Annotated in this window: 167 protein-coding genes, 4 tRNA genes and 1 rRNA gene; 121 read left to right on the plus strand and 51 right to left on the minus strand. The window is 60.6% G+C overall.

All coding sequences use genetic code 11. The features are described from left to right. The 51 genes from rrf to bfr all read left to right on the plus strand — a co-directional run. Window positions 1-76, plus strand: a 5S ribosomal RNA gene (rrf, locus tag Q7C33_RS19830); the annotation flags it as partial. 133 nt (window positions 77-209) lie between these two features. Next, window positions 210-1166, plus strand: a complete 957-nt coding sequence (gene birA, locus Q7C33_RS19835; RefSeq protein WP_407684020.1) for a bifunctional biotin--[acetyl-CoA-carboxylase] ligase/biotin operon repressor BirA — start codon at window positions 210-212, stop codon at window positions 1164-1166. Continuing rightward, window positions 1156-1905 (plus strand): pantothenate kinase, encoded by a 750-nt coding sequence (locus Q7C33_RS19840; protein ID WP_198796651.1) that lies wholly within the window; start codon window positions 1156-1158, stop codon window positions 1903-1905. Before birA ends, Q7C33_RS19840 begins: the two co-directional genes overlap by 11 nt. 7 nt (window positions 1906-1912) lie before the next feature. Continuing rightward, entirely contained in the window at window positions 1913-2368 is a 456-nt protein-coding gene (locus Q7C33_RS19845; RefSeq protein ID WP_198796652.1) for a hypothetical protein, read from the plus strand. A 142-nt stretch (window positions 2369-2510) separates the two neighbouring features. Next, window positions 2511-2595 (plus strand) — tRNA-Tyr (locus Q7C33_RS19850). 24 nt (window positions 2596-2619) lie between these two features. Then, window positions 2620-2693: transfer RNA gene (locus Q7C33_RS19855), tRNA-Gly, on the plus strand. 26 nt (window positions 2694-2719) lie between these two features. Continuing rightward, window positions 2720-2795 (plus strand) — tRNA-Thr (locus Q7C33_RS19860). 84 nt (window positions 2796-2879) lie between these two features. Next, on the plus strand, window positions 2880-4073 hold the full coding sequence (tuf, locus tag Q7C33_RS19865; RefSeq protein WP_003186103.1) for an elongation factor Tu: 1194 nt from the start codon (window positions 2880-2882) through the stop codon (window positions 4071-4073). A 53-nt stretch (window positions 4074-4126) separates the two neighbouring features. Next, window positions 4127-4202 (plus strand) — tRNA-Trp (locus Q7C33_RS19870). A gap of 45 nt (window positions 4203-4247) precedes the next feature. Beyond that, window positions 4248-4616, plus strand: a complete 369-nt coding sequence (gene secE / locus Q7C33_RS19875) for a preprotein translocase subunit SecE (RefSeq protein WP_024776457.1) — start codon at window positions 4248-4250, stop codon at window positions 4614-4616. A 9-nt stretch (window positions 4617-4625) separates the two neighbouring features. After that, a complete protein-coding gene (gene nusG / locus Q7C33_RS19880) occupies window positions 4626-5159 on the plus strand; it encodes a transcription termination/antitermination protein NusG (protein WP_010443972.1) in 534 nt (177 codons plus the stop codon). Between the two features lie 117 nt (window positions 5160-5276). Next, window positions 5277-5708, plus strand: coding sequence for a 50S ribosomal protein L11 (gene rplK / locus Q7C33_RS19885; protein WP_003176435.1), 432 nt, complete (start codon window positions 5277-5279; stop codon window positions 5706-5708). Beyond that, window positions 5708-6403 (plus strand): 50S ribosomal protein L1, encoded by a 696-nt coding sequence (rplA, locus tag Q7C33_RS19890; protein WP_030138521.1) that lies wholly within the window; start codon window positions 5708-5710, stop codon window positions 6401-6403. Before rplK ends, rplA begins: the two co-directional genes overlap by 1 nt. Window positions 6404-6601: 198 nt before the next feature. Continuing rightward, on the plus strand, window positions 6602-7102 hold the full coding sequence (gene rplJ / locus Q7C33_RS19895) for a 50S ribosomal protein L10 (RefSeq protein ID WP_030138520.1): 501 nt from the start codon (window positions 6602-6604) through the stop codon (window positions 7100-7102). A gap of 78 nt (window positions 7103-7180) precedes the next feature. Further along, on the plus strand, window positions 7181-7546 hold the full coding sequence (gene rplL / locus Q7C33_RS19900) for a 50S ribosomal protein L7/L12 (protein WP_030138519.1): 366 nt from the start codon (window positions 7181-7183) through the stop codon (window positions 7544-7546). Between the two features lie 220 nt (window positions 7547-7766). Continuing rightward, the gene (rpoB, locus tag Q7C33_RS19905; RefSeq protein ID WP_198796653.1) at window positions 7767-11840 is read left to right on the plus strand and encodes a DNA-directed RNA polymerase subunit beta; all 4074 of its coding nucleotides are present in this window, start codon (window positions 7767-7769) and stop codon (window positions 11838-11840) included. A gap of 64 nt (window positions 11841-11904) precedes the next feature. Next, window positions 11905-16104 (plus strand): DNA-directed RNA polymerase subunit beta', encoded by a 4200-nt coding sequence (rpoC, locus tag Q7C33_RS19910; protein ID WP_030138517.1) that lies wholly within the window; start codon window positions 11905-11907, stop codon window positions 16102-16104. A gap of 216 nt (window positions 16105-16320) precedes the next feature. Continuing rightward, window positions 16321-16692, plus strand: a complete 372-nt coding sequence (gene rpsL, locus Q7C33_RS19915) for a 30S ribosomal protein S12 (protein WP_003186084.1) — start codon at window positions 16321-16323, stop codon at window positions 16690-16692. A 102-nt stretch (window positions 16693-16794) separates the two neighbouring features. Continuing rightward, complete coding sequence (rpsG, locus tag Q7C33_RS19920) at window positions 16795-17265, plus strand: 30S ribosomal protein S7 (RefSeq protein WP_003186074.1); 471 nt, start codon at window positions 16795-16797, stop codon at window positions 17263-17265. A gap of 30 nt (window positions 17266-17295) precedes the next feature. Beyond that, window positions 17296-19401, plus strand: coding sequence for an elongation factor G (gene fusA / locus Q7C33_RS19925; protein WP_030138516.1), 2106 nt, complete (start codon window positions 17296-17298; stop codon window positions 19399-19401). Window positions 19402-19432: 31 nt separating this feature from the next. Further along, on the plus strand, window positions 19433-20626 hold the full coding sequence (gene tuf, locus Q7C33_RS19930; protein WP_003186103.1) for an elongation factor Tu: 1194 nt from the start codon (window positions 19433-19435) through the stop codon (window positions 20624-20626). Window positions 20627-20781: 155 nt separating this feature from the next. Beyond that, window positions 20782-21093, plus strand: coding sequence for a 30S ribosomal protein S10 (rpsJ, locus tag Q7C33_RS19935; RefSeq protein ID WP_003186070.1), 312 nt, complete (start codon window positions 20782-20784; stop codon window positions 21091-21093). An 80-nt stretch (window positions 21094-21173) separates the two neighbouring features. After that, entirely contained in the window at window positions 21174-21809 is a 636-nt protein-coding gene (gene rplC, locus Q7C33_RS19940; RefSeq protein ID WP_003186059.1) for a 50S ribosomal protein L3, read from the plus strand. A 12-nt stretch (window positions 21810-21821) separates the two neighbouring features. Continuing rightward, window positions 21822-22424 carry a 50S ribosomal protein L4 gene (rplD, locus tag Q7C33_RS19945; protein WP_003186057.1) on the plus strand — a complete coding sequence of 201 codons (603 nt, stop codon included), beginning with the start codon at window positions 21822-21824 and terminating at the stop codon, window positions 22422-22424. Next, window positions 22421-22720, plus strand: a complete 300-nt coding sequence (gene rplW, locus Q7C33_RS19950; RefSeq protein ID WP_002555488.1) for a 50S ribosomal protein L23 — start codon at window positions 22421-22423, stop codon at window positions 22718-22720. Before rplD ends, rplW begins: the two co-directional genes overlap by 4 nt. A gap of 14 nt (window positions 22721-22734) precedes the next feature. Then, window positions 22735-23559, plus strand: a complete 825-nt coding sequence (gene rplB / locus Q7C33_RS19955; protein ID WP_003186055.1) for a 50S ribosomal protein L2 — start codon at window positions 22735-22737, stop codon at window positions 23557-23559. Window positions 23560-23575: 16 nt separating this feature from the next. Next, window positions 23576-23851 (plus strand): 30S ribosomal protein S19, encoded by a 276-nt coding sequence (rpsS, locus tag Q7C33_RS19960; RefSeq protein ID WP_002555486.1) that lies wholly within the window; start codon window positions 23576-23578, stop codon window positions 23849-23851. Window positions 23852-23862: 11 nt separating this feature from the next. Further along, the gene (gene rplV, locus Q7C33_RS19965; protein ID WP_003103908.1) at window positions 23863-24195 is read left to right on the plus strand and encodes a 50S ribosomal protein L22; all 333 of its coding nucleotides are present in this window, start codon (window positions 23863-23865) and stop codon (window positions 24193-24195) included. Between the two features lie 13 nt (window positions 24196-24208). Beyond that, entirely contained in the window at window positions 24209-24895 is a 687-nt protein-coding gene (gene rpsC / locus Q7C33_RS19970) for a 30S ribosomal protein S3 (RefSeq protein ID WP_003176422.1), read from the plus strand. Between the two features lie 12 nt (window positions 24896-24907). After that, window positions 24908-25321 carry a 50S ribosomal protein L16 gene (gene rplP, locus Q7C33_RS19975; RefSeq protein WP_003186052.1) on the plus strand — a complete coding sequence of 138 codons (414 nt, stop codon included), beginning with the start codon at window positions 24908-24910 and terminating at the stop codon, window positions 25319-25321. Then, complete coding sequence (rpmC, locus tag Q7C33_RS19980) at window positions 25321-25512, plus strand: 50S ribosomal protein L29 (RefSeq protein ID WP_002555481.1); 192 nt, start codon at window positions 25321-25323, stop codon at window positions 25510-25512. Before rplP ends, rpmC begins: the two co-directional genes overlap by 1 nt. Before the next feature lie 2 nt (window positions 25513-25514). After that, window positions 25515-25781, plus strand: a complete 267-nt coding sequence (rpsQ, locus tag Q7C33_RS19985) for a 30S ribosomal protein S17 (protein ID WP_003194644.1) — start codon at window positions 25515-25517, stop codon at window positions 25779-25781. A 23-nt stretch (window positions 25782-25804) separates the two neighbouring features. Then, complete coding sequence (gene rplN, locus Q7C33_RS19990) at window positions 25805-26173, plus strand: 50S ribosomal protein L14 (protein WP_002555479.1); 369 nt, start codon at window positions 25805-25807, stop codon at window positions 26171-26173. 11 nt (window positions 26174-26184) lie between these two features. Then, window positions 26185-26499 carry a 50S ribosomal protein L24 gene (gene rplX / locus Q7C33_RS19995; RefSeq protein WP_003186046.1) on the plus strand — a complete coding sequence of 105 codons (315 nt, stop codon included), beginning with the start codon at window positions 26185-26187 and terminating at the stop codon, window positions 26497-26499. A 20-nt stretch (window positions 26500-26519) separates the two neighbouring features. Continuing rightward, a complete protein-coding gene (rplE, locus tag Q7C33_RS20000; protein WP_030140492.1) occupies window positions 26520-27059 on the plus strand; it encodes a 50S ribosomal protein L5 in 540 nt (179 codons plus the stop codon). Window positions 27060-27072: 13 nt separating this feature from the next. Continuing rightward, the gene (gene rpsN / locus Q7C33_RS20005; RefSeq protein WP_003186042.1) at window positions 27073-27378 is read left to right on the plus strand and encodes a 30S ribosomal protein S14; all 306 of its coding nucleotides are present in this window, start codon (window positions 27073-27075) and stop codon (window positions 27376-27378) included. 210 nt (window positions 27379-27588) lie between these two features. Continuing rightward, on the plus strand, window positions 27589-27981 hold the full coding sequence (gene rpsH / locus Q7C33_RS20010; protein ID WP_017848802.1) for a 30S ribosomal protein S8: 393 nt from the start codon (window positions 27589-27591) through the stop codon (window positions 27979-27981). Between the two features lie 12 nt (window positions 27982-27993). Next, window positions 27994-28527 carry a 50S ribosomal protein L6 gene (gene rplF / locus Q7C33_RS20015; protein ID WP_003186039.1) on the plus strand — a complete coding sequence of 178 codons (534 nt, stop codon included), beginning with the start codon at window positions 27994-27996 and terminating at the stop codon, window positions 28525-28527. A gap of 10 nt (window positions 28528-28537) precedes the next feature. After that, the gene (rplR, locus tag Q7C33_RS20020; RefSeq protein ID WP_003186037.1) at window positions 28538-28888 is read left to right on the plus strand and encodes a 50S ribosomal protein L18; all 351 of its coding nucleotides are present in this window, start codon (window positions 28538-28540) and stop codon (window positions 28886-28888) included. Between the two features lie 3 nt (window positions 28889-28891). Continuing rightward, entirely contained in the window at window positions 28892-29392 is a 501-nt protein-coding gene (rpsE, locus tag Q7C33_RS20025) for a 30S ribosomal protein S5 (RefSeq protein ID WP_003186035.1), read from the plus strand. Window positions 29393-29394: 2 nt separating this feature from the next. Next, a complete protein-coding gene (gene rpmD / locus Q7C33_RS20030) occupies window positions 29395-29571 on the plus strand; it encodes a 50S ribosomal protein L30 (protein WP_003186033.1) in 177 nt (58 codons plus the stop codon). A 3-nt stretch (window positions 29572-29574) separates the two neighbouring features. Beyond that, on the plus strand, window positions 29575-30012 hold the full coding sequence (rplO, locus tag Q7C33_RS20035; protein ID WP_003186032.1) for a 50S ribosomal protein L15: 438 nt from the start codon (window positions 29575-29577) through the stop codon (window positions 30010-30012). Further along, window positions 30013-31341 (plus strand): preprotein translocase subunit SecY, encoded by a 1329-nt coding sequence (secY, locus tag Q7C33_RS20040; RefSeq protein WP_030140491.1) that lies wholly within the window; start codon window positions 30013-30015, stop codon window positions 31339-31341. Between the two features lie 30 nt (window positions 31342-31371). Then, complete coding sequence (gene rpmJ, locus Q7C33_RS20045; RefSeq protein WP_002555468.1) at window positions 31372-31488, plus strand: 50S ribosomal protein L36; 117 nt, start codon at window positions 31372-31374, stop codon at window positions 31486-31488. A 130-nt stretch (window positions 31489-31618) separates the two neighbouring features. Then, window positions 31619-31975 carry a 30S ribosomal protein S13 gene (gene rpsM, locus Q7C33_RS20050; RefSeq protein WP_003186020.1) on the plus strand — a complete coding sequence of 119 codons (357 nt, stop codon included), beginning with the start codon at window positions 31619-31621 and terminating at the stop codon, window positions 31973-31975. Between the two features lie 30 nt (window positions 31976-32005). Continuing rightward, on the plus strand, window positions 32006-32395 hold the full coding sequence (gene rpsK / locus Q7C33_RS20055) for a 30S ribosomal protein S11 (RefSeq protein ID WP_002555466.1): 390 nt from the start codon (window positions 32006-32008) through the stop codon (window positions 32393-32395). A gap of 18 nt (window positions 32396-32413) precedes the next feature. After that, window positions 32414-33034: a 30S ribosomal protein S4 gene (gene rpsD / locus Q7C33_RS20060; protein ID WP_003176404.1), complete on the plus strand. Its 621-nt coding sequence runs from the start codon at window positions 32414-32416 to the stop codon at window positions 33032-33034. Window positions 33035-33056: 22 nt separating this feature from the next. Continuing rightward, entirely contained in the window at window positions 33057-34058 is a 1002-nt protein-coding gene (locus Q7C33_RS20065; protein ID WP_003186012.1) for a DNA-directed RNA polymerase subunit alpha, read from the plus strand. Window positions 34059-34100: 42 nt separating this feature from the next. Then, on the plus strand, window positions 34101-34487 hold the full coding sequence (gene rplQ / locus Q7C33_RS20070) for a 50S ribosomal protein L17 (protein WP_003176402.1): 387 nt from the start codon (window positions 34101-34103) through the stop codon (window positions 34485-34487). A gap of 240 nt (window positions 34488-34727) precedes the next feature. Further along, complete coding sequence (locus Q7C33_RS20075; RefSeq protein ID WP_030140490.1) at window positions 34728-36176, plus strand: catalase; 1449 nt, start codon at window positions 34728-34730, stop codon at window positions 36174-36176. A gap of 158 nt (window positions 36177-36334) precedes the next feature. Further along, window positions 36335-36799: a bacterioferritin gene (gene bfr / locus Q7C33_RS20080; protein WP_003186005.1), complete on the plus strand. Its 465-nt coding sequence runs from the start codon at window positions 36335-36337 to the stop codon at window positions 36797-36799. Window positions 36800-36895: 96 nt separating this feature from the next. Here the strand turns inward: bfr and uvrA are convergent, their stop codons facing one another. Next, window positions 36896-39730, minus strand: coding sequence for an excinuclease ABC subunit UvrA (uvrA, locus tag Q7C33_RS20085; protein WP_030140489.1), 2835 nt, complete (start codon window positions 39728-39730; stop codon window positions 36896-36898). 168 nt (window positions 39731-39898) lie between these two features. Between uvrA and Q7C33_RS20090 the strand changes: the two genes are divergently transcribed. Both Q7C33_RS20090 and Q7C33_RS20095 read left to right on the plus strand, forming a co-directional pair. Then, window positions 39899-41296 (plus strand): MFS transporter, encoded by a 1398-nt coding sequence (locus Q7C33_RS20090; protein ID WP_181288443.1) that lies wholly within the window; start codon window positions 39899-39901, stop codon window positions 41294-41296. A 9-nt stretch (window positions 41297-41305) separates the two neighbouring features. Continuing rightward, entirely contained in the window at window positions 41306-41821 is a 516-nt protein-coding gene (locus tag Q7C33_RS20095) for a single-stranded DNA-binding protein (protein ID WP_024778338.1), read from the plus strand. A 119-nt stretch (window positions 41822-41940) separates the two neighbouring features. On the opposite strand, the gene Q7C33_RS20100 is transcribed toward Q7C33_RS20095, so the two are convergent. Then, window positions 41941-43008: a LacI family DNA-binding transcriptional regulator gene (locus tag Q7C33_RS20100; protein ID WP_030140487.1), complete on the minus strand. Its 1068-nt coding sequence runs from the start codon at window positions 43006-43008 to the stop codon at window positions 41941-41943. 211 nt (window positions 43009-43219) lie between these two features. Here Q7C33_RS20100 and Q7C33_RS20105 point away from each other — a divergent pair, with 211 nt between their 5' ends. Beyond that, on the plus strand, window positions 43220-44536 hold the full coding sequence (locus tag Q7C33_RS20105; RefSeq protein WP_030140486.1) for an MFS transporter: 1317 nt from the start codon (window positions 43220-43222) through the stop codon (window positions 44534-44536). Next, on the plus strand, window positions 44533-46920 hold the full coding sequence (locus Q7C33_RS20110) for a glycoside hydrolase family 31 protein (RefSeq protein WP_407684021.1): 2388 nt from the start codon (window positions 44533-44535) through the stop codon (window positions 46918-46920). The genes Q7C33_RS20105 and Q7C33_RS20110 overlap by 4 nt, the downstream gene beginning before the upstream one ends. Before the next feature lie 77 nt (window positions 46921-46997). On the opposite strand, the gene Q7C33_RS20115 is transcribed toward Q7C33_RS20110, so the two are convergent. Then, complete coding sequence (locus Q7C33_RS20115; RefSeq protein WP_258648387.1) at window positions 46998-47564, minus strand: cysteine hydrolase family protein; 567 nt, start codon at window positions 47562-47564, stop codon at window positions 46998-47000. A gap of 97 nt (window positions 47565-47661) precedes the next feature. Here Q7C33_RS20115 and Q7C33_RS20120 point away from each other — a divergent pair, with 97 nt between their 5' ends. The 3 genes from Q7C33_RS20120 to Q7C33_RS20130 all read left to right on the plus strand — a co-directional run bounded on the left by Q7C33_RS20120 (window position 47662) and on the right by Q7C33_RS20130 (window position 50836). Further along, window positions 47662-48657: a GlxA family transcriptional regulator gene (locus Q7C33_RS20120; RefSeq protein WP_407684022.1), complete on the plus strand. Its 996-nt coding sequence runs from the start codon at window positions 47662-47664 to the stop codon at window positions 48655-48657. 321 nt (window positions 48658-48978) lie between these two features. Then, window positions 48979-50088 carry a DUF3182 family protein gene (locus Q7C33_RS20125; RefSeq protein ID WP_407684023.1) on the plus strand — a complete coding sequence of 370 codons (1110 nt, stop codon included), beginning with the start codon at window positions 48979-48981 and terminating at the stop codon, window positions 50086-50088. Next, entirely contained in the window at window positions 50078-50836 is a 759-nt protein-coding gene (locus tag Q7C33_RS20130) for an alpha/beta hydrolase family protein (RefSeq protein ID WP_030140481.1), read from the plus strand. Before Q7C33_RS20125 ends, Q7C33_RS20130 begins: the two co-directional genes overlap by 11 nt. 151 nt (window positions 50837-50987) lie before the next feature. On the opposite strand, the gene Q7C33_RS20135 is transcribed toward Q7C33_RS20130, so the two are convergent. The 4 genes from Q7C33_RS20135 to Q7C33_RS20150 are packed head-to-tail and all read right to left on the minus strand — an operon-like array spanning window position 50988 to window position 55012. Then, on the minus strand, window positions 50988-51989 hold the full coding sequence (locus Q7C33_RS20135; RefSeq protein ID WP_407684024.1) for a lysylphosphatidylglycerol synthase domain-containing protein: 1002 nt from the start codon (window positions 51987-51989) through the stop codon (window positions 50988-50990). Continuing rightward, complete coding sequence (clsB, locus tag Q7C33_RS20140; protein ID WP_407684025.1) at window positions 51976-53274, minus strand: cardiolipin synthase ClsB; 1299 nt, start codon at window positions 53272-53274, stop codon at window positions 51976-51978. The genes Q7C33_RS20135 and clsB overlap by 14 nt, the downstream gene beginning before the upstream one ends. Then, a complete protein-coding gene (locus tag Q7C33_RS20145) occupies window positions 53271-54089 on the minus strand; it encodes an endonuclease/exonuclease/phosphatase family protein (RefSeq protein ID WP_323155465.1) in 819 nt (272 codons plus the stop codon). Before Q7C33_RS20145 ends, clsB begins: the two co-directional genes overlap by 4 nt. Further along, on the minus strand, window positions 54086-55012 hold the full coding sequence (locus Q7C33_RS20150; protein ID WP_030140477.1) for a DUF72 domain-containing protein: 927 nt from the start codon (window positions 55010-55012) through the stop codon (window positions 54086-54088). The genes Q7C33_RS20145 and Q7C33_RS20150 overlap by 4 nt, the downstream gene beginning before the upstream one ends. 354 nt (window positions 55013-55366) lie before the next feature. Here Q7C33_RS20150 and Q7C33_RS20155 point away from each other — a divergent pair, with 354 nt between their 5' ends. After that, a complete protein-coding gene (locus Q7C33_RS20155; protein ID WP_407684068.1) occupies window positions 55367-57412 on the plus strand; it encodes a mechanosensitive ion channel family protein in 2046 nt (681 codons plus the stop codon). 128 nt (window positions 57413-57540) lie between these two features. On the opposite strand, the gene Q7C33_RS20160 is transcribed toward Q7C33_RS20155, so the two are convergent. Next, window positions 57541-61854, minus strand: coding sequence for a DEAD/DEAH box helicase (locus Q7C33_RS20160; RefSeq protein WP_407684026.1), 4314 nt, complete (start codon window positions 61852-61854; stop codon window positions 57541-57543). A 324-nt stretch (window positions 61855-62178) separates the two neighbouring features. On the opposite strand from Q7C33_RS20160, the gene Q7C33_RS20165 reads away from it, so the two are divergent. Together Q7C33_RS20165 and Q7C33_RS20170 are read left to right on the plus strand one after the other, a co-directional pair. Further along, the gene (locus Q7C33_RS20165) at window positions 62179-63063 is read left to right on the plus strand and encodes a sugar nucleotide-binding protein (protein WP_030140473.1); all 885 of its coding nucleotides are present in this window, start codon (window positions 62179-62181) and stop codon (window positions 63061-63063) included. Next, the gene (locus tag Q7C33_RS20170) at window positions 63056-63985 is read left to right on the plus strand and encodes an NAD-dependent epimerase/dehydratase family protein (RefSeq protein WP_258648381.1); all 930 of its coding nucleotides are present in this window, start codon (window positions 63056-63058) and stop codon (window positions 63983-63985) included. Before Q7C33_RS20165 ends, Q7C33_RS20170 begins: the two co-directional genes overlap by 8 nt. Before the next feature lie 223 nt (window positions 63986-64208). Here Q7C33_RS20170 and Q7C33_RS20175 read toward each other — a convergent pair whose 3' ends face one another. The 5 genes from Q7C33_RS20175 to Q7C33_RS20195 form a co-directional block, all read right to left on the minus strand. Further along, a complete protein-coding gene (locus Q7C33_RS20175) occupies window positions 64209-64907 on the minus strand; it encodes an OmpW/AlkL family protein (RefSeq protein ID WP_217860452.1) in 699 nt (232 codons plus the stop codon). 185 nt (window positions 64908-65092) lie between these two features. Continuing rightward, a complete protein-coding gene (locus tag Q7C33_RS20180) occupies window positions 65093-65614 on the minus strand; it encodes a DUF3299 domain-containing protein (RefSeq protein WP_198796665.1) in 522 nt (173 codons plus the stop codon). 11 nt (window positions 65615-65625) lie between these two features. Then, the gene (locus Q7C33_RS20185) at window positions 65626-66891 is read right to left on the minus strand and encodes an ABC transporter permease (protein WP_407684027.1); all 1266 of its coding nucleotides are present in this window, start codon (window positions 66889-66891) and stop codon (window positions 65626-65628) included. Window position 66892: 1 nt separating this feature from the next. Next, the gene (locus tag Q7C33_RS20190; RefSeq protein ID WP_198796666.1) at window positions 66893-67603 is read right to left on the minus strand and encodes an ABC transporter ATP-binding protein; all 711 of its coding nucleotides are present in this window, start codon (window positions 67601-67603) and stop codon (window positions 66893-66895) included. Window positions 67604-67741: 138 nt separating this feature from the next. Beyond that, the gene (locus Q7C33_RS20195) at window positions 67742-68326 is read right to left on the minus strand and encodes a DUF2796 domain-containing protein (RefSeq protein WP_030140467.1); all 585 of its coding nucleotides are present in this window, start codon (window positions 68324-68326) and stop codon (window positions 67742-67744) included. A gap of 120 nt (window positions 68327-68446) precedes the next feature. On the opposite strand from Q7C33_RS20195, the gene Q7C33_RS20200 reads away from it, so the two are divergent. Further along, window positions 68447-68797: a hypothetical protein gene (locus tag Q7C33_RS20200; RefSeq protein WP_407684028.1), complete on the plus strand. Its 351-nt coding sequence runs from the start codon at window positions 68447-68449 to the stop codon at window positions 68795-68797. 144 nt (window positions 68798-68941) lie between these two features. Here Q7C33_RS20200 and trxA read toward each other — a convergent pair whose 3' ends face one another. From trxA to Q7C33_RS20215, 3 genes are all read right to left on the minus strand, one after another. Then, window positions 68942-69814, minus strand: coding sequence for a thioredoxin (gene trxA / locus Q7C33_RS20205; protein ID WP_407684029.1), 873 nt, complete (start codon window positions 69812-69814; stop codon window positions 68942-68944). 186 nt (window positions 69815-70000) lie between these two features. After that, window positions 70001-70654, minus strand: a complete 654-nt coding sequence (locus Q7C33_RS20210) for a class I SAM-dependent methyltransferase (protein WP_407684030.1) — start codon at window positions 70652-70654, stop codon at window positions 70001-70003. Further along, entirely contained in the window at window positions 70651-71115 is a 465-nt protein-coding gene (locus tag Q7C33_RS20215; RefSeq protein ID WP_030140463.1) for a YbaY family lipoprotein, read from the minus strand. The genes Q7C33_RS20210 and Q7C33_RS20215 overlap by 4 nt, the downstream gene beginning before the upstream one ends. Before the next feature lie 127 nt (window positions 71116-71242). Between Q7C33_RS20215 and nrdR the strand changes: the two genes are divergently transcribed. The 12 genes from nrdR to Q7C33_RS20275 all read left to right on the plus strand — a co-directional run bounded on the left by nrdR (window position 71243) and on the right by Q7C33_RS20275 (window position 80089). Further along, window positions 71243-71707: a transcriptional regulator NrdR gene (gene nrdR / locus Q7C33_RS20220; protein ID WP_013694316.1), complete on the plus strand. Its 465-nt coding sequence runs from the start codon at window positions 71243-71245 to the stop codon at window positions 71705-71707. After that, a complete protein-coding gene (gene ribD / locus Q7C33_RS20225; protein ID WP_407684031.1) occupies window positions 71704-72837 on the plus strand; it encodes a bifunctional diaminohydroxyphosphoribosylaminopyrimidine deaminase/5-amino-6-(5-phosphoribosylamino)uracil reductase RibD in 1134 nt (377 codons plus the stop codon). Before nrdR ends, ribD begins: the two co-directional genes overlap by 4 nt. Before the next feature lie 46 nt (window positions 72838-72883). Continuing rightward, a complete protein-coding gene (locus Q7C33_RS20230; protein WP_039594268.1) occupies window positions 72884-73558 on the plus strand; it encodes a riboflavin synthase in 675 nt (224 codons plus the stop codon). Window positions 73559-73574: 16 nt separating this feature from the next. Beyond that, a complete protein-coding gene (gene ribBA, locus Q7C33_RS20235) occupies window positions 73575-74666 on the plus strand; it encodes a bifunctional 3,4-dihydroxy-2-butanone-4-phosphate synthase/GTP cyclohydrolase II (RefSeq protein WP_030140460.1) in 1092 nt (363 codons plus the stop codon). A 269-nt stretch (window positions 74667-74935) separates the two neighbouring features. Next, complete coding sequence (gene ribH / locus Q7C33_RS20240; protein ID WP_030140459.1) at window positions 74936-75412, plus strand: 6,7-dimethyl-8-ribityllumazine synthase; 477 nt, start codon at window positions 74936-74938, stop codon at window positions 75410-75412. Continuing rightward, window positions 75409-75909 (plus strand): transcription antitermination factor NusB, encoded by a 501-nt coding sequence (gene nusB, locus Q7C33_RS20245; protein WP_198796669.1) that lies wholly within the window; start codon window positions 75409-75411, stop codon window positions 75907-75909. The genes ribH and nusB overlap by 4 nt, the downstream gene beginning before the upstream one ends. 16 nt (window positions 75910-75925) lie before the next feature. After that, complete coding sequence (gene thiL, locus Q7C33_RS20250) at window positions 75926-76891, plus strand: thiamine-phosphate kinase (RefSeq protein WP_323176283.1); 966 nt, start codon at window positions 75926-75928, stop codon at window positions 76889-76891. Next, entirely contained in the window at window positions 76888-77391 is a 504-nt protein-coding gene (locus tag Q7C33_RS20255) for a phosphatidylglycerophosphatase A family protein (protein WP_030140455.1), read from the plus strand. The genes thiL and Q7C33_RS20255 overlap by 4 nt, the downstream gene beginning before the upstream one ends. 11 nt (window positions 77392-77402) lie before the next feature. Further along, window positions 77403-78161 carry a substrate-binding periplasmic protein gene (locus tag Q7C33_RS20260; protein WP_334598400.1) on the plus strand — a complete coding sequence of 253 codons (759 nt, stop codon included), beginning with the start codon at window positions 77403-77405 and terminating at the stop codon, window positions 78159-78161. 109 nt (window positions 78162-78270) lie between these two features. Continuing rightward, window positions 78271-78888, plus strand: coding sequence for a GTP cyclohydrolase II (gene ribA / locus Q7C33_RS20265; protein WP_030140454.1), 618 nt, complete (start codon window positions 78271-78273; stop codon window positions 78886-78888). Next, the gene (locus Q7C33_RS20270; RefSeq protein ID WP_198796672.1) at window positions 78885-79304 is read left to right on the plus strand and encodes an MFS transporter; all 420 of its coding nucleotides are present in this window, start codon (window positions 78885-78887) and stop codon (window positions 79302-79304) included. The genes ribA and Q7C33_RS20270 overlap by 4 nt, the downstream gene beginning before the upstream one ends. Next, complete coding sequence (locus Q7C33_RS20275; protein WP_407684032.1) at window positions 79304-80089, plus strand: cobalamin-binding protein; 786 nt, start codon at window positions 79304-79306, stop codon at window positions 80087-80089. The genes Q7C33_RS20270 and Q7C33_RS20275 overlap by 1 nt, the downstream gene beginning before the upstream one ends. A 136-nt stretch (window positions 80090-80225) precedes the next feature. On the opposite strand, the gene Q7C33_RS20280 is transcribed toward Q7C33_RS20275, so the two are convergent. The 4 genes from Q7C33_RS20280 to Q7C33_RS20295 form a co-directional block, all read right to left on the minus strand. Continuing rightward, window positions 80226-82106: a TonB-dependent receptor domain-containing protein gene (locus Q7C33_RS20280; RefSeq protein ID WP_030140451.1), complete on the minus strand. Its 1881-nt coding sequence runs from the start codon at window positions 82104-82106 to the stop codon at window positions 80226-80228. A gap of 146 nt (window positions 82107-82252) precedes the next feature. Continuing rightward, the gene (dxs, locus tag Q7C33_RS20285) at window positions 82253-84151 is read right to left on the minus strand and encodes a 1-deoxy-D-xylulose-5-phosphate synthase (protein WP_217860442.1); all 1899 of its coding nucleotides are present in this window, start codon (window positions 84149-84151) and stop codon (window positions 82253-82255) included. Window positions 84152-84264: 113 nt separating this feature from the next. After that, window positions 84265-85152, minus strand: coding sequence for a (2E,6E)-farnesyl diphosphate synthase (gene ispA / locus Q7C33_RS20290; protein WP_198796674.1), 888 nt, complete (start codon window positions 85150-85152; stop codon window positions 84265-84267). Further along, window positions 85149-85391, minus strand: coding sequence for an exodeoxyribonuclease VII small subunit (locus tag Q7C33_RS20295; protein WP_003185917.1), 243 nt, complete (start codon window positions 85389-85391; stop codon window positions 85149-85151). Before Q7C33_RS20295 ends, ispA begins: the two co-directional genes overlap by 4 nt. A 473-nt stretch (window positions 85392-85864) precedes the next feature. On the opposite strand from Q7C33_RS20295, the gene Q7C33_RS20300 reads away from it, so the two are divergent. The 19 genes from Q7C33_RS20300 to cyoD all read left to right on the plus strand — a co-directional run bounded on the left by Q7C33_RS20300 (window position 85865) and on the right by cyoD (window position 107412). After that, the gene (locus tag Q7C33_RS20300) at window positions 85865-86653 is read left to right on the plus strand and encodes a YfaP family protein (RefSeq protein WP_407684033.1); all 789 of its coding nucleotides are present in this window, start codon (window positions 85865-85867) and stop codon (window positions 86651-86653) included. A 35-nt stretch (window positions 86654-86688) separates the two neighbouring features. Beyond that, a complete protein-coding gene (locus Q7C33_RS20305; protein WP_407684034.1) occupies window positions 86689-88398 on the plus strand; it encodes a DUF2138 domain-containing protein in 1710 nt (569 codons plus the stop codon). Then, window positions 88383-89042, plus strand: coding sequence for a DUF1175 domain-containing protein (locus tag Q7C33_RS20310; protein ID WP_334598398.1), 660 nt, complete (start codon window positions 88383-88385; stop codon window positions 89040-89042). The genes Q7C33_RS20305 and Q7C33_RS20310 overlap by 16 nt, the downstream gene beginning before the upstream one ends. Continuing rightward, window positions 89039-93607 carry an alpha-2-macroglobulin family protein gene (locus Q7C33_RS20315; protein ID WP_407684069.1) on the plus strand — a complete coding sequence of 1523 codons (4569 nt, stop codon included), beginning with the start codon at window positions 89039-89041 and terminating at the stop codon, window positions 93605-93607. Before Q7C33_RS20310 ends, Q7C33_RS20315 begins: the two co-directional genes overlap by 4 nt. Window position 93608: 1 nt before the next feature. Continuing rightward, window positions 93609-95228, plus strand: coding sequence for a DUF2300 domain-containing protein (locus Q7C33_RS20320; RefSeq protein WP_407684035.1), 1620 nt, complete (start codon window positions 93609-93611; stop codon window positions 95226-95228). Window positions 95229-95231: 3 nt separating this feature from the next. After that, complete coding sequence (locus Q7C33_RS20325) at window positions 95232-96062, plus strand: YfaP family protein (protein ID WP_407684036.1); 831 nt, start codon at window positions 95232-95234, stop codon at window positions 96060-96062. A gap of 286 nt (window positions 96063-96348) precedes the next feature. Beyond that, window positions 96349-96930, plus strand: coding sequence for a YjfI family protein (locus tag Q7C33_RS20330; RefSeq protein ID WP_198796680.1), 582 nt, complete (start codon window positions 96349-96351; stop codon window positions 96928-96930). 22 nt (window positions 96931-96952) lie between these two features. Then, window positions 96953-97651: a PspA/IM30 family protein gene (locus Q7C33_RS20335; RefSeq protein WP_407684037.1), complete on the plus strand. Its 699-nt coding sequence runs from the start codon at window positions 96953-96955 to the stop codon at window positions 97649-97651. A 333-nt stretch (window positions 97652-97984) separates the two neighbouring features. Continuing rightward, entirely contained in the window at window positions 97985-99019 is a 1035-nt protein-coding gene (locus Q7C33_RS20340; RefSeq protein ID WP_030140440.1) for an ion channel, read from the plus strand. Continuing rightward, window positions 99006-99662 carry a DUF2491 family protein gene (locus Q7C33_RS20345; protein WP_407684038.1) on the plus strand — a complete coding sequence of 219 codons (657 nt, stop codon included), beginning with the start codon at window positions 99006-99008 and terminating at the stop codon, window positions 99660-99662. Before Q7C33_RS20340 ends, Q7C33_RS20345 begins: the two co-directional genes overlap by 14 nt. A 15-nt stretch (window positions 99663-99677) precedes the next feature. Further along, the gene (locus Q7C33_RS20350) at window positions 99678-100106 is read left to right on the plus strand and encodes a DUF350 domain-containing protein (RefSeq protein ID WP_030140438.1); all 429 of its coding nucleotides are present in this window, start codon (window positions 99678-99680) and stop codon (window positions 100104-100106) included. A gap of 19 nt (window positions 100107-100125) precedes the next feature. After that, the gene (locus Q7C33_RS20355; RefSeq protein WP_030140437.1) at window positions 100126-100827 is read left to right on the plus strand and encodes a DUF1190 domain-containing protein; all 702 of its coding nucleotides are present in this window, start codon (window positions 100126-100128) and stop codon (window positions 100825-100827) included. Window positions 100828-100839: 12 nt separating this feature from the next. Next, window positions 100840-101997, plus strand: coding sequence for a glutathionylspermidine synthase family protein (locus tag Q7C33_RS20360; protein ID WP_407684039.1), 1158 nt, complete (start codon window positions 100840-100842; stop codon window positions 101995-101997). Between the two features lie 237 nt (window positions 101998-102234). Next, window positions 102235-103122, plus strand: a complete 888-nt coding sequence (locus tag Q7C33_RS20365) for an MBL fold metallo-hydrolase (protein WP_030140435.1) — start codon at window positions 102235-102237, stop codon at window positions 103120-103122. A gap of 161 nt (window positions 103123-103283) precedes the next feature. Continuing rightward, on the plus strand, window positions 103284-103526 hold the full coding sequence (locus tag Q7C33_RS20370; RefSeq protein ID WP_030140434.1) for a YdcH family protein: 243 nt from the start codon (window positions 103284-103286) through the stop codon (window positions 103524-103526). Between the two features lie 14 nt (window positions 103527-103540). Then, the gene (gene cyoA, locus Q7C33_RS20375) at window positions 103541-104470 is read left to right on the plus strand and encodes a ubiquinol oxidase subunit II (RefSeq protein ID WP_198796681.1); all 930 of its coding nucleotides are present in this window, start codon (window positions 103541-103543) and stop codon (window positions 104468-104470) included. Window positions 104471-104491: 21 nt separating this feature from the next. Further along, on the plus strand, window positions 104492-106465 hold the full coding sequence (gene cyoB, locus Q7C33_RS20380; RefSeq protein WP_217860433.1) for a cytochrome o ubiquinol oxidase subunit I: 1974 nt from the start codon (window positions 104492-104494) through the stop codon (window positions 106463-106465). Window positions 106466-106467: 2 nt separating this feature from the next. Beyond that, the gene (cyoC, locus tag Q7C33_RS20385; RefSeq protein ID WP_407684040.1) at window positions 106468-107082 is read left to right on the plus strand and encodes a cytochrome o ubiquinol oxidase subunit III; all 615 of its coding nucleotides are present in this window, start codon (window positions 106468-106470) and stop codon (window positions 107080-107082) included. Then, a complete protein-coding gene (cyoD, locus tag Q7C33_RS20390; protein WP_407684041.1) occupies window positions 107083-107412 on the plus strand; it encodes a cytochrome o ubiquinol oxidase subunit IV in 330 nt (109 codons plus the stop codon). 204 nt (window positions 107413-107616) lie between these two features. On the opposite strand, the gene Q7C33_RS20395 is transcribed toward cyoD, so the two are convergent. The 6 genes from Q7C33_RS20395 to Q7C33_RS20420 all read right to left on the minus strand — a co-directional run bounded on the left by Q7C33_RS20395 (window position 107617) and on the right by Q7C33_RS20420 (window position 113526). Then, a complete protein-coding gene (locus Q7C33_RS20395) occupies window positions 107617-108549 on the minus strand; it encodes a phosphatidate cytidylyltransferase (RefSeq protein ID WP_030140429.1) in 933 nt (310 codons plus the stop codon). Between the two features lies 1 nt (window position 108550). Then, window positions 108551-109171: a lysophospholipid acyltransferase family protein gene (locus Q7C33_RS20400; protein WP_030140428.1), complete on the minus strand. Its 621-nt coding sequence runs from the start codon at window positions 109169-109171 to the stop codon at window positions 108551-108553. A gap of 175 nt (window positions 109172-109346) precedes the next feature. Then, complete coding sequence (locus Q7C33_RS20405) at window positions 109347-109802, minus strand: hypothetical protein (RefSeq protein ID WP_198796683.1); 456 nt, start codon at window positions 109800-109802, stop codon at window positions 109347-109349. Next, a complete protein-coding gene (locus Q7C33_RS20410; protein ID WP_407684042.1) occupies window positions 109792-111135 on the minus strand; it encodes a phosphatase PAP2/dual specificity phosphatase family protein in 1344 nt (447 codons plus the stop codon). Before Q7C33_RS20410 ends, Q7C33_RS20405 begins: the two co-directional genes overlap by 11 nt. Beyond that, window positions 111135-112892: a bifunctional alpha/beta hydrolase/class I SAM-dependent methyltransferase gene (locus tag Q7C33_RS20415; protein ID WP_407684043.1), complete on the minus strand. Its 1758-nt coding sequence runs from the start codon at window positions 112890-112892 to the stop codon at window positions 111135-111137. The genes Q7C33_RS20410 and Q7C33_RS20415 overlap by 1 nt, the downstream gene beginning before the upstream one ends. Before the next feature lie 10 nt (window positions 112893-112902). Beyond that, complete coding sequence (locus tag Q7C33_RS20420; RefSeq protein WP_407684044.1) at window positions 112903-113526, minus strand: CDP-alcohol phosphatidyltransferase family protein; 624 nt, start codon at window positions 113524-113526, stop codon at window positions 112903-112905. Between the two features lie 158 nt (window positions 113527-113684). Between Q7C33_RS20420 and Q7C33_RS20425 the strand changes: the two genes are divergently transcribed. Continuing rightward, window positions 113685-114143: a GNAT family N-acetyltransferase gene (locus Q7C33_RS20425; protein ID WP_407684045.1), complete on the plus strand. Its 459-nt coding sequence runs from the start codon at window positions 113685-113687 to the stop codon at window positions 114141-114143. A gap of 14 nt (window positions 114144-114157) precedes the next feature. On the opposite strand, the gene Q7C33_RS20430 is transcribed toward Q7C33_RS20425, so the two are convergent. The 4 genes from Q7C33_RS20430 to Q7C33_RS20445 form a co-directional block, all read right to left on the minus strand. After that, a complete protein-coding gene (locus Q7C33_RS20430; protein WP_045157348.1) occupies window positions 114158-114394 on the minus strand; it encodes a hypothetical protein in 237 nt (78 codons plus the stop codon). Between the two features lie 483 nt (window positions 114395-114877). Then, window positions 114878-115198, minus strand: coding sequence for a contact-dependent growth inhibition system immunity protein (locus Q7C33_RS20435; protein WP_407684046.1), 321 nt, complete (start codon window positions 115196-115198; stop codon window positions 114878-114880). A 130-nt stretch (window positions 115199-115328) separates the two neighbouring features. Continuing rightward, the gene (locus Q7C33_RS20440; protein WP_407684047.1) at window positions 115329-115730 is read right to left on the minus strand and encodes a hypothetical protein; all 402 of its coding nucleotides are present in this window, start codon (window positions 115728-115730) and stop codon (window positions 115329-115331) included. Then, window positions 115727-120589: an RHS repeat-associated core domain-containing protein gene (locus Q7C33_RS20445; RefSeq protein WP_407684048.1), complete on the minus strand. Its 4863-nt coding sequence runs from the start codon at window positions 120587-120589 to the stop codon at window positions 115727-115729. Before Q7C33_RS20445 ends, Q7C33_RS20440 begins: the two co-directional genes overlap by 4 nt. Before the next feature lie 390 nt (window positions 120590-120979). Here Q7C33_RS20445 and Q7C33_RS20450 point away from each other — a divergent pair, with 390 nt between their 5' ends. The 8 genes from Q7C33_RS20450 to Q7C33_RS20485 all read left to right on the plus strand — a co-directional run bounded on the left by Q7C33_RS20450 (window position 120980) and on the right by Q7C33_RS20485 (window position 130990). Continuing rightward, the gene (locus Q7C33_RS20450) at window positions 120980-122233 is read left to right on the plus strand and encodes a cystathionine gamma-synthase family protein (protein WP_407684049.1); all 1254 of its coding nucleotides are present in this window, start codon (window positions 120980-120982) and stop codon (window positions 122231-122233) included. A 136-nt stretch (window positions 122234-122369) separates the two neighbouring features. Continuing rightward, complete coding sequence (locus tag Q7C33_RS20455) at window positions 122370-123800, plus strand: amino acid permease (RefSeq protein WP_217860422.1); 1431 nt, start codon at window positions 122370-122372, stop codon at window positions 123798-123800. A gap of 57 nt (window positions 123801-123857) precedes the next feature. Then, window positions 123858-124742: a LysR substrate-binding domain-containing protein gene (locus Q7C33_RS20460; protein ID WP_323155600.1), complete on the plus strand. Its 885-nt coding sequence runs from the start codon at window positions 123858-123860 to the stop codon at window positions 124740-124742. Window positions 124743-124772: 30 nt separating this feature from the next. After that, entirely contained in the window at window positions 124773-126137 is a 1365-nt protein-coding gene (gene thrC / locus Q7C33_RS20465; protein ID WP_407684050.1) for a threonine synthase, read from the plus strand. An 11-nt stretch (window positions 126138-126148) separates the two neighbouring features. Beyond that, on the plus strand, window positions 126149-126586 hold the full coding sequence (locus tag Q7C33_RS20470; protein WP_258648348.1) for an Lrp/AsnC family transcriptional regulator: 438 nt from the start codon (window positions 126149-126151) through the stop codon (window positions 126584-126586). A gap of 1067 nt (window positions 126587-127653) precedes the next feature. After that, window positions 127654-128712 (plus strand): homoserine dehydrogenase, encoded by a 1059-nt coding sequence (locus Q7C33_RS20475; RefSeq protein WP_407684051.1) that lies wholly within the window; start codon window positions 127654-127656, stop codon window positions 128710-128712. After that, window positions 128709-130121: an aldehyde dehydrogenase family protein gene (locus Q7C33_RS20480; protein WP_407684052.1), complete on the plus strand. Its 1413-nt coding sequence runs from the start codon at window positions 128709-128711 to the stop codon at window positions 130119-130121. The genes Q7C33_RS20475 and Q7C33_RS20480 overlap by 4 nt, the downstream gene beginning before the upstream one ends. Window positions 130122-130639: 518 nt before the next feature. Continuing rightward, complete coding sequence (locus tag Q7C33_RS20485; RefSeq protein ID WP_407684053.1) at window positions 130640-130990, plus strand: DUF6124 family protein; 351 nt, start codon at window positions 130640-130642, stop codon at window positions 130988-130990. 60 nt (window positions 130991-131050) lie between these two features. Here the strand turns inward: Q7C33_RS20485 and Q7C33_RS20490 are convergent, their stop codons facing one another. The 16 genes from Q7C33_RS20490 to exaC form a co-directional block, all read right to left on the minus strand. Next, window positions 131051-131605 carry a hypothetical protein gene (locus tag Q7C33_RS20490; protein WP_407684054.1) on the minus strand — a complete coding sequence of 185 codons (555 nt, stop codon included), beginning with the start codon at window positions 131603-131605 and terminating at the stop codon, window positions 131051-131053. A gap of 89 nt (window positions 131606-131694) precedes the next feature. Then, window positions 131695-132606: a restriction endonuclease gene (locus Q7C33_RS20495; protein WP_407684055.1), complete on the minus strand. Its 912-nt coding sequence runs from the start codon at window positions 132604-132606 to the stop codon at window positions 131695-131697. 242 nt (window positions 132607-132848) lie between these two features. Next, window positions 132849-133550 (minus strand): M48 family metallopeptidase, encoded by a 702-nt coding sequence (locus tag Q7C33_RS20500; protein WP_407684056.1) that lies wholly within the window; start codon window positions 133548-133550, stop codon window positions 132849-132851. After that, complete coding sequence (locus Q7C33_RS20505; protein WP_407684057.1) at window positions 133547-136873, minus strand: type I restriction endonuclease subunit R; 3327 nt, start codon at window positions 136871-136873, stop codon at window positions 133547-133549. The genes Q7C33_RS20500 and Q7C33_RS20505 overlap by 4 nt, the downstream gene beginning before the upstream one ends. Window positions 136874-136952: 79 nt before the next feature. After that, window positions 136953-138605 (minus strand): ATP-binding protein, encoded by a 1653-nt coding sequence (locus Q7C33_RS20510; RefSeq protein ID WP_407684058.1) that lies wholly within the window; start codon window positions 138603-138605, stop codon window positions 136953-136955. 1 nt (window position 138606) lies between these two features. Then, entirely contained in the window at window positions 138607-139962 is a 1356-nt protein-coding gene (locus Q7C33_RS20515; RefSeq protein WP_407684059.1) for a restriction endonuclease subunit S, read from the minus strand. Beyond that, entirely contained in the window at window positions 139955-142450 is a 2496-nt protein-coding gene (locus tag Q7C33_RS20520; protein WP_407684060.1) for an N-6 DNA methylase, read from the minus strand. The genes Q7C33_RS20515 and Q7C33_RS20520 overlap by 8 nt, the downstream gene beginning before the upstream one ends. Before the next feature lie 522 nt (window positions 142451-142972). After that, on the minus strand, window positions 142973-143704 hold the full coding sequence (locus Q7C33_RS20525) for a LexA family transcriptional regulator (protein WP_030140401.1): 732 nt from the start codon (window positions 143702-143704) through the stop codon (window positions 142973-142975). A 193-nt stretch (window positions 143705-143897) separates the two neighbouring features. Continuing rightward, window positions 143898-144425 carry an inorganic diphosphatase gene (gene ppa / locus Q7C33_RS20530; RefSeq protein ID WP_003205933.1) on the minus strand — a complete coding sequence of 176 codons (528 nt, stop codon included), beginning with the start codon at window positions 144423-144425 and terminating at the stop codon, window positions 143898-143900. Window positions 144426-144527: 102 nt separating this feature from the next. After that, on the minus strand, window positions 144528-145349 hold the full coding sequence (locus tag Q7C33_RS20535) for a zinc-dependent peptidase (RefSeq protein WP_334598375.1): 822 nt from the start codon (window positions 145347-145349) through the stop codon (window positions 144528-144530). A gap of 6 nt (window positions 145350-145355) precedes the next feature. Next, a complete protein-coding gene (locus Q7C33_RS20540) occupies window positions 145356-146012 on the minus strand; it encodes a DedA family protein (RefSeq protein ID WP_407684061.1) in 657 nt (218 codons plus the stop codon). 384 nt (window positions 146013-146396) lie between these two features. Continuing rightward, entirely contained in the window at window positions 146397-146858 is a 462-nt protein-coding gene (locus tag Q7C33_RS20545) for a GNAT family N-acetyltransferase (RefSeq protein ID WP_030140398.1), read from the minus strand. A gap of 107 nt (window positions 146859-146965) precedes the next feature. Beyond that, on the minus strand, window positions 146966-147790 hold the full coding sequence (gene eutC, locus Q7C33_RS20550) for an ethanolamine ammonia-lyase subunit EutC (RefSeq protein WP_407684062.1): 825 nt from the start codon (window positions 147788-147790) through the stop codon (window positions 146966-146968). A 26-nt stretch (window positions 147791-147816) separates the two neighbouring features. Further along, the gene (locus Q7C33_RS20555) at window positions 147817-149211 is read right to left on the minus strand and encodes an ethanolamine ammonia-lyase subunit EutB (RefSeq protein ID WP_407684063.1); all 1395 of its coding nucleotides are present in this window, start codon (window positions 149209-149211) and stop codon (window positions 147817-147819) included. 200 nt (window positions 149212-149411) lie between these two features. Next, window positions 149412-150782, minus strand: a complete 1371-nt coding sequence (gene eat / locus Q7C33_RS20560) for an ethanolamine permease (RefSeq protein WP_249873206.1) — start codon at window positions 150780-150782, stop codon at window positions 149412-149414. A 270-nt stretch (window positions 150783-151052) separates the two neighbouring features. Further along, entirely contained in the window at window positions 151053-152573 is a 1521-nt protein-coding gene (gene exaC, locus Q7C33_RS20565) for an acetaldehyde dehydrogenase ExaC (RefSeq protein ID WP_030140394.1), read from the minus strand. 536 nt (window positions 152574-153109) lie between these two features. Between exaC and Q7C33_RS20570 the strand changes: the two genes are divergently transcribed. From Q7C33_RS20570 to Q7C33_RS20585, 4 genes are all read left to right on the plus strand, one after another. Further along, a complete protein-coding gene (locus tag Q7C33_RS20570) occupies window positions 153110-155014 on the plus strand; it encodes a sigma-54-dependent Fis family transcriptional regulator (RefSeq protein ID WP_407684064.1) in 1905 nt (634 codons plus the stop codon). Window positions 155015-155360: 346 nt separating this feature from the next. Next, a complete protein-coding gene (mpl, locus tag Q7C33_RS20575) occupies window positions 155361-156710 on the plus strand; it encodes a UDP-N-acetylmuramate:L-alanyl-gamma-D-glutamyl-meso-diaminopimelate ligase (RefSeq protein ID WP_258648335.1) in 1350 nt (449 codons plus the stop codon). Beyond that, window positions 156707-157339: a flavin prenyltransferase UbiX gene (ubiX, locus tag Q7C33_RS20580; RefSeq protein WP_249873209.1), complete on the plus strand. Its 633-nt coding sequence runs from the start codon at window positions 156707-156709 to the stop codon at window positions 157337-157339. Before mpl ends, ubiX begins: the two co-directional genes overlap by 4 nt. Then, on the plus strand, window positions 157332-157616 hold the full coding sequence (locus tag Q7C33_RS20585) for a YceK/YidQ family lipoprotein (protein ID WP_407684065.1): 285 nt from the start codon (window positions 157332-157334) through the stop codon (window positions 157614-157616). The genes ubiX and Q7C33_RS20585 overlap by 8 nt, the downstream gene beginning before the upstream one ends. A gap of 197 nt (window positions 157617-157813) precedes the next feature. Here the strand turns inward: Q7C33_RS20585 and Q7C33_RS20590 are convergent, their stop codons facing one another. The 3 genes from Q7C33_RS20590 to Q7C33_RS20600 form a co-directional block, all read right to left on the minus strand. Beyond that, on the minus strand, window positions 157814-158455 hold the full coding sequence (locus Q7C33_RS20590) for an oxidoreductase (RefSeq protein WP_217860408.1): 642 nt from the start codon (window positions 158453-158455) through the stop codon (window positions 157814-157816). A 27-nt stretch (window positions 158456-158482) separates the two neighbouring features. Further along, window positions 158483-160201 (minus strand): C13 family peptidase, encoded by a 1719-nt coding sequence (locus Q7C33_RS20595; RefSeq protein WP_323176295.1) that lies wholly within the window; start codon window positions 160199-160201, stop codon window positions 158483-158485. Between the two features lie 93 nt (window positions 160202-160294). After that, window positions 160295-160750, minus strand: a complete 456-nt coding sequence (locus tag Q7C33_RS20600; protein WP_030140387.1) for a MaoC family dehydratase — start codon at window positions 160748-160750, stop codon at window positions 160295-160297. A 347-nt stretch (window positions 160751-161097) separates the two neighbouring features. Between Q7C33_RS20600 and Q7C33_RS20605 the strand changes: the two genes are divergently transcribed. Genes Q7C33_RS20605 through Q7C33_RS20615 form a run of 3 tightly spaced genes read left to right on the plus strand, consistent with a single transcriptional unit; the run spans window position 161098 to window position 162777 of the window. After that, a complete protein-coding gene (locus Q7C33_RS20605) occupies window positions 161098-161463 on the plus strand; it encodes a CidA/LrgA family protein (protein WP_217860406.1) in 366 nt (121 codons plus the stop codon). Next, window positions 161460-162176, plus strand: coding sequence for an LrgB family protein (locus Q7C33_RS20610; protein ID WP_030140385.1), 717 nt, complete (start codon window positions 161460-161462; stop codon window positions 162174-162176). Before Q7C33_RS20605 ends, Q7C33_RS20610 begins: the two co-directional genes overlap by 4 nt. A 10-nt stretch (window positions 162177-162186) precedes the next feature. After that, entirely contained in the window at window positions 162187-162777 is a 591-nt protein-coding gene (locus tag Q7C33_RS20615) for an LON peptidase substrate-binding domain-containing protein (RefSeq protein WP_198796713.1), read from the plus strand. 140 nt (window positions 162778-162917) lie between these two features. Here Q7C33_RS20615 and Q7C33_RS20620 read toward each other — a convergent pair whose 3' ends face one another. Further along, complete coding sequence (locus tag Q7C33_RS20620) at window positions 162918-164234, minus strand: bifunctional DedA family/phosphatase PAP2 family protein (RefSeq protein WP_407684066.1); 1317 nt, start codon at window positions 164232-164234, stop codon at window positions 162918-162920. A 199-nt stretch (window positions 164235-164433) separates the two neighbouring features. Next, window positions 164434-165114 (minus strand): DNA-3-methyladenine glycosylase, encoded by a 681-nt coding sequence (locus Q7C33_RS20625; RefSeq protein ID WP_030140382.1) that lies wholly within the window; start codon window positions 165112-165114, stop codon window positions 164434-164436. Between the two features lie 198 nt (window positions 165115-165312). On the opposite strand from Q7C33_RS20625, the gene Q7C33_RS20630 reads away from it, so the two are divergent. The 12 genes from Q7C33_RS20630 to lipA all read left to right on the plus strand — a co-directional run bounded on the left by Q7C33_RS20630 (window position 165313) and on the right by lipA (window position 176775). Beyond that, complete coding sequence (locus tag Q7C33_RS20630; RefSeq protein ID WP_198796715.1) at window positions 165313-166584, plus strand: glutamate-5-semialdehyde dehydrogenase; 1272 nt, start codon at window positions 165313-165315, stop codon at window positions 166582-166584. A gap of 1 nt (window position 166585) precedes the next feature. Continuing rightward, complete coding sequence (gene nadD, locus Q7C33_RS20635) at window positions 166586-167284, plus strand: nicotinate-nucleotide adenylyltransferase (RefSeq protein WP_030140380.1); 699 nt, start codon at window positions 166586-166588, stop codon at window positions 167282-167284. Between the two features lie 71 nt (window positions 167285-167355). Beyond that, window positions 167356-167850 carry a ribosome silencing factor gene (gene rsfS, locus Q7C33_RS20640; RefSeq protein ID WP_030140379.1) on the plus strand — a complete coding sequence of 165 codons (495 nt, stop codon included), beginning with the start codon at window positions 167356-167358 and terminating at the stop codon, window positions 167848-167850. Between the two features lie 9 nt (window positions 167851-167859). Then, a complete protein-coding gene (gene rlmH / locus Q7C33_RS20645) occupies window positions 167860-168327 on the plus strand; it encodes a 23S rRNA (pseudouridine(1915)-N(3))-methyltransferase RlmH (RefSeq protein WP_007937439.1) in 468 nt (155 codons plus the stop codon). A 10-nt stretch (window positions 168328-168337) separates the two neighbouring features. Beyond that, window positions 168338-170233, plus strand: coding sequence for a penicillin-binding protein 2 (gene mrdA, locus Q7C33_RS20650; protein WP_030140378.1), 1896 nt, complete (start codon window positions 168338-168340; stop codon window positions 170231-170233). A gap of 31 nt (window positions 170234-170264) precedes the next feature. Then, window positions 170265-171368 (plus strand): rod shape-determining protein RodA, encoded by a 1104-nt coding sequence (rodA, locus tag Q7C33_RS20655; protein ID WP_051065975.1) that lies wholly within the window; start codon window positions 170265-170267, stop codon window positions 171366-171368. A 17-nt stretch (window positions 171369-171385) separates the two neighbouring features. Beyond that, complete coding sequence (gene mltB, locus Q7C33_RS20660) at window positions 171386-172396, plus strand: lytic murein transglycosylase B (protein ID WP_407684067.1); 1011 nt, start codon at window positions 171386-171388, stop codon at window positions 172394-172396. Further along, window positions 172396-173421: a septal ring lytic transglycosylase RlpA family protein gene (locus Q7C33_RS20665; RefSeq protein ID WP_030140375.1), complete on the plus strand. Its 1026-nt coding sequence runs from the start codon at window positions 172396-172398 to the stop codon at window positions 173419-173421. The genes mltB and Q7C33_RS20665 overlap by 1 nt, the downstream gene beginning before the upstream one ends. 167 nt (window positions 173422-173588) lie before the next feature. Further along, window positions 173589-174746 carry a D-alanyl-D-alanine carboxypeptidase family protein gene (locus tag Q7C33_RS20670; protein ID WP_030140374.1) on the plus strand — a complete coding sequence of 386 codons (1158 nt, stop codon included), beginning with the start codon at window positions 173589-173591 and terminating at the stop codon, window positions 174744-174746. 82 nt (window positions 174747-174828) lie between these two features. Then, window positions 174829-175104, plus strand: a complete 276-nt coding sequence (locus tag Q7C33_RS20675; protein WP_030140373.1) for a DUF493 domain-containing protein — start codon at window positions 174829-174831, stop codon at window positions 175102-175104. Further along, window positions 175104-175751, plus strand: a complete 648-nt coding sequence (gene lipB / locus Q7C33_RS20680; RefSeq protein ID WP_030140372.1) for a lipoyl(octanoyl) transferase LipB — start codon at window positions 175104-175106, stop codon at window positions 175749-175751. Before Q7C33_RS20675 ends, lipB begins: the two co-directional genes overlap by 1 nt. A 1-nt stretch (window position 175752) precedes the next feature. Continuing rightward, window positions 175753-176775, plus strand: a complete 1023-nt coding sequence (gene lipA, locus Q7C33_RS20685; RefSeq protein WP_030140371.1) for a lipoyl synthase — start codon at window positions 175753-175755, stop codon at window positions 176773-176775. Window positions 176776-177553 lie beyond the last annotated feature (778 nt).

Consider the following 177553-nt stretch of genomic DNA (forward strand, 5'->3'; position numbering starts at 1 on the left):
CGAACTCAGCAGTGAAACGATGCATCGCCGATGGTAGTGTGGGGTTTCCCCATGTGAGAGTAGGTCATCGTCAAGATTAAATTCCGAAACCCCTATCTGCTGACGCAGGTAGGGGTTTTGTTTTGCCCGCAGGAAAGTAATTTTGTGTTTCTATGCAACCGTCTTGCGCATGGCTATCATGCGGGCCTCATTATCAGGGCGCAGTCCGCATGCTCACGTTGCTAAAACTTCTGAAGGATGGCCGCTTTCATTCGGGGCAGGCGCTGGGTGTTGCACTGGGCATCAGTCGCAGTGCTGTATGGAAGCAGTTGCAGCACTTGGAGGCGGATTTAGGATTGTCTGTTCATAAGGTCCGGGGTAAGGGGTATCAGTTGGCTAAGCCCCTATTGCTTTTGGACGCGGCAGAGATTTGCAAAAAAGGCCTTGGTGAATGGCCTGTCCATTTATTCGACTCTATCGACTCCACCAACGCCGAGGCGTTGCGTCTCATCGAGCGTGGTGGGGTGGCACCTTTCTTGGTCCTGGCTGAGCGACAGGTTGCGGGTCGCGGCCGTCGAGGTCGTAAGTGGGTCAGTCCGTTTGCTGAAAATCTCTATCACAGTCTGGTGTTGCGCATTGACGGCGGTATGCGGCAGCTCGAAGGGCTGAGCCTGGTCGTCGGGCTGGCGGTCATGCATGTCTTGCGTGATATGGGGATCGCAGCGGCGGGGTTGAAATGGCCCAATGATGTCTTGGTGGGTGAGAAAAAAATCGCCGGTATTTTGCTCGAATTGGTGGGAGATCCTGCAGACGTTTGCCATGTTGTCCTAGGTGTCGGGATTAACGTGAACATGCAATCGACTGACGAGGTCGACCAGCAATGGACTTCGATGTGTCTTGAGGCTGGCAGGAGTTACGATCGAAATGAGCTGGTGGCACGATTGGGTGCGAAGCTGCAGCGATATCTGGAGCTTCATCATGCGTCAGGATTTGCAGCGCTTCAGTCGGAGTGGGAGCAGTATCATCTTTGGCAGGGGCGAGCTGTATCTCTGATTGCGGGTGTTAATAAGGTCGACGGTATTGTGCTGGGCATTGATCATCAGGGTGCGTTGCGTTTGAAGGTAGATGGTGTGGAAAAGAACTTTAGCGGCGGTGAGCTCAGTTTGAGGTTGCGTGATGATTCTTGAGCTCGACTGCGGCAATAGCTTCATCAAGTGGCGCGTTCTTCGTCCTGACGGGGTGACGCCAGTCGAGGATGGCGTGGTCAGCTCCGATAGCGATCTGCTGGCGAGCCTGAGTGATGCCGAGAAATTCCAGCTCAAGAAATGTCGTCTTGTTAGTGTAAGGACCCAGGCGGAGACGGATTCGTTGGTCGCTTCGCTGGTTGAGTCGTTCGGGGTGTCGGTAGTTCTCGCGGTGCCTGCGCGGGAAATGGCGGGTGTGCGAAATGGCTACGAAGATTACGGGCGATTGGGGCTCGATCGATGGCTGGCCTTGCTTGGTGGGTTCCATCTCGCTTCGGGGGCATGCCTGGTCCTTGATTTTGGTACTGCTGTTACGGCTGACTTTGTGGCTGCGGATGGCGGACATCTCGGAGGGTTCATTTGCCCAGGTATGCCTTTGATGCGTAATCAATTGCGCACCCACACGCGTAAAATCCGCTATGACGATATAGCAGCCGAGCGCGCCCATGAGAGCCTCGCTCCAGGTCGTGCGACTGTCGAGGCGGTGGAGCGCGGTTGCATGTTGATGCTCAGAGGGTTTGTGCTGACTCAGCTTGAATTGGCGCGGCAATATTGGGGAAAGGATTTCGTAGTGTTTCTCACAGGGGGGGATGCCAATCTGGTATCCGGGGTTGTTCCCGATGCCAAGGTGGTTCCAGATCTCGTTTTTGTCGGTTTGGCGATGGCTTGTCCTTTGTCTTGAGGTTTCTATGCGGTGGCTGTTTCTACTATTGCTGGTTTTAAATGTCTTCTATTACGTCTGGCACCAGCAGGAAGCCCCGCTTCGCGCCAAGGATGTCACGCCGTTGAGTTTGTATCGCGGTTCGCAACAGGATATTCATCTCTTGAGCGAAACTGCTGATGCGCTTGTCAGGCGTGATTCAGGCAGGCCGGGTGAGGCCTCCAAAAACTGTGTCTACTTAGGTGGTTTTGTCCGTCCGGAGCTGGCCAGGCAGTTGGAGCAGCGTCTGGCTGCCTCAGGCATTGCAGGTCGTTCGGTAGCGCCGAGCTCGCCGAATGTTCCTGAGGGGGGTGGCTTCTGGGTCCAGGTTCCCCAGGAAAGCGCGGGAAAGGTAAATGAAACACTGCTTCAAAACCTTTCTAAAGAATTCAATGAGTTAAAACATAAAATAATGCCATGCGAAGGGGTTGCACCCGCAGGGTAGTTTGCATAGAATGGCGCCCGCTTCGCAGCGAAGACCTTTAAAGGTAAGCGATACGAGGCGACGTCAACGCAGCTAACCTCAGGTTTTTAATGAGAAAATGCTTGACAGAAGGCTGGCATGATATAGAATGCCGGCTCGCTTAGGAGGGGTTCCCGAGCGGCCAAAGGGATCAGACTGTAAATCTGACGTCTACGACTTCGAAGGTTCGAATCCTTCCCCCTCCACCATTTTTAGCGTGAGCTGCAAGCTCCGCGGGTATAGTTTAGTGGTAGAACCTCAGCCTTCCAAGCTGATGATGCGGGTTCGATTCCCGCTACCCGCTCCAAGTTTGCAGGTTGTGCAAAGTGTTTCGCTCTTGTAGCTCAGTTGGTAGAGCACACCCTTGGTAAGGGTGAGGTCAGCGGTTCAAATCCGCTCAAGAGCTCCATATAACAAGGCAGATATGAAAATATCTGCCTTTGTTTTAATGGCTTGCGTGACTCGCTAAATTCTTCTCCTAGGGGTGATTTCGATGGCTAAGGAAAAGTTCGAACGTAATAAGCCGCACGTCAACGTTGGCACCATTGGTCACGTCGACCACGGTAAAACCACGCTGACCGCTGCTCTGACCCGTGTCTGCTCCGAAGTTTTCGGTTCGGCCAAGGTTGACTTCGACAAGATCGACAGCGCCCCGGAAGAAAAAGCTCGCGGTATCACCATCAACACCGCTCACGTTGAATACGATTCGGCCGTGCGTCACTACGCACACGTTGACTGTCCAGGTCACGCCGACTACGTAAAAAACATGATCACCGGTGCTGCCCAGATGGACGGCGCGATCCTGGTTTGCTCGGCCGCTGATGGTCCGATGCCACAAACCCGTGAGCACATCCTGCTGTCCCGTCAGGTAGGCGTTCCGTACATCGTTGTCTTCCTGAACAAGGCTGACATGGTTGACGATGCTGAGCTGCTGGAGCTGGTTGAGATGGAAGTGCGCGACCTGCTGAGCACTTACGACTTCCCAGGTGATGACACTCCAATCATCATCGGTTCGGCTCTGATGGCTCTGAACGGCCAAGACGACAACGAAATGGGCACCACTGCTGTCAAGAAGCTGGTGGAAACTCTGGACAGCTACATCCCAGAGCCAGAGCGTGCTATCGACAAGCCGTTCCTGATGCCAATCGAAGACGTATTCTCGATCTCCGGTCGCGGTACTGTTGTGACTGGTCGTGTTGAGCGTGGCATCGTCCGTATCCAGGAAGAAGTTGAGATCGTCGGTCTGCGCGACACTCAGAAAACTACCTGCACCGGCGTTGAAATGTTCCGCAAGCTGCTCGACGAAGGTCGTGCTGGCGAGAACTGCGGCGTGCTGCTGCGCGGCACCAAGCGTGACGACGTTGAGCGTGGCCAGGTTCTGGTCAAGCCAGGCACCGTCAAGCCGCACACCAAGTTCACCGCAGAAGTCTACGTTCTGAGCAAGGAAGAAGGCGGTCGTCACACTCCGTTCTTCAAAGGCTACCGTCCACAGTTCTACTTCCGTACAACTGACGTGACTGGTAACTGCGAGCTGCCAGAAGGCGTTGAAATGGTAATGCCAGGTGACAACATTCAGATGACTGTTACCCTGATCAAGACCATCGCAATGGAAGACGGCCTGCGTTTCGCTATCCGTGAAGGCGGTCGTACCGTCGGCGCCGGCGTCGTAGCGAAAGTCATCGAGTAAACAGTTGTAATGTCTTTTTCGGGCCGGCATAATGGTCGGCCTGATTTTGTTTTAGGTCAGTAGCTCAATTGGCAGAGCGACGGTCTCCAAAACCGTAGGTTGGGGGTTCGATTCCCTCCTGACCTGCCAGATTCACTCGGTGTGTCTGGCTTTCTTTTCACAGGATCTTCATAGATGACTCCTAAAGCTGAAGCTCAAGGCTCTCGCTTCGATCTGCTCAAGTGGCTAGTGGTAGTCGCTTTGGTAGTTGTTGGCGTTGTTGGCAATCAGTATTTTTCTGCTTCGCCGATCCTGTACCGCGTACTTGCATTGCTTGCTATTGCTGCTGTAGCTGCCTTTGTAGGCCTGCAGACAGCCAAGGGCAAGTCTTTCTTTGTACTCGCTAAGGAAGCTCGCACCGAGATTCGTAAAGTCGTATGGCCGACTCGCCAAGAAACCACGCAGACCACGTTGATCGTTGTGGCTGTTGTTCTGGTAATGGCGTTGCTGTTGTGGGGGCTCGATTCCCTGCTCGGCTGGCTTGTTTCCTTGATTGTTGGCTAAGGGTGTCCCGTGGCTAAGCGTTGGTACGTTGTGCATGCTTACTCGGGTTACGAGAAGCATGTTATGCGCTCGCTGATAGAGCGTGTGAAGCTGGCTGGCATGGAAGATGGCTTTGGCGAGATTCTGGTTCCCACTGAAGAAGTGGTTGAAATGCGTAATGGCCAGAAACGCAAAAGCGAACGCAAGTTCTTTCCGGGCTATGTGCTGGTACAGATGGATATGAACGAAGGGACTTGGCACTTGGTCAAGGATACCCCTCGTGTGATGGGCTTCATTGGCGGTACCGCCGACAAGCCTGCGCCGATCACCGATAAAGAGGCGGAAGCGATTCTGCGTCGCGTCGCTGATGGTAGCGACAAGCCGAAGCCGAAAACGTTGTTTGAGCCAGGTGAGGTTGTACGTGTCACCGACGGTCCATTCGCTGATTTCAACGGCACGGTTGAAGAAGTTAACTACGAAAAGAGCCGGATCCAAGTGGCAGTGCTCATTTTCGGTCGCTCTACTCCGGTAGAGCTGGAGTTCAGTCAGGTCGAAAAGGTCTGATCGAACAGGCATCCCAACCCCGCAGCCCAAGGCTGTGGGGTTTTGTCGTCACTGGGATAAACGCGCAAGCAACCGGGGAGCCTTTCGAGGCGTTCGAACCCGTAATTGGAGTGCCTCATGGCCAAGAAGATTACCGCTTACATCAAGCTGCAAGTGAAGGCCGCTCAGGCTAACCCAAGCCCACCTGTTGGTCCTGCTCTGGGTCAGCACGGCGTGAACATCATGGAATTCTGCAAGGCCTTCAACGCCCGTACTCAGGGTCTTGAGCCAGGTCTGCCGACTCCAGTGATCATCACTGTCTACAGCGACCGTAGCTTCACTTTCGAAACAAAAAGCACCCCTGCTTCTGTTCTGCTGAAGAAGGCTGCAGGTTTGACCAGCGGTTCCGCTCGTCCAAACACCGTTAAGGTTGGCACCGTTACCCGTGCTCAGCTGGAAGAAATCGCGAAAACCAAAAACGCGGATCTGACTGCAGCTGATATGGATGCAGCCGTGCGTACTATCGCCGGTTCTGCTCGTAGCATGGGCCTTAACGTGGAGGGTGTGTAATGGCTAAGCTGACCAAGCGTCAAAAGGCTATCGCCGGCAAAATCGAAGCAGGCAAGGCCTACAACTTTGTAGATGCCGCCGCTCTGCTGGCTGAGCTGTCGACTGTCAAGTTCAGCGAGTCGTTCGACGTTGCTGTGAACCTGGGCGTTGACCCACGTAAATCCGACCAGGTCGTACGTAGCGCTACCGTGCTGCCACACGGCACTGGCAAGACCGTTCGCGTTGCCGTGTTCACCCAGGGTCCAGCAGCTGAAGCTGCTCTGGCTGCTGGTGCTGATCGCGTAGGCATGGACGATCTGGCTGCTGAAATGAAAGGCGGCGACCTGAACTATGACGTCGTGATCGCATCCCCGGATGCCATGCGCGTTGTAGGCCAGCTGGGTCAGATCCTCGGTCCACGTGGCCTGATGCCTAACCCTAAAGTCGGCACCGTAACTCCAGACGTAGCCACCGCGGTCAAGAACGCCAAGGCTGGTCAGGTTCGTTATCGCACCGACAAAAACGGCATTATCCACACTTCCGTTGGCAAGATTGGCTTCGACGCCGTCAAGCTGAAGGAAAACGTTGAAGCCCTGATCGCCGATCTGAAGCGCATCAAGCCAGCTTCTTCGAAAGGTATCTACGTCAAGCGCGTTACCCTGAGCACCACTATGGGCCCAGGTCTGATCATTGATCAGAGCTCGCTCGACGCGTAAGACAAAGGTTGGCGCAAGCGATTGCGCCAGTCGACATATTGGGGTCCCTGCCTGGCGGGGGCTGTCCAAGACCGTAGGCGACGCAAGTCTTAAACCACAAGCCTACGCAGATGGTGCTCCCGGTTCCTTACCGAATCAGACACCAAAACGACATTCGGTTTCGATCGGATGAAACGGTAACAAGCAGGAGTTAAACCCGTGGCAATTAAACTCGAAGACAAGAAGGCCATCGTCGCTGAAGTCAACGAGGCTGCCAAAGCTGCTCTGTCCGCTGTCGTGGCTGATGCCCGTGGCGTAACAGTAGGCGCTATGACCGGACTCCGTAAAGAGGCTCGTGAAGCTGGCGTTTACGTACGTGTAGTACGTAACACCCTGCTCAAGCGCGCTGTTGCTGACACTGAATACAGTGTCCTCAACGACGTGTTCACCGGCCCGACCTTGATTGCGTTCTCCACCCAACATCCTGGCGCTGCTGCCCGTTTGTTCAAGGAATTCGCCAAAGGTCAGGACAAGTTCGAGATTAAGGCAGCTGCGTTCGAGGGCAAGTTCCTCGCAGCTAACCAGATCGACGTATTGGCGACTCTGCCGACCCGTGACGAAGCAATTTCCCAGCTGATGAGCGTGATGCAAGGCGCCACCAGCAAATTGGCTCGTACCCTGGCGGCACTGCGCGACCAGAAAGAAGCTGCCGCAGCCTAAGGCTCGACACCTCTTTTCGCGTTTTTTGTTTATTTCGATGGTCGCGTAGGCCGTCCCCCAATTCAGGAATTTAGTTTCATGACTATCTCTCAAAACGACATCCTCGAAGCCGTTGCCAACATGTCCGTAATGGAAGTTGTTGAGCTGATCAAAGCTTTCGAAGAAAAATTCGGTGTTACCGCTGCTGCTGCTTCCGCTGGTCCAGCTGTTGCTGCTGCCGTTGCTGAAGAGCAAACCGAATTCAACGTCATGCTGACCGAAGCTGGCGAGAAGAAAGTAAACGTGATCAAGGCAGTACGTGAACTGACCGGTCTGGGCCTGAAAGAAGCCAAGGCTGTAGTTGACGGCGCTCCTGCCATGGTTCTGGAAGCTGTTGCCAAAGACGCAGCTGACAAAGCCAAAGCAGTTCTGGAAGAAGCAGGCGCTAAAGTCGAGCTGAAGTAAGCATCGACTTTGCGTCTCCAGCCCGAGCGTTAAGCGACAGGCTGATGGCTGGTGGCTCTTGCCACCGGCCTTTTTCCGTTATTGGCAGCCGACTGGGTCGGTGCTGATCGCGAGCTGTAACCACCCGATGTGGTGGCGCAAACCATGGGGTTTGCACGATTTTCTGGCTGCTCCCGTCGGGAGGGGCCAAACAAGCAGGTGACCAAGCTGGGGAACGCTGATGGCTTACTCATATACTGAGAAAAAACGTATCCGCAAGGACTTTAGCAAGTTGCCGGACGTCATGGATGTGCCGTACCTCCTGGCCATCCAGCTGGATTCGTATCGTGAATTCTTGCAAGCGGGAGCGACTAAAGATCAGTTCCGCGACGTGGGCCTGCATGCGGCCTTCAAATCCGTTTTCCCGATCATCAGCTACTCCGGCAATGCTGCGCTGGAGTACGTCGGTTATCGCCTGGGCGAACCGGCATTTGATGTCAAAGAATGCGTATTGCGCGGTGTAACTTACGCCGTACCTTTGCGGGTAAAAGTGCGCCTGATCATTTTCGACAAAGAATCGTCGAACAAAGCGATCAAGGACATCAAAGAGCAAGAAGTCTACATGGGTGAGATCCCCCTGATGACTGAAAACGGTACCTTCGTAATCAACGGTACCGAGCGTGTAATCGTTTCCCAGCTGCACCGTTCTCCGGGCGTGTTCTTCGACCACGACCGTGGCAAGACGCACAGCTCCGGCAAACTGCTCTACTCCGCGCGCATCATTCCTTACCGCGGTTCGTGGTTGGATTTCGAGTTCGACCCGAAAGACTGCGTATTCGTGCGTATCGACCGTCGTCGCAAGCTGCCTGCATCGGTGCTGCTGCGCGCGCTCGGCTATACCACCGAGGAAGTACTGGACGCGTTCTACACCACCAACGTCTTCCATGTGCAAGGTGAAAACCTGAGCCTGGAACTGGTGCCTCAGCGTCTGCGCGGTGAAATCGCGGTCCTCGATATCCAGGACGACAAGGGCAAGGTTATTGTCGAGCAAGGTCGTCGTATTACCGCTCGCCACATCAACCAGCTGGAAAAAGCCGGGATCAAAGAGCTGCAGGTGCCGATGGACTACGTCCTGGGTCGCACTTCGGCCAAGGTCATCGTGCATCCAGCCACTGGCGAGATCATCGCTGAGTGCAACACCGAGCTGACCGTCGAGATCCTGGCGAAAATCGTCAAGGCCCAGGTCGTTCGTATCGAGACCCTGTACACCAACGACATCGACTGCGGTCCGTTCATCTCCGACACGCTGAAGATCGACTCCACCGGCAACCAGTTGGAAGCCTTGGTCGAGATCTATCGCATGATGCGTCCTGGCGAGCCACCAACCAAGGATGCTGCCGAGACCCTGTTCAACAACCTGTTCTTCAGCCCTGAGCGCTATGACCTGTCTGCGGTCGGCCGGATGAAGTTCAACCGTCGTATCGGTCGTACCGAGATCGAAGGTTCGGGCGTGCTGAACAAGGATGACATCGTTGCGGTCCTCAAGACCTTGGTCGACATCCGTAACGGCAAGGGCATCGTCGATGACATCGACCACCTGGGTAACCGTCGTGTTCGCTGCGTAGGCGAAATGGCCGAGAACCAGTTCCGTGTTGGCCTGGTGCGCGTAGAGCGTGCGGTCAAGGAACGCCTGTCGATGGCTGAAAGCGAAGGCCTGATGCCGCAAGACCTGATCAATGCCAAGCCTGTGGCTGCGGCGGTGAAGGAGTTCTTCGGTTCGAGCCAGCTGTCCCAGTTCATGGACCAGAACAACCCGCTGTCCGAGATCACCCACAAGCGTCGTGTCTCCGCACTCGGCCCAGGCGGTCTGACGCGTGAGCGTGCAGGCTTCGAAGTTCGTGACGTACACCCGACTCACTACGGTCGTGTATGCCCGATCGAAACGCCGGAAGGTCCGAACATCGGTCTGATCAACTCCCTGGCTGCCTATGCGCGCACCAACCAGTACGGCTTCCTTGAAAGCCCGTACCGCGTGGTGAAAGACGCCCTGGTTACCGACGAGATCGTTTTCCTGTCCGCCATCGAAGAAGCTGATCATGTGATCGCCCAGGCTTCTGCCACGATGAACGAGAAGAAAGTCCTGGTCGACGAGCTGGTAGCTGTTCGTCACTTGAACGAGTTCACCGTCAAGGCGCCGGAAGACGTCACCTTGATGGACGTATCGCCGAAGCAGGTAGTTTCGGTTGCAGCGTCGCTGATCCCGTTCCTCGAGCACGACGACGCCAACCGTGCGTTGATGGGTTCGAACATGCAGCGTCAGGCTGTACCTACCCTGCGTGCCGACAAGCCGCTGGTTGGTACTGGTATGGAGCGCAACGTTGCTCGCGACTCCGGCGTTTGCGTCGTGGCTCGTCGTGGCGGTGTGATCGACTCCGTCGACGCCAGCCGTATCGTGGTTCGTGTTGCCGATGACGAAGTTGAAACTGGCGAAGCCGGTGTCGACATCTACAACCTGACCAAATACACCCGCTCGAACCAGAACACCTGCATCAACCAGCGTCCGCTGGTGAGCAAGGGTGATCGGGTTCAGCGTAGCGACATCATGGCCGACGGCCCGTCCACCGATATGGGTGAACTGGCCTTGGGTCAGAACATGCGCATCGCGTTCATGGCATGGAACGGCTTCAACTTCGAAGACTCCATCTGCCTGTCCGAGCGTGTGGTTCAGGAAGACCGCTTCACCACGATCCACATCCAGGAACTGACCTGCGTGGCTCGTGACACCAAGCTTGGCCCAGAGGAAATCACTGCGGACATCCCGAACGTGGGTGAGGCTGCACTGAACAAGCTGGACGAAGCCGGTATCGTTTACGTAGGTGCTGAAGTAGGCGCGGGCGACATCCTGGTCGGCAAGGTCACTCCGAAAGGCGAGACCCAACTGACTCCGGAAGAAAAACTGCTGCGTGCGATCTTCGGTGAAAAAGCCAGCGACGTAAAAGACACCTCCCTGCGCGTGCCTACCGGCACCAAGGGTACTGTCATCGACGTACAGGTCTTCACCCGTGACGGCGTTGAGCGTGATGCTCGTGCACTGTCGATCGAGAAGACTCAGCTCGACGAGATCCGCAAGGACCTGAACGAAGAGTTCCGTATCGTTGAAGGCGCAACTTTCGAGCGTCTGCGCTCCGCCCTGGTCGGCCACAAAGCCGAAGGCGGCGCCGGCCTGAAGAAAGGTCAGGAAATCACCGACGAAGTCCTCGACGGTCTTGAGCATGGCCAGTGGTTCAAACTGCGCATGGCTGAAGATGCTCTGAACGAGCAGCTCGAGAAGGCCCAGGCCTACATCGTTGATCGCCGCCGTCTGCTGGACGACAAGTTCGAAGACAAGAAGCGCAAGCTGCAGCAGGGCGATGACCTGGCTCCAGGCGTGCTGAAAATCGTCAAGGTTTACCTGGCAATCCGTCGCCGCATCCAGCCGGGCGACAAGATGGCCGGTCGTCACGGTAACAAGGGTGTGGTCTCCGTGATCATGCCGGTTGAAGACATGCCGCACGATGCCAATGGCACCCCGGTCGATGTGGTCCTCAACCCGTTGGGCGTACCTTCGCGTATGAACGTTGGTCAGATCCTTGAAACCCACCTGGGCCTCGCGGCCAAGGGCTTGGGCGAGAAGATCAACCGTATGATCGAAGAGCAGCGCAAGGTCGCTGACCTGCGCAAGTTCCTGCACGAGATCTACAACGAGATCGGCGGGCGCAACGAAGAGCTGGACACCTTCTCCGACCAGGAAATCCTGGATCTGGCGAAGAACCTGCGCGGCGGCGTTCCGATGGCTACCCCGGTGTTCGATGGTGCCAAGGAAAGCGAAATCAAGGCCATGCTGAAACTGGCAGACCTGCCGGAAAGCGGCCAGATGCAGCTGTTCGACGGCCGTACCGGCAACAAGTTCGAGCGTCCGGTTACCGTTGGCTACATGTACATGCTGAAGCTGAACCACTTGGTAGACGACAAGATGCATGCTCGTTCTACCGGTTCTTACAGCCTGGTTACCCAGCAGCCGCTGGGTGGTAAGGCGCAGTTCGGTGGTCAGCGTTTCGGGGAGATGGAGGTCTGGGCACTGGAAGCATACGGTGCTGCATACACTCTGCAAGAAATGCTCACAGTGAAGTCGGACGATGTGAACGGCCGGACCAAGATGTACAAAAACATCGTGGACGGCGATCACCGTATGGAGCCGGGCATGCCCGAGTCCTTCAACGTGTTGATCAAGGAAATTCGTTCCCTCGGCATCGATATCGATCTGGAAACCGAATAACACGTGACGCGAATCGAGAGCGGGGCTGTCTTGCCCGCTCTCTGCTCCGCCAGGAGGAAAGGCCTTGAAAGACCTACTGAATTTGCTGAAAAACCAGGGTCAAGTCGAAGAGTTCGACGCCATCCGTATTGGATTGGCCTCGCCTGAGATGATCCGTTCGTGGTCGTTCGGTGAAGTTAAAAAGCCGGAAACCATCAACTACCGTACGTTCAAACCCGAGCGTGACGGCCTGTTCTGCGCCAAGATCTTTGGCCCGGTAAAGGATTACGAGTGCCTGTGCGGTAAGTACAAGCGCTTGAAGCATCGCGGCGTGATCTGCGAGAAGTGCGGCGTTGAAGTCGCGCTGGCAAAGGTTCGTCGTGAGCGCATGGCGCACATCGAACTGGCCTCGCCAGTTGCTCACATCTGGTTCCTGAAATCGCTGCCGTCCCGTATCGGCCTGCTGATGGACATGACCCTGCGTGATATCGAACGCGTTCTCTACTTCGAGAGCTATGTCGTTATCGATCCAGGCATGACCACCCTTGAAAAGGGCCAGCTGCTGAATGACGAACAGTACTTCGAAGCGCTGGAAGAGTTCGGCGACGATTTCGATGCCCGCATGGGTGCCGAAGCTGTCCGCGAACTGCTGCACGCGATCGACCTGGAGCACGAGATTGGTCGTCTGCGCGAAGAGATTCCGCAAACCAACTCCGAAACCAAGATCAAGAAGCTGTCCAAGCGTCTGAAGTTGATGGAAGCCTTCCAGGGTTCCGGCAACCTGCCAGAGTGGATGGTGCTGACCGTTCTGCCGGTTCTGCCGCCAGACCTGCGTCCACTGGTTCCGCTCGATGGCGGTCGCTTCGCGACTTCCGACCTCAACGATCTGTATCGTCGAGTGATCAACCGTAACAACCGCTTGAAGCGTCTGCTCGACCTGTCCGCTCCGGACATCATCGTGCGCAACGAAAAGCGTATGTTGCAGGAAGCGGTCGACGCACTGCTCGACAACGGTCGTCGTGGCCGGGCTATCACCGGTTCGAACAAGCGTCCTCTGAAATCCCTGGCTGACATGATCAAGGGTAAGCAAGGTCGTTTCCGTCAGAACTTGCTCGGTAAGCGTGTTGACTACTCCGGTCGTTCGGTAATTACCGTAGGCCCGACCCTGCGTCTGCATCAGTGCGGCCTGCCCAAGAAAATGGCGCTGGAGCTGTTCAAGCCGTTCATCTTCGGCAAGCTGGAAATGCGTGGTCTTGCGACCACCATCAAAGCCGCCAAGAAAATGGTCGAGCGCGAACTGCCAGAGGTCTGGGACGTTCTCGCCGAAGTGATTCGCGAACACCCAGTGCTGCTCAACCGTGCACCGACCCTTCACCGTCTGGGCATCCAGGCGTTTGAACCGGTACTGATCGAAGGCAAGGCTATCCAGCTGCACCCTCTGGTCTGTGCTGCGTACAACGCCGACTTCGACGGCGACCAGATGGCCGTGCACGTACCGCTGACGCTGGAAGCCCAGCTCGAAGCGCGTGCGTTGATGATGTCGACCAACAACATCCTGTCGCCAGCCAACGGTGAGCCAATCATCGTTCCGTCCCAGGACGTTGTATTGGGTCTGTACTACATGACTCGTGAAGCGATCAACGCCAAGGGCGAAGGTCGTGTGTTCGCGGATCTGCAGGAAGTCGACCGTGTGTTCCGTGCTGGCGAAGCCGCACTGCACGCCAAGATCAAGGTGCGGATCAATGAAACCGTAAACGATCGTGATGGCAACAGCGTGACCAACACTCGCATCGTCGACACCACTGTCGGTCGTGCGCTGTTGTTCCAGGTTGTGCCAAAAGGCTTGTCGTTCGATGTCGTCAACCTGCCGATGAAGAAAAAGGCGATCTCCAAGCTGATCAACCAGTGCTACCGCGTGGTTGGTCTGAAAGAGACCGTGATCTTCGCCGACCAGTTGATGTACACCGGTTTTGCCTATTCGACCATCTCCGGCGTTTCCATCGGTGTTAACGACTTCGTTATCCCTGATGAAAAAGCCCGCATCATCGGTGCTGCCACCGAAGAAGTGAAAGAGATCGAAAGCCAGTACGCGTCCGGCCTGGTAACCCAGGGCGAGAAGTACAACAAGGTAATCGACCTCTGGTCCAAGGCGAACGACGAAGTTTCCAAGGCGATGATGGCCAACCTCTCGAAAGAGAAAGTCATCGACCGCCACGGCAACGAAGTTGACCAGGAATCGTTCAACTCGATGTACATGATGGCCGACTCGGGTGCACGGGGTTCTGCTGCGCAGATCCGTCAGCTCGCCGGTATGCGTGGCCTGATGGCCAAGCCGGACGGCTCCATCATCGAGACGCCGATTACTGCGAACTTCCGTGAAGGTTTGAGCGTACTCCAGTACTTCATCTCCACTCACGGTGCTCGTAAAGGTCTCGCGGATACCGCGTTGAAGACAGCGAACTCCGGTTACCTGACTCGTCGTCTGGTAGACGTGGCGCAAGACTTGGTCGTGACCGAGATCGATTGCGGCACCGAGCATGGCCTGGTCATGACGCCGCACATCGAAGGCGGCGACGTTGTCGAGCCATTGGGTGAGCGCGTATTGGGTCGTGTCATTGCCCGTGACGTATTCAAGCCAGGTACCGAGGACGTCATCGTTCCTGCTGGCACCCTGGTTGACGAGAAGTGGGTCGAATTCATCGAGCTCAACAGCATCGACGAAGTGATCGTGCGTTCGCCAATCAGCTGCGAAACCCGCTATGGCATCTGCGCCAAGTGCTACGGTCGCGACCTGGCACGTGGTCACCAGGTGAACATCGGTGAAGCGGTCGGCGTTATCGCTGCCCAGTCCATCGGTGAGCCGGGTACCCAGCTGACCATGCGTACGTTCCACATCGGTGGTGCGGCAAGCCGGACCTCCGCAGCCGACAGCGTCCAGGTGAAGAATGGCGGTACCGTCCGCCTGCACAACCTGAAGCACGTTGAGCGAGTGGATGGTCACCTGGTAGCTGTGTCCCGTTCCGGTGAGCTGGCAATTGCCGACGACTTCGGTCGTGAGCGCGAGCGCTACAAGCTGCCGTACGGTGCTGTGATTTCGGTGAAGGAAGGTGACAAGGTCGACGCTGGTGCCATCGTGGCCAAGTGGGATCCGCACACTCACCCAATCGTTACCGAGATGAAAGGTACCGTGACCTACGTTGGCATGGAAGAAGGCATCACGATCAAGCGTCAGACTGACGAATTGACCGGTATGACCAACATCGAAGTACTCGACGCAAAAGATCGTCCAGCTGCGGGCAAGGACATCCGTCCTGCTGTGAAGATGGTCGACGACAACGGCAAGGATCTGTTGCTGCCAGGCACTGACGTAATCGCTCAGTACTTCCTGCCAGCCAACGCCCTGGTCGGTGTAGCGGATGGTGCGAAGATCGCGATCGGCGATGTTATCGCTCGTATCCCGCAAGAGACTTCGAAAACTCGCGACATCACCGGTGGTCTGCCGCGTGTTGCCGACTTGTTCGAGGCCCGTCGTCCGAAAGAAGCCTCGATTCTGGCTGAAGTCAGCGGCACCATCGCGTTCGGTAAAGAGACCAAAGGCAAACGCCGTCTGGTTATCACCCCGAACGACGGTAGCGATCCGTACGAAGAGCTGATTCCGAAGTGGCGCCACCTGAACGTGTTCGAAGGCGAACAGGTAAACCGCGGCGAAGTTATCTCGGACGGTCCGAGCGATCCACATGACATCCTGCGTCTGCTGGGTGTGAGTGCGCTGGCCAAGTACATCGTGAACGAGATCCAGGACGTTTACCGTCTGCAAGGCGTGAAGATCAACGACAAGCACATCGAGACCATCCTGCGTCAGATGCTGCGTAAGGTCGAGATCGCTGAATCCGGCGACTCGAGTTTCATCAAGGGCGACCAGATGGAATTGACTCACGTGCTGGTAGAGAACGAGCGTCTGAGCGGCGAAGACAAGTTTGTCTCCAAGTTCACTCGCGTACTGCTGGGTATCACCAAGGCGTCGTTGTCCACCGAATCGTTCATCTCGGCGGCTTCCTTCCAGGAAACCACCCGCGTACTGACCGAAGCGGCGGTAACCGGCAAGCGCGATTACCTGCGCGGCCTGAAAGAAAACGTGGTCGTGGGTCGTCTGATCCCGGCCGGTACCGGTTTGGCCTATCACAGCGAGCGCAAGCGTCGCCGTGATGCAGACAAGCCGTTGCGCGTAAGCGCCAGTGAAGTGGAAGCTGCACTGACCGAAGCACTGAACTCGAGCGGTAACTGAGTTCGGCGTTGATTGAGTGCCTGGCCCTGGTCATCCCGTTCGGCGGATCGAGACAAATTGTCGAGATCTGGCGGGCGGGGAGGTCGGGGCCTTGCCTTGACTGGGGACAAGATCCTCTTTAGACTCTTGATCCCCTAAATTTGGCGGGAATTCGTTCCTGCCATTTTGCTTTTCTTGCAAGACAATAGCGTCGCAAGACAACAGTGGAGCTAGTAGATGGCAACTATCAACCAGCTGGTACGTCAGCCGCGTAAGCGTATCGTCGAGAAATCCGACGTGCCTGCGCTGCAGAACTGCCCGCAACGTCGTGGCGTATGCACCCGTGTGTATACCACCACGCCGAAAAAACCTAACTCGGCACTGCGTAAAGTATGCCGTGTGCGTCTGACCAACGGTTTCGAGGTTTCCTCGTACATCGGTGGTGAAGGCCACAACCTGCAAGAGCACAGCGTGGTGCTGATCCGCGGCGGTCGTGTAAAAGACTTGCCAGGTGTTCGTTACCACACCGTTCGCGGTTCTTTGGATACTTCCGGCGTTAAAGGTCGTAACCAGGGTCGTTCGAAGTACGGTACCAAGCGTCCGAAGTAATCGGTCGTTTTGCAGTTTTTCATTTTTATTGAGTCGATAAGAGTAAGGTCGGGCACGCATCTGCTGTCCCGGGCTAACCTGAAGACCGCTTGAGGGCTTATCATGCCAAGACGTCGCGTAGCAGCCAAACGTGAGATTCTGGACGATCCGAAATACGGAAGCCAGATTCTCGCCAAGTTCATGAACCACGTTATGGAAAGCGGCAAGAAAGCCGTTGCCGAGCGTATCGTTTATGGCGCACTGGACAAAGTTAAGGAACGCAAGAACAGCGATCCCCTGGAAATCTTCGAGAAAGCTCTCGACGCCATCGCTCCGCTGGTCGAAGTGAAGTCGCGCCGTGTAGGCGGTGCTACTTACCAGGTTCCGGTCGAAGTTCGTCCTTCCCGTCGTAACGCCCTGGCAATGCGCTGGCTGGTAGACTTCGCCCGCAAGCGCGGCGAGAAGTCCATGGCCCTGCGTTTGGCTGGTGAACTGTTGGACGCTGCTGAAGGTAAAGGTGCTGCAGTTAAGAAGCGTGAAGACGTGCACCGTATGGCTGAAGCCAACAAGGCTTTCTCGCACTACCGCTTCTAATTTTAGCGTCACTCAATTTGCGAGGGCTTTATGGCTCGTACTACACCGATTAACCGCTACCGTAACATCGGTATCGTTGCTCACGTGGATGCTGGTAAAACCACCACCACCGAGCGCGTCCTTTTTTACACCGGCAAAAGTCACAAAATGGGCGAGGTGCATGACGGCGCCGCGACCACAGACTGGATGGTTCAGGAGCAGGAGCGTGGTATTACCATTACTTCTGCTGCTATCACCGCCTTCTGGAAAGGTTCCGAGAAGCAGTACCCGCACGAGCATCGCTTCAACGTAATCGATACCCCGGGCCACGTAGACTTCACCATTGAAGTTGAGCGTTCCCTGCGTGTACTCGACGGCGCGGTCGTTGTGTTCTGTGGTACTTCGGGTGTTGAGCCTCAGTCGGAAACCGTATGGCGTCAGGCCAACAAATACGGCGTTCCACGTCTTGTTTACGTAAACAAGATGGACCGTGCTGGTGCCAACTTCCTGCGCGTGATCGGTCAGATCAAGCAGCGTCTGGGTCACACTCCGGTGCCTATCCAGCTCGCTATCGGTTCGGAAGACAACTTCCAGGGCCAGATCGACCTGATCAACATGCAGGCCGTGTACTGGAATGATGCCGACAAGGGCATGGTTCCTGTTCGCAAGGAAATTCCTGCCGAGCTGTTGGAAGAAGCCGAGCAATGGCGCAGCAACATGGTTGAGGCTGCAGCCGAAGCCAGCGAAGAGCTGATGAACAAGTACCTCGAGGGTGAAGAACTCACCAACGACGAAATCAAGGCCGCTCTGCGTCAGCGCACTATCGCTGGTGAGATCGTTCTGGCTGTTTGCGGTTCTTCCTTCAAGAACAAGGGTGTTCCCCTGGTTCTCGACGCTGTGATCGACTTCCTGCCTGCTCCAACCGACATTCCTGCTATCAAGGGTTCCAACCCTGATAACGAGGAAGAGGAAATGGAGCGTCACGCAAGTGATGACGAGCCGTTCGCGGCCTTGGCGTTCAAGATCGCTACCGACCCATTCGTGGGTACCTTGACCTTTGTTCGAGTTTACTCGGGCGTGTTGGCATCCGGCGACGGCGTGATCAACTCGGTAAAAGGCAAGAAAGAGCGCGTGGGTCGTATGGTGCAGATGCACGCAAACGCCCGTGAAGAAATCAAGGAAGTACGCGCTGGCGACATCGCGGCCTTGATCGGCATGAAGGACGTCACCACCGGTGAAACCTTGTGCAACGCTGACAAGCCAATCATCCTGGTTCGCATGGACTTCCCGGAGCCGGTTATTTCGGTTGCTGTTGAGCCTAAGACCAAGGATGACCAGGAAAAAATGGGTATCGCTCTGGGCAAGCTTGCTCAGGAAGACCCGTCTTTCCGCGTCAAGACTGATGAAGAGACTGGTCAGACGATCATCTCCGGCATGGGCGAGCTGCACCTGGACATCCTGGTTGACCGGATGCGCCGTGAGTTCAACGTCGAAGCCAACATCGGTAAGCCTCAGGTTTCCTATCGTGAGCGCATCACGAAGAGCTGTGAAATCGAAGGCAAGTTCGTTCGCCAGTCCGGCGGTCGTGGCCAGTTCGGTCACTGCTGGATCCGTTTTGCTCCTGCTGACGAAGGTCAGGAAGGTCTGCAATTCCTGAACGAAGTCGTAGGTGGTGTGGTTCCGAAGGAATACATCCCAGCGATCCAGAAGGGTATCGAAGAGCAGATGAAGAACGGCGTTGTTGCCGGCTATCCGCTGATCGGCCTGAAGGCGACCGTGTTCGACGGTTCTTACCACGACGTCGACTCCAACGAGATGGCGTTTAAGGTGGCTGCTTCCATGGCTACCAAGCAACTGGCCCAGAAGGGCGGTGGTGAGTTGCTTGAGCCTATCATGGCGGTAGAAGTCGTTACGCCTGAAGACTACATGGGTGATGTCATGGGCGACCTTAACCGTCGTCGTGGCATGATTCTGGGTATGGAAGATACGGTTTCCGGCAAGGTTATCCGCGCCGAGGTTCCGTTGGGTGAGATGTTCGGTTACGCAACCGACGTTCGCTCCATGTCTCAGGGTCGCGCAAGCTACTCTATGGAATTCAAAAAATACAATACAGCTCCGTCGCATATCGTCGAGACTGTTACCAAAAAGCAAGGCTGATCCAGCCCCTTTAAGCTAGGAGTTAATTGTCGTGGCTAAAGAAAAATTTGAACGGAACAAACCGCACGTCAACGTTGGCACCATCGGCCACGTTGACCACGGTAAAACTACCCTGACCGCTGCTCTGACCCGTGTCTGCTCCGAAGTTTTCGGTTCGGCCAAGGTTGACTTCGACAAGATCGACAGCGCCCCGGAAGAAAAAGCTCGCGGTATCACCATCAACACCGCTCACGTTGAATACGATTCGGCCGTGCGTCACTACGCACACGTTGACTGCCCAGGTCACGCCGACTACGTAAAAAACATGATCACCGGTGCTGCCCAGATGGACGGCGCGATCCTGGTTTGCTCGGCCGCCGATGGTCCGATGCCACAAACCCGTGAGCACATCCTGCTGTCCCGTCAGGTAGGCGTTCCGTACATCGTTGTCTTCCTGAACAAGGCTGACATGGTTGACGATGCTGAGCTGCTGGAACTGGTTGAGATGGAAGTGCGCGACCTGCTGAGCACTTACGACTTCCCAGGTGATGACACTCCAATCATCATCGGTTCGGCTCTGATGGCTCTGAACGGCCAAGACGACAACGAAATGGGCACCACCGCTGTCAAGAAGCTGGTGGAAACTCTGGACAGCTACATCCCAGAGCCGGAGCGTGCTATCGACAAGCCGTTCCTGATGCCAATCGAAGACGTATTCTCGATCTCCGGTCGCGGTACTGTTGTGACTGGTCGTGTTGAGCGTGGCATCGTCCGTATCCAGGAAGAAGTTGAGATCGTCGGTCTGCGCGACACTCAGAAAACTACCTGCACCGGCGTTGAAATGTTCCGCAAGCTGCTCGACGAAGGTCGTGCTGGCGAGAACTGCGGCGTACTGCTGCGCGGCACCAAGCGTGACGACGTTGAGCGTGGCCAGGTTCTGGTCAAGCCAGGCACCGTCAAGCCGCACACCAAGTTCACCGCAGAAGTCTACGTTCTGAGCAAGGAAGAAGGCGGTCGTCACACTCCGTTCTTCAAAGGCTACCGTCCACAGTTCTACTTCCGTACAACTGACGTGACTGGTAACTGCGAGCTGCCAGAAGGCGTTGAAATGGTAATGCCAGGTGACAACATTCAGATGACTGTTACCCTGATCAAGACCATCGCAATGGAAGACGGCCTGCGTTTCGCTATCCGTGAAGGCGGTCGTACCGTCGGCGCCGGCGTCGTAGCCAAAGTCATCGAATAAGACTCTTTCAGAGTCGGTTCGATGGACAGGAAAGCCCCCGCTTAGCGGGGGCTTTTTTATTGGGTTGACACCTATCAGGGGCGTCTATAGAATTGCGCCTCCTTTTAACGGGCGTATTGCGCCCGGTGGGAATAGCAGCCGGAGTCTGAAATCCAATGCAAAATCAGCAAATCCGTATCAGGTTGAAGGCTTTTGACCATCGCCTGATCGACCAATCCACCCAGGAAATCGTGGAAACCGCGAAACGTACTGGTGCTCAAGTGCGTGGTCCAATTCCACTGCCTACCCGTAAAGAGCGGTTCACCGTTCTGGTCTCCCCGCACGTCAACAAAGACGCGCGTGACCAGTACGAGATCCGTACTCATAAGCGCGTTCTGGACATCGTCCAGCCAACGGATAAAACCGTTGATGCTCTTATGAAGCTCGATCTTGCGGCCGGTGTGGAAGTGCAGATCAGCCTCGGCTAAGACTCGGTCTTAGTCGTGTAACGCTCTGAAATGGGCGGCCATAGCGGGTGAAAGCCCCGTACACTCATGAGGTTTACAACATGACTATTGGTGTAGTCGGTCGTAAATGCGGTATGACCCGTATTTTCACCGAAGAAGGTGTCTCCATTCCGGTCACGGTCATTGAGATCGAGCCGAATCGCGTCACCCAGTTCAAAACTGAAGAGACCGATGGCTATCGTGCAGTGCAAGTCACTGTCGGCGAGCGTCGCGCTTCGCGTGTAACAGCAGCTCAGGCTGGCCACTTCGCCAAGGCGAACGTTGCCGCTGGTCGTACCGTAATGGAATTCCGCCTTGAAGAAGGCGAGTACCAGGCTGGCGATCTGATCAACGCTGAAATCTTCGCCGCTGGTCAACTGGTTGATGTAACCGGTCAGTCCAAGGGTAAAGGCTTCCAGGGTACGATCAAGCGTTGGAACTTCCGCGGGCAAGATAACACCCACGGTAACTCCGTATCCCACCGCGTTCCAGGCTCTATCGGCCAGTGCCAGACTCCTGGTCGTGTATTCAAGGGCAAGAAAATGTCCGGTCATATGGGCGCTGAGCGCGTGACCGTGCAGTCCCTCGAAGTAGTGCGCGTGGACGCTGAACGCAATCTGTTGTTGGTCAAGGGCGCTGTTCCTGGCGCTACTGGCGGCAACTTGGTTGTACGTCCAGCAGCCAAGGCTCGCGGTTAAGGGGAAGCTGACATGCAATTAAATGTAAATGACGCTCAAGCGATCGAAGTTTCCGAACTGACATTTGGCGGCGAATTCAACGAGACGCTGGTTCACCAAGCAGTCGTGGCCTACATGGCTGGCGGCCGTCAAGGTAGCAAGCAGCAAAAGACCCGTTCCGACGTTTCCGGTGGCGGTAAGCGCCCATGGCGTCAGAAAGGTACTGGCCGTGCTCGTGCCGGTACTATCCGTAGCCCAATCTGGCGTGGCGGCGGTACCACTTTCGCAGCTCGTCCTCAGGATCACTCCCAGAAGCTGAACAAGAAGATGTATCGCGCAGCAATGCGTTCCATTCTTGCTGAGCTGGTGCGTACTGATCGTCTGGTCGTGGTTCAGGACTTCGCTGTCGAAGCACCGAAAACCAAAGATCTGCTGAACAAGCTGAACGGCATGGGCCTGACTGACGTCCTGATCGTGTCTGACGCTGTTGATCAGAACCTGTACCTGGCTGCTCGCAACCTGCCACACGTCGACGTTCGTGACGTGCAAGGTTCCGATCCGGTCAGTCTGATCGCATACGACAAGGTGTTGATCACCGTGTCGGCCGTGAAGAAATTCGAGGAGCTGCTGGGATGAACCAGGAACGCGTATTTAAAGTTCTGCTTGGCCCGCACGTTTCCGAGAAGGCTACGGTTCTGGCAGACAAGAAAGGCCAGTTCGTTTTCAAGGTTGCGACCGACGCAACCAAGCTGGAAATCAAGAAGGCCGTCGAAAGCCTGTTCAGCGTGAAAGTAGAGCGCGTGACTACCCTGAACGTTCTGGGTAAAAGCAAGCGCACTGCTCGCGGTCTGGGCAAGCGTAATGACTGGAAGAAGGCAGTTATCTCCCTTCAGCCAGGCCAAGATCTCGATTTCAGCAGCAGTGCTGAGTAAGGAAGGGGTGCATCATGGCAATCGTTAAATGCAAACCGACTTCCCCTGGCCGCCGTTTTGTGGTCAAGGTGGTCAACCAGGAGCTGCATAAAGGCGCTCCTCACGCACCGCTGCTCGAGAAAAAATCGAAGTCTGGTGGTCGTAACAACAATGGCCGTATTACCACTCGTCACATCGGTGGTGGTCATAAGCAGCATTACCGTCTGGTCGACTTCCGTCGCAACGACAAGGATGGCATCGCTGCCACCGTCGAGCGTATCGAATACGATCCAAACCGTACTGCTCACATCGCTCTGCTGCTGTACGCAGATGGCGAGCGTCGCTACATCATCGCCCCTAAAGGCGTGAGCGCTGGCGACCAGCTGATCGCAGGTGCCTTGGCACCGATCAAGCCGGGCAACGCTCTGCAGCTGCGCAACATTCCAGTTGGTAGCACCGTACACGGCATCGAATTGAAGCCAGGTAAAGGCGCGCAAATCGCTCGTTCCGCTGGTGCTTCGGCTCAGCTGATCGCTCGTGAAGGTGTCTACGTGACCCTGCGTCTGCGTTCTGGTGAGATGCGTAAAGTACTGGCTGAATGCCGTGCGACCCTGGGCGAAGTCTCGAACTCCGAGCACAGCCTGCGTTCGTTGGGTAAAGCTGGTGCCAAGCGCTGGCGTGGCGTTCGCCCAACCGTTCGTGGTGTTGCCATGAACCCGGTTGACCACCCACATGGTGGTGGTGAAGGTCGTACCTCTGGTGGTCGTCATCCGGTATCGCCATGGGGCTTCCCGACTAAGGGCGCGAAGACTCGTGGTAATAAGCGTACCGACAAAATGATCGTCCGTCGTCGCAAGTAAATAGAGGGATACGACAGTGCCACGTTCTCTGAAAAAAGGTCCTTTTATTGATCTTCACCTACTGAAGAAGATCGAAGTGGCGGCGGAAAAGAACGATCGCAAACCAGTTAAGACCTGGTCGCGCCGTTCGATGATCCTGCCACAAATGGTCGGTCTGACCATTGCTGTACACAACGGTCGTCAACACGTCCCAGTTCTCGTTAACGAAGACATGGTCGGCCACAAACTGGGCGAGTTCGCCGGTACCCGCACTTATCGCGGGCACGTGGCAGACAAGAAAGCCAAGCGTTAAGGGGTTAGGAAATGGAAGTAGCCGCTAAGTTGTCGGGCGCTCGAATCTCCGCCCAGAAAGCCCGCTTGGTCGCCGACCAGATCCGCGGGAAGAAGGTGGGCGAAGCGCTCAACCTGTTGGCTTTCAGCAGTAAGAAAGCCGCCGAGATCATGAAAAAAGTGCTGGAGTCGGCCGTAGCCAACGCCGAGCATAACGAAGGCGCAGACGTTGATGACCTGAAGGTCAGCACCGTTTTCGTCAACGAAGGGCGTTCGCTGAAGCGCATCATGCCACGTGCCAAAGGCCGTGCTGATCGCATCGTCAAGCGGTCTTGCCATATCACTGTCAAGGTTGCTGACAAGTAACGGAGTCGAAGAGATGGGTCAGAAAGTACATCCCATTGGCATTCGCCTGGGAATCGTCAAGGAGCACACCTCCGTCTGGTACGCAGACGGTCGGACTTATGCGGACTACTTGTTCGCTGATCTGAAGGTGCGTGAGTATCTCCAAGACAAACTAAAAAGCGCGTCCGTCAGCCGTATCGATATCCATCGTCCGGCTCAGACTGCACGTATCACCATCCACACCGCTCGCCCAGGTATCGTTATCGGGAAGAAAGGTGAAGATGTTGAGAAACTGCGTCAGGACCTGACCAAGCAAATGGGTGTGCCTGTGCACATCAATATCGAAGAGATCCGCAAGCCGGAACTCGACGGTATGCTGGTTGCGCAGAGCGTAGCTCAGCAGCTGGAGCGTCGTGTAATGTTCCGTCGCGCTATGAAGCGCGCTGTACAGAACGCAATGCGCATTGGTGCCAAAGGCATCAAAATCCAAGTGAGCGGTCGTCTCGGCGGTGCTGAAATCGCACGTACTGAATGGTATCGCGAAGGTCGTGTGCCACTGCACACCCTGCGTGCCGACATCGACTATGCCAACTACGAAGCTCACACCACCTACGGTGTGATCGGTGTAAAGGTTTGGATCTTCAAAGGCGAAGTAATTGGTGGTCGCCAAGAAGAACTGAAGCCACAAGCACCAGCGCCTCGTAAAAAAGCTGCTAAGTAAGGGGTACGCCAAATGTTGCAACCAAAGCGTACGAAGTTCCGCAAGCAGATGACCGGTCACAACCGTGGCCTGGCATTGCGCGGTAGCAAAGTCAGCTTCGGCGAGTTCGCGCTGAAGTCTGTTGCTCGTGGTCGTCTCACCGCTCGTCAGATCGAGTCAGCGCGTCGTGCTCTGACCCGTCACGTAAAACGTGGCGGCAAGATCTGGATCCGTGTATTCCCGGACAAGCCTGTCACCAAGAAGCCACTCGAAGTTCGGATGGGTAAAGGTAAGGGTAACGTGGAGTACTGGGTTGCCCAGATTCAGCCAGGCAAAGTCCTGTATGAAATCGAGGGTGTTTCTGAAGAGCTGGCGCGTGAGGCTTTCGCCCTGGCTGCTGCAAAGCTGCCGCTCGCCACCTCCTTTGTTAAACGGACGGTGATGTGATGAAAGCGAATGAACTTCGTGAAAAATCCGCACAGCAGCTGAACGAGCAACTGCTCGGCCTGCTGCGCGACCAGTTCAATCTGCGCATGCAGAAAGCAACTGGCCAGTTGGGGCAGTCTCATCTGCTCTCGCAAGTTAAGCGTGACATCGCTCGCGTGAAAACTGTGCTCAACCAGCAGGCAGGTAAGTGATCATGGCTGAAGCCGAAAAAACTGTCCGTACGCTGACTGGCCGTGTTGTCAGCGACAAGATGGACAAAACCATCACCGTTCTGATCGAGCGTCGCGTTAAGCACCCGATCTACGGTAAATACGTTAAGCGTTCGACTAAGCTGCACGCGCACGACGAAACCAATCAGTGCCACATCGGCGACAAGGTCACTATTCGTGAAACTCGTCCGATGGCCAAGACCAAATCTTGGGCGCTGGTTGATGTTCTCGAACGCGCTGTGGAAGTCTAAGGGCTAGGGGTCGGAGAAATTATATGATTCAGACTCAATCCATGCTCGATGTGGCCGATAACAGCGGCGCTCGCCGCGTTATGTGCATCAAGGTGCTGGGTGGCTCCCATCGTCGTTACGCTGGTATCGGTGACATCATCAAAGTTACCGTCAAGGAAGCAATTCCTCGCGGTAAGGTGAAGAAAGGTCAAGTGATGACTGCTGTTGTAGTCCGCACTCGCCACGGTGTTCGTCGTGCTGACGGCTCCATCATCCGCTTTGATGGCAACGCTGCTGTTCTGTTGAACAACAAGCAAGAGCCAATCGGCACCCGTATCTTTGGGCCAGTGACCCGTGAACTTCGTACTGAGAAGTTTATGAAGATCGTCTCGCTCGCCCCAGAAGTGCTGTAAGGAGATCCGACATGCAAAAGATTCGTCGTGACGACGAGATCATCGTGATCGCCGGCAAAGACAAGGGTAAGCGCGGTAAGGTGCTGAAGGTTCTTGCTGACAACCGTCTGGTTGTTGGTGGTCTGAACCTGGTCAAGCGTCATACCAAGCCTAACCCGATGTCGGGCGTACAGGGCGGTATCGTCGAGAAAGAAGCGCCACTGCACGCTTCCAACGTCGCCATTTTCAACGGCGAAACCAACAAGGCTGACCGCGTTGGTTTCAAAGTAGAAGACGGTAAGAAAATTCGTGTCTTCAAGTCGACCCAAAAAGCGGTTGATGCTTGAACACTGCTAGGTAGAAGACCATGGCACGACTAAAAGAGATTTACCGGAAGGAAATCGCACCGAAACTTAAGGAAGAACTTAAGCTTTCGAACGTGATGGAAGTTCCGCGCGTTACCAAAATCACCCTGAACATGGGTCTGGGCGAAGCGATCGGCGACAAAAAAGTCATCGAGCACGCTGTTGCTGACCTGGAAAAGATCACCGGCCAGAAAGTCGTCGTGACCTACGCTCGGAAATCCATCGCTGGCTTTAAAGTCCGTGAAGGTTGGCCGATCGGCGTCAAGGTGACCCTGCGCCGTGAGCGTATGTACGAGTTCCTGGATCGTCTGCTGTCGATCTCCCTGCCTCGGGTTCGCGACTTCCGCGGCCTGAATGCCAAGTCCTTCGATGGTCGTGGCAACTACAGCATGGGCGTAAAAGAGCAGATCATTTTCCCGGAAATCGATTACGACAAGATCGATGCTCTCCGCGGTCTGGACATTACCCTGACCACCACTGCTCGGACGGATGAAGAAGGTCGCGCATTGCTGCGTGCTTTCAAATTCCCGTTCCGCAACTGATTGGAGTAGGACAATGGCCAAGAAGAGCATGAAGAACCGTGAGCTGAAGCGTCAGCTCACCGTTGCCAAGTACGCCACCAAGCGTGCAGCGCTGAAAGCTATCATCGTTGATCTGAACGCAAGTCCAGAAGCGCGTTGGGAAGCTACCGTAGCACTGCAGAAGCAGCCACGTGACGCGAGCGCTTCGCGCATGCGTAACCGCTGCCGCCTGACTGGTCGTCCGCACGGCGTGTACCGCAAGTTCGGCCTCGGCCGTAACATGCTGCGTCAAGCTGCTATGCGTGGTGACGTTCCAGGTCTGGTTAAAGCCAGCTGGTAAGCACTGTCAAAGTCACGATGTTCGGGGTCGCAAGATCCTGACCATCGGTGGCCTTGAACTTGAATCAAGCCCCTTTTGGGGCTTGATTCATTTCTGGGGTGTGTCTAGAATACCCGGCTCGCCTGAGCCCGTGTTTTTATTGCGCGGATGCGCTCGGCGACACGTACTAGCCGAAAGGCTAATTTTTTGTGTATTAGGAGCGTCTAGCCCATGAGTATGCAGGACCCGTTAGCGGACATGCTAACTCGTATCCGTAATGCCCAGATGGCTGAAAAGTCCGTCGTAAGCATGCCATCTTCTACGTTGAAGGTAGCTGTTGCCAAAGTCCTGAAGGACGAAGGTTACATTGCGGGTTATCAGATCAGCAGCGAAATCAAGCCTCTGCTGTCCATCGAGCTGAAGTACTTCGAAGGCCGTCCGGTCATCGAGGAAGTGAAGCGCGTTAGCCGTCCTGGCCTGCGTCAGTACAAGTCCGTTGAGGATCTGCCGAAAGTTCGTGGCGGCCTGGGCGTGTCTATCGTCTCCACCAACAAAGGTGTGATGACGGATCGTGCTGCGCGCGCTGCCGGTGTCGGCGGCGAAGTTCTTTGCACTGTGTTCTAAGGGGGGATAAGCATGTCACGCGTCGCTAAGAACCCCGTTAAGCTGCCAGCCGGTGTCGAAGTCAAATTCGCAGGCCAACAGCTTTCGGTGAAGGGTGCCAAGGGCACTCTGCAACTGAACATCCATTCGTCCGTTGAGATCGTTGAAGAAGCTGGTGAGCTGCGTTTCGCTGCTCGCAATGGCGATCAACAGACTCGCGCAATGGCTGGTACCACTCGTGCGTTGGTAAACAACATGGTCCAAGGCGTAAGCCAAGGCTTCGAGCGCAAGCTCCAGCTGGTCGGTGTTGGTTACAAAGCGCAAGCAAAAGGCACAGTGCTGAACCTGGCTCTTGGCTTCTCGCACCCAGTGGATTATGAACTGCCGGAAGGCATCACCGCTGAGACTCCTAGCCAGACCGATATCCTGATCAAGGGCATCGACAAGCAGCTGGTAGGTCAAGTGGCCGCCGAGATCCGCGACTTCCGTCCACCAGAGCCGTACAAAGGCAAGGGTGTGCGCTACGCGGACGAAGTCGTCCGTCGTAAAGAAGCCAAGAAGAAGTAGGGCATAGCAAATGACCGACAAAAAAGTTACTCGACTGCGTCGCGCTCGCAAAGCACGCCTGAAAATGCACGAACTCGAAGTCGTGCGTCTCTGCGTGTTCCGCTCGTCGCAGCACATCTACGCCCAGGTCATTTCGGCCGACGGCAACAAAGTCCTGGCAAGTGCCTCGACTTTGGATAAAGAACTGCGTGATGGTGCCACTGGCAACATCGACGCGGCCACTAAGGTTGGCCAGCTGGTCGCTACGCGTGCTAAAGCCGCTGGCGTCTCGCAGGTGGCTTTCGACCGCTCTGGCTTCAAGTACCACGGCCGCGTCAAGGCGCTGGCTGATGCTGCTCGTGAAGCTGGGCTGGAGTTCTAAGTTATGTCAAATAACGACCAAAAGCGCGACGAAGGCTACATCGAGAAGCTGGTTCAAGTTAACCGCGTAGCCAAAACCGTTAAAGGCGGCCGTATCTTCACTTTCACCGCGTTGACCGTGGTGGGTGATGGTAAGGGCCGTGTTGGCTTCGGCCGTGGCAAGTCGCGTGAAGTGCCTGCTGCGATCCAGAAGGCAATGGAAGCTGCTCGCCGCAACATGATCCAGGTTGATCTGAACGGCACCACTCTGCAGTACGCAATGAAGTCCGCCCATGGCGCTTCGAAGGTGTACATGCAGCCTGCTTCTGAAGGTACCGGTATCATCGCTGGCGGCGCTATGCGTGCCGTCCTCGAAGTTGCTGGCGTTCAGAACGTTCTGGCCAAGTGCTACGGCTCGACTAACCCTGTAAACGTGGTTCACGCCACTTTCAAGGGTTTGAAAGCAATGCAGTCTCCTGAATCCATTGCCGCCAAGCGTGGCAAAAGCGTCAAGGAGATCTTCTGATCATGGCTACCGTAAAAGTTACGCTGATCAAAAGCATGACCGGCCGCATCCCTAACCACAAACTGTGCGTTAAGGGTCTGGGTCTGCGTCGCATCGGTCACACTGTAGAAGTCCTGGATACTCCCGAGAATCGCGGGATGATCAACAAGGCTTACTACATGCTGCGTGTCGAGGGTTAATCGATGAAACTCAATGATCTGAGTCCAGCGCCGGGTTCCCGTCGCGAAAAGCATCGTCCGGGCCGTGGTATCGGTAGTGGTTTGGGCAAGACCGGTGGCCGTGGCCACAAAGGTCAGACCTCCCGCTCCGGTGGCACTATTGCTCCAGGCTTTGAAGGCGGTCAACAGCCGCTGCATCGTCGCCTGCCGAAGTTCGGTTTCGTTTCCCTGAAAGCCATGGACCGCGCAGAAGTGCGTCTGTCCGAACTGGCCAAAGTGGACGGCGACATCGTCACCGTGCAGTCCCTGAAGGATGCCAACGTGATCAACCAGAACGTACAGCGTGTGAAAATCATGCTGTCGGGCGAAGTTGCTCGTGCTGTCACCATCGGAAAGGGAATCGGCGCCACCAAAGGTGCGCGTGCGGCTATCGAAGCAGCTGGCGGCAAGTTCGAGGAATAAATGGCTAAGCAAGGTGCTCTCTCTGCGCTCGGCAAAGGCGGTATGTCTGAACTCTGGGCTCGTCTGCGTTTTCTGTTCCTGGCGATTATCGTCTACCGAATAGGCGCACACATCCCGGTTCCAGGTATCAACCCGGACCGACTCGCGGACCTGTTTCGACAGAATGAGGGGACCATTCTTAGCTTGTTCAACATGTTTTCCGGCGGCGCGCTGGAACGGATGAGCATTTTTGCATTGGGGATCATGCCGTACATCTCGGCATCGATCATCATGCAGTTGATGACCGCCGTCAGCCCGCAGCTGGAGCAGTTGAAGAAGGAAGGTGAAGCTGGCCGTCGCAAGATCAGCCAGTACACCCGCTACGGCACTGTCGTCCTCGCTCTCGTTCAAGCCATTGGCATGTCCATTGGCCTGGCTGGGCAGGGCGTATCGTTCACTGGTGACTTTAGCTTCCATTTCGTTGCGGTAACCACGTTTGTGGCGGGCGCAATGTTCATGATGTGGCTGGGTGAGCAGATTACTGAGCGTGGTGTTGGCAACGGTATCTCGATGTTGATTTTCGCAGGTATCGTCGCCGGTCTTCCGAGAGCAATCGGGCAGTCTTTCGAGTCTGCGCGTCAGGGCGATATCAACATTTTTGCCTTGGTTGCCATCGGTTTGCTGGCAGTAGCGATTATCGGTTTCGTGGTGTTCATTGAGCGTGGCCAGCGTCGTATTGCTGTTCACTACGCCAAGCGTCAGCAGGGCCGCAAGGTGTTTGCTGCGCAGACCAGCCACTTGCCGTTGAAGGTGAACATGGCCGGCGTTATCCCGGCCATTTTCGCGAGCAGCATCCTGCTGTTCCCGGCTTCGTTGGGTGCCTGGTTCGGCCAGTCTGAAGGTATGGGCTGGTTGCAGGACATCTCGCAGTCGATCGCTCCTGGTCAGCCGTTGAATATTCTGCTGTTTAGTGCAGGGATTATTTTCTTCTGCTTCTTCTATACGGCGTTGATGTTCAATCCGAAAGACGTAGCGGAAAACCTGAAGAAGTCCGGTGCCTTTATTCCGGGCATCCGTCCTGGTGAGCAGTCTGCGCGCTACATTGATGGCGTTCTGACTCGCTTGACCATGTTCGGTGCTCTTTACATGACGGCCGTCTGCCTGCTTCCCCAGTTCCTGGTGGTTGCGGCAAACGTACCGTTCTACCTTGGCGGGACCTCGTTGCTGATCGTGGTCGTGGTTGTGATGGACTTCATGTCCCAAGTACAATCGCACCTCGTTTCGCACCAGTACGAATCCCTGATGAAGAAAGCCAACCTGAAGGGCTACGGCAGCGGCATGTTGCGCTGAGTAGCGTCCATAAGGTTCGAGGAGTTGGTGATGAAAGTTCGTGCATCGGTGAAAAAGCTGTGCCGTAACTGCAAGATTATTCGCCGCGAAGGTGTTGTTCGGGTAATTTGCAGCGCGGAACCGCGTCACAAACAGCGCCAAGGCTGAGTGTGATTGTGCTTTAAGCCCGGCAGCTAGTGCGCTGCCGGGTTGATTATTTGTTATTACAGCGATATTATCTCGCGCCCTATTTCTTGGCTTCCGGGGCGTAGGTAGCTGTCAATTGGAGTCCCACTGAATGGCCCGTATTGCAGGCGTCAACATTCCAGATAACAAGCATACTGTTATCTCGCTGACCTACATCTATGGTGTTGGTCGCACTACTGCACAGAAAATTTGTGCAGTGACTGGGGTTAACCCAGCGGCAAAGATCAAGGATCTGAGCGACGAGCAAATTGAACAGCTGCGTGGCGAAGTGGCGAAGTTCACCACTGAAGGTGACCTGCGTCGCGAAATCAACATGAAAATCAAGCGCTTGATGGACCTCGGTTGCTATCGCGGTCTGCGTCATCGTCGTGGTCTGCCAGTACGCGGTCAGCGTACCAAGACCAACGCGCGTACCCGTAAAGGTCCGCGTAAGCCGATCCGCAAGTAATCGCCCCAGCGAATCGACAGGAATTTAATCATGGCAAAACCTGCTGCTCGTCCTCGTAAAAAAGTTAAAAAGACAGTGGTTGATGGCATCGCCCACATCCATGCTTCTTTTAACAACACCATCGTGACCATTACCGACCGTCAAGGTAACGCTCTTTCCTGGGCTACCTCCGGTGGTTCGGGTTTCCGCGGTTCCCGCAAGTCCACCCCGTTCGCTGCTCAAGTAGCTGCTGAGCGTGCTGGTCAAGCTGCGCTGGAATACGGCCTGAAAAACCTCGACGTCAACGTCAAAGGTCCAGGTCCAGGTCGTGAATCCGCAGTCCGCGCTTTGAACGGCTGTGGCTACAAGATCGCCAGCATCACCGACGTGACGCCAATCCCGCACAACGGGTGCCGTCCGCCGAAGAAGCGCCGCGTGTAATCCAGGAGATTGTAAAGAATGGCTCGTTACATTGGTCCAAAATGCAAACTCGCTCGTCGCGAAGGCACCGATCTCTTCCTGAAGAGCGGCGTGCGCGCGATCGAATCGAAGTGCAACATTGAAGCAGCACCTGGTATCCACGGCCAACGCCGCGGTCGCCAGTCCGACTACGGCACCCAACTGCGTGAAAAGCAGAAGGTCCGTCGTATCTACGGCGTTCTCGAGCGTCAATTCAGCGGCTACTACAAAGAAGCTGCTGGCAAGAAAGGCGCAACCGGCGAAAACCTGTTGCAACTGCTCGAATGCCGCCTGGACAACGTTGTATACCGTATGGGTTTCGGTTCTACTCGTGCCGAATCCCGTCAGCTGGTATCGCACAAGTCGATCAGCGTTAACGGCCAGACCGTAAACGTTCCGTCCTACCAGGTTCGTGCTGGTGACGTGGTTGCTGTTCGCGAGAAAGCAAAGAACCAACTTCGCATTGTCCAAGCTCTCGATCTGTGTGCCCAACGTGGCCGCGTAGAATGGGTAGAAGTAGACACTGAGAAGAAGTCGGGCGTTTTCAAGAACGTTCCTGCTCGCAGTGATCTGTCCGCCGACATCAACGAAAGCCTGATTGTCGAGCTCTACTCCAAGTAAGGGCTAGAAAATAGGTGCATCCATGCAGATTTCGGTAAATGAGTTCCTGACACCCCGCCATATTGATGTGCAGGTTGTCAGTCCAACCCGCGCCAAGATCACACTCGAGCCTCTCGAGCGTGGTTTCGGCCACACCCTGGGCAACGCGCTGCGCCGCATCCTGTTGTCCTCAATGCCCGGCTGTGCAGTAGTCGAGGCCGAGATTGACGGTGTGCTCCACGAGTACAGCGCCATCGAAGGTGTACAGGAAGACGTAATTGAAATCCTGTTGAACCTTAAAGGTCTGGCTATCAAGCTGCACGGTCGTGACGAAGTTACGCTGACCTTGTCGAAGAAGGGTTCGGGGGTGGTTACCGCTGCCGATATTCAGCTGGATCATGATGTCGAGATCGTTAACCCCGATCACGTAATCGCTAACCTGGCGTCTAACGGCGCCCTGAACATGAAGCTCACCGTAGCTCGTGGTCGTGGTTATGAACCGGCAGACTCGCGTCAGAGCGATGAAGACGAAAGCCGCAGCATCGGTCGCTTGCAGCTTGACTCTTCGTTCAGCCCGGTTCGCCGTATCGCATACGTGGTGGAAAACGCCCGTGTCGAACAGCGTACCAACCTGGACAAGCTGGTTATTGATCTGGAAACCAACGGTACCCTGGATCCTGAAGAGGCTATCCGTCGTGCAGCAACCATCCTGCAACAGCAGTTGGCTGCGTTCGTCGACCTCAAAGGTGACAGTGAGCCAGTGGTTGTCGAGCAGGAAGACGAGATCGATCCGATCCTGCTTCGCCCGGTTGACGATCTGGAACTGACTGTACGTTCGGCTAACTGCCTTAAGGCGGAAAACATCTACTACATCGGCGACCTGATTCAGCGTACCGAAGTAGAGCTGTTGAAGACTCCGAACCTTGGCAAGAAATCCTTGACTGAAATCAAGGACGTTCTGGCCTCCCGCGGTCTGTCCCTCGGCATGCGCCTCGACAACTGGCCGCCTGCAAGTCTTAAGAAGGACGACAAGGCGACTGCCTGATCGTCGTAATCACCGAACGTTGTGTTTGGTAAGGAATGAACCATGCGTCATCGTAAAAGTGGTCGTCACCTGAGCCGCACCAGCTCGCACCGCAAGGCCATGTTTCAAAACATGGCGGTGTCGCTGTTCGAGCACGAGCTGATCAAAACTACACTGCCGAAAGCCAAAGAACTGCGCCGCGTTGCCGAGCCGCTGATCACTCTGGCCAAGACAGACAGCCTGGCTAACCGCCGCCTGGCTTTCGACCGTACTCGTTCGAAAGCTATCGTTGGTAAGCTCTTCAACGACCTGGGCAAGCGTTACGCTACCCGTGAGGGTGGCTACCTGCGCATCCTCAAGTGCGGTTTCCGCGCTGGCGACAACGCGCCTATGGCGTACGTCGAGTTGGTTGATCGTGCTACTGCCGGCGAAGCTGTAAGCGCCGAGTAAGACGACAGTCTGCAACAAAGAACCGGGCCTAGTGCCCGGTTTTTTGTGTGCGTAAGAAAAACAGCTTATTCGTACAAGCTTCCATAGGGCCAAGGCGCCACTATTGCTGTTGGGGTTGTTGGTAGAGATTCTCTATTGATACGCACAATTTAATAAATTTGTGGCCGTTACATTGTTGATCAATACTCCTCTCCAGCCGATTAGCCGGCAGTCCGAAGACCGACCTAGGAAGAATTGAGCATGAGCCAGATAAAAACGCTTACGACCGCCAGCGGCGCTCCTGTCGCCGATAACCAGAACTCTCGCTCCGCCGGCCCACGTGGCCCGCTGCTGCTCGATGATTTCCACCTGATCGAGAAGCTTGCTCATTTCAACCGCGAAAACATTCCCGAACGCCGCGTGCACGCGAAAGGGTCAGGTGCATACGGCACCTTCACCGTAACCCGTGATATCACCCAATACACCAGCGCGAAGCTGTTCGATTCGGTGGGCAAGCAGACGCCAACTTTCCTTCGCTTCTCCACCGTTGGCGGTGAGCGCGGCTCCGCTGACACCGAGCGCGATCCACGCGGTTTCGCCTTGAAGTTCTACACAGAAGAAGGCAACTGGGACATCGTTGGCAACAACACGCCTGTATTCTTCATCCGCGATCCGCTGAAATTTCCGGACTTCATCCACACGCAAAAACGCTTGCCGCAAAGCAATCTCAAAAGCGCGCAGATGATGTGGGATTTTTGGTCGCACTCTCCAGAGGCGTTGCACCAGATCACCATCCTGTTCTCTGACCGCGGCATTCCTGACGGCTACCGTCACATGCACGGCTTCGGCAGTCATACCTATAGCCTGATCAATGCCCAAGGTGAGCGTCACTGGGTGAAATGGCACTACAAGACCAAGCAGGGGATCAAGAACCTGGCACCGGCCGAGGCCGCTCGCCTGGCGGGTACCGACCCGGATTATGCCCAGCGCGACTTGTTCAACGCGATCGAGCGCGGTGATTTCCCGAAATGGAGCGTTTGCATCCAGATCATGACCGAGGCTCAGGCTGCGGGTCATTACGAGAACCCGTTCGATGTGACCAAGACCTGGTCACAGAAGGAATTCCCGCTGATCGAAGTCGGTGAGCTCGAACTCAATCGCAATCCGCTGAACTACTTTGCCGAGGTCGAGCAAGCGGCATTCGGGCCGAGCAACATGGTGCCGGGTGTGGGTCTTTCGCCTGATCGCATGCTGCAGGGCCGCGTATTTGCCTACGCCGATGCACACCGCTACCGCGTGGGTACCAATCACCAGCAATTGCCGGTGAATGCGCCGCGCAGCCCGGTCAATACCTACCAGCGTGACGGCGCGATGGCGTTCGGCAGCAATGGTGGCGCGGCTCCCAACTACGAGCCTAACAGCTATGTCGAAGCGCCGAAGCAGGCACCGCATTATGCGGAGCCGGCATTGGCCCTCAGCGGTGCGGCGGATCGTTATGATCACCGCGAAGACACTGACTACTACAGCCACGCTGGCGCGCTGTTCCGCTTGATGAGCGACGAGCAGAAAGCGCTGCTGATCAGCAACGTTGCTGGCGCGATGGGTGGCGTTTCGGCGGATGTGGTTGATCGCCAACTGCAGCATTTCTTCAAGGCAGACGCTGCTTACGGAGAAGGTATCGCAAAGGCGCTGGGCGTACAGCTTAACTAAGTCTAAACGAGAAGCAGAACCGCCCTCATTAGGGCGGTTTTTGCGTTATTTAACCTGCTTTTCTTGGATTTTCTTCACTTTTGTTGCGCTAGACGAGTGACCTTGCAGTCTGCTTGGTTCAAACTAGAGCCTTTCAAAGCTTGTGGAGATGTAGGGCGATGCAAGGTCACCCAGACGTAATCGATTACCTCAACACGTTGCTGACCGGCGAGCTGGCAGCCCGTGATCAATATTTCATCCATTCGCGGATGTACGAGGATTGGGGTTTTACCGAGCTCTACGAACGTATCAACCATGAGATGGAAGAAGAGGCACAGCACGCTGATGCGTTGATGCGCCGGATCCTTATGCTCGAAGGCACGCCGCGGATGCGCCCGGACGACCTGGACGTCGGGACCACCGTGCCCGACATGCTCGCCGCCGACCTTCGCCTGGAATACAAGGTTCGCGCCGCGCTGTGCAAAGGCATTGAGTTATGCGAGCAGCACAACGACTACGTGACCCGCGAGATCCTGCGTATCCAGCTCAACGATACCGAAGAAGATCATACCTACTGGCTGGAGAAGCAGTTGGGCCTGATCAAGCTGATCGGATTGGAAAACTACCTGCAGTCGCAGTTCTGATGTGGTCATTGTAGAAGCAAGCTCGCTCCTACAGGAAACGAACAAAAAGCCCCTGCCATCGATGAGATGACAGGGGCTTTTTTGTGCCAGGGAGAATCAGTCCCGATCACGCTCCAGCAGTGGCTTGAGGTAATACCCGGTGTGGGACTGCTTCATCTCCGCCACCTGCTCCGGCGTCCCTACGGCAATGATCTGGCCGCCCTTGGAACCGCCTTCCGGGCCCAGGTCCACCAGCCAGTCAGCGGTCTTGATCACGTCCAGGTTGTGTTCAATGACCACCACGGTGTTGCCGTGATCGCGAAGACGATGCAGTACATCGAGCAACTGCTGGATATCGGCGAAGTGCAAACCGGTGGTCGGCTCATCGAGGATATACAGCGTCTTGCCGGTATCGCGCTTGGACAGCTCGCGCGACAGCTTGACCCGCTGCGCCTCGCCGCCGGACAAGGTCGTTGCCGACTGCCCGAGCTTGATGTACGACAGCCCTACATCCATCAACGTCTGGAGTTTGCGCGCCAAAGCCGGTACCGCGTCGAAGAACACCCGGGCCTCTTCGATGGTCATCTCCAGGGTCTCGTGGATGTTCTTGCCCTTGTACTTGATCTCCAGGGTCTCGCGGTTGTAACGCTTGCTCTTGCACACATCGCATGGCACGTAGATGTCAGGCAGGAAGTGCATTTCCACCTTGATCAGGCCATCGCCCTGGCAGGCCTCGCAGCGCCCACCCTTGACGTTGAACGAGAAACGCCCCGGGCCGTAACCCCGTGAGCGGGACTCCGGTACGCCGGCGAACAGTTCGCGGATCGGGGTGAACAGCCCGGTGTAGGTCGCCGGGTTGGAGCGCGGCGTACGACCAATCGGGCTTTGGTCGATGTCGACGACCTTGTCCAGGTGCTCCAGGCCCTTGATGCTGTCGTGAGCGGCGGCTTCCAGGGTCGTGGCGCCGTTCAGGGCGGTGGCACTGAGGGGGAACAGCGTGTTGTTGATCAGCGTCGACTTGCCGGAACCAGACACGCCGGTGACACACGTGAGCAGGCCAATCGGGATCTCCAGGTCGACGTTGCGCAGATTGTTGCCGCGGGCACCCTTGAGGGTCAGCGACAATTTCTTGTTGCGTGGGGTGCGCTTGGCCGGAACCTTGATCTTCACCCGGCCCGACAGGTATTTGCCGGTCAGCGAGTCGGGGTGCGCCATGACCTCGGCGGCAGTGCCCTGGGCGACAATATGCCCACCGTGGACGCCCGCGCCTGGGCCGATGTCCACCACGTAATCCGCCAGGCGAATCGCGTCTTCGTCATGTTCTACGACGATGACGGTGTTGCCGATATCCCGCAGGTGCTTCAAGGTCCCGAGCAGGCGGTCGTTATCCCGCTGGTGCAGGCCAATGGACGGTTCGTCGAGGATGTACATGACGCCCACCAGGCCGGCGCCGATCTGGCTGGCAAGGCGGATGCGCTGGGCTTCGCCGCCGGACAAGGTGTCTGCACTGCGATCGAGGGTCAGGTAATCCAGTCCGACGTTCACCAGGAACTGCAGGCGCTCGCGGATTTCCTTGAGGATCTTGTCGGCGATTTCGCCACGACGACCGGTGAGTTTCAAGCCGCCGAAATAATCGGTGGCATCGCCAATAGGCAGGTTGGTCACCGCCGGCAGCGTCTTCTCGCCGACCCACACATGCCGCGCTTCTCGGCGCAAGCGGGTGCCGCGGCAATCGGGGCAGGGCTGGGTGCTGAGGAACTTGGCCAGTTCTTCGCGCACGCTGGCCGATTCGGTTTCGCGATAGCGCCGCTCCAGGTTCGGCACGATGCCTTCGAACGGATGCGAGCGCTTGACGATATCGCCACGGTCGTTCAGGTATTTGAAGTCGACATTCTGCGAGCCGCTGCCGTGCAGGATGAATTTCTGCTGGTCGGCGGGCAGCTCGCTGAACGGCTTGTCCAGGCTGAACTTGTAGTGGGCTGCCAGCGACCCAAGCATCTGGAAGTAGTAGACGTTGCGCCTGTCCCAGCCACGAATCGCGCCTTCGGCCAGGGTCAGTTCGCCATTGACCAGGCGCTTGGTGTCGAAGAACTGCTTGACCCCCAGGCCGTCGCAGGTCGGGCAGGCGCCAGCCGGGTTGTTGAAGGAGAACAGCTTGGGCTCCAGTTCGCTGATCGCATGGCCGCAGATCGGGCAGGCGAAGCGCGCGGAAAAGATCATCTCCTCGCCAGGCTCGTCGTCCATCGGCGCCACCAGGGCGATGCCGTCGGCCAGCTTCAACGCGGTCTCGAAGGACTCGGCCAGGCGTTGCTGGAGATCGGCGCGGACCTTGAAGCGGTCAACCACCACATCAATGGAATGCTTCTTCTGTTTATCCAGCTTCGGCAGCTCGTCGAGCTCGCACAATTTGCCGTTGACCCGCGCACGAACGAACCCCTGGGCGCGCAGCTCTTCGAAGACCATCAGGTGCTCGCCCTTGCGCTCGCGGATGACCGGCGCCAGGAGCATCAGCTTGCTGCCTTCGGGCTGGGCCAGCACGAGGTCGACCATCTGGCTGACGGTCTGGGCTTCCAGCGGAATGTCATGATCGGGGCAGCGGGGAACACCGACGCGCGCATAGAGCAGGCGAAGGTAGTCGTAGATCTCGGTGATCGTGCCGACCGTCGAACGGGGGTTGTGGGAGGTCGACTTCTGTTCGATGGAGATCGCCGGCGACAGGCCTTCGATGGTGTCGACGTCGGGTTTTTCCATCATCGACAGGAACTGCCGGGCGTAGGCCGACAGCGATTCGACATAGCGTCGCTGGCCTTCGGCGTACAAGGTGTCGAAAGCCAGCGATGATTTGCCGGATCCGGACAGGCCGGTGATGACGATCAGCTTGTCCCGTGGCAGGGTCAGGTCGATGTTCTTCAGGTTGTGGGTACGGGCCCCACGAATCAGGATCTTGTCCAAAGTGGCCTCGCTCGGCGGGCATCGAAAACGTAGGAGTATACGGGTAAATACTGGATGGATACACACTATCAAGCGTCATACATGAAGACTGCGCGGCAAACGGTCGCCATATACCCCCTCAATCGATGGGACTGGTAGAATCCCCGCCGGTTCACACGAGGTTTTTCCATGCACGATCCCCACAGCGAACGCATGAGTAGCGGCGAGACCCGCGCGGCAAGCGGCCTGGCCCTGGTGTTCGCCTTTCGCATGCTGGGCATGTTCATGGTGTTGCCGGTACTGGCGACCTATGGCATGGACCTGGCGGGCGCGACCCCGGCCCTCATCGGGCTGGCGATCGGCGCCTACGGCCTGACCCAGGCGATTTTCCAGATCCCTTTCGGGATCATTTCCGACCGTATCGGTCGACGTCCCGTCATTTACCTGGGGCTTATCGTGTTCGCCCTCGGCAGCGTGTTGGCGGCGAACGCGGACTCGATCTGGGGCGTGATCGCCGGACGGATCCTGCAAGGCGCGGGTGCTATTTCCGCCGCTGTCATGGCATTGCTGTCAGACCTGACCCGCGAACAGCATCGGACAAAAGCCATGGCGATGATCGGCATGACGATTGGTCTGTCGTTCGCTGTCGCCATGGTTGTAGGACCGTTGTTGACGCGGGCTTTCGGTTTGTCGGGCCTGTTCCTCGCCACCGGGGCCATGGCGCTGGTGGGTGTGCTGATCGTTGCGTTCATCGTGCCGCGTTCCACCGGGCCGTTGCAGCATCGCGAATCCGGAGTCGCCCGCCAGGCGCTGGTGCCGACACTCAAGCATCCCGACCTGCTGCGCCTGGACCTGGGCATCTTCGTACTCCACGCCATGCTGATGTCCAGCTTCGTGGCCCTGCCGCTGGCGCTGGTGGAAAAGGCCGGCCTGCCCAAGGAGCAGCACTGGTGGGTCTACCTGACGGCATTGCTGATTTCGTTTTTCGCCATGATCCCGTTCATCATCTATGGCGAGAAGCGACGCAAAATGAAACGAGTTTTACTCGGCGCCGTCGTGACGCTCATGCTCACTGAGCTATTCTTCTGGCAGTTCGGCGACAGCCTGCGGGCCTTGGTGATCGGCACGGTAGTGTTCTTCACTGCGTTCAACCTGCTCGAGGCGTCACTGCCGTCGTTGATCAGCAAGGTTTCTCCGGCGGGCGGCAAGGGCACGGCGATGGGGGTTTATTCCACCAGCCAGTTCCTGGGTTCGGCACTGGGCGGCATCCTCGGCGGCTGGTTGTTCCAGCATGGCGGTTTGTCGGTTGTGTTCCTGGGATGTGCCGCGCTGGCTGCACTTTGGTTGGCCTTTGCTGTTACCATGCGCGAACCTCCGTATGTGACGAGCCTGCGCTTGCCGTTGTCGCCCGAAGCCATCCGCGAAGCAGGCCTGGCCGAGCGCCTCAGGGCCGTCGTGGGAGTAACCGATGCAGTGGTGGTCGCCGACGAGGCGGCCGTGTATATCAAACTGGACACCGAATTATTGGATCGTGCGACGCTCGAGCGCCTGGTGAACAACCCGGCCCCGGCAGCGTGCGAAGCCTAGGAGAACGTTATGGCCCGTGGGGTTAACAAAGTCATATTGGTCGGTACTTGCGGCCAGGATCCAGAAGTTCGCTACCTGCCTAACGGCAACGCCGTGACCAACCTGAGCCTGGCGACCAGCGAACAATGGACCGACAAGCAAACCGGCCAGAAGGTCGAGAAGACCGAGTGGCACCGCGTGTCGATGTTCGGCAAAGTGGCTGAGATTGCCGGCGAATACCTGCGCAAGGGTTCACAGGTCTACATCGAAGGCAAGCTGCAGACCCGCGAGTGGGAAAAGGACGGCATCAAGCGCTACACCACCGAAATCGTGGTCGACATGCAAGGCACCATGCAATTGCTCGGTGGCCGTCCGCAAGGCGACCAGCAGCAGGGTGGCAACAACTACCAGCAGTCGGCTCCGCGCCAGCAAGCCCCTCGTCCGCAGTCGGCGCCACAGCCACAACGCGAGCGCCCGGCCCCACAACAGGCCGCGCCGCAACCGGCTCCGGATTTCGACAGCTTTGACGACGATATTCCGTTCTAGGACTCAGTGGTATCAGTCGATGAGGCTCCTCGCTCACTGACACTTCAAGTTCGATAAAAAACCCTCTTCGCTGCAAAGCCAGGAGGGTTTTTTTCGCTCTGTGCAAAACCGCGAATCAATCAGTCATAAATAATCTTCTGATAGACCGGCGTCTGCTTGGCGCTGTGCTTGATGCGTCGCACTGAGCTGCCGGTGATGAGTTGGCCACCGAGAAGAAGATTGCCACAAGGCGATCGCGGTTCGAACAGCTGCTGCCTCAAGACCCTGATCGCTTCTGCGCCCAATTCATCGCGGGGCACGTGAAGGGTGGTGAGCGGGATGTCGTTGATGTCGGCCAGGTTGAACCCGTCCATGCTCATCACTGAAACATCCTGGGGAACCCTCAAGCCAGCATTCTGCAGCGCTTTAACGGCCCCGGCCGCCATGAAATCACCCCCGGCCAGAATGGCAGTCGGTCGGTCGTCAGGTGCGCAGTTTTCCAAGAAGGTCGCTATCCGCGCCTCAGATTCAGCACTGCCGAAACCCTCGGCAACCATCAGGTGTTTTGCTTCGACAAATTCGAGATTTTGCTCCTTCCATGCATCACGAATTCCACGTATTCGCAGATCCATCGTGTACCGCCTGAGGCACTGGAGCGTCAGGACATTTCGGTGCCCCATTTGAAACAGATAATTGATCGAATAGTGGCCGATTAGAAAGTGGTCGGGCGATATCGAGGGCAGGCGCATGCTGCGATCGATGCAGTTGATCAGCACCGTCGGCTTGCTGAGGTCGGCCGCCAGTTGGTGTATGTGCGGATCATCGATACCAATCAGGATCGCCGCACCGGTGTCCTTCTGGTTCATCTTTTCCAGAAACAACAAGGCGTCGCTGTCGACCTCTTCAAGCTCGCAGTAGCGGACGCGAACGTCATGTTGCGCGACCGCCTGCGTGATGCCCTGGATGACTTTGTAATAGAAGATATCAGCGCGTACGTTGAAGGCCCGCGAGGGCGCGAAAATGGTCAGCCCGTTGAGCAGGAAGCGACCATTGGCGAGGTCTTCCAGCACGCCCTGCTGACGAGCCGCCGCCAATACTTTTTCTCTCGTGGCTGGGCGGGTATTCGATTTGCCAGCCAGCACTCGCGACACCGTCGCGATGGACAGGCCCGTCTGTGCCGCGATTTCAGCAATGCGTAATTTCCCCATCGCGGCTTATCCATTGAGACAATTTATGTAAAGGCTTTCATAGCAGAAAAGGGCCACCAATCCTAGCGTCCTTGGGTTTCTGCCGAGCTGCGCTGGAGAGGAATGTAAATCCATACATGCTTGCTTCTGTACGAGCCATGAGCAGTGCCATAGCGTTCAAGCCTCAAATAAAAACAACACGCCGGAAAATCCGGCGACAGGCGAAGAATTGATGACTATCGATATCGAACGCAATGCTCGACTTTCGGCCAAGCTAAAATTCATCCCGCATTTGCGTTGGTGGATGCTGTCCCTGTTTTTGCTCGGCGTCACCGTCAACTATATAACCCGCAATTCCCTGGGCATCCTGGCGCCGGAACTAAAGACCACGTTCAGCATGTCGACTGAACAGTACTCGTGGGTGGTCGCCTCGTTTCAACTTGCCTATACCGTTTTCCAGCCCATCTGCGGCTGGCTGATCGATGCGATCGGGCTCAAGCTCGGCTTCGTGATATGCGCCGTCGTATGGTCGGTGATGTGCCTGCTTCATGCCGGGGCTGCGAGTTGGGTACATCTGGCGATCCTGCGTTTTTTCATGGGCGCTTCGGAGGCCGCGGCCACACCGGCCAATGCCAAGGCGATAGGGGACTGGTTTCCGAAAAAGGAACGACCTGTCGCAGCAGGCTGGGCGGGGGTTGGCTTTTCCCTGGGGGCGATGCTCGCGCCCCCCATCATCTACCTGGCCCATGTATCCCTGGGCTGGCAGGGCGCATTTCTGATTTCCGGGGGGATCGGCCTGATTTGGGCCGCCGTCTGGGCGTGGCTCTACCACGCCCCTGATATCCACCCGCGCTTATCGCCCGATGAGTTGCAGCATATCCAACAAGATGGCGAAAAAATTGGCCAGCAAATGCCATTTTTCAAGGCGTTGAAGAAGATCGGCCGGGACAAGCGATTCTACGGTATCGCGCTTCCTGCCTTCATGGCAGAGCCGGCATGGGCCGTCATGAGTTTCTGGGTGCCGCTGTATCTGGCCAACGAAAGAGGAATGGACCTCAAGCAAATCGTACTGTTTGCCTGGGTTCCGTTTCTGGCGGCGGATCTGGGCAGTATCGCCAGCGGTTATCTGTCACGCGCTTACCATCGTTTTTTCAAATGCACCCGGGTGAACTCGATCGTCGCCAGTTCAATCACCGGCGCGTTCCTGATGTTTTCGCTCGCCGTGATGACCCAGGTGAAAGACCCCTATGTTGCGATAGCGCTTATTTCGCTTGGCGGTTTTGGCCACCAGATTATTTCCTGCATGTTGAGCGCACTGGTCGTCGAAACGTTTGATCGGGATGAGCTGGCAACGGTGAACGGAATGCGAGGTTCATGCGCCTGGATTGCCAGCTTTCTTTTCTCGCTGATCATCGGTGTCAGCGTGGACAAGATAGGGTTCAACCCATTGTTCATTGCGATGGGGCTCTTTGATTTTATAGGTGCGTTTTTCATGATTTTGTTTATCGCGGACAGAACGTCCAAATCAAAAGCGGTGCGTGCACAATGAAGTCACTTAAAGTCTGGACGCTACAGGCCCAGGAAAAAGGCTACGTCGAGCTCCTGGTCGAGGGCCGGCATCTCTTCAGAATCCATATCCTCGAAGACGGTTTGGCGCGTGTCCTGCTCATGCGGGCTGGCACGTTGGCACTGGATCGGACCTGGAGCATCGCGCCCCGGGAGGACGTTGCCTGGGAGGGCCGGGCCCGCGAGTCGTTGGCGGATTTCTCTCTGCCCACGTACCGGGTCGAAGAAGGTCAGGACCGGTTGGTACTCACGACTAAAAAACTACGCATCACGGTGCATCAACCGCTGTGGCTACAGTGGGAATACCATGATGGCCAGGATTGGAGGCCGTTGGTCTCGGATCGGCCCACCGGTGCTTATTTGCTTGATGCTCATGGTGAAGGCCTGGAGCATTACCAGCTTCGCGCGCCGGAACATCGCTATTACGGGCTCGGCGAAAAAACCGGCGATTTGAATCGCGCCGGCAAACGTTTTGAAATGCGTAACCTGGATGCAATGGGTTATGACGCTGCGAGCACCGACCCGCTGTACAAGCATATTCCCTTTGTCATCACGCACCAGGAGCACGCCAGCTTCGGGATGTTTTATGACAACCTGAACACCAGCCTGTTTGATCTGGGGAACGAGCTGGATAACTATCACCGACCCTATCGTCGGTACAAGGCGGATGCCGGTGACCTCGATTACTGGGTACTTGCTGGCCCCCGCGTACTGGATGTGACGAAGGCTTTCGTTCGCCTGACCGGACGCACCTTGTTCCTGCCGAAATGGAGCCTGGGCTACAGCGGCTCAACCATGCGTTATACCGATGCCGATAATGCCCAGGAACAGTTGTTGGAGTTTCTTGATCTGTGCCGTCAGCACGACATTCCCTGTGACTCTTTTCAGCTGTCATCCGGGTACACCTCCATTGGCGAAAAACGCTATGTGTTCAACTGGAATCGTGAAAAGGTCCCGGACCCCAAGGCGCTTGCCCAGGCCTACCGTGATGCCGGCGTCAGGCTGATCGCCAACATAAAGCCATGCCTGCTGCAGGACCACCCGCGCTACGCCGAGGTCGCCCACCAAAAGATGTTCATCGGTGACTCTGAACACGACATGCCAGAGCGGTCGGTCTTCTGGGACGACGAAGGCTCTCATCTGGACTTCACCAACCCGGACGCTGTCGGTTGGTGGCAGTCAAATGTCACATCACAGCTGCTGGAACTGGGCATTGAATGCACGTGGAACGATAACAATGAATTCGAAGTGTGGGACGGTGAGGCGCGCTGTCATGGCTTCGGGCGCGAGATAGCGATCAAACATATCCGGCCCGTCATGGCATTGCTGATGATGAGAGCGTCTTTAGAGGCACAACAGCGGTTTTCACCATCAGAACGGCCCTACCTTATTTCACGTTCAGGGTGTGCCGGCATGCAGCGCTATGTCCAGACCTGGAGCGGTGACAACCGGACCCACTGGAAAACACTTCGCTACAACACTCGCATGGGCCTGGGCATGAGCCTGTCGGGGTTGTACAACGTGGGCCACGATGTAGGTGGGTTCTCCGGCAACAAGCCGGATCCCGAGCTGTTTGTCCGTTGGGTCCAGAACGGTGTGATGCATCCACGCTTCACCATTCACTCCTGGAACGACGATGGCACGGTCAATGAGCCATGGATGCATCCTTCGGTCACCGATGCGGTCCGTGACGCGATCAGGCTCAGATACCGGTTGATGCCTTATTTCTACACCTTGCTGTGGCAAGCCAGTCACGAAGACGAGCCCATTCTGCGACCAACGTTTCTCGACCACGAGCATGACCCTCAAACGTTCAAGGAAAACGACGAGTTCCTTCTTGGCCGGGACGTCCTCGTCGCCAGCGTCGTAGAGCAAGGCGCACGCGAGCGCGAGGTATGGCTACCCCTGAATACGACAGGCTGGTGCGACTGGCACACCGGTGACTGGTACGAAGGCGGCCAATACGTTTCCCTGGATGCGCCGTTGGAACGTTTGCCCTTGTTGGTACGAGGGGGCGCTGCGATACCGACCGGTGAATGCCACAAGCTTAACGATCCCGCCCTTGATCGGCGTCGCGAGCTGGTGATTTTTCCTGCACCTTCAGGCACCTCCAGCGGCGTGTTATTTGAAGATGACGGCATCAGTCATGAGTGGAAAAACGGAAACTGCCTGGTGATCCGATGGACCGTTGAATATGGTCCGGACTTCATTGATTTGACGATCGCTAAAACAGGGGATTTTCGTCCGGCGTGGGAACAGCTTGGGGTGGCCTTGAAGGTTGCGGATGGGAGAGCCTTGAGAGTCAATGGCCATGGTGGCTGCACGTTGACGCTGGTCGACATTCCGGAGCATAGGCCACTTCATTGATGCCCTGGTAAGTCTTGCCCTCCCGATCTGGGAGGGCAAGTAGCCCACGCACGCCTAGTCATTTTGCTCGCTGTTTATCACTGCGCCTGCGCTTGGCTGTCGCTCAGAAACTCCTCTGCACTCACTACCTTCGCATAGGCAAACCCCAGCGCCGACATGAACGCGGCATGGACTTGTGCGGCCGGGACGACCACGCCGTTGAATTCAAGATCGCGAGTCGCGCACGCATCGTGAATCACCGTGACGCCGTAGCCCAGGTCTGCTGCCGCCCGCACGATGCCATCGATACACATATGGCTCATGCTACCGACCACCACCACCTGCTCAACGCCTTGCTGATCGAGGATCGCCTGCAGTTCGGTCTCGCGAAACGAATTGACGAAATGCTTGAGCACCACCGGCTCATCGGCACGGTTGAGCACCTTGGTATGCAATTGCGCGCCTTCGGAGCCTGGCGTGAAAAAGGGCGCTTCGTCGGAAGTGAATTCGTGGCGAATGTGCACCACCGGGTTTGCGGCCTGGCGAAACGCTTCGATCATTTTGGCGGCGTTTTCGGCTGCAGCCTCGACGCCGACCAATGGCCATTTTCCCTGGGGGAAGTAGTCGTTCTGGATATCGACTACGATGAGCGCTTGCTTGGACATGGGGACTTCCTCGGGTTGATTGCGGTGAAGCCAGTATTGGCCAAGCCCGGCGATGGGAGGATTGGCCGTAACGACAATAGGCGAGGTAAAACTGACAATGGCGCAGGAAAGGGCATTCGCTGAACTTGGCGTGCTGATGTATCCCGGCGCGCAATTGGCGGCGGTGCACGGCCTGACCGATCTGTTCACGGTCGCGGCCAGGATCGCAACCGAGCAGGCCAGTGTGCAGTTGCCGAGGCTGCGGGTGAGTCATTGGCGCACGGAAAACGGTGAGGCGCCGCTGCGGGTGTTCGACAGCGAGGACGGAGCACCGGGCAAACTGATTGCCTTGCTGATCCCGCCCTCCATTGCCGGCTTCAATGAAAAGCTCGCCACGCCGCACCTGATGGATTGGTTGCGGGCGCAGCATGCCGACGGCACCGTATTGGGCGGGGTGTGCGTCGGCTCGATCCTGCTGGCCGAAAGTGGGCTGCTCGATGGACGCAGCGCCACGACCCACTGGACGTCGGCGAAGTCTTTCGCGGCGCGTTATCCGAAGATCAAGCTCAACGCCGACAAACCCATCGTCGATGACGGTGACCTGATCACCACGGCGGGGCTGATGGCCTGGTCGGAGCTCGGGCTGCGGCTGGTGGACCGTCTGCTCGGACCCAGCATCGCCACGCGCACGGCGAAATTCCTGGTGGTCGAGCACAGCGACAGCGCGAGTCAGTGCGGCAGCAATTTCGCGCCGATCCTGGGACACGGTGACGGCGCGATCCTCAAGGTGCAGCACTGGCTGCAGCGCAGCGGCGCGGTGGATGTCTCCCTCGGCGCAATGGCGGAGCAGGCCGGCCTGGAAGAACGCACCTTCCTGCGCCGGTTCCGTGCCGCCACCGGACTCAAGCCCACCGAATACTGCCAGCACCTGCGAGTCGGCAAGGCCCGGGAAATGCTGGAGTTCACCAACGGCACCATCGATCACATTGCCTGGACCGTGGGCTATCAGGACCCCGGTGCCTTTCGCTCGACCTTCAAGAAAATCACCGGGCTGGCGCCGAGTGATTACCGGGCGAGGTTTGGGGTAAGTCCGCCGAGCGCTTCCAAAGGCTGAAACCGACCCGTGGCGAGGGAGCTTGCTCCCGCTGGGTGCGCAGCGCCCCACAGAGAACTTACACCGCGGTGTGTCATTTTAATCGTTAGGGGCTGCTGCGCAGCCCAGCGGGAGCAAGCTCCCTCGCCACAGAAAATCCGCAATGGCGTCGTGCAATTTGCCGGATCCCCACTTCTCGTCGTGCAGAATGAAACAGGCCCCGTGCCACATCATCCGCCATCACCCCCGGTTCCTCGACCCGTTCGTCCCCCACCGTGCCGTTGGCCTGATCTCTGCAATCCTTATGGCTACGGCTATTGAGCGCAGTTGAAAGGACAACGCATGACGTCGATCCATCGTGACAAATTAGTAGTAGCTCACTCGGTCAATCCCCAGGCGCCGATGCATGAAGTCGAAACCAATCGGGCGCTGGCGCGCTGGTTGGCGAATATCCTTGGCCTGGAATACGGTGGCAGCTACGACAACCAGCAACACGCCGGACGGGATCTGTACCTGTTGCCCACGCAAACCCTGATCGGCGCGGAGGCTGCATTGCGCCTGGGCGTCAAGGGGCCGGATGATCTCTGGGGCGGTTACGTCGACCACGATTTCATCTGCACCAAGGCGATCGCCCATGGTCTGTTGAATAAGGACGCGGTTGCGCCGAAAGGTTGGTCGCCGCTGTTCGCCAAGCTGACCCGGGGCGTTGTACTCGACGGCGTCAGTGTGTTCTCCCTCAAGGATGCGCGCCAGGCCGCCGAGCATTTGCTTTACGCCGGACCGATTCGCTTCAAGCCAATCCATGCTTGCGCCGGACGTGGCCAGCGGGTCATCCGAAGCATCGCGCAATTCGACGAAATCGTCGCGGCGCCAGACGCCCAGGCGGTGTTCAGCGAGGGCATCGTGCTGGAGCAGAACCTCAATGAGATCAAGACCCAGAGCGTCGGCCAAAGCTTCATCAACGGCAAGGTCTTGAGCTACTGCGGCGTGCAACACCTGACCCATGACAACGAAGGGCAGGAGGTCTATGGCGGTTCCGACCTGCTGGTGGCCCAAGGTGGCTACATCGAGTTGCTCGGTCTGGAACTGCAAGACGATGTGCGCGAGGCGGTGCGTCTGGCCCAGGTGTTCGATGACGCCGCCAACCAGGCATTTCCGACGTTCTTTGCATCGCGGCGCAATTACGACATCGCCCAAGGGACGGATACTGGTGGCCAGCCTCGCGGCGGCGTGCTGGAGCAATCCTGGCGAATGGGCGGTGCCAGCAGCGCGGAGCTCGCGGCACTGCAGGTGTTTGTCGAGGATCCTTCGGTCCGCGCGGTCCGGGTGTCCTCGGTCGAAACCTACACCGATCAGCCGCTGCCCCCCGGCGCGACGGAGGTTTATCGGGGCGCGGCGGAAAACGGTGATTTCCTACTCAAATACGTAACGGTTCAATCCTATGACGGCTAGAAGTGAAACCATCCAGATTGCCATCGATGATGAGCATATGAACGGGACCTTCCTGAGCCCCAAATCAAAGGTCCCCGGTGTGTTGTTCGTACACGGTTGGGGCGGCAGCCAGGAACGTGATCTTGAACGGGCGAAGGGCATCGCCGGCCTGGGCTGCGTGTGCCTGACCTTCGACTTGCGCGGGCACACGGGGGGCGCGGGAATTCCGTTGTCACGGGTTACGCGGGAGGACAACCTGCGGGACTTGCTGGCGGCCTATGACCGATTGCTGGCCCACCCCGGCCTGGACACATCGGCGATCGCGGTGGTCGGCACCAGCTACGGCGGTTACCTGGCCTCGATCCTGACGTCGTTGCGTCCGGTGCGCTGGCTGGCCTTGCGGGTGCCGGCGCTCTACCGGGACGAGCAGTGGCACACGCCCAAGCGTGACCTGGACAAGACCGACCTGCTCGATTATCGCAGCACCTTGGTCCACGCCGACACCAACCGGGCCTTGCAGGCCTGCTCGCAATTCACGGGCGATGTGCTGCTGGTGGAGTCCGAGACCGATGACCATGTGCCCCACGCCACGATCATGAGTTATCGAGCGGCGTGCCAGCAGACCCACTCGTTGACCCATCGGATCATCGACGGCGCCGACCATTCCCTGAGCGACCCCGTGTCACAACAGGCCTACACCTCGATCCTGGTGAGCTGGATCACGGAGATGGTGGTGGGCGAGCGGTTGAGCATTATTCAGGAGCGGTAGACATGTGGCGTTCAGGCGGGCCTCTTCGCGAGCAAGCCCGCTCCCACAAGAGACCTGTGTGAACCCGGGCTCAGACTCTCTGCGAATCCCTGTGGGAGCGGGCTTGCTCGCGAAGAGGCTAGCACAAGCACCTCGTGATTCAAGCAACCGCTCACTTGACCCCAGGCTTGACCCGCAACGCCTTGGCCTTCGCCTCGATCACCAGGTACATCACCACCGTGATCAACAGCGGCAGGATGAAATAGATCGCCCGGTAGGCAATCAGCCCGGCGATCAAGCTGCCCCGTGACACCTCATGCTGCAACAGCGCGACAAACACCGCCTCCAGCACCCCGAGTCCGGCCGGAATGTGGGTAATCACGCCAGCAATGCTGCTGATCAACAGCACCCCGAGCACCACCGGGTATTCGAGTTTGCTCGGCAACAGCGTAAAGATCACCGCCGCCATCAGCGACCAGTTCAGCGCCCCCAATGCCAATTGCAACACGGCCATGCGCAGCGAAGGCAGGTTGATTTCCATGCCGCGCACCGTCCAGGCCCGGCGCTTGGAGAAACGGCAGGCCAGCAGATAGCCGGCGCTGATTAGCAATAGCAGCACTCCGACGCCTTGCAGCGCATCGCTGCTCAGTTTCCAGCCCGGAGGCATCGTCACCAGGCCACTGCTGAACACCACGCCGGCCAAGGTCATGTAGCCGAACCAGTTGGTGGCCAGGCTCAAGCCGAGAATCTTGGCGATATTGCCCGTGCTCACCCCCAGCCGCGAATACAGCCGATAGCGCATGGCGATGCCGCCGACCCAGGCGCTGAGGTTGAGATTGAAGGCGTAACTGATCACCCCCACCGGAAGTATTTGCCGCCAGCCCAGTTTTTGCCGGATGTAAGTGCGCCCGATCAGGTCGAAGCCGGCATAGGTGATGAAGCTGGCGATGGTCAGCGCGGCGGCGATCAGCAAAGTGCGCAGCTTGAAATCCGCCAGGGTCGTGAACACCTCGGACCAATCGATGCGCCGCGCCAGGGCGGTGAACAGCACGATCAGCAGCAGGAAAAAAGCCAGGGTCAGCGGGCGTTTCCAGCGACTCCAGCGCGACTTCGGCTTGGCCTGTTCCGGGGCTTGGGCATCTCTCGGCGCGGTGTGCGCTTCAGAGTGGTTCATGGGGTTCGCTCCGGACCGCCGTCGGCGGCGAAAAAGGTTTCAGACGCGGTTTATGGGCCGGCAACCATCCGGCCCAGGCCGGAAAATGACGCAGGAAGTGGAACACCATGAAACCGATGGTCATGCGCCACAGCCGCCCGCGACGGGCGTGATTTTCGGGCATGACGGTGCAGTGATTGCGGCTCAGGTGATCGAGGCGCTCGAACAGTTCGCGGTTGAACGCCCGGTCGCGGATCAGCACGTTGGCTTCCAGGTTCAGGGATAGGCTCAGCGGGTCGAGGTTGCTCGAACCGACCGTGCTCCAGTCTTCATCGACCAAGGCGACCTTGCCGTGCAGCGGCCGCTCGCAATACTCGTAGATCGTCACGCCGGCCTTGATCAGATAGTCATAGAGCATCCGCGCCGCGAGCTTGGCGATCATCATGTCCGGTTGCCCTTGCAGGATCAGCCGCACCTCCACGCCACGTCGCGCGGCGTTGCGGATCTCGCGCAGCAACCGATAACCGGGGAAGAAATACGCGTTGGCGATTACCACCCGACGCTGGGCGCTGCGCAGCACTTGCAGGTAGACCTCTTCGATGTCGGTCTGATGCTCGTGGTTATCGCGGTAGACCAGGCGCACCTGGCCGTCATGGTCGTTGAAGGCCAACTCGGTGCGGCGGCTGCGGCGACGTTGCCACCAATACTTGGCCCGGGCTGGCCGACCGCTTTGCAGCAGCGCGAAGTGATGGATATCCACCACCGCCGGACCTTTGATTTCCACTGAGTAATCCTGCTTGGCCTCGGGACCGAAGTCGCCCAGGTGGTCAGCGGAAAAGTTGATTCCGCCGATGAACGCGATCACCCCGTCCACCACTACGATCTTGCGGTGCAGGCGGCGGAACCAGTTGGTGCGGATGCCCAGGTGCCGGGGGGCCGGATCGAACATCTGCAGGCGTACCCCGGCGTCGCTCAACGAGGCGAGAAACGCCGTGCTCAGCTCACCGCAACCGAAACCGTCGAGGTTGACGGTGATGCGTACGCCGCGCTTGGCCGCCTCGACCAATATATCCCGCAGTTCAAAGCCGACCTTGTCCTCGAACAGAATGAACGTCTCCAGGAGAATTTCTTCCTGGGCGCGGCGAATCGCTTCGAAAACCCGTGGGAAATATTCCTCGCCGTTTTCCAGCAGCGTGACGCGGTTGTTGCCGTGCCAGCCGTATTCGACGTCGGCCAGCGCCGGGTTGCGTTCGGTCGGCGGCACCTCGACCTTTTCCACCGTCGCCTTGTCCATCGTCGCGTTCATAACTCGATCTCCACCGACAGCGGTGCGTGGTCGGAAAGGTGCGACCAGGGACGTACATTCAGTACCTTGGCGTGATGGGCCTTGAGGTTGCGCACGTAGATGCGGTCCAGGCGCAGGATCGGCAGGCGCGCCGGAAAACTGCGGGCCGGCTTGCCCCACTGTTCGGCGAATACCTCCCGCAGGCCGCAGGGCGCGAGCAGGTCATTGGCCTTGCCGCGCCAGTCGTTGAAGTCGCCGGCAACGATGACCGGTGCTTCGGGCGGCAATTCGCTCAAGCGTTGGCAAAGCAGCTTCAGTTGCTCGACGCGATGGCCTTCACGCAACCCCAAGTGGACGCAAATGGCATGCACGTCCTGTCCACCGTCAGCGTTCGGCAGGCGCAGCACGCTGTGCAGCATGCCGCGGCTTTCGTGGCCGCTGATGGACACGTCCAGGTTGTCGTGGCGGATGATCTGGAATTTCGACAGCAATGCGTTGCCATGGTCGCCCGCCGGATACACCGCGTTGCGCCCATAGGCGAACTGCGGCCAGAGGGTGTCGGCGAGAAACTCATATTGCGGGATGGTCGGCCAGTTGCTGTAGCGCTGGGGATGGTGCTCGTGGGTGCCGTGTACTTCCTGCAGGAACACCACATCGGCGGACACGCTGCGCACGGCTTCGCGCAGTTCCGGCAGGATGAATCGCCGATTCAGCGCGGTGAAGCCCTTATGCGTGTTGACCGTCAGCACCGTGAATCGATTGACTCCGTCGAGCAGGCGCTGCGCCGAATCGTGCAGCGGCTCGCGAGTGGCTTCGCTGGATTCTGGCGTGCTCATGGTAATACTCCTTCGGCCGGGCGCACACCGGGAGCGGTGGCGAGATGCTTGTCCAGGTCGAAGCGCTCCAGCAGGTGGCGCGCGTCGTAGGGCGCGCGGACTTTGATGTCGTTGTCGAAATAGCAGAACACTTCCCGGCTCTTGCGCGGCCGGGGTTTCTTTTTCGGATCGATCAACTGTGCGTCGCTCGGCTGCGTGCCGTGGCTCCAGGCCTCGATCCGGTCACCCCAGCGCTTCAAAGCCTCGTCGGTGTAGCCGCTGGCGTACAACTCTTCGGCGCCATGCAGGCGCAGGTAGACGAAGTCGCTGGTGACGTCCTCGCGGTAGGGCCATTTTCCGGCGGTATCGGCGACCACCAGGGCAACGTCGTAGCGTTTGAGCAGGGCGACGAAGCGTGGGTCGATGAAGCTTTCGTGACGGATTTCCACGGCATGGCGCAGCGCACGCTTTTTATCGGTCTCGGTGCTGGCGTGGCCGTCCAGGCGCGACTCGTGCTCCCGGGCCAGCGCGGCGGCGGCCTGGGTGTCATGGGGCAGTTGCTTGAGGAAGTCTTCGAACAGTTCCGGGTCGAATTTGAAGCTGGGCGGAAACTGCCAGAGGATGGCGCCGAGTTTTTCCTTGAGCTCCAGCACCCCGGACGCGAAGAAATTCGCCAGCGGCTTGTGAATGTCCCGCAGGCGCTTGATGTGGGTAATGAAGCGCGGCGCCTTGACGCTGAACACGAAGTCCGGCGGCGTCTCGGCGTACCACTGGGCATACCGTTCGGGGCGTTGCAGGGCGTAGAACGATCCATTGATTTCGATGCTGTTGACCGCTCGAGAGGCGAATTGCAGTTCTCGTTTCTGCGCCAGCCCCTTGGGATAGAAATCCCCGCGCCAGGGCGTGTAGCGCCAACCGGAAATGCCAATGTGGATCGCCGTCATGTATCCCTCCCGTGCCAATGACCTCGTACTGCCTGTGTCTTTTGATGACCGCCGGGCGGGCTGGAAAGTTTCGATGGCCTTACCGATGGTGGCGCAAACGGTGAAGTACCGTGGCGAGGGGATTTATCCCCGCTGGGCTGCGCAGCAGCCCCAACAGGCTGAGCACATTCAGCCTGACATACCGAGGCGTTAGATTTTGGGGCCGCTGCGCAGCCCAGCGGGGATAAATCCCCTCGCCACGGGATATCAGCGAACTTGCCGGCCCATTGTTGATCAGTTCCTTACCGACCCCGTGCGAAGGAGCCCCGCGTTTTGTCTCGATTGAGCACTGTATTGCTGCTATTGCTGTTGGCCATGACCGGCACCAGCGCCTACGGGACCGCTGCGGTCCCTGGCCTCCCCAAGCCTGCCGAAGCCCCGACCGAGCCCGAACCGCTGGTGCAAGGCGGCTTATTGGGAGCAATCAGTTCCAGCATCGACGATGTCCAGGACAAGCTCGACCTCGACCAGAGCCTGGTGGATGCCTGGCGCCTGCGGGCGGATCGGGCGGCTGACGAGGTCGATCGACTGGTGGACCAGACGTCCCGTTCGTCCTGGCGGATAGCGGGCGATTTCCTGTTGCTGTCAGGCGTGTGGCTGGGGACCTTCGCGCTGCTCTGGGCCGGTGCGCGCTTGCTGGTGCGACGTCTCGGTCGGCGCCGCTGGCTACGCACTCGCCAGCGGTTGCGGGACCTGCTCGGTTATCTGCTGCCGTACACCTTGCCGGCCGTGGCCTGCCTGCCCTTGACCCTTTACGTCAGCCATTTCCTGCAAGTCTCGGTCGGTCGCGCCCTCGCGCTGTGTTTCGCCTACGCCACCAGCAGCGGCATTGTTTCCACATCGGTGCTGCTCTGCGTGATCGTGATGTTCAACGCCGGCCATAAACGCCGTGCCGTGGCGATCATTCGGCGTTTCAGCCCACGGCCGTTGTTCCTGATCGGCTTCCTGGCGGCCCTCAGCGATGCCCTGACCAGCCCGCAGATCGCCCGCCAACTGGGCGGCAATATCACCAGCAGCGTCGCGGTGTTCACCGGTCTGTCGGCTTCGCTGATCTTCGGTTGGCTGGTGATCCACATGCGCCGGCCCGTGGCCCACCTGATCCGCAACCGGCCGCTGGCCCAGCGTCTCAAGCAACCGGCCTTGCAGGAATCCCTGCGGATTTTTTCCGGGCTCTGGTATTGGCCGATCCTGCTGATGGTATTGGTCTCGGCGGTGAGCCTGATCGGTGTCGGCGAAGACAACCAGAAGGCCCTGCGTTGCGCCTTGTTCACCACCCTCCTGCTGATCGCGACGGTGTTCCTCAGCACCGTGTTCCAGCACATCTTCAAATCGCCCAAGGCCGAGGCCATCCAGCGCAACAGCGCCTACAAGGGGCGGCTGTTGAGCTTGCTGCACGCCTTGTTGCGGATTGTCATGGCCGTGGTATTCATCGAAGTGCTCGGGCGGATCTGGGGAATCTCTTTGTTCGAGTTCGCCTCGCGCAACGCCGTGGGACGGGCGATCAGCGATTCCCTGAGCCGCATCGGCCTGATCTTCCTGGTGACCTGGCTGACGTGGGTAGTGCTCGACACGGCGATCCAGGAGGCGTTGAAACCTCCGCTCAACAAGCGCGGCGCCCGGGCACCCAGCACCCGGGTGAAGACCATCCTGCCGCTGTTGCGCAACGCGGCCAAAATCATCCTGGTGGTGATTTGCGCGATCACCACCATGGCCAACCTCGGCATCAACGTCGCGCCATTGCTCGCCGGTGCCGGCGTGGTCGGGCTGGCGATCGGTTTCGGTTCGCAGCAACTGGTGCAGGACGTGATCACCGGGCTGTTCATCATCATCGAGGACACGCTGTCCATCGGCGACTGGGTGGTGCTCAGCTCCGGCCATGCCGGCACTGTCGAAGGCCTGACCATCCGCACCCTGCGCCTGCGCGACGGCAAGGGCTTCGTGCATTCGGTGCCGTTCGGGCAGATCAAGGCCGTGACCAACCAATCCCGGCAATTCGCCTTTGCGTTTTTCTCGGTGCAGTTCACCTACGACACCGACGTGGACCGTGCCATTGAATTGATCCGCGAGGCCGGCGATTCGATTTCCGAGGACCCGTTCCTCAAGTTCAACCTGCAAGGGCCGCTGGATGTGTTCGGCGTGGACAAGATGGACCTCAACGGCGTGGTCCTCACGGCCCAGTTCCGCACGGTCTCGGGCGGGCAGTACGCGGTGAGCCGGGCATTCAACCAGCGATTGAAAAAGCTTGTGGATAACGAGCCGTCGGTGCACTTCGCGCAGACTTATCCACAGCAGGTGGTGTTGCCGAAGCGGTTGGTTGAGGAGCCGAAGGCAGGGGGCGAGGAGGCTGATCAAGCTCAATAATTACTTCAGGTTTGTGGTGAGGCTTATGGCCTCATCGCGAGCAAGCTCGCTCCCACAGTAGGTTTGTGGTGAATGGACAGCCCCCTGTGGGAGCGGGCTTGCTCGCGAAGGGGCCCGGCCAGACACCCTCAATTTTTCTGAATGAGCTTGTTCCTGACCCCAGCCATCCCTTCTGCATCCAACTCCACAAATAGCTGCTGCTTGCCCGCCACCAGCGCCGCCACCGGCAACCCATCCCGATACACCAGCCGATTACTCGCCAGCGCCGGCACTTTCGCCCCGGGCAACAACGTGCCGGCCAAGTTCAACGGATCAACCCCGCACACCGCCACCAGGCTGCCATCGGTGGGCCGACGCCGTGCTTCGCGCAGCAGCGGGATGGCTTCGGGCAAGGCGAATTGTTCGCCGGCCAGCCCGCTGACAAAGCGCCCGCCTCGAATCTCGCCCCGTGCCTCCAGACGATGAAACGTGCGCAGCAATTCACGCCAGCTCGGCAGCCAATCGGCCTCGCGCTCCAGCAGGCGCCAGAACACCACGCCATAACGGCGCAACAGGGTCAGGGCGATGTGTTCCAGGGTATCGGGCGGTGTGGGCGCGGGCCGGTTGCCGGGTTCTGGCGCGGGCGAACTGCGGCGCAATAAGGCCCAGCGCCCGGCATCGTCCATGCCGCCGACAAACGCCCCGCGTCCGCGCCGGCTGCTACGGGCCTGGCGTTTGCTGGCAGGGGTGATCAAGGCCCGCAGCCCGGCGAAGCTGTCAGCATTCACGAGCCCGGCACCGACCAGTTCCTGCAAGGCGATTTCCAGTTCGCTGCGCAGCAAATGGGCCTCGTGCAGCAATTCATCGAAAAACAACGCGCCATGTTCACTGAGGGCTTGATGGACTTTTTGCGTCTTGAGCGACAGTTCGCTGATCGGTGTCTGCTCGGCCAGGCTGCTCCACAGCGCGACGTTGGCACGCGGCAGCAACACGATCGGCGTGCTGCGCAGCGCGCCGGCGGACAATTTCTGGCGGGCGCTCAGGCGCGTCCAGACGAACTTGCCGCTGCGGCACAGTTCGTCGAGCCAGCTCGGCGAATAATCCTTGATCCGCGCTGGCAAAAGGTCGCTGTCCCAGGCCGAGGCGGCGGCCGGGTAGCCTTCGAACTGGCCGATTATCGACGGCAGCACCGCGTTGCCGCGGCCCTGGCTGGACGGCGACAGATGCTGCCAGTCGAACAGGAAACGCATGAAATCCTGCAACATCACCGGCTCGATTTCCCGGCGCAAGCGCTTGACCGTGTAGCGGTGGATCCGCGCCAGCAGATGCCGTTCGCACCACTCCTCTTGAGCGGTGCCCGGAGTGAAGCGACCGCGCAGCACATACCCCTGTTGTTCGAGCTGAGCCAGGGCCTGGGTCGCTTGCGCCGGCGACAGCCCCAGCGGGTAGGCGATCGCCGTCAACGGCTGCGGGCCAAAGGCACTGAGCCGCGCGCGCAGCACTTCCACCACGGCCTCGTCGCTGTCCCACGGCTCATCGAACCCCGGCAGCGGTGTCAGCGGCGGCTGCCATTGGGCTTGTGGATAAATCGCCTGCAGGCACGTCAGCCGCTCCAGCGGCACCCACAGGCCGCGCTCGTCGCTGATCTGAATGTGGCTGGCGCGACCGCGCTCCGCCAGGGTCCGCAGCCCGTCCAGCCAAGACGGCTCGGCACTGGCTTCGCTGTCGGCGATGCAGGCCAGGCTCATCAGCGCTTCGTGGATTTCATCGACATTGGTCGGCGTCGGCCAGGCCTCTTCCCGCACGGCCTGGATGGCATTGGCGTCCAGCGCACCGAGGTCGTCGGTGGATTGCGGATCGCTCCAGCGCCGGTTGATCACCGCTTGGGTACGGCGCTCCTCCAGCGGCGCGTCGTCGAGAAAGGTGTAAGGCCGGGCGCTGAGGATTTCTGCCGCCAGGGGCGAGGGCGCCGGCAGGTCGCGGCTGACCAGGCGGATCTCGCCCGCTTCCATGCGCCGCAACAGCGCCAGCCAGCCTTCGCTGTCCATCGCCTCGTGCAGGCAATCGTCCAGGGTTTGCTCCACCAGCGGATGATCGGGAATCTCTCGCTCGCCGGCGAGGTTTTCCAGGCAGGCGATCTGGTCCGGGAACACGCTGGCGATCAAGTCTTCACTTTTCATGCGCTGGATCTGTGGCGCGACTTTACGCCCGCCGGTATAGCGCGGCAACGCCAGGGCCACGCCGGCATTCCAGCGCCAGCGCACGCCGAACAGCGGCGCATCCAATACCGCTTGAATCAGGATTTGCTCGGCGCTCTGGCTGTTGAGGTAGCGCCAGACCTCGTCCAGTTCGAAGCTGTGGCTGGTGGACAGCGACAGCACGATGGCGTCCTCGCTGGCGGCGGCCTGCAACTCGAAGTTGAAGGTGCGGCAGAAACGCTTGCCCAGGGCCAGGCCCCAGGCGCGGTTGATGCGGCTGCCGAAGGGCGTATGGATGATCAGTTGCGTGCCGCCGGACTCGTCGAAAAACCGTTCCATCACCAAGGTGTCCTGGGACGGCAGGGCGCCGAAGGCCAGGCGCGCCGGGGCGAGGTAATCGAGGATCTGCTCGGCGCTGGCAAGGTTCAAGTGCAAGGTGCCGGTCAGCCAGTCGAGTGCCGGTTGCAGATTACCCGGCGTGGCGCCGAGCAGTTGATCGAGCTGGGCTTGCAGGCGGGCGACGGCCTGAGACAACTCGGCGCTGCGCCCCGGGGCTTCGCCGAGCCAGAACGGGATGGTCGGCGGTTGACCCTGGGCGTCCTCGACCCGCACGCGGCCGGTCTCGACGCGGATGATGCGATAGGACGTATTGCCTAGCTGGAACACGTCCCCGGCGATGCTCTCGACGGCGAAGTCTTCGTTGACGCTGCCGATGTTCAAGCCTTGCGGTTCGAGCAAAACGCTGTAGTCGGCGTTGTCCGGGATAGTGCCGCCGCTGGTCACCGCCGTCAGTTTGCTGCCCCGGCGCCCGCGCAAGGTCCGGCTCACGGCGTCGCGGTGCAGGTAGGCGCTGCGCACGCCTTGTCGGCCATTGAGTCCCTCGGCGAGCATTTGCAGCAAGGCCTGGTAATGGGCTTCGTCCAGCTCCGCGTAGGGCGAGGCGCGGCGGAACATCTCCAGCAACGCCTGTTCATGCCATTCCTGGCAACTGACTTCGGCGACGATCTGCTGGGCCAGGACATCCAGCGGCGCCCTGGGGATGTGCAGGATGTCCAGCTCGCCACGGCGCACGCAATCGAGCAGGGCGGCACATTCGATCAAGTCGTCGCGGGTGGTGGCGAACAGGCGTCCCTTGGGCGTGCCGCCAACCTGGTGGCCGGAGCGGCCAACCCTTTGCAGGAACGCCGAGATCGAACGGGGCGAGGCGATCTGGCAGACCAGGTCGACGTCACCGATGTCGATGCCCAACTCCAGCGACGCGGTGGCAATCAGCACCTGCAATTCACCGCGCTTGAGGCGTTGTTCGGCGTCGAGGCGAAACTCCTTGGCCAGGCTGCCGTGGTGGGCCGCCACGGCGTCCTTGCCCAGGCGTTCGCTCAAGTGGCGACTCAGCCGTTCGGCCAGCCGCCGCGTGTTGACGAATACCAGCGTGGTTCGGTGCGCCCGGGCCAGCTCGGCGAGGCGGTTGTAGACCAGCTCCCAGACGTCATTGGCCATCACCGCAGAAAGCGGCACCGGCGGCACCTCGATGTCCAGGTCGCGGGGGCGGGCGTGGCCGATGTCGACAATCTCGCAGGCGCGCCCTGCGCCGACCAGAAAGCGCGAGACTGCTTCGATGGGCTTTTGCGTGGCCGACAGGCCGATGCGCATCAGCGGTTCGGCGCACAGGGCTTGCAGCCGTTCCAGGCTCAAGGCCAGGTGGCTGCCGCGCTTGCTGGCGGCGATGGCGTGGATTTCGTCGACGATCACCGTGCGGGTGCTGGCGAGCATCTGCCGGCCGGAATCGGAGCCGAGCAGCACATAGAGCGATTCGGGGGTGGTGACGAGGATGTGCGGCGCGGTCTTGCGCATCGCCGAGCGTTCTTTTTGCGGGGTGTCACCGGTGCGCACGGCGGTGGTGATGGGCAAGGGCGGCAGGCCCATTCGCTGCAACTGCTCGGTGATACCGGCCAGGGGATTCTGCAGGTTGATCTGGATGTCGTTGCTCAGGGCCTTGAGCGGCGAGACGTAGACCACCAGCGTCGCGTCCGGCAGGCCACCTTGCTCCAGGCCGCGGTGCACCAGGTCATCCAGCACTGCGAGAAATGCGGTCAGGGTCTTGCCCGAACCCGTTGGAGCGGCGACCAGCACCGAACGGCGCTGGCCGATCAACGGCCACGCCCGGGCCTGGGCGGCCGTGACCGCCGGGAATGTCTGGCTGAACCAGGCGCGAACGGCGGGGTGAAAGCCTGCCATGGCGTGGTCGGCTGCAAGGGGCAGATTCATGTGGGCAGTTTAGGCGGGTGGGGTGGGGATGATGCAAGTGGCGAGGGGATTTATCCCCGCTGGACTGCGCAGCAGTCCCTTTAATTAACACCTGGGTGGGTCAGGCTCGCCTCATTTGCTTGGTTGGGGCTGCTGCGCAGCCCAGCGGGGATAAATCCCCTCGCCACAAGAGCTCAGCAACCGCCTTGGAAGACGGCAAACCCGTAGATCTGCACTTTACGGATGACGGTTGCGCACTAAACCCGCAAAATGCAACGATTCCGACGACGCCCTCGGGCGTTGTCGACCAAATTCTTGTGCCAACAGACTGGGCCTGCTGACTTTATGCGAATGCGCCTTATGTTACTGGGCGGCGGAAATGCCCTTGGGCAGGCGCTGATTCGCCTCGGTGCAGAAGAAGACATCGGTTTTCTTGCCCCCCGCCCCCCCGAAGACGGCTGGGATGCCGCGAGCCTGACGCAACTGCTCGACGACACCCGGCCGGACGCCTTGATCAACCTGGCGTACTACTTCGACTGGTTCCAGGCCGAGACTGTCAGTGAGCAGCGCCTGGCCAGCCAGGAGCGGGCGGTCGAGCGCCTGGCGGAACTGTGCCAGCATCACAACATCGTCTTGCTGCAACCGTCGAGCTACCGCGTATTCGATGGCTCCCGCGCCACCGCCTACAGCGAAAAGGACGAGCCCGTGCCGCTGGGCCTGCGTGGCCAGGCCTTGTGGCGAATCGAGCAAAGCGTGCGCGCCACCTGCCCGCAACATGTATTGCTGCGTTTCGGCTGGCTGCTGGATGACAGTGCCGACGGCATCCTCGGCCGTTTCCTGGCCCGGGCCGAACAGCCCGACGAGTTGTTGCTGGCCGATGACCGTCGGGGCAATCCGACGCCGGTTGACGATGCGGCGCGGGTGATCATCTCGGTGCTCAAGCAACTCGATTGTGCCGCGCCGCTGTGGGGCACGTATCATTACGCCGGGCATGAAGCGACCACGCCACTGGCGCTGGGCCAGGCGATTCTCACCGAAGCGCGGGCCCTGCATCCGCTGGCGATCGAGTCGCCCACGCCCCAGGCCCATGCCGCAAGGCCGGACGCCGCGGAAGAACCGCAACACGCGGTCCTGGCCTGCAAGAAAATTCTGCACACCTTCGGGATCAAGCCCCGCGCCTGGCGCGCCGCGCTCCCGAGCTTACTGGATAGGTTTTATCGCCATGGCTGACGGCCCTGTACTCATTACCGGCGGCGCGGGTTTCATTGGTTCGCACCTGACCGACGCCTTGCTCGCCAAAGGGCACTCGGTACGCATTCTCGATGATTTGTCCACCGGCAAGCGCAGCAACCTGCCGCTGGACAACCCGGCGGTGGAACTGATCGAAGGCGACGTCGCCGACGCTGCGCTGGTCGCCCAGGCCATGGCCGGTTGCCGTGCCGTGGCGCACCTGGCGGCGGTGGCCTCGGTGCAAGCCTCGGTGGATGATCCGGTGCGTACGCACCAAAGCAATTTCATCGGCACCCTGAATGTCTGCGAAGCCATGCGCCAGAGCGGCGTGAAACGGGTGCTGTTCGCCTCCAGCGCGGCGGTCTACGGCAACAACGGCGAAGGCCAGTCCATCGACGAAGACACCCCCAAGGCACCGCTCACGCCCTACGCGGCGGACAAACTGGCCAGCGAATACTATTTCGACTTCTATCGTCGCCAGCACGATCTGGAGCCAGCGGTGTTCCGCTTCTTCAACATTTACGGCCCACGCCAGGATCCATCCTCGCCCTATTCAGGCGTCATCAGCATTTTCAGCGAGCGCGCGCAGAAAGGCCTGCCGATCACCGTGTTCGGTGATGGCGAGCAGACTCGGGATTTCGTCTATGTCGAGGACCTGGTGGACGTGTTGGTCCAGGCCATCGAAAAGCCTGAAGTGGGGGTGGGCGCGGTGAATGTCGGCTGGAACCAGGCGACGACGCTCAAGCAGATGCTCCAGGCCCTGGCGGTAGTGGTGGGTGACTTGCCCACCATCAGCCACGGCCCGGCGCGTTCCGGTGACATCCGTCATTCGCGCGCCGACAACGGTCGCCTGTTGGAGCGTTTCAGCGTTCCGAAGCAGACGCCGATGAGCGTGGGGCTGGCGCGATTGTTGGGGCGCTGAGTTTCCGCCATGAAAAAGGCGCCTCTCGAGGCGCCTTTTTTGTCACGGCCTACCACGTTGTGGCGAGGGGATTTATCCCCGTTGGGCTGCGCAGCAGCCCCAAAAGCTGCCACCTCGGCGTGTCAGGCTGATCAAGGTCGACCAGCCAGGGGACTGCTGCGCAGTCCAGCGGGGATAAATCCCCTCGCCACAGGGTGTTGTCAACTCGCGATGGTGCTCAGGCTCAGAACTTGTAACCCAACCCCACCATGTAGACGAACGGATCCACATCGACGTCCACCTTGGCCCGGGTGCCACCGGCCACGGCGTTGTTGTCGACATACGCAGTGGTGTCGATGTCGATGTAGCGGATCTGGCCGTTGATCATGATGTTGTCGGTCAGCATGTAGTCCGCACCGACTTGCCAGGCCATGCCCCAGCTGTTTTTCGCACGGAAGTTGCTGAAGCCATTGGCGCTGGCTTCGCTGCCGACGTGCTCGTCATAGATCCAGGTGTAGTTGATGCCCGCACCGACATAAGGCTGGAAGGCCGATTTGGCGTCGAGCGGGTAGTAGACCAGGCTCAAGGTCGGCGGCAGGTGCTTGAGGGTGCCGAGCTTATTGTTGGCGGCGCCAAGTGCGGTGCCTTTGATTTTTACGTCATGCTCGAACGGCGAGGCCGCCAGCAATTCGATACCCCAGTTGTTGGTGAGCATGTAGGCGAAGTTCAAGCCCAGTTGCGTGTCGCTGCTCATGGTCGCCTTGCCGCCCAGGTCGGTGCCGGCCAGCGGGCCACGGTCGACCTTGACGCTGGAACTGTCGGCGTCCGGGTTGACGGTGATCGCACCGGCGCGAACGATGATGTCGCCGGCAGTATGGGCCTGGGCGAGTGGGGCGGCGAGGGCGAGCGCGATAAGGGAAGCGCTGAGCAAGGACTTGTTCATTGAGGGCTCCAGAAGGCATCGAAAATTGATGTCCCATGGTACGAAGCCGTCTGGTCCGGTCTTTTGACTCAGCTCAATGAGTCAGGGGGTGTTTAATTGACTCAGCTCAATGAAATGATGATGAGCAAACCTTGAGGGCCCCATCCGACGATAGCTATCTCATCAACAACCCATCACCACCGGATTCACTCCGGCAGCTCATACACATAAATCTTCTCAGCCTCCATCTGATACCCGGCATCGGCCAGTTCACTGGTGGACGGCTTGACCTGCATCGGCCCTTCGACCCAGTACGGCTGATACAACTCGTCGAGCTTGACCCCGACTTCGCTTTTCACATGGACGATCTGGTTCGACGGCGGAGGCGGCACATGGATACAGGCGCCGAAGTACGGCACCAACAGAAAGTCCGTGGTGCGACCTTCTTCGCTGACTTCCAGCGGCACGATGTAGCCCGGCAAGCGAATCTGCTGGCCATCGAGGGCCTTGACCACCGGCGCGTTGGGCAGGTCCTGCCTGGCCGCAGGGGCGGATTCGGCAGCCAGGGCATCGCTCATCTTCGACAGGTCGTGCAACGGCGTCATGTTCGGCACTTCCGGTGGCGCGTCCGGCGGGATCATTTCCGACCAGGCCAGGTCCCTCGGCTCGGCCGCCCAAAGGGGCAGGGCGGCGACCAGCATCAACAGCGCAAGCACGGCGCGGGGCATCTTCGGCTTCCTCATAAACGGATCGACAGGCCATCGGCCAACGATTGGCGATAGGCGCGCCAGGCCGGCACGCTGCCCATCAACAGGGCGGCGACCAGGATGCCAGCCAGCAGCGTCCATTCATATTCACTTGGCCAGCCCAGCGGCAAGTACAAGCCATAGGCAGACTGCACGTAACCCTGGGCGGCGGCGATGCCGATGTACAGCAACGCCAGCCCCGCAGTGACGCCGGCCAGCGCCAAGGCGAAGGCTTCGAGCACCAGCAGGCTCGCGATGTGCCACGGCCGTGCGCCCACCGAGCGCAGGATCGCCATTTCCCGGCGGCGCTCGTTGAGGCTGGTGAGGATCGCCGTGAGCATGCCAATCAATCCGGTCAGGACGACGAATAGCGAAATCACGAACAGGGCTTTTTCCGCCGTGCCCATCAGGCTCCACAATTCCTGCAATGCCACGCCAGGGAGAATGGCCAGCAGCGGTTCTCCACGGAACTCGTTGATCTCGCGCTGCAGGGCGAAGGTAGAAATCTTGCTATTGAGGCCAAGCATGAACGCGGTAATCGCTTGCGGCGTGAGATCCATGTTGCGGGCCTGGTCGGCGCTGATGCGGCCATTGCCCTGGGCCGGCACGCCGTTTTTCCAATCGATGTGGATGGCCTCCATGCCGCCGAGGCTGATGTGCAGTGTGCGGTCCACTGGCGTACCGGTGCGCTTGAGAATCCCGACCACGGTGAAGGGCTTGTCGTCATGCTTGACCAGGCTGATCGCCGCGACGCCGTGGGCCAGCACCAGTTTGTCCCCCAGTTTGTAATGCAGCGCCTCGGCTACTTCGGCGCCCAGCACGACTTCGAATGGATCGGTGGCGAACGCCCGGCCATTGGCCAACGCCAGATGTTGCTGGCGGCCGTACTGGTAATGCTCGAAGTAGGCTTCGGTGGTGCCCATCACCCGATAACCGCGATGGGAATCGCCGAGGGACATGGGAATCGCCCATTTCACTCTCGGGTTCTTGGCGAACTGCTCGAAGCTGTCCCAGCGGATGTTATTGGTGGCGTTGCCGATGCGAAACACCGAATACAACAGCAGGTTCACCGAGCCGGAACGGGCGCCGACGATCAGGTCGGTGCCGCTGATGGTGCTGGCGAAACTGGCCCGCGCCTCGGTGCGCACGCGTTCCACCGCCAGCAGCAGGCACACCGACAGGGCAATGGCAAACGCAGTGAGGATCGCGGTGAAGCGGCGGTTCGCCAGGCTGGCCATGGCTAGACGGAACAAATACATCTCAGACCTCGAGTGGCGTGGCGGCGCGATTGAGATCGGCCAGCGAGAGGTTACGGTCGAACAGCGGCGCCAGGCTCTGGTCATGGCTGACAAACAACAGGCTCGACCCGGCTTCGCGGCATTCCGCAAACAACAAGCGCAGGAAATTTTCCCTAGCGTCGTAGTCCAGGGCCGAAGTCGGTTCGTCGGCGATCACCAGTTCCGGTTGGCCGATCAAGGCGCGGGCGGCGGCGACCCGTTGTTGCTGGCCGATGGACAATGAATCGGCGCGCCGCTCCAACAGGCTTGGATCGGTCAGCCCCAGGTGGGCCAGCAAGGTGGCGGCGGCCTGGTCGATGCTGCCGTGACGCTGGATAGCCCGTTGCGCGCGCAGTTTGGAAAAGTGGCAGGGCAATTCGACGTTTTCGCGCACCGAGAGAAACGGCAGCAGGTTGAACTGCTGGAAGATGTAGCCGGTGTGGTCCACACGGAAGCGGTCGCGGCGGCCGGCGCCCAGTTCGCTGAGTTCCTGGCCGAGCAGGCGGATGCTGCCGCGATCCGGTGTCTGCACGCCGCCCAGCAGCCCCAGCAAGGTGGTCTTGCCGCTGCCGCTCGGGCCCTTGAGGAACACGGTTTCGCCGGCTTCCAGGCGAAACGCCGGGATATCCAGCAAGGGCGGGTGCCCGGGCCAACTGAAGCCCAGGTTGGACAGTTCGATGAGTGCTTGGGTCATATCGCCGGTTTTTCAGAGTAGTGGGAGCCCCCCCTGTGGGAGCGGGCTTGCTCGCGAAAGCGGTGCCAGGCGACATCACTGTTAAATGTGCCGGCGCATTCGCGAGCAAGCCCGCTCCCACATGAGGTTTTCGGTGAGTCAGAATTTCAACGCTGGCGCCTTGGCCGTCACTTCCACGCCTTGCTGGCCGCTCGGGCTGATCAGTTGTACCTGAATTTTCTGGGTGGCCGGGAAGGTTTTGAACAGCGTCGCCAAGTCCAGGTTCTTCAAGGCGCCAGGGGTGGCGCAGGTGAATTGATAGTGGGCGTGGATCTCGCTGTGTTCGCCATGGTGTTCGTCGCCATCGGCGTCTTCGTCATGGTCTTCATGATCCGGTTCATCACCGAACAACGGGCTTTCCAGTTCCTGCTGGGCCACGGTGCATTTGGCGGCGGCTGGCAGGGTGAACAGCGCCAGTGGTTTTTCCAATTGCGCGCGCACGGCGGCGACCTTGGCCTTGTCGGCATCGCTGGTGGCGGCGTGTTCGAAACCCACCAGGTTCATCGCCGGGCTTTCCAGTTCCAATTCCAGGGTCTGGCCGTCCAGGGCGGCGTTCAGTCGAGCGACGCCGTGTTCATGGGCGCCGAGGCTGCCGTGTTCGTGGTCATGGTCATGCTCCACCGCGGCGTGAGCGACGGCCAATGGCAGCAGGGCGAACGGCAAAGCGAGAAGCAGACGACGCATGACGAGTCTCCGAAAAGGTTATGTAATCTTATAACGAAAGTGCGCAGAGTTTGACCGTCTGCTTGGCGTCGCGCAAGGCCCATGGGAGCATGCGAACATGAAATCTTCGGGAGCACGGTGATGTTGCGGATACGCGGAACCGTCGGCGAGTGGCCGGTGGACTTGACGATCGAAATGGATGAGGGCGACTGGGCGCAGCTCGGCGCGCAGTTGCAAGTGGCCAAGTCCGAGAGTGCAGTGGCGCCTGCGGCCAAACCGGCGAATCAAGATGATGCCCAATGGCAGATCGCAAAGGAACTGCTGCGCAAGGCCGGCCAACTGAGCGGCCCGGACCTGCTGGAACAACTCGAAGGCCTGACCGGCAGCGCTTCGGCGGGCAAGCGCTTGTTGGTGCGCTTGCGCCACAGCCCGGATGTAAAAGTCATCAGCGGCGGCGACACACCGCTCTACAGCTGGCACGAAACCGTGTAGGAGCTGTGTAGGCCGTGTAGGAGCTGCCGAGCGAAGCGAGGCTGCGATCTTTTGATCTTTTGATCTTTCTCTTGAGATTCAAGTGTCTGGGGTAAAGATCGCAGCCTCGCTTCGCTCGGCAGCTCCTACGCAGCTCGGTGGGCGTCAGTAAAGTGCGGCGAACAGCTTGCGACGGTAGGTCGTCACCAGCGGATGGTCGTTGCCCAGCAGTTCGAACACTTGCAGCAAGGTCTTGTGGGGCAGGCCTTCGCTGTAGCTGCGGTTACGGACGAACAGCTTGAGCAGCGCATCGAGGGCCGCTTCGTACTGTTGGCGCGCCAGTTGCTGGATCGCCAGTTGGTACACCGCTTCATCGTCCTGCGGGTCCTTCGCCAGGCGGGCCTTGAGGTCGGCGGCGTCCGGCAAGTGCTTGGCCAGGCCGAGGAACTGGATCTGCGCCCTGGCGCCGGCGAGGGCGGCCTTGTGCTCGTCGCTTTTCACCGCGTCGAGCACCGTCTGCGCTTCGTCCAGCTCGCCGCGCTCGGTCAGGCAGCGGGCATACAGGATCAGGGCCTTGGCGTTGGTGTTGTCTTCACCCAGCAACACGGTGAGCACGGCCTCGGCATCGGCGAAACGACCGTCGTCGAACAGCGCCTGGGCCTGTTCGAACGGATCGGCCGCAGCCGGCGGCGGCATCTGCACATGGGGCTCGAGCAGCGCCCGCACCGCCGATTCCGGCTGGGCCCCGGCAAAGCCGTCGACCGGCTGGCCGTCCTTGAACAGCACCACGGTCGGCAGGCTGCGAATGCCGAAGCGGGCAACGATGTCCTGCTCGATGTCGCAGTTGACCTTGGCCAGCAGCAGTTCGCCCCGATAGCTCTCGGCGATGCCTTGCAACATGGGCATCAACGCCTTGCACGGCGCGCACCACTCGGCCCAGAAATCCACCAGCACCGGTTTGTGGAAAGAGTTGGCGATCACCGACTGGTCGAAATCGGCCGTGGTGGCGTCAAAGATGTAAGGCGTGTCCTGGGTCATGGGAAATCTCGTAGAACGCTTGAATGGGGCAACTATACGGCTTGGTGGGGGGTGGCTGAAAGCGGGGTGGCAGTGAGAGGTGTATTGATTGGCAGGGCCTTATCGCGAGCAAGCTCGCTCCCACAGGAATTTCAAGTGTTCATGCGGGCCCTGTGGGAGCGAGCTTGCTCGCGATGCTTCTATGAGTCAGCGCCGAGCGTGGTACAGACTCACATGCCGAAACTCCTCCGGCTCGGCCAGGTCTGGCAAGGTCATGGCCTCCAGCATTCCGATGCGCCGGTACAGCGGATGCTGGAAATCCCGCACCCGGGAGTCGGCCACCAACGCCTCGCGACCCCGGCTGAGGAATTCATCGAGCAACGGCAGGTTGGCCCGGTCGTAGAGCACGTCGGCGACCAGGATCAGATCAAAGCGATCAGCCTCGGCGAAAAAATCCCTCGAATAACCCAGCTCGACGCCGTTGAGTTCGGCATTCGCCTGGCACGCGCCAATCGCCAACGGATCCAGGTCGCAGGCCACCACTTCCAGCGCGCCGGCCTTGATCGCCGCGATGCCCGCCACCCCGGAGCCAGCGCCGAAATCCAGCACTCGCTTGCCTTCGACCCACTGTGGTTGTTCGGCCAGGTAGCGTGCCATCGCCAGGCCGCTGGCCCAGCAAAAACTCCAGTAGGGCGGTTCGTGGAGGATGCGCCGGGTTTCCTCCGGGCTGAAGGCGCGGTCCATGTTGTCGCCGTCAATCAGCCACAACTTCAAGTCTGTGCCCGGTAGCGGACAGGCCACCAGGCGCGCATCGCCAAGCAACTCGCCCAGCGCTTGTTGCAGGTCCTGCGGTGCCCTCATGGCGCTTTGACGAATTGCAGGACGCCCAGCGCCTGGGTGGTCGGTTGGCTGATGCGTTGCTCCGGCAGGTGCAGGATCAACTGGCCCGACTGGCTGGCCCGGCCGCGCAATTCCACGCGGGCGCCAACGGGGAACGCCTCGGGGTTGAAGCGCAGGTGGAACGGCAGGGCCTGATTGGTGCCGATCAGGCTGGAACTGGCGAGCAGTTGCTGCGGGCGATCCTTGTCATCGATCACCAGCAGCGCCAGTTCCACTTCAGCCCCGGCCGGCACGCCTTGCAAGGTGCCGCTCAATTCGCGCTGATACGCCGGCAGCGGTCCCAGCTCCGCTGCCTGGCGGGCCTTCTCCTGGGCCTGTTTTGGCGCGGGCGTTGGAGCCGGCGCGGCGGGTTTGGGGGCGTCGCTGCTGCACGCCATCAGCAGGCTGAAAAGGCTGAGCAAAACAATGGATCGTAGCGGCATGGGTGGCTCCAGCAAGGTGAATTCCATGGATCTGGCGATAAGCCCGTCTGTATACCGTAAACCCTATGGCTTGTCTTGCCAGTGGGATGCGCTACCATGGCCCTCCCTTTTTTTGTTGCCTGCCACCATGCACTGTCCCTTCTGCGGTGCCAACGACACCAAAGTCATCGACTCGCGACTGGTCGCCGAAGGCGAACAAGTCCGCCGCCGCCGCGAATGCCTGGCCTGCGGCGAGCGTTTCACGACGTTCGAGACGGCTGAACTGGTGTTGCCGCGCCTGATCAAGACCGACGGCAGCCGCCAGCCGTTCGACGAAGAAAAACTGCGCGCCGGCATGCAGCGCGCCCTGGAAAAACGCCCGGTGAGCGTCGAGCGCCTGGAAGCGGCGCTGGTGCACATCAAGCACAAGCTGCGCGCGACCGGCGAGCGCGAGGTCAAGTCCCTCGTTGTCGGCGAGCTGGTGATGGCCGAGTTGCAGAAGCTCGATGAAGTGGCCTACATCCGCTTCGCCTCGGTCTATCGACGTTTCCAGGACCTCAACGAATTCCGCGAAGAAATCGACCGCCTGGCCCGCGAGCCGGTGAAAGAATGACCAGCCCGGCGCAACAAGCCGTCCTCGACGCTCACTACATGGCTCGCGCCCTGGAGTTGGCGCGACGTGGTCACTACACCACCCACCCCAATCCTCGCGTAGGTTGCGTAATCGTGCGGGACGGGCAGGTGGTCGGCGAAGGCTGGCACATCCGCGCTGGCGAACCCCACGCCGAAGTCCATGCCCTTCGGGCCGCCGGTGACAACGCCCGGGGCGCCACGGCCTACGTGACCCTCGAGCCGTGCAGTCATCATGGCCGTACGCCGCCATGTGCCGATGCGTTGGTCAATGCCGGCGTGGCGCGGGTGGTGGCGGCGATGCAGGACCCCAACCCCGAAGTCGCCGGCCGCGGCCTGCAGCGGTTGGCCCAGGCCGGTATCGCCACCGAAAGCGGCGTGCTCGAAGGCGAAGCGCGCAAGCTCAACGAAGGTTTTCTCAAGCGCATGGAGCACGGCCTGCCGTTCGTGCGGGTCAAGCTCGCCATGAGCCTCGACGGTCGCACGGCCATGGAAAGCGGCGAGAGCCAGTGGATCACCGGCCCTGCCGCACGCTCGGCGGTCCAACGCCTGCGGGCCCAGGCCAGTGTCGTGCTGACCGGTGCCGACACGGTGCTGGCGGACAACGCCCGGCTGACCGTGCGCGCCGACGAGCTGGGGCTGGACGCCGAGCAGACCGCGTTGGCCATGAGCCGCCCGCCGTTGCGCGTGCTCGTGGATGGACGCCTGCGGGTGCCGCTGAATGCGCCGTTTTTCAAGGCCGGCCCGGCGCTGGTCGCTACCTGCATGGCGGTGGAAGAACAGTACGCCAACGGTCCCGAATGCATGATCGTGGCGGGTGACGACGGTCAGGTCGATTTGCGACGGCTGTTGGTTGAATTGGCGGCCCGAGGCGTGAATGAAGTGCTGGTGGAGGCCGGCCCGCGACTGGCGGGAGCATTTGCCCGGCAAGGCCTGGTGGACGAATTCCAGATTTTCGTCGCCGGCAAGTTCCTCGGTTCCACAGCGCGGCCGCTGCTCGACTGGCCGCTGGCGCAGATGAAAGACGCGCCCCAGCTGAAAATCATCGACATTCGCGCCGTGGGCGATGACTGGCGAGTCATTGCCATCCCCGTTCCGCTGGCGAGCGTATAATTCCCGGCTTTCGCTCAAGCGGCGGCCCGTTCTCGAGGAGGACTCCATGTTTACCGGCATCATCGAATCCATCGGCAGCATCCGCGCACTCACCCCCAAGGGCGGGGATGTGCGGGTCCATGTCGAAACCGGCAAGCTCGACCTGAGCGACGTCAAGTTGGGCGACAGCATCGCCGTGAACGGTGTCTGCCTGACGGCCGTCGAGCTGCCGGGCAATGGCTTTCTCGCCGACGTCAGCCGCGAAACCCTCGACTGCACCGCCATGAATGACCTCAAGAGTGGCAGCCCGGTCAACCTGGAAAAAGCCCTTACACCAACCACCCGCCTGGGCGGTCACCTGGTCAGCGGCCATGTGGATGGCGTCGGTGAAGTCGTCTCGCGTACCGATAACGCCCGTGCCGTGGAATTTCGTATCCGCGCTCCGAAAGAACTGGCCAAGTACATCGCCCATAAAGGCTCGATCACTGTCGACGGCACCAGCCTGACGGTCAACGCGGTGGATGGCGCCGAGTTCATGCTGACGATCATTCCCCATACGTTGAGCGAAACCATCATGGCTTCGTATCGGCCAGGTCGCCGGGTCAACCTGGAAGTCGACCTGCTGGCCCGTTACCTGGAGCGCCTGTTGTTGGGCGATAAGGCCGCAGAGCCTGGCTCCCCACAAAAGCCGGGTAACATCACTGAAAGTTTTCTGGCCGCCAACGGCTACCTCAAATCCTGACCCAAGGGGGTGCCGCGTGGCGCTCAATAGCATCGAAGAACTGGTTGAAGACATCCGCCAAGGCAAGATGGTCATCCTCATGGATGACGAAGACCGCGAGAACGAAGGCGACTTGATCATGGCCGCCGAATGCTGCAAGGCCGAACACATCAACTTCATGGCCAAGCACGCCCGTGGCCTGATCTGCATGCCGATGACCCGCGAGCGCTGCGAGCTGCTGAAGCTGCCGCTGATGGCGCCGCGCAATGGCTCGGGCTTCGGCACCAAGTTCACCGTGTCCATCGAGGCCGCCGAGGGCGTGACCACCGGTATCTCCGCCGCTGACCGCGCGCGCACCGTGCAAGCCGCTGCGGCCGCCGACGCCAAGGCCGAAGACATCGTCAGCCCGGGCCATATCTTTCCGCTGATGGCCCAGGCCGGCGGCACCCTGGCCCGTGCCGGCCACACCGAAGCAGCGTGCGACCTGGCGCGCATGGCCGGTTTCGAGCCCGCCGGCGTCATCTGCGAAGTGATGAACGACGACGGCACCATGTCCCGTCGCGCGGAACTGGAAGCCTTTGCCGTCGAGCACAACATCAAGATCGGCACCATCGCCGACCTGATTCACTATCGGATGATCCACGAACGTACCGTTCAGCGGATTGCCGAGCAGCCGTTGGACAGCGAACTGGGCCAGTTCAACCTGGTGACCTACCGCGATTCGGTGGAAGGCGACGTGCACATGGCGCTGACCCTGGGCACTGTCTGTGCTGAAGAACCGACGCTGGTCCGCGTGCACAACATGGACCCGCTGCGCGACTTGCTGATGGTCAAGCAACCCGGCCGCTGGAGCCTGCGCGCCGCCATGGCCGCCGTGGCCGAGGCGGGCAGCGGCGTGGTGCTGCTGCTCGGACATCCGCTCGATGGCGATGTGCTGCTGGCGCATATCCGCGAAACCACCGAACAACAACCGGTGAAAAAACCGACCACCTACAGCATCGTCGGTGCCGGTTCGCAGATCCTTCGCGACCTGGGCGTACGCAAGATGCGCCTGATGAGCGCACCTATGAAATTTAATGCGATATCCGGTTTCGATCTGGAAGTTGTAGAATACGTGCCCTCCGAATAATGGCCTGCGGATTCCGGCATTATCGTTAAGGCTTGTCAGATTCATTGTGGCGAGGGAGCTTGCTCCCGCTTGGGTGCGAAGCACCCATAACAGGGCCGCTGCGCAGCGCCCACAATCGGGGCCGCTACGCAGCCCAGCGGGAGCAAGCTCCCTCGCCACAGAAAATATGCAAGTGAACGAGATGGCGGGATCCACGACCCTGTATTCGTGGCTAATATCACTGAGGAGCGCGTATCGAACGTGCTCCGGCTCTTTAAGAGATCTGACGAATGACCCTGAAGACCATCGAAGGTACCTTCATCGCCCCCAAGGGCCGCTACGCGCTGGTAGTTGGCCGTTTCAACAGCTTCGTGGTTGAGAGCCTGGTCGACGGCGCGGTCGATGCCCTGGTTCGCCATGGCGTGAGCGAAAGCGACATCACCATTATCCGTGCGCCTGGCGCCTTCGAAATTCCGCTGGTTGCGCAGAAAGTCGCTCAAAAGGGCGAATACGCGGCGATCATCGCCCTCGGCGCGGTCATTCGTGGCGGTACTCCGCACTTCGAATACGTCGCTGGCGAATGCACCAAGGGCCTGGCCCAGGTGTCCATGGAGTTCGGCGTACCGGTCGCGTTCGGCGTGCTGACCGTTGATTCCATCGAACAAGCCATCGAACGTTCCGGCACCAAGGCCGGTAACAAAGGTGCCGAAGCTGCCCTGTCCGCCCTGGAAATGGTCAGCCTGCTGGCGCAGTTGGAGGCCAAGTGATTAGCGACGAAAGCGATCGTTTCAACCCGCGCGATCCAAAGCCCGCGGATGCCGGCAAGCCTTCGAAGAGCGTCAAGCGCCGCGAAGCCCGTCAGCTCGCGACCCAGGCCCTGTACCAATGGCACATGGCCAAGCAATCGCTGAACGAGATCGAAGCGCAGTTTCGCGTCGATAACGATTTCAGTGATGTCGACGGCGCGTATTTCCGCGAAATCCTCCACGGGGTTCCGCAGTTCAAGACCGAAATCGACACGGCGCTGACGCCTTGCCTGGACTTGGCCATTGAAGAACTGGATCCGGTTGAACTGGCGGTCCTGCGCCTGTCCACCTGGGAGCTGCTCAAGCGCGTCGACGTACCGTATCGCGTGGTGATCAACGAAGGGATCGAACTGGCGAAAGTCTTCGGTTCCACCGACGGCCACAAGTTCGTCAACGGTGTGCTCGACAAGCTCGCCCCGCGCCTGCGTGAAGCTGAAGTGAAGGCGTTCAAGCGCTGATAGCGCTTGGAATCCCATGGGTGAGTTTGAGCTGATCCGCCATTACTTCGCCGCTGCGCCATGCGCGCAGGGCGGCGAGGGCGTTGCGCTGGGGATCGGCGACGACTGCGCCTTGCTGGCCGTTCCTTCCGGGGAACAGCTGGCGGTTTCCACCGACACGCTCGTGGCCGGTGTGCATTTCCCTGATCCTTGCGACCCGTTCCTGCTCGGCCAGCGCTCGCTGGCTGTGGCGGTGAGCGACCTGGCTGCCATGGGCGCCAGCCCTGTTGCCTTCACCCTCGCCCTGACCCTGCCAACCGTGACCGCCGATTGGCTGCAAGCCTACGCCCACGGTTTGAGCCAGATGGCCCAGGCGTGCGGCGTGGCGCTGGTGGGCGGTGATACCACCCGCGGACCGTTGAGCCTGACCATGACCGTGTTCGGTCGCGTGCCGGCCGGGCAGGCCTTGACCCGAAGCGGCGCGCAGCCGGGCGATCTGTTGTGTGTCGGCGGCGAGCTGGGCAATGCCGCTGGGGCGTTGCCGCTGGTCCTCGGCCAGCGCAGCGCCGAACCTGAGGTCGCCGGGCCGCTGCTGGCGCATTACTGGTCACCGCAGCCGCAGATCGACCTCGGCCTGGCATTGCGGGGCAAGGCCAGTGCGGCGATGGATATTTCCGATGGCTTGCTGGCCGATTGCGGGCATATCGCGCAGGCCTCGGATGTGGCACTGACTGTTGAACGGGACCGACTACCGCTGTCCAACGCTCTGGTGGCATTGCTCGGCCAGCCGGGCGCCCAACAGGCGGCACTGAGTGGTGGCGACGACTACGTGTTGTTGTTTACCCTGCCGCCGGTCCGATTATCGGCGCTTTTGGCCGAAGGTTGGCCGATCCATGTGGTCGGCAAGGTCAGCGCCGGGCAGGGCGTCATGCTGGCGGACAGCCTCGGACGCGACATCACCCCACAAATACGGGGTTATCAACATTTTCGGGAGACACCGTGACAGATCATCCCAATCAGGTTCCGGCAGAGTTTGTCCCGCCTTCGGTGTGGCGCAATCCCTGGCATTTCATGGCTTTTGGCTTCGGTTCGGGTACTTTGCCTAAAGCACCGGGCACCTGGGGCTCGCTGGTTGCGCTACCCTTCATACCGTTGTGGCAGATGTTGCCGGACTGGGGCTACTGGCTGATGCTCGGCATCACCATGCTGTTCGGCTTCTGGCTATGTGGCAAGGTGGCGGACGACCTGCGGGTGCATGACCATGAAGGTATCGTCTGGGACGAGATGGTCGGCATGTGGATTACCCTGTGGCTGGTGCCGGAGGGCTGGTACTGGTTGCTGACGGGTTTCCTGGTGTTCCGCTTCTTCGATATCCTCAAGCCATGGCCCATCCGCTGGATCGACAGGCATGTACACGGGGGTGTCGGCATCATGCTCGACGATGTCCTGGCCGGGGTGTTTGCCTGGCTCGCAATGCAAGGGTTGGTGTGGTGTTTTACCTGAGGGAACCAGGCATGGGCGTAAGCCGCGCACTACTGCTGTTGCTGTGTTTAGGGGCGCTGCTCGGTGTTCCGGCGGCCGAATCGGCGCCGCTGCCCGGCAAGATCCGTGCGGCCAGCGAAGAGTGGGCCGATTACACCCAGGCCGATGGCCAGGGAATGGGCTGGGACATCTTGCGGGCCGTGTTCGAGCCTGAAGGCGTCAAGCTGGAGATCCGCAGCGTGCCCTATACCCGCTCGATCGGGTTGGTGCAACGTGGGGAGGTGGATGCACAGGTCGGCGCCTATCGCGATGAAACCGAAGGGCTGCTGTACCCGCATTGGCACTACGACGTCGATCATATCTATGCCCTGGGGCTGGCCTCCAAGCCGTCACCGACGCTGGCGACGATTGGCAATTATCGACTGGTGTGGATGCGGGGGTACGAATACAACAACTACCTGCCCAACATCCGGCGTTTCAATGAAATTCACCGCGCCGTGGGTATCTTGCCGATGCTGGCCCATGATCGTGCCGATTTTTATATCGATGCGTTGATGGAAATCCAGGATGTGCTCGCCAAGGCCGACGATCCCAAGCAATTCAAACTCTCGCCGCTGATCAATCTGCCGCTGTACCTGGGGTTCGCCAATAACGAAAACGGCCGTACGTTGCGGGCGCTGTTCGACCGCCGTATGGAAGTGCTGGTGAAGAGCGGCGAGTTGAAACCGATTTTCGAACGCTGGAAGCAACCCTATCCGTTTGACGAGAATGGCAAGCCACCGAAGCCGTGATCAAACTTTTCGATCGTAATAGCCGATAATTCAGCCTAAGCGTCTGTAGGAACCTGCTGTTACAATGCCCGCCTCTGCGAATCTCCAGTACTAGATCAGGAGCACACCGGTGCCTGTCGTTTTTGTTGCCGCTTCCAAGCTGCCAACGCCCTTTGCGCAATTCACCATGCATGGTTTTCTCGATGAAGCCACCGGTCGGGAGCACGTTGTGCTGAGCCTGGGTGATTTCGCCGACGGCGCTCCGGTACTCGGTCGCCTGCACTCTGAATGCCTGACGGGCGATGCCCTGTTCAGCCAGCGCTGCGATTGCGGCTCGCAACTCGAAGCGGCATTGCAGGCCATCGCCCGTGAAGGCCGTGGCGTGTTGCTGTATCTGCGCCAGGAAGGGCGTGGCATTGGCCTGCTGAACAAGATCCGCGCCTATGAGCTGCAAGACGGCGGTGCGGACACGGTGGAAGCCAACGAGCGCCTCGGCTTTGCCGCCGACTTGCGCGACTACAGCATTTGCTTGCCGATGCTCGAGCACCTGGGTATCAAGTCCTTGCGGTTGATGACCAACAACCCGCGCAAGGTCAAGGCGCTGACCGACATGGGGATCGTAGTGGCCGAGCGCGTGCCGCTGCACACCGGTCACAACCCGCACAACAAACTCTACCTGGCAACCAAGGCCAGCAAGCTCGACCACATGATGGGCAACGAGCACCAGGGCGAGGTCGACCGGGCGTGACGCGCGGCCAAGTCCGGCGGCGCCTGGCCGTCAGCTGGTGGCAGTACCTGGCGCTGGCCTTGCTGCCGCTGTTCGTGATCAACGCGGTATTCGGCCAGGGCGAGGCTATCCTGCCAGTGCTGGCGATGCCGCTGTTCATTGCGGGCGTGGCGTCGATGTTTGTCAGCCTGCGGTTCTTCGGCGGCTATAAAAACGCCCTGGTCGCCACGCAAAAGTCCCTCGATACACCTGAAGAACCCCAAGCCTGGATCACCCTGGCGGCGCGACGGCGCGCAGCCTTCCTGGTGGCAGGCCTGCCAGCATGGATTGGCGCCCTGGCGGTGTTCGTTGGCCTCGAAGCGGTGCCGTTGATGCTCCTGGCGTTATCCACCGCCGTGTTGTTCTACCTGTATCGCATCCCGCGTCAGCTCGGTTGATGCGTCTTTGGCTGGCGGTCCTGCTGCTGGCCACCAGCGCCTCGACGATGGCGGCGACCCGTGTGGTCAGCCTGGCGCCCTCGCTCTCGGAAATCGTTGTCGAGCTCGATTCCGCCGACCTGCTGGTGGGCGTGTTGGATGGCGGTGAACGTCCGACGGTCCTGAAGGATCTGCCTTCGGTTGGGCGTTACGGCCAGCTGGACATGGAGCGTCTGCTCAGCCTCAAGCCTGATTTGCTCCTGCTCTGGCCGGGCAGCGTGGGTCCGGGGCAGCGCGCGCAACTTAAAGCGCTGGGCATTCCGATCTACGTCGCCGAACCCCACAGCCTTGACCAGCTCATTACACAAATTCAAGACATCGCCACCCAGCTCGGCCGTCCGGAACGGGGCGTGCAGCGAGCGGCGCAGTTGCGTGAACGTCTTGAGGCGCTGCGACAACGCTATCGCCGGGACACGCCGGTGCCGGTGTTCTATCAGGTCTGGGACCGGCCGTTGTACACCGTCGGTGGCGGGCAGATCATCAGTGATGCGCTGGCCGTGTGCGGCGCCCACAACGTTTTTGCCGACCTCGATCTGCCAGCGCCGCAGGTGAGCGTGGAGTCGGTGTTGCAGCGCCAACCGCAGATGATCCTGGCCACGGACCAGGCGCAGCTAGACGCCTGGAAAACCTGGCCGGTGGCGCAGGGGAGGTTGCTGTTGGTCAATGACAAAGGGCTGGAGCGGCCCAGCGGGCAGATGATCGAGGCGACGGCGCGGTTGTGTGAGTTGATAGCGCCGGACAGATAGACGGCGGCGCCTGCAATCGCGAGCAAGCTCGCTCCCACAGGTTTTGTTGTGAACACAAAACCTGTGGTCACTGAAGATCAACTGTGGGAGCGAGCTTGCTCGCGATGAGGCCAGTCCAGACGCTACAGGTTCTGGATCAGAGCGCCGGGGTCCAGGTCACCCCAAACAACCAGGCCCGACCTTCCTCCCGATACCCATGCTGCTCACCGTCATGGCTGTACAGCGCCCGGCTGTAACTCTGGTCCAGCACATTATCCACCTTCATCTCCAGCTTCACTTCCCGGCTCAGCGCCCAACTGCCGCGCAACCCGAGCAGGGCATAGCCGCCCAAGGCATTGCGGTTGTTTTCATCGTCATAGCTACTGCTCACCGCTTGCCAGGTGGCGCCGAGGCCCAGGCGATCGAATTGCCGATCCAGGTCCAGGTTCAGCGTCCGTCGGGCGCGGCGGGCGAGGGTATGGCCACTGTCGCGATCGCGCGGGTCGATGATGGCCAGGCCCAGGTTGCCCTGCCAGCCAAACAGTTCCTGCCGGTAGGCCATCTCGAAGCCGTTGATCCGCGCCGAAGCGACGTTCTGCGGACGTGAGTCGCGGCCAAAAATGATCGCGTCTTCCAGGTCGGTGCGGTACAGCGAAGCCTCGACGCTGGCACGGTCGCTCAGTTGGCTGCGCCATTGCAGTTCGTAGCTCCTGGCGGTCTCGGGTTTCAGGTCGGGGTTGCTGTAGTCCGGGTAATACAGGTCGTTGAAGGTCGGCGCGCGGAAGCTTTCGCTGTAGGTCAGCAACACGTCGTTATCCGGGTTGACCGGCAGGGTGAGCGTGCCGCTCCAACTGTTCTGGCCGCCGAATTGCTGGTTCTGGTCGCGACGCAGGCCCAGTTCAGTGGAAAACGTATCGGCCCGGAAGCGGTGCTGGATAAACGCTGCGCGATTCCAGCGACTGTCCTCATCGAACGGTGTGCTGCTGTTGACCCGGTCCTGATACCCGTCGCCACCCACGATCAGGCTGTTGCGCTCGTCGAGCGTCACATCGTTCTGCCAGGTCAGCGAATCACGATAGGTATTGAAGGTCTCGCGCACATCGCTGAGCTTGTCGTAGGTGTTCTCGCGGTTCTCGCTGTGGCCCAGTTCGAAGCGGGATTGCCAGGCATCGTTGATTCGCCCGTCCACGTAGGTGCTGAAGCTGCTCACGGCAAATTCGCTATAAGGCTGCTGGGGCAGGGACTCGAAGGTGTTGGGGTCGAAACGGCCGAACGGGTTGTCGTATTCGCTCTTGCCGCGGTTATCCAGCAGGTTCACGCCGATTTCCAGGTCATCGCTGAGCGCATGGCTCAGGCTCAGGCTGAAGGACTGGTTGCGGTTCGCGTCGTCGTCGCGGTCGCTGGCGTAGGACTCGTGGGTTCGATTGCCTCCTGCGGTTTCGTCCAGGCTCGCGCCCAGGTTGAAGCGGGTCTGCCTGTCGCCACCGGACAGGCCAAGGCTGCGCTCCCACGTCCGGTGGCTGCCAACACCCAGGTGCAGGCGTGGTTGCAGGCCTTGTTCGGTACCGCGTCGGGTAAAAATCTGAATGACCCCGCCCACGGCATCGGCGCCATAGATGACCGATCGCGAGCCGCGCAAGACTTCCACCCGTTCGATCTGGTTGATGTTCAGGCGTTGCAGGTTACTGTCGCCGGAGGTGGCGTTGCCGATGCGCTGGCCATCCACCAGCACCAGGCTCTGGGCAGACTTGGTGCCGCGGATATAAATCCCCGGCAGGCTGCCGCGCCCGCCCAGTGGCGCAACCTGCACACCCGGCACGCGGCTGAGCAGGTCGGTGACGCTGGCCGGTTGCAGGCGTTCGATGTCGTCGCGGGTGAAGATCGTGTTGGCGGCGCTGCTGTCATTGCGGGCCTCGACCTGGCGGTTGGCGCTGATCAGGATATCGGGCAGCGTCAGTGCTTGATCGCGTTCGAAGGTGTCGGCCTGCAGGTCGGGGATGGGGAGCAGGGCGAGCGTGAGGGCGAGACGGCGTTTCATGGGTGTTCCAATCATGCTTGATTCACACAAAACCAATGTGGGAGCGAGCTTGCTCGCGATAGCGGTTTGTCAGCCAATGGGTTAATTGACTGATCTTCCGCTATCGCGAGCAAGCTCGCTCCCACAGGGGCTTGTGTGGGCTGAACTTACAGGCCCAGCAGTTGCAACCGCAGCCGAACCGCCGCTTCGATCCCAGTCTCGTCCAGCCCGCATTCGGCCAGCATCTGCGCAGGCTTGGCGTGTTCGACATAGATATCCGGCAGCCCAAGGTGCAGCACCGACTTGAGGATGTTTTCCCGCGCCAGGAATTCGCTGACCGCTGCGCCGGCGCCGCCCATGATGGCGTTCTCTTCGACGGTCACCAGCAGTTGGTGGCTGGCGGCCATCTCGCGGACCATGGCTTCGTCCAGGGGTTTGACGAAACGCATGTCCACCACGGTGGCGTCGAGTGTCTCGGCGACTTTCAGGGCCTCGGCCAGTTGTACGCCAAACACCAGCAGGGCCGTTTGCTTGCCCTGGCGACGGATCACGCCCTTGCCGATCTCGATCGGCTCCAATTCGCTTTCAATCGTGGCGTTCGGGCCGGTGCCGCGCGGGTAGCGCACCGCCGCCGGGCCGGTGAACAGGTGGCCGGTGGTGAGCATCTTGCGCAGTTCGTTTTCATCGCTCGGCGTCATGACCAGCATGCCGGGGATGCAACGCAGGTACGACAAGTCGAAGCTCCCGGCATGGGTCGGGCCATCTTCGCCCACCAGCCCGGCGCGGTCGATGGCGAACAGCACGTCGAGGTTCTGCACGGCTACATCGTGGACGAGCTGGTCATAGCCGCGCTGCAGGAACGTCGAGTAGATCGCCACGACAGGCTTGGCGCCTTCGCAGGCCATGCCGGCGGCGAGGGTCACGGCGTGCTGCTCGGCAATCGCCACGTCGAAATAGCGCTGCGGGTAGCGCTCGCTGAAGGCCACCAGGTCCGAGCCTTCCTTCATCGCCGGGGTGATGCCCACCAGGCGCGGGTCGGCGGCGGCCATGTCGCACAGCCATTGGCCGAACACGCCGGAATACTTCGGTCCGCCAGCCTTTTTCGGTGCGGCCGCCGGAGCGTCCAGGGGTTCGAGCTTGGTGATCGCGTGGTAGCCGATCGGGTCGACTTCCGCCGGGGCGAAGCCTTTGCCTTTCTTGGTGACCACGTGCAGGAACTGCGGGCCCTTGAGGTCGCGCATGTTGCGCAGGGTGGCGATCAGCGTGGGCAGGTCGTGGCCGTCGATGGGGCCGATGTAGTTCCAGCCCAGCTCTTCGAACAGCGTGCCGGGCACCAGCATGCCCTTGGCGTATTCTTCGGTGCGGCGGGCGATTTCCCAGGCGCCGGGCAGGCGCGACAGGACCTTCTTGCTGCCTTCGCGCATGCTCGCGTAGGTGCGGCTGGAAAGGATCTTCGCCAGGTAGTTGGACAAGCCGCCGACGTTGCGCGAGATCGACATGTCGTTGTCGTTGAGGATCACCAGCATGTTGGCGTCGACTTCCGGCGCGTGGTTCAGCGCCTCGAAAGCCATGCCCGCGGTCAGTGCGCCGTCGCCGATCACCGCAATCGCCTTGCGCTCGCTGTTTTGCAGGCGGGCGGCAATTGCCATGCCCAGGGCGGCGCTGATGGAGGTGCTGGAGTGGCCAACGCCGAAGGTGTCGTATTCGCTCTCGGAACGGCGCGGGAAGGCGGCGATGCCGTCCTTCTGGCGCAGCGTGCCCATGCGGTCGCGACGTCCGGTGAGGATTTTATGCGGGTACGCCTGGTGCCCGACGTCCCACACCAGCCGGTCGTCCGGGGTGTCGAAGACGTAATGCAACGCGATGGTCAGCTCGATGACGCCAAGGCCCGCGCCGAAGTGCCCACCGGTCTGGCCGACCGTGTAGAGCAGTTCCAGGCGCAACTCATCGGCCAGGGTTTCCAGCTCGGCTTCACCCAGGCGACGCAGGCCGTCCGGCGTGTTGGCGCGGTCCAGCAGGGGCGTGGTCGGGCGCTTGCGGGGAATCTCTTGGAACGTCGTGGGCATCAGGCGAATCGTTATAGGTATAGAAAGAGGCGGCAGTTTACCTTATGCATCGCAAGCTGCCCACGCGTCGGCCGGAACTTGGCCGATACGCACTTAAATGGGTTGACCGTGTATCAGCTGCGTCGTTCGACGATATAACGCGCCAGATCGCGCAACGGTTCGGCCGCCGCGTCAAAGGGTCGCAGCGCGGCCAGGGCCTGGTCGCGCAGTTCCAGGGCGTAGGCCTTGGCGGCATCGAGGCCGAGCAGGGCCGGGTAGGTTGGCTTGTCCCGCGCGATGTCGGCGCCTTGGCGCTTGCCCAGGGTCTGGGTATCGCTTTCGACGTCGAGGATGTCGTCCTGCACCTGGAACGCCAGGCCGATGGCTCGGGCGTAGGTCTGCAAGGCCTGCAGCTGTGCGGGCGTGGCCCGGCCGCTGGCCAGGGCGCCGAGCTTGACGCTGGCTTCGATCAGCGCGCCGGTCTTGTGCCGGTGCATGTATTCCAATGCGTCCTGATCGAGCTTCAAGCCCACCGAACCGAGGTCGATGGCTTGGCCTCCGACCATTCCGGCAGGGCCTGCCGCCAATGCCAGGGCGCTGACCATGTCCAGGCGAACCTGCGCCGGGCAATCGCTCAGGGTCGGGTCCAGCAGCGCACTGAAGGCCAGGCTCTGCAGGCCATCACCGGCCAGGATCGCGCAGGCTTCGTCGAATTTTTTGTGAGTCGTTGGCTGGCCGCGACGCAGGTCGTCATCGTCCATGGCCGGCAGGTCGTCATGCACCAGGGAATAGGCGTGAATCAGCTCAACCGCGCAAGCCGCGCCGTTGGCCTGCTCGGCCGCGCCGCCAAGGGCTTCGCACGCGGCATAGGCCAGCAGCGGACGTACCCGCTTGCCGCCGTTCATCACGCTGTAGCGCATGGCTTCGTACAGCCGCGCCAGTTCCGGGCTCGGGGCGCTGAACAAGGTATCCAGTGCAGCATTGACCCGGGCCTGGCTGCTGGCCTGATACGCGCCGATCATTCAGGCTGTTCCGCGTCGAACGGTTCTTCGGTCAACTCGCCGTCGCGCTCGAGCAACAATTGCACCTTCTGCTCGGCCTGGGCCAATGCCGCCTGGCAGTCGCGAGTCAAGCCGATACCTTGCTCGAAAGCCGTCAGCGAGTCTTCCAGCGACAATTCGCCGTTCTCCAGCCGTTCGACCAGTGTTTGCAGGTCGGCCAGAGATTGTTCGAAATCCAGTGCAGCTTTTTTGCGGGCCATGGCGGCTATTCCGGTTGACTGTTAAACCGGCGCGACACTAGCAGACATGGGGTTTTCGGGCAAATCAGGGCGGGGTAACGCAGGCCGTGATCCAGTGCTTTTGTGGCGAGGGAGCTTGCTCCCGCTCAAGCGCGCAGCGGTCGCAAACTGGATCAACCCGGCGGGTTTGGGGCTGCTGCGCAGCCCAGCGGGAGCAAGCTCCCTCGCCACGGGATTTCGTCAGAAGTGACGTCGGGTTCCGTATTCGGCTCATTTCGTGAGCCGAATAAATTCTCTATTCGGCTCACGCCACGTTCGATACGTGATTTCCCACACAGAATCGCGCGTTTCCCGATTGTGAAAAAACTGTCAAATGGCTACTCTTCGCGCCATCTTCGGCCCCTTGTAACGGGGCCTTCAGACGAAACCCGAATAATGACAAACAGCGCCCCGGGAAGGGTGTCGGGTTGCGTCGTGCATGGCAGGAGGCTTACGTGCGTTTTCTTTCTTTATTGATCGTATTGCTCGGTGCGCCGCTGGCGTGGGCCGGGCCTTCGGCTGAAATGTCGGAGCCGGTCGGCGGCTGGCGCTACAGCGGCTTGCTCGATCGCACGGAAAACCCCCAGGTCGCCTATCCCACGCCGCCCATAGACCGCGGCATCCAGCGCAATCGCACGATGATCGAAGGCCGGATCAAGAACATGGGCACGGCGCGTCAGCCCCACAGCCTGTCGGTCAACGGCAACCCGCTGAATCTCTACACCGATGAAGAGGGGCGTTTCGCCCGGCCATACGCCTTTGGCGCTGGCTCCAACAGCGTCGAAGTGCGCAGCTCCGAAGGCCAGTCCCTCAAGCGCGTGCAATTCTACGAAGCCAATAACTTGCGCACCCCGGCGCAGATCCGCGTGGTGCTGGGCTGGGACGATCCAAACGCTGAACTCGACCTGCATATCGTTACACCCGACGGCCAACATGCCTTCTTTGGCCAGCCGGCCCTGAGCAACGGCGGCGGCCTCGACCCGGATGGGGTCGACGGTCCCGGTCCCGAAATGTTCACCATGACCGCGCCGATGCACGGCACCTACCTGGTCTACGTGAACTATTGGGGCAACTACGGCGACGGCGGCTACAACTTCGATGAAACGAGCAACCAGAACGAGGTGATTACCTCGCAGATCAACCTGGTGCTCAACGAAAACACCGTCGATGAAAAACGCGAGACCTTTGTCGTGCCCCTGCGCGCCATTGGCGATCTGTTGCTGGTCAAGACTTTCAACTACTAAGTATCCGCTCCACGGATGAACAGGCCCTTGTGAATATGAGCGACAACACTGCTTCCCCGACCACGCCGACACCTGTCGCCAAACCTGGACGCCGCTGGCCGGCGATTCTGCTCGGGCTGTGCCTGGTGGCCGGCGCGGCCGGCGGGTTGGGCTGGTTCATGACCAAGCCCAAGGCGCCGCCCATGGAGCTGGCGTTGGAAAAACTCGGCGTGAGTCGTCCCGACGGCTTGATCGAGGCCCATTCCCTGAGCCAGTTACCCAAGGATCTCCTGGCGGTGCCGTTCCTCAAGGCCACGCTCACCGAGGATTTCGTCTTCTATTACGAAGCCCACGCCGACCGCCTCGGCCTGATCGGCAGCCTGCGCCGGATCATCTATGAGCATGACCTCAAGCTGCAGGACAGCCTGATCGAGCAGCTTTTCGACCAGCCGGCGGACGTGGCGTTGTGGCGCGGGGCGGACGGTCGTCTCAAGGATTTCCTGCTGGTGATGGATCGCGGCGGGTTGGCCAAGGTCCTGGAGCCGCTGGCGAAAGTCGCCCTGGATGACACTCAGTTGAGCAAGCTGGGTGACTTGAAGGTGAGCGGCGATGAAGTCGCGCTCTACCAGCTCAGCTATAACGCGAGCAAATCCCTGGTCTTCGCCTCCCATGGCGACAAGTTGGTCGTGCTGTCCAACCCGACCAAGCTCTACGACCAAGGCCATGGCCCTACCGACGAACGTGGCATGGTCTCGACCCAGGCCCTCGAGGCGCTGCTGGCCGGCGAAAAACTCTTCCCCGAAGCCTTCGGCCTCACGGCCAAGGCCCCGGAGGTCAAGCAGCGCATCTCCGTCAACGCCAGCGTGCTCGCCATGGGCTACCAGCGGTTCATCCCGAACTTCGCCGGCTTGCGTTTCGACATGGACGACAAGGGCTGGCACAGCTTCCTGGCCATGGATGAATTGGAAAACCAGCCGGACTTCGACTTCAAGGCGATCTGGCAAGCCATGCCCATGGGCGCCAGCGCCTGCGTGGCCTTGCCCCTGGCCGCCGAGCAACAGAAACCGTTGCTGGTCAAACTCGGCGCCGAGGAAAAAGCCGCCCAGGCCATGGTCGACCACGTGGCGGGCGCGGCAGGCCTGTGCTGGTACGCCGATTCCCGGCTGTACACGCCGCTGCTGGTGGCGAGCCTGAACGAAGACGACGGCAAGCTCGATGCCGACCTGGGCAACCTGTTCGGTTCGATGGTCGGCGCCTATGAAAACAACGTTGCCGAACATGCATTTCCGGTGGTGGAGAAGCAAGAAGGTTCGACGCACCAATGGCAACGCCAGGTCAGTTCCAACTTCGGGCCTTATTCGGCCAAGGAAGCGCAGCAGCCCGAGGCGATTACCGGCAAGGCGTTCATGCGCGTCAGCCTGGCGCGCCACGGTTCGACCTTGCTGTTCTCCCTCGATGACAAGTTGGTCGACAAGGCCCTCGGCACCCTCGACAAACGCTTCCCGCCCATGGCTGACGTGGTGCCCAAGGATCTGCTGATGCCGGTCTACTTCGGCCCGGATTCCATGGCGCAACTGATGCAGCGCGAAACCCTGGACAGCCTGCCCCAGGACATGGAACCGGTGTTCTACAACGCCGCGCAAACCTACCTGATCCCGAAACTGCGCACCCTTGGCGGCTACGGCAAATACGCCCTGACGTTGCCAGCAGGCAGCGAGCCGGACGGCCATTGGCAGTGGCTGCCGCTGGAATGGAAAGCGCTGTGACAGGACAGATCCGCAACCGCGCGTATGGGTTGCTGCTGGCGTTGCTGCTCGGTGGGCCTGCGCTTGCCGTCGAGGCGCCGGCGCTGGACGCGCAGCAGTCCCAGGTATTCCGTGCCTGGTTCGTGCGCATCGCCCAGGAACAACTGACCAAAGGCCCGAGCCCACGCTGGTATCAGCAGGATTGCGCCGGGCTGGTGCGTTTCGCCGCCAACGAAGCACTGAAGGTCCACGATGAAAAATGGCTGCGCAGCAATGGCCTGTCCAATCGCTACCTGCCGCCGGAGCTGCCGCTCAGCGATGCACAACGCAGCCTCGCCCAGCAATGGCAGCAGGGCGGCGGCAAGGTCGGGCCCTACGTCAACGCGATCAAGCTGATCCAGTTCAACAGCCGCCTGGTGGGCCGGGATGTCACCCAGGCCCGGCCTGGCGACCTGATGTTCTTCGACCAGGGCGACGACCAGCACCTGATGATCTGGATGGGCCGCTACATCGCCTATCACACCGGCACGACCACCCCAACCGACAACGGCATGCGCTCCGCAAGCCTGCAACAACTCATGAACTGGAAGGACACCCGATGGATACCCGACGCAGCCAACCCCAACTTCATCGGCGTCTATCGACTCAACTTTCTCACCCAATGACCGGTGCCCGCATGCTGCGCTTGTGTTCAAAACTGCCCCTGCTGTTCGCCCTGTTGCTGGCGCCCCTGGTGAATGCCGAAGACACCGTGGAGCCCAGCGGTTATACGCCGGTGTCCGGTGAAAGCTTTTTCCTGCTGGCCGACAGCAGCTTCGCCAGCGACGAGCAAGCCATGGTCCGCCTCGAAGCACCGGGGCGCGACTACCGCCGGTTCCGCATGGAGCCCTACGGCGGCGCTGATATCCGCGTCTATCGGATCGAAAAACCGCTGGAGTTCCTCAAGCGCCAGAAGAACCTGCACCGCGTGGTCAGCGACGGCCAGTTCAAGGGCGAGGGCCTGTCGAACACCTTGGCGTACCTGTGGGACAACTGGTACCGCAAATCCCGTCGGGTGATGCAACGGGCGTTCTCCTACGAGTCCCGCCAGCAGGTCACCGAAGAAGTGCCGGAACTGAAGATCGGCGACGCCCTGGTTGCGCCGACGCCGTACGACGCGCCAGCGCAATTCGCCTTGATCCCCGGTTTGCCAGTGGTCAGCCAGTTCCGCTATCCGCTGTGGCAGGCCAAGCCGATCCAGCCGCCGGCGGGCGTCAACCTGGCCGGTTCGTCCAGCGAGTTCGTCAGCGTCGCGCCAGGCAACGTCTATGTGCCGCTGGGCCAGTTGAAGCCGGGCCTGTACCTGGTGGAAGCACTGATCGGCAAATACCGCGCGACCACCATGGTCTTCGTGTCCAACACCGTGGCCGTGAGCAAGATCGCCGGTGATGAATTGCTGGTCTGGGCCGCGCGCAAGCATGAAGGGCGCTCGGTGCCCAAGGTCAATGTGCTGTGGACTGACGGCCTGGGCGTGATGAGCAGCGGGGCCACCGATGAAGACGGCCTGCTGCGCCTCAAGCATGTCAGCCCGGAGCGTTCGTTCGTCATCGGCGAAGACGAGGAGGGCGGGGTATTCGTCTCCGAGAACTTCTATTACGACAGCGAGATCTACGACACCAAGCTCTACGCCTTCACCGACCGGCCGCTGTACCGGCCGGGGGATTGGGTGTCGCTGAAAATCGTCGGTCGCGAGTTCAAGAACGCCCGTGACTCGGTGCAGCCAGCGGCCGCCGACGTCAACGTCAGCGTGCTCGACGCTACCGGCACCGCGCTGCAAACCCTGGCCCTGAAGCTCGATTCCAAGGCCGGCACCCAAGGCCGTTTCCAACTGCCGGAAAACGCCGTGGCCGGTGGCTACGAGCTGCGCTTCAGCTACAAGGACCAGCTCTACAGCAGCGCCTTCCGCGTAGCCGAATACATCAAGCCGCACTTCGAGATCGCGCTGAACCTGGCCAAGCAGGACTACCGCACCGGCGAGCCGGTCAAGGGCAACCTGGTGCTGCTGTACCCGGACGGCAAGCCGGTGGCGAACGCCAAGGTCAGCCTGAGCCTGCGCGCCCAGCAACTGTCGATGGTCGATAACGAGCTGCAATACCTGGGGCAATTCCCGGTGGAGCTGACCAGCAGCGAAGTCACCACCGATGCCAAGGGCAACGCCAACCTCGACCTGCCGGCCGCTGACAAGCCGAGCCGCTACACCCTCACCGTGTTCGCCAGTGATGGCGCGGCGTATCGGGTCAAGACCACCAAGGAAATCCTCATCGACCGCGGCGCGGCGAATTTCCGCCTGGGCGCGCCCCGCCGTTTCAGCGCAGCCGGCGAGAAAGTCGCGTTCAGCTACGCCAACGAAGGCGGCAGCGAACAAAGCAAGGCCGTGACACCGGGCAGCTATGGCTGGGTCCGTCTGGAAGACCAGACCACCGGCGAAGGCAAACTGGCCGCCAAGGACAAAGGCTTCAGCCTGACCTTCGACCGCCCCGGCACTTACAACCTGACGCTCAAGGACGACCATGGCCGGGTCATCGGCGCGACCAGCCATGCGGTGACCGGCGAAGGCATCAAGGCCGTGCCGGGCACGGTCGAAATCGTCCTCGACAAAACCGAATACAAGACCGGTGACGAAGCCCTGGCGCTGATCACCTTCCCCGAGCCGGTCAGCGATGCGTTGCTGTCGCTTGAGCGGGACAAGGTCGAGGCCACCGCGATGCTCTCCAAGGGCGCCGACTGGCTGAAAATGGAGAAACTCAGCGACACCCAGTACCGCGCACGCATTGCCGTGAAGGATAATTTCGCGCCGAACCTGACCTTCTCCGTGCTGTACACCAAGGGCGGCCAATACAGCTTCCAGAACGCCGGCATCAAGGTCGTTGCGCCGCAGATCGACGTCGCGATCACCACCGATAAAGCCACCTATCGCCCGGGCGACACGGTGACCGTCGACCTGGGGACCCAGTTCGCCGGCAAGGCGATTCCCGCGCACCTGACCGTCAGCGTTGTCGATGAAATGGTCTACGCGCTGCAACCGGAAGTCGCACCGACCATCGACCAGTTCTTCTACCATCCGCGCCGCAACAACGTGCGCACCAGCGCCAGCCTGTCCTTCATCAGCTACGACGTGGCGCTGCCAGGCAGCCCCGGCGCGCCGGGCAAGGCCAACCGCAGCGAGCGTGGGGTCAAGGTGCTGGAACGGCCGCGTCGCGAAGACGTCGACACCGCCGCCTGGCAACCGGAGCTGGTCACCGATGCCAACGGCAAGGCGCGCTTTACCTTCAAGATGCCGGACTCGTTGACCCGCTGGCGTATCACCGCCAAGGCGATCGCCGACGATGGCCAAGTCGGCCAGAAGAAACAGTTCATCGCCTCGGAAAAACCGCTGTACCTGAAGTGGAGCGGCCCGACCCACTTCCGCACGGGCGACAAGCCGCAACTGGGCCTGTTCGCTTTCAGCCAGTCCGAGAAACCGTTGAAGGCCGAGTTGCTGATCCGTTACGCGGGCGCCGAACAGCGCGTGGTGGCGGACCTGAAGAACGGCATCAACTACGTCGCGCTGCCAGCCATGGCCTTGACCGACGGCGACCTGACCGTCCAGTTGCAGTTGAACGGTGAGACCCAGGACGCCCTGGCCATGCACCTCAATGCCAGCGGCAACGGTTGGCAAGTCACCCAGAGCCAACGCCTCGACGTGGCCAGCGGCGACACGCCACTGAACTTGCCGGCGGACGCCAGCGATATACGCCTGCGCCTGGATGACAGCCCGCAAGCGCTGTTCCGTTCGGCCCTGGACGACCTGCTCAGCTATCCGTATGGCGGCGTCGAGCAGACCGCCAGCCGCCTGCTGCCGTTGAGCATCGCGTATCCGACCCTGGCGTCGAACCCGCAGATCCGCGACCGTTTGCGGTTGATCATGCAAAACAGCCGCCTGCGCCTGGTGCAGATGGCCGGGCCTTCGGCGAGTTTCACCTGGTGGGGCCAGGACGGCGAGCCGGACGCGTTCCTCACTGCCTATGCCTATTACGCCGACTGGAACGCCAGCAAGGCCCTGGACCTGAACCTGCCGCCGGAACACTGGCAGCGGGTGCTGGAGGTCTATGCCAAGCAGGCCGGCGATACGCCGCTGTTGCAGCGCGCATTGATCCTGTCGTTCGCCAAACAGATGCAATTGCCGGTGAACACCTTGCTCAGTGGGCTGATGGATGACTTGGCCAAGGCCAGTGAAGACAGCACCGAGAGCGTGCTGGACAGCGGCGAGGACAGCCTGGTCATGTACGCGCCGGATTCGGCCCTTGGCCTGGCCAGCGCCCGTGTCCTGACCGCGTCCCTCGCCAAGCAGGCGAAAGTGCCGTTGCCGGCAGCGTTCAGCCGTCAGGCCGACGCCGCGCAACAGCAACTGGAACTCAGCTCCCAGCCGTTCGTCGAGGCTTTGTTGTTGTCGGTGCAAGGCTTCGATCAGGCTCGCGCCAGCGCATTGCTGGAGCGCGTGCTGCCGCAGCAGTCCACCCTGGAACGCGCACTGGCCCTGACCTGGTTGCAGCGCAGCATCGAACAGGCCGCGCCGGCCGTGGCCCTGGCGCCGGGCGAAGGCTGGAAAGCCAAGCAAGGCGCGACCGGCGAAACCTACTGGCAATGGCAGGGCGCGCAGCTTCCAACGCTACTGACCCTGACCGGCGCCCAGGAGCGTCCATTGCAAGCGGCGTTGAGCTTCCAGAGCCAGCAAGCCCCCGTGGCGCCGATGGCCGTGTCGATCACCCGTCGCCTGTCGCGCCTGGTGCCAGGCGACGAGGCGTTCACCTTCAAGCTCGAAGCCGTGGGCAACAAGCCGTTGTCCAGTGACGCCCTCTATCTGGATGAAGTGATCATCAACAGCAAGGCCGCGACGCCGCTGCGCTACGGCATGCTCGAAGTGCCGCTGCCGCCGGGCGCCGATGTGGAACGCACCACCTGGGGCATCCAATTGATGGGCAAGGCCGACAGCGAGCCGACGTCCCTGGAAAAGGCCCGCTTCGAGCCGGGCCAGATGGCTTACGCCGTGCCGGTGGATGCCCTTAGTGGCGAGCTGCGCCTGCGGCACTTGGTGCGTTTCTCCCAGAAGGGTCAGTTCACCCTGCCGCCGGTGCGCTTCACTCAGGTCTACGCGCCACAGAACCAGGCGCGCGAACAGAAACCGGCGCTCGGTCAGGTGACGGTCGACTGACATGCGCAGGCGTTGGGGCTGGTGGTGGTTGTGCTTGATTCCTGCGCTGGCGACAGCGCAGGAGGAGCCGCTGCGCCTGGCCTTCGACGGTCAACTGTTGCGCGTAAGCCAGACCCAGGTGCTGGACCGCCAGCCGTTGCCCGATTCGTTACAGGCACCGCTGGGCAGCTTGTGGAAACTCTTCGTCTACGCCTGGCTGGTGGACACCGATGCCCGCGAGCCGGCCTATGAATGCCGGGGCGAATCGAAAGAAGAAGTCTATTGCTGCAACGCCGGGCAGAGCATTGGTCGCGACCAGGCACTGGTGAAGTCCTGCGGCTTGTATTTCGAACCGCAACGGCTCGGACTTTCGGCGCCTGGCTGGCGGGATTACTGGCAAGCGCGGCAGACGCCGAAATGGTTGCAGGACCTGCCGGCCTTGCAGCCGCAAACCCAAGTGCCCGTGGCAGAGCTGCTCAAGGCGCTGGCGACGCTGCCGGCCCAGGATCAGGCTCGTCGGGTGTTGCTCGACGTAGTGCTTGGCGCGGCGGATGGTCGGTTGGTCGGTCAGTTGGGCGGTCGCCTGCGGGTCAAGACCTGGAGCTGGCTGGGCGATCAAGGGCCTTCGTCGCGCCAGGGCGGTTTCGCTGGTTGGCTGGTCGATGGCACGCCCGTCTGGGCCGGTGGACGCGGTACCAGCCAGCAGGTCTTGAAGAAATATGGCGATGGCTTGGCCATGGCACTGCCATCCCGTTGGCCGGCGGAAACCGGGCGTTGCGTGGAAGTGGGGTTGTTTGCTCGCTATCCCTTGCAACGAGTGATGTCCGGTGAACGTCCAGCCACGCCGGGACAACTGCGCGGCGACTACCGCGTCGAGTTCAGCAACGGCAACCAGCTGGATATCCACAGCGACGGCGAACTGTTCCTGCTGCCTGGCAAACTGGTCGCGCGGTTGGACCGGGAGGAATACGTCGCTCGGGTCCTGCAGCGCGAAGCCAAGGCCGAACCCGCCGAAGCGGCCAAGGCATTGGCCGTGGCGATCCGCACCTACCTGTTGCAAAACGCCCAGCGCAACGGCGATTGCCTGAGCATCGACGACAGCAGCCATCGCCAGCGCGTCGCGCCGCGTCCGGCGGCGCCTGAAACCCGAGCGATTGCCGCGTGGACCAGCGACCTGGTCCTGGGCGGCACCGATGTGACATATCACTCCGATCAACCCGGCCCGGACAAGTTGTCCTGGGCCCAGGCCGTCGAGCAAGCGAACGGCGGCCAGCGCTACGACGCGATCCTGTTGCACGCCTATCCACGTGCCAGTCTCAGCCGTTGGGACAATCCGGTGGCGTCCTGCGAAGCGCTGCCCGCCGCCCAGGAGTGGCTGCTGAAACAGCGGCGAGGCTGGCGCCAGCGCTTGGAAAGCGAAGTCGGCTACAACGAAATCAGCGCCTTCGCGGTCTGCCGCGTCTCTTTCGGCCGGCCTTATGTCGACCGCGAACGCCAGCGCATCTATGTGCGCGGCGTGTTGTCGCTGCAAGACCGCCTCGACCTGACCCATGAATATCTGCACCTGGCCTTTGAGGCTCACCCCAATGGCCAGGACGAAAACTATATCGAAGGGCTCGCCCGTCACCTTTTGCTGGAATAGACCATGACACTCCGTTATCCACAGGTCTTGCTGTTGCTCTGCGCCCTGACCGCGTTGCCCCCGACCATCGCCGCCGACGCCATCAAGCTGGAAACCCCCATTGGCGGCTGGCGCAGCGGTGCGCCGGGCGGCGAGGGCGAAAGCTTCAGCCAGACCGTCAACTACCCGGCCTCGTCGGTCAACACGCCCCCAGGCCAGGCCAACACCGCCCGCATCACCGGCCAGATCAAAGGCACGCCGAAGAGCAATGAGCCGGGCCAACTCATCGTCAACGGCGTGAGCTTGCCATTGAAGCTCGACGAGGAAGGTCGCTTTGATCGGCCGTTCTCGTTCCCCAATGGCAGCAACAGCGTTGAGGTGCGCAGCGCCGATGGCCAGCAGCGCCACCGCACGCAATTCCTCAACACCAGCGGCGGCGCCACCCCGGCCAAGTTGCGGGTGTTGCTGACCTGGGACAGCGACGGCACCGACCTGGACCTGCACCTCGTCACGCCTGATGGCGCGCACATCTGGTACGGCGACCGCGCCGTCGCCAACGGCGCTGCCCTCGATGTCGACGTCACCACCGGCTACGGCCCGGAAATCTTCGCCATGCCCGCGCCGATCAAGGGCCAATACCTGGTGTATGTGAACTACTACGGCGGCGGGTACCGCGGTGATGAGGATGAAGAGGGCGATGGCGAACCAGTGGAGCAAGCGCAACAAGCCCTGACCACGGCAAAAGTTACTGTCATCACCGAAGAAGGCACACCGAGCGAGAAGATGGAGACCTTCGTGGTGCCGATGCGGGCGGTGGGCGAGCTGACGTTGGTCAAGAGCTTTAGCTATCCGTAAGACCGCATGTGATGACCCCTGTGGCGAGGGAGCAAGCTCCCTCGCCACAAAAGCGGTCAGCCCACAGGGTTCGTCGGTGTTTGTGATTCAGAAAAATCTCACGCGTGAGCTATTGTGAGGCTTGGAAAGTACCTGTAGTGTTTCTCACGCGTGAGTTTTTCACAGTGGGGTCAGTACCATGTCAACCAGCTCTCCATCAGACCCGGATGACGGGTCTGTGACCGATTCAGCGAGCCGCACGGGAGAGCGCGCCAAACCCTCCGCGAAAAAGCCATCGAGCTTCTACATGAAGCAGATGCGCGCGGGCCTGAGTGCCGCCGGGTATGTGAAACACGAGACTTGGGTGCTTCCTGAAAACCGAAGCCTGCTCAAGCAAATGGAGAAACAGCTACGCCAACCGATTCTGGCTGGCCCATTCATGTCGGAGGATTACATGAGCGCAGGTAACAACTGGAACATCGATCGCCTCTACAGCGCCCTTCAGGCTCTGGATGAAGTGGTCGCGAACGACATCACCCTCTCCCTCGTCCAAGGCGCCGAGTCCAGCATCAAGCTGGAAATGAATGACTTCGGTGGCTTGCCGATCTACATCGCCGTGGTCGGCGACCAGATCATCGTCGATACCGTGCTGGTGGATGTCGAGTCGATCAACGACGTCGCGGCCTTCAACGACGCCGTGTTGCGCAGCCGGGAAATGTTCCCGCTGTCGTCCATCGGCATCGAGTCCATGCCCAACGGGCAGGTCGTCTACAACATGTTCGGCTCCCTGAGCGCAGGTTCCAGCCTGACCAACGTCGTCACCGAGGTCAAAACCCTCGTCGACAACGTCCAGCGCGCCAGCGAAGCCTTCGAACGCTTCTTCATTTAATTCGCCGAATAGGAACCCTCCCATGACCCAGTCCATCTGGAGCAAGTTGTTCACCGCACTGCGTGGCGGTGCCAACGAAGTCGGCGAATCGATCGTCGACCAACAGGCCCTGCGCATCCTCGACCAGGAAATCCGCGACGCCGACACCGCGCTGGCCAGTGCCAAGCGCGAGCTGGTCACCATCATGGCCAAGCACAAGCTGGCGACCGATCGCGTCGGCGAATACAACGCCAAGATCAAGGACCTGGAAGCCAAGGCCCTGGCCGCGATCCAGGCCAACCGCGAAGACCTGGCGCTGGAAGTGGCCGAAGCCATTTCGACCCTGACCAACGAACTGGACGCCGAGCAAAAGCACGCGACCGAGTTCGGTGGCTACGCGGACAACATGCGCAAGGACATCACCAAGGCCGAAAGCCGCATCAAGAGCCTGCGCCAGCAAGTGGACATGGCCAAGGCCCGGGAAAGCGTGCAGAAGGCCCAGGTCAGCGCCTCGATCGCCAGCGGCGGCGCCAATGGCAAGCTGGAAACCGCCGTCGGAACCCTCAACCGCCTGCAGGCCAAGCAACAGCAACGTGCCGCTGAACTGCAAGCCCAGGACGAGCTGGCCGAGGCTTCGACCGGCTCCGACCTGGAGCGCAAGCTGCGCGATGCCGGCATCACACCGAACGAAGGCAGCGCCAATGCGATCCTGGAACGCCTGAAGAAAAAATCGGCTGAGTAAGTCGTGCAGGTGCGCTCATCACCCTGAGCGCACTGAACCTGTGGCGAGGGGATTTATCCCCGCTGGGCTGCGAAGCAGCCCTAAAACCTGACACCTCGGTGTGTCAGTCAGGTAGCGTTCGCTACTTGGGGGCCGCTTCGCGGCCCAGCGGGGATAAATCCCCTCGCCACAAGGGCTGGGCCAGGCCTGCCTGCTCATCGGATTTATTGTCGCCAAGGTACTTCTATCCAAGCCCCGCAACAGGTTTAATGCTGTCCGGCCACTACGCTCGGGCACTCGGATGCCAGAGCGATTAGCCCGCCAGGAACCAAGCCCCACGGAGTCAGGGACGAAATGTCGATTTTCCTTCTGTTGCGCACCTACGCGTCGTCCTTCTTCCATCGCTTCGGTTGGGCGGGGCTGGCCATTGCGTTGGGCGTGCATTTGTCCATCGCCTGGATCGGCCTGGTGCTGCTGGGCGAGCAGCACCTCATCACCGCCGCCACGTTTATCTACTTCTATCTCACCACCACGCTCACCGTCGGCTATGGCGACCTGTTGCCGCAGACATCCGCCGGGCGAATTTTCGTGGCGACCTGGATCATGCTCGGGGGTATTGCCCTGTTGACGACGGTCATCGGCAAAACCACCAGCAGCGTCATCGATGTATGGAGAAAAGGCATGAAGGGCAAAGGCGATTTCACCGGTAAGAGCGGTCACACGGTTCTGATCGGTTGGGAAGGTGCTTCCAGCGAGCGGGTCATTGAACTGCTGCTGCAGGACGAAACGTCCAATGACAACCTGATCGTCATCTGCGATTGCGATCTCGAAGAAAACCCCATGCCCGGCAAGGCCACGTACATCAAGGGCGATAGCCTGTCTTCCGTCGCGTTGTTGCAACGTGCCGGCGTGCCGGGCGCCGAACGCGTGTTGGTGCGCACCCATTCCGACGACCTGACCCTGGCCACCGTGCTGGCGGTCAATCGTCTGGGACCGGTCGGGCATGTCGTCGCTCATTTCAATGACAGCGAGATTGCCGCCCTCGCCAGCGCCTACGCGCCGAGCCTGGAATGCACCTCGAGCATGGCGATCGAAATGCTGGTGCGTGCTTCCCAGGACCCGGGCTCGTCAGTGGTCATCAATGAATTGCTCTGTGTCGGCGAAGGCGCCACCCAGTACCTGATGAAACTGCCCGAGGCGTTCGAAGCGACGTTCGGCGACCTCTACACCCGCATGAAAGAGCAGCACAACGCTACGCTGATCGGTTACCGCGCAAAGGGCGCCCGACATCCATCGATCAACCCGCCTGGCGCCACCCGCGTCATGGGCGGCGAACTTTTCTACATCGCTTCCACGCGTCTCAAGGATATTTCCCATGGGGTGGTTTAAACAGTTGATGGGGCTTGAGGCCCCGAACGCGAACACGACAACCAGCACACCTGTCGTTGGGCCGCTGGGCCTGGCCTCTGGCAAGCAAGTCATGTTCGATGCGACGCTCAAGTTGTTGCTCGACGGCAACAGCGCCGTGGTGATCCCGGCCAACCAACAGATCTGGAGCCTGGGCATCGTCGACCTCGGGCAGTCGAACTGGCTGTCGCGCGCCTACATGAACGACGAGGACTACTGGTTGCAGGTGCACACCAGCGGTGACGTCGCCGGGCAGGTCGAGTCGGTGATCCTGTTCAACTACCTCAGCTACGTCACGATCAACAGTGAGGCCGAGTTGCGTCGCCTCGCCGGCCCCGAAAGCCTGATCGGCCTGCCGACCTACACCCACGACGGCGTCGAATACACCCGCGAATGGGGCACCGAGGCGGGACAGACGGAGCTGGTGGTGTTGAGCGAGCGCGTGAGCAATCCGGACGAGTCCTACAACGTCGAACACTGTTCGATGCTGTACGCCCGCGACACGGGCCTGACGGATCGCCGGGAGTTCCTGCTGTTCTCCGTCGAAGAGGACGCCGAAGGCACTGTCAGCCTGAGCACTTCGCTGGGTATTTCGCTGTACACCACTGACCTGAACACTTTTTGAATAAGGAAGAAGTCCATGCTTGAAGCGCTCTCCATTTCCCTGAACAAAGCCGCCGTGCTCGGCTTTGTCATGTACATCCTCGGCGCCGCCGTGCTGTTTGCGCTGTTCCAGTTCATCTACACCCGCGTCACACCGCACAAGGAATTCGAACTGATCCGTTCGGGCAACGTGGCCGCGGCCATCGCCCTGGGCGGTGCCGTCATCGGTTTCGCCATTCCGGCCAGCAACGTGATTGCCTACTCGATCAACATGCTGGACTTCGTCGTCTGGGCGGTGATCGCCGCGGTCGTCCAGTTGCTGGCGTTCCTGGTGACCAGCCTGGTACTCAAGGGCGCTTCCGCGCGCATCAAGAACGGTGAAATCGCCGCCGGTATCTACATTGCCGCCGTGGCCATCAGCGTCGGCATGTTGAACGCCGCGTGCATGACGCCTTCCACGAACTGATCGCGCCACGGAGATCCCGATGAAACGAAGCAAGTACGTCCAGCTTTCGCTGGCTGCATCGGTCGCCCTGGCGATATCCGGTTGCGGGCCAACGGAAAAAACCTACAAGTTGCAGAAGAAGTACAACTTCCAGTCCGTCCAGCAATGTGTCGATGAAAAGCTGCCGGTGGACATCTGCGCCGACGCCTACATGACCGCCATGGCCGAGCACCGTCGCATCGCGCCGACCTACGACAGCCAGGCTGATTGCGATGCCGACTTTGTCCCCGATTGGTGCCAGCAGGACTCGGCCGGCAAGTTCATCCCCAAGCTCGGTGGTTTCGAGCTGAGTGCCGATGGCGAAGTCACGCAGTCCCAGGTCGACGCCGCCCGGGCCCAATTGCCGGCGTCGGAAGCGAACGTCGGTGGTTCCGGCTTCGGCAACCTGCTGACCGGCATGCTGATCGGTAACATGTTGAGCAGCAACCGCAACAGCTATTACTCCGAACCGGTCTACCGCTACCGCGATGACCGTGGCGACTTCGGGTCTTCGACGCTCAGCCAGCGGGTGTCGAGAGGTTCGACCTTCAACAAGTCCAACCAGGCGCGGTACGGCAGCTACACCGACTCCATCAAGAGCAGCAAGGCGATGTCCGTCTCGTCCTCCACGTCCCGTGGTGGTTTCGGCAGCAGTTCCAGCGCCCGCAGCGGTTGGGGCGGTTCCAGCAGCTCCGGCGGTTGAGGAACCAGCGCCATGAAGAAGATCCAGTGCGCAGAACGTCCTGACTGGAAGCAGACCGCCGAGCAGCTCGGCTTTCTGTTCCACACCATCGACGACGAACCCTATTGGGACGAAAGCGCGTACTACCAGTTCACCCTCAAGCAGATCGAGGATGACCTGGAAGACCCGACCACCGAGCTCCATGAGATGTGCATGGACCTCGTGGCCCGGGTGGTCCGGAGCGAAGAATTGCTGGAGCGCCTGAGCATTCCCGCGCCGTTCTTCGACCTGGTGCGCACCTCATGGCTTGAAGGCCACCCGCACCTGTATGGGCGCATGGATTTCTCCTACAACGGCACGGGCCCGGCCAAGCTGCTGGAGCTCAACTACGACACGCCGACCAGCCTCTACGAGGCGGCGGCGTTCCAGTGGGGCTGGCTGGAACAGTGCATCGAGCGCGGCATGCTGCCGGCCCATGCCGACCAGTTCAACAGCATCGACACCAAGCTGCACCAGGCCTTTGCCCAGTTGCAGCTCACGGAGCCGTTCTATTTCGCCTCGATGAAAGGCTCGGTGGAGGACAAGGGCACCACGGATTACTTGCGCCTGATCGCGGAAAAAGTCGGCATTGAATCGCGGCACATCAATGTCGAAGACATCGGCCTCAACAGTGACGGGCGTTTTGTTGATTTGGAAGAGCGCTGGATTCCGCACCTGTTCAAGCTGCACGCCTGGGAGTTCATCTTCCACGAGCCGTTTGGTGAAGCGATTGCCCAGTGTGATACGCAGTTTTTCGAACCGGCCTGGAAGTCGATCATCTCCAACAAAGGCATCCTGCCCCTGCTGTGGGAATTCAACAAAGGCCACCCGAACCTGCTCGCGGCTCACCTCGACACCGACACCAGCAAAGCGGTGCCCAAGGGCTGGGTGCGCAAGCCGTTCTTTTCCCGGGAAGGCGCCAACATCGAGTTGCAGACCGCTGACGGCTTGATCGTCAAGGAAGACGGGCCCTACACCGACGCGCCGTTCATCCTCCAGGAATTCGCGCCACTGCCACGCTTCGGCGACAGCTACACGCTGATCGGTTCCTGGGTCATCGGCGACCAGGCGGCCGGCATTGGCGTGCGGGAAGACAACAGCCTGATCACCAAGGATTCGAGCCGGTTCCTGCCGCATCTGATCCTCGATTGATCCCCTGACACCGAACCCCTTGTGGGAGCGAGCTTGCTCGCGATAGCGGTGGACCAGTCGATATCCATGTGACTAACCGGCCGCCATCGCGAGCAAGCTCGCTCCCACAGGGTATCTTTTCCCGGGCATAGCCACCGCCTGTCGCCTTTGCGGAATTGCACCTGTCGCCTTCCTGTCGATTTCAAAGAGTCCATGAAAAAAACGGAAATCGACACGCCATTCGTGCAGGAGGCCTCCATGCATATCCACCACCTGAACTGCGGTTGCATGTGCCCGGTGGGCGGGAAGCTGTTCGACGGCTACAGCCGGGGGCTGACGGCGTGCCTGGTGTGTCATTGCCTGCTGATTGAAACCGACAGCAACGGCCTGGTCCTGGTGGACACCGGTTTTGGCCAGCGGGACGTGCAGACGCCCGAGCGATTGAGTCGATTTTTCCGGGCCTTCAACAACATCAAGTTCGAACATCGCCTGACGGCCCTGGATCAGGTGCGGCGCCTGGGTTTCGATGCCAACGACGTGCGGCATATCCTGCTGACGCATCTGGATTTCGATCACGCCGGCGGGCTGCAGGATTTTCCCCAGGCGCGGGTGCATGTCATGCGCGACGAAATGGCGGCGGCCCGCTCGGCTGACAGCTGGATCAGTCGGCGCCGGTTCCAGGCGCGCCAGTGGCAGGGCGTCGATAATTGGGAGTTCTATGCCCCGGACGGCGACACCTGGTTCGGTTTCGATTCGGTGCGTGCGTTGATCGGCGCCGAAGAAGAGGACATTTTCCTGGTGCCGCTGCAGGGCCATACCGCCGGCCATGCCGGGATCGCCCTGCGCACGCCTGACGGCTGGATGCTGCATGCCGGCGACGCGTATTTTTTTCACGATGAAGTCCATCAAGCCGAGCGCCGTTGCCCGCCGGGCCTGAAGTTCTATCAATACATGATGGACACCTGCCGCTCGGCACGGATGCGCAATCAGGATCGCCTGCGGGAACTGGCGCGGGTTCAGGACGGGCACGTCGAGATTTTTTGCAGCCACGATGCCAGGGAGTGGGAGAAGGCAATACTTCAGTCACGCACGGTCCGGGTGGACTCCACGGCAATGCCCTCGGCCGCCGGTAGACAATCCTCCTGACGCGGCCCTCGATATATCCGCTTTCCCTTTGCCCACGTCTCGTGGGCTTTTTTTTGCCAGCGATGCCGTTCGTCACCGTATCAGGATGTTTCTCTCAACTAAGGCGTGGGGGCCAATTCTAAAAATCGTGTACCCAACAACACTGCTGAAAGGAGAAGGCCATGCCTGCTTCTCACGATCTTTACCAGGATTTGAATTGCAGCAAAGAGGCGGTTCAACAGCGGCGCCAGCAAGACCCGGAACTTGATCGCTTGCTCGATGAATACACGGATGTGGATAACCAAGTGTTGGCGGCCGAATCGATTTCGGCGGGCAACGTCGAGGATGACGACCTCCGCGGGCTCAAGGAGCAGCGCCTGTCGATCAAGGACAAGATCGCGCGGCAACTGACAAACAACCCATAAGCGAAGCCCAAGACATGCGAACCCGACTGCCTTGTTACGTATCAAGGTTGTTGCTGGTCGGCGGGATGCTGTTGCTCGGCGGTTGCGACATGGTGTTGTTCAATCCCAAGGGACAGGTCGGCGTTGACCAACGCAACTTGATCATTCTCTCGACGCTGTTGATGTTGCTGGTGGTGATACCGGTGATTGTCATGGCGTTCATCTTTTCGGTGAAGTACCGGGCTTCTAACACGAAGGCGAAATACACGCCGGAGTGGGCGCACTCGCGCAAGATCGAAACCGTGGTCTGGGGTGTGCCGCTGGTGATCATCATCATTCTGGGGGTGGTCACTTGGAAGTCCACCCATGCGCTCGATCCTTATCGACCGCTGGATTCCGACGTCAAGCCGTTGGTGGTACAGGTGGTCGCCACCGATTGGAAGTGGCTGTTCATCTACCCGGAACTGGGCATCGCCTCGGTCAACGAACTGGCCATGCCGTTGGACACACCGGTGAACTTTCGCGTGACGTCCGACGGCGCCATGACCTCGTTCTTCATTCCTGCGTTGGGCGGGCAGATCTATGCCATGGCCGGCATGCAGACCCAACTGCACCTGATCGCCAACGAGGCGGGGGAATACCGAGGCATCGCCGCCAACTACAACGGCCCGGGTTTCTCCGACATGCACTTCCGGACCCTGGCCACCGATGCGGCGGGCTTCGACAAGTGGGTCGCCGGCGTACGGGCGGGGCAGGGGCGTTTGGACAAGGACAGTTATGCGCGACTCGCCCGGCCTACGGTCAAGCACCCGGTTGAACACTACGCCTCGATCCAGCCGGATTTGTTCCAGAGCATCATCGATAAGTACGAAGGCATGAACCGCTCCCGTGAAGTCGAGCATCGCATGGGGCACATGCAAGGCAGCATCGAATCACCCGTCGGGGCCCGGCAGCAAGGGCAGTAACACGATCTGGAGTAGAACAGCATGTTTGGAAAACTGACGCTTGAGGCGATCCCGACGGATGAGCCCATCATCATGTGGACCCTCGCCGTAGTGGCGCTGATCGCCTTGGCTGGCATCGCCGCCATCACCTACTACCGCAAGTGGGCCTACCTGTGGAACGAGTGGTTTACCTCGGTGGACCACAAGCGCATCGGCGTGATGTACATCGTCGTCGGCCTGGTAATGCTGCTGCGCGGCTTCTCCGACGCGATCATGATGCGCACGCAACAGGCGATGGCGTCCGACGGTTCGCCCGGCTACCTGCCGCCGGAGCACTACGACCAGATCTTCACCGCCCACGGCGTGATCATGATTTTCTTCATGGCGATGCCGCTGGTGGTGGGCTTGATGAACATCGTCGTGCCCTTGCAGATCGGCGCCCGGGACGTGGCGTTCCCGTTCCTCAACGCGTTGAGTTTCTGGTTGTTCGTCGCCGGGGCGATGTTGGTGAACGTCTCCCTGGCGGTCGGCGAATTCGCCCGCACGGGTTGGGTGGCTTATCCACCGCTGTCAGGGCTTTCCTACAGTCCCGGGGTCGGGGTGGACTATTACATCTGGTCCTTGCAGATATCCGGGGTCGGGACGTTGCTCACCGGGGTGAATTTCTTCGTCACGATCCTGAAAATGCGTACACCGGGCATGACCCTTTTCCGCATGCCGGTGTTCACCTGGACGGTGCTGTGCACGGCGGTGCTGATCCTCGCGTCGTTCCCGATCCTCACCGCCACGTTGTTCATGCTCAGCCTCGACCGCTACCTGGACATGCACTTCTTCACCAACGAGCTGGGCGGCAACCCGATGATGTACGTCAACCTCATCTGGGCCTGGGGCCATCCGGAGGTGTACATCCTGATCCTGCCGGCGTTCGGCATCTTTTCCGAGGTGGCGTCGACCTTCAGCCGCAAGCGCCTGTTCGGCTATCACTCGCTGGTGTGGGCGACGATCGTCATCACCATCCTGTCGTTCATCGTCTGGGTGCACCACTTCTTCACCATGGGCTCGGGGGCGAACGTCAACGCATTCTTCGGCATCATGACCATGATCATCGCCGTGCCCACCGGGGTGAAAATCTTCACCTGGCTGTTCACCATGTACCGCGGGCGGGTGCGCTTTGAAACGCCGATGCTGTGGACGGTGGGTTTTATCGTCACGTTCAGCATCGGCGGCATGACCGGCGTGCTGCTGGCGGTGCCCGGGGCGGATTTCCTGCTGCACAACAGCCTGTTCCTGATCGCCCACTTCCACAACGTGATCATTGGCGGTGCGGTGTTCGGCTATATGTGCGGCCTGACCTACTGGTTCCCCAAGGCGTTCGGCTTCAAGCTCCACGACCGCTTGGGCCGGGCGGCGTTCTGGTGCTGGATCATCGGGTTCTATTTCGCCTTCATGCCGTCTTACTTCCTTGGCTTCATGGGCATGACCCGGCGCCTGAACCACTTCAACGTGCCCGAATGGGAGCCATGGCTGCTGGCGGAGTTGCTGGGCGTGGGCATCATCCTTTGCGGGGTCAGCTGCCAGATCCTGCAGTTCTACTTCAGCATCCGCCAGCGCCACCAGAACCGCGACTTGACGGGGGATCCGTGGGACGGGCGCACACTGGAGTGGTCAACCGCCTCGCCGCCGCCGTTCTACAACTTCGCCCAGCAACCGGTGGTGGAGGGTATCGATGCCTATTGGGGCATGAAGGAGCGCGGTCAGAAAACCGCCGTCGAGGCCGATTTCCAGAACATCCACATGCCGCGCAACACCGCCATGGGCCTGGTCATCAGCCTGTTCAGCCTGATCATGTGCTTTGCCCTGGTCTGGCATATCTGGTGGCTGGCCATCGTCGGGCTCGTTGCCACCATCGGTGGCGTGATCTGGCGCAGCGCCGATGACGACATCGACTACTACGTGCCTGCCGAGGAGGTGGCGCGCATCGAAAATCAACGCATCAAGATGCTGGCGGAGGCTTGATCATGTCCAATCTCGTCCAGCCAAACGCCACCGCGCCGGAATCCGAACACGGGCATTCGGACGCAAGCTCCATGACCCTGTTCGGGTTCTGGATCTACCTGATGACCGACTGCATTTTGTTCGCAACGCTGTTTGCGACCTATGCGGTGCTCGGGCAGAGCGTGGCCGGTGGGCCTGGTGCCGCCGATATTTTCGAATTGCCCTACGTCCTCACGGAAACCTTCATCCTGCTGTTCAGCAGCATTACCTACGGTTTCGCCATGCTCGCGCTGAGCGCCGGGCAGAAGCAGAAGGTGCTGGCCTGGCTCGGCCTGACCTTCGTCCTCGGCCTGGCGTTTATCGGCATGGAGATCCATGAGTTCCAGAAGCTCATCGGCGAAGGCTACGGCCCCGACCGCAGCGCCTTTCTCACCGGGTTCTTCACGCTGGTGGGGACACACGGCCTGCACGTCACCGCCGGCCTGATCTGGATGGCGGTGGTGATGTTCCAGGTCCAACGCAACGGCCTGACCACGGTCAACGCCACGCGCATGGGCTGCCTGAGCCTGTTCTGGCACTTCCTCGACGTGGTGTGGATCTGCGTGTTTACCGTGGTCTATCTGTTTGGAGTGATGTAAATGAGCAACCTTCATGGCAGCGTCGACGCCAGTCACGGCAGCGTGAAATCCTACCTCACCGGGTTTGTGCTGTCGGTCATCCTCACCGTCATCCCGTTCGCCCTGGTGATGTATCCCACGCTGCCCAAGTCTGTGACGGCCGGCGTCGTGGCGATTTTTGCGGTGATCCAGGTTGTCGTGCACCTGATCTACTTCCTGCACCTCAACTTCTCACCGCATCAACGCTGGAACGTGACGGCGCTGGTGTTCTCCACCGTGGTAATTGCGCTGCTGGTGGGGCTGTCGCTATGGATCATGTACAGCGTGCATCACAATATGTTGGCGCATTGAACCGAGGGCAAGGTACCTGTTGGGTGGGTGCAAATGCCCCTGTGGCGAGGGGATTTATCCCCGCTGGAGCGCGAAGCGGTCCCAAGAGCAAGTAACTCGGTCAACCTGACGCACAGCATGCGCGGATTATGGGGCCGCTTCGCAGCCCAACGGGGATAAATCCCCTCGCCACAGGGGTAAGCGGTGTCTCAGGACAGGGTTATCTCAAGTCCACCAATACCGAACCAGGTGGAAGAAGATCGGCGCGGCGAAGCACACCGAGTCCAGGCGGTCGAGCATGCCGCCGTGGCCCTCGATCATGTGGCCCCAATCCTTGACCCCACGGTCGCGCTTGATCGCCGACATGACGATGCCGCCAGCAAACCCGAGCAGGTTGATCAACAGCGCGATGAGGAACGACTGCCACGGATTGAACGGCGTGATCCACCACAGCGCACCGCCGATCAGCGAGGCCAGGAAAATACCACCGGCAAAACCTTCCACGGTTTTCGAGGGCGACAGGTTGGGCGCGATCTTGCGTTTGCCGAACAACTTGCCGCAGACGTACTGCAACACATCCGAGAGCTGCACCACGATCACCAGGTAGGCGATCAGCAACAAGTTGCGTCCTTCAAAACCGGCGATGTCCAGGGTCAGCAGCGCCGGCACAAAGGAAATGCAGAACACCGCGATCATCAAGCCCCATTGCACTTTCGAAGCGCGTTCCAGGAAGTGCGTGCTGTCGCCGCCCAGCGACGCGAGGATCGGCAGCAGCAGGAACACGTACACCGGAATGAAGATCGAGAACAGCCCGTACCAGTCGTAGTAGATCAATAGGTATTGCAGCGGCAGCGCCAGGTAGAACGCCGCCACCAGGGCCGGGTAGTCACTGCGCCGGGTTGGGGTGAGGGTGAGGAATTCCCGCAGCGCGTAGAACGACACCGCGTAGAACAACAGGATCACCGCCGCGTTACCCAGCCAGAACGCGATGCCGATCACCAGCACCATGATCCACCAGGCGTTGATCCGCGCGTTGAGGTTCTCGATGACCGAGTTCGGCGCGCCTTTGGTCCGTAGCTTGAGGATGAAACCGACCAACGAGGCCAGCACCAGAATCGCGCCGATCCCGCCAAACAACATCAGGGTATATCGATCCATGTCAAACGTGCTCCGGGGCCAGTGCCAGCAGCGCGGCGCGGCTGCGTTCTAGAAATTGCTCTTTGCTTTCGCCTTCTTCGATGCACAGCGGTGCGCCGAAACTGGTCGTGCACAGCAGCGGCAACGGCAACACGCGGCCCTTGGGCATGACGCGGTTGAGGTTGGCGATCCACACCGGGATCACCTCCACTTCGGGGTGGCTTTTCATCAAGTGGTAGATCCCGCTCTTGAACGGCAGCAGGCCTTCGTCCGGGTTGCGCGTGCCCTCGGGGAAGATGATCAGCGAGTCACCGTTTTCCAGCGCGTCGAGCATTGGCTGCAAGGGGCTGTAGGAAGGATCCTTGCGCTCGCGGTCCACCAATACGCCGTTGAACACCCGGTTGATGATGTAGCGGCGCATCGGGCTGGTTTGCCAGTAATCAGCCCCGGCGACCGGGCGGGTGAGCTTGCGCAGCGCCGGCGGCAGCGAGGCCCAGAGCAACACGAAATCACCGTGGCTGCTGTGGTTGGCGAAATAGATCCGCTGCACGGGCTTGGGCGCGCAGCCGAGCCACAGGCTGCGAGCGCCGGTGACCATCCGTGCGGCGGAGGTGATGAGGTTGGCGACCACGGGTTCGAACATGAGGATTCCTTGTCCTGAGAAACATAAGTATCACTGTGGCGAGGGAGCTTGCTCCCGCTGGGCTGTGCAGCAGCCCCCAAGAGGCTGAATGCAACCAATCTGACACACCGCAGTGCTTGGTTTTGGGGCTGCTTCGCAACCCAGCGGGAGCAAGCTCCCTCGCCACAAAAACTTCCTAGATACCTGACGCTAGCCAGGGACTGGCCAGGATGAAGCCCAGCACCAGGACAACTTGTATCGCCAGCAACCGCGACTGCCGCCGCAGCAGCAATAACGCGCCGTGCCGCCTTTCGGTCCACAGGCGCCCGGCGCGTTCGGCGGGTTGCAGGCCCAACGCGGTCAGGGCTTGATCCAGTTCATAGGTGCGTTCGGCCAGGGAGTGGGTGCTGTCCGCCATGCGCTGGAACAGATCCGCGTCAAATGCCACGCGCAGCGCCCAGTATTTTTCCAGCACCCCGATAACCACAAGCGCAGCACTCAACAGCAGTAACCACGGATCGATCACGCCCACCAGCCATTGCCCCAACCCAAGCAGCGCCGCCAGCAACGTCAGCCCCGTGGACAGTTGATCCAACGAATGACCGCGGCGCAACAGGCTCGCCACGGTGTGGAGCTCCATATCACTGATCATGAGCATTCCCCAGCGCTGTGGATAACTGTTCCAGTGCCCGACGGTGCTCGGCGTGCAAGACGATGCGCGGTCGAGCGCGCTGGATTTGCACGATTGCGGCATCGACACTCGCCGCCCGGCCGCTGTGAAGCAACCACGCCGCCACGGCCGTGGCGCTGCGCGAATAACCCAAGGCACAGCAGACCAGCACCGGCCCGTGCTGGCGCAGTTGCTCGATTTTCTGTGCGGCCTCCAGGCATTGCTCGGCGGTCGGTGCGGTCAGGTCGAGTACTGGCACGGAGCGGTAGGCGATGGCCGTGGTGTCCATGGACAACTCGGCGCACAGGTCGAGCACCCCGCTGAACGGACTGCCCTTCAGCGCAGCCGACGTAGGAATCCGCCCGAGCCAGACGTCATCCATGATCTGATCCGGTTGCGGGTGTTTGCGCGTCCACAGGCGGGAATTGATCCATGCAGCCGCCAGATAAGGAGCCAGAATCCAGCGCACCGCCGGGCTCAGCCGACCGTCTTCGCGCTTCTGGAACCCACTCGCGCCGAACAGCAGATAATTCAGCGCCACCATCAGCACCGCCACTGCTGGCCAGATCAGCCAGAGCCATGTGCCACCGAAGGCAAACGCCGGGATGAACATCGCCGCCGCGCCCAAGCCATAACGCAAGGCCAAGCGCCGGCGGGCAGGATCTGTCGTCAGGCGCGCACTGAACAGCGGACTCGGTCGGTCCAGCGGCCACAACCAGACACACAACCACCCGGCCAGCGCGCCAGTCGGCACGTCGACAAAATGATGTTGATACGTGGTCAGCACCGACACGCCAATCAACGCGAACCAGCCGTGCATCAACCAACGCCAGACGCCTTGCAGGTGGCGCTCATAACAAACCCAGAGCACCACCAGCAGCGCGATGTGCAGCGACGGTGCCTGGTTGAACGGCTTGTCGAAGCCCGCCAGCACCTCGAATAACCAGCCAAACACACCGTCCATTTCCGGCCGGGGGAAGGTGAACGTCAGCGGCCAGAGCAGGAAGCAACTGACCGCGATCACCTGGGCCGTGAGCAGGCGCAAGGCGTGGCGCTTGAGTTCGTCGCGGCTGTTGGGCAGCAACAGGGACAAGCCGTACAGCAGGTCGATCGACCAGTACGGCACGATGGTCCAGGCCATGAACGGCATATGGCTTTCCCAGCCGAACACCAGGCTGCCGACGTCGTCACGCTGGGCCGTGACCCAGGTGGCGAAGCCGTACGTGGTGAAAAACAGCGGCGCCAGCAACAGCAGCCACAGCACCGCCGGTTTCAACAGCGCGGGTTCGCGGGCTGGAGCGATGACGGCGCTCATTACTGGACCCGCTGCGCCAGCGAAACGCTGAAAATGCCCCACTCATCGACCCGCAGGGTGATCTTGCGAAAGCCTGCTGCTTCGACCAATTGGTCCATTTCCGCCTGGGTGCGTCGACGCATTACCCACGCCTGGCCGGCGCGGTGGCTGGTCAGGGCGCGGGCGATCAGTTCCAGTTGCGGGTGCCATGGCTGGCCGGTGTAGACCAGGAAACCGCCGGGCTCCACGGCTTCAGCCAGGCCGGCGAGGGAGCCGCCGACCATCTGGTTGTCGGCGAACAATTCATACAGGCCGGAGACCACGGCGAGGGTCGGCTTCGGTTCGAGCGCTGCCAGGTCCTGGCGATCGAAGGCATCGCCCTTGACGAATCGAGCGATCTCGCCCAAACCTTTTTCCACGATCAGCGCACTGCCGTCGCGCACGTTGATGTCGCTGTAGTCGCGCAGCAGGATCGACTCCGGCAACGGACTCACGCCTTGCAGCGCTTCGAGAATGTACCGGCCATGGCCGGCGGCGATGTCGACGATGCGCACCTCGCGGTCCTGGGCGCGCAGCTCGGCCATCGCCAGGCGCAGCAGTTCTTCGACATGCACCTTGCGCTGGCGAATGCCGCGCCAGCCGATGGAGTTCAGATAGTTCTGGTCGATCATCTTGCCCAGCGCCGAGGTGCCGGTGGGGCGATTGCGATAGACGTAGTCCAGGGTGCTGCCGGAGTCGAACCCGGTGTCGAAGCCCAGCTTCACACCCGCAGACAACTTGCTGCCAAAGCGCATGCTGGCGCGGGTCATGCGCCAGTAAAGGTCACGCAGCGAGTTGTGCGGCAGCGGCGTCGCCAGGGTTTCGGCTTCGGCGCAGGTCACGCCGATGCGATCGGCGTCCAGCAGGGAAGGGCGCTCCAGCGGACGGGCAAAGTTTTGCAGGATGAAACGGCGGGCGCTGGCGATGGCGGGCGCACGGTTTTTCTCACCGAGGGTGTCGTGGAAGAAGCCCGGCAGGATGTGCTTTTCCTTGTGCAGGCTGCCCAGCCGCTCGAAGAATTGCTCCTGGGGTTTGCGATGCACCACGAAGTCGGAACCGGAAATCAACAGCTGCGTCGGCACCTGGATCGCCTGGGCATCGGCTACAACCCGGTCGGCGGCTTCGTACAGGCCCAGCAGCACGTTCACCGAAATGGCCTTGGTGATCAGCGGATCGCTGTCGTAGGACGCGACTCGTTCCGGGTCGTGGCTGAGGAACTTGGCCTTGACGTAGCTGTTGACGAAAAAGTTGCCACGGAACTTGCGCATCAGCGCCAGGCCCGGACGGGCGAACGGCACGTAGAGCTTGACCTTGAAGGCCGGCGACGCCAGCACCAGCGAGCGAATGCGCGGCGCGTAATCGTGGACCCAGGTGGACGCGATCACCGCGCCGACGCTTTGCGCGACCACGGCAATGTTCTGTTCGTCGATCTGATGCGTCGCGCCGATGTGATCGCAGAAGGTCTGCACGTCCCGGGCGCTGGTGGCAAAGCTCGGGCTGTCGCCGCGTTCGCCAGGCGACTGGCCGTGGCCGCGTGCGTCCCAGGCGAAAAACTCGAACTCGGGCAAATCCAGCTCATCCACCAGGTGCGCGATGCGCCCCGAGTGCTCATGGCCGCGGTGAAACAACAACACGGCCTGGCGGGGTTCACCCGCCGTGGCCTCGACAGCCGGCCAGTGCCGGTAGAACAACTCCACGCCATCATGGGTGGTGAACGTCAGTTCCTGGGCTTCGCGCATTGCAACTTCCTTATGCTGAGGGAGCGTTTTCCGTCACTTGGCTCAGGCCATGACGGACCCGATTGACCAAGGTATAAACCAGCAGGGCGGCAACCACCGCCATCACACCATCAACCCACAGCGCCCCGAGCCAACCCAGGGCAATACCGGTCGCCAGCACGCCAAACACAAAGGCGCGGTCACTCTTGCCCATCGGCCCGTCATAGCGCCGCGAAGCCCCGACCATCGCCCCGAGCACGCCGGCGTATTCGCTGAACAACGCCAACAGCGTGACCAACAACACGAGCAACAGGCTGGTATCGGGAAACAGGGCAAAAGGCAGGATCAAGGCAGCGTCGGCGATGATATCGCATAGCTCATTGAGGTAGGCGCCCAGATTCGATTGCTGGCCAAACTCCCGCGCCAACATGCCATCCACCGCGTTCAAGGCCATGCGCAGGAACATCCACACCGGCACCAGGATGAAAACCCACGGATGACTGGCGAACCACGCAATCACCGCCCCCACCAGCACGGAAACGACGCCCGCGAGCAAGGTCACCTGGTTGGCGGTGACGCCATTGTTGTAAAGGCGTTGTACGGTAGGGCGAAGCAGATTCTGGAAAGCGGGCTTGAGTTGATAGATGGAAGGCATATGGACTGGGATCTCGGCCGGATTCGGGGCAGGGCTTGTGCAGATGCGAGATTACGATAGGTTGGGGCGTTGCTGGTGGGTATTTGCTGGGAATGCGCGCGGGTAGGCATCTGCGTCGGTATTCGCGCTGGAAAAACGACTGCATAAGGACTGTTCACATGCTGCGAGTGGATTGGCTCGTCAACCACATGGATAAATGCAACCTGATGGCCGAATGGCTGTATCGGGAATTCACCTACGAATTCGCCCACCAATCACTCGGCCACTGGCAGCATGAATTCTCGACCGGGCAGCGCGATGGCCGCTGGAAATGCCTGGTCGCCCTGGAACACGACCAGCTACTGGGCGGCGCCTCGCTGGCAAACGACGACCTGCCCGAACGCCCCGACCTCGGCCCCTGGCTGGCCTGCGTATTCGTCCACCCGGACGCCCGACGCCGAGGCCTCGCCGCGCAATTGATCGAAGGCATCTGCAACGATGCCAAAGAGGCTGGCTTCGCGACGTTGTACCTGCACACCCACAGTGAACGGGACTACTACGCCAAGCTTGGTTGGGAAGTGCTGGAGCGCTTCGAGGCCTGGGGCAAGGAACAGTGGCTCATGTCGCGGCGTTTATAACGTCGGCAGGAGCCCTATCCACCAGCCCGCAACGGCCCACCGACCGGGACGTACTCGACCGGCGCTTCCCCGGGCAGGTTCTTTATGGGGTCTTCGGCGTAACCGTATCCTTCCTCCTTCAGATTGATCGAATGCACGCTGTGCTCACGGGCAGTGCTGTCGGTGAGCTTGGTAAACAGACGGTGATCGGCGGGCAGCGTGAAGCGATCGCCGGGGTGGAGTTGGGCGAAGGTGAGGGTCGGGTGGTTCATGGCGGCGGGCTCCGTCTCGGGTTGGTCTCTCTGGAATTGAGGGGGAGCGCTGGGATTGGGTTCCGTTTTTTTGATTGTCGACTCGGTTGCCGGCTCGAAGTACGGCTCCGGCCTTTAGGTGATCCCTTGTGGGAGCGAGCTTGCTCGCGATGGCGGTGTGTCAGCCGGGAGTTATCCAACTGATCTGACAGACCTATCTCCATAATCCACAGAGGTGACAGCTTGCCGACACCGCCTTGCGCCTTTGCCTACAACTACGCCAGAATCCGCCGGCTTGTGCGCCTGGGCCCACGCCGGTAGCTTGAATCCCGTCACTGCTCATCAGTGATCGGGTTTAGCAGCTCGTGGTGAAACAGGTTGTGCAAGGCGTCATCCAGTCAGGAATTCCTCATCCTGCACTTGATGGTGGCTGTGCGCAGGGCGTCCCCGGACGCGCCGGTTTCTTGTTTCCCCGGTCTGCTAACCTGCGTACGGCTGCCACCTTTAATCATTGCCAAGCTGGGAGGCATCAGTGTGAGTCATAACTTGCAGAATATGCTTTAACCACATTTCGCCGGACTCCCAATCCAACCAGTAGCAATAGTTGCATGGCATCTCACTCATAATAAGTTTTCTAATATTTTCGTTGCTAAGTTTAAGCTTTAATAGCGTCGAGATTTCATTTTTAACCATGAATATGGTTTCAGGTGTAGAGTCAGAAGCAAAGCTTCTTATTATGTCGTCAGGGTCTGGCGACTCGCACATCCAATCTTGATGGAAGTAGCATCCAAAAAACTGAAAGAGTTCGTGGTGTTTGATTTTCATTGTTGCTTAATAAGCTCTGTAGGTGCGCTAGGCTTCGAATTAAGACGCTTTTTTAATTGACGGGGCCCATTGACTAGACTGCTGCTGCGCGTTGCTGTTCTTTGTATTGAAAGAAAATGCAGTTTAACTTTTAAGTTTTTCTTAAGTGAGATTCAATCCACTCCTTGAAAAAAGCTTCTTGTTTGTCCGGGTCGCTTGCCAAATTGCTATCGTCATAATCAAATATATAAACCAAGTCATCGAGCGTTGGAGCGACGCCCATGCTCAGTTCATACGCTTTTAGCCCCTGCGACATCTGTGCTGACATTCCGGAGGGGTGAACATTCGTCTTCGCACCTTTACAGAAAAAAATCACATCCGGATTGTCTCGCCGGAGACTAGAAAAGCACCTATAAAAATTGCCGCCCGCATAAGTTTTTTCAATGCCGCCTGCTGTAGAAAAAGTTATTGCGATTTTTTCTGAGTCACACACAAGACGGGTTTTTTCTTTTGTTTTCCCTCTGGATATGTACACGTCGACTTTGGAGATCATTTTATTCTCCTATTGGGGTTGGGTATGGAGTACCCAAACTCTTTTCCATTTTCAAGTATTAAAGTTGCTCCGAGCACATCTTCATTTTTTATTCGGCCTGGAATTGCAATCTCTTGTTCGGCTCCAAACAAATATGCCGACCCTAGCTCTTTTTTCAGATCATGCCCCGGAATTTTCTGCAGTGTATACAAGTACCCTATTCTTGTGTGGTCGCCGGTGGCAAATCTCTTTCCTACATTTCTTGAAGAGGATGTACTAATGTAATAGCTAGGGGGCCAATCACTATCTATAGAGTGTAGAAACAAATCCTTGCTTTTACCTTTGCTTTTAAAGCCATTTTCAAAAACATCTTCGGGATCCCGCTCATCGCCGCGATACAGGAAATCCTCTTCCTTTTTAGGAATAGGTAACTTAGGTTCGGTTTGGCTAACTGCAACCTTAGCCGCCGGATCCTGCTCGCCAACCGCAGGCCTCTTACACCCGTCACCCCCAGGGCAATCCTCCAACCCCAACGGATCCACCCACCCCGTCGGGTTCAGGGTGTACCGATACCCGTTGAGACCACCCTTGAGCTTGCTCGGATCGAGCGTCAGATACCGCCCCGTCTCCGGATTGTAGTACCGGTGCCGGTTGTAATGCAGGCCGCTTTCCCGGTCGTGGTATTGGCCCTGGAAGCGCAGCGGTTGTTCCAGGCGCTTGCTGTTGCCGTGCCGCAGTTCGGTGAGTTTTCCGTAGCCGTTGTAGCGCGCGGCCCAGACGATTTCGCCTTGGTGGCTGGTCAGTTCCTGCGGCGTGCCGAGGTGGTCGTTGTGGTAGTGGAACGGCGTGGCGTTGTCCGGGCCTTCGCCTTCGAGCAGGGCGAGGGGGCGGAAGGTGCCGGGTTCGTAGACGTAGCTTTGGTAGTGGTCGCTGCTTTCGGCGATGACTTGATCGCCTTGCCAGATAAATTCCGTGGTCTGGCCGGCCACGGTCTTTTCGATGCGTCGGCCGAAGGCGTCGTAGCGGTAGGACGTTTCGTCGCCGTCCGGGCTGGTGACGCCGATGAGGCGGTGTTGGCTGTCGTAGCGGTAGTGCGTGACGAGGCACTGGGCTTTGCCGCGGCGTTCGCGGATGAGGTTGCCGTAGGCGTCGTAGTCGTAGTGGCGGTCACCCTCCATGAGCAGGCGGTTGGCCTTGAGGGTGGTCGGGCCGGGACGGTCTTGCAGCAAGAGGTTGCCGGCTGGGTCGTGGGCGAAGCGTTCGGGGCCTTGGCTGTGGGCATGGTCGATGCGGACCAGGCGATCTTGCGCGTCGTATTGGTAGCTGCGGCGGTTTCGATTGTCAGAAAGGGCGGCGAGGTTGCCGTTGGCGCTGTAGGAATAATCGCGCCAGAACAATTGGTGCTGCTGGGTCTGCCACACGGTTTGGGCCTTGAGGCGACCCTGTTCGTCGTAGCGGTAGTCGCTGAGCAGCAGGCCTTGCTGGCGTTGGGTTTCGCGGCCGCCCTTGAAGCGGTGTTCGGTCAGGCAGGTGCCGTTGAGGTCGATGGCAATCAGCGCGCCGCCGCGGGCGTGGCGATAGTCCAAGGTGCTGCGGTCGGGCAGTCGGCAGTGGATCAGGCGACCGACGCTGTCGTAGCGATAGCGCAGGGTGGCCCAGCCCTGGTGTTCGGCGACGAGACGGTCTTGGGCGTCGTACTCGTAGGCCAGCGGCCAATGGCCGTCGTCGACGCTGAGCAACCGTCCAAGGGCGTCGTAGCGGTAATCGACCGCCTCGCCATCTGGCAAGGTTTTTCGCAGCAGGCGGCCGGCGCTGTCGCGTTGGTAGGCGGTGATCCGCTGGCTGCCATCGGCGCCAAACTCGGTCTTTTCCAGCAGGTGGCCGTTGAGGTCGTAGGCATAACCGGTGCGCTGGCCATCGAAGCCGGTTTCCTGTCGGATCAGTCCGTTGGGCGTGTAGTCCAGCTGATAGTGTTCGCCGGATTCGTTCTCGATGTCGGTCAGCAACAGCCGCGCCGAGTCGTAGCGATATTTGAGTTCGCTGCCGTCGGGGTTGAGCCGACGGCTGATCAGGTGCAAATCGTCGGCGTATTCGTAGCGGGTGGTGCGGCCCAGTTCGTCCCGTTCGGCGATGACCTTGCCGTAGGCGTTGTAGCGCCAGGTGCGGGTGGCGCCACCGGGCAAGGTGGTTTGCAGCAAGCGGCCCACGGCGTCCCATTGGTAATGGGTGGTGGCGCCGTGTTCGTCCTGGCGGGTCAGCAAACGCCCTTGGGCGTCGTAGGAAAAACACCGCTGGCTGCCATCGGGCAGGGTTTCTTCCGTCAACTGGCCCAGGCGGTTGCGCACAAAATAATGGGCGCTGGCGTCCGGGTAGCTGATGGTTTTCAGTTGCCCTTGGACGTCGTAGTGGTACCAGGTGCTTTGGCCGTCCGGGTCGATGGCCTCGATGACGTCGCCCTGGTCATTGCGGCGGTAGGTCCACACGGCTTTGCCGCGTTGCCGAGCATGCAGGAAACCGTTGCGGTACTCGTAGGACGTGGGCTCGTCTTCAGGCGGAATCAGCGCCACCAGCCGTCCGACTTCGTCGTAGCGGTATTCAGTGACGGCGCCGAGCGGGTCTTGCTCGGCGATCAGCCGGCCCTGTTCGTCATAAGCCTTGAGGTGTTCGCCGCCGGCGGGGTCGACCTGGCGCACCAGTCGCGCGCGGTCGTCATGGACGTAGACTTCCTGGCTGCCATCGAGGTTGTGAACGGTGACGCTGCCGTCCTCGCCCCAGGTGTAGCGGCTGTCCATCTGCGCGAACGATGCCCAATGCCGCACGCAGCGCGCCGCCGGACCGGAGCCTTGCCACTCCCAGTAAAAACTCGCGCCGCCGGCCAGTTGCCGCTGGAGGATGACGTGCTGGTCGTCGTAGTCGTAGCGCTCGCTTTCGCCAGCCGCATTGGTCGCTTCGATGAGTCGGAAACGGCCGTCGTAGCGGTAGGAAACCAGCGTTTGTTCAGTGCGCCAACTTTCGTCGCGGGTCGGCGCCGGGTGAAAACTCTGATAGTCGATGGCGACCAGGTGGCGGTGTTCGTAGCGCAAGCGCAGGCAGCGTCCAGCGCCGTTGTCCAGGCGGCTGATGTCGCCGTAGATGTTGCGCTGGACGGTCAGGCGGTTGTCGTACCGATCGCTCAGGGCGATCAGACAACCGTCGCGAAAATGTAGGAAAGGGGCGTCTTCGCCGGGCTGGGCGATGATCAGTTCGTCCGGCTCATTGCTCAGGTAGATCGCCGCGCGGGCCAGGCTGTTGTGGATGGCCGGGCGTTGCAGGCTCGGGCGGGGGAAGGTGGTGCGGCGGTTTTCCTGGTCGAGCCAGATGACCTGCTCGCCTTCGATCACCAGGCGATGGGCCAGGGCATGGCTCCAACCACGGCCGAGGCCGATGTCCAGTTCGGCGGCGCTGGTGCGATAGAGCCGGGTGAAGGTAAACGGCAGGCGTCCGTCGAGGGTGCCGTCTTCCAGGGTCAGCAGTTCTTCGCCGGTGACCATCGACACCGGGCAGCCGTTGGTGCGGGTCTGGGCGGCGCTGTCGGCGGGGTCGCCGTTGGGGTTTGTCGATTGAGTGGAGGCGTCGTCGTGGTGTTCTTGTTTGCTCAGCCGAGTAGAGGGCTGGGATTTTTCCCGCACGACCGGGGCTGGATTGCTGACCGACAGTGGTGGGGAATCTCCTGCAGTGATCTGTAGCGGAGTGACAGGCGCGGGACCCACGGACGGGCCTCGGCCTGCGATCACCACCGGCTTGAGCACATCGGCATGAGCGTTAAGGCTGTCGCCACCGAGTTGGCCCAGGCGTTGGCTCGAGGCCTGCAGCCACGTCCGGACACGCTCCGAACGGACATGACGCAGCACCTTGCCGCTCATGCGCAGGCCGACGCCCAGTCCACCGGTAACCGCCGCCAACAGGAAGTTGATCAGCACCGACGCGCGCAACTCACCCATGACCTCGGCGCTGTACTGCGGCGGCATCATCCGCAGCCAACTGGTAAAGGCCGCCGTGTAGACGAAGAGCAAGGGCTCATCGCTGAGGATCATCAGGCCTTTGGCAATCGCTTCGGATGACGCTTCCAGCAGTTGCTCAAGCTCGGCTTCGGTAAGGTATTCCAACAGCTTTTCGCTGTTGGCTTGCAGGTCCGCCAGCAGCTTGAAAAGCTGTTTGACGCTGTCCCACAGTCCGTACACGGCTTTTTCAAAGCCGCGAAGCTCGGCTTGCTGGAGCACATTGAAGCGCTTCGCGAAGCCGCTGTCGGAGAACTCTTTCCACAGGGGGTGAAACTCGTCCCACTCGGCACTCAGCCAGCCTTCGAGCTCGCCAATCACCTTCTGGTAGGACGCGTACAGCGCCTCGACATGAGCAGTCGTTACATCAGGAAAAAAGGTGATGCGGTAGCGCTTTCCTCGGTCGCATTCGCTGACTTCCAGGATGCCGCTCGGCCCAATCTCGTGGCGGATCGGCTCGCCGAAAATTTCCTTCCCCGGCTCGCCCCCAATGATCGGTTCCAGCATCACGGGTGTGTTGCCAATCGGCACGAAGCGCGAGGACTGGAACATGTGCACGAGCGTCAGCGGGCCTTGGGCGGGGCAGGCCGCCACTACGGCGCTGACCTGCTTGCCGCCATTTTTCGCGGGTGCGAGCGACACCTCGTTGCCCACCTTGAACATCTGCTCGATGTCCAACGCCCGACCCGTCCAGAAACGTTCCGCCCAACTGTCGTAGTCGCTCAGGCAGTGGCGAAAGTCCTGCAACACCGCCTCGACATCCGGCTGGTCCGAGTCCATGAGCGCCATCACCAACGAACCAATGACGTTGCCCTGGGCAAGGATTTTGTCGTTGATGGACATGTAGGCCTCTCGCAACGCTGAAGTGGGCGCGAGACTTTGCCGGGGATGGCCGGAGAAATAAGTCAGGGAAGGAGGCAGTGTTTGTAGGGCAAATCTTTAATTGGTCCCGGATAGGCTGGAACCACACCAAATCCCTTGTGGGAGCGAGCTTGCTCGCGAAAGCGGTGGGTCAGTCAACATCTCTGCAGCAGACACATCCCAATCGCGAGCAAGCTCGCTCCCACAGATTTTTGTATTACCCACTTACTTGCTGGGCCTCATCCAGCCATTAAAAAAACCACCCCTTTGGCACCGATAACATCGTTTCTCGGCGGCGTGGCTTTTCCCTATATTGGCCCTCAGATTCCGGCGGATGGCTCAACGTCCACCCCCTCAGTGCGAGTAGTCACAATGAACAAAAAACCTGACAGCGCAGGGCTTATCAACGCAGGAGCGGGCACCCGGGCGGTGTGGGGCGGGGAGCAAGTCAGGCATCCTTACAACGCCACCCAGACCCCCATCGTCGTCAGCGCCGCGTACGGTTATGACGACATCGACGTCTGGTACGACGTCGCGTTGGGCAAGGCGCCGGGCTTTATCTACAGCCGCATGAGCAACCCGACCGTCGAGACCGTCGAAGCGAAGATCCGCGAACTGGAAATGGCCGAATCCGCCGTGGCCTTCAGCAGCGGCATGGCGGCGATCAGCAGCGTGCTCTACACCTTCCTCGCCAATGGCGATCGCGTGGTGTCGACCAAGGACAGCTACGGCGGCACCAACAAAATCTTCGAAGAATTCCTGCCGCGCACCGGCGTCGCGGTGACCTTGTGCGAGACCTTCGACCACGAGGAAATCGAGCGGGAAATCGCCAAGGGCTGCCAGGTCCTGTACCTGGAAACGCCAACCAACCCGACCCTGAAAATCCTCGACATCCCGCGCCTGGTTGCGGCGGCGAAACGCGTCGGCGCCCTGGTGGTAGCGGACAACACCTTCGCCACGCCGTTGAACCAGAACCCGCTGGCACTGGGTGTCGACGTGGTGATCCACAGCGCGACCAAATTCCTCAGCGGCCACGGCGATGTACTCGGCGGCCTGGTGTGCGGCAACGAAACCTTGATGGCGAAGGTGCGTCATTACCGTGAAATCAACGGCGCCACGCTCGACCCGTTCTCGGCCTACATGATCATCCGTGGCATGAAAACCCTGGCCCTGCGCATGCGCCAGCAACAGGCGAGCGCCCGTGCCCTGGCGGAGTTCCTGTGCACGGAACCGCTGGTGGAATCAGTCAACTATCCCGGCTTGCCGAGCCATCCGAACCACGCCGTGGCCTGCGCGCAAATGTCCGGGTTCGGCGCCATCGTCAGCTTTGTGCTCAAGGGCGGGATGGACACGGTCAAGGTGCTGTTGCCGCGTCTGCGATTTGCTCATTGCGCGGGCAATCTCGGTGCAGTCGAAACCATCTACGGCCCGGCCCGCACCACCAGTCACGTCGAGAACACCTTGGAAGAACGCCTGGCCCTGGGGATTTCCGAGGGGCTTGTGCGGGTGTCGGTCGGCATCGAAGACACCGACGACTTGTTGGACGACCTGAAACAGGCCTTCGCCTTCGCCAGGAAAACCCTCTACCCGCAACTCAATGAAGTGCTCACCGAGACCGCAAGCTGAAGTCAGCAAGTTGATAACCCCACGACAAGGCTGTCAGCGGGGCGTTCATGAATAGGAATAATAATAAAAGCTCAGCGGCGCTTGTCTGACTCGCGTAGACGTCGATGCGCGCCCTGACATTTCATGAGAAACAACCATGTCCCTAACAGAACAACAAAGCAGTACGCGGGCCGGCTTCAAGCAGGAAATGCAGACGCGCCATATCGTCATGCTCGCCTTGGGTGGCGTGATCGGCACCGGGCTGTTCCTGACTTCCGGCTACACCGTCAACCAGGCCGGGCCGATGGGCGCGGTCATTGCGTACGTCATCGGCGCGCTCATGGTCTACATGGTGATGATGTGCCTCGGTGAGCTGGCGGTGCAGATGCCGGAAACCGGCTCGTTCAGCACCTATGCAACACGCTTCCTCGGCCCCGGCACCGGCTACACCGTGGCGTGGCTGTACTGGCTGACATGGACGGTGGCGATCGGTTCCGAGTTCACTGCCGCCGGCATCCTCATGACCCGATGGTTTCCCGACACGCCGGTGTGGATCTGGAGTGCGCTGTTCGCCGGCGTGGTGTTCCTCACCAACGTAGTGTCGGTGCGTTTGTTCGCCGAGACCGAGTTCTGGCTGTCGTTGATCAAAGTGCTGACTGTGGTGGTGTTCCTGCTGATCGGCGGTGGTGCGATTCTCGGTTTGCTGAACATCGACCAGGCCCACAGCATCGGGTTAAGCAACTTCACTCGCGAAGGACTTTTTCCTACGGGCTTCATGCCGATTGCGATGACGCTGCTGGCAGTTTCCTTCGCCTTCTCCGGCACTGAACTGATCGGCATCGCTGCCGGGGAAACCAAGGATCCGCAACGCAACGTACCCCGCGCCATCCGCACCACGGTGCTGCGCCTGGCGGTGTTTTTTGTCGGGACCATTTTTGTCCTCGCGACGCTGTTGCCCCGCGAACAGGCTGGCCTGGTGGAAAGTCCGTTCGTCACCGTGTTCACCTACATCGGCATTCCGTACTCCGCCGACATCATGAACTTCGTGATCATCACCGCCCTGTTGTCGGCGGCCAACTCCGGGCTGTATGCCGCCTCGCGCATGCTCTGGACCCTCAGCGACCAAGGCCACCTGCCCAAGCAGTTCTCGGCCCTGACCCGCATGGGAACGCCGCTCAACGCGATCATCGTCAGCATGGCCGGCGGCGCCGCATCGTTGCTCAGCAGCGTGTTTGCCGCCGACACCATCTACCTGGCGTTGGTGTCGATCTCCGGCCTGGCCGTGGTGGTGGTGTGGATGAGCATCGCGGCGAGCCAGATCGGCTTCCGCCGCCACTACGTCGCCAACGGCGGCGACATTCGCGACCTCAAGTTCCGCGTTCGCGGTTATCCGTGGGTGCCGCTGGGCGCGTTGGTGTGCTGCAGCCTGGCGTGTGTCGGCATCGCCTTCGACCCTGAGCAGCGAGTGGCGCTGTACTTCGGCCTGCCGTTCATCGCCTGGTGTTACTTCGTGTATTACATTACCCGCAAAAGCCGCGAGCGACGCTTGTCGGTCGCCCTCGTGGCACAACCGTCCGACGCGTTCTAACCGCATCGACGGGGCGGGCAAGCGTGCCCGGTGCGTGGGGGTTAACGAGGTAAGACCATGAAGCAAAAAACGTTGCCCCCGTTGAACTGGCTGCGGGCGTTCGAAGTGTCCGCCCGCTGCCTGAACTTCACCCACGCCGCCGATGAATTGTTCCTGACCCAGGGCGCGGTCAGCCAGCAGATCCGCCAATTGGAAAGCCACCTCGGCGTGGCGCTGTTCAAGCGCTTGCCCCGTGGCCTCGGTCTGACGGAAGAAGGCCAGGCGTACCTGCCGGTGGTGCAGGACGCGATCACGCGGCTGGCTGTGGGCACCAACGAAATCTTCGGCCAGCACAAGCGCCGGCCGATCAAGGTGCGCGGCAGCCTGGCGTTTTTCGTGCACTGGCTGGCACCGAAACTGGTGGATTTCCGTCAGGCACATCCCCACGTCGATATCCGCTACATCAGCAACATCTGGGTCAAGGAGCTGGACGGCGAAGACGACATGGAGATTCGCTGGGGCCACGGCCAATGGCCCGGCCTGGTGTCGCAACGGCTGACCTGGGACACCTTGTTCCCGGTTTGCTCGCCGGCCCTGATGGCGACGCTGAAGGCGCCGGCGGACGTAGCCAAGCATCCGCTGCTGCACGTATTGGGCTACGAAGAAGGCTGGGGTTACTGGCTGAACAGGGTCGGCGTCGACAGCGTGGATTCTTCGACCGGCCTGCAATTCGACACCCTGGTCTGCACCTTGCGCATGGCCGAACTGGGGCAGGGCATCGCCCTGGCGCGGTCATCGATGGTCAGTGAATTGCTGGACGACGGACGCCTGGTCGAACCCTTCGCCCAGCGCATCGAAGCCAGCGAATCGTTCTACCTGGTGCGCAGTTCCGGGGCCGAGCAACACCCGGACGCGGCGCGGTTTTCCACCTGGCTGGTGGAGCAGGCGCATCGCTACAAATGAGCTGTTTTATCTGAGTTTGCGGAGTTGACCATGCGCTACGTGAGTACCCGAAATTCCGCCGTGCAGGTCGATTTCGAAAAAGTCGTGCTGTCGGCCATCGCCGAAGATGGTGGGCTGTTTGTCCCCGTGGAACTGCCGCAGTTCGAACCACAGGACATCGCCAACTGGTCGACCTTTTCCTACGATGAATTGGCCTACCGGGTAATGCGCCCATTCGTGGGCGAGGCGATCCCCGAGGTCGACTTCAAGCGCTTGCTCAAGGAGGCCGGCAGCCAGTTCAGCCATCGCTCCCTGGCGCCGTTGCATCAGGTGGATCGCAACGAATGGGTCCTGGAATTGTTCCATGGACCGACCCGCTCCTCGAAGGATTTTGCCGCGCAGTTGCAGGCGCGGCTGGTGCAGTACTTCCTGCGCAAACGCGGGCGTCGCGCCGTGGTGATCGGCGTGACCAACGGCGACACCGGCCTGGCCGCCATCGAGGCGTTCAAGCACTGCGACGAGACCGACGTGGTGGTGATTTATCCCGAGGCCGGCGTACCGCAAGACCAGCTTCACGACCTGCAAGCAACGGCGCATCCGCGGATTGATCAAGTCGCCGTGAATGGCAGTTTCGATGAGTGCCAAACCCTCGTCACGCAACTGTTCCGCCAGCATGAGGCGATCAGTTTCAACTCCAGCAACTGGGTCAGCGTCATGGCGCAGCTGGTGTTTTATTTTCACGCCGTGCTGCAGCTGGGCGGCGGTCAGCGGCCCATCGGTTTCAGCGTGCCGGCGGCGAGTTTTGCCGAAGTCTATGCCGGCTACATCGCGCAAAAGATGGGCTTGCCGATCACGCAGATGATCGTCGCCACCAACCAGAACGACGCGCTGCATCAGTTCTTTTTGAAGAACCATTACTCGCGGTTGCGCGCCAGCAAGACCCTGTCGCCGGCCATGGACCTGTCGATCTTTTCCAACCTGGAACGGTTTCTCTGGGAGCTCTATGGGCACGATGATCAAGCCGTCAGCGCGCTGATGCACACCTTCGAAACCGACGGTGAAATGAGCATTGGCAACGAGTTCTGGCTAAAGGCGCGGATGATCATCGACTCCTACGCAGTGAGTGATGAGCAGACGCTGAACGAGATCACGTCGCTGTACCGCGACACCGGTTATGTCATCGACCCACACACCGCCACCGGCGTGCTTGCGGCCCGCTTGTACCGCCGCAGCCTGGTGGCGCCGATGGTGACCCTGGGCGAGATCTCGCCGATCAAATCAGCGGTGTTGCTCGGTGAGCTGGGGATCCCCGTGGCGGCGCAACAACGCCCGATGTCCGAGCAGGGCCCGGCGCAGATCCATCGCATCCAGCCGGATGACCTCGCTGCCCTCCATCAACTGCTCGGCGCGCTATAACCGGAGGCCCCATGAAGCGAATACTCGACCCCCTCGACGAACGCATCATCGCCGAACTGCGCCTCAACGCCCGCGCCGCCCACGCCGAGCTGGCGGCCAAGGTCAACCTCTCGCGCAACGCCGTCCGCCAACGCATCGAACGCCTCGAACGCGACGGCGTGATCCAGGGCTACACCGTTCGCACGGGGGAGGGCGCGCAAGCGTCGTCGAACATCAACGCCGTGATCTTCGTCTACCGCTACGACCGCATGCGTGGCGCCGAAGTGTTGAAGGCATTGCAGGCGATGCCGGAAGTGCTGCAGTGCGATGTCATGAGCGGCGAGTTTGACTTGATGCTGAGGGTGGGGGCGGCGAACCCGGAGCGGGTGCACAAGGTGTGGAAAGAGATCTCGGCGCTGCCCGGGGTGGAGAACACCGTGACGTCGTTTGTGTTGTCGTCGGTGGTCTGAACCTTCACCACTGGACCCTAGGCGCAGAACTACCTGTGGCGAGGGGATTTATCCCCGCTGGGCTGCGAAGCAGCCCCAACCAGGTTGACCTCGATCCACCTGACCCACCGCGCTGAATGATTTGGGGCCGCTTCACGCCCAGCGGGGATAAATCCCCTCGCCACAAGAGCCGGCGCGGGTGCATGCTCTGCCACTAATAGACCAAACACTGAAGAAAACTGTGGGAGCGGGCTTGCTCGCGAAGCGGTACACCAGCCACCATCAATGTCGCCTGACCTGGCCCTATCGCGAGCAGACTCACTCCCACAGAGGCCTGTGTTCGGCCAGGCCCCGCCTACTCACTATCGCTAATGGTGTCCACAAATAAGCCGGCCACCACCAACCCCGTGGCGAGGGAGCTTGCTCCCGCTGGGCTGCAAAGCAGCCCCAACCAAGTTGACTCAATCAACCTGACCCACCGCGTTGAATGATTTGGGGCCGCTGCGCAGCCCAGCGGGAGCAAGAGCCGGCGGGTGCATGCTCTGCCGCTAATAGACCAAACACTGAAGAAAACTGTGGGAGCGGGCTTGCTCGCGAAGCGGTACACCAGCCACCATCAATGTCGCCTGACCTGGCCCTTTCGCGAGCAAGCCCGCTCCCACAGGGGAATGTGTTCAGCCAGGCCCCGCCTACTCACTACCGCTAATGGTGTTCACAAATAAGCCAGCCACCACAAACCCCGTGGCGAGGGAGCAAGCTCCCTCGCCACAAGAGCCGGCGCAGATGAATGCCCCGACTCCAATGGACCAAACACTGAAAAAAACTGTGGGAGCGAGCTTGCTCGCGATGGCGGTAGACCAGTCGACATCAATGTTGCCTGACCTGACCCCTTCGCGAGCAGACTCACTCCCACAGAGGCCTGTGTTCGGCCAGTCGATTCTGTCGGCTTTCCCCCCACCCACCACTTCGCCCACCCCCTGGTCAAAACGCCCAGAAAATAGAGCAAATTGGCATATTTCACTGCCCACCCCACACCCCTAACCTAGATCCCAACAACCTCATCACCCGGATCAAGGGACACAACAAAAATGACTGAATACAAACTGGCTCTAGTCGGCTTCGGCGGTGTAAACCGGGCATTGGCCCAACTGATTGCCGAGCGCAACCAGCAGTGGAAAACCGAACTCGGCTTCACCCTGAAAATCGTCGGCGTGACCGACCTGTTCCTCGGTTCGGTGATGAACCGCCACGGCCTCGACGCCGCCTCACTCGCCCGGCTGCCCGCCAGCAAAGGCGCCATGGCCCAACTCCCCGGCGGCACCGTCGACGCCCTCAACGAAGCCGTGATCAAAGACTGCGGCGCCGACATCATCGCCGAAGCCACCTTCACCAACCCGGTGGACGGCGAGCCCGCCACTTCGTTCTGCCGCTGGGCCCTGGAGCGCGGCAAAGACGTGGTCACCACCAACAAAGGCCCCATCGCCCTGCACGGCGCCGAACTCAAGGCCCTGGCCCGACGCAACAACGTCGCTTTTGAATACGAAGGCTCAGTGATGAGCGGCACCCCGGTCATCCGCCTCGCCAAACAAGCCCTGGCCGGCAGTTCGATCACTGGTTTCGAAGGCATCCTCAACGGCACCTCCAACTTCGTCCTCACCGCCATGGAAGGCGGCCTCGGGTTCGCCGAAGCCGTCAGCCAGGCCCAAGCCCTGGGCTACGCCGAAGCCGACCCAACCGCCGACGTCGAAGGCCACGACGTCCGTCTCAAAGTCGTCATCCTCGCCAACGAACTGCTCGACGCCAAACTCACCGTCAACGACGTCAGTTGCAAAGGCATCTCCGCCCTCAGCCTCGACGACATCGAAAAAGCCCGCCGCGACGGCGCCCGCTGGAAACTCATCGGCGCCGCCACCCGCAATGCCGACGGCTCCATCAGCGCCAGCGTCGAACCGCGCCTGCTCAGCAACGACCACCCGCTGGCGAGCATCAGCAGCGCCACCAACGCCGTGTCGTTCACCAGCGAACTGCTCGGTGCCGTCACCGTCTCCGGCCCAGGCGCAGGCCGCACCGAAACCGCCTTCGCACTGCTGTCCGACATCATCCACATCCACCAATCGGCAACCCGCAAACAGGAGCACACCCTGTGAACGTATCGCGCCTGGCCCTGGCGGTCGTCGAACCGCACATCGAAGTTCTCAACCCGTTTGACGGCAGCGTCGTCGGCACCGTCGCCGACCTCAAAGCCTCGGAAGTCCCACACCTGCTCGAAACCGCACGCAGCGGCGCAAAAACCTGCGCCGCACTGCCGCGCCATCGCCGCGCAAGCATCCTCGAACACGCCGCCCTGAACATCGAACGCGACGCCAAAACCTTCGCCCGACTCATCGTCGACGAAGCCGGCAAGACCCTCAAACAGGCGGAAAAAGAAGTCAAACGCTGCGTCAACACCCTCAAACTCTCCGCCGAAGAAGCCAAGCGCAACGCCGGCGAAATCGTACCGTTCGACGCCTACGAAGGCGCCGAATCCCGTCAGGGCTGGTTCACCCGCGAACCCCTGGGCCTGATCGTCGCCATCACCCCCTACAACGACCCGCTGAACCTGGTCGCCCACAAACTCGGCCCGGCCATCGCCGGCGGCAACGCGGTGATTCTCAAACCGTCCGAGCTGGCGCCGTTGTCAGCCCTCAAACTGGTGTCGTACCTGGTCGAAGCCGGCCTCCCCGAAACCGTGGTCACCGTCGCCACCGGCGGCGCCGAACTGGGCAAAGCCCTGGTCGCCGCCCGCGACGTGCGGATGATCTCCTTCACCGGCGGCTTCGTCACCGGCGAACAAATCGCCCGCACCGCCGGCCTGAAAAAACTCGCCATGGACCTCGGCGGCAACGCCCCCGTCATCGTCATGAGCGACTGCAACCTCGACGCCGCCGTCGACAGCTGCGTCTCCGGCGCCTTCTGGGCCGCCGGGCAAAACTGCATCGGCACCCAACGCCTGCTCATCCACGCACCGATCTACGAAGCCTTCCGCGAACGCTTCGTCAACCAGGCCCAAGCCCTCGTCGTCGGCAACCCGCTGCTCGCCAATACCGACATCGGGCCGATGATCACCCAGCAAGCTGCGCAGAACGCCGAACAGATGGTGAACGAAGCGCTGCAACAAGGCGCCACGTTGCTCTGTGGCCACCGTCGTCAGGGCAATTGCTATGCGGCTACGGTGTTGGAAAATGTCGATCATTCCAGCCGGCTCTGGTGCAACGAAGCGTTTGCGCCGGTGGTGGTTTTGCAGGTGTTCGAGACGTTTGATGAGGCGATTGCGTTGGCTAACGAGCCTGAGTACGCGTTGCACGCTGGGATTTTCACCAATGATCTGTCCACGGCGATGAGCGCTGCGCGGCGGATCGAGGCGGGGGGCGTGATGATCAATGACTCGTCGGATTTCCGGTTCGATGCGATGCCGTTTGGCGGCTCCAAGTACGGCAGCTTGGGCAGGGAAGGGGTGCGGTTTGCGTACGAGGAAATGACCCAGCCTAAGGTGGTTTGTTTGAATGCGTTGGGGTGAGGGGCTGGTCAGGCCCGAGGAGTCGCTTTACCTGTCATGTCGCTAAAACGCCGTTTTGACGACACGTTTTGTTCTCATGTCGTCGGCAGCGACATGAGGAGGGAACGTGTCGCAGAAATCGCAAAACAGCGACACGTTATCCTCTCGTGATGGGGTGGGGCGACGCGGTGTTTATTGGACGCTTGGAATCCAGGGCGCGACTGACGTTTTCTTGCGTCATTGCCTACAACTACGCCAGAATCCGCCGGCTTGTGCGTTTTGGGGGCCGTCGGTAGTTTGAGTCTTGTCACTGAGCATCAGTGATCGGGTTTCGCAGCCCGGACTCTATAGGCGCACAACGTCACCTTCGAAAGCAGATCGTCCTATGTCTGTGATTTCGTCAGAGGTGGCTGTGCGTGGGAGACCCCATGGGTCTGCCGGTCCCTAGAGTCCCGGTCTGCGAACCCGCGTACAGCTGCCACCCCAACTTCGTTTCGCAGCGAATGGTGGTAGCTCCAACAGACTCTAGGAGCTTTACCATGGCTAAAATTACACCGAACCCGCCTGCTACAGATGAGCATGTGTCGCGCGCTCAGACTGCTCGTAACAAGAAGCTTGATGATGCTGCCAACCGGGCATTGGATTTTTATCTGAAGCCTACTCCGAAGAAAGAAACGTCTGACAATCCCAACAGCATCTTCCGTATCGCACCGGATGTTGATTCGGAGTGTCTGCTTGCCAGCCTCAGCGAAAACCTGGCTTCGGCGAATGCCATGATCAGTGATTTGGCGTTTGATCTGGATGGATCGCGACGGCGTGTTGCGATGGGGATCTTGCAGGTGATTGAGGTGAGTGAGCTGCTGGCGAATCGGGCTTTGGATATTGTTTAGGTGAGGTAATAAGGGGGAGTCGCTGCCCCAGGAAAAAGGTCTTGCATGGCAAGACCTTTTTTATGACCAGCGCGTACCTTCTACATTCCACGCTAATGCCTGCTGCTCACGCAACAGATGCCATATTCCACCGTTTAAACGATACATGAACATGTCTTTAAAGATCCGAGTAGAGCTGCCTTCGAACTCCACAAGTGATACCAGCAGCGGCACGTCAGCGCGCCATTTGCTGGCGATATACCCCAACTGCCGTTCAATTGTTCCTACCGGCGCATAGCTGAACAGGAAGCAGAACAATGGTCGCTCCTTGAGGGCCGCATTGGAGAGCTTTTCGGGTTCGTTGATCCTGTTCTCGTAGGGACTTTGCCATTCCCATTCGGCGAAAACAATGGGGCCTCGCTGGGTGTCGCGTATCACCGCGTCAGTACGATTGCCAGACTCGAAGTGTGCGAAATAACCCATTAGATCTGCGACGCGTCGCACAGTGTATCCGGTATGGACGTTCCAATCTGAGAGCGAGCCGATGTCACGGCTATAACCATCCATGGGGAAGTCTCGATACCAGCTGTAGGCGAACAAAGTGGAGAAGTCCTGCAACAGATCTTGATCACGCATATGCCGTCTCGTTCGGAAGGGCGCACCCGACAAATATGTCGAATTTACCAAGAGGTATCGGACTTTATTGTCGGGGCTTGAGGTGCCGGTCAGTATTCTACAAAGTAATCGCTATCCAGCTGCTTGACCTCGTAGATCTGCTTCACATTGCAACCCAAATTATTCTCTACCATCAGTTGTGCCAGCTCCAACCCGTCGATCAACACCACTTTGATATCCAGACTCATGGCGGCCTCGCGGGCCCCGTTGGAAAAGTCCGAAGTGGTAATGAACACACCCTTACGGGCGCGTTGGCGGGTGAGGGCGCCGATGAACTTGTCGATTTCCGGGCGGTGTACGGTGTTGGTCCAACGCTTGGCTTGCAGGTAGATGACGTCCAGGCCGAGCTTGTCTTCCTTGATGATGCCGTCGATGCCGTCGTCGTTGGTTTGCTGCGTTGCTCGACCTGCTTCCTTGCGTGAGCCACCGTAGCCCATGGCGATCATCAGATCGACCACCAGTTGCTCGAAAAAAGTGGGTGAAGCTGCACGCACCAGGGCCAGCAGTTCATCCGCCAACGATTGTGTCAGCGCCTGGTGTGCTGCGGCCAACTGCTCGTCGGGAGTCGCCTGTTCGACCGGTTCGCTCTGCAGAGCTAACGCTGGGTCATCGGCGGGACTGGTCGTATGGAACGCGGCGAATTCAGGGTATTGCTTGAGCCACCTAACGGTAATACGTGCCGGCCCGCTGTTCAGCGCCTCTCGACCGCGATCGGTGATTTGCACCAGCCCCTTTGCCGGAATGCTCAGCAGCCCCGCCTTATTCAGATAGGTCCGCGCCCAACCGACTCGATTGTTAATGACTGTTTGCTTGCCGGAAGGCAGGCGTTCGCTGCGTTCCTCCTCGCTGAGCTGAAACTCGTTGGCGATGCGCTCGCGAAGTTCGCTTAGGGCTAGCGGAGTATTGTCGGCGACAGTGGCCAGTATCGGTCGCATGACGCTCTGAAAGTCCGGGATGGGCATGAGTAACTTCCTGTTCAGTTGCCGAGGCCTATTAAAGCAGGTGCGAATCCTGGTTGTCGTGCGCCAGACCTTCAGCCTAAATAGTGACTGGGGTGGCTGGGCCGGAGATTTACTGATATCGAGCATCTGCAATATCAGTGGATACCTGCCTGATCTGCGCAAGGTGTGTTCCCCAACCGCTTTGTGGTGGCGCGATCGACCTTAAGCCTGGAGTTCGAAAGGTCACGAGCAAGAGAAGAGCTTCAGACTCCTTCTACTTCGATCCCATGTTCTGCCAACCATGTCTTGCGCTGTGCGTAGTCAGGCATGACGCGCTCCAGGCGGAGCCAAAATTCTGGGGTGTGATGTGGCTCTTGCAAGTGCACCATCTCATGCACCACCACATATTCCGCAATGGGCTTGGGCAGCAGGATTGTTTTCCAGTGAAAGTAGAGCTGTGCGCCTTTGCCACAGGAGCCCCAGCGATAGCCCAGATCCTGCACACGCACACCGCTGGGGATCAGGTCCATGCGGGCTTGGTGGTTCTTGACGCGTAAGGCCAGCCAGCTGCGAGCATGTTCGCTGTACCAACGGATAAAATGTTCGCGGGCTCGTGGCAGTTCGCTACGCAGCAGGCGGAAGCGACCGGCAGAAAGTTTCAGTGGCACATCCTGCTCATCAACCAGTTTGAGGCGATAACTTCGACCCAAATACAGAAACCCCTCTCCGTCGACGTATTCCTTGGTGGGGATTGAGCGCTGCAGGCGTTCCTTTTCGGCAAGCCGCGAGTAAATCCAGAAGCTCTTTTCCGCTACGAATTGCCGCAGCGCGTGCTCCTCAACCTCTGGCGGGGCAGAAAGGATAAGTGCGCCGTCGCGCTCGACAGTGATCTGTAGCGTCTTGCGCCGCGCGCTGCGGCGTAGCGTCAATTGCAGATCGTTTACGGTGAGGGTTTGATTGTTCACAGCTGCATCAACCGATCATGGCTGGCTCTCGCTTGATCCATCAGGCGGTCAGACAGCACCCCCGCCGTATCGCTATCCACCAAGGGCGGACGCAGTCGCATCAGATAATCGAATAGCTGCCCAGCCAGCTCTTCCTGTGCCGCTCGCTTGCGCGGGCTCCAGATATCGCGGTGGCTTTGGAGTTCGCCCACCAACAGATCGACCAGTTCCACTGTCACATCCTTCAAACGCAGCAGCTCGGCGGGCTTTGGATTGGCGTCGGCACACACCACATCCAGCAGGGTGCGCAGGAAGGGGGCATAGTGCTCGGGCAAGTCCAGGGGGCTGTAGTCATCGCTCATTTGACCGCTGCGCAGCTCGTTGATGATCTTCTGCATCTGCTCAACCAACTGATCCCACTGCTCGCCCAGCGACTTGAGCAGCTCGTTCAGGCGTTCGGATAGCTTGCGATAAAGCACCGGATCTTCATCAGTATGCTTGCGTACATGCGAGCGAATGGCGTGCTCCATCTCTGAGGCCTTGGCGCGGTCGTTGACGCTACGCGACAACTGCTTCTCGAAGTCTGCATCGGTGAGCTGGATTGGCGGAATCTTCGGGTCGATACCCAGCGAAATAACATGATCGTCGATCAGCTTGCGCACCTTGGCGCCGACATCCTTGCCCAGTTGCGGCAGGTCCTTGTAACGCCCGCGCGCACGTGCATGGATATAGGCTAGGCGCTTGGCATCCTTGACGAAGGGGAGACCCTCGGGGCGTGGCAGTACGGTGTCCAATGAGTCGAGGAACGCTTTGAGCTTTACCGCAAATTCGGCGCGCACCTTTTCCGATTCCAGTGCGGCAATGCAGGCTTCGGCATCTTCCAGCGACTCGATGCCCTGGCGACGCAGCACATCCACCACGCGAAGATGACGATCGCGCAGCACCGGCACCTCGTCCTTGATGCTGCTCAGTGCACCTTCGATATCCTCGTCGGCATAGGCTGCCAGCGCTTCGCGCAGGTGGTTGGCGACCCCGTAGTAGTCGACCACGATGCCGCAGCGTTTGCCGAAACCAGTACGGTTGACCCGTGCAATGGCTTGCAGCAGCTCGGCTTCCTTGATTGGCCGGTCAAGGTACATGACCCCTTCGATGGGGGCGTCAAAGCCGGTGAGCAACATAGATTTAACGATCAGGAAAGCCAACGGGTCGGCCTTGCCTGGCTGCTCATGATTCAGGGGCTTCTTGAAACGCTGGATTAGCAGTTCGTGCTTGCTGCCCTCCGTCCAGGTTTTCCACTCGGCCGGATCGTTGTTTGTGCCTGAAATAATCGGTGCGAACTCCAGGCAGCGTAGCCTGTCGCGATAGCGCCACGCCTGCACGCGCGCCTGCAGCTTAGGTGGACGCTGACACAGTGCTTCATCGTCGAGGTCTTTGTCGGCTGCTGGCAACGCTTCGGCCTCGGCCAGCAACTGATCGCGGGCGGCCTGCAGCGCCTGGAAATAGCGGATTGCCGCAATCCGGCTATAGGCTACAACCTGTGCCTTGTAGCCATTGGGCAGGATATTGGTGACGTAATGTCTGAGGATGTCACGCGCCTTATCAGCGATCAGCGCGGGGGCATCAAAGATATGGCCTTTGGTGGCGTATTTTTTCTTGATCAGCTCCAGCTCGTCCTGACTGTGCTCGCGGAACAAATCCTCGAACAGTTCATCCAGGCTCGCTCCATCTTTTAATGCGCCCTGGGCAGTGCGTCCTTCGTAAAGCACCGGCACTGTAGCGCCATCTGCCTCGGCTTCCTTGATGGTGTATTTGTCGATGAACGCGCCGAAAATTTCGTGGGTGCGTTTCTTATCGCCCATGATGATCGGTGTACCGGTAAAGCCGATGCGCACGCAGTTGGGCAGGCCCGCCAGCAGGTTTGCCTGCAGATCGCCGGCCTGGGTGCGGTGCGCCTCATCGATCAATACCAGAATGCTTTCGTCGTGGTTGAGCACCTCGAATGGTTTGCTTACCAGATAGGGCGCGCGCTTTTCGGCGGCTTTGAGGGATGTCGTAGCTTGCGCAGGGATCAGCGCCTCCCCATCCTCCTCCTGTTCGGGATTGCGATACTTTTGGATGGTGGCGAATACCAGACCGGGGCCCTGGCGACGTGCCAAGGCTTTAACACCCTCGATATTGGAGGCCACCTCCGGCAGTTCACCGCTCAGCGTGGCGGTGGCGGCGAGCTGGCTTTGAAGGTCTTTACGGTCAGTGACCACGATGATTTTGAAGCGGCGCAGCTGTGTGTCCGTGCGCATCTTGCGCACCAGAAATACCATGGTCAGGCTCTTGCCCGAACCCTGGGTGTGCCAAACGATGCCGCCGCGCTGGTCGCTCTCGCCATGCTCAAGGCGCGTCTGCCCGCGTTTCATGCGGATCACCGTGCGGTTCACCGCGCGGTACTGCTGGTAGCGGCAGACCGTCTTGATGGTCTGCCCGCCAACCTGCATGAACAGCATGAAATGCCGGATCAGATCGAGCAGGTGGGCCGGCGTCAGCATGCCTGCCACCAGGCGCTCCTGCTCGGACAGTTTGGCTTTGCCTAGCTGCTCGGCTACTGACTGCTCGCTGCCGCTACCTTCCGGGCCAACCACGGTTTTCCATTGGGAGAAATGCCCGAAGCCGGCCCCAATGCAGCCCACTCGTGCTTCGTCGTAGCTACTGGCGACCAGCAGCTGCACGCTAGCGAACAGTGTTTCGTTGCCCTCGTTGTCCTCGACTTCGAAGGCTGCCTTGCGCTGGTTGCTGTAGCGGCGCAATTGATCGACAGCTTCGGCCAGCGGTTCTGGAATGGAGGGGCTCTTGCATTCCACCACTACCAGCGGGATGCCGTTCACCAGCAACACCAGATCCGGGACGATAAATTTCTTGCCGCTGCTGTACCCCGGTGGGCAATCCACTCGGAACTGGTTGATCACGCTGAAGTGGTTATTGGCCGGGGTGGCCCAGTCGATGTACTGGATGGTCTGGCCACGCCCGCCTTCCCAGCCCTGGAGGCCGTCGACAGTGATGCCTTTGAGCAGCAGTTCAGTGACTGCCTGGTTGGCTTCCATCAGCTTGCCGGCGCCCACGCGGGTAATGGCCGCCAGTGCTTCGGCAACGCGCTGCTCATCTAGCCAGGGCTGACCGTCGCGCAGGTTGATGGCACGCAAGCGCTCGGCCAGCGCGGCCCGCTGAATCACTTCACTGAAACTGCTGCGGCCAGTGATGGCCGGGTCGTCGAGGCTGCCCTCGATATGCTTCCAGTTCAGCCCCTGTAACTGAGCCACAAAGGGTTTTTCGACGTCATCCAATTCCCAGCCCACGGTTACTCCTTTAATCCAGTTCAGGCGTGTATGGGCTCATACAGGCTCATAAGCGGCTCATAGCGGCTCATAGAATTTTTTAGCCGAGCTTATAGACCGACCAGCGTCGTTCACCTTGCTGTAACAGTGTGCCCTTGTCTTTCATGCGCTTGAGCAGTTTTGCCGCTTGATCAGGCGAGAGCCGACAAAGATCCATTACTTCAGCGCGCTGAATCTGCCCATGCTGCTGCACGTAGTTCAACACCATCTGCTCATGTTGAATGGGTGTGAAGCCTGCCTGGCGGGTATAACCGGCCTTGTCGCCCACGGCCTGGTACAGACTGGCTGACAGAGTGTAGCTGCGCCCTCGGGTAGAACCGTGGGCCTCGACCAAGCCGGCTTCGGTCAGGGCTTCCAGGGTGCGTTTGGCACTGGCGGTGTCGCGCTGGATCTGTACGGCCAATTCGTCGGCCGTGACGCGCTTAGTTTCACGCAGGGCGGCCAGGGCGATCAGGCTGTCGATGGGCAGCTCGGCGTGGGTGGCGCGCTCGTGTTCGACTACCAGTCGGCGGAAGTCCAGGTCGGCCTCGGCTGTGGGCAGGCGCAGCACTACGCTTTGGGCGGTGGTGTAACTGTAGTCCGGGGCCGGCCGGCCGAACTTAAGCAAGCCGCGGAAAATCTTGTCCACGCCCCGGCCGGATCGTTCGACCACGCCGACACGCTTCATGGCGTCGGCCAGGGCCGGGTTGCGCGGGCGCGGTTCGGTCACCAGCAGGTTGGCCAGGGTCACGCCATCGACCAAGCCTCCGGGGTTGCTGACCACCAGGGCATCGTCCTCCAGGCGCACATGCACCGCGCCTCTGCCGTGGTAATCGCGATGCACCAAGGCATTGGCTACGGCTTCGCGGAAGGCGCCGAGGTCAACCTTGGGCACTGGCACGCGGAACAGGCCGACCTGCAGTTCTTCCTCTGGGTTGTAGGGACGGAAGTTGGTTTCCAGCCAGTCCAGTGCCTTGAGCAATGGGAAGCGGCGAAACTCGTTGAAGCGCACTGCCTGCTGGGCCAGTACCTGGAAAGCGAACTCGTGGGTGGGCACCAGTTGGCGCAGGGAGGTTTCTCGGCCGATCAGGAGCAGGCCGGTGAGGGTTGGCACACGCGAACCATCGGACTGGCGCGCGGTGAGCAGCAGCGCACCGTCGAGGGCTTCGTCGTCCAGCTCCAGCAGCACGCGGTCACCGCCGTATTGCTGAACTGCCTGGCGTAGACGTTCACGCTCCAGCGGGTCGAGATCGGAAAGGGTGGCGCCGGCTACTGGCTGGGCGGAGACATCTAGGAGGCCGAAGTTGCTTGCGCGGCTATTGCGCTCATGGGGCAGCATGGCTACGCATTCGGGAGTGCCGTCGTGTTTCAAGCGGCGGCGCAGGTAGACGCCGCTGGTGGTGGCCACCTCGCCCTGGGCTTTGGGTACATGGATACGCGCTACGGTCACGCCATCCAGGTCGAGCGCCTCGGCCTTTACGTGCAGCGACGGCGAGGTGCGCGCTGCGACCATGCCGGTCAGGCCCTCCAGCAGGCGATGCTCGGCATGCAGACCGGTGGGCGTGCCGTCGTCCTCGACGCCCAGCCATAGCTCGCCGCCCTCGGCGTTGGCCAGGCAGACCAGCGCCTCGATTAATTCGCGGTCGGGGAGCTTGCTGCGGTCGCTCTTGAACTCGACGGTGAGGGATTCGCGAGGTGGAAGACACTGGTGCATATCAGGCTCCCGGTTGTCCTGCAGGCTGGTGGACGATTGGCGCAGCAGTCTCCAGCAGCAGGTTACTGCGCACGCGACCGGTCAGCAGGTCGTCCATCAGACCTTTTTTTGCAGCAAGTAGCTTCTGATGCTGAGCCTCTTCCATAGCGATCTTTCTTTCAGAGGACTCAACTCTTTCAATGATTTGATCTTGCTCCTCAGGCATAGGCCAAGGGAAACGAAGAGCCATCAGAACCGCACTATTAGCCACATCCCTACCGGCTGAATTCACAGTCATCCTGATCTGCTTGCGCACCAGAATGCTGGATGCCAATAGAAGCTGAAGCAGTCGTGGTCGCGCTTTTTCACTATCGACTGAAATTCGCATGAAGTTAGACGACATGATCCAGCCGCGTTGCTCCTCGGTTATAACAACGGATCGGCCAACATCTGCAACGCGAGAAAAGGCGATATCTCCAGGACACAGCTCAAAGTCCACCAGATGCTCCGCTGTCTTTTCATCAATAAAAAGCAGCTCGCTTTCTATGAAAGCCCCATCGCCAAGTGATCCAATCGTTACAACCGGGCGTCCGCTTTCACGCCAATGTTCCCCTTTTAGGGAAGAGCCGAACGGGCCTGTTCGGATTACAGAGCGGTCCTTTTGGACAGCAAAAGCGAGCCCTGCCACCGTCCACTCTTGGGGAACCCAGCCCAGCGGCGACTCCTTGTAAAGCTGCGGCGCTTCGCTCTGTGGTGGGCGCAGTTGTCCGTTGACGTCGATACCGCGGGTCAGCAGGTCGTGCAGCAGACCCTGTTTGACGGCCTTGAGCTTGTCGATCAGCGTCTCGGTTTCGCGGATGGCGGTGTCGAGGGTGTCGAGGATTTGGGCGATGGCTCGCTGTTCACTCACGGGCGGAAGAGGAACCTCTCGGGCTCGCACAGCGGCACCGTTGATGTTCGCCTGTGTGGTCTGCCCAGAAAACCTCAACCAGTCCGGTCTGATAAAGTCGAGATGCTGATAGAGGTAGTCTCTATCGCAAGTGAATGGCGGAATCAGTGCGCACAACGCCTGATTGGCCGCCAGCTCGCAAGCTGTGATTTTTGTGAGTCCAATCGTCCCGTACATGGAGACCAAGATGGTTCCAATCGGGTACTTTTTGGCAGCAGACTCTCGCAGTGCCGCCTCTGTCACATACAGCTCACAGTCATCCAGAAACTTGGACTTAGCCCGTGTCAGGTCCTCAGTTTTGGCGAAAGGAAGCCCACCGGTCTCAGAGTAATAGCGGGGACTTCCAGATGTTGGCGTACCACCACTGGTGATGTGGCTGGCAAGCTCTTCTAGCGAACTTACTCGCCAGTCCAGTGGCCACTCAGACATAACCCAACCCCTTCAGGAACCCCTGCAACGCTTCTGCCGCCTTATCGCGCTTCTGTTCGATCTCATTGAGCGTCATCCGGTACTTGTTCCACCAGTTCTCAACGGCAGCGACAATCTGCTTGCGTTGCGCGGCGATATAGCGCTCGACAATGGCCTGCATATCGTTGTGCAGAATGGTCAGCAGCAGTTCGGCGGCTTGCTGCTCGCCTAACCCGTCGACGGCCAGATTTAGGTGGTTGGCGAAGTTTTTCTGCTGGATTTTAAGCTGCGTTTTCACCTTGGTCAGCTCTGCCTTCCAGGCTTTGAGCTGGGCTTCGTCGATGGAGTTTTCCTCGCCGTCGGCATCAGCCTCGCTCTCGGCCTCGTCGGAATCTTCCCCCTTGGTTGGCGATGCGGCTTTAAGCTGGATGTCCAGTTCTGCCTTTTTCGCTTCCAGCTCGGCCAGCCCGGCTACAAAATCTCCGAGCAGGAACTTCACCAGCTTGTGCTCCAGCGGGTTTTGCTTGCTGGCCTTGTCTTCCAGGGAGGTGATGATGCTGGTGCGCCAGGCGTCGATCACGCCCCGGCTGCCACGGGCCATCAGACCGAGGAAGTCGTATTTGCTCTGGTACCAGAAGCCGGCGACGATGCCCCGTACTTGGAAGGGATCTAGCAGGCCAATGCCTTCCAGCGTCTGGCTAAAACTAGCCAGCAATTTGCCGCGCAACTCGACCAACGCGGCGCTGTTATCGAGCTTCCCAGCCAGTGCGGTGATACGTGGGCTGTGTTCGTGCCACCAGCGCTCGAAGGCCTCACGGAGGGCGGCTTCCTTGACCCGCAGGCCTGCGTTGCCTTCGATGGCCGGCTTGAGGTCGGTGCGGCGGGTTAGCTCACTGCGAAAGTCGAGATATTGTGCGTCGCGCGCCACGAAGAGGTCCTGCGGGTCGAGGCCGTGGGCGGAGAATAGCGGAGCTTTCGCTTCGACTTCTGCCTTGGGCACACCACCCAGCAGGTGGGCACGCACATCATGCGGCTCGGGCGGCGGTGCGTTGTCCACGTAGCGACGGATATTCAGGTTGTAATCGTTGTCGCGCAGGGTGGCGATATCCACCACGTCGCTAAGACCATCGATCCGGCGAAATTCGTCAAAGGCGGTGGTGATCTTCTCGATATGCTCGGGCAGCAAATAGTTCTGCGCACGGCCCTCGAAGTACTCGCGGTCGGCGTTGATAAACAGCACTTTCCCCTGGCGCTCGGCAGGCTTGGCGCTGACACGGTTGGCGCCTTCCTGCTTTTGTTGGCGCAGAATGAGGATGCATGCCGGAATACCGGTGCCATAGAACAGGTTGGCCGGCAGGCCGATCACGGCCTCGAGCAGGTCGTTCTCGATAATGCCGGCGCGGATGCCGCGTTCCTCTCCGCCCCGGAACAGTACGCCATGGGGCAGTACGGTGGCGATCATGCCCTCGTCGCGAGTCACGGCGAGCATGTGCTGGAGGAACATCAGGTCGGCTTTTTTCGAGCCCAACGGCACTTCGCCGAAGCGGAAACGCTGCTCGCGGAATGTCGGGTTCCAGGCCAGGCTGCCATCCGGGCTTTTCTCGGTATGGCCCCAGTTGATGGAGAACGGCGGGTTGGTGAGAATTCGGTCGAAGCGGCGTAACTCACCGCCTTCGACATGCCGAGGGTTGGCCAAGGTGTCTTCGTTCTCCAGCCCGGTGCCGCTGATGCCATGCAACAGCATGTTCATCCGTGCGATGGACCAGACGGTACCGTTGAATTCCTGGCCGAACAGGTTGGCCTTGCGACCGTCTTCTCCGTGCTCGTCAATGTATTCCTTGGCAGCAATCAACATGCCGCCCGAGCCGCAACACGGGTCATAGATATCGTGTTCGAGGCGTGGCTTGAGCAGGTGAACCATCAACCGTACCACCGCACGCGGTGTATAAAATTCGCCGCCCTTCTTGCCGGCCGAGTCGGCGAACTCGCCGATCAGGTACTCGTAGGCGGCGCCGAGCAGGTCGGGGAACTCGAAGTCGCTATTGCGCAGACGCACTTCACCGAAGTGGGTGATGAGCTGGCGCAGCTTCTGATCGGGAATCTTTCCCTGGCCGACCTTGCGGGTAAAGTCGATATGCTCCAGCACCCCTTCCAAGTCCGCATTGTTTCCCTCGATGCCGGCCAGCGCCTTGTTCAATAGATCGCCGACATTGATGTGTGCTTCGTTGAGCACGTACCAGAATCGAGAATGGATGGGCACCCAGAAATTGCCATGGAGCTTGTACCAGCGCGGATTTTCCGCCAGGGCACATGCCTCGGATCTACTCTTGCCAGCATCTATCTGATCGGCAACGACCTGCTCATAGCGCTCCTCGAATACGTCGGAGCAGCGCTTGAGGAACAGCATGCCAAAAATGTATTCCTTGAACTCCGAAGCATCCATCTTGCCGCGCAGAATATCGGCAGCCTTGAATAGATGGCGTTCCAGTTGTTGCAGCGTGAGGGGCATTGCGGAATCTCTTGTGGGCACTCAGGAGCGGATGCCGATCCTGATGGTATTAAATGCCGGGGATTGTATCCCAATCCAAGCTTGGCACTGAGCAGTCTCGGTTGTACGGACTCAGGTTGGGTGGCGCAAGACAGGATGCCCGGATGCTTACGCTTAAATGCCGTCGCTGCGAAGGTAAGTACAGATTTCAGACATTAAAAAGCCGGCTTATGGCCGGCTTCTCGTTGACTGATTCAGCTCGTTTTTGACAAACCTTACCAGCCTTCAAAACGTACATCCGGCTCTTGCGGCCGGCTGTGGGACTTGGTCAGAAAGTGATCTGCCTTGTCGGTGCGAGGCGTGGGCTCGCAAATGTGGGGCGGAGGATACGCGGGTTTGCTTTGGAATCCCAGTGGTAAGTGGTGTGGAATCATTGGGTTAGGGGGGATTTAGGGGGAAAGCAGGGGGCTGCTGCGCAGCCCAGCGGGGATAAATCCCCTCGCCACAAAAGCTCCCTGCCATAGTTTCTGGTTTTGGGTGGCATCAATCGAACACCGGCGGTCTCTGTTTGTTGAGGGTTGACCACCAGAACACCCAGCCGATCACGTGGATGTGTTGTTTGTCGATCTGTTCTGCGCTGAAGACTTCGTCGGGATACGCAGCGCTGTTGTGGCTGCGCAGGCGCAGGCGGTTGCCGGGGATGCGGTGGAGGTATTTGATGCGGAGCATGCCGTCGTGTTCGAGGGCGTAGATTTGGCCGTCGACGATTTGGGTCAGGCCGCGGTCGATGGCGAGGGTGGAGCCGTCTTCTATACGTTCGGCCATGCTGTCGCCGACCATGGTGGTGCAGATGGCGTCGCTGGGGTCGATTTCGAGGGATTCGAGGTGGCTGCGGGGCAGGCGGATGGATTGGTCGGGGATTTCGGTGATGTGGGTTTTGGTTTCGCCGGGGGCGATGGGGACTTCCTTGTAGAAAGGCAGTTCGATGTCCGTGGGTTCCGCCACGCTGTAGACGCCGTCGTTTTCGGCGGCTTCATAGGTGGTGCCGGGGCCGAGGCCCAATGGGGTTTGCGGGCCTTCGCCGCGGGCGAGCCATTCCGGGCTGACGGTCAGCAGGCTGGCGATGGAGTGGATGCGCCCGGGCGGGATGCCACGGTTGAACCAGTTGTTCACGTGTTGGGATTTCACGCCGTATAACTTCGCGAAGTCGGCGGATCGGATGTTCGCTTCTCTGAGAAGGGCTCTGAAGCGGTCGCCACTGGAAAGTATTTTCATAAACGGAAGTTTAGAGGCGACTGTGGTTTGGGCAATAAACATGTCGTGCAAATTTATAAGACGATCTTTCCGTTTGCGGGAATCGAAACTGGCGATATAAACGTAGGTAAACGTTGCTAATACGAAGTTGTATTAACTTTGGCGCACGCATAAAAAACCCCGGTATTAACCGGGGTTCTTTTTAAGTTCGATTTCAGCCTTTGTAGGCGGCAACCGACTTGGTGATCGCTTCGCGGGCGGCGTCTGCGCCGGCCCAGCCTTCGATCTTGACCCACTTGCCTTTTTCGAGGTCTTTGTAGTTCGCGAAGAAGTGCTCGATCTGCTGGATCAGCAGCGGTGGCAGGTCGGTGTATTCCTTCACGTCGACGTACAGTTGCGACAGTTTGTCGTGTGGCACTGCGATGACTTTGGCATCGCCGCCGCCGTCGTCGGTCATGTTCAGGATGCCGACTGGACGGGCGCGGATGACCGAGCCCGGGGCCACTGGGTATGGAGTCACGACGAGTACGTCGAGGGGGTCGCCGTCGTCGGCCAGGGTGTTGGGGATGTAACCGTAGTTGGCCGGGTAGAACATCGGGGTGGCCATGAAACGGTCAACGAACAGGCAATCGCTGTCTTTGTCGATTTCGTATTTGATCGGGGCGTGGTTGGCCGGGATTTCGATCGCGACGTAGATGTCGTTCGGCAGGTCTTTGCCAGCCGGAATCTTGCTGTAGCTCATTGGGCGGTGCCCCCGTTAGTTGACCAGATGACTGGTCGGATTGACCAAAAAGTGGCGGCGATTATAGGCATATTCGTCCGCTGATGCCACGTTCCCAAGGTCTTAGAGACCTTGGTATGACGCCTGATAGACCGGATCTTCGGCCTGAAGTTGCCGCAGCCGGGCCAACGGATCCTGGCGGTAGAACGCCTTGAGCTGTTCGTACACCTTGGGATAGGCCTGGTGCAGCAGGTCCGGGGCGCTGAAGAAGTATTCGCTGGTGACGGCGAAGAATTCGGCCGGGTTTTCGGCGGCGTAGGGGTCGATGGCGGTTTCTGCGTCGGGGTTGTGGTCGAGTTGGCGGTCGAGGTCGTCGAAGGCTTGCTGCATGGCCTCGGCCCAGTCGCTGACGCGCATGTCGGCGTGCAGCGGTGGCAGGCCGTTGGCGTCGCCGTTGAGCATGTCGAGTTTGTGCGCCAGTTCGTGGATCACCAGGTTGTAGCCGTCCCAGCCGCCGCTGGCCATGACGCCGTCCCAGGCCAGGATGATCGGGCCTTGGGGCCAGGCTTCGCCGCTGTGTTCGCCGTCCCATTCGTGTTCGATGCCGCTGGCGTCGCGGTAGCGCTGGGGGCTGAGGAAGTCGTCGGGGTAGAGGACGATTTCGTGGAAGCCTTGGTACCAGTTCAGTTCGCCGAGGTGCATCAGCGGCAACTGGGCCTGGGCGGCGAGCAGCAGGCGTTGTTCCTGGTGCAGTTCGACGCCGGGCAGGGCGGTGAGGTGTTTATCGTGGAGGAACAGGACGCAGGCTTCCCGCAGCCATTGGTCCTCGGCGGCGCTGATGCCGTCGAGGAAGCTCAATTGTTGGCGCACCCGTTGCCAGGTGTCCTCGGCGATGGGGTGTTTGGCGAGGGTGCGTCGGCGGCGCCAGTTGCTCAGGGACCACATGGGCGATCAGCGTGTTTCGGCTTTCGAGGCGCGCTGGCTCATTTTGCTGCGCACCAGGCTGATGATCATCGGCAGCAGCGACAGCAGGATGATGCCGACGACCAGCAGCGACAGGTTTTGCTTGATGAACGGCACGTTGCCGAAGAAGTAGCCGAGGGTCACCAGGCCGCCGACCCAGAGGACGGTGCCGAGGACGCTGAAGCCGAGGAAGCGCAGGTAGTTCATCTTGCCGACGCCGGCGACGAAGGGCGCGAAGGTGCGGATGATCGGCAGGAAGCGCGCCAGGGTCACGGTTTTGCCGCCGTGTTTGTCGTAGAAGTCGTGAGTTTGCTGCAGGTAGTCGCGGCGGAAGATTTTCGAGTTGGGGTTGCTGAAGAGTTTTTCGCCAGCGGTGCGGCCGATGAGGTAGTTGGTGCTGTCGCCGAGGATGGCCGCGAGCATCAACAGGCCGCCCAGCAGGACGGGGTCCATGGCGCCACCGGCGGCGACGGCGCCGGCGATGAACAGCAGGGAGTCGCCGGGCAGGAACGGCATGACCACCAGGCCGGTTTCACAGAAGATCACCAGGAACAGGATGGCGTAGACCCACGTCCCGTAGTTGGTCACCAGCATGTCGAGGTAGACGTCGAGATGCAGGATAAGGTCGAGGGGGTTGAAATCCATGTGTAGCACCTTGGTGGCGGCCCGGCTCGGCGGGCTGGTGGGTCTGGCTTTTTGAGTATGACTACAGGGTGTGTAGCTTTTTCTTACAAGCTGGGACGAGCGGCATTATACGGTGGCGCGGGGGGCATGCGGGGGGAGTTTGTAGCTGGGGATTTCGAGGTGGGGCAAATGGCTTGCGGCGAGACGAGCACCTGTGGCGAGGGGATTCATCCCCGCTGGGCTGCGCAGCAGCCCCAAAACCTGAGCGCGCGGTGTGTCAGGCTGAACGAGTTGGCTGATTTGGGACCGCTTCGCGCTCCAGCGGGGATAAATCCCCTCGCCACGAGGGTTTCACTCAGCCACAAGGGTTTCATCAGCCACAGAGGCTTCATCTAGCCGCAGGGGTCAGAGCCCTTCGCTGATTGGCAGCACGTAGTTCTTGAACTCGGTGTCTTCCTTGAAGCCGATCGATTCGTAGGTTTTCTGCGCGACTTCGTTGTTGCTGCTGGTGGAGACGCGCATGCGCACGGCGTTGGTTTCCTTGGCCATTTTTTTTGCGGTGCGGATCAGGTTGTCGGCGACGAGTTGGCGGCGGGCGTCTTCGGCGACGTAGATGTCGTTGAGGATCCACACGCGCTTGAGCGACAGCGACGAGAAGCTGGGATAGAGCTGGCAGAAGCCGAGCAATTTGCTGTCGTCGTCATCCGGCAGGGCCAGGTAGATGACCGATTCCTTGCGGCGCAGGCGCTTTTCGAGGAAGGCTCGGGACGAGTCCGGGTAGGGCAGTGAACCGTAGAATTCCCGGTATTTGACGAACAATGGGGTCAGCAGGTCCAGGTGTTCCAGGGTCGCTTGGATAATCCGCATGGTAGGTCTCGTCTGCAAAGGTCGACAGATATTCAGACAACAATGTCGCGCTGCCGTGCTTTTGATGCTGCCTGAAAGCGGATCAAAAACGCAATCGGATAAACGGATCAGTTGCGGGGCGGTGCCAGTAGGAAATTACCTTTCATATCGGCAGGATTTTCCGACTCTAGGGTATGAACCTGGGCTTCGTCCTTCAGATTGACCCCCGAAAGCTGACGACGGCAGGCCTCGCGCATCAGGTAGATCAGGCGATGGGCCGCCATCCCGTAGCTCAAGCCTTCGAGGCGGACGTTGGAGATGCAGTTGCGATAGGCATCGGTCAGGCCGACCTTGGGGTTGTAGGTGAAATACAGCCCGAGGCTGTCGGGGGAGCTGAGGCCGGGGCGTTCGCCGATCAGGATCACCGACATTTTCGCGCCGAGCCGCTGCGCCACTTCATCCGCCACGGCGACGCGACCCTGTTCCACCAGGACCACCGGCGAAACGGACCAGCCTTCGGCGGTGATCTGTTCTTCCAGTCGCGCCAGGAACGGCAAGGTATGGCGATGCACCGCCAGCGCTGACAGGCCGTCAGCCACCACGATAGCCAAATCCACGCCGCCGGGATGGGCCGCCGCGTACTCGTCCAGGATTTGCGCGGATGCCTCATCGAGCCGCCGGCCCAGGTCCGGGCGCTGTAGATAGCTATGGCGGTCGGCTGCGGCACTGTGGAGCAACAGGCTTTCACGGCCGCGCTCAGTCAGTTGTGCGCGAATGCCCTGGTGATCAAACGCCAGGTGCACCGCATCGCGCGCCTGGGCGTGGGCGAATTGGAAATCCAGTTGCGCCGAGGTCGGCAGGCTGGTGCCGGTGCGGCCCAGGGCAATGCGCGCCGGGGTGAGGTTGCGCAGGTTCAGCCAAGGGTTTTGCGAATCGACAGGTTTTTTATCCATGGGCAACTCACTCATAAAAATGCGGCTTATCCCAAATGCGCAAGGGCCTGGCGAAACGCCGGTGGCAGGTTGTCGCCGAACCGCACCCGGCCATCGGCCTGGGTGAAGATGCCCATGTTCGCCAACCACGTTTCGAATTCCGGCGCCGGCTTCAGGCCCAGGGTCTGACGGGCGTAGAGGGCGTCGTGGAACGAGGTGGTCTGGTAGTTGAGCATGATGTCGTCGGAGCCGGGGATGCCCATGATGAAGTTGATCCCGGCCACGCCCAGCAGGGTCAGCAGGGTGTCCATGTCGTCCTGGTCGGCTTCGGCGTGGTTGGTGTAGCAGATGTCGCAGCCCATCGGCACGCCCAGCAACTTGCCGCAGAAGTGGTCTTCGAGGCCGGCGCGGATGATTTGTTTACCGTTGTAGAGGTATTCCGGGCCGATGAAGCCTACAACCGTGTTCACCAAAAACGGGTTGAAATGTCGCGCCACGGCGTAGGCCCGGGTCTCGCAGGTCTGTTGATCGACGCCGTGGTGGGCGTTGGCCGACAGCGCGCTGCCCTGGCCGGTTTCGAAATACATCAGGTTGTTGCCGAGGGTGCCGCGATTCAGGCTGAGGCCGGCGTCGTAGCCTTCTTTCAAGATGTTCAGGCTGATGCCAAAACTGGCGTTGGCCGCTTCGGTGCCGGCGATAGACTGGAACACCAGGTCCAGGGGCACGCCACGGTTCGCCGCTTCGATGGAGGTGGTGACGTGGGTCAGCACGCAGCCCTGGGTGGGAATGTCGTAGCGCTGGATGATGGCGTCGAGCATTTCCAGCATGGCGCAGATCGAGGCGGTGCTGTCGGTGGCCGGATTGATGCCGATCATGGCGTCGCCGTTGCCGAAGAGCAGGCCGTCGAGGATGCTCGCGGCGATCCCGGCAGGTTCGTCGGTGGGGTGGTTGGGTTGCAGGCGGGTGGACAGTCGTCCGCGCAGGCCGAGGGTGCCGCGGAATTTGGTGACCACGCGGATTTTCTGCGCCACCAGCACCAGGTCTTGCACACGCATGATCTTCGACACGGCGGCGACCATTTCCGGCGTCAGGCCCGGGGCCAGCGCCCGCAGGCTCTGTTCATCGGCGGCGTCGCTGAGCAGCCAATCGCGAAAACCGCCGACAGTGAGGTGACTGACGGTGGCGAAAGCTTGTTTATCGTGAGTGTCGACGATCAGCCGGGTGACTTCGTCGACCTCGTAAGGAATCAGCATTTCTTGCAGGAAATGGCTGAGGGGCAAGTCAGCCAACGCCATTTGCGCGGCCACGCGCTCACCATCGTTGAGCGCCGCGACTTCGGCGAGGAAATCCCCGGAGCGCGCCGGGCTGGCCTTGGCCATCAGGTCTTTGAGGCTGTCGAAGCGGTAGGTCTGGGCGCCGACGGAATGGGCGAATGCGGCCATGGGCGGTGTCCTCCTGGTTCTCTAAATACTCAAATACAACCCGTAACCCTGTGGGAGCGAGCTTGCTCGCGATAGCGGAGTATCAGCAAAAATACTTGTCGACTGATACACAGCTATCGCGAGCAAGCTCGCTCCCACAGGGGACGGTGTGCACTTTTAAATAGCAGGCACCGGACCTCGGGCCCGGTGCCGGTGCAACTTCAGATACCTGTGAGCATAGCGTCCGCCGGCGCGTCGGAGCGTTGCTTGGCGGTCAGTTGGAAATACAGGTAGCCGACAATCATGAAACCGAGGAACACCAGGCCGATCAGGGTGTTGAACCACGCCATCGCCACCAGGCACACCACCGCCAGGAACAGCGCGATGCCCGGCACGAGCGGGTAGCCCGGCGCGCGGAAGGTGCGTTCCAGGTTCGGTTCGGTCTTACGCAGCCTGAACAGGCTGAGCATGCTGATGATGTACATCACGATGGCGCCGAACACCGACATGGTGATCATCGCCGCCGTCAGGCTCATGCCCTGCAGGTTGACCAGGCCATCGCTGTAGATCGCCGCGATGCCGATGACGCCGCCGGCCAGGATCGCCCGGTGCGGAGTCTGGAAACGCGAGAGTTTTGCCAGGCCGCGAGGCAGGTAGCCGGCCCGGGCCAGGGCGAAGAACTGCCGCGAGTAGCCGAGGATGATCCCGTGGAAACTCGCCACCAGGCCGAACAGGCCGATCCACACCAGCATGTGCATCCACGTCGAGTTGTTGCCGACCACGGCCTTCATGGCCTGGGGCAGCGGGTCGTTGATGTTCGACAGCTGGCGCCAGTCGCCGACGCCGCCGGCCATGATCATCACGCCGATGGCCAGGAACACCAGGGTCAGGATGCCGCTGACATAGGCGCGGGGGATCGTGCGTTTCGGGTCCTTGGCTTCTTCGGCGGCCATGGCCGCGCCTTCGATGGCGAGGAAGAACCAGATGGCGAAGGGGATCGCCGCGAATATGCCCGGGATCGAGGCGAGGGTGAACTCATTGGAACCCGACCAGCCGTTGAGCACGAAGTTACTGAAGCTGAAGCCCGGCGCAACCACGCCCATGAACACCAGCAACTCGGCGACCGCCAGCACGGTGACCACCAGCTCGAAGGCGGCGGCGATGCTGACGCCGAGGATGTTCAGGGTCATGAACACGATGTACGCGCCCACCGCCGCGAGCTTCGGATCGAGCTCGGGAAATTGCACGTTGAGATAGGCGCCGATGGCCATGGCGATGGCCGGCGGCGCGAAGACGAATTCGATCAGGGTGGCGATCCCGGCGATCAACCCGCCTTTCTCACCAAAAGCCCGTCGGCTGTAGGCAAAAGGCCCGCCGGCGTGGGGAATTGCGGTGGTCAGTTCGGTGAAACTGAAGATGAAGCAGGTGTACATCAACGCCACCATCAGGGCGGTGACGAGAAACCCCAGGGTTCCTGCGGTGCCCCAGCCGTAGCTCCAGCCGAAGTATTCGCCGGAAATCACCAGGCCGACGGCAATGCCCCATAAATGCAGGGTGCCGAGTGTGGGTTTGAGTTGGGTGGTAGAAGTCATAAGTCCTCTCTGTCTTTTTTATTGTTTGATCTGTTGGACTTTCGGGTTTGCTGTGGAGCGGGCACGCAAGGCTCATGCCAGAGCGGTGGGGCATTGATTCTGTGTGTGAGTGAGGGCGCCATCGTCGGATCGCCGCCCGGAGCAAGCTCGCTCCCACAGTGGATCTATGCCAACCCTGGAGGCGAGTTATCCACAAATCCCTGTGGGAGCGAGCTTGCTCGCGAAGGCGATCTAAAGGGCCAGGCAGAATGACCTGCCTGGCCCAAGGGCTTAGAAGAACCCCAACGGATTGATGTCGTAGCTCACCAGCAGGTTCTTGGTCTGCTGGTAGTGGTCGAGCATCATCTTGTGCGTCTCACGCCCGACGCCGGACTTCTTGTAGCCACCGAACGCAGCATGCGCCGGGTACAGGTGGTAGCAATTGGTCCAGACGCGACCGGCCTTGATCGCCCGGCCCATGCGATAGGCGCGGTTGATGTCGCGGGTCCACAGGCCGGCGCCAAGGCCGAACTCGGTGTCGTTGGCGATCGCCAGGGCTTCGGCTTCGTCCTTGAAGGTGGTGATGCTCACCACCGGGCCGAAAATTTCTTCTTGGAACACGCGCATTTTGTTGGTGCCCTTGAGCAGGGTCGGCTGGATGTAATACCCGGTCGCCAGGTTGCCCTCGAGTTTTTCCACCTTGCCGCCGGTCAACAGCTCGGCGCCTTCGCCCTTGGCGATTTCCAGGTACGAAAGAATCTTGTCGAATTGCTGCTCGGACGCCTGGGCGCCGACCATGGTGTCGGTGTCCAGCGGGTCGCCGCGTTTGATCTGCAGGACTTTCTTCATCACCACTTGCATGAATTCGTCGTAGATCGACTCCTGCACCAGGGCGCGGGATGGGCAGGTGCAGACTTCGCCCTGGTTGAAGAACGCCAGCACCAGGCCTTCGGCGGCTTTTTCGATGAAGCTTGGCTCGGCCTGCATGATGTCTTCGAAGAAGATGTTTGGCGACTTGCCGCCCAGTTCAACGGTGGACGGGATGATGTTCTCGGCGGCGCATTTCATGATGTGCGAGCCGACCGGGGTCGAGCCGGTAAAGGCGATCTTGGCGATGCGCTTGCTGGTGGCGAGGGCTTCGCCAGCTTCCTTGCCGAAACCTTGCACCACGTTCAGCACGCCCGGTGGCAGCAGGTCGCCGATCAGCTCCATGAGCACGCAGATGCCCAGCGGGGTTTGCTCGGCCGGCTTGAGCACCACGCAGTTACCGGCGGCGAGGGCCGGGGCGAGTTTCCAGGCGGCCATCAGCAGCGGGAAGTTCCACGGGATGATCTGCCCGACCACGCCCAGCGGTTCGTGGATGTGGTAGGCCACGGTGTTGCCGTCGATCTCGGCGGCGCTGCCTTCCTGGGCCCGCAGGCAGCCGGCGAAGTAGCGGAAGTGGTCGGCAGCGAGGGGGATGTCGGCGTTGAGGGTTTCGCGCACGGCCTTGCCGTTGTCCCAGGATTCGGTGATCGCCAGGGTTTCGAGGTTGGCTTCGATGCGGTCGGCGATTTTCAGCAGGATCAGCGAACGGGCCTGGACCGAGGTGGCACCCCAGGCATCGGCGGCAGCGTGGGCGGCGTCCAGGGCTTTGTCGATGTCTTCGGCTGTGGAGCGCGGGAATTCGGCGATGGGCTGGCCATTGACCGGGGATGTGTTGGTGAAGTACTGACCTTTGACAGGCGCGACGAACTCGCCGCCGATGTAGTTACCGTATTTAGCCTTGAACGAAACGATAGCGCCTTCAGTACCGGGGTGAGCGTAACGCATGATGAGTTCTCCTTGGCTTTTGTGCTTATTAGGGAGCCGCGCAAATTCGCGCTGGTACTTAAGCCTAGAGCAAAGGTCGGGCCACTGCCTTGCGGGGCCCGGAAATCAAGACTTTAGGAGGAGTTGGTCGGACAAACGGAGGGGCTGTGTCACGGTTGCGATACGCGGGGTGTGACAGTTTGTGCCATGGGTGAGACAGTCTGTGACCGGCAGGTCGCGCCAGCATTGCAAAGGTCGATGGGCTGGAGGATGCTGGGCCTCACCAAATTGGCCTGCCCAGCAATGTTGTGGCGAGGGGATTTATCTGTGGCGAGGGGATTTATCCCCGCTGGGCTGCGAAGCAGCCCCCAAAGCAGCCAACTCGATCAACCTGATGCACCGCACTCTCAGGTTTTGGGGCTGCTGCGCAGCCCAGCGGGGACAAATCCCCTCGCCACAGGGGTGAGTGTCAAGCACAGGTCTAAGTGTCAAACACAGGTTAAGTGTTAAACAGTTGCTCCAGTAAGGCCGTTACCTTCGGGGAGAACAATAAGAAAATGCACAGCAACCACTTGAGTCGCCATGCCCAGCAAGTCCTGACGGTCACCCAGGGCAAGGCCCATTTGCAGGGCCCTGGCAGCGATCCGTCGATTGCCCGTTCCTGGCTGCGTTGCCTCGAGGACTATCACCTCGACCCGGCCCAGAACCTGGCGCCGACGGTGCTCGAGCACGGTCGGGTGCTGGAAAGCCGCGAACGCTTGCAACAGGTGCTGCACATCGCCGGCACGGAAATGACCAGCCTGCATCAACAACTCTCCGGCGCCGGCCACGCGGTGCTGCTGACCGACGCCCGGGGCGTGATCCTCAATTGCGTCACCGCTCCCAGCGAACGGAAGATTTTCGAGCGGGCCGGCCTCTGGCTCGGCGCCGACTGGAGCGAAGCCTGCGAAGGCACCAACGGCATCGGCACCTGCCTGGTGGAGCGCCAGGCCCTGACCATCCACCAGGAAGAACATTTCCGCGGCCGCCACACCGGCCTGACCTGCTCGGCCAGCCCGGTGTTCGATCCCCAGGGCGAACTGCTGGCGGTGCTCGACGTGTCCTCGGCCCGGCCGGACGTGTCGCGCCAGAGCCAATTCCACACCATGGCCCTGGTCAACCTCTCGGCGAAGATGATCGAGAGCTGCTATTTCCTGCGTTGCTTCGACAATCAATGGCTGCTGCGCTTTCATTTGCAGGCCGAGTCCGTGGGGCTGTTCAGTGAAGGGCTGATGGCGTTCGGCGGCGAAGGGCGAATTTGCGCGGTGAACCAGAGCGCGCTGAACCTGCTCGGGCATATTCGCGGTGGCTTGCTGGGTCAGCGGGTCGAGGATTTTTTCGATTGTTCCCTGGATGAATTGATGGGCCGGGCCAGTGCCCAGGCCAGCGCCAGTTGGCCGCTGCGCACCCGCGATGGCCGGCACCTGTTCGCCGTGTTGCGCGGCCAGCCGCGTAGCGTGCCGGTGCCGGTCGCGCCGGCCTTCAAGGTTATCGAGCCGGCCCGTCTGCCGGGGATCTGCTTGGGGGATGCGGCGTTGCAGGAGCATTTTCGCAAGGCGCTGCGGGTGTTCGAGCGCGATGTGCCGCTGCTGATCCACGGCGAAACCGGCTCGGGCAAGGAGGCGTTCGCCAAGGCCGTGCACCACGCCAGCCAGCGCGCCGGGAAAAATTTTGTCGCCCTCAATTGTGCGGCCATTCCGGAAAGCTTGATCGAGAGCGAGCTGTTCGGTTATCGCGGCGGCAGTTTCACTGGCGCGCGCAAGGAGGGCATGCGCGGCAAGCTGCAACAGGCTGACGGCGGCACGCTGTTCCTCGATGAAATCGGCGACATGCCCCTGGCTTTGCAGACCCGGTTACTGCGGGTGCTGGAGGATCGCCAGGTGGTGCCCATCGGCGGCGAGCCCGAGGCGGTGAACGTGCGCATCATCAGCGCCACTCACCGACAGTTGCTCGATCGGGTGCGGGATGGCAGCTTCCGTGAGGATTTGTACTACCGCCTCAATGGCTTGGAAATCCCGCTGCCGGCGTTGCGCGAACGCAGCGATAAGTCGCAGTTGCTGGATTTTCTGTTGGCTGAAGAGAGCGGGGCCGAGACGGTGTCCATCGACGAACCGGCGCGGCAGGCGTTGCTGGGGTTCGACTGGCCCGGCAACGTGCGGCAACTGCGCAACGTGCTGCGGACCCTTGCCGCGCTGTGCGATGGCGGGCGGATCGGGCTGGAGGACTTGCCGGCGATGATCCGCCAGCGCTCGGTTGTGATGGTTGAAGCCCCGACTGAACACCCATTGGAAGATGCCGAGCGCCTGGCATTGCTCGATGCACTGGAGCGCCAGCGCTGGCACATGACCCACACGGCGGAACAACTGGGGATCAGCCGCAATACCCTTTACCGCAAGCTGCGTAAACACGCGATTGCCCGATAAAGCACTGACTGCCTTTGTGGCGAGGGGATTTATCCCCGCTGGGCTGCGCAGCAGCCCTAAAGCAGTGAACTCAATCTTACTGGCACGCCGAGTTACCTGGTTTAGGGGCCGCTGCGCAGCCCAACGGGGATAAATCCCCTCGCCACAAAAGCCAGCTTGTACATTCATTTGTGGGAGCGAGCTTGCTCGCGATGACGTCGGCACATTCAATATCGCCGCAAGCTGACCCACCGCTATCGCGAGCAAGCTCGCTCCCACAGAAGGCCGCCTGTGCGCCGAGGTTCAAACACAAGGTGCGATTTCCCCCTCCCTACGCTAACCTGCGGCCATGTTTACGAGGTCGACTATGCACATCCATATTCTCGGTATTTGCGGCACTTTCATGGGTTCGATGGCGGTCCTGGCCAAGGAGCTGGGCCATCATGTGACCGGTTCCGACGCCAACGTCTACCCGCCGATGAGCACTCAACTGGAAGCCCAGGGCATCGAGCTGACCCAAGGCTATGACCCGGCGCAACTGGACCCGGCGCCGGACCTGGTGGTCATCGGCAACGCCATGTCCCGTGGCAACCCGGCGGTGGAATACGTGCTCAACAAAGGCCTGCCGTACGTGTCCGGGCCGCAGTGGCTGGCCGATCACGTGTTGCAGGGCCGTTGGGTCCTGGCCGTGGCCGGCACCCACGGCAAGACCACCACCAGCAGCATGCTCGCCTGGGTCCTGGAGCACGCCGGCATGAGTCCGGGTTTCCTGATCGGTGGCGTGCCGCAGAACTTCTCCGTGTCGGCTCGCCTGGGCGGCACGCCGTTCTTCGTGATCGAAGCCGACGAATACGACAGCGCGTTTTTCGACAAACGCTCGAAATTTGTCCACTACCGTCCACGCACGGCGATCCTCAACAACCTTGAGTTCGATCACGCCGACATTTTCCCCGATCTGCCGGCCATCGAGCGGCAATTCCACCATTTGGTGCGCACCATTCCCAGCGAAGGCCTGGTGATCCATCCGACCACCGAGCCGGCGTTGCAGCGCGTCATCGAGATGGGCTGCTGGACCCCGGTACAAACCACCGGCGCGGGCGGGCAGTGGCAAGTGAAGTTGCTCAAGGATGACGGTTCTGAGTTCGAAGTGATGTTCGAGGGCCAGTCCCAAGGCATAGTCGAATGGGACATGACCGGCCAGCACAACGTGGCCAACGCCCTGGCGACCCTGGCGGCGGCCCGTCATGTCGGCGTGGTGCCGTCCATGGGCATCGCCGCGTTGAGCGCGTTCAAGAGCGTGAAGCGGCGGATGGAGAAAGTCGCCGAGGTACGCGGCATCACCATTTACGACGATTTCGCCCATCACCCAACTGCCATTGCCACCACCCTCGACGGCTTGCGCAAGCGCATCGGCGATGCGCCGCTGATCGCGATCATCGAGCCGCGCTCCAACTCCATGAAACTCGGCGCCCACCGTGACGGCCTGCCGGAAAGCGTGGCCGATGCCGACCAGGTGATCTGGTACGCACCGGCCAACCTGGGTTGGGACCTCGCTGCCACCGCCGCGCTGTGCACGGTGCCGTCGATTGTCAGCGACTCCCTGGAAGGCATCATCGAGCGCGTGAAGAGCCAGGCCCAGCCCGGCACTCACGTGGTGATCATGAGCAACGGCGGCTTCGGCGGCCTGCACGGCAAACTGGCCGAGGCGCTGAAATGAGCAACGGCCCGGAACGCATCACGCTGGCGATGACCGGTGCGTCCGGCGCCCAGTACGGCTTGCGCCTGCTCGATTGCCTGGTGCGCGAGGACCGCGAGGTGCACTTCCTCATCTCCAAGGCCGCGCAACTGGTGATGGCCACCGAGACTGACGTGACCCTACCGGCCAAGACCCAGTTGATGCAGGCGTTCCTCACCGAATACACCGGTGCGGCGGCGGGGCAGATCCGCGTGTATGGCAAGGAAGACTGGATGTCGCCGGTGGCCTCGGGCTCCGGTGCGCCAGCGGCGATGGTGGTGGTGCCGTGTTCCACCGGCACGCTGTCGGCGATTGCCACCGGGGCCTGCAACAACCTGATCGAAAGGGCGGCGGACGTCACGCTCAAGGAGCGCCGCCAGTTGATCCTGGTGCCGCGGGAAGCGCCATATTCGAGCATCCACCTGGAGCACATGCTCAAGCTGTCGAACATGGGCGTGACCATCCTGCCGGCGTCGCCGGGTTTCTATCACCAGCCGCAGACCATCGATGACCTGATCGATTTCGTGGTCGCGCGGATTTTAAATTTGCTGAACATTCCCCAGGACATGTTGCCGCGCTGGGGCGAGCACCATTTGAGCAGTGATGAATAAGCTGCTGATCGTGCTGCTGGCGGTGCAACTGACCGGCTGCGCCACCGCTCGCACCCTCGACGCCGCGAAGCCGGGGGCGCCGGTGGTGTATGCGGGGACGCGCCTGGATTTGTATGCACTGAACGGTGGCTGCTGCGCCAAGGACCGTTTTGGGGCTGAAGCGCCGAGCTATCCAGGGCTCGATCTGCCGGGGAGTGCGCTCCTCGATACTGTGTTGCTGCCGTTGTCGTTGTTCACGGCGTTGGGTGTGGGGTTTCAGGCCACTGGCGGTTTGTAACGCCCAACGTGAGTGCAGGTGTGCTAGGGATCATTTGTGGCGAGGGGATTTATCCCCGTTGGACTGCGAAGCAGGCCCCTGAGATCGGATCATTCTTCCTTAGCAACTGCATGGACACACGAACAATTGGGGCCGCTTCGCGGCCCAGCGGGGATAAATCCCCTCGCCACAATGATCGCGCTGTCCCAGGTGTCACTTTATTTACCAAGCTTGCGCAACTCATCCGACTCCACCACCCGCACCCCGTCCTGCTCTTCCAGCGCAAGCCGCCACATGGCCCGGGCCAACTGACAGGCTTCGATGCCGTGATATTTGCCTGGAATCAGCTTGGACAAGGGCCCGGCCAGTTGCTCGGCCAAACGCGGCTCTACTCGGTCTCCCAGCAACAGCGAGGGCCGGCAGAGGGTCAGTTGCGGCCAGTCCTGGGCCTTGAGGACCGCCTCCATTTCACCTTTGACCCGGTTGTAGAAAATCGAGGACTTGGCATCGGCCCCCAGCGCGCTGATCACGATCAGATGCCGTGCGCCCAGCTCCCTGGCGCGTTTGGCAAAGGCCACCACCAGGTCCAGGTCCACTGCGCGGAATGCCTGTTCGGAGCCGGCTTTCTTGATGGTGGTGCCGAGGCAGCAGAAGGCGATGTCCACCGGGCCTTCCAGCCGCTGCAGCAACTCGGCCGGTTCCCCGACCGGATTTTCCAGGTGCGGATGCTCGGCCAGTGGCCGGCGGGACGGCGCGAGGACCCGGGTGATGGTCGGCTCGTTGAGCAGCCGGTCCAACAGGTGTTCCCCGGTCAACCCGGTCGCGCCGGCGAGCAAAACATGCTGAGGCGTCAAGTACATAGTGTTTCCCCCTTGATACGGTTCAGCTTAGTTGCTCTTTTTGGCCTCGTCGTTCAGTGCAGCACTTTGCAATGCTTTTCGCGCCTGCTGTTTGCGGAGCAGTTGCCAGTGGGACAGGACGGTGCGAGGGGCCCAGATCTGCGGTTCCGAGGCTTCGAAGTTGTCCGCCTGTTCCCGTTCGGCGACGATGCCCTTGGCGCGCTTGAAGGCTTGTTCCAGATCATCGGTCTGGTTCAGCGCCTGGGCGAACAGAGCGTCGCCAAAGTACGTGAAGTTGGCCTCTTCCGAGCAGCCGAAGGACACCCGGTCGGCCCGCGAAGCGGTCATCACCAGGGTCCGTTCATCCTTGAGCGCCGGGATGAAACCGCCGGAATAGCAGGCGGAAATCACCACGATCTTGTCGCGATTCTTCAGCGGCGCCAGCACAGCGGCCAGCTCGTCGGCCGGTAGGTCGGCCAGTTCCATGCGCGGTTGGTCGAGGACCAGTTCGTGCTCGCTGGTGCCGTGGCTGGTCAGGTAAATGAACACCAGGTCTTCCGGGCCGCTGCGCTCGGCCAGGGTGGCGACGGCGCGGCGCAGACTTTCGCGAGTGGCCATGGGACGGTCGCCGAGGTGGTCGCGGTGGTTCACCAGGCGGACCTGGCCGAAGGCGCCGAAACGGCTGGCGAGCATGTTGGCGACATAGTCGGATTCGCGCAGGAACACGCTTTGCTTGCCGTCGCCGCCCAGGGTCAGGCTGTACAGCTCCACCGCTGGCGTCGAGGCCGGGATGTTGGCGAGGGCGTCGTCCAGCAGGCGGCCTTGGGCCAGGATGCCGAGTTCGAGCACATCCGGCAGCAGCCTGCCATCGGCGTCGCGTATCCGCTGGCCCTTCGCCCAGGTGCCGCTCTGCACGGTGCCGTCCGTCAGCACCAGGGTGCCGCGGCCGTGGTAGCTGTCGCTTTCGAACTGGCCGGTGTAGAAGCTGCCATCGGGCAGGTTCAGGCGACCCTCGCCGGTGAAGCGCCAATCGTTGAAATGGCCGAGGTAATGGCTGCCGTCGGCGCCGATCAATTCACCCTTGCCGGTCAGTGCGCCATCCTTGAACTGGCCGATCCAGACATCGCCGTCGGCGTTTTCGTAGCGGCCTCGGCCATTGAGCTGGTTGTTCCTGAAACCGCCGATGTAGACATCGCCATCGGCGCTGTTGAAGGTGCCCTTGCCTTGGAGTTGGCCGTCGACGAAATGCCCGGTGAACTGGTTGCCGCTGGCGTCGAAGCGCTGGCCTTCGCCATTCGGCTTGCCGTTGACGAACGGGCCCTGGTACTGGCTGCCGTCGTCGAGTTCGAGGCGGCCGAGACCGGAATAACGGTCGGCCTTGAACTCGCCCCGGTAGGTCATGCCATTTTCCTTGAGCGTCCCTTCGCCGTCCCGCCGGCCCTGCTTGAAGCCACCGGTGTAGCTGCTGGTCGGCGTGGTCAGGCTGCCTTGGCCGTGGAACAGCCCATGCTCGAATTGGCCGCGATAAACCTCGCCATTGCTGCCGTGCCATTCGCCGGCGCCGTGCCACTGGCCTTTGTCGAACTGTCCGGCGTACCAACTGCCGTTGGGGTAATCGATGCGCCCCTGGCCTTGCAGCAGGCCGTCCACCAGGTCGCCGCGATAGCGCCCACCGTCGGGCAGGCGGGCATCGGGAGGCAACGGCGATTCGCCGTCGCCGCAAGCGGTAAGCAGGAGGGCCAGGGTCAGGGGGACAAGTGCGCGCATAACGGGATCCAAGTAATCAGGCGACGAGTATGCCGCAGCTATGCGCGTTGAAGCGATGCGAAACTGCATGAGCGGTTTCGCGACCGCAAGGGTCTACACGAAGCAGAGCGACAGTGGCTCGGCGATGTAGGCCGGTTTTTCCGACCCTTCGATTTCCAGGGTAGCGGTCGCCTTGAGCAGCCACTGGCCGGGTTTTTTCTCGGTGACGTCCACCAGTTCAACCTTGAGCCGGACCTTTGAATCGACTTTTACCGGCTGGATGAAGCGCACGCTGTCCAGCCCGTAGTTGACGACCATCTTCACACCCTCGGGCAAAATCAGGATGTCTTCCATCAGTTTGGGCATCAGCGACAGCGACAGGAAACCGTGGGCAATGGTGCTGCCGAACGGCGTCTGCGCGGCCTTCACCGGATCGACATGGATGAATTGGAAGTCGCCAGTGGCTTCGGCGAACAGGTTGATGCGGTCCTGATCGATGGTCAGCCAATCGGAACATCCCAGTTCCTTGCCGACATAATCCTTGAGCGCTGTAACGGGAACGTAGGGCATTGAGACTCTCCTTGGTTCATCTGTCCTGCTTTTATGGAACGGGGATCTGCGCCCCCGAGAACCACTGTAGATCAACATGGCGCGCCGGGAAGGTCATCGACCATGCTTTTTACGAATGCCGAACCATAGCGCGGGCGTGCTTATAATGCCGGCGCATTCTTTGCAATTCGGTTCTTTCAACGTGCGTGTTTGATTCCGTGGCGAGGGAGCTTGCTCCCGCTGGGCTGCGCAGCGGCCCCATTTTATGAGCGCTTCGCACTCAAGCGGGAGCAAGCTCCCTCGCCACGGAATCATGCCGTGAACCGAATTGGCGCGTTCATTGGGTCTGTTGTAGAGGGAGAAAGCGGATGTTGCTAAGGGGCCTGACCTGGCTGGTGCTGTTCCAATTGCTGGGCACCGCCATCAATCATTTGTTCCTGCCGATCCTGCCAGGGCCGATCGTGGGCCTGCTGCTGATGCTGGGCTACCTGATCGCTCGCGGCGAAGTCAGCGAACCATTGAACCTCGCCGCCAGCAGCCTGTTGCGCTACCTGCCGTTGCTGCTGGTGCCGCCGGCGGTGGGCGTCATGGTCTACGCCCGGGCGATCGCCGCAGACTTCTGGGCGATTGTCGGCGCGCTGGTGCTGTCGCTGGTCCTTTCCGTGATGCTGACGGGCGTGCTGATGCAGCGCCTGGCCCGGCGCCATACCGTCGAGCCGGAGGACGCGCCATGATGTTCGATTGGCAGGGCGCCTGGACCTCAGTCATCCACCATCCGCTGTTTGGCATCGGCATCACCCTGGGCGCCTATCAATTGGTGCTGGCGGCGTTCGAAAAGACCCGCTGGGTGTTCCTCCAGCCCGTATTGATGTCGATGCTGGTGCTGATCGCCGTGCTGGTCGGCTGCGGCATCAGCTACGCCGAATACCGCAAGAGCACGGAAATCCTCAGCATCCTGCTGGGGCCGGCAACCGTGGCGCTGGCGGTGCCGCTGTACTTGAACCTGCGGCGAATCCGTCAATTGTTCTGGCCGATTTTTACTACGCTGGTGATAGGCGGGGTGTTTGCCACCGGTTCCGCCGTGGTGCTGGGCTGGGCGTTTGGCGCCGAGCACATGATTCTCATGACGATGGCACCCAAGTCCGTGACTTCGCCCATTGCGATGCTGGTGGCCGAGCAGATCGGTGGCGTGGCGGCGATGGCGGCGGTGTTCGTGTTGATCACCGGCGTGCTCGGGGCGATCCTCGGCCCGAGCATTCTGACCCGGTTGGGTGTCCACAGTCCCGAGGCCCGTGGCATGGCCCTGGGCCTGACGGCCCATGCGGTGGGTACGTCGGTGGCGTTGCAGGAAAGCGAGGAAACCGGTGCCTTCGCGGCGCTGGCGATGAGTCTGATGGGCGTGGCCACGGCGGTGCTGCTGCCGCTGGTGGTGTCGATGACGGTTTAAGGAACGAGTTATGAGCTTGCCGCTGTTTCCGCTGAACACCGTGTTGTTCCCCGGTTGCATTCTCGATCTGCAGATTTTCGAGGCACGTTACCTCGACATGATCGGACGCTGCATGAAAAAGGGCGAAGGCTTCGGGGTGGTGTGCATCCTCGATGGCGAGGAGGTCGGCATCGCGCCTGACGGCTATGCGCGGGTCGGCTGTGAAGCGCTGATCACCGATTTTTCCCAGCAGGAGAACGGCCTGCTGGGCATTCGGGTGCAGGGCGGCCGGCGTTTTCTCGTGCACAGCAGCAGCGTCCAGGCCGATCAGCTCACCGTGGCTGAAGTCGAATGGCTGGAAGACGAGCCGGAACAACCGCTGCAGGACGAGGACGCCGACCTGGTGGCGCTGCTCAAGGCCCTGGCCGAACATCCGATGGTCGAGGCGCTGAACATGGGCACCGAAGCCACCGGCCAACAGTCCCTCGCCAATCAACTGGCCTATCTGCTGCCGTTCAACGAACTGGACAAGCTCGACCTGTTGCAACTCGACGATCCGCAACAGCGGCTGGATGCGATCCAGGCGTTGCTTGATGAGTTGCAAGGCGAACTGTTTGCCTGAGGTACATCCATCGAACAACACCGGTCCCCGGTGGGAGCGAGCTTGCTCGCGATAGCGGCGGGTCAGCTTGCATCAGTATTGAATGTACAGCCGCCTTCGCGAGCAAGCTCGCTCCCACAGGGAAACACTGTGTCTCGGGATTAGTAGGCATACCGCAACATCGCATGCGGCAAATGCCGCAAGGCGAAGAAGCTGAACACCGCCACCAGCGCCGGCAGAATCAGCCACCAGATTTTCGGCGGCATGGCGCGCAGCGGCTCCTGGCGTTGGCTCAACCACAGCACGGCGGCGCAGACGCTGGCGGCGAGCATGGCGCCGGCAACGACGTCGCTTGGCCAGTGCGCGCCGAGGTAGACCCGCGACAGGGCAATGGCCAACGCCGGCAACGAACCAAGCAACAGCCAGGTCAGGCGCAGGCGTGGTGGTTGGCCGCGACCGGCCAGCACGGCGAGGCTCAGGAACAGGGCAAATGCGCCTGAGGCGTGGCCGCTGGGCATGCTGTAGCTGGTCAAGGGGTCGGTGAGGATTTCCGGGCGCACGCGGGCGAAGAAGTGCTTGGTGCCGGTGTTCGCCAGGGCAGTGAGCAACATGGTAGCCCCGGCAAAGATCGCCTGCCGCCACTGGCGCGCCAATAACAGCAGTCCGGTCAGCAGGGCGCTGAAGATCAGCATGTTGCGAAATTCACCGATCAGCGTGAAGGTCACGGCGATTTCATCCAGCGTCGCGCTGCGATGTTCCTGCACCAGCGCCATCAAGCCCTGGTCGAAGGCGGCCAGGTAGCGGAAGCCGATGAACAGACTGATCAGGATCGCCAGGCCAACACTGGCGATGATTGCCGAGGCATGGCGATGACGACGCAGGCTGCTGTTGACGCTCAGGCCGAGCATCAACGCGATGCTGCCGATGACAACGCCGGCCTGCGGCCAGAAGCCTTCGGGCAATGGCAGGCGGAACGCCGCGCCGGTGGCCCAACCCGGCAGCAAATAGGCGACGGTCCAGCCTGACGCGGCCACCAGGCTGACGACGGCAAAACGTGGGAACGGCATGTCGCACATCCCCGCAACCATCGGCAGCATCGGTCGCAACGGGCCGATAAAGCGTCCCACCAGCAGGCTGGCGATGCCGTAGCGATGGAAATAGCCTTCTGCAGCGCTCATCCATTCCGGATGATGCCGCAGCCCCGGCAGGCGCCGGATGTTCTGGTGGAAATGCCGACCAAGGAAGTACGACACCAGATCCCCCAGCAATCCGCCGAGAAGGCCCAGCAACAAGGTTTCGCCCAGGGACAACGCGCCACTGCCGGCCAGTACTGTGATCGCGAACAACAGCACGGTGCCCGGCACGATCAACCCGGCGATGGCCAGGCATTCAACGCACGCGACGACAAACACCGCCACCGCCAGCCATTGCGGGTTGACGGTCAGCCAGCCGGTGATGCTATCGAGCCATGGGCCCATAAGAACAACTCCATTCAATAGTGATGGGCATGCAATTTTTGCTGTGTGAACGAAAACTCAAGATCACTGAAGCTTCAAACTGTGGGAGCGAGCTTGCTCGCGATAGCGGTGTGTCAGTCGCCATTTATTTCACAGGCCTGGCGCCATCGCGAGCAAGCTCGCTCCCACAAGGGGCCACAGGCTCATGCAGTGTTTATGTTCAGGACAGCAAAAAATAATCCCGGCCCTCGACCTGTCCGCGCCGCAGCGGGTTGCGGGTGCACCACGGGGCGTAGGCGGCATCGACGAAGCGGTAGGGCAGGTGTTCGTCCCGCCCGAGCGGAATGCCCAGGCGGGTGGTCTGGATCACATTGACCGTTGGTACACCGACGTCTTCCACCAATAACCGTTCCGGGTCGAAGCGCTTGGCGTCCCAATCCGGCACTTTCAGGCCCAGAGCCTTGCACAGCAAGGTCTGGCCGGCACAGAGTTTTTGCGGTGTGCGCGGCCGGCCCTGGGCGTCGGGGTTGTTCAGGAGCATCTGCGCCAGGCTCGCCGGCCCGCTGATGCTGTCCACCCACGGGTACGCGGACTTGATCAAGACCGCGTTGCCGGGGCCTTGGGCACTGAAGTTCAGGGAATCGCCGCCCCGGGCGTAGTACATATAGATGTGCCCGCCGTCCAGAAACAAAGCCTTGCGCTTTTCCGTGTAGCCCAGCGAGGCGTGGCTGCCTTTTTCGGCGAAGTAATACGCTTCGGTCTCGATGATCCGCGCGCTGAGCCACAGGTCACCGACCTTGTGGCGGATGACTTTGCCCAGCAGGTCCTGGGCGAGTACCTGGGCGTCGCGGTCAAAAAAAGCGTGGGGCAGGGCGCTGGGCGTTGGAGGCGAATCGGTCATGGCAGTGGACGAGGTCAGGCCAAAGATAGCGCGATGATAACAACGGATAGCTTAATTACCGCTGAACAGTGAACGGAATGTCGGCGGTTTATGCCTGTTTTCAATCTCCGCCGGTCACTGCTGTGAGACCGCGCTGTTAGTCGAGGGTTACGACAGCTATAATCTGCCGCTTTCCTCTTTGCCAAGACCACACAGACCATGACTGAGTCCGTTCTTGACTACATGACCCGCCTGGGTCGCGCCGCCCGCGAAGCGTCGCGCATCATCGGCCGTGCCAGCACCGCGCAGAAGAACCGCGCCCTGCAGGCCGCCGCCAATGCGCTGGACGCCGCTCGCGCCGAGTTGTCCGCCGCCAACGAACTGGACCTGGCCGCTGGCCGGGCCAATGGGCTTGAGCCGGCCATGCTCGAACGCCTGGCGCTGACCCCGGCACGCATCGACGGCATGATCGTCGGTCTGCGTCAGGTCGCGGCACTGCCGGACCCGGTCGGGGCGATCCGCGACATGAGCTATCGGCCGTCGGGTATCCAGGTCGGCAAGATGCGCGTGCCCCTGGGCGTGGTCGGGATCATCTACGAGTCGCGGCCGAACGTCACCATCGACGCCGCGAGCCTGTGCCTGAAGTCCGGTAACGCGACCATCCTGCGTGGCGGTTCCGAGGCGATCCACTCCAACCGCGCCATTGCCGCCTGCATCCAGCGCGGCCTGGCCGAAGCCAACCTGCCGGCCGCCGTCGTGCAAGTGGTGGAAACCACCGATCGCGCGGCGGTCGGCGCGCTGATCACCATGCCCGAGTTCGTCGACGTCATCGTGCCCCGTGGCGGCAAGGGGCTGATCGAGCGCGTCAGTCGCGACGCTCGCGTGCCGGTGATCAAGCACCTGGACGGCATCTGCCACGTCTACGTCAGCGCCCATGCCGAATTGCCGAAGGCCCAGCGCATCGCCTTCAACGCCAAGACCTACCGCTACGGTATCTGCGGTGCGATGGAAACCTTGCTGGTGGATCAGGCGGTTGCCGAGCATTTCCTGCCGTCGATGGCGGCCCAGTTCCGCGAAAAAGGCGTCGAACTGCGCGGTTGCGAACGCACCCGGGCGATCATCGAGGCCGCGGTGGCGACCGAGGAAGACTGGAACACCGAATACCTGGCGCCGATCCTGTCGATCCGCGTCGTGGACGGGCTGGACGAGGCCATCGAGCACATCAACCGCCACGGCTCCCAGCACACCGATGCCATCGTCAGCGAACACCAGGGCGAAACCCGGCGTTTCGTGACCGAAGTGGACTCGGCGTCGGTGATGATCAACGCACCGACCTGCTTTGCCGATGGCTTTGAATACGGATTGGGCGCCGAGATCGGCATTTCTACTGATAAGCTGCACGCCCGTGGCCCGGTGGGCCTCGAAGGTCTGACCTGCGAGAAGTACATCGTGGTCGGCGACGGCCAGTTGCGCGGGCAGGAGCCGGTCTGACTTGGGCGACCTCGACCCACTGGCCCCTGTGACTAAGCCCGCTGTGACGGCGACCGCGCCAAAGCGCATCGGTATCCTGGGCGGCACATTCGACCCGGTGCACATCGGCCATTTGCGCGGTGCGCTGGAAGTTGCCGACGCCCTGGCCCTCGATGAGCTGCGCCTGACGCCCAGCGCCCGGCCGCCTCATCGGGACACGCCGCAGGTGTCGGCCCGGGATCGCCTGGCGATGGTCGAGTGCGCGGTGGCCGGTGTGGCGCCGTTGGTGGTGGATGCCCGCGAATTGCAGCGGGACAAACCGTCCTACACCATTGATACCCTGGAGCTGATGCGCGCCGAACTGGCCGCCGAAGCCCAGGTTTTCCTGCTTCTGGGCTGGGACGCATTTTGCGGCCTGCCCACTTGGCATCGCTGGGAAGAGTTGCTCCAGCATTGCCACATCCTGGTGCTGCAACGCCCGGATGCCGACAGCGAGCCGCCGGATGCCTTGCGCAACCTGCTGGCGGCGCGCTCGGTGAGCGACCCGCTGGCCCTGAAGGGGCCGAGCGGACAGATTGCATTCGTCTGGCAGACGCCGCTCGCGGTATCCGCCACCCAGATCCGTCAACTGCTGGCCAGCGGTAAGTCGGTACGTTTCCTGGTGCCCGACGCGGTCCTGGCCTACATCGATGCGCACGGTCTGTACCGTGCGTCGAACTGAACAAGGCGCGCTCCGCCGACACGGATCAACGTGTACCGAGCGCCCGAACACATGAGCAAAACGAGTTTTTTATGACTGACAAAGACCTGAACAAAGTAAAGCGCAAGGGCACCTTCAAGAGCGCCCCGCTGCCGGTAGAAGCACACACCGGCGTGGCGCTGGCCGGCGAAGAGCTGGTCAAGGTGGCCGTGGCGGCCCTGGAAGACGTCAAGGCCCAGGATATCCAAGTGATCGACGTTCGCGAGAAGCAGAGCATCACTGACTACATGATCATCGCCACCGGTACCTCCAACCGCCAGATCGGCGCGATGCTGGACAAGGTCCGCGAAGCGGTCAAGGCACAGGGCGTCAAGCCGCTGGGCGAAGAAGGCAAGGGCGACAGCGATTGGGTCCTGTTGGACATGGACGACGTCATCGTGCACATGATGACCGCGTCGGCGCGCCAGTTCTATGACCTGGAGCGCCTGTGGGCCGGTGCCGAGCAGAGCCGTTCGGCCAGCGCCGCGCACCACAGCCCGGAAAACACCCATGAGCACTTCACCAAGCTCAACAAAGACCAGCAATAAGGGATCGCTGTGCGACTGCGCCTGATCGCCGTCGGTTCTCGCATGCCCAAGTGGGTGGAAGAAGGCTGGCATGAATATGCCAAGCGTCTTCCGTCCGAGCTGGCCCTGGAACTGGTGGAAATTCCGCTCAACACCCGTGGCAAGAATGCCGACGTGGCGCGCTTTATCCGCCAGGAAGGCGAAGCCATGCTGGCCAAGGTCGGGCCGAACGAGCGCGTCGTCACCCTGGAAGTCCACGGCAAGCCCTGGAGTACCGAGCAACTGGCGGTCGAACTCGATCGCTGGCGGCTGGACTCGCGCACGGTCAATTTCATGGTCGGTGGCCCGGAAGGGCTGGCGCCGGAAGTCTGTGCCCGGGCCGACCAGCGCTGGTCGTTATCGCCGTTGACGTTGCCGCACCCGCTGGTGCGGATCCTGATCGGTGAACAGTTGTATCGTGCCTGGACAGTCTTGTCCGGGCACCCTTACCACAAGTAATCCTGCTCTCATGCCCCAGCCGATCCGCATCAAGGACCACGAAAAAGACGCCCGCCTGGTGCGGGGCCGCGTCGTGTTCGGCGCCATTACCGTGGTGACGCTGATCGGCGTGCTGATTGCGCGGTTGTATTTTCTCCAGGTCATCCAGTACGAGTACCACTCGACCCTGTCGGAAAGTAACCGGGTGCATGTGCAACCCATTCCGCCGACCCGTGGGCTGATCTTCGACCGCAACGGCGTGGTGGTGGCGGACAACCGGCCCAGCTTCAGCCTGAGCATGACCCGCGAACGTTCCGGCGACTGGCAGAAAGTCCTCGACGTGATCGTCGAAGTGCTGCAACTGACGCCCGAGGACCGGGTCATCTTCGAGAAACGCATGCGTCAGGGCCGGCGCCCCTTCGAGCCGGTGCCGATCATGTTCGAGCTGACCGAAGAGCAGATCGCCCTGATCGCCGTGAACCAGTTCCGCCTGCCCGGCGTGGAAGTGGTGGCGCAACTGGTGCGGCATTACCCCCAAGGGCCGCATTTCGCCCACTCGGTCGGCTACATGGGCCGGATCAACGAAAAAGAGCTCAAGACCCTCGACCCGGTCAACTACAGCGGCACCCACCATATCGGCAAGACCGGCATCGAGCGATTCTACGAGGCCGAGCTGCACGGCCAGGTGGGTTACGAGGAAGTCGAGACCAACGCCCGGGGCCGGGTGCTGCGGGTGCTCAAGCGTACCGACCCGATTCCCGGCAAGGACATCGTCCTGAGCCTGGACATCAAGTTGCAGGAAGCCGCCGAGGCGGCGCTGGGCGGGCGGCGTGGTGCCGTGGTTGCGCTGGACCCGAACACCGGCGAGGTCCTGGCGATGGTCAGCCAGCCGAGCTTCGACCCGAACCTGTTCGTCACCGGCATCAGTTTCAGGGCCTATGCCGAGCTGCGCGATTCCATCGACCGGCCGTTGTTCAACCGCGTGCTGCGCGGGCTCTATCCGCCGGGTTCGACCATCAAGCCGGCCGTGGCGATTGCCGGGCTGGACTCCGGCGTGGTGACCGCATCGACCCGGGTCTACGATCCGGGCTATTACATGCTGCCCAACTACGACCACAAGTATCGCAACTGGAACCGCACCGGCGATGGCTACGTAGACCTGGAAACGGCGATCATGCGTTCCAACGACACCTATTTCTATGACCTGGCCCACAAGCTGGGGATCGATCGGTTGTCGTCCTACATGAACAAGTTCGGCATCGGTCAGAAAGTCTCCCTGGACATGTTCGAAGAATCCCCAGGCCTGATGCCCTCCCGCGAATGGAAACGGGCGACGCGCCGCCAGGCCTGGTTCCCCGGCGAAACCCTGATCCTCGGGATCGGCCAGGGCTACATGCAGGCGACGCCGCTGCAATTGGCCCAGGCCACGGCATTGGTGGCGAGCAAGGGCAAGTGGTATCGCCCGCACCTGGCCAAGACCATCGAAGGCGAGAAGCCGGTGGACCCGGACCCGATGCCGGACATCATCCTGCGCAACCCGTCGGACTGGCAGAAGGTCAACAACGGCATGCAGCAGGTAATGCACGGCGCCCGGGGTACCGCGCGCAAGGCCGCCATCGGCTCGCCGTATCGGATTGCCGGCAAGAGCGGTACCGCCCAGGTGGTGGCGATCAAGCAGGGCGAGAAGTACGACCGCTCCAAGGTCCAGGAGCGCCATCGCGACCACGCCTTGTTCGTCGGTTTCGCACCGGCCGACAACCCGAAGATCGTCGTCTCGGTGATGGTCGAGAACGGTGAGTCCGGTTCCGGCGTCGCCGCCCCGGTGGTGCGCCAGGTCATGGACGCCTGGCTGCTGGACGAGCACGGCCAGCTCAAGCCCGAATTCGCAAGCCCCATCAGCGCGGAGGCTACGGCCCGTGAAGAATAATTTCGACCGCATCCTCTCCAGCGAAGATGTGATGCGCCGTCGCGCCACCTTGCTGCAGCGCATGCACATCGACGGGCCGTTGCTGATCCTGCTGCTGACATTGGCGGCCGGCAGCCTGTTCGTGCTGTATTCGGCCAGCGGCAAGAGCTGGGACCTGCTGGCCAAGCAGGCCACCTCGTTCGGCATCGGCCTGGTGTCGATGATCGTCATCGCCCAGCTCGAACCGCGCTTCATGGCGCGCTGGGTGCCGCTGGCCTATGTGGTGGGCGTAGGCTTGCTGGTGGTGGTGGACGTGATGGGCCACAACGCCATGGGCGCCACCCGCTGGATCAACATCCCCGGGGTGATCCGCTTCCAGCCCTCGGAATTCCTCAAGATCATCATGCCGGCGACCATCGCCTGGTACCTGTCCAAGCGCACCTTGCCGCCGCAGCTCAAGCACGTGTGCATCAGCCTGTTGCTGATCGGCATCCCGTTCATCCTCATAGTGCGCCAGCCGGACCTCGGCACCTCGCTGCTGATCCTGGCTGGCGGCGCCTTCGTGCTGTTCATGGGCGGGTTGCGCTGGCGCTGGATCCTCAGCGTGATCGCCATCGCCGTGCCGGTGTCGGTGGCGATGTGGTACTTCGTGATGCACGACTACCAGAAGCAGCGGATCCTGACGTTCCTCGATCCGGAGAGCGATCCGCTGGGCACCGGCTGGAACATCATCCAGTCCAAGGCCGCCATCGGTTCCGGCGGCGTGTTCGGCAAGGGTTGGCTGATGGGTACCCAGTCGCACCTGGACTTTCTGCCGGAAAGCCACACCGACTTCATCATCGCGGTGATGGGCGAGGAGTTCGGCCTGGTGGGCATCTGCGTGCTGCTGTTGATCTACCTGTTGTTGATCGGCCGGGGCCTGGTGATCACGGCCCAGGCGCAAACGCTGTTCGGAAAATTGCTCGCGGGCAGCCTGACGATGACGTTTTTTGTTTATGTTTTCGTCAACATCGGTATGGTCAGTGGCCTGCTGCCGGTCGTGGGGGTGCCGTTGCCATTCATTAGCTACGGAGGAACTTCGCTGGTGACACTACTGTCAGCGTTTGGGGTTTTGATGTCGATCCATACCCATCGCAAGTGGATCGCTCAGGTTTGAATAAGGTGAAGAGTTCAATGCAAGCAATGCGTGGCTGGTCGACGCGATATGCGCCGTGGGTCGGCCTGGTCGGCTTCCTGGGCTGTGCGCCGCATGCCGTGGCAGGCGAATATGAAGGCTCGCCGCAAGTGGCCGAGTTTGTCGGTGAAATGACCCGCGACTACGGTTTTGCCGGCGAACAGCTGATGGGGGTGTTCCGCGAGGCCGAGCGCAAGCAGTCGATTCTCGACGCGATCTCCCGGCCCGCCGAGCGCGTCAAGCAGTGGAGCGAATACCGGCCGATGTTCATCACCGAGGCGCGGATCGCCCGGGGCGTGGATTTCTGGCGCCAGCACGAGGCCGCGCTGGCCCGCGCCGAGCAGGAGTATGGCGTGCCGGCCCAGGTCATCGTGTCGATCATCGGCGTCGAGACCTTCTTTGGCCGCAATACCGGCAATTTCCGGGTGATCGACGCGCTGTCGACCCTGGGTTTCGATTACCCGCCCCGCGGCGAGTTCTTCCGCAAGGAACTGCGCGAGTTCCTGTTGCTGGCTCGCGAAGAACAAGTTGATCCAATGACCCTCAAGGGTTCCTACGCCGGGGCGATGGGCCTGCCGCAATTCATGCCAAGCAGTTTCCGCGCCTATGCTGTGGATTTCGACGGCGACGGCCACATCAATATCTGGACCAATCCGACGGATGCCATCGGCAGTGTTGCCAGCTATTTCAAGCGCCATGGCTGGGAGGCCGGCGAACCGGTGGTCAGCCGTGCCGATGTGCGTGGCGAGCAGGTGGACGAGGGCCTGACCGAGGGCATCGAGCCGACGAAAACCGTCGGGGAGTTGCGAGCGCTGGGCTGGTCGAGTCATGATGCGCTGCGTGATGACATGCCAGTCACCGCAATGCGCCTGGAAGGCGAGCAGGGCCCCGAATATTGGATGGGCCTGAAGAATTTCTACGCGATTACGCGTTATAACCGCAGCGTGATGTACGCCATGGCCGTATATCAACTGTCTGAAGAGCTGGTCAAAGCACGGGGCGTCAAATAATGCGGGCAATGCCTACCTATCAACCCCTGAAAGCCAGGCCCCTCAAGCTGGTGGCATTGGCTGCGCTGTCGCTGTTGGTCGTCAGTTGTTCAACCAGCCGCGCACCGACCCAGAAGAACAGCAACGTCGTGAAAGCCACGCCGGGCCTGGACATCAACCGGGCCCACAAGGACGGCGCGCCGTGGTGGGACGTGGATGTCTCGCGCATCCCCGACGCAACGCCGACCCTGCACACCGGCCCCTACAAGGCCAACCCGTATACGGTGCTGGGCAAGACCTATTTCCCAATGGCTGATTCCAAGCGCTATGTGGCCTCGGGCACGGCGTCCTGGTACGGCACCAAGTTTCATGGCCAGAACACCGCCAATGGCGAGGTCTACGACCTTTATGGCATGAGCGCTGCCCACAAGACCTTGCCGCTGCCCAGCTATGTGCGGGTGACCAACCTGGACAACAACAAGAGCGTGATCCTGCGGGTCAACGACCGTGGGCCGTTCTATTCCGACCGGATCATCGACTTGTCGTATGCGGCGGCGAAAAAGCTCGGTTACGCTGAAATCGGCACTGCGCGGGTCAAGGTCGAAGGCATTGATCCGCAGGAATGGTGGGCCCAGCGCGGCCGTCCGGCGCCTTTGATGCTCAACGAGCCGAAAGTGGCGCAAAATGCCGCGCCGACCGTGACGGCTTCCACCGGTACGGTCGAGCAATGGACCCCACCGCCGCAGCAACATGCGGCGGCCGTGGTGCCCGTGCAGATCGACCCAAAAAAAAACGCTTCTGCAACAGCGTCTGGCCAGTATCTGCAAGTGGGCGCGTTCGCCAACCCGGACGCTGCCGAGCTGTTGAGGTCGAAGCTGAGCTCGATGGTCAGCGCGCCGGTGTTCATCAGCTCGATCGTGCGCAACCAGCAGACACTGCATCGGGTGCGCCTGGGGCCGATCGGTTCTCCGGGTGAAGTCCAGCAGGTGCAGAACAGTGTGCGCCTGGCCAATCTCGGTTCGCCGAGCCTGGTCACGGCTGAGTAGATTTGAAAGGCCCGCTTGCGGTTTGGGCGGGTCAGGTTGTTGGCTCCATGAATAACAAAAGCCCGGCAAGGGTTGTGAGTGAGCAACTTAAATACGCGGCGGCCCGTTAAGAGGCTGCCTGTTTAGTTCTGCCTTCGGGCAGTCCCATTAGCGATTTCGAGAGACGGATGAACATCACCACCTTTGCCAAACGCCTTTGCCTGCTAGTCCCGCTGCTTCTCTCTCCGGCCGCATTCGCGGTCGAGATGATGCCTTCGCCTCCACAACTGGCGGCCAAGGCCTATGTCCTCATGGATGCCAGCAGCGGCAATGTGCTGGTGGAGAACAATGGTGACCAGCGCCTGCCACCGGCCAGCCTGACCAAGCTGATGACCGCCTACATCGCCACGCTGGAGATTCGTCGTGGCCAGATTGGCGAGAACGATCCGGTCACCGTCAGCGAGAATGCCTGGCGCACCGGCGGTTCGCGGATGTTCATCAAGGTCGGCTCGCAAGTGACCGTCAGCGACCTGCTGCACGGCATCATCATCCAGTCCGGCAACGACGCCAGCGTCGCCCTGGCCGAGCACATCGCCGGCAGCGAAGATGCGTTCGCCGACATGATGAACAAAACCGTGGCCGACCTGGGCATGACCAACAGCCACTTCATGAACCCGACCGGCCTGCCGAACCCGGAGCACTACTCGTCGGCTCACGACATGGCGGTGCTGGCTCGTGCAATCATCCACGAAGACCCGGCGCACTACGCCATCTACTCCCAGAAGGAGTTCTTCTGGAACGGCATCAAGCAACCTAACCGCAACCTGCTGCTGTGGCGCGACAAGACCGTCGATGGCCTGAAGACCGGTCACACCGACGAAGCGGGCTATTGCATGGTGTCTTCGGCCGTGCGCGACGGCATGCGCCTGATCGCCGTGGTCTTCGGCACCAGCAGCGAAGTGGCTCGTGCCGCTGAAACCCAGAAGCTGCTGACCTACGGTTTCCGTTTCTTCGAGACCCAGACCTTCTACCAGAAGGGCACCGAACTGGCCCAGGCCCAGGTCTGGAAAGGTTCCACCAACCAGGTGAAGGCCGGCCTGGCCCAGGACCTGACCATGACCCTGCCGAAAGGCCAGCTCAAGAAGCTCGCCGCCAGCATGACCATGAATCCGCAACTGACCGCGCCGATCGCCAAGGGTGACGTCATCGGCAAGGTCGAAGTCAAACTGGAAGACAAGGTGGTGCACAGCGCCGACCTGATCGCGCTGGACGCGGTCGAGGAAGGTGGTATCTTCCGCCGCATGTGGGATAGCATCCGTCTATTCTTCTACGGCTTGTTCAACTGATTCCGAGTGTTGACCTGCATGGCCCCGTTCCTTTCCGGCGCGGGGCCATGTTCGTTACCACGCCTTGCGAGGCCGTTACGCCATGACAGACTCTGAAGTAAAGGCGCCAAAGATCGAATTTCCCTGCGCGGATTACCCGATCAAAGTAATCGGCGACACCGGTGTGGGCTTCAAGGACAAGATCGTCGCGATCCTTGAGAAACACGCCACCGTTGACCTCAAGACCCTGGCCGAGCGCCAGAGTACCAACGGCAAGTACACGACGATCCAGTTGCACATCATTGCCACCGGCCAGGAACAGCTCTACGACATCAACAGCGAGCTGCGAGCGACCGGTTTCGTGCACATGGTGTTGTGATGCCGGGCACGCTGGGCTTTCGCGAGCTGGGCACGATGGCTTACGAGCCGGTCTGGCATGCCATGCAGCGCTTCACCAATGAACGCGGTGACGCGGCGGCTGATGAAGTCTGGCTGGTCGAACACCCACCGGTGTTCACCCAGGGCCAGGCGGGCAAGGCCGAGCATCTATTGCTGCCGGGTGATATCCCGGTGGTGAAGGTCGACCGGGGCGGGCAGGTGACTTACCATGGTCCCGGCCAACTGGTGGCCTACCTGCTGCTGGATGTGCGCAAGCTGGGATTCGGCGTGCGCGAGCTGGTCACGCGCATGGAGACGTGCCTGATCGAGCTGCTCGCCAGCTACGGTGTGGCCGCGGCGGCCAAGCCCGATGCACCGGGCGTGTACGTCGACGGGGCGAAGATCGCCTCCCTTGGTCTGCGGATCCGCCATGGTTGTTCGTTCCACGGCCTGGCGTTGAACGTGGACATGAATCTTGAACCGTTCCGACGGATTAATCCCTGTGGCTACGCAGGGCTGGCGATGACCCAGCTGCGCGATCACACAGGATCGATTGAATTTGCCGAGGTAAGTGCCCGGCTGCGCGCGCAGCTCGTCAAACACCTCGACTATGCTGAGCAGACGACCCTCACGGGCGGAATCGACTGATATGACTACTGATGCAGTGCAAACCATGATCCCGACGCAGGACGTCACCGAGCGTCCGGCCCCGCGTGCCAAGGTAGAGGCCGGCGTCAAGCTGCGCGGCGCCGAGAAGGTTGCACGCATTCCGGTCAAGATCATCCCCACCACCGAACTGCCGAAGAAACCCGACTGGATCCGCGTGCGCATCCCGGTTTCCCCGGAAGTCGACCGCATCAAGGCGCTGCTGCGCAAGCACAAGCTGCACAGCGTCTGCGAAGAAGCCTCCTGCCCGAACCTGGGAGAATGCTTCTCCGGCGGTACCGCGACGTTCATGATCATGGGCGACATCTGCACCCGTCGCTGCCCATTCTGCGACGTCGGCCACGGTCGTCCGAAGCCATTGGACGTCAACGAGCCGGAAAGCCTGGCGATCGCCATTGCCGACCTGAAGCTCAAGTACGTGGTCATCACCTCGGTGGACCGCGACGACCTGCGTGACGGTGGTGCCCAGCACTTCGCCGACTGCATTCGCGAAATCCGCAAGCTGTCGCCGAACGTGCAGCTGGAAACCCTGGTGCCGGACTACCGCGGCCGCATGGACATCGCCCTGGAAATCACCGCTGCCGAGCCGCCAGATGTGTTCAACCACAACCTGGAAACCGTGCCACGCCTGTACAAGGCCGCGCGTCCGGGCTCGGACTACCAGTGGTCGTTGACCTTGCTGCAGCGCTTCAAGCAGATGATGCCGCATATTCCGACCAAGTCTGGCTTGATGCTGGGCCTGGGTGAGACCGATGAGGAAGTTATCGAGGTCATGAAGCGCATGCGTGAGCATGACATCGATATGTTGACTCTCGGCCAGTACCTGCAGCCTTCGCGTAGCCACTTGCCGGTGCAGCGTTTTGTACACCCGGATACTTTTGCCTGGTTTGCCGAGGAGGGGTACAAGATGGGGTTCAAGAACGTGGCTTCGGGGCCGTTGGTGCGGTCTTCGTATCATGCTGATGAGCAGGCTAAGTTGGTCAAGGCTGAGTTGCTTGGGGGCTGATTTTTTAGGTGGGGTGTATATCCGTTTTTTGCGTAACGGCGGCTGATGGTTCCGCCCTTACGGCGGGTCACTTTTTTCAGACGCCAAAAAAGTAACCAAAAAGGCTTTGCCCCACCACTCGGTGCCTCGCCTAGGCTCGGCATGCCTGAACGAAGGCATCGCTCCGTGGGCCGCCGCGAAGGGCCATCCATGGCCCAGCGCGGCTAACCCGGCATCCATGCCGGGTTACCCACTGCGCAATACCTTCGTTCAGCCATCGTGGTTAACGGGGCGCTTCAGATCAAAAGCAAAAGCAAAAGCAAAAGCAAAAGCAAAAGCAAAAGCGAGGCGGCCTTAAGGGTCGACCTGGTTTCTGGTGGATTGCATATCTCCTATGGGAGCGAGCCTGCTCGCGAAGGCGGTGTGTCAGTTTGCGCTGATGTTGGGTGTACCGGCCTCTTCGCGAGCAAGCTCGCTCCCACAGGGTTTTGCGGCGTATGTGCATTGGGTGGCTGCCGAAAATCCAATGTGGGAGCGAGCTTGCTCGCGAAAGCGGTGGTTCAGCCAAATGAATCCTGGCTGATGCCCGCTCTTGCTCTTGCTCTTGCTTTGGATCTTGATCTTGATCTTGGCGCCCCGTTAAACCACGCTGGCCGAACGCAGGCATTGTGGAGTGGGCATCCCGGCATGGATGCCGGGATAGCCGCGCAGGGCCATGGATGGCCCATCGCGGCGGGCCCACGGAGCAATGCCGGAGTGAGGGCACACCGAGCCTAGGCGAGGTGCCGAGTGGTGGGGC

Origin of the sequence: Pseudomonas sp. BP11-1-1 (assembly GCF_052112105.1) — a bacterium.
GTDB lineage: Bacteria > Pseudomonadota > Gammaproteobacteria > Pseudomonadales > Pseudomonadaceae > Aquipseudomonas > Aquipseudomonas alvandae.

Coding starts and splice junctions, on each gene's coding strand:
- Q7C33_RS20360 (WP_407684039.1), top strand. CDS start 100,840: ATGAAGAAGATCCAGTGCGCAGAACGTCCTGACTGGAAGCAGACCGCC.
- Q7C33_RS20410 (WP_407684042.1), bottom strand. CDS start 111,135: ATGAGCGCCGTCATCGCTCCAGCCCGCGAACCCGCGCTGTTGAAACCG.
- Q7C33_RS20400 (WP_030140428.1), bottom strand. CDS start 109,171: ATGTTCGAACCCGTGGTCGCCAACCTCATCACCTCCGCCGCACGGATG.
- Q7C33_RS20175 (WP_217860452.1), bottom strand. CDS start 64,907: ATGAACAAGTCCTTGCTCAGCGCTTCCCTTATCGCGCTCGCCCTCGCC.
- Q7C33_RS20165 (WP_030140473.1), top strand. CDS start 62,179: ATGCGAATGCGCCTTATGTTACTGGGCGGCGGAAATGCCCTTGGGCAG.
- Q7C33_RS20615 (WP_198796713.1), top strand. CDS start 162,187: ATGAGCTTGCCGCTGTTTCCGCTGAACACCGTGTTGTTCCCCGGTTGC.
- Q7C33_RS20590 (WP_217860408.1), bottom strand. CDS start 158,455: ATGTACTTGACGCCTCAGCATGTTTTGCTCGCCGGCGCGACCGGGTTG.
- Q7C33_RS20555 (WP_407684063.1), bottom strand. CDS start 149,211: ATGGCCGCATTCGCCCATTCCGTCGGCGCCCAGACCTACCGCTTCGAC.
- Q7C33_RS20485 (WP_407684053.1), top strand. CDS start 130,640: ATGGCTAAAATTACACCGAACCCGCCTGCTACAGATGAGCATGTGTCG.
- Q7C33_RS20215 (WP_030140463.1), bottom strand. CDS start 71,115: ATGCCGCTACGATCCATTGTTTTGCTCAGCCTTTTCAGCCTGCTGATG.
- rpsH (WP_017848802.1), top strand. CDS start 27,589: ATGAGTATGCAGGACCCGTTAGCGGACATGCTAACTCGTATCCGTAAT.
- Q7C33_RS19845 (WP_198796652.1), top strand. CDS start 1,913: ATGCGGTGGCTGTTTCTACTATTGCTGGTTTTAAATGTCTTCTATTAC.
- Q7C33_RS20310 (WP_334598398.1), top strand. CDS start 88,383: ATGGAAAGCGCTGTGACAGGACAGATCCGCAACCGCGCGTATGGGTTG.
- Q7C33_RS20435 (WP_407684046.1), bottom strand. CDS start 115,198: ATGAAAATCAAACACCACGAACTCTTTCAGTTTTTTGGATGCTACTTC.
- Q7C33_RS20130 (WP_030140481.1), top strand. CDS start 50,078: ATGACGGCTAGAAGTGAAACCATCCAGATTGCCATCGATGATGAGCAT.
- rsfS (WP_030140379.1), top strand. CDS start 167,356: ATGACTGACAAAGACCTGAACAAAGTAAAGCGCAAGGGCACCTTCAAG.
- rpsC (WP_003176422.1), top strand. CDS start 24,209: ATGGGTCAGAAAGTACATCCCATTGGCATTCGCCTGGGAATCGTCAAG.
- Q7C33_RS20430 (WP_045157348.1), bottom strand. CDS start 114,394: ATGAACCACCCGACCCTCACCTTCGCCCAACTCCACCCCGGCGATCGC.
- Q7C33_RS20125 (WP_407684023.1), top strand. CDS start 48,979: ATGACGTCGATCCATCGTGACAAATTAGTAGTAGCTCACTCGGTCAAT.
- rpsK (WP_002555466.1), top strand. CDS start 32,006: ATGGCAAAACCTGCTGCTCGTCCTCGTAAAAAAGTTAAAAAGACAGTG.
- Q7C33_RS20415 (WP_407684043.1), bottom strand. CDS start 112,892: ATGCGCGAAGCCCAGGAACTGACGTTCACCACCCATGATGGCGTGGAG.
- Q7C33_RS20180 (WP_198796665.1), bottom strand. CDS start 65,614: ATGCCCCGCGCCGTGCTTGCGCTGTTGATGCTGGTCGCCGCCCTGCCC.
- rplR (WP_003186037.1), top strand. CDS start 28,538: ATGACCGACAAAAAAGTTACTCGACTGCGTCGCGCTCGCAAAGCACGC.
- Q7C33_RS20160 (WP_407684026.1), bottom strand. CDS start 61,854: ATGAATCTGCCCCTTGCAGCCGACCACGCCATGGCAGGCTTTCACCCC.
- ribH (WP_030140459.1), top strand. CDS start 74,936: ATGACCCTGAAGACCATCGAAGGTACCTTCATCGCCCCCAAGGGCCGC.
- clsB (WP_407684025.1), bottom strand. CDS start 53,274: ATGAACGCGACGATGGACAAGGCGACGGTGGAAAAGGTCGAGGTGCCG.
- eutC (WP_407684062.1), bottom strand. CDS start 147,790: ATGGATAAAAAACCTGTCGATTCGCAAAACCCTTGGCTGAACCTGCGC.
- Q7C33_RS20490 (WP_407684054.1), bottom strand. CDS start 131,605: ATGCGTGATCAAGATCTGTTGCAGGACTTCTCCACTTTGTTCGCCTAC.
- Q7C33_RS20200 (WP_407684028.1), top strand. CDS start 68,447: ATGTTGCGGATACGCGGAACCGTCGGCGAGTGGCCGGTGGACTTGACG.
- trxA (WP_407684029.1), bottom strand. CDS start 69,814: ATGACCCAGGACACGCCTTACATCTTTGACGCCACCACGGCCGATTTC.
- thiL (WP_323176283.1), top strand. CDS start 75,926: ATGGGTGAGTTTGAGCTGATCCGCCATTACTTCGCCGCTGCGCCATGC.
- Q7C33_RS20120 (WP_407684022.1), top strand. CDS start 47,662: ATGGCGCAGGAAAGGGCATTCGCTGAACTTGGCGTGCTGATGTATCCC.
- Q7C33_RS20340 (WP_030140440.1), top strand. CDS start 97,985: ATGTCGATTTTCCTTCTGTTGCGCACCTACGCGTCGTCCTTCTTCCAT.
- rplB (WP_003186055.1), top strand. CDS start 22,735: ATGGCAATCGTTAAATGCAAACCGACTTCCCCTGGCCGCCGTTTTGTG.
- Q7C33_RS20365 (WP_030140435.1), top strand. CDS start 102,235: ATGCATATCCACCACCTGAACTGCGGTTGCATGTGCCCGGTGGGCGGG.
- Q7C33_RS20455 (WP_217860422.1), top strand. CDS start 122,370: ATGTCCCTAACAGAACAACAAAGCAGTACGCGGGCCGGCTTCAAGCAG.
- eat (WP_249873206.1), bottom strand. CDS start 150,782: ATGACTTCTACCACCCAACTCAAACCCACACTCGGCACCCTGCATTTA.
- cyoB (WP_217860433.1), top strand. CDS start 104,492: ATGTTTGGAAAACTGACGCTTGAGGCGATCCCGACGGATGAGCCCATC.
- Q7C33_RS20260 (WP_334598400.1), top strand. CDS start 77,403: ATGGGCGTAAGCCGCGCACTACTGCTGTTGCTGTGTTTAGGGGCGCTG.
- mltB (WP_407684067.1), top strand. CDS start 171,386: ATGCAAGCAATGCGTGGCTGGTCGACGCGATATGCGCCGTGGGTCGGC.
- Q7C33_RS20510 (WP_407684058.1), bottom strand. CDS start 138,605: ATGCACCAGTGTCTTCCACCTCGCGAATCCCTCACCGTCGAGTTCAAG.
- Q7C33_RS20320 (WP_407684035.1), top strand. CDS start 93,609: ATGCGCAGGCGTTGGGGCTGGTGGTGGTTGTGCTTGATTCCTGCGCTG.
- Q7C33_RS20620 (WP_407684066.1), bottom strand. CDS start 164,234: ATGGGCCCATGGCTCGATAGCATCACCGGCTGGCTGACCGTCAACCCG.
- Q7C33_RS20315 (WP_407684069.1), top strand. CDS start 89,039: ATGACCGGTGCCCGCATGCTGCGCTTGTGTTCAAAACTGCCCCTGCTG.
- Q7C33_RS20295 (WP_003185917.1), bottom strand. CDS start 85,391: ATGGCCCGCAAAAAAGCTGCACTGGATTTCGAACAATCTCTGGCCGAC.
- Q7C33_RS20585 (WP_407684065.1), top strand. CDS start 157,332: ATGAATAAGCTGCTGATCGTGCTGCTGGCGGTGCAACTGACCGGCTGC.
- Q7C33_RS20445 (WP_407684048.1), bottom strand. CDS start 120,589: ATGTCCATCAACGACAAAATCCTTGCCCAGGGCAACGTCATTGGTTCG.
- Q7C33_RS20095 (WP_024778338.1), top strand. CDS start 41,306: ATGGCCCGTGGGGTTAACAAAGTCATATTGGTCGGTACTTGCGGCCAG.
- Q7C33_RS20110 (WP_407684021.1), top strand. CDS start 44,533: ATGAAGTCACTTAAAGTCTGGACGCTACAGGCCCAGGAAAAAGGCTAC.
- thrC (WP_407684050.1), top strand. CDS start 124,773: ATGCGCTACGTGAGTACCCGAAATTCCGCCGTGCAGGTCGATTTCGAA.
- Q7C33_RS20090 (WP_181288443.1), top strand. CDS start 39,899: ATGCACGATCCCCACAGCGAACGCATGAGTAGCGGCGAGACCCGCGCG.
- nrdR (WP_013694316.1), top strand. CDS start 71,243: ATGCACTGTCCCTTCTGCGGTGCCAACGACACCAAAGTCATCGACTCG.
- rplF (WP_003186039.1), top strand. CDS start 27,994: ATGTCACGCGTCGCTAAGAACCCCGTTAAGCTGCCAGCCGGTGTCGAA.
- Q7C33_RS20135 (WP_407684024.1), bottom strand. CDS start 51,989: ATGAACCACTCTGAAGCGCACACCGCGCCGAGAGATGCCCAAGCCCCG.
- cyoC (WP_407684040.1), top strand. CDS start 106,468: ATGTCCAATCTCGTCCAGCCAAACGCCACCGCGCCGGAATCCGAACAC.
- Q7C33_RS20535 (WP_334598375.1), bottom strand. CDS start 145,349: ATGTGGTCCCTGAGCAACTGGCGCCGCCGACGCACCCTCGCCAAACAC.
- rplA (WP_030138521.1), top strand. CDS start 5,708: ATGGCTAAGCTGACCAAGCGTCAAAAGGCTATCGCCGGCAAAATCGAA.
- Q7C33_RS20450 (WP_407684049.1), top strand. CDS start 120,980: ATGAACAAAAAACCTGACAGCGCAGGGCTTATCAACGCAGGAGCGGGC.
- Q7C33_RS20065 (WP_003186012.1), top strand. CDS start 33,057: ATGCAGATTTCGGTAAATGAGTTCCTGACACCCCGCCATATTGATGTG.
- rplN (WP_002555479.1), top strand. CDS start 25,805: ATGATTCAGACTCAATCCATGCTCGATGTGGCCGATAACAGCGGCGCT.
- Q7C33_RS20370 (WP_030140434.1), top strand. CDS start 103,284: ATGCCTGCTTCTCACGATCTTTACCAGGATTTGAATTGCAGCAAAGAG.
- rpoB (WP_198796653.1), top strand. CDS start 7,767: ATGGCTTACTCATATACTGAGAAAAAACGTATCCGCAAGGACTTTAGC.
- Q7C33_RS20350 (WP_030140438.1), top strand. CDS start 99,678: ATGCTTGAAGCGCTCTCCATTTCCCTGAACAAAGCCGCCGTGCTCGGC.
- Q7C33_RS20545 (WP_030140398.1), bottom strand. CDS start 146,858: ATGCGGATTATCCAAGCGACCCTGGAACACCTGGACCTGCTGACCCCA.
- Q7C33_RS20280 (WP_030140451.1), bottom strand. CDS start 82,106: ATGAAACGCCGTCTCGCCCTCACGCTCGCCCTGCTCCCCATCCCCGAC.
- fusA (WP_030138516.1), top strand. CDS start 17,296: ATGGCTCGTACTACACCGATTAACCGCTACCGTAACATCGGTATCGTT.
- secY (WP_030140491.1), top strand. CDS start 30,013: ATGGCTAAGCAAGGTGCTCTCTCTGCGCTCGGCAAAGGCGGTATGTCT.
- Q7C33_RS20195 (WP_030140467.1), bottom strand. CDS start 68,326: ATGCGTCGTCTGCTTCTCGCTTTGCCGTTCGCCCTGCTGCCATTGGCC.
- Q7C33_RS20210 (WP_407684030.1), bottom strand. CDS start 70,654: ATGAGGGCACCGCAGGACCTGCAACAAGCGCTGGGCGAGTTGCTTGGC.
- Q7C33_RS20540 (WP_407684061.1), bottom strand. CDS start 146,012: ATGGATTTCAACCCCCTCGACCTTATCCTGCATCTCGACGTCTACCTC.
- Q7C33_RS20525 (WP_030140401.1), bottom strand. CDS start 143,704: ATGAAAATACTTTCCAGTGGCGACCGCTTCAGAGCCCTTCTCAGAGAA.
- Q7C33_RS20595 (WP_323176295.1), bottom strand. CDS start 160,201: ATGCGCGCACTTGTCCCCCTGACCCTGGCCCTCCTGCTTACCGCTTGC.
- Q7C33_RS20145 (WP_323155465.1), bottom strand. CDS start 54,089: ATGAGCACGCCAGAATCCAGCGAAGCCACTCGCGAGCCGCTGCACGAT.
- exaC (WP_030140394.1), bottom strand. CDS start 152,573: ATGCGTTACGCTCACCCCGGTACTGAAGGCGCTATCGTTTCGTTCAAG.
- Q7C33_RS20075 (WP_030140490.1), top strand. CDS start 34,728: ATGAGCCAGATAAAAACGCTTACGACCGCCAGCGGCGCTCCTGTCGCC.
- cyoD (WP_407684041.1), top strand. CDS start 107,083: ATGAGCAACCTTCATGGCAGCGTCGACGCCAGTCACGGCAGCGTGAAA.
- Q7C33_RS20570 (WP_407684064.1), top strand. CDS start 153,110: ATGCACAGCAACCACTTGAGTCGCCATGCCCAGCAAGTCCTGACGGTC.
- rplX (WP_003186046.1), top strand. CDS start 26,185: ATGCAAAAGATTCGTCGTGACGACGAGATCATCGTGATCGCCGGCAAA.
- Q7C33_RS20325 (WP_407684036.1), top strand. CDS start 95,232: ATGACACTCCGTTATCCACAGGTCTTGCTGTTGCTCTGCGCCCTGACC.
- ispA (WP_198796674.1), bottom strand. CDS start 85,152: ATGATCGGCGCGTATCAGGCCAGCAGCCAGGCCCGGGTCAATGCTGCA.
- rplK (WP_003176435.1), top strand. CDS start 5,277: ATGGCCAAGAAGATTACCGCTTACATCAAGCTGCAAGTGAAGGCCGCT.
- Q7C33_RS20630 (WP_198796715.1), top strand. CDS start 165,313: ATGACTGAGTCCGTTCTTGACTACATGACCCGCCTGGGTCGCGCCGCC.
- rplE (WP_030140492.1), top strand. CDS start 26,520: ATGGCACGACTAAAAGAGATTTACCGGAAGGAAATCGCACCGAAACTT.
- rplC (WP_003186059.1), top strand. CDS start 21,174: ATGACTATTGGTGTAGTCGGTCGTAAATGCGGTATGACCCGTATTTTC.
- Q7C33_RS20115 (WP_258648387.1), bottom strand. CDS start 47,564: ATGTCCAAGCAAGCGCTCATCGTAGTCGATATCCAGAACGACTACTTC.
- Q7C33_RS20100 (WP_030140487.1), bottom strand. CDS start 43,008: ATGGGGAAATTACGCATTGCTGAAATCGCGGCACAGACGGGCCTGTCC.
- cyoA (WP_198796681.1), top strand. CDS start 103,541: ATGCGAACCCGACTGCCTTGTTACGTATCAAGGTTGTTGCTGGTCGGC.
- Q7C33_RS20470 (WP_258648348.1), top strand. CDS start 126,149: ATGAAGCGAATACTCGACCCCCTCGACGAACGCATCATCGCCGAACTG.
- lipA (WP_030140371.1), top strand. CDS start 175,753: ATGACTACTGATGCAGTGCAAACCATGATCCCGACGCAGGACGTCACC.
- Q7C33_RS20395 (WP_030140429.1), bottom strand. CDS start 108,549: ATGGATCGATATACCCTGATGTTGTTTGGCGGGATCGGCGCGATTCTG.
- Q7C33_RS20230 (WP_039594268.1), top strand. CDS start 72,884: ATGTTTACCGGCATCATCGAATCCATCGGCAGCATCCGCGCACTCACC.
- birA (WP_407684020.1), top strand. CDS start 210: ATGCTCACGTTGCTAAAACTTCTGAAGGATGGCCGCTTTCATTCGGGG.
- rplD (WP_003186057.1), top strand. CDS start 21,822: ATGCAATTAAATGTAAATGACGCTCAAGCGATCGAAGTTTCCGAACTG.
- rpmJ (WP_002555468.1), top strand. CDS start 31,372: ATGAAAGTTCGTGCATCGGTGAAAAAGCTGTGCCGTAACTGCAAGATT.
- mrdA (WP_030140378.1), top strand. CDS start 168,338: ATGCCCCAGCCGATCCGCATCAAGGACCACGAAAAAGACGCCCGCCTG.
- ppa (WP_003205933.1), bottom strand. CDS start 144,425: ATGAGCTACAGCAAGATTCCGGCTGGCAAAGACCTGCCGAACGACATC.
- ribD (WP_407684031.1), top strand. CDS start 71,704: ATGACCAGCCCGGCGCAACAAGCCGTCCTCGACGCTCACTACATGGCT.
- Q7C33_RS20600 (WP_030140387.1), bottom strand. CDS start 160,750: ATGCCCTACGTTCCCGTTACAGCGCTCAAGGATTATGTCGGCAAGGAA.
- Q7C33_RS20460 (WP_323155600.1), top strand. CDS start 123,858: ATGAAGCAAAAAACGTTGCCCCCGTTGAACTGGCTGCGGGCGTTCGAA.
- rpsE (WP_003186035.1), top strand. CDS start 28,892: ATGTCAAATAACGACCAAAAGCGCGACGAAGGCTACATCGAGAAGCTG.
- Q7C33_RS20665 (WP_030140375.1), top strand. CDS start 172,396: ATGCGGGCAATGCCTACCTATCAACCCCTGAAAGCCAGGCCCCTCAAG.
- rpsN (WP_003186042.1), top strand. CDS start 27,073: ATGGCCAAGAAGAGCATGAAGAACCGTGAGCTGAAGCGTCAGCTCACC.
- Q7C33_RS20305 (WP_407684034.1), top strand. CDS start 86,689: ATGAGCGACAACACTGCTTCCCCGACCACGCCGACACCTGTCGCCAAA.
- rpsQ (WP_003194644.1), top strand. CDS start 25,515: ATGGCTGAAGCCGAAAAAACTGTCCGTACGCTGACTGGCCGTGTTGTC.
- rpsM (WP_003186020.1), top strand. CDS start 31,619: ATGGCCCGTATTGCAGGCGTCAACATTCCAGATAACAAGCATACTGTT.
- Q7C33_RS20425 (WP_407684045.1), top strand. CDS start 113,685: ATGCTGCGAGTGGATTGGCTCGTCAACCACATGGATAAATGCAACCTG.
- rpmD (WP_003186033.1), top strand. CDS start 29,395: ATGGCTACCGTAAAAGTTACGCTGATCAAAAGCATGACCGGCCGCATC.
- rplV (WP_003103908.1), top strand. CDS start 23,863: ATGGAAGTAGCCGCTAAGTTGTCGGGCGCTCGAATCTCCGCCCAGAAA.
- rpsJ (WP_003186070.1), top strand. CDS start 20,782: ATGCAAAATCAGCAAATCCGTATCAGGTTGAAGGCTTTTGACCATCGC.
- Q7C33_RS20355 (WP_030140437.1), top strand. CDS start 100,126: ATGAAACGAAGCAAGTACGTCCAGCTTTCGCTGGCTGCATCGGTCGCC.
- dxs (WP_217860442.1), bottom strand. CDS start 84,151: ATGCCCACGACGTTCCAAGAGATTCCCCGCAAGCGCCCGACCACGCCC.
- mpl (WP_258648335.1), top strand. CDS start 155,361: ATGCACATCCATATTCTCGGTATTTGCGGCACTTTCATGGGTTCGATG.
- Q7C33_RS20190 (WP_198796666.1), bottom strand. CDS start 67,603: ATGACCCAAGCACTCATCGAACTGTCCAACCTGGGCTTCAGTTGGCCC.
- bfr (WP_003186005.1), top strand. CDS start 36,335: ATGCAAGGTCACCCAGACGTAATCGATTACCTCAACACGTTGCTGACC.
- rpsL (WP_003186084.1), top strand. CDS start 16,321: ATGGCAACTATCAACCAGCTGGTACGTCAGCCGCGTAAGCGTATCGTC.
- Q7C33_RS20155 (WP_407684068.1), top strand. CDS start 55,367: ATGACCGGCACCAGCGCCTACGGGACCGCTGCGGTCCCTGGCCTCCCC.
- Q7C33_RS20335 (WP_407684037.1), top strand. CDS start 96,953: ATGACCCAGTCCATCTGGAGCAAGTTGTTCACCGCACTGCGTGGCGGT.
- Q7C33_RS20420 (WP_407684044.1), bottom strand. CDS start 113,526: ATGCCTTCCATCTATCAACTCAAGCCCGCTTTCCAGAATCTGCTTCGC.
- Q7C33_RS20495 (WP_407684055.1), bottom strand. CDS start 132,606: ATGCCCATCCCGGACTTTCAGAGCGTCATGCGACCGATACTGGCCACT.
- rplW (WP_002555488.1), top strand. CDS start 22,421: ATGAACCAGGAACGCGTATTTAAAGTTCTGCTTGGCCCGCACGTTTCC.
- Q7C33_RS20275 (WP_407684032.1), top strand. CDS start 79,304: ATGCGTCTTTGGCTGGCGGTCCTGCTGCTGGCCACCAGCGCCTCGACG.
- rplQ (WP_003176402.1), top strand. CDS start 34,101: ATGCGTCATCGTAAAAGTGGTCGTCACCTGAGCCGCACCAGCTCGCAC.
- Q7C33_RS20475 (WP_407684051.1), top strand. CDS start 127,654: ATGACTGAATACAAACTGGCTCTAGTCGGCTTCGGCGGTGTAAACCGG.
- Q7C33_RS20150 (WP_030140477.1), bottom strand. CDS start 55,012: ATGACGGCGATCCACATTGGCATTTCCGGTTGGCGCTACACGCCCTGG.
- Q7C33_RS20625 (WP_030140382.1), bottom strand. CDS start 165,114: ATGACCGATTCGCCTCCAACGCCCAGCGCCCTGCCCCACGCTTTTTTT.
- Q7C33_RS19840 (WP_198796651.1), top strand. CDS start 1,156: ATGATTCTTGAGCTCGACTGCGGCAATAGCTTCATCAAGTGGCGCGTT.
- rplP (WP_003186052.1), top strand. CDS start 24,908: ATGTTGCAACCAAAGCGTACGAAGTTCCGCAAGCAGATGACCGGTCAC.
- Q7C33_RS20520 (WP_407684060.1), bottom strand. CDS start 142,450: ATGCCCCTCACGCTGCAACAACTGGAACGCCATCTATTCAAGGCTGCC.
- Q7C33_RS20345 (WP_407684038.1), top strand. CDS start 99,006: ATGGGGTGGTTTAAACAGTTGATGGGGCTTGAGGCCCCGAACGCGAAC.
- Q7C33_RS20330 (WP_198796680.1), top strand. CDS start 96,349: ATGAAGCAGATGCGCGCGGGCCTGAGTGCCGCCGGGTATGTGAAACAC.
- Q7C33_RS20670 (WP_030140374.1), top strand. CDS start 173,589: ATGAACATCACCACCTTTGCCAAACGCCTTTGCCTGCTAGTCCCGCTG.
- Q7C33_RS20170 (WP_258648381.1), top strand. CDS start 63,056: ATGGCTGACGGCCCTGTACTCATTACCGGCGGCGCGGGTTTCATTGGT.
- Q7C33_RS20515 (WP_407684059.1), bottom strand. CDS start 139,962: ATGTCTGAGTGGCCACTGGACTGGCGAGTAAGTTCGCTAGAAGAGCTT.
- rplL (WP_030138519.1), top strand. CDS start 7,181: ATGACTATCTCTCAAAACGACATCCTCGAAGCCGTTGCCAACATGTCC.
- rpsG (WP_003186074.1), top strand. CDS start 16,795: ATGCCAAGACGTCGCGTAGCAGCCAAACGTGAGATTCTGGACGATCCG.
- Q7C33_RS20405 (WP_198796683.1), bottom strand. CDS start 109,802: ATGATCAGTGATATGGAGCTCCACACCGTGGCGAGCCTGTTGCGCCGC.
- rpmC (WP_002555481.1), top strand. CDS start 25,321: ATGAAAGCGAATGAACTTCGTGAAAAATCCGCACAGCAGCTGAACGAG.
- Q7C33_RS20105 (WP_030140486.1), top strand. CDS start 43,220: ATGACTATCGATATCGAACGCAATGCTCGACTTTCGGCCAAGCTAAAA.
- rpsD (WP_003176404.1), top strand. CDS start 32,414: ATGGCTCGTTACATTGGTCCAAAATGCAAACTCGCTCGTCGCGAAGGC.
- Q7C33_RS20675 (WP_030140373.1), top strand. CDS start 174,829: ATGACAGACTCTGAAGTAAAGGCGCCAAAGATCGAATTTCCCTGCGCG.
- Q7C33_RS20185 (WP_407684027.1), bottom strand. CDS start 66,891: ATGTATTTGTTCCGTCTAGCCATGGCCAGCCTGGCGAACCGCCGCTTC.
- Q7C33_RS20610 (WP_030140385.1), top strand. CDS start 161,460: ATGATGTTCGATTGGCAGGGCGCCTGGACCTCAGTCATCCACCATCCG.
- lipB (WP_030140372.1), top strand. CDS start 175,104: ATGCCGGGCACGCTGGGCTTTCGCGAGCTGGGCACGATGGCTTACGAG.
- Q7C33_RS20605 (WP_217860406.1), top strand. CDS start 161,098: ATGTTGCTAAGGGGCCTGACCTGGCTGGTGCTGTTCCAATTGCTGGGC.
- ubiX (WP_249873209.1), top strand. CDS start 156,707: ATGAGCAACGGCCCGGAACGCATCACGCTGGCGATGACCGGTGCGTCC.
- rodA (WP_051065975.1), top strand. CDS start 170,265: ATGCGCCGTCGCGCCACCTTGCTGCAGCGCATGCACATCGACGGGCCG.
- secE (WP_024776457.1), top strand. CDS start 4,248: ATGACTCCTAAAGCTGAAGCTCAAGGCTCTCGCTTCGATCTGCTCAAG.
- tuf (WP_003186103.1), top strand. CDS start 2,880: ATGGCTAAGGAAAAGTTCGAACGTAATAAGCCGCACGTCAACGTTGGC.
- Q7C33_RS20440 (WP_407684047.1), bottom strand. CDS start 115,730: ATGATCTCCAAAGTCGACGTGTACATATCCAGAGGGAAAACAAAAGAA.
- rplO (WP_003186032.1), top strand. CDS start 29,575: ATGAAACTCAATGATCTGAGTCCAGCGCCGGGTTCCCGTCGCGAAAAG.